At 68.4% G+C, this 224,875-nt stretch carries 212 protein-coding genes, 3 tRNA genes and 1 pseudogene (2 of these 216 only partly in view); 120 read left to right on the top strand and 96 right to left on the bottom strand.

What is annotated here, in order from left to right; all coding sequences use genetic code 11:
- The 3 genes from A6A40_RS11970 to A6A40_RS11960 form a co-directional block, all read right to left on the bottom strand.
- On the bottom strand, positions 1–787 hold the 5' portion of the coding sequence (locus tag A6A40_RS11970) for a DUF1003 domain-containing protein (protein ID WP_063635594.1). It extends 23 nt beyond the left edge of the window; 787 of the gene's 810 nt are visible here — the first part of the coding sequence; its start codon is at positions 785–787; its stop codon lies beyond the left edge, outside the window.
- Positions 788–1,067: 280 nt separating this feature from the next.
- Complete coding sequence (locus tag A6A40_RS11965; protein WP_063635593.1) at positions 1,068–2,891, bottom strand: phosphoenolpyruvate carboxykinase (GTP); 1,824 nt, start codon at positions 2,889–2,891, stop codon at positions 1,068–1,070.
- Between the two features lie 542 nt (positions 2,892–3,433).
- Positions 3,434–4,246 carry a HugZ family pyridoxamine 5'-phosphate oxidase gene (locus A6A40_RS11960; RefSeq protein WP_063635592.1) on the bottom strand — a complete coding sequence of 271 codons (813 nt, stop codon included), beginning with the start codon at positions 4,244–4,246 and terminating at the stop codon, positions 3,434–3,436.
- Between the two features lie 296 nt (positions 4,247–4,542).
- On the opposite strand from A6A40_RS11960, the gene A6A40_RS11955 reads away from it, so the two are divergent.
- The 8 genes from A6A40_RS11955 (at position 4,543) to ptsP (A6A40_RS11920) (ending at position 11,998) form a co-directional block, all read left to right on the top strand.
- The gene (locus tag A6A40_RS11955; RefSeq protein WP_063635591.1) at positions 4,543–5,238 is read left to right on the top strand and encodes a response regulator transcription factor; all 696 of its coding nucleotides are present in this window, start codon (positions 4,543–4,545) and stop codon (positions 5,236–5,238) included.
- On the top strand, positions 5,210–6,973 hold the full coding sequence (locus A6A40_RS11950) for a stimulus-sensing domain-containing protein (protein ID WP_063635590.1): 1,764 nt from the start codon (positions 5,210–5,212) through the stop codon (positions 6,971–6,973). Before A6A40_RS11955 ends, A6A40_RS11950 begins: the two co-directional genes overlap by 29 nt.
- A gap of 193 nt (positions 6,974–7,166) precedes the next feature.
- On the top strand, positions 7,167–7,583 hold the full coding sequence (locus A6A40_RS11945; RefSeq protein WP_063635589.1) for a hypothetical protein: 417 nt from the start codon (positions 7,167–7,169) through the stop codon (positions 7,581–7,583).
- Between the two features lie 229 nt (positions 7,584–7,812).
- The gene (locus A6A40_RS11940) at positions 7,813–8,316 is read left to right on the top strand and encodes an HPr kinase/phosphorylase (protein WP_063635588.1); all 504 of its coding nucleotides are present in this window, start codon (positions 7,813–7,815) and stop codon (positions 8,314–8,316) included.
- The gene (gene rapZ, locus A6A40_RS11935; RefSeq protein ID WP_063635587.1) at positions 8,313–9,314 is read left to right on the top strand and encodes an RNase adapter RapZ; all 1,002 of its coding nucleotides are present in this window, start codon (positions 8,313–8,315) and stop codon (positions 9,312–9,314) included. The genes A6A40_RS11940 and rapZ overlap by 4 nt, the downstream gene beginning before the upstream one ends.
- A gap of 122 nt (positions 9,315–9,436) precedes the next feature.
- A complete protein-coding gene (locus A6A40_RS11930; protein WP_042690507.1) occupies positions 9,437–9,835 on the top strand; it encodes a PTS sugar transporter subunit IIA in 399 nt (132 codons plus the stop codon).
- Positions 9,836–9,846: 11 nt separating this feature from the next.
- Complete coding sequence (locus tag A6A40_RS11925) at positions 9,847–10,149, top strand: HPr family phosphocarrier protein (protein ID WP_063635586.1); 303 nt, start codon at positions 9,847–9,849, stop codon at positions 10,147–10,149.
- Positions 10,139–11,998, top strand: a complete 1,860-nt coding sequence (ptsP, locus tag A6A40_RS11920; protein WP_082860797.1) for a phosphoenolpyruvate--protein phosphotransferase — start codon at positions 10,139–10,141, stop codon at positions 11,996–11,998. Before A6A40_RS11925 ends, ptsP (A6A40_RS11920) begins: the two co-directional genes overlap by 11 nt.
- Before the next feature lie 54 nt (positions 11,999–12,052).
- On the opposite strand, the gene A6A40_RS11915 is transcribed toward ptsP (A6A40_RS11920), so the two are convergent.
- Both A6A40_RS11915 and A6A40_RS11910 read right to left on the bottom strand, forming a co-directional pair.
- Complete coding sequence (locus A6A40_RS11915; protein WP_236783656.1) at positions 12,053–12,937, bottom strand: cytochrome c; 885 nt, start codon at positions 12,935–12,937, stop codon at positions 12,053–12,055.
- On the bottom strand, positions 12,934–13,782 hold the full coding sequence (locus A6A40_RS11910) for a thermonuclease family protein (protein WP_063635585.1): 849 nt from the start codon (positions 13,780–13,782) through the stop codon (positions 12,934–12,936). Before A6A40_RS11910 ends, A6A40_RS11915 begins: the two co-directional genes overlap by 4 nt.
- A 76-nt stretch (positions 13,783–13,858) precedes the next feature.
- On the opposite strand from A6A40_RS11910, the gene A6A40_RS11905 reads away from it, so the two are divergent.
- Together A6A40_RS11905 and A6A40_RS11900 are read left to right on the top strand one after the other, a co-directional pair.
- Entirely contained in the window at positions 13,859–15,331 is a 1,473-nt protein-coding gene (locus A6A40_RS11905; protein ID WP_236783655.1) for a M48 family metalloprotease, read from the top strand.
- A gap of 136 nt (positions 15,332–15,467) precedes the next feature.
- Complete coding sequence (locus A6A40_RS11900; RefSeq protein WP_236783654.1) at positions 15,468–17,486, top strand: adenylate/guanylate cyclase domain-containing protein; 2,019 nt, start codon at positions 15,468–15,470, stop codon at positions 17,484–17,486.
- Between the two features lie 64 nt (positions 17,487–17,550).
- On the opposite strand, the gene cobT is transcribed toward A6A40_RS11900, so the two are convergent.
- The 4 genes from cobT to A6A40_RS11880 form a co-directional block, all read right to left on the bottom strand.
- On the bottom strand, positions 17,551–19,422 hold the full coding sequence (cobT, locus tag A6A40_RS11895) for a cobaltochelatase subunit CobT (RefSeq protein WP_063635582.1): 1,872 nt from the start codon (positions 19,420–19,422) through the stop codon (positions 17,551–17,553).
- 105 nt (positions 19,423–19,527) lie between these two features.
- Positions 19,528–19,911, bottom strand: a complete 384-nt coding sequence (locus A6A40_RS11890) for a GxxExxY protein (protein WP_063635581.1) — start codon at positions 19,909–19,911, stop codon at positions 19,528–19,530.
- 93 nt (positions 19,912–20,004) lie between these two features.
- Positions 20,005–21,009 (bottom strand): cobaltochelatase subunit CobS, encoded by a 1,005-nt coding sequence (gene cobS, locus A6A40_RS11885; RefSeq protein WP_063635580.1) that lies wholly within the window; start codon positions 21,007–21,009, stop codon positions 20,005–20,007.
- A gap of 74 nt (positions 21,010–21,083) precedes the next feature.
- A complete protein-coding gene (locus A6A40_RS11880; protein ID WP_063635579.1) occupies positions 21,084–21,668 on the bottom strand; it encodes a DnaJ domain-containing protein in 585 nt (194 codons plus the stop codon).
- 197 nt (positions 21,669–21,865) lie between these two features.
- Between A6A40_RS11880 and A6A40_RS11875 the strand changes: the two genes are divergently transcribed.
- The gene (locus A6A40_RS11875) at positions 21,866–22,141 is read left to right on the top strand and encodes a BolA family protein (protein WP_063635578.1); all 276 of its coding nucleotides are present in this window, start codon (positions 21,866–21,868) and stop codon (positions 22,139–22,141) included.
- Positions 22,142–22,393: 252 nt separating this feature from the next.
- On the top strand, positions 22,394–22,873 hold the full coding sequence (locus A6A40_RS11870) for a ribbon-helix-helix domain-containing protein (protein WP_063635577.1): 480 nt from the start codon (positions 22,394–22,396) through the stop codon (positions 22,871–22,873).
- A gap of 69 nt (positions 22,874–22,942) precedes the next feature.
- On the opposite strand, the gene A6A40_RS11865 is transcribed toward A6A40_RS11870, so the two are convergent.
- From A6A40_RS11865 to A6A40_RS11845, 5 genes are all read right to left on the bottom strand, one after another.
- Positions 22,943–23,563, bottom strand: a complete 621-nt coding sequence (locus tag A6A40_RS11865; RefSeq protein ID WP_063635576.1) for a DUF2889 domain-containing protein — start codon at positions 23,561–23,563, stop codon at positions 22,943–22,945.
- Between the two features lie 114 nt (positions 23,564–23,677).
- On the bottom strand, positions 23,678–24,139 hold the full coding sequence (locus tag A6A40_RS11860; RefSeq protein ID WP_063635575.1) for a CBS domain-containing protein: 462 nt from the start codon (positions 24,137–24,139) through the stop codon (positions 23,678–23,680).
- Between the two features lie 166 nt (positions 24,140–24,305).
- Positions 24,306–24,788, bottom strand: a complete 483-nt coding sequence (locus A6A40_RS11855; protein WP_082860795.1) for an SRPBCC family protein — start codon at positions 24,786–24,788, stop codon at positions 24,306–24,308.
- 133 nt (positions 24,789–24,921) lie between these two features.
- Positions 24,922–26,067, bottom strand: a complete 1,146-nt coding sequence (gene aroB / locus A6A40_RS11850) for a 3-dehydroquinate synthase (protein ID WP_063635573.1) — start codon at positions 26,065–26,067, stop codon at positions 24,922–24,924.
- A gap of 51 nt (positions 26,068–26,118) precedes the next feature.
- Entirely contained in the window at positions 26,119–26,766 is a 648-nt protein-coding gene (locus tag A6A40_RS11845; RefSeq protein WP_167562473.1) for a shikimate kinase, read from the bottom strand.
- Between the two features lie 410 nt (positions 26,767–27,176).
- Between A6A40_RS11845 and A6A40_RS30980 the strand changes: the two genes are divergently transcribed.
- Genes A6A40_RS30980 through A6A40_RS11830 form a run of 3 tightly spaced genes read left to right on the top strand, consistent with a single transcriptional unit; the run spans position 27,177 to position 30,268 of the window.
- A complete protein-coding gene (locus A6A40_RS30980; protein WP_167331734.1) occupies positions 27,177–27,317 on the top strand; it encodes a hypothetical protein in 141 nt (46 codons plus the stop codon).
- Positions 27,298–29,238 carry a hypothetical protein gene (locus tag A6A40_RS11835; RefSeq protein WP_063635571.1) on the top strand — a complete coding sequence of 647 codons (1,941 nt, stop codon included), beginning with the start codon at positions 27,298–27,300 and terminating at the stop codon, positions 29,236–29,238. Before A6A40_RS30980 ends, A6A40_RS11835 begins: the two co-directional genes overlap by 20 nt.
- Before the next feature lie 4 nt (positions 29,239–29,242).
- A complete protein-coding gene (locus tag A6A40_RS11830; RefSeq protein WP_082860794.1) occupies positions 29,243–30,268 on the top strand; it encodes a site-specific tyrosine recombinase XerD in 1,026 nt (341 codons plus the stop codon).
- A 54-nt stretch (positions 30,269–30,322) separates the two neighbouring features.
- On the opposite strand, the gene A6A40_RS11825 is transcribed toward A6A40_RS11830, so the two are convergent.
- From A6A40_RS11825 to coaBC, 5 genes are all read right to left on the bottom strand, one after another.
- A complete protein-coding gene (locus A6A40_RS11825; RefSeq protein WP_063635569.1) occupies positions 30,323–30,634 on the bottom strand; it encodes a polyhydroxyalkanoic acid system family protein in 312 nt (103 codons plus the stop codon).
- Positions 30,635–30,704: 70 nt separating this feature from the next.
- Positions 30,705–32,984 carry a PAS domain-containing sensor histidine kinase gene (locus A6A40_RS11820; protein WP_236783653.1) on the bottom strand — a complete coding sequence of 760 codons (2,280 nt, stop codon included), beginning with the start codon at positions 32,982–32,984 and terminating at the stop codon, positions 30,705–30,707.
- 174 nt (positions 32,985–33,158) lie between these two features.
- Positions 33,159–36,875, bottom strand: coding sequence for a hybrid sensor histidine kinase/response regulator (locus tag A6A40_RS11815; protein ID WP_236783652.1), 3,717 nt, complete (start codon positions 36,873–36,875; stop codon positions 33,159–33,161).
- Between the two features lie 131 nt (positions 36,876–37,006).
- Positions 37,007–37,462, bottom strand: a complete 456-nt coding sequence (dut, locus tag A6A40_RS11810) for a dUTP diphosphatase (RefSeq protein WP_063635566.1) — start codon at positions 37,460–37,462, stop codon at positions 37,007–37,009.
- 188 nt (positions 37,463–37,650) lie between these two features.
- Positions 37,651–38,874, bottom strand: a complete 1,224-nt coding sequence (gene coaBC, locus A6A40_RS11805) for a bifunctional phosphopantothenoylcysteine decarboxylase/phosphopantothenate--cysteine ligase CoaBC (RefSeq protein ID WP_063635565.1) — start codon at positions 38,872–38,874, stop codon at positions 37,651–37,653.
- A 223-nt stretch (positions 38,875–39,097) separates the two neighbouring features.
- Here coaBC and A6A40_RS11800 point away from each other — a divergent pair, with 223 nt between their 5' ends.
- Entirely contained in the window at positions 39,098–40,519 is a 1,422-nt protein-coding gene (locus A6A40_RS11800) for a sigma-54-dependent transcriptional regulator (RefSeq protein WP_063636251.1), read from the top strand.
- Between the two features lie 288 nt (positions 40,520–40,807).
- Positions 40,808–41,017, top strand: coding sequence for a cold-shock protein (locus A6A40_RS11795; protein ID WP_014249082.1), 210 nt, complete (start codon positions 40,808–40,810; stop codon positions 41,015–41,017).
- A gap of 15 nt (positions 41,018–41,032) precedes the next feature.
- Here A6A40_RS11795 and A6A40_RS11790 read toward each other — a convergent pair whose 3' ends face one another.
- Positions 41,033–41,899, bottom strand: coding sequence for a response regulator (locus A6A40_RS11790; protein WP_063635564.1), 867 nt, complete (start codon positions 41,897–41,899; stop codon positions 41,033–41,035).
- Positions 41,900–42,134: 235 nt separating this feature from the next.
- Between A6A40_RS11790 and trpB the strand changes: the two genes are divergently transcribed.
- The 7 genes from trpB (at position 42,135) to A6A40_RS11755 (ending at position 49,239) form a co-directional block, all read left to right on the top strand.
- Positions 42,135–43,352 carry a tryptophan synthase subunit beta gene (trpB, locus tag A6A40_RS11785; protein ID WP_063635563.1) on the top strand — a complete coding sequence of 406 codons (1,218 nt, stop codon included), beginning with the start codon at positions 42,135–42,137 and terminating at the stop codon, positions 43,350–43,352.
- Positions 43,349–44,191 carry a tryptophan synthase subunit alpha gene (gene trpA, locus A6A40_RS11780; RefSeq protein WP_063635562.1) on the top strand — a complete coding sequence of 281 codons (843 nt, stop codon included), beginning with the start codon at positions 43,349–43,351 and terminating at the stop codon, positions 44,189–44,191. The genes trpB and trpA overlap by 4 nt, the downstream gene beginning before the upstream one ends.
- Positions 44,192–44,346: 155 nt before the next feature.
- Positions 44,347–45,330 carry an acetyl-CoA carboxylase, carboxyltransferase subunit beta gene (accD, locus tag A6A40_RS11775; RefSeq protein ID WP_063635561.1) on the top strand — a complete coding sequence of 328 codons (984 nt, stop codon included), beginning with the start codon at positions 44,347–44,349 and terminating at the stop codon, positions 45,328–45,330.
- 34 nt (positions 45,331–45,364) lie between these two features.
- Positions 45,365–46,732, top strand: a complete 1,368-nt coding sequence (locus tag A6A40_RS11770; protein WP_063635560.1) for a bifunctional folylpolyglutamate synthase/dihydrofolate synthase — start codon at positions 45,365–45,367, stop codon at positions 46,730–46,732.
- A gap of 94 nt (positions 46,733–46,826) precedes the next feature.
- The gene (locus tag A6A40_RS11765) at positions 46,827–47,846 is read left to right on the top strand and encodes a DMT family transporter (RefSeq protein WP_418208599.1); all 1,020 of its coding nucleotides are present in this window, start codon (positions 46,827–46,829) and stop codon (positions 47,844–47,846) included.
- 31 nt (positions 47,847–47,877) lie between these two features.
- Entirely contained in the window at positions 47,878–48,753 is an 876-nt protein-coding gene (locus A6A40_RS11760; protein WP_063635558.1) for a hypothetical protein, read from the top strand.
- A gap of 36 nt (positions 48,754–48,789) precedes the next feature.
- Positions 48,790–49,239 (top strand): IS1096 element passenger TnpR family protein, encoded by a 450-nt coding sequence (locus A6A40_RS11755; protein WP_063635557.1) that lies wholly within the window; start codon positions 48,790–48,792, stop codon positions 49,237–49,239.
- Between the two features lie 206 nt (positions 49,240–49,445).
- On the opposite strand, the gene A6A40_RS11745 is transcribed toward A6A40_RS11755, so the two are convergent.
- Together A6A40_RS11745 and A6A40_RS11740 are read right to left on the bottom strand one after the other, a co-directional pair.
- Positions 49,446–49,961, bottom strand: a complete 516-nt coding sequence (locus tag A6A40_RS11745; RefSeq protein ID WP_082860793.1) for an IS630 family transposase — start codon at positions 49,959–49,961, stop codon at positions 49,446–49,448.
- 38 nt (positions 49,962–49,999) lie between these two features.
- Positions 50,000–50,512: a winged helix-turn-helix domain-containing protein gene (locus tag A6A40_RS11740; RefSeq protein ID WP_063635556.1), complete on the bottom strand. Its 513-nt coding sequence runs from the start codon at positions 50,510–50,512 to the stop codon at positions 50,000–50,002.
- On the opposite strand from A6A40_RS11740, the gene A6A40_RS31090 reads away from it, so the two are divergent.
- The 5 genes from A6A40_RS31090 (at position 50,409) to A6A40_RS11715 (ending at position 54,992) form a co-directional block, all read left to right on the top strand.
- Positions 50,409–51,326, top strand: a complete 918-nt coding sequence (locus A6A40_RS31090) for a restriction endonuclease subunit S (RefSeq protein ID WP_082860877.1) — start codon at positions 50,409–50,411, stop codon at positions 51,324–51,326. The genes A6A40_RS11740 and A6A40_RS31090 overlap by 104 nt on opposite strands.
- 526 nt (positions 51,327–51,852) lie before the next feature.
- On the top strand, positions 51,853–52,638 hold the full coding sequence (locus tag A6A40_RS11730; protein ID WP_063635554.1) for a DUF3800 domain-containing protein: 786 nt from the start codon (positions 51,853–51,855) through the stop codon (positions 52,636–52,638).
- Positions 52,639–52,835: 197 nt separating this feature from the next.
- On the top strand, positions 52,836–53,321 hold the full coding sequence (locus tag A6A40_RS11725) for a type I restriction enzyme endonuclease domain-containing protein (protein WP_063635553.1): 486 nt from the start codon (positions 52,836–52,838) through the stop codon (positions 53,319–53,321).
- A 4-nt stretch (positions 53,322–53,325) separates the two neighbouring features.
- Complete coding sequence (locus A6A40_RS11720) at positions 53,326–54,066, top strand: M48 family metallopeptidase (RefSeq protein ID WP_063635552.1); 741 nt, start codon at positions 53,326–53,328, stop codon at positions 54,064–54,066.
- Positions 54,066–54,992 (top strand): restriction endonuclease, encoded by a 927-nt coding sequence (locus A6A40_RS11715; protein WP_063635551.1) that lies wholly within the window; start codon positions 54,066–54,068, stop codon positions 54,990–54,992. The genes A6A40_RS11720 and A6A40_RS11715 overlap by 1 nt, the downstream gene beginning before the upstream one ends.
- 126 nt (positions 54,993–55,118) lie before the next feature.
- Here the strand turns inward: A6A40_RS11715 and A6A40_RS32395 are convergent, their stop codons facing one another.
- Both A6A40_RS32395 and A6A40_RS11710 read right to left on the bottom strand, forming a co-directional pair.
- A complete protein-coding gene (locus A6A40_RS32395) occupies positions 55,119–55,559 on the bottom strand; it encodes a hypothetical protein (RefSeq protein WP_418208598.1) in 441 nt (146 codons plus the stop codon).
- Positions 55,560–55,759: 200 nt separating this feature from the next.
- Positions 55,760–55,835: transfer RNA gene (locus A6A40_RS11710), tRNA-Ala, on the bottom strand.
- Between the two features lie 295 nt (positions 55,836–56,130).
- Here A6A40_RS11710 and A6A40_RS11705 point away from each other — a divergent pair.
- Genes A6A40_RS11705 through modD form a run of 5 tightly spaced genes read left to right on the top strand, consistent with a single transcriptional unit; the run spans position 56,131 to position 59,513 of the window.
- Positions 56,131–56,415 carry a YggT family protein gene (locus tag A6A40_RS11705; protein ID WP_014249072.1) on the top strand — a complete coding sequence of 95 codons (285 nt, stop codon included), beginning with the start codon at positions 56,131–56,133 and terminating at the stop codon, positions 56,413–56,415.
- A complete protein-coding gene (locus A6A40_RS11700) occupies positions 56,415–56,756 on the top strand; it encodes a DUF167 domain-containing protein (protein ID WP_063635550.1) in 342 nt (113 codons plus the stop codon). The genes A6A40_RS11705 and A6A40_RS11700 overlap by 1 nt, the downstream gene beginning before the upstream one ends.
- 1 nt (position 56,757) lies before the next feature.
- The gene (folD, locus tag A6A40_RS11695; RefSeq protein WP_063635549.1) at positions 56,758–57,675 is read left to right on the top strand and encodes a bifunctional methylenetetrahydrofolate dehydrogenase/methenyltetrahydrofolate cyclohydrolase FolD; all 918 of its coding nucleotides are present in this window, start codon (positions 56,758–56,760) and stop codon (positions 57,673–57,675) included.
- Complete coding sequence (locus A6A40_RS11690; RefSeq protein ID WP_063635548.1) at positions 57,672–58,667, top strand: magnesium transporter CorA family protein; 996 nt, start codon at positions 57,672–57,674, stop codon at positions 58,665–58,667. Before folD ends, A6A40_RS11690 begins: the two co-directional genes overlap by 4 nt.
- Positions 58,668–58,682: 15 nt before the next feature.
- Complete coding sequence (modD, locus tag A6A40_RS11685) at positions 58,683–59,513, top strand: ModD protein (protein WP_063635547.1); 831 nt, start codon at positions 58,683–58,685, stop codon at positions 59,511–59,513.
- Positions 59,514–59,519: 6 nt separating this feature from the next.
- Here the strand turns inward: modD and A6A40_RS11680 are convergent, their stop codons facing one another.
- Positions 59,520–62,216 carry a bifunctional acetate--CoA ligase family protein/GNAT family N-acetyltransferase gene (locus A6A40_RS11680; RefSeq protein WP_063635546.1) on the bottom strand — a complete coding sequence of 899 codons (2,697 nt, stop codon included), beginning with the start codon at positions 62,214–62,216 and terminating at the stop codon, positions 59,520–59,522.
- Between the two features lie 192 nt (positions 62,217–62,408).
- Positions 62,409–62,879, bottom strand: a complete 471-nt coding sequence (locus A6A40_RS11675; RefSeq protein WP_082860792.1) for a DoxX family protein — start codon at positions 62,877–62,879, stop codon at positions 62,409–62,411.
- Positions 62,880–63,065: 186 nt separating this feature from the next.
- Between A6A40_RS11675 and A6A40_RS11670 the strand changes: the two genes are divergently transcribed.
- Complete coding sequence (locus A6A40_RS11670) at positions 63,066–64,016, top strand: L-lactate dehydrogenase (protein WP_063635545.1); 951 nt, start codon at positions 63,066–63,068, stop codon at positions 64,014–64,016.
- A gap of 2 nt (positions 64,017–64,018) precedes the next feature.
- On the opposite strand, the gene A6A40_RS11665 is transcribed toward A6A40_RS11670, so the two are convergent.
- The gene (locus A6A40_RS11665) at positions 64,019–64,954 is read right to left on the bottom strand and encodes a LysR family transcriptional regulator (RefSeq protein WP_236783651.1); all 936 of its coding nucleotides are present in this window, start codon (positions 64,952–64,954) and stop codon (positions 64,019–64,021) included.
- 43 nt (positions 64,955–64,997) lie between these two features.
- Here A6A40_RS11665 and A6A40_RS11660 point away from each other — a divergent pair, with 43 nt between their 5' ends.
- Positions 64,998–66,050, top strand: coding sequence for an NAD(P)H-binding protein (locus tag A6A40_RS11660; protein ID WP_236783650.1), 1,053 nt, complete (start codon positions 64,998–65,000; stop codon positions 66,048–66,050).
- A gap of 23 nt (positions 66,051–66,073) precedes the next feature.
- Here the strand turns inward: A6A40_RS11660 and ppa are convergent, their stop codons facing one another.
- Positions 66,074–66,631, bottom strand: coding sequence for an inorganic diphosphatase (ppa, locus tag A6A40_RS11655; protein ID WP_063635544.1), 558 nt, complete (start codon positions 66,629–66,631; stop codon positions 66,074–66,076).
- Between the two features lie 329 nt (positions 66,632–66,960).
- Between ppa and A6A40_RS11650 the strand changes: the two genes are divergently transcribed.
- A complete protein-coding gene (locus A6A40_RS11650; RefSeq protein WP_236783649.1) occupies positions 66,961–68,673 on the top strand; it encodes an extracellular solute-binding protein in 1,713 nt (570 codons plus the stop codon).
- 238 nt (positions 68,674–68,911) lie between these two features.
- Positions 68,912–70,888 (top strand): methyl-accepting chemotaxis protein, encoded by a 1,977-nt coding sequence (locus A6A40_RS11645; RefSeq protein WP_236783648.1) that lies wholly within the window; start codon positions 68,912–68,914, stop codon positions 70,886–70,888.
- 53 nt (positions 70,889–70,941) lie between these two features.
- Here A6A40_RS11645 and A6A40_RS11640 read toward each other — a convergent pair whose 3' ends face one another.
- The gene (locus A6A40_RS11640; protein ID WP_063635541.1) at positions 70,942–71,244 is read right to left on the bottom strand and encodes a 4a-hydroxytetrahydrobiopterin dehydratase; all 303 of its coding nucleotides are present in this window, start codon (positions 71,242–71,244) and stop codon (positions 70,942–70,944) included.
- 141 nt (positions 71,245–71,385) lie between these two features.
- Between A6A40_RS11640 and A6A40_RS11635 the strand changes: the two genes are divergently transcribed.
- Positions 71,386–71,736: a metallopeptidase family protein gene (locus A6A40_RS11635; RefSeq protein WP_082860791.1), complete on the top strand. Its 351-nt coding sequence runs from the start codon at positions 71,386–71,388 to the stop codon at positions 71,734–71,736.
- A gap of 19 nt (positions 71,737–71,755) precedes the next feature.
- On the opposite strand, the gene A6A40_RS11630 is transcribed toward A6A40_RS11635, so the two are convergent.
- Both A6A40_RS11630 and cobB read right to left on the bottom strand, forming a co-directional pair.
- Positions 71,756–72,355, bottom strand: coding sequence for a uracil-DNA glycosylase family protein (locus A6A40_RS11630; protein ID WP_063635539.1), 600 nt, complete (start codon positions 72,353–72,355; stop codon positions 71,756–71,758).
- A gap of 1 nt (position 72,356) precedes the next feature.
- Complete coding sequence (cobB, locus tag A6A40_RS11625) at positions 72,357–73,100, bottom strand: Sir2 family NAD+-dependent deacetylase (RefSeq protein WP_063635538.1); 744 nt, start codon at positions 73,098–73,100, stop codon at positions 72,357–72,359.
- Between the two features lie 166 nt (positions 73,101–73,266).
- On the opposite strand from cobB, the gene A6A40_RS11620 reads away from it, so the two are divergent.
- The gene (locus A6A40_RS11620; protein ID WP_063635537.1) at positions 73,267–73,764 is read left to right on the top strand and encodes a low molecular weight protein-tyrosine-phosphatase; all 498 of its coding nucleotides are present in this window, start codon (positions 73,267–73,269) and stop codon (positions 73,762–73,764) included.
- 68 nt (positions 73,765–73,832) lie between these two features.
- Positions 73,833–75,029: a sensor histidine kinase gene (locus A6A40_RS11615; RefSeq protein WP_063635536.1), complete on the top strand. Its 1,197-nt coding sequence runs from the start codon at positions 73,833–73,835 to the stop codon at positions 75,027–75,029.
- Between the two features lie 69 nt (positions 75,030–75,098).
- Here the strand turns inward: A6A40_RS11615 and fliG are convergent, their stop codons facing one another.
- Entirely contained in the window at positions 75,099–76,121 is a 1,023-nt protein-coding gene (gene fliG / locus A6A40_RS11610) for a flagellar motor switch protein FliG (RefSeq protein ID WP_063635535.1), read from the bottom strand.
- A 191-nt stretch (positions 76,122–76,312) separates the two neighbouring features.
- Positions 76,313–77,692, bottom strand: a complete 1,380-nt coding sequence (locus tag A6A40_RS11605) for a leucyl aminopeptidase family protein (protein WP_063635534.1) — start codon at positions 77,690–77,692, stop codon at positions 76,313–76,315.
- A gap of 504 nt (positions 77,693–78,196) precedes the next feature.
- On the opposite strand from A6A40_RS11605, the gene A6A40_RS11600 reads away from it, so the two are divergent.
- The 4 genes from A6A40_RS11600 (at position 78,197) to A6A40_RS11585 (ending at position 82,069) form a co-directional block, all read left to right on the top strand.
- Positions 78,197–79,282 carry a GGDEF domain-containing protein gene (locus A6A40_RS11600; RefSeq protein ID WP_158279286.1) on the top strand — a complete coding sequence of 362 codons (1,086 nt, stop codon included), beginning with the start codon at positions 78,197–78,199 and terminating at the stop codon, positions 79,280–79,282.
- A gap of 364 nt (positions 79,283–79,646) precedes the next feature.
- Positions 79,647–80,804, top strand: a complete 1,158-nt coding sequence (locus A6A40_RS11595; protein WP_063635532.1) for a GGDEF domain-containing protein — start codon at positions 79,647–79,649, stop codon at positions 80,802–80,804.
- A gap of 87 nt (positions 80,805–80,891) precedes the next feature.
- On the top strand, positions 80,892–81,542 hold the full coding sequence (locus A6A40_RS11590) for a glutathione S-transferase family protein (protein ID WP_063635531.1): 651 nt from the start codon (positions 80,892–80,894) through the stop codon (positions 81,540–81,542).
- On the top strand, positions 81,539–82,069 hold the full coding sequence (locus A6A40_RS11585; protein ID WP_063635530.1) for a GNAT family N-acetyltransferase: 531 nt from the start codon (positions 81,539–81,541) through the stop codon (positions 82,067–82,069). Before A6A40_RS11590 ends, A6A40_RS11585 begins: the two co-directional genes overlap by 4 nt.
- Before the next feature lie 107 nt (positions 82,070–82,176).
- Here A6A40_RS11585 and gltB read toward each other — a convergent pair whose 3' ends face one another.
- Complete coding sequence (gltB, locus tag A6A40_RS11580; protein WP_063635529.1) at positions 82,177–86,739, bottom strand: glutamate synthase large subunit; 4,563 nt, start codon at positions 86,737–86,739, stop codon at positions 82,177–82,179.
- A 221-nt stretch (positions 86,740–86,960) separates the two neighbouring features.
- Positions 86,961–88,409, bottom strand: a complete 1,449-nt coding sequence (locus tag A6A40_RS11575) for an NAD(P)-dependent oxidoreductase (protein WP_063635528.1) — start codon at positions 88,407–88,409, stop codon at positions 86,961–86,963.
- Between the two features lie 375 nt (positions 88,410–88,784).
- Here A6A40_RS11575 and A6A40_RS11570 point away from each other — a divergent pair, with 375 nt between their 5' ends.
- Positions 88,785–89,585 carry an undecaprenyl-diphosphate phosphatase gene (locus A6A40_RS11570; protein ID WP_063635527.1) on the top strand — a complete coding sequence of 267 codons (801 nt, stop codon included), beginning with the start codon at positions 88,785–88,787 and terminating at the stop codon, positions 89,583–89,585.
- A 3-nt stretch (positions 89,586–89,588) separates the two neighbouring features.
- Here the strand turns inward: A6A40_RS11570 and A6A40_RS11565 are convergent, their stop codons facing one another.
- Together A6A40_RS11565 and A6A40_RS11560 are read right to left on the bottom strand one after the other, a co-directional pair.
- Complete coding sequence (locus A6A40_RS11565) at positions 89,589–90,776, bottom strand: MFS transporter (protein ID WP_063635526.1); 1,188 nt, start codon at positions 90,774–90,776, stop codon at positions 89,589–89,591.
- A 150-nt stretch (positions 90,777–90,926) separates the two neighbouring features.
- Positions 90,927–91,898 (bottom strand): complex I NDUFA9 subunit family protein, encoded by a 972-nt coding sequence (locus A6A40_RS11560; RefSeq protein ID WP_063635525.1) that lies wholly within the window; start codon positions 91,896–91,898, stop codon positions 90,927–90,929.
- A 291-nt stretch (positions 91,899–92,189) separates the two neighbouring features.
- Here A6A40_RS11560 and A6A40_RS11555 point away from each other — a divergent pair.
- From A6A40_RS11555 to A6A40_RS11510, 10 genes are all read left to right on the top strand, one after another.
- Positions 92,190–92,276 (top strand) — tRNA-Leu (locus A6A40_RS11555).
- A gap of 121 nt (positions 92,277–92,397) precedes the next feature.
- Positions 92,398–93,024, top strand: coding sequence for a ribonuclease D (locus A6A40_RS11550; RefSeq protein ID WP_063635524.1), 627 nt, complete (start codon positions 92,398–92,400; stop codon positions 93,022–93,024).
- A 139-nt stretch (positions 93,025–93,163) separates the two neighbouring features.
- Positions 93,164–94,213: a KpsF/GutQ family sugar-phosphate isomerase gene (locus tag A6A40_RS11545; RefSeq protein ID WP_108546655.1), complete on the top strand. Its 1,050-nt coding sequence runs from the start codon at positions 93,164–93,166 to the stop codon at positions 94,211–94,213.
- A 52-nt stretch (positions 94,214–94,265) separates the two neighbouring features.
- A complete protein-coding gene (gene lptC, locus A6A40_RS11540) occupies positions 94,266–95,000 on the top strand; it encodes an LPS export ABC transporter periplasmic protein LptC (protein WP_063635523.1) in 735 nt (244 codons plus the stop codon).
- Complete coding sequence (locus tag A6A40_RS11535) at positions 94,997–95,866, top strand: LptA/OstA family protein (protein WP_063635522.1); 870 nt, start codon at positions 94,997–94,999, stop codon at positions 95,864–95,866. The genes lptC and A6A40_RS11535 overlap by 4 nt, the downstream gene beginning before the upstream one ends.
- A complete protein-coding gene (gene lptB, locus A6A40_RS11530; RefSeq protein ID WP_082860788.1) occupies positions 95,863–96,654 on the top strand; it encodes an LPS export ABC transporter ATP-binding protein in 792 nt (263 codons plus the stop codon). Before A6A40_RS11535 ends, lptB begins: the two co-directional genes overlap by 4 nt.
- A 33-nt stretch (positions 96,655–96,687) precedes the next feature.
- Positions 96,688–98,304, top strand: a complete 1,617-nt coding sequence (rpoN, locus tag A6A40_RS11525; protein WP_063635521.1) for an RNA polymerase factor sigma-54 — start codon at positions 96,688–96,690, stop codon at positions 98,302–98,304.
- 137 nt (positions 98,305–98,441) lie between these two features.
- The gene (gene hpf / locus A6A40_RS11520; protein WP_063635520.1) at positions 98,442–99,032 is read left to right on the top strand and encodes a ribosome hibernation-promoting factor, HPF/YfiA family; all 591 of its coding nucleotides are present in this window, start codon (positions 98,442–98,444) and stop codon (positions 99,030–99,032) included.
- Between the two features lie 34 nt (positions 99,033–99,066).
- Positions 99,067–99,525, top strand: coding sequence for a PTS IIA-like nitrogen regulatory protein PtsN (gene ptsN / locus A6A40_RS11515; RefSeq protein WP_014249030.1), 459 nt, complete (start codon positions 99,067–99,069; stop codon positions 99,523–99,525).
- A 153-nt stretch (positions 99,526–99,678) separates the two neighbouring features.
- Entirely contained in the window at positions 99,679–100,224 is a 546-nt protein-coding gene (locus tag A6A40_RS11510) for a Uma2 family endonuclease (RefSeq protein ID WP_063635519.1), read from the top strand.
- A gap of 162 nt (positions 100,225–100,386) precedes the next feature.
- Here A6A40_RS11510 and ubiG read toward each other — a convergent pair whose 3' ends face one another.
- Positions 100,387–101,181 carry a bifunctional 2-polyprenyl-6-hydroxyphenol methylase/3-demethylubiquinol 3-O-methyltransferase UbiG gene (gene ubiG / locus A6A40_RS11505; RefSeq protein WP_236783647.1) on the bottom strand — a complete coding sequence of 265 codons (795 nt, stop codon included), beginning with the start codon at positions 101,179–101,181 and terminating at the stop codon, positions 100,387–100,389.
- A 183-nt stretch (positions 101,182–101,364) separates the two neighbouring features.
- Here ubiG and A6A40_RS11500 point away from each other — a divergent pair, with 183 nt between their 5' ends.
- The 7 genes from A6A40_RS11500 to prfA all read left to right on the top strand — a co-directional run bounded on the left by A6A40_RS11500 (position 101,365) and on the right by prfA (position 111,274).
- Positions 101,365–102,600 (top strand): aspartate kinase, encoded by a 1,236-nt coding sequence (locus A6A40_RS11500; protein WP_063635517.1) that lies wholly within the window; start codon positions 101,365–101,367, stop codon positions 102,598–102,600.
- 52 nt (positions 102,601–102,652) lie between these two features.
- Entirely contained in the window at positions 102,653–103,771 is a 1,119-nt protein-coding gene (locus A6A40_RS11495; protein ID WP_063635516.1) for an NAD(P)H-dependent flavin oxidoreductase, read from the top strand.
- Positions 103,772–103,775: 4 nt separating this feature from the next.
- Positions 103,776–106,106, top strand: a complete 2,331-nt coding sequence (gene ptsP, locus A6A40_RS11490) for a phosphoenolpyruvate--protein phosphotransferase (RefSeq protein WP_082860787.1) — start codon at positions 103,776–103,778, stop codon at positions 106,104–106,106.
- 173 nt (positions 106,107–106,279) lie between these two features.
- Positions 106,280–107,509, top strand: coding sequence for a helix-turn-helix domain-containing protein (locus A6A40_RS32190; RefSeq protein WP_063635515.1), 1,230 nt, complete (start codon positions 106,280–106,282; stop codon positions 107,507–107,509).
- Positions 107,510–107,672: 163 nt separating this feature from the next.
- A complete protein-coding gene (gene ispG / locus A6A40_RS11480; protein WP_063635514.1) occupies positions 107,673–108,830 on the top strand; it encodes a flavodoxin-dependent (E)-4-hydroxy-3-methylbut-2-enyl-diphosphate synthase in 1,158 nt (385 codons plus the stop codon).
- Positions 108,831–108,867: 37 nt separating this feature from the next.
- Positions 108,868–110,214, top strand: coding sequence for a glutamyl-tRNA reductase (hemA, locus tag A6A40_RS11475; RefSeq protein ID WP_063635513.1), 1,347 nt, complete (start codon positions 108,868–108,870; stop codon positions 110,212–110,214).
- Entirely contained in the window at positions 110,189–111,274 is a 1,086-nt protein-coding gene (prfA, locus tag A6A40_RS11470) for a peptide chain release factor 1 (protein WP_063635512.1), read from the top strand. The genes hemA and prfA overlap by 26 nt, the downstream gene beginning before the upstream one ends.
- A gap of 4 nt (positions 111,275–111,278) precedes the next feature.
- Here prfA and A6A40_RS11465 read toward each other — a convergent pair whose 3' ends face one another.
- On the bottom strand, positions 111,279–111,677 hold the full coding sequence (locus A6A40_RS11465; RefSeq protein ID WP_063635511.1) for an endonuclease domain-containing protein: 399 nt from the start codon (positions 111,675–111,677) through the stop codon (positions 111,279–111,281).
- Between the two features lie 114 nt (positions 111,678–111,791).
- Between A6A40_RS11465 and prmC the strand changes: the two genes are divergently transcribed.
- Both prmC and A6A40_RS11455 read left to right on the top strand, forming a co-directional pair.
- Positions 111,792–112,640, top strand: a complete 849-nt coding sequence (prmC, locus tag A6A40_RS11460; RefSeq protein WP_063635510.1) for a peptide chain release factor N(5)-glutamine methyltransferase — start codon at positions 111,792–111,794, stop codon at positions 112,638–112,640.
- 283 nt (positions 112,641–112,923) lie between these two features.
- Positions 112,924–113,364, top strand: coding sequence for a DUF4167 domain-containing protein (locus tag A6A40_RS11455; RefSeq protein WP_063635509.1), 441 nt, complete (start codon positions 112,924–112,926; stop codon positions 113,362–113,364).
- Positions 113,365–113,398: 34 nt separating this feature from the next.
- On the opposite strand, the gene A6A40_RS11450 is transcribed toward A6A40_RS11455, so the two are convergent.
- Both A6A40_RS11450 and A6A40_RS11445 read right to left on the bottom strand, forming a co-directional pair.
- A complete protein-coding gene (locus A6A40_RS11450; protein WP_063635508.1) occupies positions 113,399–114,160 on the bottom strand; it encodes an MOSC domain-containing protein in 762 nt (253 codons plus the stop codon).
- Positions 114,161–114,289: 129 nt separating this feature from the next.
- Positions 114,290–114,859 carry an NUDIX domain-containing protein gene (locus tag A6A40_RS11445; RefSeq protein WP_063635507.1) on the bottom strand — a complete coding sequence of 190 codons (570 nt, stop codon included), beginning with the start codon at positions 114,857–114,859 and terminating at the stop codon, positions 114,290–114,292.
- A gap of 312 nt (positions 114,860–115,171) precedes the next feature.
- Here A6A40_RS11445 and clpB point away from each other — a divergent pair, with 312 nt between their 5' ends.
- On the top strand, positions 115,172–117,775 hold the full coding sequence (gene clpB, locus A6A40_RS11440) for an ATP-dependent chaperone ClpB (protein ID WP_063635506.1): 2,604 nt from the start codon (positions 115,172–115,174) through the stop codon (positions 117,773–117,775).
- A gap of 164 nt (positions 117,776–117,939) precedes the next feature.
- Entirely contained in the window at positions 117,940–119,322 is a 1,383-nt protein-coding gene (locus A6A40_RS11435; RefSeq protein ID WP_063635505.1) for an aspartate aminotransferase family protein, read from the top strand.
- Between the two features lie 27 nt (positions 119,323–119,349).
- On the opposite strand, the gene A6A40_RS11430 is transcribed toward A6A40_RS11435, so the two are convergent.
- Positions 119,350–120,576 carry a class I SAM-dependent methyltransferase gene (locus A6A40_RS11430; protein ID WP_063636243.1) on the bottom strand — a complete coding sequence of 409 codons (1,227 nt, stop codon included), beginning with the start codon at positions 120,574–120,576 and terminating at the stop codon, positions 119,350–119,352.
- Between the two features lie 81 nt (positions 120,577–120,657).
- Positions 120,658–121,776 (bottom strand): asparaginase, encoded by a 1,119-nt coding sequence (locus tag A6A40_RS11425; protein WP_063636242.1) that lies wholly within the window; start codon positions 121,774–121,776, stop codon positions 120,658–120,660.
- A gap of 77 nt (positions 121,777–121,853) precedes the next feature.
- Here A6A40_RS11425 and A6A40_RS11420 point away from each other — a divergent pair, with 77 nt between their 5' ends.
- On the top strand, positions 121,854–122,438 hold the full coding sequence (locus A6A40_RS11420) for an RNA methyltransferase (RefSeq protein WP_063635504.1): 585 nt from the start codon (positions 121,854–121,856) through the stop codon (positions 122,436–122,438).
- A 20-nt stretch (positions 122,439–122,458) separates the two neighbouring features.
- On the opposite strand, the gene A6A40_RS11415 is transcribed toward A6A40_RS11420, so the two are convergent.
- A complete protein-coding gene (locus A6A40_RS11415) occupies positions 122,459–123,019 on the bottom strand; it encodes a class I SAM-dependent methyltransferase (protein ID WP_063635503.1) in 561 nt (186 codons plus the stop codon).
- Between the two features lie 201 nt (positions 123,020–123,220).
- On the opposite strand from A6A40_RS11415, the gene A6A40_RS11410 reads away from it, so the two are divergent.
- The 5 genes from A6A40_RS11410 to A6A40_RS11390 all read left to right on the top strand — a co-directional run bounded on the left by A6A40_RS11410 (position 123,221) and on the right by A6A40_RS11390 (position 128,821).
- Complete coding sequence (locus A6A40_RS11410; RefSeq protein WP_063635502.1) at positions 123,221–123,829, top strand: DUF1178 family protein; 609 nt, start codon at positions 123,221–123,223, stop codon at positions 123,827–123,829.
- Between the two features lie 357 nt (positions 123,830–124,186).
- Positions 124,187–124,489 carry a DUF485 domain-containing protein gene (locus A6A40_RS11405; RefSeq protein WP_063635501.1) on the top strand — a complete coding sequence of 101 codons (303 nt, stop codon included), beginning with the start codon at positions 124,187–124,189 and terminating at the stop codon, positions 124,487–124,489.
- 50 nt (positions 124,490–124,539) lie between these two features.
- The gene (locus A6A40_RS11400; protein ID WP_063636241.1) at positions 124,540–126,213 is read left to right on the top strand and encodes a cation acetate symporter; all 1,674 of its coding nucleotides are present in this window, start codon (positions 124,540–124,542) and stop codon (positions 126,211–126,213) included.
- Positions 126,214–126,456: 243 nt separating this feature from the next.
- Positions 126,457–128,322 carry a DUF294 nucleotidyltransferase-like domain-containing protein gene (locus A6A40_RS11395; RefSeq protein ID WP_063635500.1) on the top strand — a complete coding sequence of 622 codons (1,866 nt, stop codon included), beginning with the start codon at positions 126,457–126,459 and terminating at the stop codon, positions 128,320–128,322.
- Between the two features lie 7 nt (positions 128,323–128,329).
- Positions 128,330–128,821: a 3'-5' exonuclease family protein gene (locus A6A40_RS11390; RefSeq protein WP_063635499.1), complete on the top strand. Its 492-nt coding sequence runs from the start codon at positions 128,330–128,332 to the stop codon at positions 128,819–128,821.
- A gap of 18 nt (positions 128,822–128,839) precedes the next feature.
- Here the strand turns inward: A6A40_RS11390 and A6A40_RS11385 are convergent, their stop codons facing one another.
- The 4 genes from A6A40_RS11385 to A6A40_RS11370 form a co-directional block, all read right to left on the bottom strand.
- Complete coding sequence (locus tag A6A40_RS11385; RefSeq protein WP_063635498.1) at positions 128,840–129,694, bottom strand: carbon-nitrogen hydrolase family protein; 855 nt, start codon at positions 129,692–129,694, stop codon at positions 128,840–128,842.
- Entirely contained in the window at positions 129,691–129,954 is a 264-nt protein-coding gene (gene grxC, locus A6A40_RS11380) for a glutaredoxin 3 (RefSeq protein WP_014248998.1), read from the bottom strand. Before grxC ends, A6A40_RS11385 begins: the two co-directional genes overlap by 4 nt.
- A 130-nt stretch (positions 129,955–130,084) precedes the next feature.
- Positions 130,085–130,864, bottom strand: a complete 780-nt coding sequence (locus A6A40_RS11375; protein WP_236783646.1) for a ComF family protein — start codon at positions 130,862–130,864, stop codon at positions 130,085–130,087.
- A gap of 13 nt (positions 130,865–130,877) precedes the next feature.
- Entirely contained in the window at positions 130,878–131,144 is a 267-nt protein-coding gene (locus A6A40_RS11370) for a flagellar biosynthetic protein FliQ (RefSeq protein WP_063635496.1), read from the bottom strand.
- A 114-nt stretch (positions 131,145–131,258) separates the two neighbouring features.
- Here A6A40_RS11370 and A6A40_RS11365 point away from each other — a divergent pair, with 114 nt between their 5' ends.
- Positions 131,259–132,164 carry a methyltransferase domain-containing protein gene (locus A6A40_RS11365; protein ID WP_063635495.1) on the top strand — a complete coding sequence of 302 codons (906 nt, stop codon included), beginning with the start codon at positions 131,259–131,261 and terminating at the stop codon, positions 132,162–132,164.
- 19 nt (positions 132,165–132,183) lie between these two features.
- Here A6A40_RS11365 and A6A40_RS11360 read toward each other — a convergent pair whose 3' ends face one another.
- The 3 genes from A6A40_RS11360 to A6A40_RS11350 form a co-directional block, all read right to left on the bottom strand.
- A complete protein-coding gene (locus A6A40_RS11360; RefSeq protein WP_063635494.1) occupies positions 132,184–132,954 on the bottom strand; it encodes a sulfite exporter TauE/SafE family protein in 771 nt (256 codons plus the stop codon).
- Between the two features lie 281 nt (positions 132,955–133,235).
- Complete coding sequence (locus A6A40_RS11355) at positions 133,236–134,156, bottom strand: replication protein RepA (RefSeq protein WP_063635493.1); 921 nt, start codon at positions 134,154–134,156, stop codon at positions 133,236–133,238.
- A gap of 335 nt (positions 134,157–134,491) precedes the next feature.
- Complete coding sequence (locus A6A40_RS11350; protein WP_063635492.1) at positions 134,492–135,331, bottom strand: universal stress protein; 840 nt, start codon at positions 135,329–135,331, stop codon at positions 134,492–134,494.
- A gap of 536 nt (positions 135,332–135,867) precedes the next feature.
- Between A6A40_RS11350 and A6A40_RS11345 the strand changes: the two genes are divergently transcribed.
- Positions 135,868–137,613 (top strand): putative bifunctional diguanylate cyclase/phosphodiesterase, encoded by a 1,746-nt coding sequence (locus A6A40_RS11345; RefSeq protein WP_063635491.1) that lies wholly within the window; start codon positions 135,868–135,870, stop codon positions 137,611–137,613.
- Between the two features lie 106 nt (positions 137,614–137,719).
- Here the strand turns inward: A6A40_RS11345 and A6A40_RS11340 are convergent, their stop codons facing one another.
- The 6 genes from A6A40_RS11340 to A6A40_RS11315 all read right to left on the bottom strand — a co-directional run bounded on the left by A6A40_RS11340 (position 137,720) and on the right by A6A40_RS11315 (position 142,764).
- Positions 137,720–138,187: a protease complex subunit PrcB family protein gene (locus tag A6A40_RS11340; RefSeq protein ID WP_063635490.1), complete on the bottom strand. Its 468-nt coding sequence runs from the start codon at positions 138,185–138,187 to the stop codon at positions 137,720–137,722.
- A 7-nt stretch (positions 138,188–138,194) separates the two neighbouring features.
- Positions 138,195–139,376, bottom strand: a complete 1,182-nt coding sequence (locus A6A40_RS11335; protein WP_063635489.1) for a M20 aminoacylase family protein — start codon at positions 139,374–139,376, stop codon at positions 138,195–138,197.
- A 75-nt stretch (positions 139,377–139,451) separates the two neighbouring features.
- Complete coding sequence (locus tag A6A40_RS11330) at positions 139,452–140,087, bottom strand: glutathione S-transferase family protein (RefSeq protein WP_063635488.1); 636 nt, start codon at positions 140,085–140,087, stop codon at positions 139,452–139,454.
- 107 nt (positions 140,088–140,194) lie between these two features.
- On the bottom strand, positions 140,195–140,443 hold the full coding sequence (locus tag A6A40_RS11325; RefSeq protein WP_063635487.1) for a DUF1272 domain-containing protein: 249 nt from the start codon (positions 140,441–140,443) through the stop codon (positions 140,195–140,197).
- 122 nt (positions 140,444–140,565) lie between these two features.
- Positions 140,566–142,206 carry an HD domain-containing phosphohydrolase gene (locus A6A40_RS11320; protein ID WP_063635486.1) on the bottom strand — a complete coding sequence of 547 codons (1,641 nt, stop codon included), beginning with the start codon at positions 142,204–142,206 and terminating at the stop codon, positions 140,566–140,568.
- A gap of 183 nt (positions 142,207–142,389) precedes the next feature.
- Complete coding sequence (locus A6A40_RS11315; protein ID WP_063635485.1) at positions 142,390–142,764, bottom strand: response regulator; 375 nt, start codon at positions 142,762–142,764, stop codon at positions 142,390–142,392.
- A gap of 232 nt (positions 142,765–142,996) precedes the next feature.
- Between A6A40_RS11315 and A6A40_RS11310 the strand changes: the two genes are divergently transcribed.
- From A6A40_RS11310 to A6A40_RS11275, 8 genes are all read left to right on the top strand, one after another.
- Positions 142,997–143,548, top strand: a complete 552-nt coding sequence (locus A6A40_RS11310) for an invasion associated locus B family protein (protein ID WP_082860786.1) — start codon at positions 142,997–142,999, stop codon at positions 143,546–143,548.
- Between the two features lie 77 nt (positions 143,549–143,625).
- On the top strand, positions 143,626–144,795 hold the full coding sequence (gene rlmN / locus A6A40_RS11305) for a dual-specificity RNA methyltransferase RlmN (protein ID WP_063635484.1): 1,170 nt from the start codon (positions 143,626–143,628) through the stop codon (positions 144,793–144,795).
- Between the two features lie 58 nt (positions 144,796–144,853).
- The gene (locus A6A40_RS11300; protein ID WP_211112033.1) at positions 144,854–145,720 is read left to right on the top strand and encodes a class I SAM-dependent methyltransferase; all 867 of its coding nucleotides are present in this window, start codon (positions 144,854–144,856) and stop codon (positions 145,718–145,720) included.
- A 99-nt stretch (positions 145,721–145,819) separates the two neighbouring features.
- Positions 145,820–146,083 (top strand): hypothetical protein, encoded by a 264-nt coding sequence (locus A6A40_RS11295; RefSeq protein ID WP_063635482.1) that lies wholly within the window; start codon positions 145,820–145,822, stop codon positions 146,081–146,083.
- Between the two features lie 275 nt (positions 146,084–146,358).
- Positions 146,359–146,748: a succinate dehydrogenase, cytochrome b556 subunit gene (sdhC, locus tag A6A40_RS11290; protein ID WP_063635481.1), complete on the top strand. Its 390-nt coding sequence runs from the start codon at positions 146,359–146,361 to the stop codon at positions 146,746–146,748.
- A gap of 12 nt (positions 146,749–146,760) precedes the next feature.
- Entirely contained in the window at positions 146,761–147,156 is a 396-nt protein-coding gene (sdhD, locus tag A6A40_RS11285; RefSeq protein WP_042701290.1) for a succinate dehydrogenase, hydrophobic membrane anchor protein, read from the top strand.
- 5 nt (positions 147,157–147,161) lie between these two features.
- The gene (gene sdhA / locus A6A40_RS11280; protein WP_063635480.1) at positions 147,162–148,946 is read left to right on the top strand and encodes a succinate dehydrogenase flavoprotein subunit; all 1,785 of its coding nucleotides are present in this window, start codon (positions 147,162–147,164) and stop codon (positions 148,944–148,946) included.
- A 26-nt stretch (positions 148,947–148,972) separates the two neighbouring features.
- Positions 148,973–149,749, top strand: a complete 777-nt coding sequence (locus tag A6A40_RS11275) for a succinate dehydrogenase iron-sulfur subunit (protein ID WP_042701283.1) — start codon at positions 148,973–148,975, stop codon at positions 149,747–149,749.
- A 65-nt stretch (positions 149,750–149,814) separates the two neighbouring features.
- Here the strand turns inward: A6A40_RS11275 and A6A40_RS11270 are convergent, their stop codons facing one another.
- Positions 149,815–150,024 carry a hypothetical protein gene (locus tag A6A40_RS11270; protein WP_063635479.1) on the bottom strand — a complete coding sequence of 70 codons (210 nt, stop codon included), beginning with the start codon at positions 150,022–150,024 and terminating at the stop codon, positions 149,815–149,817.
- A 229-nt stretch (positions 150,025–150,253) separates the two neighbouring features.
- Here A6A40_RS11270 and A6A40_RS11265 point away from each other — a divergent pair, with 229 nt between their 5' ends.
- Positions 150,254–151,102, top strand: coding sequence for a branched-chain amino acid aminotransferase (locus A6A40_RS11265; protein WP_063635478.1), 849 nt, complete (start codon positions 150,254–150,256; stop codon positions 151,100–151,102).
- Here the strand turns inward: A6A40_RS11265 and A6A40_RS11260 are convergent.
- Together A6A40_RS11260 and A6A40_RS11255 are read right to left on the bottom strand one after the other, a co-directional pair.
- Positions 151,078–151,383 carry a hypothetical protein gene (locus tag A6A40_RS11260; RefSeq protein WP_063635477.1) on the bottom strand — a complete coding sequence of 102 codons (306 nt, stop codon included), beginning with the start codon at positions 151,381–151,383 and terminating at the stop codon, positions 151,078–151,080. The two genes, A6A40_RS11265 and A6A40_RS11260, sit on opposite strands and share 25 nt — an antisense overlap.
- Positions 151,384–151,599: 216 nt before the next feature.
- Positions 151,600–152,232: a S24 family peptidase gene (locus A6A40_RS11255; RefSeq protein WP_063635476.1), complete on the bottom strand. Its 633-nt coding sequence runs from the start codon at positions 152,230–152,232 to the stop codon at positions 151,600–151,602.
- Between the two features lie 162 nt (positions 152,233–152,394).
- Here A6A40_RS11255 and A6A40_RS11250 point away from each other — a divergent pair, with 162 nt between their 5' ends.
- The 6 genes from A6A40_RS11250 (at position 152,395) to A6A40_RS11225 (ending at position 158,567) form a co-directional block, all read left to right on the top strand.
- Positions 152,395–152,799, top strand: a complete 405-nt coding sequence (locus tag A6A40_RS11250; protein ID WP_063635475.1) for a hypothetical protein — start codon at positions 152,395–152,397, stop codon at positions 152,797–152,799.
- On the top strand, positions 152,796–153,188 hold the full coding sequence (locus A6A40_RS11245; protein WP_063635474.1) for a hypothetical protein: 393 nt from the start codon (positions 152,796–152,798) through the stop codon (positions 153,186–153,188). Before A6A40_RS11250 ends, A6A40_RS11245 begins: the two co-directional genes overlap by 4 nt.
- Positions 153,167–154,711, top strand: a complete 1,545-nt coding sequence (locus A6A40_RS11240) for a portal protein (RefSeq protein ID WP_063635473.1) — start codon at positions 153,167–153,169, stop codon at positions 154,709–154,711. The genes A6A40_RS11245 and A6A40_RS11240 overlap by 22 nt, the downstream gene beginning before the upstream one ends.
- A complete protein-coding gene (locus A6A40_RS11235; protein WP_063635472.1) occupies positions 154,704–154,988 on the top strand; it encodes a Bbp19 family protein in 285 nt (94 codons plus the stop codon). Before A6A40_RS11240 ends, A6A40_RS11235 begins: the two co-directional genes overlap by 8 nt.
- 43 nt (positions 154,989–155,031) lie before the next feature.
- Positions 155,032–155,841, top strand: coding sequence for a capsid assembly protein (locus tag A6A40_RS11230; protein WP_236783645.1), 810 nt, complete (start codon positions 155,032–155,034; stop codon positions 155,839–155,841).
- 299 nt (positions 155,842–156,140) lie between these two features.
- The gene (locus A6A40_RS11225; RefSeq protein ID WP_472240279.1) at positions 156,141–158,567 is read left to right on the top strand and encodes a putative bifunctional diguanylate cyclase/phosphodiesterase; all 2,427 of its coding nucleotides are present in this window, start codon (positions 156,141–156,143) and stop codon (positions 158,565–158,567) included.
- Here the strand turns inward: A6A40_RS11225 and A6A40_RS11220 are convergent.
- Positions 158,497–159,030 carry a metallophosphoesterase family protein gene (locus A6A40_RS11220; protein WP_063635471.1) on the bottom strand — a complete coding sequence of 178 codons (534 nt, stop codon included), beginning with the start codon at positions 159,028–159,030 and terminating at the stop codon, positions 158,497–158,499. The genes A6A40_RS11225 and A6A40_RS11220 overlap by 71 nt on opposite strands.
- Positions 159,031–159,106: 76 nt before the next feature.
- On the bottom strand, positions 159,107–159,343 hold the full coding sequence (locus tag A6A40_RS11215; protein WP_063635470.1) for a DUF4170 domain-containing protein: 237 nt from the start codon (positions 159,341–159,343) through the stop codon (positions 159,107–159,109).
- A gap of 196 nt (positions 159,344–159,539) precedes the next feature.
- Between A6A40_RS11215 and A6A40_RS11210 the strand changes: the two genes are divergently transcribed.
- Positions 159,540–160,283, top strand: coding sequence for a cytochrome b/b6 domain-containing protein (locus A6A40_RS11210; RefSeq protein WP_335645185.1), 744 nt, complete (start codon positions 159,540–159,542; stop codon positions 160,281–160,283).
- A gap of 217 nt (positions 160,284–160,500) precedes the next feature.
- Positions 160,501–161,634, top strand: coding sequence for a cytochrome-c peroxidase (locus A6A40_RS11205; RefSeq protein WP_063635468.1), 1,134 nt, complete (start codon positions 160,501–160,503; stop codon positions 161,632–161,634).
- Positions 161,635–161,712: 78 nt separating this feature from the next.
- Here A6A40_RS11205 and A6A40_RS11200 read toward each other — a convergent pair whose 3' ends face one another.
- Positions 161,713–162,141 (bottom strand): c-type cytochrome, encoded by a 429-nt coding sequence (locus A6A40_RS11200; protein WP_063635467.1) that lies wholly within the window; start codon positions 162,139–162,141, stop codon positions 161,713–161,715.
- Between the two features lie 402 nt (positions 162,142–162,543).
- Here A6A40_RS11200 and A6A40_RS11195 point away from each other — a divergent pair.
- A pseudogene (locus tag A6A40_RS11195) lies at positions 162,544–163,741 on the top strand (pyridoxal phosphate-dependent aminotransferase).
- Between the two features lie 75 nt (positions 163,742–163,816).
- Here A6A40_RS11195 and A6A40_RS11190 read toward each other — a convergent pair.
- Positions 163,817–164,023 carry a TOBE domain-containing protein gene (locus tag A6A40_RS11190; protein ID WP_063635466.1) on the bottom strand — a complete coding sequence of 69 codons (207 nt, stop codon included), beginning with the start codon at positions 164,021–164,023 and terminating at the stop codon, positions 163,817–163,819.
- Between the two features lie 245 nt (positions 164,024–164,268).
- Positions 164,269–166,308: an elongation factor G gene (locus tag A6A40_RS11185; protein WP_063635465.1), complete on the bottom strand. Its 2,040-nt coding sequence runs from the start codon at positions 166,306–166,308 to the stop codon at positions 164,269–164,271.
- A gap of 660 nt (positions 166,309–166,968) precedes the next feature.
- Here A6A40_RS11185 and A6A40_RS11180 point away from each other — a divergent pair.
- The 3 genes from A6A40_RS11180 (at position 166,969) to A6A40_RS11170 (ending at position 169,903) form a co-directional block, all read left to right on the top strand.
- A complete protein-coding gene (locus A6A40_RS11180; RefSeq protein ID WP_063635464.1) occupies positions 166,969–167,451 on the top strand; it encodes a cache domain-containing protein in 483 nt (160 codons plus the stop codon).
- A 65-nt stretch (positions 167,452–167,516) separates the two neighbouring features.
- Positions 167,517–169,229 carry a methyl-accepting chemotaxis protein gene (locus A6A40_RS11175; RefSeq protein WP_063635463.1) on the top strand — a complete coding sequence of 571 codons (1,713 nt, stop codon included), beginning with the start codon at positions 167,517–167,519 and terminating at the stop codon, positions 169,227–169,229.
- Between the two features lie 206 nt (positions 169,230–169,435).
- The gene (locus tag A6A40_RS11170) at positions 169,436–169,903 is read left to right on the top strand and encodes a Dps family protein (RefSeq protein ID WP_063635462.1); all 468 of its coding nucleotides are present in this window, start codon (positions 169,436–169,438) and stop codon (positions 169,901–169,903) included.
- Between the two features lie 98 nt (positions 169,904–170,001).
- Here A6A40_RS11170 and A6A40_RS11165 read toward each other — a convergent pair whose 3' ends face one another.
- Positions 170,002–171,648 carry a sensor histidine kinase gene (locus A6A40_RS11165; RefSeq protein ID WP_063635461.1) on the bottom strand — a complete coding sequence of 549 codons (1,647 nt, stop codon included), beginning with the start codon at positions 171,646–171,648 and terminating at the stop codon, positions 170,002–170,004.
- Positions 171,649–171,820: 172 nt separating this feature from the next.
- Between A6A40_RS11165 and mtnA the strand changes: the two genes are divergently transcribed.
- A complete protein-coding gene (mtnA, locus tag A6A40_RS11160) occupies positions 171,821–172,912 on the top strand; it encodes an S-methyl-5-thioribose-1-phosphate isomerase (RefSeq protein WP_063635460.1) in 1,092 nt (363 codons plus the stop codon).
- 12 nt (positions 172,913–172,924) lie between these two features.
- Here mtnA and A6A40_RS11155 read toward each other — a convergent pair whose 3' ends face one another.
- Both A6A40_RS11155 and A6A40_RS30690 read right to left on the bottom strand, forming a co-directional pair.
- A complete protein-coding gene (locus A6A40_RS11155) occupies positions 172,925–173,131 on the bottom strand; it encodes a hypothetical protein (protein WP_063635459.1) in 207 nt (68 codons plus the stop codon).
- 138 nt (positions 173,132–173,269) lie between these two features.
- The gene (locus A6A40_RS30690) at positions 173,270–173,440 is read right to left on the bottom strand and encodes a hypothetical protein (protein WP_158279284.1); all 171 of its coding nucleotides are present in this window, start codon (positions 173,438–173,440) and stop codon (positions 173,270–173,272) included.
- A 568-nt stretch (positions 173,441–174,008) separates the two neighbouring features.
- Here A6A40_RS30690 and A6A40_RS11145 point away from each other — a divergent pair.
- A complete protein-coding gene (locus tag A6A40_RS11145; protein ID WP_063635458.1) occupies positions 174,009–174,287 on the top strand; it encodes a hypothetical protein in 279 nt (92 codons plus the stop codon).
- Positions 174,288–174,350: 63 nt separating this feature from the next.
- On the opposite strand, the gene A6A40_RS11140 is transcribed toward A6A40_RS11145, so the two are convergent.
- Both A6A40_RS11140 and A6A40_RS11135 read right to left on the bottom strand, forming a co-directional pair.
- Positions 174,351–175,121, bottom strand: coding sequence for a hypothetical protein (locus tag A6A40_RS11140; RefSeq protein ID WP_063635457.1), 771 nt, complete (start codon positions 175,119–175,121; stop codon positions 174,351–174,353).
- A gap of 62 nt (positions 175,122–175,183) precedes the next feature.
- Entirely contained in the window at positions 175,184–176,326 is a 1,143-nt protein-coding gene (locus A6A40_RS11135; RefSeq protein WP_063635456.1) for a Do family serine endopeptidase, read from the bottom strand.
- Positions 176,327–176,611: 285 nt separating this feature from the next.
- Here A6A40_RS11135 and A6A40_RS11130 point away from each other — a divergent pair, with 285 nt between their 5' ends.
- From A6A40_RS11130 to A6A40_RS11100, 7 genes are all read left to right on the top strand, one after another.
- Positions 176,612–177,598 (top strand): hypothetical protein, encoded by a 987-nt coding sequence (locus tag A6A40_RS11130; RefSeq protein WP_063635455.1) that lies wholly within the window; start codon positions 176,612–176,614, stop codon positions 177,596–177,598.
- A gap of 6 nt (positions 177,599–177,604) precedes the next feature.
- A complete protein-coding gene (locus A6A40_RS11125; protein ID WP_063635454.1) occupies positions 177,605–178,873 on the top strand; it encodes a pentapeptide repeat-containing protein in 1,269 nt (422 codons plus the stop codon).
- Between the two features lie 284 nt (positions 178,874–179,157).
- Entirely contained in the window at positions 179,158–179,439 is a 282-nt protein-coding gene (gene ihfB / locus A6A40_RS11120; protein WP_012972825.1) for an integration host factor subunit beta, read from the top strand.
- A 49-nt stretch (positions 179,440–179,488) separates the two neighbouring features.
- Positions 179,489–179,884, top strand: coding sequence for a lipopolysaccharide assembly protein LapA domain-containing protein (locus tag A6A40_RS11115; protein ID WP_063635453.1), 396 nt, complete (start codon positions 179,489–179,491; stop codon positions 179,882–179,884).
- Between the two features lie 101 nt (positions 179,885–179,985).
- The gene (gene lhpI, locus A6A40_RS11110) at positions 179,986–180,945 is read left to right on the top strand and encodes a bifunctional Delta(1)-pyrroline-2-carboxylate/Delta(1)-piperideine-2-carboxylate reductase (RefSeq protein WP_063635452.1); all 960 of its coding nucleotides are present in this window, start codon (positions 179,986–179,988) and stop codon (positions 180,943–180,945) included.
- 160 nt (positions 180,946–181,105) lie between these two features.
- On the top strand, positions 181,106–182,905 hold the full coding sequence (locus A6A40_RS11105) for a sensor histidine kinase (protein ID WP_063635451.1): 1,800 nt from the start codon (positions 181,106–181,108) through the stop codon (positions 182,903–182,905).
- Between the two features lie 225 nt (positions 182,906–183,130).
- A complete protein-coding gene (locus A6A40_RS11100; protein ID WP_236783644.1) occupies positions 183,131–184,087 on the top strand; it encodes a DMT family transporter in 957 nt (318 codons plus the stop codon).
- Here the strand turns inward: A6A40_RS11100 and A6A40_RS11095 are convergent.
- Positions 184,084–184,485, bottom strand: coding sequence for a YkvA family protein (locus tag A6A40_RS11095; RefSeq protein WP_063635450.1), 402 nt, complete (start codon positions 184,483–184,485; stop codon positions 184,084–184,086). The genes A6A40_RS11100 and A6A40_RS11095 overlap by 4 nt on opposite strands.
- A 221-nt stretch (positions 184,486–184,706) precedes the next feature.
- Here A6A40_RS11095 and A6A40_RS11090 point away from each other — a divergent pair, with 221 nt between their 5' ends.
- The gene (locus A6A40_RS11090) at positions 184,707–185,468 is read left to right on the top strand and encodes an SDR family NAD(P)-dependent oxidoreductase (RefSeq protein ID WP_063635449.1); all 762 of its coding nucleotides are present in this window, start codon (positions 184,707–184,709) and stop codon (positions 185,466–185,468) included.
- Between the two features lie 56 nt (positions 185,469–185,524).
- Here the strand turns inward: A6A40_RS11090 and A6A40_RS30390 are convergent, their stop codons facing one another.
- From A6A40_RS30390 to A6A40_RS11065, 6 genes are all read right to left on the bottom strand, one after another.
- Positions 185,525–185,722 carry a hypothetical protein gene (locus A6A40_RS30390; protein ID WP_146191556.1) on the bottom strand — a complete coding sequence of 66 codons (198 nt, stop codon included), beginning with the start codon at positions 185,720–185,722 and terminating at the stop codon, positions 185,525–185,527.
- Positions 185,723–185,912: 190 nt separating this feature from the next.
- On the bottom strand, positions 185,913–187,322 hold the full coding sequence (locus A6A40_RS11085) for a methyl-accepting chemotaxis protein (protein WP_063635447.1): 1,410 nt from the start codon (positions 187,320–187,322) through the stop codon (positions 185,913–185,915).
- 350 nt (positions 187,323–187,672) lie between these two features.
- On the bottom strand, positions 187,673–188,908 hold the full coding sequence (locus A6A40_RS11080) for an argininosuccinate synthase (RefSeq protein WP_014248930.1): 1,236 nt from the start codon (positions 188,906–188,908) through the stop codon (positions 187,673–187,675).
- A 61-nt stretch (positions 188,909–188,969) separates the two neighbouring features.
- The gene (locus A6A40_RS11075; RefSeq protein WP_063635446.1) at positions 188,970–190,142 is read right to left on the bottom strand and encodes an MFS transporter; all 1,173 of its coding nucleotides are present in this window, start codon (positions 190,140–190,142) and stop codon (positions 188,970–188,972) included.
- A 32-nt stretch (positions 190,143–190,174) separates the two neighbouring features.
- Positions 190,175–191,551: an HdeD family acid-resistance protein gene (locus tag A6A40_RS11070; RefSeq protein WP_063635445.1), complete on the bottom strand. Its 1,377-nt coding sequence runs from the start codon at positions 191,549–191,551 to the stop codon at positions 190,175–190,177.
- A 135-nt stretch (positions 191,552–191,686) separates the two neighbouring features.
- A complete protein-coding gene (locus A6A40_RS11065) occupies positions 191,687–192,253 on the bottom strand; it encodes an SH3 domain-containing protein (protein ID WP_236783643.1) in 567 nt (188 codons plus the stop codon).
- 251 nt (positions 192,254–192,504) lie between these two features.
- Between A6A40_RS11065 and A6A40_RS11060 the strand changes: the two genes are divergently transcribed.
- Positions 192,505–193,494 (top strand): 2-hydroxyacid dehydrogenase, encoded by a 990-nt coding sequence (locus A6A40_RS11060; RefSeq protein WP_063635444.1) that lies wholly within the window; start codon positions 192,505–192,507, stop codon positions 193,492–193,494.
- Positions 193,495–193,673: 179 nt separating this feature from the next.
- On the opposite strand, the gene A6A40_RS11055 is transcribed toward A6A40_RS11060, so the two are convergent.
- The 4 genes from A6A40_RS11055 to A6A40_RS11040 all read right to left on the bottom strand — a co-directional run bounded on the left by A6A40_RS11055 (position 193,674) and on the right by A6A40_RS11040 (position 196,965).
- Entirely contained in the window at positions 193,674–194,117 is a 444-nt protein-coding gene (locus tag A6A40_RS11055; protein ID WP_063635443.1) for a MarR family transcriptional regulator, read from the bottom strand.
- A gap of 136 nt (positions 194,118–194,253) precedes the next feature.
- Positions 194,254–195,804: a lysozyme inhibitor LprI family protein gene (locus A6A40_RS11050; RefSeq protein ID WP_236783642.1), complete on the bottom strand. Its 1,551-nt coding sequence runs from the start codon at positions 195,802–195,804 to the stop codon at positions 194,254–194,256.
- Positions 195,805–195,861: 57 nt separating this feature from the next.
- Complete coding sequence (trhA, locus tag A6A40_RS11045) at positions 195,862–196,509, bottom strand: PAQR family membrane homeostasis protein TrhA (RefSeq protein WP_063635442.1); 648 nt, start codon at positions 196,507–196,509, stop codon at positions 195,862–195,864.
- Positions 196,510–196,695: 186 nt separating this feature from the next.
- Positions 196,696–196,965, bottom strand: a complete 270-nt coding sequence (locus A6A40_RS11040; RefSeq protein WP_063635441.1) for a ribbon-helix-helix domain-containing protein — start codon at positions 196,963–196,965, stop codon at positions 196,696–196,698.
- Between the two features lie 162 nt (positions 196,966–197,127).
- Between A6A40_RS11040 and A6A40_RS11035 the strand changes: the two genes are divergently transcribed.
- Positions 197,128–197,343 (top strand): hypothetical protein, encoded by a 216-nt coding sequence (locus tag A6A40_RS11035; RefSeq protein WP_063635440.1) that lies wholly within the window; start codon positions 197,128–197,130, stop codon positions 197,341–197,343.
- A gap of 306 nt (positions 197,344–197,649) precedes the next feature.
- Here the strand turns inward: A6A40_RS11035 and A6A40_RS11030 are convergent, their stop codons facing one another.
- The 4 genes from A6A40_RS11030 to A6A40_RS11015 all read right to left on the bottom strand — a co-directional run bounded on the left by A6A40_RS11030 (position 197,650) and on the right by A6A40_RS11015 (position 201,962).
- On the bottom strand, positions 197,650–198,540 hold the full coding sequence (locus A6A40_RS11030; RefSeq protein WP_063636235.1) for a LysR family transcriptional regulator: 891 nt from the start codon (positions 198,538–198,540) through the stop codon (positions 197,650–197,652).
- Positions 198,541–198,794: 254 nt separating this feature from the next.
- Positions 198,795–200,258 carry a DHA2 family efflux MFS transporter permease subunit gene (locus A6A40_RS11025; RefSeq protein ID WP_063635439.1) on the bottom strand — a complete coding sequence of 488 codons (1,464 nt, stop codon included), beginning with the start codon at positions 200,256–200,258 and terminating at the stop codon, positions 198,795–198,797.
- Positions 200,259–200,369: 111 nt separating this feature from the next.
- Positions 200,370–201,116: an aspartate/glutamate racemase family protein gene (locus tag A6A40_RS11020; RefSeq protein ID WP_063635438.1), complete on the bottom strand. Its 747-nt coding sequence runs from the start codon at positions 201,114–201,116 to the stop codon at positions 200,370–200,372.
- Between the two features lie 54 nt (positions 201,117–201,170).
- Entirely contained in the window at positions 201,171–201,962 is a 792-nt protein-coding gene (locus A6A40_RS11015) for an enoyl-CoA hydratase-related protein (RefSeq protein ID WP_063635437.1), read from the bottom strand.
- Positions 201,963–202,174: 212 nt separating this feature from the next.
- On the opposite strand from A6A40_RS11015, the gene A6A40_RS11010 reads away from it, so the two are divergent.
- The 4 genes from A6A40_RS11010 to purH all read left to right on the top strand — a co-directional run bounded on the left by A6A40_RS11010 (position 202,175) and on the right by purH (position 207,464).
- Positions 202,175–202,249 (top strand) — tRNA-Gly (locus A6A40_RS11010).
- A 161-nt stretch (positions 202,250–202,410) separates the two neighbouring features.
- Positions 202,411–203,706: an RsmB/NOP family class I SAM-dependent RNA methyltransferase gene (locus A6A40_RS11005; RefSeq protein WP_063635436.1), complete on the top strand. Its 1,296-nt coding sequence runs from the start codon at positions 202,411–202,413 to the stop codon at positions 203,704–203,706.
- A gap of 210 nt (positions 203,707–203,916) precedes the next feature.
- The gene (locus A6A40_RS11000; protein WP_063635435.1) at positions 203,917–205,584 is read left to right on the top strand and encodes a heparinase II/III family protein; all 1,668 of its coding nucleotides are present in this window, start codon (positions 203,917–203,919) and stop codon (positions 205,582–205,584) included.
- A gap of 275 nt (positions 205,585–205,859) precedes the next feature.
- On the top strand, positions 205,860–207,464 hold the full coding sequence (purH, locus tag A6A40_RS10995; RefSeq protein ID WP_063635434.1) for a bifunctional phosphoribosylaminoimidazolecarboxamide formyltransferase/IMP cyclohydrolase: 1,605 nt from the start codon (positions 205,860–205,862) through the stop codon (positions 207,462–207,464).
- A 155-nt stretch (positions 207,465–207,619) separates the two neighbouring features.
- Here the strand turns inward: purH and A6A40_RS10990 are convergent, their stop codons facing one another.
- The 5 genes from A6A40_RS10990 to A6A40_RS10970 all read right to left on the bottom strand — a co-directional run bounded on the left by A6A40_RS10990 (position 207,620) and on the right by A6A40_RS10970 (position 212,229).
- Positions 207,620–208,516 carry an RNA polymerase factor sigma-32 gene (locus A6A40_RS10990; RefSeq protein WP_063635433.1) on the bottom strand — a complete coding sequence of 299 codons (897 nt, stop codon included), beginning with the start codon at positions 208,514–208,516 and terminating at the stop codon, positions 207,620–207,622.
- Between the two features lie 283 nt (positions 208,517–208,799).
- Positions 208,800–209,747 (bottom strand): hypothetical protein, encoded by a 948-nt coding sequence (locus tag A6A40_RS10985; protein WP_063635432.1) that lies wholly within the window; start codon positions 209,745–209,747, stop codon positions 208,800–208,802.
- 211 nt (positions 209,748–209,958) lie between these two features.
- Positions 209,959–210,459: a CarD family transcriptional regulator gene (locus tag A6A40_RS10980; RefSeq protein WP_014248912.1), complete on the bottom strand. Its 501-nt coding sequence runs from the start codon at positions 210,457–210,459 to the stop codon at positions 209,959–209,961.
- Positions 210,460–210,844: 385 nt separating this feature from the next.
- The gene (fdxA, locus tag A6A40_RS10975) at positions 210,845–211,174 is read right to left on the bottom strand and encodes a ferredoxin FdxA (RefSeq protein WP_063635431.1); all 330 of its coding nucleotides are present in this window, start codon (positions 211,172–211,174) and stop codon (positions 210,845–210,847) included.
- Between the two features lie 134 nt (positions 211,175–211,308).
- Complete coding sequence (locus A6A40_RS10970) at positions 211,309–212,229, bottom strand: LysR family transcriptional regulator (protein WP_063635430.1); 921 nt, start codon at positions 212,227–212,229, stop codon at positions 211,309–211,311.
- A gap of 178 nt (positions 212,230–212,407) precedes the next feature.
- On the opposite strand from A6A40_RS10970, the gene A6A40_RS10965 reads away from it, so the two are divergent.
- Both A6A40_RS10965 and A6A40_RS10960 read left to right on the top strand, forming a co-directional pair.
- Positions 212,408–213,670: a YbfB/YjiJ family MFS transporter gene (locus tag A6A40_RS10965; RefSeq protein WP_236783641.1), complete on the top strand. Its 1,263-nt coding sequence runs from the start codon at positions 212,408–212,410 to the stop codon at positions 213,668–213,670.
- A 118-nt stretch (positions 213,671–213,788) separates the two neighbouring features.
- Positions 213,789–214,199, top strand: a complete 411-nt coding sequence (locus A6A40_RS10960; RefSeq protein WP_063635428.1) for a CBS domain-containing protein — start codon at positions 213,789–213,791, stop codon at positions 214,197–214,199.
- Positions 214,200–214,241: 42 nt separating this feature from the next.
- Here A6A40_RS10960 and A6A40_RS10955 read toward each other — a convergent pair whose 3' ends face one another.
- Together A6A40_RS10955 and A6A40_RS10950 are read right to left on the bottom strand one after the other, a co-directional pair.
- A complete protein-coding gene (locus tag A6A40_RS10955) occupies positions 214,242–214,961 on the bottom strand; it encodes a TerC family protein (RefSeq protein ID WP_063635427.1) in 720 nt (239 codons plus the stop codon).
- A 210-nt stretch (positions 214,962–215,171) separates the two neighbouring features.
- The gene (locus tag A6A40_RS10950; RefSeq protein WP_063635426.1) at positions 215,172–215,390 is read right to left on the bottom strand and encodes a hypothetical protein; all 219 of its coding nucleotides are present in this window, start codon (positions 215,388–215,390) and stop codon (positions 215,172–215,174) included.
- A gap of 553 nt (positions 215,391–215,943) precedes the next feature.
- Between A6A40_RS10950 and A6A40_RS10945 the strand changes: the two genes are divergently transcribed.
- Complete coding sequence (locus tag A6A40_RS10945; RefSeq protein WP_082860783.1) at positions 215,944–216,381, top strand: DUF4112 domain-containing protein; 438 nt, start codon at positions 215,944–215,946, stop codon at positions 216,379–216,381.
- A gap of 69 nt (positions 216,382–216,450) precedes the next feature.
- Positions 216,451–217,887, top strand: a complete 1,437-nt coding sequence (gene hemN, locus A6A40_RS10940; protein ID WP_082860782.1) for an oxygen-independent coproporphyrinogen III oxidase — start codon at positions 216,451–216,453, stop codon at positions 217,885–217,887.
- A 146-nt stretch (positions 217,888–218,033) separates the two neighbouring features.
- Here hemN and A6A40_RS10935 read toward each other — a convergent pair whose 3' ends face one another.
- On the bottom strand, positions 218,034–218,855 hold the full coding sequence (locus A6A40_RS10935) for an EF-hand domain-containing protein (protein WP_063635425.1): 822 nt from the start codon (positions 218,853–218,855) through the stop codon (positions 218,034–218,036).
- Between the two features lie 342 nt (positions 218,856–219,197).
- On the opposite strand from A6A40_RS10935, the gene A6A40_RS10930 reads away from it, so the two are divergent.
- Positions 219,198–219,650, top strand: a complete 453-nt coding sequence (locus tag A6A40_RS10930; protein WP_063635424.1) for an SH3 domain-containing protein — start codon at positions 219,198–219,200, stop codon at positions 219,648–219,650.
- Positions 219,651–219,761: 111 nt separating this feature from the next.
- Entirely contained in the window at positions 219,762–220,625 is an 864-nt protein-coding gene (locus A6A40_RS10925; protein ID WP_063635423.1) for an ImuA family protein, read from the top strand.
- A 20-nt stretch (positions 220,626–220,645) separates the two neighbouring features.
- On the opposite strand, the gene A6A40_RS10920 is transcribed toward A6A40_RS10925, so the two are convergent.
- Complete coding sequence (locus tag A6A40_RS10920; protein WP_014248898.1) at positions 220,646–220,828, bottom strand: hypothetical protein; 183 nt, start codon at positions 220,826–220,828, stop codon at positions 220,646–220,648.
- 431 nt (positions 220,829–221,259) lie between these two features.
- Here A6A40_RS10920 and A6A40_RS10915 point away from each other — a divergent pair, with 431 nt between their 5' ends.
- Together A6A40_RS10915 and A6A40_RS10910 are read left to right on the top strand one after the other, a co-directional pair.
- Positions 221,260–221,907 (top strand): DTW domain-containing protein, encoded by a 648-nt coding sequence (locus tag A6A40_RS10915; RefSeq protein WP_236783640.1) that lies wholly within the window; start codon positions 221,260–221,262, stop codon positions 221,905–221,907.
- A gap of 349 nt (positions 221,908–222,256) precedes the next feature.
- Positions 222,257–222,838, top strand: coding sequence for a tyrosine phosphatase family protein (locus A6A40_RS10910; protein WP_236783639.1), 582 nt, complete (start codon positions 222,257–222,259; stop codon positions 222,836–222,838).
- Between the two features lie 51 nt (positions 222,839–222,889).
- On the opposite strand, the gene A6A40_RS10905 is transcribed toward A6A40_RS10910, so the two are convergent.
- Both A6A40_RS10905 and A6A40_RS10900 read right to left on the bottom strand, forming a co-directional pair.
- Positions 222,890–223,081, bottom strand: a complete 192-nt coding sequence (locus A6A40_RS10905; protein WP_063635421.1) for a hypothetical protein — start codon at positions 223,079–223,081, stop codon at positions 222,890–222,892.
- Between the two features lie 114 nt (positions 223,082–223,195).
- Positions 223,196–224,875: the 3' portion of a methyl-accepting chemotaxis protein gene (locus A6A40_RS10900; RefSeq protein ID WP_063636231.1), read on the bottom strand. It continues 843 nt past the right edge of the window; 1,680 of the gene's 2,523 nt are visible here — the last part of the coding sequence; its start codon lies off the right edge, out of view; its stop codon occupies positions 223,196–223,198.

Raw genomic sequence — 224,875 nt, 5'->3', positions numbered from 1 at the left:
GCATGATCTCCAACTGCAGCTGCTGGATTTCGGTCAGGCGCTGCCATTGGCGCTGGATCAGGTAATCCATCTTCTCGTGCAGGTGCCGGATTTCCAGTTCGGCCTTCAGGTTGACGCGGTAATCGTTTTCCGAGCGCAGCCGGTCCTTCGCCTCCTGCCGCTTCTGGCTCATCATGATGACCGGGGCCTGGATGGCGGCCAGGCAGGACAGCAGCAGATTCAACAGGATGAAGGGGTAGGGATCGAAGGCCCGCGTGTCGCCTTCCAGGATGTTGATGAGCATCCACACACACAGGAAGAAGGCGAAGGAGATCAGGAAGGCCCAGCTGCCGCCGAAGCTGGCCAGCCCGTCCGACAGCCGTTCGCCCAGCGTGCGGCGGTCGTCATATTCCTCCTCCGGGTTCTCGGCCAGCGTCTCGTGGCGGGCGAGGCTTTCGGCGACCTCGCGGTCCAGTTCACTCAGCTCGCCATGCTCCTCCTTCAGCAACTCCGCAACATAGAGCGAGCGGTAACGCGCCAACTCCTGCCGGCTGATCTGCGCGTCCGGCTCCAGATGCGGGTGGTCGTGGCGGATGCGGTCGGCCAGGTTGGGGCGCAGCGCGTCCAGTGCGATCAGGTCGCGCTTGGGCCGGCGCTTGCCGCTGATGGCGCAGGGCTGGCGCTTGGAGGCCAGCGTGCCGGACTCCTCCAGGCCAGCATCCTCCAGGCCAGCATCCTCGTTGCCAAGGCCGAGGTTCGGCACTGCGGACTCGTCGCCGTCCTCTGGCGGAAGCTGATGGTCGGTCATGATGGCGCCCTCCCTCGAATGCGCGAACCGGGGTGGCCGACTTTATGCCTGACCATTGCGACAAGCCGGTTAAATCGCTGCAAGACCGCAGGGCCCGCCGTAGCGTTGGTGGAGAAAGGAAAACGTTGCAACGGCTGGAGGCTTGCGGCGGCGCGGGATATGTCCGGCCGCCGCTTTGGCGGGTCCAAGATGACAGGCGGTTCATCCTTGACGGCCGCACAAGGAAAAAGGGGCCGCCTTGCGGCAGCCCCTATCCTTACCTGCGATCCGTTCGGGCCGCTCAGCCGATGCGCCAGACGTCCGGGCTGTTCTCCAGACGCTTCAGCAGGGCGATCCGTTGCTGCTCGATCTCGTTGGGCAGCCGGTCGCCGAAGCGGTTGAACAGTTCCTCCTGGTCCTTCGCCTCGGCTTCGGCCTCCTTGCGGTCGATGTCCATGATCTTGGCGAACTTGTCGGCAGGGAAGTTCAGGCCGGACCAGTTCAGATCCTGGTAGCGGGGGGAATAGCCGAAGGGCGATTCCGCCACCTCGGTGGCGCGGCCGCGGACGCGGTCGACGATCCACTTCAGCACGCGCATATTGTCGCCGAAGCCCGGCCAGACGAACTTGCCGTTCTCGTCCTTGCGGAACCAGTTGACGCGGTAGATGCGCGGCAGGCTCTCGATCTTGCCTTCCATCGACAGCCAGTGGTTCCAGTAATCGGCCATGTTGTAGCCGCAGAAGGGCAGCATGGCGAACGGGTCGCGGCGAATGGCGGCCTGGCCGACGGCGGCGGCGGTGGCTTCCGAGCCCATGGTCGCGGCCCAATAGACGCCTTCGCGCCAATTATAGGCCTCGAACACCAGCGGGAACGTCTTCGACAGTCGGCCGCCGAAAATGAAGGCGCTGATCGGAACGCCGGCCGGATCCTCCCAGGCCGGGTCGATCGACGGGCACTGCGCCGCCGGAGCGGTGAAGCGGCTGTTCGGGTGGGCGGCGACGCGGCCGCAGCCCGGCGTCCAGTCCTTGCCCTGCCAGTCGATCAGGTGGGCCGGCGCCTCGTCGGTCAGGCCCTCCCACCAGACGTCGCCGTCGTCGGTCAGCGCGACGTTGGTGAAGATGACGTTGTGGTCCAGCGTCTTCAGCGCGTTCGGGTTCGACTTCACGCTGGTGCCGGGGGCGACGCCGAAGAAGCCGGCCTCCGGGTTGATGGCGCGCAGCGTGCCGTCGGGCTGCGGCTTGATCCAGGCGATGTCGTCACCGATGGTGCGGACCTTCCAGCCCTCGAACTCCTTCGGCGGGACCAGCATGGCGAAGTTGGTCTTGCCGCAGGCCGACGGGAAGGCGGCGCCGACATAGGTCTTCTCGCCGGTCGGGCTTTCCACGCCCAGGATCAGCATGTGCTCGGCCAGCCAGCCCTGCTCGCGGCCCATGGAGGACGCGATGCGCAGCGCGAAGCACTTCTTGCCGAGCAGCGCGTTGCCGCCGTAGCCGGAGCCGTAGGAGACGATGCGGTGCTCCTCCGGGAAATGGACGATGTACTTGTTGTCGGCGTTGCAGGGCCACGCCACGTCCTGCTGGCCCGGCTCCAGCGGTGCGCCGATGGAATGCAGGCAGGGGACGAAGTCGCCGTCGCCCAGGATGTCCAGCACCTTCTGGCCCATACGGGTCATCAGGCGCATGTTGACGGCGACATAGGGGCTGTCGGAGATCTGCACGCCGATGTGCGCGATGTCGGAGCCCAGCGGCCCCATGCTGAACGGCACCACATACATGGTGCGGCCGCGCATGCAGCCCTCGAACAGGCCGTCCAGCTTGGCCTTCATCTGCTCCGGGTCCATCCAGTTGTTGGTCGGACCGGCTTCCTCGCGCGAGCGCGAGCAGATGTAGGTGCTGTCCTCGACACGGGCGACGTCGCCCGGATCGGAGCGGCACAGGAAGGAGTTGCGGCGCTTGGCCTCGTTCAGGCGGATGAAGGTGCCGGCCTCGACCATCTCGTTGCAGAGACGGTCATACTCCTCCTGCGACCCGTCGCACCAGTGAACGCGCTCCGGCTTGCATTTCAGCGCGATCTCCTCGACCCAGGCCAGGAGCTTCTTGTTCCGCGTCCGCATATTGCCAGTCATATCGTCCTCTCGAAGGCTGGGCCGGTACCGTCGCGTCGGGCATCCCTTCGGTGTCCCGAGGCTGGTCCGGCCGTCTTTGTCCGTTGTCGTGTCAGATGGAAGGCGTCCGCCGGATCGGCGGCCCGGTCAGCGCGGTGCCGGTCCGAACGGGCGGCAGGGCCGGAGGCCAGCCGGGATCGGCGGCACCGCGCAGGCGCGGCGACGAAACGGTGCAAAGGGTGGCCCTGAGGCGACAGGTCTGGGGGCCATTGGCCCGGACGGGAAACGGGTCGATCCGTTATGGTCCACTGAAGTGTTCTCCTGGTTGCGCATGCCCAAGCGCCGCTTTCTTGTTTTTGGTGCGGCGCCCGGTCGTGTCGAAGCGACCTCTCGGCCGGTCGTTCGGGCTGACGGTTGGCTTCTCGTCTCTCTCGGTCTGTAATCGCGCCTTTTGGCGTGTTCCGCCTTCGGCTTCTTTGGCTTTTACGGTCGGGCTCTTTTCGGTGGCCCTTTGTCCGGGCGTCCCTGTTGGTCGGGCGTCCCTTTTTGGGCTTCGGGGTCCGTCAGGCGCCCCCGTCGGCGGTTGTCGCATGTCCTGGCGGTCCGGTCCCGTCCTGCGGCCTGATCAGTGCATCCAGCATCAGTCTAGCCGATTCCGGGTCGCGGATTCTCTGTTCAAAATCGACGCGGGCGACGTACCCCCCGCGTCGCAGGTCGCATCCGTCCGGGTCCACCCCGGTCAAGCTCCAGCTTTCCCGTTGCCCGGCGCCGTCCTCATCGGTGGAGGGAACAAGCCGGGGGCCATAGCCCTCGCCGTTCAGTCGGTCGAGCAGGTCCGCCTCTCCCATCGCCAGTGCCGGCGCGGAAGCGGGAAGGTCCAGTTCGGCCGCGGACAGCCAATGGATGCGGCCGAAGCCGGCGACCAGATGGGCGCGCTCCACCGTCACGCGGTAGATGGAGAAATCGGCGAAGCCGGCATAGAAGGCGGCGTCGGGATGGCGGCGCAGGTAACGCGCGCGGTGGCGGGGCTCGTCCGACCGCTCCGCCCGGCCCAGGACCGACAGGCGCGCACCGGTCAGCGGCCGCGCCAGCCCGGCGGTGCCGTCGAACAGCAGCCCGACCCGGCCGTCGGCCAGCAGGTTGCGGGTGTGGTCGGCCAGCGTGGAGAGCAGAAGCAGGGGGCTGCCGTCATGGTCGAACGCCACCAGCACCAGCGATGGATAGGGCCAGCCGCCCTTGTCCACACCGCCGGCATCGGCGCTGCCGGTGTCGTCCGGCCGCCGGGCGGTGGCCAGCGCCGCACGGTCGCAGGCGCGCATCAGGCGCCGGGCGCTGGTGGCCGGAGCCGTGCCGTCCTGGCGGTCACCGGGAGGCAATGCGCCCTCCCTCGCATCCGGATCGATTCCGGACGGAGAGGACGCCGAAAGGGCGTTCAGAAAACTCATTCCAAAACGAGTGCGTTCTCCCGCGCGGCACCGTTGTTCGGCGCCGCATTGCCGCCATATTGGACCATACAAATGCCGCGGGAAAAGAGAAAACTGCCGCTGGTACCTGAGTTCTGGCATAAAGTATTGGAATGACCACTCGTCCTATGCCCGATGTTTCCGCTAACATTTCAGGTTCCACCCCGCTCGACCGTTCCGCTCTGACCGATTGGGAAGCTGTTACGACCATGGCCCACACCGTCGCCCTGGTGGATGACGATCGCAACATCCTGGCTTCGGTCTCCATCGCCCTGGAGGCCGAAGGTTTCGACGTGCGCACCTATACGGACGGCGCCGAGGCGCTGCGCGCCCTGACCCAGCGCCCGCCCGACCTTGCCGTGCTCGACATCAAGATGCCGCGCATGGACGGCATGGAGTTGCTGCAACGTCTGCGTCAGACCAGCCACATCCCCGTCATCTTCCTGACCAGCAAGGATGACGAGCTGGACGAGCTGATGGGCCTGCGCATGGGGGCCGACGACTACATCAAGAAGCCCTTCTCACAGCGTCTGCTGATCGAACGCATCCGCGCTCTGCTGCGGCGCGAGGCGCTGCGCGGCGAGACCGCCGAGGCCGATCCCGGCCAGATGATCACCCGCGGGCCGCTTCTGCTGGACGGTGCCCGCCACGCCTGCAGCTGGAAGGGCCAGCCGATCGACCTGACGGTGACCGAATTCCTGCTGGTCCGGGCGCTGGCCCAGCGGCCGGGGCATGTGAAGAACCGTGACCAGTTGATGGACGCGGCCTATGGCGAACATGTCTACGTCGACGACCGCACGATCGACAGCCACATCAAGCGGCTGCGCAAGAAGTTCAAGGCTGTCGACCCCGACTTCTCCCAGATCGAAACACTCTATGGCGTCGGCTACCGGTACAAGGAGTAGGCCGGTGTCCGCGACGGGCGGAGCGGGACCCAAGGAGAGGCCGGCGCGGCGGCGCGGCGTGTCGCCGCTGACCTTGCGCATCCTGGCGGTGAACGTGCTGGCGCTGCTGGTGTTGCTGGCCGGGCTGCTCTATCTCGGCCGCTACCAGGACCGGCTGATCCAGGCGGAGACCGAGGCGCTGGCGACCGAGGCGCGCATCTTCGCGTCGGCGCTGGGCGAGGGCGCGGTGAACCGCATCCTGACGGCCCCCTCCCCCACCGGCGACGAAGGAGGCGAGCGGTTCGAGCTGGCGCCCGAGCTGGCCCGCCCGATGGTCCGCCGGCTGGCCGAGGCGACGGCGACCCGCACCCGCCTGTACGACATCGACGGGCACATGCTGTCCGACAGCCGGGTGCTGGTCGGCTCGCAGGGGCGCATCGAAATCCGCGAGCTGCCGACACCGCCGGCCGGCGACCCGGTCAGCCGCGCGATCAACGACCTCTACACCCGGCTGATCGACGTGGTGCCGAGCCGCGAGGGGTTGCCGGCCTACCGCGAGGCGCCCGGCCGGCCGAACCCCGACGTCGAGCGGGCGCTCGGCGGCGAGGCGGCGGCCACCGTCTGGCGCGTCGACGGCGAAGGCGGCGATCCGGAACTGCTGCTGACGGTCGCGGTGCCGGTGCAGCGCTACCGCGAGGTGCTGGGTGCCGTGCTGCTGGCCCGCAGCGGCGGCGAGATCGACCGCGCCATCCGCTCCGTCCGCTTCGACATTCTCCGGGTGTTCGGCGTGGCGCTCCTGGTCACCATCGCCCTGTCCTTCTATCTGGCCGGCACCATCGCCCGGCCGATCCGCCGGCTGGCCCAGGCCGCCGACCGGCTGCGCACCAGCCACGGACGCCATGCCGGCATCCCCGACCTGACCCGCCGCGGCGACGAGATCGGTGAACTGTCCGGCGTGCTGCGCGAGATGACCGACGCGCTATGGACGCGGATGGATGCCATCGAACGCTTTGCCGCCGACGTCGCCCACGAGATCAAGAACCCGCTGACCTCGCTGCGCAGCGCGGTGGAGACGGCCGGCCGGGTCAGCGACCCGCGTCATCGCGACCGGCTGATGGCGATCATCGCCGACGACGTCCAGCGGCTGGACCGGCTGATCAGCGACATCTCCAACGCCTCGCGCCTGGACGCCGAGCTGTCGCGGGCGGAACCGGAGCCGGTGGACATCGGCCTGCTGCTGACCATGCTGGCCGAACTGCGCCAGACGGTCGCCGAAACCGTGGACGAGACGGTGGCGGCCGGGGGTGTGGATGCGCTTGGGGAGGGTGGCGCGGAGGACGTCCGGCCCATGCCGCCCCGCGTCGTGATCGACATTCCCGCGGGCGAGCGGCTGGTGGTGCCGGGGCTGGAGGGCCGGTTGACGCAGGTGTTCCAGAACCTGATCGACAATGCCCTGTCCTTCTCGCCGCCCGGCGGTATCGTGCGGCTGTCCGCCCGGCGCACAGGGCACACCGTGACGGTGGTGGTGTCCGACCAGGGGCCGGGCATCCCGGAGGGAAAGGAAGAGGCGATCTTCGACCGCTTTTACACCGAACGTCCGGTGGGCGAGAAGTTCGGGACCCATTCCGGCCTTGGACTTTCGATAGCAAAGCAGATAGTCAGCGCCCACAATGGTTCGATATGCGTGCGGAACCGTCAGGTATCGGAGGAGGCAGTCGACGGCGCCGACTTCATCGTAGTCCTGCCTTTGCTATGAGCCCTTCGGCCAGAATACATACATCCCCAGCACTATCGGGTGGACAAGCCGTGTTTATCGACGGATCATGGTGGTGGTCGTTCTCGCTTGCCGGCTGATAAAGCAACCGGTCCCTATCGGTCCGGTTGTTTGCTTCTGTTCCACGCGGTGATCGAAGGGTGGCCATCCCCAGGAACAAACATGTGGGGTTGCCATGCCTGACTCCGCTCCGCCCGATTCGTTCGCGAACAGGGTATCCACATCGGGTTCCCAGTCCCGCGGACCCGTACCGGCTGCGGCCGAGGTCGTCGACCTCCGCCGCTACCGGCTGGCCCGCCTGATCCGCGATGCCGGACGGCAGCAGGGGGAACTGGCCCGCCTGATGCGCGACGGCGCGCGGGAACGCAACCAGCTGGCGGAGGCTCTGCAGGGCGCGCAACGCCATCTCGCCAGCATCGCCGACAACTACAAGGTCCTGCTGGTCCGGCTGCAGCGGGAAAAGGACTTCCGCGACGCCTGCCAGGAAGCGGCGGAGCTGGAGGATCTGGAGGAGATGATCCGCCGCCGAGACGCCCTTGCCCAGGAACTGGAGGCCATCCGCCGGACGCCCCGCGGGATTGCCGGGAACTGAGCGGCTCCGCAGGCGCAAACCACGCTGGTGGAGCCGGGAAGCGGAACGCTTCTGCGATCGCGGCTCTTCATCGGCCGTCTCCTCCCGTGGTCCGGCAGAGTGCGATCCGCACCGAAAGAACGGTCCGAAGCGGATGGGGGATACCGGTCAGGTTTCCCCGCCTGACCCGTCGGGCCACCGTTCCGTTTCCATTGACAGAACCTGCGCCACGTCTCACCTTCGCCAGACTATGGTGACGATTCACGGCACCTGCGTCTTGCTTTCCGACATCGGCGTGCTGCTGCGCGGGGAGTCCGGGCGCGGAAAATCGGATTTGGCCTTGCGACTGATCGACGGTGGCGCCCGGCTGGTCTCGGATGACCGGGTGGCGCTGCGCGCCGGGTCCGGCCGGCTGACCGCTTCCGCCCCGCCGGCGCTGGCCGGACTGCTGGAGGTGCGGGGTGTCGGCATCCTGCCGGTGCCGTCCGCCGTGTCGGCCGATGTCGCGCTCATCGTCGATCTGGTGCCGCGCGACGAGGTGGAACGCCTGCCGCAGGCGGAGACCGAGATGCTGATGGGCATCGCCCTTCCCAGGCTGGGCCTGCACGCCTTCGACGCCTCCACCCCCGCCAAGATCCGGCTTGCCGCCGCCTGCCTGCGCGGCGGCCGGCTGGAGCGGGTGCCAGCCGGCCTGTCTGTCCAGCCTGGCCCGGGCCACTCAGTTCAGATTCAGCCCGGTCCGGTCGCGCCATGATCCTGTCCGACTTGCCGCCCGATCCCGCCACCAGTGCGCCGGTCAACGGTCCGGCGGCCCGTGGCCGGGTCGTACTCGTCACCGGGCTGTCGGGGGCCGGCATGTCGGTGGCGCTGAAGGCGCTGGAAGATCTGGGATACGAGGCGGTCGACAATCTGCGCTTGTCGCTGGTCCCGGCCCTGCTCCGGCAGGCCGACCCGAAGCGCCGGCCCCTGGCCCTGGTGATCGACAGCCGGACCCGCGACTTTTCCGCGCAGAGCTTCCTGGACGAGCTGGCGGAACTGCGTGGCCGTGCCGACCTCGACGTGAGTCTCGTCTTCCTCGATTGCGGCGACGAGGTTCTGCAGCGCCGTTTCACCGAGACCCGCCGCCGCCATCCGCTGGCGGAGGACCGGACGGTCCCCGACGGCATCCAGCGCGAGCGTGGACTGCTGTTCCCGCTGAAGGAGGAATCCGACGTCACGATCGACACGACGCAACTGTCCATTCATGATTTGCGGCGCATCCTGTCCGGGCATTTCCGGCGTGACGCCCAGGCAGCCCTGCAGGTGTTCGTGACCTCCTTCTCCTTCCGCCAGGGTCTTCCGCGCGAAGCCGATCTGGTCTTCGACGTGCGGTTCCTGACCAACCCGCATTACGACCCGGAGCTTCGGCCGCTGACCGGCCTGAACCCGGCCGTCGCGGCACGGGTGGAGAGCGACCCCGACTTCCCCGCCTTCTTCCGGAACCTGACGGAGCTGCTGCGCCCGCTGCTGCCCCGCTACAACCAGGAAGGAAAGAGCTATCTGACCATCGCCATCGGCTGCACCGGCGGCAAGCACCGGTCGGTCTTCATCGCCGAACGGCTGGCCGCCTGGCTGAAGGAGCAGAGGCTGCGGGTCAGCCTGAGCCACCGGGAGCTCGACCGGCTGGGTCTGCGCACCGCGGGGCCGCCCGGCAGCCAGACCGGACCCTTGGCTGGCAATCCGGCCGGCAATCTGGCCGGCAATCTGGGATGATGCAAATTGCACCTTGACGACCATACGTCCAACCAACGATCCAGATGCGATGCGGGCCGTTGCCTTCCGGCAGCGGTTCTCGCCCAGGTCTCCGGGGAGGACCCAACCTTGAAGGATGTCCCATGATCGGTATGGTTCTTGTCACCCACGGGCGCCTGGCCGAGGAGTTCATCGCCGCGCTGTTCCATGTGGTGGGCGAACAGCAGCAGGTTCGGGCCGTGTGCATCGGTCCGGACGACGACATGGAACAGCGCCGCCAGGACATCCTGAACTCGGTGGCGGAGGTCGATGACGGGTCGGGTGTCGTGGTGCTGACCGACATGTTCGGCGGCACGCCGTCCAACCTCGCCATCTCGATCATGGACAAGGCGAAGGTGGAGGTGATCGCCGGCGTCAACCTGCCGATGCTGATCAAGCTCGCCAGCGTGCGGAAGACCGAACCGCTCGACAAGTCGGTGATCGCCGCCCGCGACGCCGGGCAGAAATACATCAACGTCGCCTCCACCCTCCTGTCGGACTGAAGCCGCCCACCATGAGCCACCCCGACGAAACGGCGCCCGCCGACGGAGAAATCCGCCGGACCGCCACCATCACCAACCAGCGTGGCCTGCACGCCCGCGCCTCGGCCAAGTTCGTGAAGCTGGTCGCCACCTTCGACGCCGAAATCTCGGTGCGCCGCGGTGAATCCGTCGTGTCCGGCGAGTCGATCATGGGGCTGATGATGCTGGCCGCCGGTCCCGGCACCAGCGTGGAGCTGCGCGCGACCGGCGCCGATGCCGACGCGGCGATGGATGCCCTCCTGGACCTGATCAACCGCAAGTTCGATGAAGAGTGACCTGTCCTCCACCGGCGCGGCCAACGGCCCCGTGGCCGGTCCCGATCGCGGCGGCTCCGGCGGCGTCCCCACGCCCGAATCGTTGAGCGGTTCGGGGAGCGGTTCGGCGCGTGCCCTGCGCGGCCTTGGCGTGTCGCCCGGCATCGCCATCGGCCCGGCCCATGTGGTCGAAAGCGGTGCCGTCTCCATCCCCGAATACACCGTCGCCCCCGATGCCGTCGAGGCGGAGGTCGCCCGCTTCAACGAGGCGGCGGCCAAGGCGCGGCGCCAGATCAAGAAGCTGAAGAGCAAGGCGCTGGTGCTGCCCGATTCGGCGTCGGAAGAGATCGGCTTCCTGCTGGACGCCCACCTGTCGATGGTCACCAACTCGCGCCTGACCCGCGGGGTGGAGCATCGCATCAAGCAGGACCGCGTCAACGCCGAGGCCGCCATCCAGGCGGAGATCACCGCCATCGCCGCCACCTTCGCCGGCATGGACGACGCCTATCTGGCCGGCCGCATCGACGATATCCGCGAGGTCGGACGGCGGCTGACCCGCAACCTGATGAAGCAGGAATTCCGGGCCTTCAGCAACCTGCCCCCCGGCAGCATCATCCTGGCGGAGGAACTGACCCCCGCCGACACCGCCCTGCTCGACCCCGCCGTCGTCGGCGGTTTCGCCACCGTGCTGGGCGGCGCGGAAGGCCACACGGCGATCCTCGCCCGGTCGCTCGGCCTGCCGGCGGTGCTGGGCGCGCCCGGCCTGCTGGCCGGGGTGCGCAACGGCGTGACGGTGATCGTCGACGGTCTGCAGGGCCGCGTCCTGATCGATCCCTCGACCGAGGTGCTGTCGGAGTATGGCGAGCGCCGGGCCGCGCGCGAACGCGAGCGCCAGGGCCTGAAGAGCCTGCGCAAGCTGCCCGCCGTCACCCGCGACGGTACCTCCATCACGCTGATGGCGAACCTGGAGCTGCCCCGCGACCTGGATCACGCGCTGGAGCATGGCGCCCAGGGCATCGGCCTGCTGCGGACCGAGTTCATGTTCATGAACCGCGACCATCTGCCCGACGAGGATGAGCAGTACGCCGTGCTGCGCACCATGATCGAGGGGATGGGCGGCCGCACCGTCACCGCCCGCACCATGGATCTGGGCGGCGAGAAGCTGGCCGGCTGGATGGCCGGGCGCTATGGCGAGCCGGCCAACCCGGCGCTCGGCCTGCGCGCCATCCGGCTGGGCCTGCGCGAACCGAAGCTGCTGGAAACCCAGCTGGCCGCCATGCTGCGCGCCGGTGCGCACGGGCCGCTGCGCATCCTGTTGCCGATGATCGGGTCGGTCTCCGAAGTTCAGAAGGTGCGGGAGATGATGGGCCAGGTCGCCCGCCGCCTGCGCCGCCGCGGTGTCGCCATCGCCGACCCGCTGCCGCCGGTGGGCGTGATGGTGGAGGTGCCGGGGGCGGCCCTGTCGGCCGACGCGCTGGCCTATGCCGCCGACTTCTTCGCCATCGGCACCAACGACCTGACCCAGTACACGCTGGCCATCGACCGCGCCGACGAACAGGTCGCCACCCTCTACGACCCGCTGCATCCGGCGGTGCTGCGGCTGATCCAGTTCACCATCGAGGCGGCCTTGCGCGCGCGCATCACGGTGTCCGTCTGCGGCGAGATCGCCGGCGACCCACGCTATTCCGCCCTGCTGCTGGGGCTGGGCGTGCGCGAGCTGTCGATGGCGCCGCTGTCGGTTCCGGCGGTGAAGAAGCGGATCCGTTCGCTCGACCTGATGGAGGCGAGCCGGCGCGCCCGCGTCATCATGGACCAGAGCGACAGCGGGCGGATCGCCACGCTGCTGGACGACTTCAACGCCATCCTGTGATGTTCCGGTCGCGGCCATGGGATGGGGCGGAAGTCCCCTCCCATGGTTCCTTCGTCACGGCGCCTTCCGCCCCGCCATATGCCCGAGATAGGCGATGACGCGGTCGAGATCGGCATCGCTCAGCATCGCCGGATCGAAGCCCGGCATCTGCTGGCCCGGCCATGTCCGGACGGATCGGGGGTCGCGGATCAGCCTCTTCAACCCGGCCGGCGTGAGATACTCGGTCGGGTTCATCGGCCGGTTCAGGTCCGGCCCCATCGCGGCGCTGCCGGCGCCGTTCAGGGTGTGGCAGGCCATGCATTGGGTGATGAACACCGTCTGTCCGGCCCGGATCGGCGAGTCGGCGGCCAGCGCCGGTTCGACCGCCAGCTGCGGCCAGCGCTTCAGCGGATCGTCCGAAGCGACGATGCGGGCCAACTGATAGGGCCATTGCTCGCTGCGCACTCCCGAGGCTTCCGGCCGTACCCACACCAGATAGAAGGGACCGGCCGACACCTCCTTGCCCGGAAGGTTGGGCCACGGCCGGTCGGCCGGCTCCACCGCGAGGAAGGCGACGGCACCGTCGGGACCGGTGCGCAGGCACAGCTCCGGCGGCAGTTGCGCGGTGAATCCGTCCGAAGCCACTCCTTCCAGCACGGTGCCGGGCGGAAACTCTCCGGTGCCGAGCAGGCTGGCGAGCGGCACGGCGCGGTAGCTCATCGGGCGGCCATAGGAGATGTCTGCGGGAATGTCGACGGTCACCATGTCGGGGCGGGCCAGCAGGGCGTCGCGGTCGAACACCCGTTCGGATCCGGCGACGGCGATCGTCAGCGCCGGCCCGGTGGCCAGTGCCGGATGAAACGGCAAGGCGGCGAGCATAAGAAACAGGGGGACCAGCAGGCGTCCGGCCCGGCCTCCGACCATGGAGCCGAGCATGCGCGCAATCGACGGCTTCATCATTCCGGTTCGTCCTCCGCGTCGTTCCCGTCCCACAGATCCTCATCGCCCGGTCCGGGACCATGCCGGGTGGAGGCGGTTGCCTCCCGTTCCAGCCGCTCGATCTGTTCGGGGTGGGTGATCTCGATCATGGGGCCATTGCGCAGGGTGATCCAGCCCCGCACGCGCACACGCCGTCCTTCCAAGGACAGCGGGTCGATGCCGGCGCGGGTGACCTCGCGCATCGCGGCGCGGCCGATATGGACGGTGACGTCGCTGTGCCAGTCGGCGCCGAAATCGAGCCAGGCCTCGCCGCCGCTCTTGGAGATGGCCAGCACCACCCCTTCCACCAGTTGGAAGCTGTCGCGGTCGCGGGCGAGATCGTCGGGATCGCCGGCGTCCCGCACCGCATAGACCCGGCTGCGCCAGAGCCCGCGGCCGGCGGTGCGCGCCTCATCCTCGCCGGCCAGCAGTTCGGCGGCATAGGCGCGGGCGTCGGGACGGGTGTGGACGCGGGCCAGCCCGCGGACGAGCAGGGCCGATTGCAGCCACAGCCCGTCTTCCCGCACCAGATGGGCGAGCAGCCGGCCATGGCGGTCGACCGGAGCCGGGCCGTGCAGGACGACGCGGCGGCCGAGCGCCAGTTCGGACAGCGCCCTGGTCGCCGCTTCCGCCAGCGGCCAGACGCGGCCGTCGGCCGGGTCGGCGGTGCGCGGCGGCTTGGCGGCTTCGATCCCCGCCAGCCGGACGCGGCGGCCGTCCTCCAGCTCCAGCGTGTCGCCGTCCAGCACGGCGGTGACGCGCAACGGCTCCGCCGACGCGGCGCCGGCCAGCAGCATCCAGCCCAGCAGCAGGACCGGCAGGCTCACGAGCGGGAGCGGGACAGGTCGCATGGAGATCGCCGTCTTTGCGGAACAACCGCCGCCGGGCGGGGTTTTGACCGGTATGCCGATCCACGCCCCCTTCCGCAAGCCGTTCCGTGCCGCGCTGGCAGCCCTCTGTCTGGCCGTCACGGCGCCCGCCCTGACCGCTCCCGCCCCCGCACGGGCCGGGCTGCTTGACAATGTCCTGTCCGGCGACGAAGCCGCGCTGGGCGCGCAGGAGCATCCGAAGATTCTGGCCCGGTTCGGCGGAGCGGTGAAGGATGCCCGGCTGCAGGGCTATGTCGATCAGCTGGGCCGCAAGCTCGCCTCCACCACGGCACGGGCGCGCGAACCCTGGACCTTCACCGTGCTGGACAGCGACGTGGTCAACGCCTTCGCCGTGCCCGGCGGCTATGTCTACGTCACCCGCGGCCTGCTGGCCCTGGCGAAGGACGAGGCGGAGGTGGCCGGCGTGCTGGCGCACGAGATCGGCCACGTCACCGCCCGCCATTCGGCGCAGCGCCAGACCCGGCAGACCATCGCCGGCATCCTGGCTGCCGGGGTCGGGCTGGTCTTCGGCGACGACACGCTGGCGCAGTTGGCAGGGCTGGGCGGCACCGCGGTGGTCGCCAGCTATTCGCGCGAGCAGGAGTTGGAGGCCGACCAGCTCGGCGTGGAAACGCTGCGGCGTGCCGGGTACGATCCCTTCGCCATGGCCACCTTCCTGGAGACCCTGCGCCGCGACAGCCAGTATGACGGCCTGCGCTCCGGCAACAAGGGAGCGGGCGGCTTCGACTTCTTCGCCAGCCACCCGGCGACCGAGGATCGCATACGCCGCGCCGCCGATCTTGCCCGTGCCATCCCGCAGGGCGGCGCCCGCCCGCGCGATCCTTACCTGGCGGCGGTCGACGGCATGATCTATGGCGACAGCCCGGAGAACGGCTATGTCCGCGGCCGGGGCTTCGCCCACCCGCAGCTTGGCATCGCCTTCACCGTGCCGAAGGGCTACTCCCTGCTGAACGGGGCGGATCAGGTGGTCGCCAAGGGGCAGAACGGTGCCGCCATGGCTTTCGATGGCGGATCGGCGGCCGGCGTCTCCGACCCGGCATCCTTCCTGACCGGAGTGTGGGGAAAAGGCGCCACCCTGTCCAACCTCCAGCGCATCACCATCGGCGGCATGCCCGCCGCCACAGCCACCACCCATGGCGAGGCGGAGGGCGAGAGTGCCGACATAAGGCTGGTGGCGATCCGCATGCCGGACGGCCGGATGTACCGCTTCACCTTCCTGGCGCCCGCGGGATCTCTGGCTCGTTTCGATACGGATTTCCAGGCGACGGCCAACAGCTTCCATCGGTTGACCGCGCAGGAGGCGGCCCGTTACCGCCCCCGCCGCGTCCAGGTGGCGACGGTGCAGCCCGGCGACAGCGTCGACGGCTTCGTCCGCCGCATGCCGCAGGAGCCCTATGCCGAGGAATTGTTCCGGATCATCAACGACCTCCCGCCCGGCACGCCGTTGGAGCCGGGGCAGCGGGTGAAGGTGATCGTCGGCGAATAGGGGCGGAGGAGGATGCCCGCAGACATCAGCGTGACCGCATGAAATCCGCGTAAGGATACGGTCCGGCGGGTTGCTCCGGAACGTACGGGCAGGTAGGCTGCGCCGCATGCCCGACAGTCCCTCAGCACGCGTACAGTTGCCTCTGCCCGCTCCGGCGCCGGCCGCCAAGCGGGCCGGGCAGGCGGGCAGCAAGACGCGGGCGACGCTGGCGCCTGAGCCGGCCAGACGGCGACGGCTGCGGTTGCCGATCGCCGCGGTGCTGGTGGCCGGTTTCGGGTCGCTGATGCTGGCGGCGGTCGCCAGCGTCCTGATCCTGGGCCTGGTCAGCGCCAGCACCAACACTTTTGCCCTGCTGAATGATAAGGCCGACCTCGCGCTCGCCGGGGTGGAGGTGCGGGTGCGCCACCAGCTCGATCCCGCGCGGGAGATGGCGCGCTTCGTCGCCGGACTGGTCGAGCGCGGCGACCTGCGCGCGATTGACGGCACGGCGATGACCGACACATTGCGCGGCGCGCTGGCCGGTGCGCCGGACGTCACCGGGCTGGCCTTCATCCGCCCGGACCTGACCGGCGTCCGGGTCGCCCGGCTGAATGGCGACCTCATCGCCGAGCCCTTCGACATGCAGGGCGGGAGCGACATTCCGCCGGAGGTCCTGGACGGTCCCAACCGCAGCGCCGCCACCTGGGCCGATCCACGCTGGCTGAAGGAGGCGCAGAACAGTTTCCTCACGCTGTACCAGCCGGTGCGGCGCGACGGCCGCTATCTGGGACAGGTGGCGGTCGGCGTGTCGCTGGGCGACCTGTCGCGCTTCCTGTCGGTGCTGTATGTGGAGCAGGGGCTGAACGCCTTCGTGCTGTACGATCAGACCCATGTTCTGGCCCATCCGGCTCTGGTCGGCCGCAGCTTTGATTTTTCCGGCAAGCTCGACGGGCCGCCGCTGCCGCGGATCGATCAGGTTGACGACCCGGCGCTGGCGGCGTTGTGGACCAGCGGCGTCCCGGTCCAGTCGCTTAAGAAGCGGGTGGAGGCGCGCGGCGTGCGCGTGCTGGGCAGCGACTACATGTTCCTGACCCGCAGCATGGCGGGATACGGCCAGCAGGACTGGATCATCGGCATCGGCTATCGCGATGGCGAGATGGGCGTCGAGATCCGCCGACTCTACATCACCGGCGCCGTGGGGCTCGCCATCCTGCTGGTGTCGGTTGGGGTGGCGCTGCTGGTCGGGCGGCGGATCAGCCGGCAGGTGGCCCGGCTGGCCGAGGCCGCCGACCGCGTCCGCGCCTTCGAGTTCCGCACCATCGCCGACCTGCCGGATTCCCGGCTGCGCGAGATGGCGCGCGCCGCCACCGCCTTCAACGCGATGGTCGCCGGCCTGCGCTGGTTCGAGACCTATGTGCCGAAGGCGCTGGTCCTGCGGCTGATGCGCCAGCGCGAGACCGAGGGCGGGCTCGATTCCGTCCAGCGCGAGGTGACGGTGATGTTCACCGACATCCGCGGCTTCTCACGCATGGCCGAGCATATGGCCGCCGCCGACACCGCCGCCCTGCTGAACGAGCATTTCACCCTGCTCGCCGCCTGCATCGAGGCGGAAGGCGGCACGGTGGACAAGTTCATCGGCGATTCCCTGATGGCCTTCTGGGGCGCGCCGGAAGCGCAGGAGGACCACGCCGTCCGTGCGCTGCGCGCCGCGCTGGCCATCCACCACGCTATCCGCGCCGACAACCGCCGCCGGGTCGCCGCCGGCCGGGCGCCGATCCATGTCCGCGTCGGCCTGCACAGCGGCCCGGTGGTGGTGGGCAACATCGGCTCCGACAGCCGGATCAACTACACCATCGTCGGCGATACGGTGAATGTCGCCGCCAGGATCGAGGAGCTGTCGGGCGGACTCCAGGGCGACGCCGAGGTGATCGTGCTGACCAGCGGCGTCACCGCCGCCAAGGGCAAGGACGCCGTTCCGCTGGTCCGCCAAGGCGGCAGGTCGCTTCGTGGCCGCACCGGGATGACCGAGCTCTGGCGCCTGGTGCCGGAGGATGAAAGGAAGGACGTTGCGAAGGCGGCGGCGCCGACAGGTGGAACCGCGCCCCCATTTCCGGCTCCCTCTCCCGGAGGGGGAGAGGGCATCAAGCCGGTGCTTGCAGGTAAGGATACGCCCTGAATTGGGCTGGCTTTTCCAGCTAATCCATTGATAATGCTGAAAGTACCGCACCTTTATCCTTACGTCAACGCCAGCTGCGACGGCCACCGCGGCGGTCATCCTCGTCGAACAGCTCGGCCAGCTTGTTCATCATGGTGCCGCCCAGCTGCTCGGCATCGACGATGGTCACGGCGCGGCGATAGTAGCGGGTCACGTCATGGCCGATGCCGATCGCCACCAGCTCGACCGGCGACCGGGTTTCGATCTGCTCGATGGTCTGGCGCAGGTGGCGTTCCAGATAGTTGCCGGCATTCACCGACAGGGTGGAGTCGTCCACCGGTGCGCCGTCGGAGATCACCATCAGGATGCGGCGCTGTTCCGGCCGGCCGAGCAGGCGGTTGTGCGCCCACTGCAGCGCCTCGCCGTCGATGTTCTCCTTCAGGATGCCTTCGCGCAGCATCAGGCCCAAATTCTTGCGGGCGCGGCGCCACGGCATGTCGGCGGCCTTGTAGACGATGTGGCGCAGGTCGTTCAGGCGGCCGGGATGCGGCGGCTTGCCGGCCGCGACCCAGGCCTCGCGCGCCTGCCCGCCCTTCCAGGCGCGGGTGGTGAAGCCCAACACCTCCACCTTCACCGCGCAGCGCTCCAGCGTGCGGGCGAGGATGTCGGCGCTCATCGCGGCGATGGAGATCGGCCGTCCGCGCATGGAGCCTGAATTGTCGATCAGCAGCGACACCACCGTGTCGCGGAAATCCATCTCCTTCTCCGCCTTGAAGGAGAGCGGCAGCACCGGGTTGGCGACGACGCGGGCCAGCCGGGCGGCGTCCAGGATGCCCTCCTCCAGGTCGAAGTTCCAGGAGCGCTGCTGCTTGGCCATCAGGCGGCGCTGCAGCCGGTTCGCCAGCTTGGAGATCACGCCCTGCAGATGCAGCAGTTGCTGGTCCAGCAGGTGGCGCAGCCGTTCCAGCTCCGCCGGGTCGCAGAGGTCGGCGGCGTCGACCACCTCGTCATACTGGGTGGTGAAGGCCTTGTAGGCGTTGGGATCGGGTTCGTTGCGGCGGTTGGCGTCGTTGCGCCAGGGCTGGCCGGGGCCGGCGGGCTCCTCCGCCCCCTCGCCCTCGCCCATCTCCATGTCGCCTTCCTCGCCGGCACCCTCCTCGGCGCTGTCGCCGGCCTCCGACGAGTCCTGCATTTCCGAAGAGGCCATGGATTCGGACTCGGACTGGTCCTCGTCCTGGCCGCGGGTCTGGCCGCTCTCGGGCGAATTCTCATCCTCGGAGGACTGGGTCTGCTGGTCCTCCTCCTCTTCCTGGTCGGCTTCCTGACCGACCTCCATGTCGAGATCCGCCAGGAGCCGCCGCACGGCCTTGGCGTAGGCTTCCTGGTCGCCGGCATAATTCGCCAGCCCCTTCATGTCCCGGCCCAGCCGCTCCTCGATCCAGGGGCGCCAGAGGTCGACGGCATGGGCGGCGGCGGGCGGCGGCGCGGCACCGGTCATCGCCTCGCGCGCCATCAGCCGCAGCGCTTCCGACAGCGGCACCTGCCCGCGGTCCTCGACGCGGTCGAGACCCTGGCGGGTGTAGCGGTCGTCCAGCGCCGCTTCGAGATTGTGGGCGACGCCGGCCATGTCGCGGCTGCCCAGCGCTTCGCAGCGCGCCTGCTCCAGCGCGTCGTAGGCCTGGCGCGCGGCATCGCCCAGCGGCATGCGGTGGGCGTGCACCGCGGCGTCGTGATGGCGCAGCCGCAACGCCACGGCATCTGCCGCACCGCGCAGCTTGGCGACCTCGACCGGGTTCAGGTCGCGCGCCGGCAGCGGCACCCGCACACGCTGTCCCGACAGCCCCGGCGGATCGGACGAGAAGCCGACCTGCACCTCCGCCCGCCGGGACATGGCGCGCACCGTGGCGGTGGTGGACCGCTTGAAGGCTTCGACGGGGGTGTCGTTCTGGGTGGTCATCGCGGGGCGTCTTTGGGTTGTGGTACCGGCTTCGTACAAGGTCGGAGAACTGCGGGCAAGATTGACACGGATTTCACGGATTTGGGCACGGATTTCACGGATTTTCTAATGTGCCAGCACTCGCTTGACCGTAAGGCTAGGTCCGGCGAAGTTGAACAGAAGCCCAACCGGCAATCCGCTTGCCCGCAGATAGTTCAGGACTTGGCGGCTGTGGGCTTGGATCAAAGCCTCGCAAACCTTCAATTCCACGATCAGCCGCTTTTCGACCACGAGATCCGCAAAATAGCTGCCGACGGGATCACCTTTGTAAAGCACCTTGAAAGGCACTTCCGTGGCAACCGTCAAACCGGCGTCGGATAACTCACGAAACAGCGCCTTTTTATAGACCTGTTCGGCAAACCCATGGCCCAATACGGCATGAACCGCAAAGGCGGCGCCGATGACCCGCTCGGTCAAGCGGTCGAGATCGGCGCCCAGGCTCACCTTCATCCGTGAAATCCGTGTTTTAATCCGTGAAATCCGTGCGAATCCTTGTGTGCTGCGCCCCGACTTCACCGAAGCGCGGGGCGCAGCTCGGACACGTCACACGAGGTTCGCCTGGACCCCCGTCTCCGGCAACTCCACGCCGAAGCAGCGCTGGTAGTATTCGGCCACCGTCGGCCGCTCCACCTCGTCGCACTTGTTCAGGAAGGTGATGCGGAAGGCGAAGGCGACATCGTTGAAGATCTTCGCGTTCTCGGCCCAGGTGATGACCGTGCGCGGGCTCATGACGGTGGAGATGTCGCCGTTGATGAAGCCTGCGCGCGTCAGGTCGGCCAGACGCACCATCGAGGCCACCGTGTCGCGGCCCTTGGCATCGTCGTACGACTTCACCTTGGCCTGGACGATCTTCATCTCGGCGTCGACCGGCAGGTAGTTCAGCGTCGCCACGATGTTCCAGCGGTCCATCTGGCCCTGGTTGATCTGCTGGGTGCCGTGATAGAGGCCGGTGGTGTCGCCAAGACCGACGGTGTTCGCCGTGGCGAACAGGCGGAAGGCCGGGTGCGGACGGATGACGCGGTTCTGGTCGAGCAGCGTCAGCTTGCCTTCCACCTCCAGCACGCGCTGGATCACGAACATCACGTCGGGACGGCCGGCGTCATACTCGTCGAACACCAGGGCGCAGGCATGCTGCAGGGCCCAGGGCAGGATGCCCTCGCGGTATTCGGTGACCTGCACGCCGTCGCGCAGAACGATGGCGTCCTTGCCCATCAGGTCGATGCGGCTGATGTGGCTGTCCAGGTTGACGCGGATGCAGGGCCAGTTCAGCCGGGCCGCGACCTGTTCGATGTGGGTCGACTTGCCGGTGCCGTGATAGCCCTGGACCATGACGCGGCGGTTGTAGGCGAAGCCGGCGAGGATGGCCAGAGTGGTGTCCCGGTCGAAGCGGTAGGCGCTGTCGAGGTCGGGCACATGCTCCGAGCGCTGGCTGAAGGCCGGCACCTGCATGTCGCTGTCGATGCCGAAGACCTCACGCACCGAGACCGTCGTGTCGGGCTTGTGGTCGAACAGGGCCGAGCTGGCCTGGGTCGCTCCTTGGGAAGCCATGGGTGGTTTCTTACGTTCCAGCGAGTGTCGGTTGTCCAGCGGCCGCGGGATTGACCCGGCCCGCCAACGGGGGTTCAGGCAGCATAACAGGCTTTCAGCGTATTGTAGGCCTGATTGATTTCTTTCAGGCGTTCTTCCGCAGCCTTGTCGCCGCCGTTGGCATCGGGATGATGCTTTTTCGCAAGCTCCCGATAGCGTGCCTTGATGCGGGTGAAGTCCACCGGCGGCGCCAACTCCAGGACGGCCAGCGCCTTTTCCTCTTCGGTGCGGGCCTGGGTCCGGCGATGCGCCTTTTCCTCGTCCTTCGTCTTGCCGGCCTCATGGCCGAATTCGAAACTGAAGCCGTTGACCACGCGGTCGCGGATGAAGCGCTCCTGCGTCGCCCATTTGCCGAGCGGCCAACTCGGCCGCTGCCAGGTGGTGTCTCGCCGCACCTCCGCCTCGATCTGGTCGGTGGACATGCCGGCATAATAGTCCCAGGCGCGGTTGTACTCCCGGACATGATCCAGGCAGAACCACCAATACTCGTTGAGGCTGCTGCGGCTTTTCGGCGCACGGTATTCGCCGGCGGCGACGCAATCGGGATGGTCGCACACACGGGTGGCCGCGCGCGGGGCGGCGTAGCTGTCGTAACTGGAGCGGGTGCGGTTCCTGGTCATCGGGCAAGTATGGGAAGAGCCGATGCCTCTGGCAAGCATGCCGAATCGGGCTTCCGTCATCCGCAACGCGCGGGCTGCGACGCTTGACAGACGGAAAATCGCACCTTCTCCTTTCTGGTGCCGATCGCCCTGGGGAGCCGCTCCTCCGGCGACTGCCCCCCCCCACCGCTCATGCGATAAATACCGGGACCCCCGCCATGGAATACGCCACCCGCATCCGCGAGAAGCTGACCGCCGGACTGGCGCCTGATCGTCTGGAGGTCGTCGACGACTCCGCCCGCCATGCCGGCCATGCCGGCGCGGACGCCGCGGGCGAGACCCATTTCCACGTTACCGTTGTCTCCCCCGCCTTCACCGGCAAGTCGCGGGTGGAGCGCCAGCGCATGGTCTATGCCCTGTTGGCCGACGAACTGCGCGAGCGGGTGCATGCGCTGGGCCTGACCACCCACGCTCCCGGCGAAGCAGGAGCCTGACGGCAGGGGCGCCGCCTCCCGCATCAACACTCGTCTGCCGCACCTCAAATAACGCGCGGTTGAGGGGCTGAAATTACATACATATGAATGCAACCAAGAGGAGATTTATGGAAATGTTGTAAGAATGGAAGGCGCGTGCGTGGTTGCAATTCCCGCTGCGTTTAGTAAAGTGCGATATATGCAACCATTTATCGCGCCGTGGTGGACACAAACTTCGCATGTCCGCCGGCGGCTTCGTGGAAGGGGCTGCGGATGGCGAAGCGTGGGCCGAAGAAAAAGCGGGTGAACACCCCACAGGCGGGGGTGGAGCCGTTGAGAAGCCAGAACATCATGATCGGCGGACATCGCACGAGCATGCGGCTGGAACCGTCGATGTGGGATGCTCTGGAGGATATCGGCCGTCGGGAAGGACTGACCGTCAATCGTCTCTGCACGCAGATCAAGGAACGGATCGAGGAGCAGGCTCGCCGCCGTGGCATCAACCCGGAGGAAGCGGACGTCACCCTGACATCGGCCGTGCGTGTCTTCATCGCGTCCTATTACCGGCGCGCCTGCACGGAGGATGGCCATCTGCGTGCAGGCCATGGCGGCAGCGATCCGTTCGTCGGCACGCCATTCGAATTGCCTGCTGTCGATGATGTCGACGGCGGCCAATCCTCGGTTGCGGCGGGCGGCAGCTTTCCCACCCCCGGCGGCCAATCCGCCTCGCCTGGCACTCACCTGGAGGCTTGACGGCGCGGGGCGACCCGGCCGCCGCCGTCAGTCCGCCTGCCCCCCAGCTGTTTTCCGATGCGGCGATGCCTACTCCGCCGCTTCCTCGCGGGTGGCGTCTTCGTTTCGGTCCCCGGTGTAGTGGGCAGGCCAATTCTTGCGCACCACGTCTCCGCTGCTGTCGAAGATGTGGCACATGTTCAGAAGGACCGGCCGTTTGCCGTCGTCGTGTGGCGGCTTGCCGGCCGCCTTCGCCCGTTCTGCCGCCTCGCGGGCCAGGATCGGGTAGACGGTCTGGAAGGCCGTCGTCGCCAGCGGGCCCAGCAGTTCCACCAGATGGGTGCAGCCCTTCGGTCCGCCCAGCCGGTCCTTGACCGCACGGGTCCAGCCCGGACCGATGCGCAGGCCGACCAGCTTCTGGAACTGGGGCGTGATGGCGCCGCAGGCATTGTAGGGGCTGTGCTGGGTGACCGCCTCAACCGCCTGGACGGTCAGCGTGTCGTCGACGGTCAGGCGCATCCACATCTGGTGGATCGGCGTTCCCGGCTCCAAATGTCCGCGCTCCTCGGTATGGAAGCCATAGCTCTTGACGTCGGTCAGATGTCCCTCGATGTCCCACAGCCCATCGGCGCGCCGGAACCCCTGGCAGGTGACGCGGCGGGTGTGGATCGGCTCGCGCGCGGCGGGGGCGGACAGCGAGGGCGCGGGCATCGGGCTTTCCAGTTCAGCAGTGAGGATGGCTCACCCTCGACTATCGGCGGGGCCGGGCGCCCGGTCAACCCGACCCCGCCGCAACGCAGCGTTACCTATGGGTCAGCCTTCCGGTCAGCCAAGCCTGGCCTCCGCCGAATAGCCGGAGCCGAACATGTAGGCTTCGCGGTTGCGCAACTCGTCCTCCAGATGGGCGCGGACGACGGCGAACAGGTCGCGGATCGACACCATGCCCACCACTTCGCCGCCGATTGCGATGGGCAGGTGGCGGTAACGGCGCCGTTCCATCAGGTCGAGCGCGGACAGTGCCGTGGCCGACGGCTCCAGCGTGTCGGGATCCGCGGTCATGACCGCCGACAGCGGCGTGGTGTCGGGGTCGAGTCCGGCGGCAACCACGCGCGTGGTCATATCGCGTTCGGTGACGATGCCCTTCAGCGTCCGCCCTTCGGTTACCAGCACCGCGGCGATGCGCTTTTCCGCCATCAGGGTGGCGGCATCGCGCACGGTTGCTCCGGGCGGCAGGCAGGTCAGTTCCTGATTCTTGATGACGTCCGGCATCAGTCGGCGTGTCGGCATGTGTCCCATCTCCCTCATGATTGCAGGTTTTGTGGACGAACGATGCACTCGACCGCGATTTCGCAGCGCGGTATGCCGATCCTGTCAGGCAGAAGCACGGATAGTCAATAGAACTGATTGTTAAAAACTTTACATGTGCCTGGGTTGGCTTTGGCGTCCGCCGGCTTTACTGGGTGGACTCAAGCTGCTTGCGCAGCCCTTCGATGCCGCTGGTGTAGATGCCGGCGATGACCTTGCGCGCTTCCGCGTCGGGGGCGCCGCTGGCCTGGAAGCTGGAGGACCAGGTGATGCGGGTGGTGCGGGCATCCACCGCGCTGAGCCGGATGGTGGAGCTGTAGTTCTTCACCGGCAGCGGTCCGTTCAGCAGGGTGTAGCGCAGGCGGTGCTTGGCGGCGGAGACGGACATCAGCCGCTCCTGGATGGCGCCGCCGCCCTTCAGGGCGATGTCGCGCTCCTCCTTGCCGCCGGACTTGCGCAGGGTGCAGCCTTCCACGGCGGGATGCCAGTTGGCGATGGCGCAGAAAGGGCCGACCTGAGTCCAAACCTGCTCGATCGGCGCCTTGATCGTCGCCTGCTCGCGCACCTCCAGCGCCAGGGCCGGTGCCGCGGCCAACATCAGCACCGCGGCTATGCCAATCATCGCCTTCATCACCCATCCTCCCGTTCTGTGCCGCGGCGGGACGGCCGCGGTCCTGGCCGGGAGTATGGGCGGGCAACGGCGAGGGCCGCTATTGTGCGAAAGACTGATTATCTGCAAATGCACGATTGAAGCGGTGCGGGCATCAGGCCGGGGTCACCGCCTCTTCCAACACGGCGCGGACGGCGGCGGCATCGACGTCGCGGCGGGTGAAGGCGTTGCCGATGCGGTCGGCCAGGATGAAGGTGATGCGGCCATCCTGCACCTTCTTGTCCTTGGCCATCGACCGCACCAGCCCGTCCACGTCCCAGGCGACGCCGGCGATGTCGGCCGGGCGCACCGGCAGCCCGACCTCGGCCAGATGGGCGCGGGCGCGCCGCGCGTCCTCGGCCGGGCAAAGCCCCAGCCGGACCGACAGGTCGAAGGCCAGCACCATGCCGATCGCCACTCCCTCGCCATGCAGCAGGGTTTGGCCGAAGCCGGTCGCCGCTTCCAGCGCATGGCCGAAGGTATGGCCCAGGTTCAGCAACGCCCGGTCGCCGCTCTCGCGCTCGTCGACGCCGACGATGTCGGCCTTGGCGCGGCAGCTGACGGTCACCGCATGGCGCCGGGCGTCGCTGTCGCCATCGACGACACGCCGGCCGTTCTGCTCCAGCCAGGCGAAGAAGTCGGGCTGGCGGATCAGGCCGTACTTCACCACTTCGGCATAGCCGGCCAGAACCTCGCGCCGCGGCAGGGTGTCCAGCGTTGCGGTATCGGCGATGACCAGCCGGGGCTGGTGGAAGGCGCCGATCAGATTCTTGCCGTGGCGGCTGTTGATGCCGGTCTTGCCGCCGACCGAGCTGTCGACCTGGGACAGCAGCGTCGTCGGCACCTGGATGAAGTCGATGCCGCGCAGGGCCGATGCGGCGGCGAAGCCGGTGATGTCGCCGATCACCCCGCCGCCCAGCGCCAGAAGGGCGGTGGACCGTTCGATTCCACGGCCCAGGATGTCGTCCATCAACTGTTGGAAATGGGCGAAGTCCTTCGTCTTCTCACCGGCCGGCAGGACGATGGCCGGCTGCGGCGCGATGCCCGCCGCCAGCATCGCGGCGTTCAGCGTGTCCAGATGCAGCGGTGCCACGTTGGCGTCGGTCACGACGATGGGGGCCCGGCCGCGGGTGACGGCGGCGATGCGCTCGCCGGCGTCGGCCAGCACGCCGTCGCCGACCAGGATGTCATAGCTGCGGGCGCCCAGCTCCAGGCGAACGGTGTCGAGTGCGGCCGGGGGGGCGGCGGAGATGGAGGTCATCGGGGCAGTCCGCGAAGCTGGAGGTTCAGGAAAGGGTGTGTGGACCGGTCCTCAGGGAGCGTCGGCCTTGGCGGTCCGGCCGCCGCGCGGGCCATGACCCGTGCCCTGGCGGTGGGGGAGCTGGACACCGAAATGAGCCTCCAGCGCGTCGATCACCAGTTCCACCGTCACGTCCGGCGGGCGTTCGTCGCTGACCACGGTCAGGTCGGCCTCGGCATAGACGGGATAGCGCTGTTCCATCAGCCGGCCCAGGATGGCGCGTGGGTCGCCCTGGTTCAGGATGGGGCGGTGGGTCCGCCGCGCGGTGCGGGCGACCAGCACGTCAAGGTCGGCGCGCAGCCAGACCGAGAGGCCATGCTCGCGGATTGCGGCGCGGGTGTCGGGGTCCATGAAGGCGCCGCCGCCGGTGGCCAGGATGTGCACCGGTTCGTCCTTCAGCAGGCGGGTGATGATCCGGCGCTCGACGGAGCGGAAGACCGGCTCGCCGTCGCGGGCGAAGATCTCGGCGATGGTGCAGCCGGCCGCGGCCTCGATCTCGGTGTCGGCGTCGCGGAAGGGCAGGTGGAGCCGTGTCGCCAGCCGGCGCCCGATGGCGCTCTTGCCGGCGCCCATCAGGCCGACCAGAACCACGGTGCGCGGCAGCAGCGGTGCCTTGTCCTCCGCCGTTCCGGCTCCAGTCTCCGGAAGCAGGGCCGTCATCGCCTTGTGCAATCCCATCACGTCCATCTGATCCGCCACCCGTACCCGCAACTCCGCTGTCCGCCCGATCCTGCGGGACAGCCGTCATGCCGCTGAAACAGACAACACTCATACCCGCCGAAAGCTGGCGGGCACAAGCGCGCTCCCCGGCCTCCCTTCCGGAAAGCCGGTCCTGAAAGCCGGCCCGGAAAGCCAGGAGGGCGGGTTGCGCGGCGGTCCAACCTGTGGCTACACTGCGCCGCCGCCGAACGGTCTCTCCGTCGGCGGTGCTCCCGGTCGCCGGTCACCGCCGCGGCCGGGGTGCGGATGCTTTAGCAGAAAAGCCATTGCTTGTCCCAAGCCCTGCGACCGCCGGGCGTGGTAGCTCCGCTCCGATCCGCTGTTTCCCGACACAACGCGTCCTTGGTGCCATGAGCCGGTTTCTCTCCATCCTCATCGTCCTGCTGTTGCTGGTGATCGCCGGTGGCATGGTTTTCCTCGCCTCGTGGGACCTGCCGGCTCCATCGAAGACGGTGGAGAAGGTACTGCCGGATGAGCGCTTCCCGCGCTGAACCCCGACCATCGGCCGGGACTGTTCCGCATTCGGGCTTCCCGCTTTCGGCGTCCCTGCTGCTGGCCGCACTGCTCTCGGCCGGTCTGACGGCAGCGGGCTGGCCGGCGCCCGCCGCGGCGCAGATCGTCGGTCCGCCGGTCCGGCTGACGCCCGACGCCGGAACGGATGCGCCGGCTCCCATACCGGTGCCTGTCGCCACGCCTGCGCCGGTCGTCGTTCCCGCCTATCCGCCCGCGGTCACCCGGCCGCCGCCTGTCTCTCCGGTGGTGGCGCGGCCGGCGCCGGTCGCGCGCGAGGCTCTGGGCGCCCCCGATCCGGACGGGGCAGGCACGCTGAGCGGGTTGCAGGGGCTGGGCGCCGACCCCTGGCGCGGCGTCGGCCGGGCGGAGCTTCTGCCGCTGATCGCCGCTCTTCCGGTCGATACGCCCTCCCCTGCCGTCAAGGCGCTGGAACGTCGGCTTCTGCTGAGCGCCGGGTCGCCGGAGGTGGCGGAGGGAGAGATTCCGCCGTTCCGCCGCTTCGGCGCGCTCCGCATCGAAAAGCTGGCGCGGATCGGCGATCCCGCCGCAGCGGCCGATCTGGCGGCCCTGCTTCCGGCGGCGCTGGCGGCGGACGAGGCGGCGGCGAGGGCGCTGACCGATGCGGAGCTGGTGCGCGGCGGCCTGGACTGCACCCGTGCGCTCGCCCGCGGCAAGAGCTTCGCCTCCGCTTACTGGACCCGGCTGGCGCTGTTCTGCCACGCCCGCGTCGGCAACCGTACCGGCACGGACGAGGCGATGGCGAGCCTGCGCAGCGGCGGTGCCCGCCGCTCCGACCCGTTCATGATGGTGGCCGAGGCGCTGGCCGGCGCAGCCCCGCCCCCTGCCCGTTCGCTGGTCCTGCAGGGCGATCCCGACGGGCTGGCGCTGACGCTGGCCGCCATGCGGACGGCGCGGATCGGGGTTCCGCCCGACCGGCTGCCGCTCGACACCCCGCCGGCCCTTGCGGCCATCGCCACCAACCCGTCCACCGACCCCGCCACCCGAGCCGCGGCCGGGGAACGGGCGGCCGCCTCCCTGTTCCTCGACGCCCGCCAGCTGCTCGACCTCTATGTCCAGGTGCCGCCATCGGGTGACGAGCTGCTGCGGGTGAGGGACATCGCCCGGCGCGACCGCGGCGCCCGCACCCGCGCCCTGGTCCATCAGGCGATGGCGGCGGCGATGGACGGGCAGCGCCGCGTCGCGCTGGCCTCCCTGGCGGTGGAGCTGGTCGACCCGCGCCTGCGCGCCGGGCCGGTCGGCGGCGCGGCGGCCGGGCTGCTCGACACCGTGTCGCCGAGCGGTGACGCGGCGGCGCTGGCCCCGGCCGCGGCCCGGCTCTATTACGCGCAGGGCCGGCTCGATCAGGCGCGGCGTTGGCACGATCTGGCCCTGCGCAGCGGGCGGAGCGCCGACACCGCCTGGCTGTGGCCGCTGGCCGTGGCGGCGACGGGACGTGGCGGCGACGACCCGCGCGCGCTGGCCGCCTGGCTGGAGGAGGCGCTGCGTGGTGCCGACACGTCCGCCCGCAGCCGCATCGCCGGCCAGCTGGCCCTGCTCCAGGCGACCGGCATCGTCATCGCGGACGAGGTCTGGATGAAGGTCACCGACGGCGCCGGTCCGCCCAGCGGCAGCGATGCCGGCGTCGATCCGGCGCTGTGGAAGCGGCTGGGCGATGCCTCCGCCGGCGGCCGGGTCGGCGAGACGGTGGTCGCCGCCCTGCTCCTGCTCGGGGAAGCCGGTCCGGCCGGCTTGCCGCCGGTCGTCACCGCACGGGTGGCCGCCAACCTGAAGGCGGTCGGGCTGGAGCCGGACGCCCGTGCGCTTGCCCGCGAGGCGATGGCGGCCATCGCCGGTCCCACCGCTGCCGATCCCGCTCTTTCCGAACGGGGCGCGCAATGACCTCATGCCCGGAAAGCCTGTCACCACGATGACCGCCAGCAAGAGTCCCGCCAAGCGCCGGGGCCGGCCGTGCAAGCCGCGCCCGCTCGCCGCCTCCCCGCATCTGGACGCCTTCCTCGACATGCTGACGGCGGAGCGCGGCGCGGCGGTGAACACGCGGCTGGCCTATGAGCGCGACCTCGCCGACCTCGGCCGCTGGCTCGCCCAGCGCAGCGTGGCGCTGGAGGGGGCCGGCACCGAGGATCTGCGGGCCTATCTGGCGGTGCAGAGCAAGGACGGCGCCCCGCGCACGGTGGCGCGGCGGCTGTCGGCGATGCGGCAGTTCTACCGCTTCCTGCTGTCGGAAGGACGGCGTGTGGACGATCCCGCTTCGCCGCTCGACAGCCCCAAGCAGGGCCGGCCGCTGCCCAAGATCCTGACCGAGGCGGAGGTCGGCGCCATGCTGTCCACCGCCGAGGCGCGCGGCGGGCCGGAGGGGCTGCGGCTGGTGGCCTTGCTGGAGGTGCTCTACGCCACCGGCCTGCGCGTGTCGGAGCTGGTCGGCCTGCCGATGACCGCCATCATGCGCGACGGCCGCGGCCTGCTGGTGCGCGGCAAGGGCGGCAAGGAGCGGATGGTGCCGCTGTCCGACCCGGCGCTGGCGGCGCTGGCCGCCTACATCCCCTTGCGCGGCCACTTCATTCCGCCGGCCGCAGGTGCCGAGGCCGGGCACAGCCCCTTCCTGTTCCCGTCACGCAGCTCCGGCGAAGGGCACCTGACACGCCAGCGCTTTGCCCAGTTGCTGAAGCAGCTGGCCATCGATTCCGGCATCGACCCCGAGAAGGTCAGCCCCCATGTCCTGCGCCACGCCTTCGCCACCCATCTGCTGGACCATGGCGCCGACCTGCGCTCCGTCCAGAAGATGCTGGGGCATGCCGACATCGCGACGACGCAGATCTACACCCATGTGGTGACGGAACGGCTGAAGAAGGTCATGCACGATCACCACCCGCTCGCCCGCCGCAAGGTGGAAGAGCCTTCGGAGGGATGAGGGAGGTAAGGATGGGGTGGGGGCAATCGAAGCCGATACCTCCCCAGCCGATCCTTACTTCTTCTCCAGCATCAGCGTACCCTGGTGGGACACCTTGGTCTTGATCTTGTCGGCCAGCAGGGCCAGCGCCCAAGGGAGTTGAACCTCCATCTCGACGCTGTCGTCCAGCACGTCGATGTGGCCGGCGATGGTCTGGGCCAGCGCCACGACGCGGAAGTTCAGGCGGTCGTCGGTCCAGCTGTCCTCGACGCTGGCCGACACGGCGCTGAGACGGGCCCGTACCTCGCCCATGCCGTCGACCAGCCGGCGCTTGGCTTCCGCCCGGCCGAGCGAATGGGGGATGGACAGGGTCAGGGGCTTGGGCATCGTCGGCGGCTCCGCACTGCACGGGATCGAATGGACAAGGGTAACGCCGCGGACGCGCCTTTGGTCCCGCTCACCCCGCCTTCACGCCGTTGGCCGGTGCGCGCACCGGCATGATGCAGCGGACATGGGCGCTGCGGAAGACGCCGGTGCCGCCGGATTCGTCCAGCTCCAGCCGGCCGCCATGCAGCTCCATCACGTTGCGCGCCAGCGACACGCCGAGGGCTGCCGCGCCCTGCGGATCGGCGTCCGGCGGAGCGGCGCCGCTGACCGACAGGGTGATGCTGCCGTTCAGCCGCTCGCCGGCCAGCCGGATGCGGCGGTCGGGCGGCGGGTTGCGGATGGCGCCGACCACCAGGGTGAACAGCGCCTGCTTCAGCCGCTTGCCGTCGCCCTCGATCTCGCCAAGCGCCTCCGGCGCCACGACCTCCATGCGCAATCCTTCGCGCCGGGCCCATTCGCGGGTGAGGCTGGCCACCGAGTCGAGCAGGTCGGGCAGGCTGACCGCCTCGCGCTCCAGGGTGGTCACGCCGGCCCCCAGGCTGGTCAGGTCGACGACGTCGTCGATCAGTTCCAGCAACCGCTCCCCGGCCGTCAGCATGCTGCGCACATATTCCATCTGACGGGCGTTGAGTTCGCCGAAATACTGGTTCGCCAGAACCTCGGCGAAACCGATGATGCCGTTCAGCGGCGTGCGCAGATGGTGGGAGACGTTGGCGATGAACTCGCTCTTCAGCTGGTCGGCAGCCTCCAGCGCGGCGTTGGAGGCGCGCAGCGCCGTCTCCAGCCGGGCGCCGTCGGTGACGTCCAGATAGCTGTTCAGCACCGCCCCGTCGGGCAGCGGCAGGGTGGAGAACTCCACCACCGACCCGTCGCTGCGCTCCACCCGGCCGGAGCGGACGCTGCGTTCCAGCGTGGCGCCGATCAGTTCCTCCTTCAGGGCTTCCCAGCCGGAGGCGGCGGCCTCTCCCTGCCTGTCCGGCGGCGCGATCTCCAGCAGCGGGCGCATGCGCTCGAACACGTCGGCGATGTGCGGTTCGCCGTGCAGGTCGCCGTCCGCCAGTTCCCAGATGCGGGCGAAGGCCGGGTTGGACAGCTTCAGCCGGCCGTCGCCGCCGAACACGGCGATGCCCTCCGCCAGATTGTCCAGCGTCTCCTGCTGCACGGCCATCAGCGTGTTGTAGGAGGATTCCAGCGCCAGCGTGTTGGTCACGTCCTCCAGGATGGTGATCAGCCCGCCCTGGGGGTGGGGGGCGGCCAGATGGCGCAGCGCGGTGCCGTCCGGCAGGTGCAGCATCTCCTCCACCGGTTCCACCAGATGGGTGTAGCGGGTCAGGCGTTCGCGCTTGAAGGTCTGGTAGTCGGCATATTCCGGCAGGCGGCGGCGGGCGCGCAGTTCCTCCAGCAGTTCGGCGTTGGTGGGCTCGGTGCGCAGCCATGCCTCGTCCAGGTCCCACAGCCGGGCATAGGCCTGGTTGAAGAAGGTCAGGCGGGTGTCGGGGCCGAAGATGGCGATGGCGGTGCCCAGCCGTTCCAGCACCTCGGCATGCGCCGTCAGGTGGCGGTCCAGTTCGCCGCGCAACTCCTCCAGCGGGGTCAGATCCAGGGCATAGCCGACCACCAGCGTGCCGCTGCCGTCTGCCAGCGGCAGCGGTGCTTCCGTCACTTCCAGCAGGCGGCGTTCGGTGCCGATCACCACCGGTGCGCGGTCGGATTGGGCGAAGCCGCCGCTGCGCGCCCGTTCGGCCAGCGCCGGGCCGGTGGCGGTCAGTTCGCGCCCTTCCGTCACCACGCTGTCCGGATCGCCGTCGACGGCGCGGGCATAGGCGCGGTTGCACCAGGACAGCCGTAAGGAGCGGTCGCGCATCCAAACCGGGATCGGCAGGGCATCGGCCATCGCCTGCAATTCGGCAAGGCGGGAGCGGGCGTCCCCGGCCTCCTTCTCCTGGCGGCGGGTGGCGTCCCGGGCGGCGTCGCGGGCCACGGTGATGTCCTCGATCCACACCACGTCGCAGCGGCTGTCGCCGGCGCAGCCGCGCCGGCCGGTCAGCACCAGCCGCCGGCCATCGGGCGCCAGCCCTTCGCAGCGGAAAGCTTCTCCGTCACGGCGGAGGCGGGCAAGAGCGGCGGAAAAGTCGGACGAGGACACCACGTCCGGCAGCGAATCGGGGGTGGAGATGCCCAGCAGGGCCGCCGCGTCGTCCGACAGGGCGCCTCCGCCGGAGTCGGTCCAGGCGCACCAGGGATGGAGAGCGGCGGCAAGCATCGCCCGCCAGCGGTCGCGGTCTGCGGCGGCATGTTCGGCCTGGCGCCGGGTTTCCTTGTTCCAAAAGAAGCCAGCGAAACCGACCACGCTTTTCACCCCCGGACCGCCGGGGCTCGGCAATGGCCCGGCTGAATCTGTCGAAATGAATCAAGATGGCCAGAGTAGTTCAGCCCTATCCCACCGACAAGCAACTCGCGCCCACCGTGCAGCCTTTTCGGGCTTCCGTTCCCGTCCAGGTAGATTTCGCCCCAACACGTCCGGTCATGCCATGCTCTCTTCCGGCTGGGATAGCGTCTCTTTCGTGTGACGCAGCGCGTGAATCGCCTTTTCGACCTCCGGGAAGGCCGCGGCCATCTCCTGTGCGTGGCGTTCCACCTCCTGCAGGCGCGCCTCGACGATCGCGCGCTCCAGCGCCGTGCAGGCGGCTGCCAGCACCCGCGCACCCGCCGTGCGTGCCGCCCCGGCGGCGGAATGGGCGGCGGCCCGCGCCTCCTCCATCTCCCCGGCGTCGAGCGCATGCCGCAGTTTTTCCAGGGTCGGCCGCGTCGTTTCGATGAAGAAGTCCATCATGTCCAGCGTGCCGGCATCGAGGCCATCCTCCCGTCCTCCGCCGAAGGTCTCGCGCAGGTGGTCGAGGTCGAGGACCGGCAGGGTCGGGTCGTCCGGCGGATGGGTGGGCTGCGGTCCCTGCGGCTCCTTCGTCTCCGGAAGGCGGGGAGGGGCGTCGAGCCGCCGGGCCAATACCTGCGACAGCTGGGCCAGCGTCACCGGCTTGGCGAGGTAATCGTCCATGCCGGCGGCCAGACAGCGCTCCATCTCGCCGGACAGCGCGTTGGCGGTCATGGCGACGATGGCGGTGCGCCGGCCGGTCCCGTCCTCCTCCGCCCGGATGCGGCGGGCAAGCTCGTAACCGTCCATCACCGGCATGTGGCAGTCGGTGATGACCAGCCGGTGGCGTCCGGTGCGCCAGGCCACCAGCGCCTGCTCCCCATCGGCTGCCAAATCCACCGCGCAGCCCAGCCGGCGCAACTGACGCAGGACCACCTGCTGGTTGGTCGGATGGTCTTCCGCCACCAGGACCGGACCATAGGCCGGTGGGCTGTCCGGCTGTCCCTCGCCCATGCGGGCCGGGATGGTGAGCGGCGGGCCGGACCGCTCCCTGCCGGACCGCTCCATGGGGGCCTCCAACGCGCCGTCCGCGGCACCGGGCCGGTCGGAGTCGGGTGCGGCGCGGCCGGCCAGGATGGCGGCGGCGCGGATCAGGGCGGCGCGGTGGACCGGCTGCGTCAGCCCGCCCGCACCGCCGTGGGGCGAAGCGACCGCGGGGCCGTTCCCCCGCCCGTCGCCCAGCAGCAGCCGCGGCAGTCCGGGTCCGCAGGCGCCGGCCAGAGGGTCCAGCCGTCCGGCCATCGTCGTGCTGGCGACCAGCAGCCCCCACCCCCCGCGCCCCAGGCGGGATGCCGCATCGGCCACCGTGGCGGCGGCGGTCACCGCCGCTCCGCCCTGCTCCAGGTAGCGGGTCAGCACGCCGCGTTGCACCTCGTCCTCGTCGGCGACCAGCACGGCCAGTCCGGCCAGCGGCGCCGGGGCGGGCAATGCGGGATCCTCTCCCCGCGGCAGGTCCACCGTGAACCAGAAGGTCGAGCCCAGGCCGGGCACCGACTCGACGCCGATCCGTCCGTCCATCCGTTCGATCAGCCGGGTGCAGATCGCCAGCCCCAGCCCGGTGCCGCCGAAGCGCCGGGTGGTGGAGCTGTCGGCCTGGCTGAAGGGTTGGAACAGCCGGGCCTGCCCCTCCGGCCCGATGCCGATGCCGGTGTCCTCCACCGCCACATGCAGGCGCACATGATCCCGGCTTGCGGGTTCGGTGGCATGGACGCGCAGCACCACCCGGCCGCGGTCGGTGAACTTGATGGCGTTGCCGGTCAGGTTGAACAGGATCTGGCGCAGCCGGCCCGAATCGCCGCACAGCCGCGCCGGCACCGACCGGTCGATGTCGCAGATCAGCGCCAGCCCCTTCTGGTGGGCCTGGGGGGCCAGCAGGTCGGCGACCCCCTCCACCAGCTCGGCCGGGCGCAGGTCCAACTCCTCCAGCTCCAGCTTCCCCGCCTCGATCTTCGACAGGTCCAGGATGTCGTCGATGATCCGCAGCAGCGCCGCCCCGCTGTCCCGCATGGTGGAGACCAGCGTGCGCTGCTCCTCGTCCAGCGGTGTCAGCGCCATCAGCTCCAGCATGCCGAGCACGCCGTTCATGGGCGTGCGGATCTCGTGGCTCATGGTCGCCAGGAATTCGGCCTTCGACCGGGCGGCGATCTCCGCTTGTTCCTTGGCGGCGCGCAGCGCCTCTTCCGCCTGCTTGCGCGCGGTGATGTCGTAGCTCCAGGCCAGAACCGCCGGCTCGCCTTCGAAGCTGGTGCGCTGGAGCGTCTGCAGGGCCCAGACCCGGCTGCCGTCGGGCCGGTCGACCGCCACCTCCGCATCGCGCACCACCACGCCGCCGGCTTGCGCCTCCCCCTCCTGCCCCTGGCCCTGCCCCGCTCCGCCCCGGCTGATGCTGGCGCCCGGCAGGGCCAGCGCGTGGCGGCTGCCGACGAACGCATCCAGCGGCCGGCCGGCCAGTTCGGCGGCGCGGGCATTGGCGAAGGCGACGGTGCCGTCGGTGCGGCCGATGGAGACGCCGACCGGGCTCTGTTCCAGGATGGTGCGCAGCCGCCGTTCCCCATCGGCCAGCGCGCTTTCGCGGGCGCGGATGGTGGTGACGAAATAGGACAGCGCGCGGGCCATTTCGCCGATCTCGTCCCGGCTGCCGGACGGGGTGGTGGAGGGAAGGTCGAGGTCGGGCATCGCCGCCGGCTCGGCCGTCTCCACCGCCTGCATGGCGCTGCGCAGCCGGCGCAGCCGCGCCACCACGTTGCGGTGGATGTAGGCGAAGATCGCGGCGGCGCCCAGGATCGACAGCAGCGCCATCGCGATCACCGCCCGCTTGCCATCGCGGATCACCCGCTCGAACTCGGACGAGCGGCGGGCAACGTCCTGCTCCACCGCCAGGAAATAGTCGGACACGATGCCGACCAGCTGGTCAGACACCGCCTGGTTGCGGGCCGCCGACCGCTTGACCGCCCGCTGCAGCGACAGCTCCGCCGCGCGCAGGGTGAACAGGGGGGATCGTCCGAAGGCCTCCTCCTCCACCTCGCGCTGCAGTGTCTGCAGCCGGGCGGCACGGTCCGGCGGCAGCATGGCCAGCGCCGCGGCGGCGTTGTTCAGCGCCATGCGGGTCTCGGCCTGGAACCCATCCAGCTGGCTGTCCCGGTCGGCGCGCAAGGCGGCCAGCAGCGTGGTGGCTGCCGCGGTCAGGTCCCGGCGCCAGCGTTCCAGCGCGTCGCGGCTGCGCTCCGCCGCCTCGGCATCCGGAAGGCCGGAGCGCGTCTCCATCGGCCAGGGCGCCTCCTCCTCCCGCGACTCGGCGGCACCCAACCGCCCGGTCAGGGCAGCCAGCGCCTGGGCGCGGGCGTTGGTCTCGGCGGTCAGGGCCAACTGCTGCCGGACCTGGGCGTTCAGGGTCAGCAGCGTGCCGACCAGTTCATTCTTGCGGCGGTCGAGTTCGCCCAGATCGGCCTGACCGCCATTTCCCTGGCCATCGCTTCCCTGGTTGCTGCTGCCCTGGCCGCCGCTGCCCTGGCCGCCATGTGCGATCAGCCGGGCCATCAGCTGTTCCAGCCGGACGATCTGATCACCCATCCGCGCCATCACCGCTTCGCGCGCGGTCTGGTCCTGGGCGGCGACCAGGGCGGGAGCGATGGCGGCCACTGCGCCGCTCTGCTGTACCAGCTGCGCGGCGGCGACCAGCCCAGGCACCTTGGCCGTGGCGATCTGCTCGTACCCCTGGTGGAAGCGGGAAAACAGCGAGACGGCGACGACGCTGGTCGCCGCGGCCAGCCCGCCGATGACCGTCAATCCCGCCAGGATGCGGAACGCCACGCTCCGCCGGGGACTCCGCATGACCACCCCCTCGCCCGCCGCCAGCGCCGGAGGGGGTGCTTCGCCCGCTGCGTCATACCCCTTCCGGCGCTGCGATCATGCCACAGAAACGGGGGCGGGGGATGGGGTTCTCAGGCGACGCCGGTGGACCCGAATCCGCCCGTTCCGCGTTCGGTGTCGTCCAGCGACCCGACTTCGATCAGCGTGGCCCTCGGGGCTGGGGCGATCACCGCCTGGGCGATGCGGTCGCCGCGGGCGATGGTGAAGGGCTCTTCCCCCAGATTGATCAGGCAGACGCCGACCGGCCCGCGATAGTCGCAGTCGACGGTGCCCGGCGTGTTCAGCACCGTGACGCCGTACTTCACCGCCAGTCCGGAGCGCGGCCGGATCTGCATCTCCCACCCCGTCGGCAACCCGACGGCGAAGCCGGTCTGCACCAGCATCCGCTTGCCAGGATCCAGAACGGCGGGCTCATCCGCCGGAACCGCGGCGCGCAGGTCGAACCCCGCCGCCCCTTCTGTGGCGTAGGCGGGCAGCGGCAGGTCGTCGTTGCCGGGCAGGCGGAGGAAGGCGACGGTGGGGGACATGGGGGGATCCTGTGGTTGAGTGTCGGCTGGCGGATGCCCCCTCCCCAACCCTCCCCCGTTTTGCGGGAGAGGGGGCCTTATACGAGGGGGCGGCAGTCCCCTCTCCCGCGATCGGACCGGCTTTCAGCCGGCCGAGGGCGGGGGAGGGTTGGGGAGGGGGACCGTACAAATCGGGCAACGGGTAGACGCTACTTCCCTGCGAAATACCCCGCCACCGCTTCGGCGAGCCGGGCGGCGACGGCGTCCTTGGGCATGGTGGGCCAGGACTCCACCCCGTCGGCGCGGATCAGGTGGACGGTGTTGTCGCTGCCGCCGAAGGTGCCGGTGCCGGGGGAGACGTCGTTGGCGACGATCCAGTCGCAGCCCTTGCGGGTGCGCTTGGCGGTGGCGTAGGCCAGCACGTCGCCGGTCTCCGCCGCGAAGCCGACCACCAGCGCCGGGCGGCGCTTGCCGGGCCGGGACAGGGTGGCGAGGATGTCGGGGTTCTCGGTCAGGGCCAGTGCCGGCGGCCCGCCGCCGTCCTTCTTCAGCTTGCGGTCGGACTCGGTGTCGACGCGCCAGTCGGCGACCGCGGCGGCGCAGACCGCGATGTCGGCGGGCAGCGCCGCCTCGCAGGCCGCCAGCATCTCGCGCGCCGTCTCGATGTGAGCGACGCTGCAGCCGGGCGGGTCGGGCAGGCGGGTCGGGCCGCTGACCAGCGTCACCGCCGCCCCCAGCTTCGCCAGCGCCGCGGCGATGGCGTGCCCCTGCTTGCCCGACGAGCGGTTGGCGATGTAGCGCACCGGATCGATCGGCTCGTGCGTCGGTCCGCTGGTGACGATGGCTCGGCGTCCGGCCAGGGGCCGGTGGGCGTCCTCGGCGAAGATCGCGGCGATGGCGTCGACGATCTCCATCGGCTCCGCCATCCGGCCGGGACCGTATTCGTTGCAGGCCATCACGCCCTCGTTCGGGCCGATGCGCCGGACGCCGCGGCTTTCCAGCAGCGCCATGTTGGCCCGGGTCGCGGCATGCTGCCACATGCGCACATTCATGGCGGGAGCGACCAGAACCGGCTTGTCGGTGGCCAGCAGGACGGTGGCGGCCAGATCGTCGGCCATGCCGGCGGCCATGCGCGCCAGCAGGTTGGCGGTGGCCGGCGCCACCACCAGCAGGTCGGCCTCGCGCGACAGACGGATGTGGCCCATCTCCGACTCGTCGGTCAGCGACCACAGGTCCTGGTAGACGGTGTCCTCCGTCAGCGCCTGCACCGACAAGGGCGTGACGAAGCGGGCGCCGGCCTCGGTCAGCACCGCGCGCACGGCGGCACCGCGTTCGCGCAGGCGGCGGATCAGGTCCAGGCTCTTGTAGGCGGCGATGCCGCCGGCGACGACCAGCAGCACGCGCTTGCCGGCCAGAATGGCGTGATCGGCCATGGCGAATCCCCTCTTCCCGACACTCGGATGCCCGCTTGCTGATAGTTCATCGCGCCCGCCCCGGCAAGCGGCCGCACCGCGACATATCCGGTCCGATGGGGGCTTCGATCCGTTCGCTTCGCCGACAATGATCGTCCGCTTGCGCGTGGGGGTGGGATTTTCAGAAATATCTGTTAGACAATAGGGTCAGCCCCCGCCCCTGCTTTTGCGTGTCGCCCACAGCATGCCGCCCGGTTCCATCCCCGTCCTGCTGATCGAAGACACGCCGTCGCTGGCCCGTGTCTATGCGGAATACCTGAAAAAGGAATCCCACACCGTCATCTCGGTGGAGACGGGAGCCGACGCGCTGGCGCAACTGAACGACGGCGCCCCCAAGGTGGTGCTGCTGGACCTGCAACTGCCGGACATGAACGGGATGGAGGTGCTGAAACGCATCGACACCCAGGCCCTGCCCTGCGCGGTCATCGTCATCACCGCGCACGGCTCGGTGAAGGCGGCGGTGGAGGCGATGCGCTACGGCGCCTATGATTTCCTGGTGAAGCCCTTCTCAGCCGACCGGCTGGTGGTGACGGTCCGCAACGCGATGGAGCGGCTGCGGCTGGCCCAGCTGGTCGATACCTTCGAGAAGGATCTGAACCGCGCCCGCTACCACGGCTTCATCGGCTCGTCGCTGGCGATGCAGGCGGTCTACCGCATCGTCGACAGCGCTGCCTCCTCGCGCGCCACCGTCTTCATCACCGGCGAATCCGGCACCGGCAAGGAGGTCTGCGCCGAGGCGATCCACCGCCAGAGCCAGCGCGCCGCGCGCCCCTTCATCGCCATCAATTGCGGCGCCATTCCGAAGGATCTCATGGAAAGCGAGATCTTCGGCCATGTGAAGGGCAGCTTCACCGGGGCGGTGTCCGACCGGGAGGGCGCGGCGGCGCGCGCCGACGGCGGCACCCTGTTCCTCGACGAGATCTGCGAGCTGGCGCCCGACCTGCAGACCAAGCTGCTGCGCTTCATCCAGACCGGCACCTTCACCCCCGTCGGCGGGTCGAAGCTGGAGAAGGTCGATCTGCGCATCGTCTGCGCCACCAACCGCGATCCCCTGCGCGAGGTGGAGGAGGGGCGCTTCCGCGAGGATCTCTATTACCGGCTTCACGTCATCCCCATCCATCTGCCGCCGCTGCGCGAGCGCGAGGACGATGTGCTGGAGATCGCCCGCCACTATCTGGCCGAGTTCGCCAAGGAGGAGAAGAAGGGCTTCGCCCGCTTCTCCCCCGAGACGGAGCAGGCGCTGCGCCATTACCATTGGCCGGGCAATGTCCGGCAGTTGCAGAATGTCGTGCGCATCGTCGCGGTCCTGCATGACGGCGACACGGTGACGCCGGAGATGCTGCCGCCGCCGCTTGGCGCACCGCAGCCTCTGTTTCCCGCCGCCTCGTCCGCTCCGGCGTTGGCCGGCGCCGCCCCAGCGCCGCGCCCGCATGTTCCGCCATCCCCGGACTCCATCAAGCCCCTGTGGGAGGTGGAGAAGGATGCCATCGAGGATGCCATCGCCGCCTGCGACGGCAACATCCCGCGCGCCGCCGCCCTGCTGCAGATCAGCGCGTCCACGATCTACCGCAAGCGTCTCGCCTGGCAGGCCGAAGGGAAGCTCTAACCCTTTATTTCGGCAATGATTTCATGCTTCTGCCCTGAATCCGCCAAGAAACGGGCTAATACCCTTCGACAAAGTGCCGTCGCCTTGGTCGTAAATCCACTCGGGATTTCGCCACCCTTTGTCCTATGCCGTGAGACGGAATTGCCCGCAACCACAGCATGCGGCTAGCCTCCCCGCACAATGTCTTGGTTCCGCTTGCCCGGCAGACCTCATGGCGCGGCCGATGCCGGCGATTCCGGACCAATCCGTCTCACAAAGACCCGTTTCGCAGAGACCAGGGGGAGGCCCATGACAAACGGTACCGTCAAATGGTTCAACACTACCAAGGGTTACGGCTTCATCGCGCCGGAAGCCGGTTCGAAGGACGTCTTCGTGCATATCACCGCGGTCCAGCGCTCGGGCCTGCATGCGCTGTCCGAGGGCCAGCGCGTCCAGTTCGAGGTTGCCCGCGGCACCAACGGCAAGGATTCGGCGGTGAACATCAGCGTCGTGGAATGATGCGGTTCCGTTAGGTCACACCGGATATCCGGCGGCGCGGTAGGCCGCGATGGCATCCTCGGCCAACCGGGGGATGTCGCGGCGCAGCCTCTCCACCGCGTCTGCCGCACCCCTTTCGCCGGTCTCCGCTGAGTCCGGCTCGGCTGAGGAGGCACGGCAGGCCATCTCCAGTGCGCGGGCGGCACAGTAGAGCGCGTGGGCGCCGAAGGTCCCGGCGGTGCTCTTCAGCGTGTGCGCTTCACGCGTCAGGACGGCGCGGTCGGCTTCCGCCATGATGCGCGCCACCCGCTCCCGCGTTTCCTCCACGAACTGCCGCAGCACGTCGGCCAGCAGATCCGCTTCCAGATCCTGGGCCAACTGGGCCAGCACCTCGCAATCCAGCACCTCGCCCGCCGCTTCCGGAGCTGCCGCCGCGCGGGGACCGAAGCCGACCGATGGGGAGGTGGGCGGCCCGGAGCACAAGGACGCGCGCAGCCATTTTTCAACCGTCTCCAGCAGAAGCGCCCGGTCCACCGGCTTGGCGACATGGTCGTTCATGCCGGCGTCCTGGCAGCGGATGCGGTCGGCCTCCTCGGTATCGGCGGTCATGGCGACAACCGGCACCCGGCCTGCCGGCCCCGGCAGGTCGCGCAACAGGCGCGTGGCGGTCAGCCCATCCATCTCCGGCATCGACAGATCCATCAGGATCAGATCGTAGCCGCCGGCCTGCGCCGCCATCACGGCCTCCAGCCCATTGTTGGCGGTGTCGGCACGGTGGCCGGCCTGGGCGAGGATGGCGGTGACCAGCATCTGGTTCAGCGGGCTGTCCTCCACCACCAGAATCCGGCACGGCGCCGGCTGGAGAGCCGTGGGGGGAAGCGACGGCGGTGTCCGCTCAGTCATCGCACGCATGCTCCGCAATCAAGATGGCGGCAGTGTAGGGCGTGGCCTTGCCCCTGCAAAGCCCCGCTCCATCTTTGCGGACGGGTGGAAATCACGGATTTCCGCGGCCCGGCGCTTCAAATCGGCGCGGTCCACCGGTATGGTGGCGCGCTTGGCTGGCGTCCGGACCGGACTCCCGCCCGCAAGACTGAGCCCTATCCCGGCTTTCCTTCGACTTCAGGCAGTGCCGCAGACGATGACCAAACTGAACACCTACCGCTCCGGTCCCGACGAGCGCGGGCATTTCGGAATTTTCGGCGGCCGTTTCGTCGCCGAGACGCTGATGCCCCTGATCCTGGAGGTCGAGAAGGCCTATCGCGAGGCGCGGGCCGATCCCGCCTTCGAAGGCGAGATGCGCCAGCAGCTGAAGCAGTATGTCGGCCGCCCCAACCCGCTCTATTACGCCCAGCGGCTGACCGAGCAGCTGGGTGGGGCCAAGATCTACTTCAAGCGCGAGGAGCTGAACCACACCGGCGCGCACAAGATCAACAACTGCATCGGCCAGATCCTGCTGGCCCGGCGCATGGGCAAGACCCGCATCATCGCCGAGACGGGCGCCGGCCAGCATGGCGTGGCGACCGCGACGGTCTGCGCGCTCTACGACATGCCCTGCGTCATCTACATGGGCGAGACCGACATCGCCCGCCAGCAGCCCAACGTCTTCCGCATGAAGCTGCTGGGGGCGGAGGTCCGGCCGGTGACGTCGGGCAGCGGCACGCTGAAGGACGCGATGAACGAGGCGCTGCGCGACTGGGTCACCAACGTCGCCGACACCTTCTACATCATCGGCACCGCCGCCGGCCCGCACCCCTACCCCGCCATGGTCCGCGACTTCCAGTCGGTGATCGGCGACGAGGTGCGCACCCAGATGCAGGAGCTGGAAGGCCGCCTGCCCGACAGCCTGGTCGCCTGCGTCGGCGGCGGGTCGAACGCCATCGGCATGTTCCACCCGTTCCTGGACGATTCCTCGGTGCAGATGATCGGCGTCGAGGCCGCCGGCCGCGGCATCGAGAAGGGGCCGCTCGACCATGCCGCCTCGATCAACGGCGGCCGGCCCGGCGTGCTGCACGGCAACCGCACCTACCTGCTGCAGGACGAGGACGGCCAGATCCTGGAAGGCCACTCGATCTCCGCCGGCCTCGACTATCCCGGCATCGGGCCGGAACACAGCTGGCTGCACGATGTCGGCCGCGTCGAATACGCCCATGCCACCGACCAGGAGGCACTGGACGCCTTCCAGCTCTGCGCCCGCACCGAGGGCATCATCCCGGCGCTGGAATCCGCCCACGGCCTTGCCGAGGTGATCAAGCGCGCACCGAAACTGCCCAAGGACCACCTGATGGTGCTGTGCCTGTCGGGCCGCGGCGACAAGGACATCTTCTCCGTCGCCAAGCATCTGGGAGTGGAACTGTGAGCGCCGACATTCTGGCCGATGGCCGCATCGCCCGCCGTTTTGCCGCGCTGAAGGCGCAGGGCCGCGCCGGTCTGGTCACCTTCATCACCGCCGGCGACCCCGATCCCGCCGTCTCGCAAGGACTGCTGAACGGCCTGCCGGCCGCCGGCGCCGACCTGATCGAGCTGGGCATGCCCTTCACCGATCCGATGGCCGACGGCCCGGCGATCCAGGCCTCCTCGCTCCGCGCGCTGAAGGCCGGCATGACGGTGCGCAGGACGCTGGAAATGGTGCGCGCCTTCCGCAAGCAGGATGCCGACACCCCGATCATCCTGATGGGCTATTTCAATCCGATCCACGCCTATGGGGTGGAACCGTTCCTGGCCGCCGCGCGCGAGGCCGGTGTGGACGGCCTGATCGTCGTCGACCTGCCGCCGGAAGAGGACGAGGAGCTTTGCCTCCCGGCGGTCAAGGCCGGTATCAGCTTTGTCCGCCTGACCACGCCGACCACCGACGAGGCACGCATGCCCGCCGTGATGCGCAACACGTCGGGCTTCGTCTATTACGTGTCGATCGCCGGCATCACCGGGACCGCCAGCGCGTCCAACACCGCCATCGACGCGGCGGTCGCCCGGCTGAAGCGTCATACCGACCTGCCGGTCGCCGTCGGCTTCGGCATCAAGACGCCGGATCAGGCCGCCGAGGTCGCCCGCGTCGCCGATGCCGCCGTCGTCGGCTCCGCCATCGTCACCCGTTTGGCCGAGGGTATGGCCGCCGGAGCCGACGGGGCGGCCGCGGTCGCGGACGTACTGGGCTTCGTCGGCGCGCTGGCCAAGGGCGTGCGCGCGGCGCGCGGCTGAGGGACGGACGGTTTACAACGACGGCAAACCGCTTTACGACACCTGCAACACGATCGCTCATGGCGACGACCGGCTGAAGAGCCCGGTGCGGCACGGACCCGATGTCCGGCCGCCGCCGGGCTTCGGCGTACCGCCATGTCGTTGAAAGGCGTTCCATGAACTGGCTCACCAACTACGTCCGCCCCAAGATCCGCGCGCTCTACGCCCGCAAGGAAGTGCCCGACAACCTCTGGCACAAATGCCCGAGCTGCGAGTCGATGCTGTTCCACCGCGAGCTGGAAGAGAACCTGCACGTCTGCCAGCATTGCGGCTTCCACATGCGGCTCGACCCGGTCAAGCGGCTGGAGTCGATGTTCGACGACGGCGCCTATGAGGCCGTCGAGCTGCCCAAGTCGGTCGCCGATCCGCTGAAGTTCCGCGATCAGAAGCGCTACACCGACCGCCTGAAGGAAGCCCAGACCAAGACCGGCCGCACCGACGCCATCGTGGTGGGCGAGGGCCGCATCGGCGGCCATGCCGCCGTGGTCGCCGCCTTCGACTTCGGCTTCATGGGCGGGTCGATGGGCATCGCCGTCGGCGAAGGGCTGCTGACCGCCGCCCGTCTGGCGGTGGCGAAGAACGCGCCGCTGATCGTCGTGCCGGCATCGGGCGGGGCCCGCATGCAGGAAGGCATCCTGTCGCTGATGCAGATGCCGCGGACCACCATCGCGGTGGAGATGGTCAAGGAAGCCGGCCTGCCCTACATCGTGGTGCTGACCGATCCGACCACCGGCGGCGTCACCGCCAGCTTCGCCATGCTGGGCGACATCCACATCGCCGAGAAGGGTGCGCAGATCGGCTTCGCCGGCGCCCGCGTGATCGAGAGCACGATCCGCGAGACCCTGCCGGAAGGCTTCCAGCGCTCGGAATACCTGCTGGAACACGGCATGGTCGACATGGTGGTCCACCGCCGTGACCTGCGCCCGACCCTGGTCCGCACCATCGGCCTGCTGATGACCCCGCGCATCGACGCGGTGGCGGAGGACCTCGACCTGACCGCCGCGAAGGCGGCCGACGGCGAACCGGCCCAGATGCCCCAGCCGACCGCACAGGCCAACTCCGCCCAGCCGGCCGCTCCGGTCCAGGCCGGCGACGACTGACCGGCACCCCCCGCCCACCCGACCAGAGACGATCATGACCGACGCCTCCCTTCCGCTGGCCAATCCGCCCGCCCGGCCGGCCGCGACCCGTTCCGACCCGGTGCTGGACCGGTTGAAGGGGCTTCATCCCAAGGTCATCGACCTGTCGTTGGACCGGGTGCACCGTCTGCTGGCGGCGTTGGACCATCCGGAGCGGAAGCTGCCGCCGGTGGTCCATGTCGCCGGCACCAACGGCAAGGGGTCGACGGTCGCCTTCCTGCGGGCGATGCTGGAGGCGGCCGGTTACCGCGTCCATGTCTACACCTCTCCACACCTCGTCCGCTTCCACGAGCGCATCCGGCTGGGCGGAGATCAGGGTGGGCGGCTGATCGACGACGACCATCTGGCCGCCCTGCTGGAGGAATGCGAGGTCGCCAACGCCGGCAACCCGATCACCTTCTTCGAGGTGACGACGGTCGCGGCCTTCCTTGCCTTCTCCCGCGTGCCGGCCGACGTGGTCCTGCTGGAGACCGGGCTGGGCGGGCGGCTGGACGCCACCAATGTGGTGGACAGGCCGGCGGTGACGGCGATCACCCGCATCTCCTACGACCACCGCCAGTTCCTGGGCGATTCGCTGCTGGAGATCGGCAGCGAGAAGGCCGGCATCTTCAAGCCGGGCGTCCCGGTGGTGCTGGCTCCGCAGCCGGAGGCCGATGCGCTCAGGGCGTTGAACCTGCGCGCCAACGCCATCGCCGCTCCGATCCAGAGCTGGTCGGTGCAGGAGCGTGTGGATGGTTTCCGCTTCGAAAGCGCCAGGCGGCAGCTCGACCTGCCCATGCCGGGACTGGCCGGCGTCCATCAGATCACCAATGCCGGCGTTGCCATCGCCTGTCTGGACCATCTGCCGCTGGCCGTGGACGATGAGGCTGTGCGCAAGGGCCTCGCCACCGTCGAATGGCCGGCCCGGCTGCAGCGCCTGACCCGCGGCCCGCTGGCCGAAAGCCTGCCGCCCGGCTGGGAGCTTTGGCTGGATGGCGGCCACAACGATTCGGCGGGCGAGGTGCTGGCCCGGCAGGCGGTCGACTGGTCGCGCGGCCAGCCCGGCCGGACGGAGGGCTCTCCTGCCCTGCCGCTGTTCGTGATCTACGGCATGCTGTCCAGCAAGGACCCGTTCGAGTTCCTGGGGCCGCTGGCGCCCTTCACCCATTCCCTGCGCGCGGTGGCGATCCCCGGCGAGGAAGCCAGCTTCACCGCGGAGGAATCCTGCGAGACCGCCAAGCTTTGCGGTATCCGCGACCATGCGGCGGCCGATGGTGTCGATGCGGCCCTGGCCGATCTCGTGGCCAATCGCCCGGGTCCGGCGCGTGTGCTGATCTGCGGCTCGCTCTATCTGGCCGGAACGGTGCTGGCGGAGAACGGCTGAGATCCGTCATCGTCGGGAGACTGTTTTCTTCAGCCACCGGACGGGTGGATCTCCCATGGGACAAACGGGGTCGACAACTGCCATAGGTGCTGCCGTGCTTTTCGGCGTCAGCACACCGCTGGCAAAGCTGCTGGTCCATGACCTGTCGCCCTGGATGCTGGCGGGCCTGCTGTATCTCGGCTCCGGGATCGGCCTGGGGCTGGTCAGGCTGCTCGGTGGGCTGACGGCATCGTCGAGGCGGGGCGAACGGAGCATCCGCGGCACCGAGTGGCTCTGGCTGCTTGGCGCCGTCTTTGCCGGTGGTGTCGCCGGGCCGGTGCTGCTGATGTTCGGCCTGACGGCAACGCCGGCATCGACCGCCTCGCTGCTGCTCACTCTGGAAGGGGTGCTTACCGCTCTCCTGGCGTGGTTCGTCTTCCAGGAAGGCTTCGACCGGCGGCTCGTTGCCGGGATGGTCGCCATCGTGGCGGGAGCGGTGGTGCTGTCCTGGAGTGGACCGCTGGACATTGGAAGCGGCTGGGCCGGTGGATGGGGACCGGTCGTGGTCGCTGCCGCCTGCCTGATGTGGGCGGTGGACAACAACCTGACCCGCAAGGTCTCGCTGGCAGATCCTGTGGACATCGCCGCGATCAAGGGGGTGGTTGCCGGCAGCGTCAATGTCGGCATCGCCACGGCCCTTGGCGACGGCTTGCCCGCCGTGCCGACCGTGGCGGCGGCCATGCTGGTCGGGCTGCTGGGCTACGGCGTCAGCCTCGTGCTGTTCGTGATCGCCCTGCGGCATATCGGCACCGCCAGGACCGGGGCCTATTTCTCCACGGCCCCGTTCGTCGGAGGCATCGTCTCCCTGGTGATCTTTGGGGAGCCGTTGACGGCTGGGCTCGTCACCGCAGCGGTCCTGATGGGGATCGGCGTCTGGCTGCACCTGACCGAGGACCACGACCATGAGCATGACCACAACGAGATCGAGCACGATCACCCGCACGTTCACGACGAGCATCACCAGCACGGTCACGACGGCCCGGTGACCGAACCGCACACCCACAAGCATCGTCACGGCCGACTGCGGCACCGGCACGCCCACTTCCCCGATGCCCACCACGGTCATACGCATTGAGGCGTGGGCCAAACCGACAGCAGGAGTCCCTATGGGAAGCGTTGCCGACAAGATCGCCCGGAAGGTGGCGACCCAGATCCGGTCGAACGTCGTCGATCTGTCCGCGTTTCGGGCGAGCCGGGAGCGTGCCGTTGAGGCTGGCCTCGACGGCAGCCGTTTCAACGACCTCGTCGAGCAGGGCTACGATCCTGCCTTCGCCTTCTACGCCCAGGGGCTGACGCTGGTGTCGATGTTCGCCGAGGCGATCTCCGCCATGCCCGAGGCGAAGGGCTACGCCAAGGCGGTGGCGAAGGCGGAGGACGAGTATGTGCCGGAAGGCCCGCCGATCAGCCCGCTGACGGCGAGCCACTTCAACATGTGGGCCTTCTTCGACCTCCAGTTCTGGTCCAGCCGGGAGACCATGGGGACCTGCATCCTGCGGGTGGCGGAGTCCACCGGCATGCCGGCCTGGATCGCCGACATCGTCCGGCCGATGCAGGAGTCCCGCATGGGCTTCTATGTCCACATGGGCATGGACGGCCCGCTGGTGCTGCTGAAGGACATCGTGACCGGCCGAGTCCTGCGGTGCCACTCGGCATCGGAGTATCTCGGGGAGCCCGGCCAACTCTGGTACACCCGCCTGCTGCCGCCGCCGCTCCCCGACATCGGCCATCATGTGGTGGTCACCACGCCCTATGTGGTGCTGGACGGGACGGAGCAGCGGTTTCTGGACTACATCGGCCGCGAGGTCGCCCGGATGTCCGCAGCCGGCGGCCGGAAGGCCGTGGACGCCGAAGCCCTGCTGAAGTTCGGCCCGACCGCCAACCACTGGAACGAGTACATCTTCCTCGCCTACGTCAACCACCAGCCCGACGCCATCTTCCTGGCCGGAGTCCCCGACATCCGGGAAAGTCTGCCGCAGGCGTGACGCGGCGGGCCGCCGCACCGACAGGAGGACAACACCATGGCCGACGCCACCACCCACATCGTCCGGGCCGCACTTCGGCCCAAGCTCTACCGGGACATCGAGATCCCGAGCGACCGCTCCCTCTACGACCTCGCCGAGGCCATCGTCCGGGCCTACGCCTTCGACCTCGACCACGCCTTCGGGTTTTTCCCCAAGCTCACCGGGCACATCTACGACGCCAAGCCCCGGTACGAACTCTTCGCAGACATGGGGGAGGGCGGCGATTCCCTGAGCGTCAGGAAGACGACGGTGGTCCAGGCGTTCCCGAAGGTCGGGACGGCGATGATTTTCCTGTTCGACTACGGGGACGAGTGGCGGTTCCGGGTCGAGGTCCTGGCCCTCGGCGAGCGGGAGCCACGCAAACGCTACCCCAGGGTGGTCGCGTCGGTCGGCAAGGCCCCGCCCCAGTACCCGGACCCCGACGAGGATTTCGACGAGGAGGACTGAGCCGGCCACCCTGCTGCGGCCCCGCCCCCGGTCAACGCCGTTGCCTGCCGCACCCGGTCTGATGGAGTGCCGTCGTTTTGCACATCTTTGAAGAGATGTTGGGCTCGCGATGGCCGTTCTGACCCTGGACCGGCTTGAATCCCATCTGTGGAAGGCCGCCGACATTCTCAGGGGTTCCATCGATGCAGCGGATTATACCGCCTCTCCTATGAAATGACCTTCTGGAGCCAAGGCGGAAAGCAGAGGGATTTGATGCGGCCGGTTTCGGCGACGAGCGCGTTCCAGGCGTCGCAGCAAGCGTCGATGATGGCGTCCTGATCGGGAAAGACCCGCAGCGACATCAGCTTTTCGCGGAGGAAGAGCCAGATCCGCTCGACCGGGTTGCACTCGGGCGAATAGGGCGGCAAGGGCACGAGGATGAGATTGGCGGGCACGACCAGGCTCTTGCTGGCGTGCCAACCGGCGCCGTCGAGGATCATGACGGCGTGGTCGTCCGGGGCCAGGGTGGCGGCGAAGTCGGCGAGGAAGCGGTTCATGGCGACGGTGGACACCGTCGGCAGGACGAGGGCAAAGCCTTCCCCCGTCTTGGGTTCGACGGCGGCATAGAGGTAAGTCCAGTCGAACCTCTGGTCGCATAGGCCGGGGGGACGCTGGCCCTTCAGCCACCAGCGATGGCACAGCCGCCCCTTCTGCCCGAACCGCGCCTCATCTTGGAAGAACACGCGCAGGCGCTTGCCCGGGTGCGCCTCGGCGGCCGCCGTCAGGGCGCGGCGAAGCCCCCTTTTTTGAAGCGCTCCTGCGCTTTGCTCTCGGTTTTCGGGTGAACGGGCCGGGCCTTCTGGCGCGAGAGGCCCAGCCGCCGCAACGTCCGGCCGACACTGTGCGGATGAAAGGTTTTGCCGAACTTGGCGGCGATCCACACCGCCAGGGCCTCGCAGGTCCAGGTGCAGACCCCATCCACGGCGGGGGCCGGTCCTTTGAAGACCGCGGCCGCCAAGGCCGCCTGCTCCGCGTCGCTCAGCCACTCCGCCCGGTGCCCCTTGGGCCGGTCGAACAGGCCCGCAACCCCTTCCACGTTGTAGCGCCGCACCGCGTCCCGCAGCGCCTGCCGCTCCATCCCAGCCAAGCGTGCGGCCTCCGCACGGTCCAGCCCATCCAAGGCGTTGGCGATGGCATACGCCCGCGCCGCCGCCCGACCGTTGCCGCACCGCCGTGCCCAGAGCCGCAGGTCCGCCGCCGTCATCCCGTCCGCGATCTTCAGGCTTGCCGACATGGTCACCCCCACTCCCGGTGGAGCTTCAGTGAAGCATGCTCGCTATAATTTGGGAATCCCCTGCGGCACGAGAGTCAGTTCAAGCGTGAGCCGGTATGATACATCGTGTGAAATACACCCTCCCGGAACAGTGCTTGTGGCCATGTATGGTGGATTCCAAAAGATAGGTAGGACAGGGGTATTGCAGAGGAATGCCGCTACAAATCGGGCTGTCTCTGCAATTTTGGCTGACCGCCAACGAGTAAATCCTGCATTCCTTAACTACTGTCTCGTCCGTAGCCAGCCGGCTTGGAAGAAAATTGCTGCAAGTAGTCGGAAAGATCCAAATATCACAAAGCAAGACATCCTCGAATTCCAGATCCCTCTGCCGCCGCTCTCCGAGCAACGCCGCATCGCCGAAATCCTGTCCAGCGTGGACGAAGCCGTTGCTTCGACGCAGGCGGTCATCGAGCAGACCCGCACGGTCCAGCAGAGCGTGCTGAAGCGTTTGCTGAGCAAGGGGATTGGGCATAGTCGCTTCAAGCAGACCGAGTTTGGCGCGATTCCCGAGCCATGGAAGGTTGTGCCTCTCAGAACGGTGGCTCACATCCAGACCGGAGTCGCCAAAGGTAAAAAGGACATCCACGACCCGGTCGAACTCCCCTACCTGAGGGTCGCAAATGTCCAGGATGGTCACATCGACCTCATTGAGTTGAAGACCATCACGGTTTCGGCATCACAGGTCGAGCGGTACAGCCTCCGCCCCGGAGACGTGCTGATGACCGAAGGCGGGGATTTCGACAAGCTTGGCCGGGGCGATGGCTGGAAAGGCTAAGTGCCTGTGTGCCTGCACCAGAACCATGTCTTTGCGGTTCGCCCAAATCCGAACCTTCTCGTGTCGGAGTTCCTGGCAGCTTTGACCGCATCGGCCCATGGGAAGGGCTACTTCCTGGGTTGTGCGAAGCGGACCACGAATCTTGCTTCGATCAACTCTACGCAGGTCAAGGATTTCCCGGTCCTGTTACCGGGGAAGGAAGAGCAGGAAAGGATTGTCCAACAGGTCGCCGCATACCCCCTCGCGGAGCGGTCGGCTTCGGACGCATTGGCCCATGGAAAAAACCAAAGCGGCCCTCCTGTCCGACCTCCTGACCGGCCGGAAGCGGGGTTCCCGCCGACGCCCTGTCCGCCGTGTGACGCACCGGGGCCGCCGCGTACAATTCCAGAGGTTGCTCCCGGAACGCCAAGACCTTTAAGATGGTTGACCATCAATTCTCCACCGCTCTGACGGGAGCATCGATGGCGGACAATGATCCGGGCGCGAAGAAGACGCCATCCGGATCGCATTCATTGGGGATGGGATTTTGAGCCAAGCGGATAGCGATTTCAGCGACTTCATCGTGTTCGTGGACGAGAGCGGCGATCACAACCTGACCTCGATCAACCCCGAGTTTCCCTTGTTCGCCCTGGCCTTCTGCATTTTGCGCAAGACGGACTACGCGACCCAGGTCGCCCCGGCGCTCGATGTCCTGAAATTCAACACTTTCGGCCACGACCTGACCGTGCTGCACAGCCGCGACATTCGCAAGCAGCAGGGGGATTTCGCCGTGCTGCGCGATGCCGCACGGCGCAACGCCTTCCTGGACGGCATGTCGGCGATCATCGCCGAATCGCCCTTCACCCTGTGCGTCACGGCGATCGACAAGGTCAAGCTGAAGGAACGCTACAGGACCCCGCACAATCCCTATCACCTGTCCCTGGAATTCTGCCTGGAGCGAACCTATCAGTTCCTGATCGACCGGAGACAGCAGGGGCGGCGCACCCACATCATCGCCGAATCGCGCGGCAAGGCGGAAGACAAGGACCTGGAATTGCAATTCCGGCGCATCCTCGACAAGAAGGAGGCCTGGAATCATCATTTCGAGTTGCGCTTCGCATCGAAAGCCTGCAATTCCGTCGGCCTGCAACTGGCCGATCTGGCGGCGCATCCGGTCGCCCGCCATGTGCTGGCCCCCGACCAGCCCAACCGCGCCTTCGACATCGTGGAAAAGAAACTGATGACCGATGGACTGACCGGCATGGCGCGCGCCAGCCGTCCGGCCTCCCGCGTCAAGGGCTATGAGGGGATCGGCCTGAAGATCTTTCCCTAAGCCGGGCCGAAGCCCGAAAAGCGAAAAGGCCCTGGATCACTCCAGAGCCTCGACGCCGTTCGAGAAAGCCCGAACCATTTGAACGATACATAGTGTGATGCGGGTGACGCCGTCAAGACGTATCGTAACATGTTACGCTGCGCATCGGGATGGGACGGCATCCCGCCGGGGGAACATATGGCGCCGACTGGCATGGAATGGTACCTCGCCGAACGACCACCGAACTCCGCAAGGTCGTCTATGAACGGTTTGGCCAGAACGCCCACCAGTACGGCAAATTCTCCGACCGGTTGCGGGAGTTGCTGGAGAAGCTGGAGTGTGCCCAGCTTTCCTGGGCCGACACGCTGAAAATGGCGGAGGACCTCGCCAAGGACCTGGAGGTCAAGGCGACTGCCCATGAGGAGGCGGGGATGTCGCAGAGGGCTTACGGCATCCTCCAGGTCCTGCTGGCCTTCGACGCCGGGGCCGGGGAGAAGGGCGGAGCGGAGGGGCTGGCGGAGCGGATCGCCGCCCTCTGCGAGGATGATGCGACCGCCCCGCGGCTGTGGCAGGAGAAGGAGGGGCTGCGGCGGTCGCTGCGGCAGCAGGTCCGCGGCTTGGCCCACGAATTCGGCCTGGAGAACCTCAAGGAGGTCTCCGAGCAGGTCGAGGAGTTCGCCCTCAAGCAGTTCGCCAAGGTCTGATCCCATGCCCATGCTGACGGTCGGCAGCGTCGAGATCCCCTATGTCCTGAGTCGCTCCGACGCGGCGACGCGGGCACGCATCACCGTCACCCAGGACAGCGTCGAGGTGGTCGTGCCCACCGCCGCCACCGAGGACGAGATTGCCGGCGTGCTCCACCGCCGCAGGGCATGGCTGTACGAGCAGACCCGCCACATGGCCGAGCGGATCGCCCGCTCCAACGCCGTTCGGCGGTTCGTCAGAGGGGCCAAGATCCCCTACCGGGGCTGGCTCATGCGGCTGCGGGTCGAGCCCTGCGACGACACGCTGGTGAGCGTCGCCTACCGCAACGGCTTCCTGGTCGGCGGCCCGCGGTCCGTGGCTCCCGCCTCCCACGACGACTTGATCGAATCGGCGTTGCAGCTGTGGCTGAGGAGGCGGCTCCGCCAGGATGTCGCCGACCTCGTCCGTCGGCACGGCGAGCCGAATGGGCTGAAGCCCAGAGATGTCCGGGTCAAGGACCAGAAGCATGTCTGGGGAAGTTGCGGGATCGACCGCGCCGTGAACCTGAACTGGCAGTTGGTCTTCGCCCCCCGGACGGTGCTGGAATACGCGGTGGTCCATGAACTCTGCCACCTGCGGCACCGCACCCACGACCGGGCCTTCTGGGCGCTGGTCGGAACCATCCTGCCGGACTGGGAGGCCAGGAAGGCATGGCTGGACCAGAACGAGCATTTCCTGACGCTGCGACGCGTGGAGCCGACCTGATGGCCATTCCCGATTTCCAGACCCTGATGCTCCCCGTGCTGAAGACCGCTGCCGGGGGTGGCGAGGTCCGCATCGGCGATGTGGTGGACCAGCTTGCCGACGTGTTCGCCCTATCCGACGAGGAGCGAGCCCAGCTTCTGCCATCGGGGCGGCAGACGACATTTGCCAACCGAGTCCATTGGGCGAAGAGTTACCTGACCAAAGCCGGGCTGGTGGACCTCACCCGGCGGGCACATTTCCGCATCACGCCGACCGGCCGGGACGTGCTGAACTCGCCACCGGAGCGGATCACCATCCGGTTCCTGGAGCAATTCCCGAGCTTCAAGGGCTTCCGCGATGGCGAGTCCGAGACGGCCGAGGCTGCCGACAGTGCCGAGGTCGTGCTGCCGGTCGCCGAGAGTCCCCTGACCCCCGATGAGGTGATGCGGCAGGCCCATCTGCGGATCGAGGCGTCGCTGGCGGAGGAAATCCTCCAGCGGGTGCGGTCCGGCACGCCGGCCTTCTTCGAGAAGACCGTGGTCCGCCTGCTGATCACCATGGGCTATGGCGGGTCGGTGACGGAACTGGACAAGGCTCTGGTCGGGAAGTCCGGCGACGACGGCGTGGACGGCGTCATCGACCAGGATCCGCTCGGGCTGGATCGGGTTTATGTCCAGGCCAAGCGGTATGCCGACGGCAACACCGTCGGGGCGGGAGCGATCCGCGACTTCTTCGGCAGCCTGAACCTGTTCAAGGCGACCAAGGGGCTGTTCGTCACCACCTCCGCCTTCACCACGTCGGCCAGGGAGACGGCAGACCGGTTGGGCACCCGCATCGTGCTGATCGACGGCATCCAACTGGCCAAGCTCATGATCCGGCACGAGGTCGGATGCAGGATCGAGGAGACCCTGCACATCAAGAGGGTGGACGAGGACTTCTTCGAATAGCAGCCGGGCCTACGTCGGGAACGGGGCGAGCATCAGGTGGCCAAAGTCCAGTTCCGGGTAGCCGACTTTGGAGATTGCCTCCAGAAGGGTGGATGCTCGGAAGCCGCATGCCCGAAAACAAGCCGATCAACGGCACCCAGAAGCGTCCCCGTCGGGGACGGGCGTCTCCGGGCTTGGCGTAGCCGTAGTCGTCGTCCTGGCAGCCGGTGTAGAGCGGGGCGGTGAAGATCGCTTGAAGCTGCTTCGGGGTGAGCGGCTGCCGCTTGTCCTTGCGGTTGGTGGTGTCCACGACGCCAAGCCCCTTCGCTGGATTCCGGTCGATGCCCCCCCTCGTTGACCGCCCAGGTCAGGAGGGCGGACAGCTTGGTCATGTATCCGTTCACCGTCGCCGGACTGAGGCCGGATGCCTTGCCGGCGTCGTGGGTCTTCTGGGCGATCTCGCGGGCGGTCAGGTTCGGGTACCGCTTGGTCGAGTTCGGTGGCAGCCACCGGAGGGTGTCCATGACCTCCCGTCCGGCCCAGAACCGCCTGGAGGTCGGCCGGAACCCGCGTCCGGAACTGCCACACGGCTCCCCGGATCCACAGCCCTGTGGGACGCCGCCTGGGCGACAGGGATGTGCGACACCCCGGACGGGCTGAAACGGCGGATTTTGAAGGGGATGGAGGCGATTCGGCCGACGCCGTGTGCGACAGGGCGGTGTCACACCGCGGGGAATTCCGCCGCTTCCGGGCGAATTCCTGTGTCACATCAATGTCTTGGGGGTGATTGGTGGAGCCGAGGAGGATCGAACTCCCGACCTACGCATTGCGAACGCGTCGCTCTCCCAGCTGAGCTACGGCCCCACACTCACACCGCGGCGTCTTCGTTGCCCCGGCGTGGCGCGGATATTGTCCATGACGGGGGGTGCTGTCAAGCGCTTGATTCAGAAAAAATGAAGCGTGTGCGTGACGGCCTGGGACCGGCTTGGATGCCGACGCCGTTCCCGTCTATGTGCCGCATGCCACCCGGCCTATCGGAGGGCCGCCGTACTGGACAGGTCTCGCCGCTTATGCTTAGGGTGCCCGGAAAAGGCTGGCGCCCGTTTCGCAGTGCGTTGCGCGCGGCCATCCCAAAGAACCGCCATGGAGCTGGCCCGGCATGATCGCGCTGTATATGCTCATCAACACCATTCTGGACCTGTTCTTCTGGGTCCTCATCCTGTCGGCGATCCTCAGCTGGCTGGTGGCCTTCAATGTGGTGAACACGCGCAACCGCGCGGTCTATCTGATCGGCGATTTCCTGTATCGCATCACCGAACCGGTGCTGCGTCCGATCCGCCGAGTCCTGCCCAACATGGGCGGGCTGGACCTGTCGCCGATCGTGGTTCTGCTGGCGATCTCCTTCATCCAGAACCTGATGGCCCAGTACTGGCCGCGCTTCTGATGGCGGATTCCTCGCCGATGGACGCGGTGGCCGACGGCTTGCGGGTGGCGCTGAGGGTGACGCCCAAGGCATCGCGCAACGCGGTGACCGGCACGGCCGAAACGGCTGGTGGAGGACGTGTGCTGAAACTGTCGGTCACGGCGGTGCCGGAAAACGGCAAAGCCAACGAGGCCGTCATAAAACTGTTGTCGAAGGCGTGGAAACTGCCCAAGACCAGCCTGACCGTGGTGGCCGGCGCCACCGACCGGAACAAGATACTGCATGTGGCCGGCGACCCGGCGGCTCTGCTGCCGCGGCTGTCGGCCTTGATCGACGATATGGGTACCGAGGGTGGAGAGTAGCATGGCGGACGCGAAGATCATCGACGGCAAGGCCTTTGCGGCCGGTCTGCGCGCTCGGGTGGCGGACGGTGTGGCGGCGCTGAAGGCCAGCCATGGCGTCACCCCCGGTCTGGCCGTCGTGCTGGTGGGCGAGGATCCGGCCAGCCAGGTCTATGTCCGTTCCAAGGAACGGGCCCTGGTCGAGTTGGGTATGAACAGCTTCGACCATCACGAGCCGGCCGACATGGCCGAATCCGACCTGCTGGCGCTGATCGACCGCCTGAACGCCGACCCGGCCGTGCACGGCATCCTGGTCCAGCTGCCGTTGCCCAAGCACATCGACACCCAGAAGGTGCTGGCCCGCATCGTCCCGGAAAAGGACGCCGACGGCTTCCACGTCGTCAATGCCGGCCTGCTCGCCACCGGCCAGCCGGGCGCCATCGTGCCCTGCACGCCGCTGGGCAGCCTGCTGCTGATCCGCGACACGCTGGGCCGCGACCTTAAGGGCAAGCGCGCCCTGGTGCTCGGCCGCTCCAACATCGTCGGCAAGCCGATGGCGCAGCTGCTGCTCCAGGCCGACTGCACGGTGACGATGGCCCATTCCCGCACGGCGGATCTGCCGGAGGAGTGCCGCCGCGCCGATATCCTGGTGGCGGCGGTCGGCCGGCCGGAGATGGTGCGCGGCGATTGGATCAAGGCCGGTGCCACCGTGATCGATGTCGGCATCAACCGCGTCGCGGCGGCGGAGCCGGGCAAGACCCGACTGGTCGGCGACGTCGCCTTCGACGAGGCGGTGAAGGTCGCCGGCGCCATCACGCCCGTCCCCGGCGGCGTCGGCCCGATGACCATCGCCTGCCTGATGCTGAACACGCTTGCCGCCGCCTGCCGCGCCGCCGGCGCACCGGTTCCGGCGGAAGCCGGCGTTGGGGCCGCCCTTTGATCACCGTCCATGCCCGTGCCGAAGATGGGCGGGTGGTGCGCCAGCCGCTCGAACTCGGCGAAGACTTGCCGGTCGGTGCGGTGTGGATCGATCTCCTGCGCCCGACGGAAGCGGAGCGCGCCCATGTCGGCGCGCTGACCGGCTGCGACCTGCCGACGCGCGAGGAAATGAAGGAGATCGAAGCCTCCAGCCAGCTCTATGTGGAAGGGGAGGGGATCTACATGACCTCTCCCATCATCTCGCGCGCCACCTCGCCCCATCCGGAGCAGGGCGAGCTGACCTTCGTGCTGACCCCGCGCCACCTGATCACTCTGCGCTACACCGAACCGCTGCCTGTCATCACCTTCGCCGCCCGCTGTGTCCGCCAGCCGGAGCTGCTGGCGACGGGGGAGAGCGCCCTGTTCGGGCTGCTGGACGCGGTGATCGACCGGGTCGCCGACGTGCTGGAACTGGTCGGCGGCCGCATCGACGAACTGTCGGCCCGCGTCTTCGACGATTCGCTGGACGGCGGCGGCTTCGGCAAGGCGGCCAAGAAGCCGGACGAACTGCAGGACGTGCTGCGCGGCATCGGCCGGGCCGGCGACCTGACCCACAAGGTGCGCGACAGCCTGGCCGGCCTCGACCGGCTGGTGGTGTTCATGACCTCGGTCAGCGGCGGGCGGCTGAACAAGGAACAGAAGACCGCGCTGAAGACGATGACGCGCGACTTGCGGTCCCTGACGGAGCATGCCGGCTTCCTGGCTCACGAGGCGAACTTCCTGCTCGATGCCACGCTCGGTCTGATCAACATCGAGCAGAACGCCATCATCAAGATCTTCTCGGTCGTCTCGGTGGCGCTGATGCCACCGACTCTGATCGCGTCCGCCTATGGCATGAATTTCAAGCACATGCCGGAACTGGAGTGGAGTTTCGGCTATCCCATGGCCATTCTGCTGATGGTGCTGTCGGCGGTGGTTCCGCTCTGGTACTTCCGCCGGCGCGGCTGGCTTTAGAAGGATACTCCGCCGATGACGACCATCCTGTCCGACGCCGCCCTCGACGCGCTTCTGGCACAGGATGTTCCCTACGGCGACTTGACCACCGACTCGCTCGGGATCGCTGCCCGTCCGGCGCGGATGAGTTTCGCCGCCCGCGGCGCCATGGTGCTGGCGGGGACGGAGGAAGCAGCGCGGCTGGTGGAAAAGGCCGGTGGCAGCATCCTGCGCGTCGAGGCCAGCGGAACAGCCATGGGCGCCGGAGCGGTCTTCTTGGAGGTGGACGGCCCGGCCGGATCGCTGCACAGGGCCTGGAAGGTGGCGCAGACCCTGGTTGAGTATGCCTCCGGCATCGCCACCCGCGCCCGGCGCATCGTCGAGGCCGCTCCCGGTGTGACCGTCGCCTGCACCCGCAAGAACTTTCCAGGATCCAAGGATCTCAGCGTCAAGGCCGTGCAGGCGGGCGGAGCGGTGATGCACCGGCTGGGCCTGTCGGAAACACTGCTGGTGTTCCCCGAGCACCGTGCCTTCCTGGCCGAACCGCCGGAAACTTGGATCGCCGGATTGCGCCGCAAGGCTCCGGAAAAGAAAATCGTGGTGGAGGTCGGAACGGTGGAGGAGGCGGTGGCCTTTGCGCAGGCCGGCGCCGACGTGATCCAGCTGGAAAAGCTGCCGCCCGATGCCGCCCGCGCAGTGATCGAGGCGACGCGCGGCTTGACGCCGCCACCGGCGGTCGCCCCGGCCGGCGGCGTGACCGAGGCAAATGCCGCCGCCTATGCCGCAGCCGGCTGCCGCCTGCTGATCACCTCGGCTCCCTTCTTCGGCCAGCCCGCCGACGTGAAGGTGGTGCTGGGTCCGTTATAGGAGCCCTTACGCCGCCAAGCCGCCACCCAGCTCGATGCGAACCTCCACCACGCCCGGCTCGTCCAGGTTCTCCTTGCGGACAAAACCGAGGGCGCGGCACATGTTCAGCATGTTGGTGTTCTCGCGCAGAACCTCGCCATAGACCTCCTTGATGCCGCGCGAGCGGGCGTAATCGAGGATCTTGTTCATCAGGATAAAACCCAGCCCCTGGCCCTTCATGTCGGACCGCACCATCACCGCATATTCGGCGCGTCGGTTGTCGGGGTCGGCGGTGATGCGCACCACGCCATACATGATGGTGTCGCCGGTCTGCGGGTCGGGACCGACGGCGATCAGCCCCATCTCGCGATCGTAGTCGATCTGGGTCAGGCGCGCCGCCGCCTGGTGCGACAGCCGCTTCAGCGGGGCGAAGAAGCGCAGGCGCAGATCCTCGGCCGTCTGGTTCTCCACCAGATGATGCACCAGCGGCTCGTCCTCCGGCAGGATCGGGCGGACCAGGAACTGGCGGCCGTCCTTGATGGTGATGCGGTCCTCCAGCGCCTTCGGATAGGGGCGGATCGCCAGCCGCGCCGCGCCCGGCAGGGCCGGCACGCCGACCTTGATGCGGGCGTCCAGCGCCATGACGCCGTTGGCGTCGGCCAGCAGCGGGTTGATGTCCATCTCCGCGATCTCGGGAAAATCGACCACCAGCTGGCTGACCTTGTTGAGCGTCAGCGCCACCGCATCCAGATCGACCGCGGCGCGGGAGCGGAAGCCCTGCAACTGGCGATGAATGCGGGTACGGCTCATCTGCTCGGACGCCAGCTTCATGTTCAGCGGCGGCAGGGCCAGCGCATAATCCTCCACCACCTCCACGCCGATGCCGCCCTCGCCGAACAGCAGGACCGGACCGAACATCTCGTTCTCGGTCATGCCGACGATCAGTTCGTAGGCATCGGGGCTGACGGCCATCTCCTGCACGGTGAAGCCTTCGATCTTCGCCTCGGGCGCCAGTTCGGCGACGCGGGCCAACATGGCTTCGGCTTCGGCCTTCACGTCCTCCGGGCTGGTCAGGCCCAGCGCCACGCCGCCGACGTCGGACTTGTGCGTGATGTCGTGCGACAGGATCTTCAGCGCGATCGGCCCGCCGATGACGCGGGCGGCGGCGGCGGCCTCCTCCGGCGTCTGGGCGACGCGGGTGTCGACCACCGGGATGCCGTAGGCGGCCAGCACGCGCTTGGCCTCATACTCGCTCAGCCACTCGCGCTTCTCGGCCATGGCGCGGGAGATCACCTTCTTCACGGTGATCTCGTCGGGCTGGAAATCCTCGGCCACCGACGGCGGGGTCTCCATCAGCAGTTGCTGGCTGCGGCGGTAACGCACCAGATGCATGAAGGCGCGCACCGCGTCCGACGGGCCGTTGTAGGTCGGGATCCGGGCATCGGCGAACAGCTTGCGCGCCTCCACCGCCGACTGGTCGCCGATCCAGCTGGTCAGCACCGGATGGCGGCGGGCCTTGTTGGCCTGCACCGTCTCCGCCACCGCCTGGGCGATGGCCTCGCTGTCGGTCAGGGCGGACGGGCAGTGCAGGACCAGGACCGCGTCGTTGCCGGTGTCCTGCATCAGCGCGTTCAGCGCCTCGGCATAGCGCTTGGGCGTGGCGTCGGCGCCGATGCGCAGCGGGTTGCGGAAGGGGGCGCCGCCCGGCTGCGGCCCCAGCGCCTTGGCCAGAGCCTCCTGCGTCTCATGCGCCAGGGCGGCGAGCCGGCCGCCGGCCTGGATCAGCTTGTCGGTGGCCATCACGCCCATGCCGCCGCCGTTGGTCAGGATCGCCAGCCGGTCGCCGGTGATCGGCACCCCGGTTCCCAGCGTGCCGGCGGCGTCGAACAGCTCGGCCAGATCGTTCACCCGCAGCACGCCGGCCCGGCGGAACACCGCGTCATAGACGGCGTCCGACACCGCGAGCGCCCCGGTGTGGCTGGCCGCGGCCTCCTGCGCCTCGTCGGAACGGCCGGCCTTGATGACGATCACCGGCTTCTGGCGCGAGGCGGATCGGGCGGCCGACATGAATTTGCGGGCGTGCGTGATGCTCTCGATATAGAGCAGGATGGCGCGCACCGTGACGTCGGAGGCGAGATAGTCCAGCAGGTCGCCGAAATCCACGTCGCCGCGGTCGCCCAGCGACACCAGATGCGAGAAGCCGATCCCGCGCGACGTCGCCCAATCGGCGATGGAGGTCAGCACCATCGAGCTTTGCGCCACCAGCGCGACATCGCCCTTGCGGGGGGCCACCGGCGCGAAGCTGGCATTCATGCCGCGGCCCGGCACCATGGCGCCCAGGCTGTTCGGACCCAGCACCCGCATCAGATAGGGCTTGGCCGCGTCCAGCATCGCCTGGGTCTGGTCGGCGGACATGCCGTTGGTCATGACGATGGCGGCCTTGGTCCCGCGCTTGCCCAGCGCGTCGATGGTCGCCGCCACCGTGTCGGGCGCCGTGCAGATGACGCCCAGGTCCGGGGTGATCGGCAGGCTGTCCACCGTCTTGTAGGTCAGCACCCCTTCCACCGCGCGCTCGGTCGGGTTGACCGGCATCACCGGCCCGTCGAAGCCGGCCTGGAACAGGTTGCGGGCCACCACCGCCCCCACCGTGCCCGGCTTGCGGCTGGCGCCGATCAGGGCGATGGAGGCGGGCTTGAACAGCTTGTCGAGGTTGCGAACGGTCATGACCGGATCCGGGGCTGGGATAAGGCGCCGGCCCCCAGTCTGCCACGGGATGCCGACGATTTTGATGACGAACAGCGTGGGCCCGGACTTTCATCCCCGCCATTTGCTGCGACGCAACATTAGGGGTTGGTATGACCATTGGGCAAGAGGCGTTTCGTCGCGCCGATCCCGGCCGGACGGTGTCGGTTCCGCTTATCGGGAGGTCCGGCGCCAGGCGTCCGCCGCCACCGCCAGCGACAGCAGCCCCCACAGCACCAGATACTCCACCCCGCCCTTGGCCCAGTACCAGTTGACGCCCTTGGTGGCGAAGATGGCATAGGCGGCCACCACCATGCAGCCGGCGGACAGCAGGGCGGTCCAGCGGGTGAAGAAGCCGCCGACGAGCGTCACGAAGGCCAGGGATTCGCACAGGATGGCGAGGCCGAGGAACAGCGGCGCCGGCTCCAGCCCGGCCTTGGCGAAGAAGCCCAGCGAGGCGTCGATGCCGCTCAGCTTCTGGTAGACATGCGGAGCATAGAACAGGCCCAGCAGAATGCGCACCCCGTTCATCGCCAGCGCGGGCGAGAAGCGGTCGGGCAGAACCGCCGGGCCGATGAGGGCGGCGAGCGGCGATGCGCCATCGGTGGCGTGGGAAGCCGTATTGTTTGCGATTCCAGTGGACATGATCGATCAATCCTTAAAATTATAGTTAATTTTGCCTGTTTGGCTGGAAAACCGCTGATGGGACTGCTGGCAGGCAGGCAGGGGGAGCGGAGAGTGTCCGCGATACACCCGGCCATTATTTGAGTTCTTTTATTTCCATCATTGATCCAGCACAATTCACCGTGAAACGGGTTTGGGGAGGACTGCATGAAGGTCGGAATCGTCGGGGCGGGGTTCGTCGGCAGCACCGCCGCCTTCGCCATGGTGACCACCGGCGCGGCGAGCGAGGTCGTGCTGGTCGACATGAACGAGGCGCTGGCCCAGGCCCAGGCCCAGGACATCGCCCATGCCGTGCCCTTCACCCATGCCGTCACCGTCCGCGCCGGCGCTTACGCCGCGCTGGAGGGGGCGGGGGTGGTCGTGCTGTCGGCCGGCGTCGCCCAGAAGCCGGGCGAAACCCGGCTGGAGCTGCTGGAGCGCAACGCCAAGGTGTTCGGGGCCATCATTCCGGAGGTGCTGAAGGCGGCCCCCGACGCTGTGCTGCTGGTCGCCAGCAATCCGGTCGACGTGATGACGCAGATCGCCACGCGGATCAGCGGCCTGCCGCGCAACCGGGTGATCGGATCGGGCACGGTGCTGGACACCGCGCGCTTCCGCGCCCTGTTGGCCGAGCAGCTGGCAGTGACCCCGCGTTCCGTCCATGCCCATGTCGTCGGCGAGCATGGCGACTCGGAAGTTCTGCTGTGGTCGAGCGCCACTGTCGCCGGCTTGCCTGTCGAGCAGGCGGCCGACCAGCTTCGCCGCAGCCTGACGGCGGAGGACCGCGCCGCCATCGACGAGGGGGTGCGCCGCGCCGCCTATCGTATCATCAACGGCAAGGGCCACACCGCCTTCGGCATCGCCGGCGGGCTGGCCCGGCTGGTATCGGCCATCGGCGCCGACGAACGGATGGTGGCGACCTGCGCCATGCTGACCGACGATGTCTGCGGGGTGCCGCAGGTGGTGCTGTCGCTGCCGCGCGTCATCGGCGCCGGCGGCGTGCTCGACACCGTGCTGCCGAACCTGTCGGCGGAGGAGGCGGCGGCCCTGCGCCGCAGCGCCGAAATCCTGAAGGAGGCCGCCGACGGGGTGGAGCGCCGGATGGGCTGGACCAGTTGATGCTACGTCACGACCTCAGTTAGGCCTGCCACCAACCCGTCGAAGACGGCACGGCAGCGGGGGGTGGAGCGCAGATCCTCGTGCATGGCGACCCATACCCCCATCGGCAACTCGAAGCGGTCGGCCAGCAGGCGGACCAGATCGGGGTTCCGCCGCGCCAGAGGGACTTGGCAGATGCCGATGCCGAACCTGGCCTCGATCGCCGCCAGCTGCGCCAGATGGCTGTCGGTGCGCAGAGCGAAGCGGGGCAGGGTGAGGCCCGGCACGCGCCGCATCATTGCGCGGATGTCCGGCGTCTCGCGGTCGAAGCCGATCAGGTCGTGGCCGTCAAGCTCCTCCAGGCTGCGTGGGGTGCCGCGGCGCTCCAGGTAGCGGCGGTGGGCGTGCAGACCCAGAGCGATGCTGCCGACCCGCCGCACCAATAGCGCCTGCTGGTCCGGCTCCACCATGCGCACGGCGACGTCTGCATCGCGTTGCAGCAGATTGTCGATACCGTTGGACAGCACCAGCTCCACCTCCAGCGTCGGGTGGATTTCCCGCAGGCCGGCCAGGATCGACGGCAGGATCCGGGCACCCACCACCTCGCTGGCGGTGACGCGCACCGTGCCCCGCACCTCCGCTCCCCAGCCCGAAGCCGTGCGCCATAGGCTGGCCGCCGCCGCGTCCAATGCTTCCGCCTGCGGGCGCAAGGCCAGGGCTGCATCGGTCGGATCAAGTCCGCGCGGCGAGCGCACGAACAGCGAGCCGCCGACCGCCTCCTCCAGCGCAGCGACATGGCGGGCGAGGGTGGGTTGCGTCAACCCCAGGGCGCGCGCCGCGGCAGACAGAGACCCTTCACGGATCACTGCAAGGAAACTGCGGTAGAGGTCCCAGCTGGGTGGTGGTGGATTCATCGATTTCAGTATAGCAACCCGCCACAGTTCGACAATTCCGTTCATCCGTTCCCCGGTCCATCCTTCCGACATCACGAAGCGAAAAGCGATGGAGGCAGTGATGGAGGGGCAGGCGACCGGTACGGCAAGGACCGCCCTGGTTCTGGGTGCGACCGGCGGGTTCGGCGGCGAGATGGCGCGGGCGCTGGCGGCGCGCGGCTGGACGGTGCGCGGCCTGCGCCGAAAGCCGGCGGAAGAGTGGCGGCAGGACCGCCTCGACTGGATCGTCGGCGATGCGATGAACGCAACCGACGTGGCAGCCGCGGCCGAGGGCGCAGCGCTGATCGTCCACGCGGTGAATCCGCCGGGCTACCGGCATTGGGACCGGTTGGTTCTACCCATGCTGGACAACAGCATTGCCGCGGCCTGCGTCAACCGTGCCCGCATCCTGCTGCCCGGCACCGTCTACAACTACGGCCCCGACGTCTTCCCGCTGATCCCGGAGACGGCGGCGCAGAACACGCTTACCCGCAAGGGTGCCATCCGGGTGGAGATGGAGCGTCGCCTGCATCGCGCGGTGGAGCAGGGGGCGAGATTGCTGATTCTGCGTTGCGGCGACTTCTTCGGTCCGCAGGCGGGCAACAGCTGGTTCAGCCAGGGATTGCTGACGCCCGGCAAGCCGCCGACCCGGATCAACCAGCCGGGCCGGCCGGGGATCGGCCATCAATGGGCCTATCTGCCCGACGCGGCTGAAACCGCGATGCGCCTGCTCGACCGTGAGGCGGAGTTGGGCGACGACGCGATGTTCCATATGGATGGACACTGGGATGCCGATGGAGGCCGGATGGTCGCGGCCATCGCCCGCGCGCTGGACCAGCCAGACCTGCCGGTGCGGCGGATGCCCTGGTGGATGCTGCGGCTGGCGGGTCTGGCGCTGCCGCTGTTCCGCGAACTCAGCGAGATGCGCTATCTGTGGCAGGAACCGGTGCGGCTCGACAACCGCCGCCTGCTGGCCTTCCTGGGCGACGAACCGCACACACCGCTGGACCTTGCGGTGCGTCGGACGCTTGCCGGATTGGGGCATCTCCCCGCGCAGCCGGCGGGATTGCCGGAGGCGGGGAAATGCATACCCGACCGCGTTGCCTCAAGCCGCCTGGGCTGAGGCAACGCGGTTCGAACGCTGCCTCAGACCACCGGACCCGGAGTGCCCTTGTTGGCTTCCAGGGCGCGGGCCAGGCCTTCCTCGATCTTCTTGGCGGCCTCTTCGGCGTTGCCCCAGCCGCGGACCTTCACCCACTTGTTCTTCTCGAGATCCTTGTAGTGCTCGAAGAAGTGGGCGATCTGCTCGATCACGATGGACGGCAGGTCGGTGTAGTTCTTCACGTCGGTGTAGAAGGGATGCAGCTTGTCGACCGGAACGGCCAGCAGCTTCTCGTCCTCGCCGGCCTCGTCCTCCATGTAGAGGACGCCGATGGGACGCGAGCGCAGGACCGCACCCGGAACGACGCCGTGCTGGCCGACGACGCAGACGTCCACCGGATCGCCGTCACCCGACAGGGTGTGCGGGATGAAGCCGTAGTTGCAGGGATAGAACATCGCGGTGTGCAGGAAACGGTCGACGAACACCGCGCCCGATTCCTTGTCGACTTCGTACTTCACCGGCTGGCCGCCAATCGGAATCTCGATGACGACGTTCACGTCCCAGGGGGCATTCTTACCCGCGGCGAGCTTGCTCAGATCCATGTATCGCGTTCCTTCGACTGGCGTATTCAGGGCACGTTCTTGTTTCGGCGCCGATGCCCGGTCCGGCGCCACGCGGGGCCGGAGTTTAGGCGGAACGCCGATCAAGGCCAAGGAACTTGCGCGGGCTCTTGCGCAGGTGCGGCAAAGGGGCAACCCTGCCGGGCATGGCCCGTCCGATCCTCCTTCTGCTCATCCTTCTGGCTCTGCCGGCGCTCCGTCCGGCATGTGCGGAGGTCCTCGAACACGGCATGCCGATACACGGCATCGCCATGCATGCCAGTGTGACGCATGGCATAGCCATGCATGTCAATGTAACGCATGGCATAGCCATGCATGGCGATCTGGCATTGCCGCCGGACTTCGCCGCCTTTCCCTACGTCGACCCGGCGGCACCGAAGGGCGGGACCATCCGGCAGGCGGTGACCGGCAGCTTCGACAGCCTCCACCCGCACATCGTCAAGGGCGTGCCGGCTCTGGGGCTGGGCTATGTGTTCGAGACCCTGCTGGCGCGGTCGTGGGACGAGCCCTTCTCGCTCTACGGCCTGTTGGCCGACCGGGTTGAGGTGGCCGGCGACCGCTCCGCCATCACCTTCCACATCAATGGAAAGGCGCGCTGGCATGACGGCACGCCGGTAACCGCCGCCGACGTGCTGTTCTCCCTGGAGATGCAGCGGCGGTACGGCACGCCCAACCGCCGCCTGTTCTACGCCAAGGTCGCGAGTGCCGAGGCGCCCGACCCGCGGACCGTCCGCTTCGCCTTCGCGTCCAACCCGGATGGGACCATCGACCGCGAGATGCCGCTGCTGATGGGGCTGATGCCGATCCATTCGAAGGCCTTCTGGGACGGCCGCGATTTCAACCGCACGACGCTGGAGCCGATCCAGGGCAGCGGACCCTACCGCATCGCCGCGGTCGATCCTGGAAGGCGCATCGTCTACGAGCGGGTGCGCGACTATTGGGGCCGCGATCTGCCCACCCGTGTCGGGCAATTCAACGCCGACCGGCTGGAGTTCGACTATTACCGCGACGATTCCGTGGCGCTGGAGGCGTTCAAGGCAGGGCAGGGCGACATCCGGTACGAGAGCGATCCGGCCAAATGGGCCACCGGTTACGACGGCCCCGCCCTGCGCGAGGGCCGTTTCTTGCGGGAAGAACTGCCGAACCGGCGGCCGGAGCTGGCGCGCGGCCTGATCTTCAACACACGCCGGCCGATCTTCGCCGATGTGCGGGTGCGCCGGGCGCTGGGCATGGCGACCGACTTCGACTGGATCGGGCGCAGCCTGTTCCACGGGCTGCTGACCCGCACCGCCAGCTATTACCCCAACTCCGATCTCGCCGCCCGCCGCCTCCCGGAGGGTGAGGAGTTGCGGGCGCTGGAGCCTTTCCGCGACCGGCTGCCGCCGGACCTGTTCATCCGCCCCTTCACCCTGCCGGATGGCGGGACCGGCAGCGGCCCGGCGGGCCTGCGCGCCAACCGGCGCGAGGCGTTGCGGCTGCTTGAGCAGGCTGGCTGGCGGGTGCATGACGGCCGGCTGACCGATGCGGCGGGGAATCGCTTCGCCTTCGAAATAATCCTCTCCGATCCATCGGAGGAGCGGGTGGCGCTGGAATTCGCCCGCTCGCTGGAGCCGCTGGGGATCGAAGCGCGCGTCCGGACGGTGGACAGTGCCCAGTTCCAGGGCCGTTTGGATAGTTTCGATTTCGATATGACCCTGCGCTGGTGGGCCTCCAGCCTGTCTCCCGGAAATGAGCAGCTTTATTACTACGGGTCCGACGCGGCCGGGCAGGAGGGCAGCCGCAATCTGGCCGGCATCCGTGACCCGGTGGTCGACGCGCTTGCCCGCTCCATCGCCGTGGCCACCACGCGGGAGGAACTGGTCGGACGGGTGCGCGCGCTGGACCGGGTGCTGCTGTGGGGGCACTACATGGTTCCGCTGTTCCACAGCCCGGTGGACCGGATCGCCCGCAGATCAACCCTGCATCGTCCGGCAACCACTCCGCTGTACGGACCGATGGTGGAAAGCTGGTGGGTCGCGCCCTAACCCCTTGCCGACCGCTCGGACGTCCAACGATGGCCCTGGGGGCAATCTCCGGCGGGCGGATGATCGGGATGGTCCCTGACTGACGTCCGGTAATGGATCGTTGCTATCGTTGCCCCTGTTTGCATTCGTCGCGTCGCCCAGGGGACACAGGATGAATATCCGCACGAAAATATTGTGCGCAAATGTTCTGATCGCGGCTTTTCCGATCTGCATGGCCGTCGTCCTTGCATGGAATGCCGTGGGCGATCTCCAGCAGCGCCACCGGACGGAAAGCTCGCTCTCGGCATTCGAGGCGACGCTGCAGGTCGGCCCGCTGCTGGCCAGCGAACGGGGGCGCTGGGCGGTCGCCTTCGACAGCGAGAAGCCGCTGGACGCTGCGGCGGCCCAGCCGCTGGAGGCTGCCATAGCGGCCAGCGATGCGGCGCTGGCCAAGGCCGGTGAGCGGATCGAGGCCGCCGGCCTGTCCGCAGCTCCCATTGCGACCGCATCCAACCAGCTGAAGGCGGCGCGGACGGCCGCCCGGCAGGCGGCGGAGCAGGCCAAACCGGCCCGGCCGGCGACCATCGCCGCGGCCACGGTCGATGCCATCGCCGCAGCCAACCAGAATGTCGGCAAGGCCATCGACGAGACCTACCGCTCCACCATCGTCAACGGTCCCGACCTGTTCGGACACGTCAATCTGGCGCGTCTGGCCCAGGATATGCGCGACATCGGCGGCACCCGCTCCGCCTCCGTCGGGCTGTTCGTCGCCGGCATGCCCTTCGGGCCGGAGCGGCTGCAGGCGGCGACCGAGATGACCGGCAGGATCGCCGGGCTGTGGCAGATGATGCAGCAGGCGGTGCTCAATCTCGGCAACCCGCCGGAGCTGACCAGGGCGCTGGAGCATGTGCGCACCACCATGATGACGGAGGGCGAAAAGCGCTTCCAGAGCGTGATCGACGCCGCCCGCAAGGGCGCGCCGCCGCCCCTGCCGCTTTCCGAATGGCGCCCCTGGGTGACGCCGATGCTGAACAACATCCTGACGATGCGCGACGCCGCCCTGGCTGTGGCGCATGAGACGAACCGGGAGAGCGTAAGCCAGGCCTGGACCCAACTGATCCTCGCCGCGGTGGTCCTGGCCGCGGTCTGCATCACCTTCGGCATCGTGCTGATCGTGCTGTCGGCCCAGGTCACGCGGCGTCTGGGCTCCCTCACCTCCACCGTTGTCCGGCTGGCCGACGGCGATCTCGGCGTCGACATCGCCTATTCCAAGCTGTCGGACGAGATCGGCGCAATGGCGCGGGCGATCCAGGTGCTGAAGGAAAGCGCCATCGAACGCGTGCGCCTGGAATCCGAACAGGAAGCCCAGCGCGCCGCCCGCGAGACGCGCACCGCCGCCGTCGAACGGATGGTCCAGGGATTCGACCGGGCGGTGTCGGCCATCCTGACCGGCGTATCCGGTGCTTCCACCCAGTTGAGCAAGACCGCAGAATCCATGGCGGCGCTGGCGGAGGAGACCAGCCGTCAGGCTTCCGCCTCCACCTCGGCTGCGGAGCAGACCTCGGTGAATGTGCAGACCGTGGCCTCTGCGACGGAGGAGATGACCGCCTCGATCCGCGAGATCGGCGAGCAGGTCTCCCGCTCCAACGGCGTCGCCGCCCAGGCGGTGCGCGAGGCGCAGGAGACCACCGGTTCCGTCCGCAATCTGGCCGAGGAGGTCGCGCGCATCGGCGAGGTGGTCAAGCTGATCCAGGACATCGCCAGCCAGACCAACCTTCTGGCGCTGAACGCGACCATCGAGGCGGCGCGGGCGGGGGAGGCCGGCAAGGGCTTCGCCGTGGTGGCGAGCGAGGTGAAGCAGCTGGCCAACCAGACCGCCAAGGCGACAGAGGACATCTCCGCCCAGATCACCAGCGTGCAGAGCGCCACGCGCGGCACGGTGAACGCCATCGAGGGGATCGGCGGCACCATCGGCGCGATGAACGAGATCGCCGCCACCATCGCCGCCGCCATCGAGGAGCAGAGCGCCACCACGTCCGAGATCTCGCGCAACGTCCAGCAGGCGGCCCAGGGCACCGGCGAGGTCAGCGGCAACATCGCGCAGGTGCACGAGGCCGCCGCCCAGACCGGCCGGGCGGCGTCGCAGGTGCTCGACGCCTCAACCGGTCTGTCGCGTCAGGCGGATGACCTGCGCCGCGAGGTGGAGACCTTCCTGGCCGGCATCCGCGCCGCCTGACCGTCGCCGGCCCGTCTCCCAAGGCGGGAGAGGGGCCTTTCCCACGCGCGGCCCTACCGGTCGTGCAGCGGGGCCATCTGGTCCAGGCGGTGGGCGAACTCGATGTCGGCCGGGGTCACGGCGTCGACGCTGCGGGTGTAGAGGATCACCTCCACCCGGCCGAGGTCGTTGAACCATTCGGGGTGATGGCCGGTCTTCTCGGCCAGCAGGGCGACCTGGTTCATGAACCCCCAGGCGGCCGGAAAATCGGCGAAATGGAAGGTCTTGCGGATGGCGTCGCGTTCCAGCACCTCCGACCAGCCGTGCAGTTCCTTCAGTGCCGTCTGGCGATGCGCGCCGACCAAACGATCGGACATGATGACCTCCCTTTCTTCCGTCGCTCTTTTGCCGCCCGCAGCTTCTTGGCGAACGGGCGGCGGTCCGCTACCTTCTGCGGCATGATACGGAAACCTTCAGGTCCCCATACGGTTCCGCCCACGGTCGAAGACCTGGAGCGCATGGCCGAAGAAGCGCTTGAAACCATCCCGGCGGAGCTTCTGGCCCCGGTCGGGAACCTCGTCATCCATGTCGAGGATTTTCCCGATGAGGATACCGAGCGGGAGATGGAGCTGGAAAGCCCATTCGACCTGCTGGGGCTGTACCGGGGGGTGGATCTGACGCGGCAAAGCGTCGCCGACCTGCGCGGCGGGCCGGACATGATCTTCCTCTACCGCCGCCCGATCCTGGATTACTGGTGCGAGACGGGGGAGGAACTGCCGGCCATCGTCCGCCATGTCCTGATCCACGAGATCGGCCACCATTTCGGTTTCTCCGACGACGACATGGAGCGGATCGAGGCCATGGAATAGGGGCGGAGTGGGGGGCGCCTCAGCCCTCCAGCGCCTCGGCCACCCGGCGGCGCAGCGCCGGCACCAGATCGTCCTCGAACCAGGGGTTCCGGTTCAGCCAGGCGGTGTTGCGCCAGCTCGGGTGCGGCAGCGGGATATGGCCTGGGCCGTACTCCCGCCAGTTCGCCACCGTCTCCGTCATCGTAGCCTTGCGCCGCTCGCCCAGATAGCGCGCCTGGGCATATTGCCCGATCAGCAGCGTCAGCCGGATGCCAGACAGGGCGTCGAGCACCGGCGGGTGCCAGAGCGGGGCGCATTCCGGCCTCGGCGGATAATCGCCGCCCTTCGGCATGGTTCCGGGATAGCACAGGCCCATCGGCACCACAGCGATGCGGGAGTCGTCGTAGAAGGCGGCCCGCTCCATCGCCAGCCACTTGCGCAGCCGGTCGCCGGAGGCGTCGTCCCACGGGATGCCGCTGGCATGCACCCGCGCGCCGGGAGCCTGCCCGACGATCAGCAGGCGGGCGGTGCGGCTGCCGCGCAGGACCGGGCGGCAGCCGTGCGGCAGGACGCCCGCGCACAGCGTACAGGCGCGCACCGTCGCGAACAGGCGGTCCAGCTGCGAACCGCCTTCAACCATGTCATCGGACAATCGACAGCAGATCCTGAACGAAGGCCGGCACCACCTGGGTCGCCGGGCCGTGGATGGAGCTGTGGAAATGGGAGGCACCCTCCGACGGTTCCAGGTTCAGCTCCACCGTATAGGCTCCGGCCGACCGGGCTTCCGCCACGAAACCGGCGGCGGGGTAGACATGGCCGGAGGTTCCGATCGACACGAACAGGTCGCATTCCTCCAACGCCCGCTGGATGCGCTCCATCTGGTAGGGCATTTCGCCGAACCAAACCACGTCCGGCCGCATGCCGCCCTTGCGCCCGCAGGTCAGGCAATGGTCATGCACCGACAGGTCGCCCTGCACCTCCACCACCGTGCGGCAATGCAGGCAGAAGGCCTTCAGCAGCTCGCCATGCATGTGCAGCGGCGCCTTCGATCCGCCGCGCTCGTGCAGGTCGTCGATGTTCTGGGTCACCAGCAGGACCTCGCCCTTCCAGCGCCGCTCCAGCTCCGCCAGCGCCCGGTGCGCGGCATTCGGCTGCACCGCCGGGTCGGCCAGGCCGCGGCGGCGGTCGTTGTAGAAGCGATGGACGAGGTTGGGGTCCCGCGCGAAGCCCTGCGGCGTCGCCACATCCTCCAGATCGACCTGGCTCCAGATGCCGCCGGCACAGCGGAAGGTGTCCAGCCCCGATTCCTTGGAAATCCCGGCCCCGGTCAGGATGACGATCGAGTCGGTCGGACGCAGGCGGTTGGTCAGCGCGGGTGAGGGCATGGCATCCCCTTGATATCTGGCGATCGGAGTCACGCTTCAAATCGAATGCGATTTTACGCGATCCGATCTAACGGTTCGGAAACCGGTCATGTGGAAAACTGCTGCGGCGTACGCTCGTCGCGCCTGGAAGTAAAGCCGCTGAGAAGAAAGAAGGGGGATACCGCAGGTGGTCAAGGTCCTGTTCGTCTGCACGGGCAACATCTGCCGCTCGCCCACCGCAGAGGGGGTGTTCCGCCATCTGGCCGAGCGCGCCGGTCTCGGGCCGCATGTGATCGCAGAGTCCGCCGGCACCCACAGCTATCATGTCGGCGAGCCGCCCGATCCGCGCACGCAACATGCGGCGCTGGCTCGCGGCGTCGACCTGTCGGGTCTGCGCGCCCGCAAGGTGGTGGCGGCGGACTTCACCCGCTTCGACCATATCCTGGCGATGGACCATGGTCATCTGGCCCAGCTGCGCCGCATCGCCCCGGCCGGCACCACCGCGGCGCTCCGCCTGTTCCTGGACGATGCGCCCGGACTTGGAGGCCGTGAAGTTCCCGACCCCTATTACGGCGGCCCCGACGGCTTCGAAGAGGTGCTGGACCTGTGCGAGGCCGGGTCGCGCGGCCTGCTGGACCGTCTCACGCGCGAAAGCGAGTTTCCGATTCGCAAACGCATCGGTTAACGTGTCGCCCTGCCCCGGCCGCTTGGTTTATGCTGCCGGGATTAGCCCTTTCGGAGCATCCGTCAGCCATGACCAGCGCAGCCACCGGCACCACCTCGCCCGGCGGGATCCTCGACGGCATCGTCCTGTTCGAGGCCTTCTCGCCGGAGGAGCGCGCGGCCGTGGCCTCGCGCGGGCGGGTGTTCGATGCACCGGCCGGCACGGTGCTGATGCGCGAGGGCGACGGCGCCAGCTCGCTCTACGTGCTGCTGGACGGCACGGTGCGGGTGGTGCGCAACGACCAGTTCGGCGGTCAGGTGGAGGTCGGATTCCGCCGGGCCGGCGACTGTTTCGGCGAGATGGCGCTGATCGACGGCGGCGCCCGCTCCGCCTCGGTGATCGCCGCCACGCCGGTGACGGTGTTCGAGTTGGAGCGCGAGCTGTTCCTGGCGCTGATCTCCCCCTCGCCCGATCTGCTGGCGAAGCTGCTGCGCGAACTCAGCCGCATGATCCGCGAGGTATCGGAACGGGTGGTGCGCGAGGATCTGGAGCGCCGCACCCGCATCGCCGAATCGGCGCTGGCCCGCCAACGCGCCATCACCCAGGCGGTGACCGGGCTGGCGCATGAGCTGAACACGCCGCTCGGCGTCTGCGTCACCGCGGCCAGCCACCTGCAGGAGCTGGCCCGTCCCGGCAACGGTCCGCTCGCGACCGAGGAGTTGCGGGAACCGGCCGCCCTGCTCGACGCCAATCTGGCGCGGGCGGTGGACTTGGTGGAGGCGTTCTCCGCCATTGCCGCCTGCCAGAACGCCGAACCGCTGGAGGCGCTGGACCTGCGCCAGACGGCGGCGGACATCGCGGCGCTGTTCGCCGTCCAGTATCCCGACTTGCCGCTGGCCTTGCGGGTGATGCCGGGGGCGCCCTGCCCGTGGTTCGGCTGTACCCAGCCGCTGGAGCGGGTGCTGCACCACCTGTTCGTGAACGCCGCCGCCCATGGCTATGCCGGCGGTCCCGGCGCCGTCGAGGTGGCGGTCGAGCCTGCCACGCTGGACGCGGTGCCGGCCTGGAACCTGATCGTCCGTGACCGCGGCGCCGGCATCCCGGCGGAGCATCTGCCGATCCTGACCGATCCCTTCTTCACCACCGCCCGCGGCCGCGGCCACAAGGGTCTGGGGCTGGCGGTGGTGTTCAACACTGTGACGGGGCCGCTCGGCGGCCGGATCGCCTTCGACAGCATGCCGGGGGCCGGGACGGCGGTCACGATCACCCTGCCGCAGGAGTTGTGAGGCCGGAGCACGCGGTTACCTCCTGCCCACCATCTCTCCCATGCAACACCTCCATAGCCGGATCGCCGGTCAGTAGATCAGCTCGTTCTCGCCGCCACCTTCGGAGATGACCAGCTCGCCGCGGGCGGCGAGATCCTTGGCCAGCTGCACCATGTACATCTGCGCCTCGTCCACGTCGCGGACACGGACCGGACCCATGGCGGCCATATCCTCGCGCAGGATCTTGGCCGCGCGCTCGGACATGTTGGAGAAGAACAAATCCTTCAGCGTCTCCGACGCGCCCTTCAACGCGGTGCCCAGCTTCTGCTTGTCCACCGTGCGCAGCATCGTCTGGACGCCGCTGGGGTCGAGCTTCGACAGATCCTCGAAGGTGAACATCAGCGACTTGATGCGCTCGGCGCTGTCGCGGTTGCGTTCCTCAAGCGCCGCCATGAAGCGGTGTTCGGTGGTGCGGTCCAGCCCGTTGAAGATCTCCGCCAGCATTTCGTGGCTGTCGCGGCGGCTGGTGCGGGCGAGGTTGGTCATGAACTCGGTGCGCAGCGTGCGCTCGACGTCGTCCAGAACCTCCTTCTGCACCGCCTCCATGCGCAGCATGCGCATGATGACCTCCATCGCGAAACTCTCCGGCAGCTGGGTCAGCACGCGGCCGGCATGTTCGGGACGGATCTTGGAAAGCACCACGGCGACGGTCTGCGGATATTCGTTCTTCAGATAATTGGACAGGACCGACTCGTTCACGTTGGCCAGCTTGTCCCACATGGTGCGGCCGGCCGGACCACGGATTTCCTCCATGATCTGGTCGACCTTGTCCTTCGGCAGGGTCTTCAGCAGCAGCCGCTCGGTCGAATCGAAGGAACCGACCAGCGAGCCGGTGGCCGACATCTGCTCGGCGAATTCGACGAACAGCCGCTCGATCAGGTTTGCCGACACCGTGCCCAGGTTGGCCATCACCTGGGACAGTTCCTTGATCTCCTCGTCGTCCATCAGCGAGAACAGCTTGGACGAATGCTCCTCGCCCAGCGCGAGCATCATGATGGCGGCCTTTTCGGGCCCGGTGAGGGTCCGGTAATCCTCGCGAACCTTCAACGCCATCCGTTCGCCTCCGCAACCGCCGCCGACCTCGCGCCGGAGGCGGGCGGTTCATTCTTACATGTCAGCTTTCCTATTGTTCCGTTTTAATAGGATTCGCTTGTGTATTCCATCCGTTCGAGGGCGAAGGGCGGGGACAAATTCAGTCGATGCCCCGCCCTTGCTGCCGCCCTTTGCTTCCACCGCCCGCAGCGTCAGCCGAACCGCTTGGCGATCACCGCATAGGCCGCCCGCAGGCCCAGCGCCTCGCCGCCCTCCGGCCGGCCGGGACGGGCCGAGCCGTTCCAGGCATAAGTGTCCAGATGTGCCCAGGGCGTGCCCTTCGACACGAACTCCTGCAGGAACAGCCCGGCGGTGATGGCGCCGGCGAAGCCGTTGGTGGTGACGTTGTTGATGTCGGCCACCTTGCTGTCCAGTCCCTTGCGGTAGGGCGCCCACAGCGGCAGCCGCCACATCGGGTCGTCGACCGCGGTCCCGGCCTCGGTCAGGTCGTTGGCCAGCGCATCGTCATTGCACATCAGCGCCGGCAGGTCGGGGCCCAGCGCCACGCGGGCGGCACCGGTCAGGGTGGCGAAGTCGATCAGCAGCGCCGGCTTTTCCGAATCCGCCTCGGCCAGCGCATCGCACAGGATCAGGCGGCCTTCGGCGTCGGTGTTGCCGACCTCCACCGTCAGGCCCTTGCGGGTCTTCAGCACGTCCTGCGGCTTGAAGCTGTCGCCGGACACGACATTCTCCACCGCCGGCACCAGCACGCGCAGCCGCACCGGCAGCCCGGCCATCATGATCATCCGGGCGAGCGCCAGTGCATGCGCCGCTCCGCCCATGTCCTTTTTCATGATCAGCATGGCCGAGGACGGCTTCAGGTCCAGCCCGCCGGTGTCGAAGCAGACCCCCTTGCCGACGATGGTGACCTTGGGATGCTGCTGGTTGCCCCAGCGCAGGTCGATCAGCCGCGGTTCCCGTGGGCTGGCGCGGCCGACGGCATGGATGGCGGGATAGTCGCGGTCGAGCAGATCCTGCCCGACGATCACCTCGACGGCCGCGTCGAACTCCGCCGCCAGATCCTGCGCCGCCTGGGCCAGTTCGGCCGGACCCATGTCGCAGGCGGGGGTGTTCACCAGATCGCGCACCAGCCAGGTGGCGGTCGCCGCCCGTTCCACCTCGCCGCGGTCGGCCTCGGCCGGCCAGACCAGAGTGGCGAAGCCCTTCTCCGGCGGCTTCCTGTAGCGGGTGAAGCGATAGCTGCCGAGCGCCCAGCCCAGCGCCGCGCGCGTCGCCGCCCGTGCGTCCAGCGCCGCGTCGATCTTGTAGGAGCCGGGCGGCAGCGAGGCGGGCAGGCCGGCGAAGGCCCACAGATCGTCGACGGCCGACACGCCGGCCAGCACATGGGCGACGCCCCCGTCCGGTCCCGGCAGGAAGACCGTCGATCCGGCCTCGCCGGTGAAGCCCACCGCCTTGACCCAGGAGGCGACGGCCGGCGACTGCGCGGCCAGCCAGTCGGGCAATCCGGCCTTGGTCACGGGAGTGAGGGCGACGGTGTCGGGACCGTCCACGGCAAGCAGGGTAGCGAGCAAGACTGAGGATCCTTCTTACGAGATCACGTCACGCATCCGGTGCGGATGCCCATTCTCCAAGGATGGCGCGTGAAGCGCCGGCTGGAAAGGGGTGGCGTGGAACAGAGTGGAACGCTTTCCGGGCCGATGTTTCCCCATTTGAAGAATGGGAAATCTAGCAGGAATTTCCTGCATGAACAGGTGGATTGTCTCGGGGCAGGCTCCGGAGCGGGATGAAGATCACGTCGTTATCCGTGCCGATTGTCTCGCGATCCGGCGCGGCATGGTGAATTTATGGCAAAAATGCACTGCTGGATATTTCCAATGGTAAATAAACAACCCATCGGTTATTTCGGAGCGACTAGCAGTGCCGCGGCGGACTGTTCACCTGGAACGGTGGCCGGTTTGCGAAAGTATGTTCCAGTCAACTCCGATCAACCGTCACCGCCGCCCATGATTGCGCTCGACATTGCCACCGTACTGTTTTTGAACCAGTCGTCGCTTCTGGCCGGTGCGGCGGTTTTTATGATTGCGCGGCGTCGTCGGTCGCCGTCTTCGGGGTTCGGCATCCTGGCGGCGGCCTTCTCATTGCAGGGACTGGGCGCCGTCCTGGCCAGCTTCGGCGAGCATGCGACGATGCCGGCGACGGTCTGGACACTGGGCAGCCTCACCCTCGGCCTGGTCGGGCAAGGGTTGCTGGTGCTGGGAATGGAGCGGCTGCGGTCGGGACGCCTGCACCGCGCCTGGCGCCTGCTGGCGGTTTATCTCATGTCGCTTTCGATCGCCGCCTGGCTCACCGGGTTCCATCTTGACAACCAGTTGCGGGCCCTCCTCTTCCATTTGAATGCGGCGCTTTGCCTGATTGTGGCGTCCCGGATCGTTGCCCGGCTCCGCCGGGTCGAGCCGCTGCCGTCCTGCCTGCCGCTGGAAGCGGTGCTGGCGCTCAGCGGGCTGTCATTCCTGCTCGGCGCCGGGGTCATCGTCCTGGTTCCCGACTTCGTGCACTGGGTGGCCCTGGAGTTCTTCATCCAGATCCTGGGCAATTTCACGGTCGCGATCCTGATCTACAGCGTCGCCACCGACCGGGCGGAGCGCAGGCTTGCCCTGATGGCGGAACTGGACAGCCTGACGGGCGTCGGCAACCGCCGCTGGCTGGAGCGGATGGTGCCGAGCCATCTGCGTCCCGGCGACGCCGTCTTCTGTATCGACCTGGACCATTTCAAGCGGATCAACGACCGGTTCGGCCACGCCACCGGCGATACCGTTCTGGTCGCCGTGGCGGCGACGTTGAGGAATCTGAAGCGTCCCGACGACGTGCTGGCGCGGATGGGAGGGGAGGAGTTCCTGCTGTTCCTGCCGGAACTGCGGCTCTCCGAAACGCAGCAGATCGCCGAACGGATTCGCGATGCCATCCAGGCGATCCCGTTCCAGCATCAGGGAACCGCCCTGGTGGTGACGGCCAGCATCGGCATCGCCCAGGCCGTCCGGCCGGGAGAGGCGTGGCCAGACCTCGCCCATGCCGCCGACATGGCGCTCTACGAGGCCAAGCGCAGCGGCCGCAACCGTGTCGTCCACGCGTCCATCGCCCCGCGGGATCGGAAGACGGCCTGACGCAGCCGGGCATGAAGCCGGGCCGCTCGCTCCTGCGGCTCCCCGGACAGGGTTTCGATCCAGGCGACGCGGGGCCAGGCGACGCGGGGCGGCGCGGGGGATGCGGATCACCGCCCCGATCCGGAAGCGGGCCTGCGGCTTTTCTTGTGCAAGTGCACAGACATATTACAGAAACACTGACCTGTTTCCCATTCGTCTATTTCCATTTCAAAAATATGGTAAATATTCAGTGTATCTTGTGATCGCTGAATTACTCAAATTAAAGGGAATTCCAGTGGCGAAGAATTTTTTTCGCGTTCTTCACTTCACAGGCATTGATTTCAAGTTTACGGGATATTCATCCACTCAACCTAACCATCGATCCATGATCGCACTCGATATCGCCACCGTGCTGTTCCTCTATCAGTCGTCCCTGTTCGTCGGGGCGACGGTGTTCCTGTTCGCAAGGCGGCGGCGGACCGCGGCTTCGGGATTCGGAATTCTGGCGGCGGCGTTCCTCCTGCAGGGATTGGGGGGAGGCGTCGCCGCCTTCGGCGTCTATGCCATACTGCCAAGACCGGTCTGGACGTTGGGCAGTTTCACAGTGTGCCTGATCGGGCAGGGATTGCTGGTGCTGGGAATGGAGAGTCTCAGATCGGGACGCCTGCATCCCGGCTGGCGCCTGCTGGCGGTTTATCCCATACCGTTCTGGATTGCCGCCTGGTTGACCGATTTCCATATGGACAACACGCCCCGCTCCCTGCTGTTTCATCTGAATGGCGCGGTCTGCATGATCCTGGCCGCCCAGATCGTCAATCGTCTCTGGCGGATGGAATCGCTGCCGTCCTGCCCGCCGCTGATCGCAATCCTGACTATCAACGGATTGTCCTTCCTGTTCGGCGCGCTGGTTTCCATTTTCGTCACCGACTTCATTCCCCTGGTGGCGATGGAGCTGTTCGTCCAGATCCTGGGCAATTTCACGGTGGCGATCCTGATCTACAGCATCGCCACCGACCGGGCGGAGCGCAAACTTGCCCTGATGGCGGAGTTGGACAGCCTGACCGGCGTCGGCAACCGCCGCTGGCTGGAGCGCATGCTGCCCCAGCAGCTGCAGCCCGGCGACACGGTTTTCTGTATCGATCTGGATCATTTCAAGCAGATCAACGACCGGTTCGGCCATGCCGTCGGCGACACCGTGCTGGTCGCAGTGGCGGCGACGTTGCGGAACCTGAAGCGTCCGGACGACGTGCTGGCCAGGATGGGAGGGGAGGAGTTCCTGCTGTTCCTGCCGAACCTGCGGCCTTCCGAAACGCAGCAGATCGCCGAGCGGATCCGCGAAGCGGTCGAGGCCATCCCGTTCCAGCATCAGGGAAATGCCTTGCGGGCAACGGCCAGCATCGGCGTCGCCCAGGTCCTGCGCGCCGGGGAGGACTGGACCGGTCTCGTCCATGCGGCCGACATGGCGCTCTATGACGCCAAGCATGGCGGGCGAAATCGCGTGGTCGTCGCGCCGTCGGTTCCGCAGGACCTGATACCGGCGTAAAACACAGGGAAGGGCCGGTTGAGCGGGCTTCCCGCGATCCGGCATTCCGTCTTCCCGTTTTCCGTCCGATGCGAAAGGTGCCGTCCGATGTCCGATCCGACCCTGGTGATGGGGAACAAGGCCTATTCGTCCTGGTCGCTGCGCCCATGGCTGGCCCTCAGGCAGGCGGGGATCGACTTCACCGAGACCCTGGTGGTCCTGCGCCAACCGGACACCGCCGCGCGCATCGCCGAGCATTCTCCGTCAGGCCGGGTGCCCACCCTGATCCATGACGGGCTGACCGTCTGGGATTCGCTGGCGATCTGCGAGTATGTGGCGGAACTGGCGCCCGAGGCAGGGCTGTGGCCGGCGGACCGGGCGGCGCGGGCGGTGGCGCGGGCGGTGTCGGCGGAGATGCATTCCGGCTTCGTCTCCCTGCGCAGCACCATGTCGATGGACCTCAAGCGCGACCGCAAGGGCCAGGGCTTGACCGAGGCGACCGCCGCCGATATCGCCCGGATCGAGGCGCTGTGGGCCGATGCCCGCACCCGCTTCGGCGGCCCGGCCGGCGGACCCTTCCTGTTCGGCACCTTCACCATCGCCGACGCCATGTTCGCCCCGGTGGTGACGCGGCTGGAGACCTATGGCGTCGCGGTGTCGCCGGTGTCGCGCGCCTATATGGACGCCGTGCTGGCGCTGCCGGCGATGCGGGACTGGATCGCGGCGGCCAAGGCGGAGCCGTGGGAGCTGCAGCCGTGAGCGAGGCCGGCTTCACCGTCAGGCCGGCGGGACCGGAGGATGCCGACGCGGTCGGCGCACTGCTCCGGGCTTCATACCCGCCGCTGATGGCCGCCGGCTATCCGGCGGAGGTTCTGGAGCGGGCTCTGCCGGCGATGATGCGGGCCAACCCGCTGCTGCTGCGGTCAGGCACCTATCATCTGGCGGTGGCGGACGGCGGTGCGGTGATCGGCTGCGGTGGCTGGACCCGCGAACCGCCGGGGGCGCCCTGCCAGCCGGTCGATCCGGCGGTCGGGCATATCCGGCACTTCGCCACCCACCCCGAGGCCTTGCGCCGGGGTGTCGGCACCGCCCTGCTCGGCCGCTGCATCGACGAGGCCAGGGTCGCCGGCCTCCGCCGGCTGGAATGCCTGTCGAGCCTCGTCGCCGAGCGCTTCTATGGCTCGGCCGGCTTTCGCCCGGTTGGAAAGCGGTCGGTGATCCTGGCGCCGGGCGTCCAGTTCGACAGCATCGTCATGGCGCTGGAGCTGTTGCCGCCCGCCGGTTGACGCAACCGCCAACGAAAAACGGCGCGCCGTCCTGCCGGATGGCGCGCCGTTGCTGTATCCGCCCGCCGCCCTGCCGGTAAGGGCGGGGCGGCGGGCTTGGCCGATGATCACTCCGCCGGGATGGCGCGCGGCAGGGTGACCGGCACGGCCAGACGGTGCAGCATCTCCTTCGGAACCACCTGCCAGAAATGGCCGAGTTCACGCTGCCAGTCGTTGAGGATCTCGGCGGCGAAACGGCTCTGCGTTTCGGCGACATGCTCCTCGATCAGGGCGCGGAGCTGGGCCTCGTAATGGGGCACCTCGATCCGCTGGAAGATGACGCTTTCCTCGTTGATGTGGAGCGGCAGCGAGTCCTCCGGGTCGTACAGGTAGGCCATGCCCCCGGTCATGCCGGCGGCGAAGTTGTCGCCGACCTTGCCCAGGATGACCGCCGTGCCGCCGGTCATGTACTCGCAGCCGTTGGAGCCGCAGCCCTCCACCACCACGGTGGCGCCGGAGTTGCGCACCGCGAACCGCTCACCCGCCTGGCCGGCGGCGAACAGCTTGCCGGCGGTGGCGCCGTACAGCACCGTGTTGCCGATGATGGTGTTCTTGTTCGACTCGAGCGGGCTGCTGGTGGCCGGACGGACCACGATGGTGCCGCCCGACAGGCCCTTGCCGACATAGTCGTTGGCGTCGCCCATCACCTCCAGCTTGATGCCCTGGACGGCGAAGGCGCCCAAGGACTGGCCGGCGGTGCCGCGCAGGCGGACGGTGATGTGGCCGGGCTGCAGTCCGGACATGCCGAACTTCCGCGTCACCATCGAGGACAGCCGCGTGCCGATGGCGCGCTGCGTGTTGCGGGCGTTGTAGGCGAGCTGCATCTTCTCGCCCTCCTCGAACAGCGGGCGGGCGTCGGCGACGATGCGGGCGTCCAGCGTGTCCGGCACCTCGTTGCGGCCCTGCAGCGTGCAGTAGCGGGCGTTCTCGCCGGGATCGACCTGGGCCAGCAGCGGGTTGAGGTCGAGGTCGTCCAGGTGGGCGCCGCCGCGGCTGACCTGATGCAGCAGGTCGGTGCGGCCGATCACCTCGGACAGCGAGCGGAAGCCAAGGCGGGCCAGGATCTCGCGGACCTCTTCGGCCAGGAAGGTGAAGAGGTTGACGACCTTCTCCGGCGTGCCGACGAACTTCTCGCGCAGCTTCTCGTCCTGGACGCAGACGCCGACCGGGCAGGTGTTGGAATGGCACTGCCGGACCATGATGCAGCCCATGGCGATCAGGCTGGCGGTGCCGATGCCGAACTCTTCCGCGCCCAGCATGGCGGCGATGACGATGTCGCGGCCGGTCTTCAGGCCGCCGTCGGTGCGCAGCCGCACGCGGTGGCGCAGCTTGTTCAGCGTCAGGACCTGATGGACCTCCGACAGCCCCATCTCCCAGGGCAGGCCGGCGAACTTGATCGAGGTCTGCGGCGAGGCGCCGGTGCCGCCGGAGTTGCCGGAGATCAGGATGATATCGGCATTCGCCTTCGCCACGCCGGCGGCGATGGTGCCGATGCCCGACCGGCTGACCAGCTTCACCGTGACCTTGGCGTCGGGGTTGATCTGCTTCAGGTCATAGATGAGCTGCGCCAGATCCTCGATCGAATAGATGTCGTGGTGCGGCGGCGGGCTGATCAGGGTCACGCCCGGCGTGGCGTGGCGCAGCCGCGCGATCATCTCCGTCACCTTGAAGCCGGGCAGCTGCCCGCCCTCGCCGGGCTTGGCGCCCTGGGCGACCTTGATCTCCAGCTCGCGGCACTGGTTCAGGTACTCGGCGGTGACGCCGAAGCGGCCCGACGCCACCTGCTTGATGGCGGAGTTCCAGTTGTCGCCGTTCTTGTCGGGACGGAAGCGCGCCGGATCCTCGCCGCCCTCGCCCGAGTCGGACTTGGCGCCGATGCGGTTCATCGCGACGTTCAGCGTGCCGTGCGCCTCGGGCGACAATGCCCCCATCGACATGCCCGGCGTGATGAAGCGCTTGCGGATCGAGGTGATGCTCTCCACCTCGTCCACCGGAACGGCGGCCTTGGTGGTGCGGAACTCCAGGAGGTCGCGCAGCTGCATCGGCGGCCGCTTGTTCACCTGCTCGGAATACTTCTTGAAGGTGGTGTAGCTGTCGTTGGTGACGGCCTGCTGCAGGGTGTGGATGATCCCACCCTCCCAGCCATGGCGGTCGCCCGACTTGCGGAAGCGGTAGAAGCCGCCGACCGGCAGCGGCAGCGCCTCGCCGGCATAGGCCAGCGCATGCTGCTCCAGGACCTTCTTCTGGATGCCGTTCAGGCCGATGCCGGAGATGCGGCTGACCATCGCCGGGAAATGCTCGGCGACCAGGGCGCGGCTGAGGCCGATGGCCTCGAAGTTGCCGCCGCCGCGGTAGCTGCTGATGACCGAGATGCCCATCTTGGACATGATCTTCAGCAGGCCGTCGTCGATGGCCTTCTTGTAGTTCGTCATCGCCTTTTCCAGCGACAGCGAACCGAGCAGGCCGCGGCGCTGGCGCTCGGCCACCGCTTCCTGCGCCAGATAGGCGTTGACGGTGGTGGCGCCGACGCCGATCAGCACCGCGAAGTAATGGGTGTCCAGGCATTCCGCCGTGCGCAGGTTCAGCGAGGTGAAGGTGCGCAGGTTGGAGCGGATCAGGTGGGTGTGGACCGCGCCGGTCGCCAGGATCGCCGGGATGGCGGCACGGTCGGCGCCCATCGCCTCGTCGGTCAGGATGACGTGGTTGGCGCCGCCGCGCACCGCGTCCTCCGCCTCCTGGCGGATGCGGCGCAGCGCGTCGCGCAGCGCGTCGGGGCCGGCATCCACCGGGAAGGTGGCGTCGATCTCCGCCGCCGTCTCGCCCATGTAGGCGCGCATGGCGCGGAATTCGGCGGTGGTCAGCACCGGGCTGTCGAGTTGCAGCAACCGGGTCTGGCTCTCATCCTCGTCCAGGATGTTGCCGAGGTTGCCGAGACGCGTCTTCAGGCTCATCACCCGGCGCTCGCGAAGCGAGTCGATGGGCGGATTGGTGACCTGGGAGAAGTTCTGGCGGAAGAAATGGTGCAGGCCGCGGTACTTGTCCGACAGCACGGCGATGGGGCTGTCGTCGCCCATCGAGCCGACGGCTTCCTTGCCGTCCTCCGCCATCGGGTGGAGGATCAGCTCCATGTCCTCCATGGCGAGGCCGAAGGCCATCTGGCGGCGGCGCAGCTCCTCCTTCTCCATCTCCGACGCCTCGCCCTTCAGCGCGGCGGACTTCACCAGCTCGTCCAGATGGGTGGTGTTCTTGACCCACTGGCCCCAGGGCTTCTGGCTGGCCAGATGGTCCTTCAGCTCGCGGTCGTTGAACAGCTTGCCGGCCTGCAGATCGACGGCGATCATCTCGCCCGGCCCCAGGCGGCCCTTCTCGACCACCTGGTTCTCCTCGATCTTGACCATGCCGGTCTCGGAGCCGCCGATGATCAGGCCGTCGGTGGTGATGGTGTAGCGCATCGGGCGCAGGCCGTTGCGGTCCATGCCGCCGACGACCCAGCGGCCGTCGGTCATGGCGAGCGCCGCCGGGCCGTCCCACGGCTCCATGACGGAGTTGCAGTAGGCGATCAGCGCCTTGTGGTTGTCAGGCGTGGTCTGCGAGCTGGTCAGCGCCTGCGGCACCAGCATCATCTTGACCATCGGCGCGCTGCGGCCGGCGCGGACCATCACCTCGAACACCGTGTCCAGCGCGCCCGAGTCCGACAGGCCGACGCCGATCACCGGCTTCAGGTCCGCCATGTGGGTGCCGAACACCGGATGCTCCATCCGGGTCTCATGCGCCTTCATCCAGTTGACGTTGCCCTTCAGCGTGTTGATCTCGCCGTTGTGGGCGAGCATGCGGAAGGGCTGGGCCAGCGGCCAGGTCGGGAAGGTGTTGGTCGAATAGCGCTGGTGGTAGATGGCGAAGGACGATTCGAAGCGGTCGTCGGTCAGGTCCGGGTAGAAGGTGGAGAGCTGTTCGGCGAGGAACATGCCCTTGTAGATGATCGAACGCGCCGACAGCGAGCAGATGTAGAAGTCGTTGATCTGCTCGCCATGCACCGCCTTCTCGATCCGGCGGCGAATGATGTAGAGGTCGAGTTCGAACTGCTCGTCCGACACGCCCTTGGAGTTGCCGATGATGATCTGCTCGATCTCGGGCCGGGTGGCGTTGGCCTTCTCGCCGATGATGTCGACGTTGATCGGCACCTGACGCCAGCCATAGATGTAGTAGCCGAAGGCCAGGATCTCGGTCTCGACGATGCAGCGGCAGGCTTCCTGGGCGTCCAGGCTGATGCGCGGCAGGAAGACCTGGCCGACCGCCAGGTTGTTCTCCGGCGGGGTGTGGCCGATGACCTTGACATGGTCCTTGAAGAACTTCTGCGGCACCTGGACATGGATGCCGGCGCCGTCGCCGGTCTTGCCGTCGGCGTCGACCGCACCGCGGTGCCAGACCGCCTTCAGGGCCTCGATGCCTTTCTCGACCACCGAACGGCGGGGCTTGCCGTCGATCGCGGCGATGAAACCGACGCCGCAGGCGTCGTGCTCGTCGGCCGGATTGTAGGCGTGGGCAGTGGTCAGCGCCGCGGCGTTGGCGCGGAAATCGGCGACGAACTGCTCACCCTGGTTCAACGAGCCCTGGTTAAACTCGGCGGTCATGGAACGACCCTTTCACAGTCTGGACGTTGACCTGGGGGGCGGAAGGGATGGCCCCCTGGGGTAGACGGTGGTTCTGGTGTGGAGAAGGCGAACGGCCCCCTCCCTAACCCTCCCCCGCCTTTGGCGGGAGAGGGAACTCCGCTGCTCTCGCACCCAACTCCCTCTCCCGCGAAGCGGGGGAGGGTCGGGGAGGGGGCAAGCGGCTTGGCGGCTAAAGCGCCTTACTCGGCGGCAACGGCCAGCTTGGGCGCGCCGACGGTCTGGGCGTAGGCGTGCATGGCCTCGGCGGCGTCGCGGCCGTCGCGGATGGCCCACACCACCAGGGACGCGCCGCGGACGATGTCGCCGGCGGCGAAGACGCCGTCCAGGCTGGTCATCTTGGTGCGGTGGTCGACCAGCAGCGTGCCCCAGCGGGTGACGGTCAGGTCGGGCGAGCCGAACATGCCCGGCAGATCCTCCGGCTCGAAGCCCAGCGCCTTGATGACGAGGTCGGCCGGCTCGGTGAACTCGGAGCCCTCGATCACCTGCGGGGTCTGGCGGCCGGTGGCGTCGGCGACACCCAGATGGATGCGGACGGCGCGGACGCCGGTGACGACATCGTCGCCGGTGAAGGCTTCGGGAGCGGCCTGCCAGACGAACTCGACGCCCTCCTCCTCGGCATGCGCCACTTCGCGCTGCGAGCCCGGCATGTTCTTGCGGTCGCGGCGGTACAGGCACTTGACCGAGGTCGCGCCCTGGCGGATCGCCGTGCGCACGCAATCCATCGCGGTGTCGCCGCCGCCGAGCACCACCACCTTCTTGCCGGCGGCGTTCAGCGAGCCGTTCTCGTACGCCTCGACCGTATCACCCAGCCCGACCTTGTTGGAGGCGGTCAGGTAGTCCAGAGCCGGCACGATGTTCTTCAGCCCCGAGCCGGGGGCCTTGATGTCGCGGGCCTTGTAGACGCCGGTGGCGACCAGGATGGTGACGTGGCGCTCGCGCAGCTCGGCCAGCGAGGCGTCGCGGCCGACCTCGAAATTGGAATGGAAGATGACGCCGGCATCGGCCAGACGCTGGACCCGGCGGGCGACGACGTCCTTCTCCAGCTTGAAGCCGGGGATGCCGTAGACCAGCAGGCCGCCCATGCGGTCGTAGCGGTCATAGACATGGACCTCGTAGCCCTTGGCGCGCAGCTCCTCGGCGGCGGCCAGCCCGGCCGGGCCGGCGCCGATCACGCCGACCGACAGGCCAAGCTCGCGGGCCGGCTTGCGCGGCTTGACCCAGCCGTTCTCCCAGGCGGTGTCGTTGATGTACTTCTCGACCGAGCCGATGGTGACGGCGCCGTGGGTCGACTGCTCGATGACGCAGTTGCCCTCGCACAGCCGGTCCTGCGGGCAGATGCGGCCGCAGATTTCGGGGAAGTTGTTGGTGGCCTGGGAGACCTCGTAAGCCTCCTCCAGACGACCCTCGGCGGTCAGCTTCAGCCAGTCGGGGATGTTGTTGGAGACCGGGCAGTGCACCTGGCAGAAGGGAACGCCGCACTGCGAGCAGCGGTTGGCCTGCTCGCCGGCGCGCTCGTTGCTGAAGCGGGCGTAGATCTCGGCGAAGTCCTGGCGGCGGTCGGCGGCAGACCGCTTGTCGGGCATCTTCTGCGCGGTATGCACGAAGCCCAACATTTTCTGGTTCGCCATGACGTCTGCTCCTTCGCTTCGCGGCCCCGTCGTCTCTTGGGGACGCCGCCTGACCGGGGGCTGCGGCTTTGGCCTGCACCGACCGGCTGGGTTGAAATCGAACGTCCGCAAAGTGGCGGACGCTCGTCATATAACGCATGCGATCAGCCCGCGAAAGCACAAAAGAGCCGATAGGTCCGCTTTATTGACCTTTTCTTCCGCAAGGCTGGAATGCGCATGGGCGGCTACGGGGTGTCACAAAAACGCGACAGAAAATTAGTCCATAAACGAGACTATCTCGCAAATAGGGGTACCGACCCCTCGCCGTCGCCAAGCACCGGCCCCCCTGCTATAAGCACCGCAACATCCAACCGCGCCGAAGGTTTGAGTGCCGCGATGATGATCGATCAATATCTGGACGCCACGCTCATGGGGCTGGTGGAGGGGCTGACCGAGTTCCTGCCCGTCTCCTCGACCGGCCATCTCATCATGCTGGACGAGCTGCTGGGCTTCCAGGGTCCGCCCGGCAAGGTGTTCGAGGTGGTGATCCAGCTCGGCGCCATTCTGGCCATCTGCGTGGTCTATTTCCAGCGGCTGTGGCAAGTCGCCACGGGGCTGAAGGACGATCCCGGCGCGCGGCGCTTCGTGATGGCGGTTCTGATCGCCTTCCTGCCGGCGATGGTGCTCGGCGCCGGGCTGCACGGCATCATCAAGGCGATGCTGTTCAATCCGACGGTCGTCAGCATCGCCCTGATCACCGGCGGCATCGCCATCCTGCTGGTGGAGCGGCTGGTTCCGGTCGCCCGCTATCACCGGATCGAGAATTTCTCCGCCCCGTTGGCGCTGAAGATCGGCTTCTGCCAATGCCTGGCCCTGGTGCCGGGCGTGTCGCGGTCGGGGGCCAGCATCCTGGGCGCCCTGCTGATGGGCGTCGACCGCAAGGCGGCGGCCGAGTTCTCCTTCTTCCTGGCGGTGCCGACCATGGCCGGCGCCACCGTCTACGACCTCTACAAGAACTGGTCGGTTATGAGCCTGGACAGCGGCCTGCTGATCCTGGTCGGCTTCGTCACCGCCTTCATCGCCGCCGCCCTGGTGGTGAAGACGCTGGTCGACTTCGTCGGCCGCTACGGCTTCACCCCCTTCGGCTGGTACCGCATCGCCATCGGCACCGGCATGCTGGCCTTCCTGTATCTGTAACCGTCACAGAGCCTGCCGCGGCACCGCCCGGACCGCGGCAACGGCCACGAACAGGGCGAGCAGGGCGATCAGGGCGAAGGCGGTGGCGAGGCTGGTCGCCTGGGCGATGAAGCCGACCAGCGGCGGGCCGGCCAGCACGCCGGTGTAGCCCATGGTGGAGACCGCGGCGACGGCATGGTCGGCGCGGCCGCTCTCCGCCGCGCCCGCCGTGCTGAACAGCACCGGGACGATGTTCGACAGCCCGATCCCGGTCAGCCCGAACCCGGCAATCGCCAGCAGCGGCGATCCATCCGCCATCACGCCCGCCGCCAGGACGAGCCCCAGCCCGGCCGCGGCCAACAGGCTGCCGACGCTCATCAGCGTCGCCCCGCCGAAGCGGTGGCGCAGCCGGTCGCCGCTGAAGCGTCCCACCGCCATGGCGGCGCAGAAGACGCCGAAGCCCATGCCGGCGAGCGCGACCGGGGCGCCCAGATCGTCGCGCAGATGGATGGCGCTCCAGTCCAGGATGGCGCCCTCGCTCATGAAGGACAGGGCGGCAAGCAGGCCGAGCAGCAGCGTCTTGCGGTCGGGCAGGACCAGCCCCCCGGCCGAGGCGTTGCGGTCGGGCAGGAAACGGCCCTGCAAGGCCAGGAACAGCGCGACCAGTCCGGCCGACACCAGTGCCGCCTGCGCCGCCGGCGTCATCAGCGGCAGCAGCAGTGCGCCCAGCCCGGCACCCGCCAGCCCGCCGAGACTCCACATCCCGTGCAGAGAGGACATGATCGGCCGGCCGAGCCGCCGTTCCACCAGCGCACCCTGGGCGTTCATGGCGACATCCATGGTGCCGCCCGACGCGCCGAACAGCGCCAGCACGAGGCACAGCGTCACCACGTCCGGCACCAGCGCCGGCAGGGGCAGGAACGCGGCGAACAGCAGGGCGGTCGCCCGCGTCACCGGCGCGCTGCCCAGCCGGCCCAGCAGCGGCCCGCTGGCGATCATCGCGGTCAGCGCCCCGACGGCAAGGCAAAGAAGCGCCACCCCCAGCACGGCGGGGCTGAGGTCGAGCCGGTTCTTCAGCAGCGGGATCTGGGTCGCCCAGACGCCGAAGACGGTGCCGTTCAGGAAGAAGGCGGCGACGGTCGCCCAGCGCGCGGCGGCGGCCTGCTCCACCACCCGGCCCGCGCCGCCGCGGATATCCTCTGCCCCTGTCATTCCCGATCCCATCGCTGTGGAACCGCCCACATGACGGCGGCGGCCTGGCAATTCAAGCGTCCATGGCTCAGCCGTGCCATGTCCTGACATGCGAAGGCCCCGGCGCTGGGCCGGGGCCTTCGGTCTCGGTCGGAGCGGGGGGCCCGGCCGTCAGTGGGCGGTGCCGGTCTGGCCGCTGAACTTTCCGCCGACGATGAAGCGCGACAGGTAGGTCGGCAGGATCACCTCGCAGGTCGCCAGCTCGGCGATGCCCAGATCCTTGAAACCCAGCGCGGTCGGGGAAACGACGTTGTCCTGCTTCAGCAGCGCCACCTGATCGCGGGTCAGCACCGGGTCCAGCACCGGAACCTTCTCCAGGAAGCCGGCCAGCGACTCGGCGGCGTTCCAGGGGATGGTCACCAGCGGGCGGTGGCGCTGGATGTCCTTCTGGGTCAGCTCCAGCAGTTCCCGGAAGGTGTAGACGCGCGGGCCGCCCAGCTCATAGGTCTTGCCGCGGCTGGCGTCGGTCTCCAGCGCGGCGACGACGGCATCGGCCAGATTTCCGACATAGACCGGCTGGAACAGGGTCTTGCCGCCGCCGATCAGCGGCAGGGCGGGGGCCTTCTGCGCCATCGCGGCGAACTTGTTGAAGAAGTTGTCCTCCGGTCCGAAGACGATGCTGGGGCGCAGGATCGTCGCCGCCGGGAAGGCCGACAGCACCGCCTGCTCGCCGGCCGCCTTGGAACGGGCGTAGGAGGAGGGGGAGTTGGAGTCGGCGCCGATGGCGGAAATCTGGATCAGCCGGTTGACGCCGCTGGCGGCGGCCAGGCGGGCGATGCGGGCCGCGGCATCGACATGCACGCCCTGGAAGCTCTGGCTCCCACGCTCGAACAGCACACCCAGCAGGTTGATGACGACATCCGCGCCCTGAACGGCGCGGGCGACCGACTCGTCCTTGCTGCAGTCGGCGGCGAAGGGAACGATCTGGCCGACGGCGCCGGCCGTCTTCAGGAAGGCGGCCTTGCCCGGGTTGCGGGTGGCAATGCGGATCTGGGCGCCCGACCGGGCGAGGCGCCGGATCAGGTGGCGGCCGATGAAGCCCGAACCGCCGAACACCGTGATAACCTGAGTGCGATAGGACATCGACCGTCTCCCGTGTCGTTGCGCGCCGTAGCCGAGGCTTTCGCGCGGCGGTTCTCCCGCCGTTGCCGCGCGCCCCCGCGCGTCGTCCGACTGTATGTCGCCATGAGGACTGCTTGAACTGCGGGCATGCTTATAGCGAATGGACCGCCGCCAATCTAGGGACTGCATTGCCGCGGCGGCCGGCGATGGGGCGAAAACCCGCGATGCGACAAAAAAATGAAGGGGTTGGAAAAAAGCTGTTGACGCCCCCCGGCCGGATCATTAAACAACCGCCCACACACCGAGCACCGAGCCCAGGTGGCGGAATTGGTAGACGCGCAGGTTTCAGGTACCTGTGGCAGAAATGTCGTGGAAGTTCGAGTCTTCTCCTGGGCACCATTTCTTTCTACCCGGCTGCGCCGCATGCACAGCTCCTTCGATCGAGAGGGAGGCAGTGCAGAGCGGCGTTCGTCGTTTCTAGGGTCCGTGGCCGGGGGCCTGACCACCCCGGAACGCGACCATGCCCATCGACCTTCATGACGGCGACCTCCCCGACGGCCTCGACCTCGGCGCCGGCGCCCGCGACAACTGCGTCGCCATCGACACCGAGACCATGGGGCTGAATCCCCACCGCGACCGCCTCTGCCTGGTGCAGCTGTCGGCCGGCGACGGTGCCGTCCATCTGGTGCAGTTCCGCCCCGGCCAGTACGAGGCGCCGAACCTGAAGCGCTTGCTGACCGATCCCGGCGTGACCAAGCTGTTCCACTTCGCCCGCTTCGACGTGGCGGTGATGAAGGCCTATCTCGGCGTCGGCTGCCAGCCGGTCTATTGCACCAAGGTGGCCTCCAAGCTGGTCCGCACCTTCACCGACCGCCATGGCCTGAAGGATCTGTGCAAGGACCTGCTGGGGGTGGAGATTTCCAAGCAGCAGCAGTCCTCCGACTGGGGGGCGCCCGAGCTGACCACCGACCAGATGAAGTATGCGGCGTCGGACGTGCTGCACCTGCATGACCTGAAGGCCAAGCTGGACGTCATGCTGGCGCGCGAGGGCCGCACCCATCTGGCCCAGGCCTGCTTCGACTTCCTGCCCGCCCGCGGCGAGCTGGATCTCGGCGGCTGGGAAACCCCGGACATTTTGGCGCACTGACGGGCTGATCATCGCCCTCTCCCCGACCGGGCGTGGATTTGACCCGGCGCCCCACGGGGGGCATACTGCATGACGCGCCTGCCGGGAGCCATCCGGGCGGGCGCGTGTTTGTGAACGGCCTGCCTATCGGGCCTTTTGAATGGAAGGCATGATCGCCTTGACCAGCGTTATCACCTCCAGCCTGACCGCCGGCCTGACCGACGGCTCCGCCGCCTCGGCGGAGTCGAGCGCCGTGGAGAACCGCGACCTCGCCTGCGCCACCCGCGTCCTGCGGACGGAAGCCGATGCGCTGGTCGCTCTGGCGGACAGCCTCGACGGTGCTTTCCTGCAGGCGCTCGACCTGCTGCACGGCATCGAAGGGCGGGTGGTCGTCACCGGCATGGGCAAGTCGGGCCATGTCGCCCGCAAGATCGCCGCCACCATGGCCTCCACCGGCACGCCGGCCTTCTTCGTCCATCCGGGCGAGGCGAGCCACGGCGACCTCGGCATGATCGCAAAGAACGACGCGGTGGTGGCGCTGTCCAATTCCGGCGAGACGCATGAGCTGGCCGACATCATCGCCTACACCCGCCGCTTCGGCATCCCGCTGATCGGCATGACCCGCCGGGCCGCCTCCGCACTGGCCGAGCAGGCTGACGTGGCGCTGGTCATCCCGCCGGAGCCGGAGGCCTGCCCGCTGGGGCTGGCCCCGACCACCTCCACCACCATGATGCTGGCCCTGGGCGACGCGCTGGCGGTGGCGCTGCTGGAGCGGCGCGGCTTCTCCGCCGCCGATTTCCGCGAATTCCACCCCGGCGGACAGCTGGGGCGTGCCCTGCTGAAGGTGACGGACATCATGCACAAGGGGGCGGATTTGCCCCTGTGCCGTCTTGACTCGCCGCTGTCCGACGTCATCTTCGAGATGACGGCCAAGCGGCTGGGCTGCGTCGGGGTGACCGACAAGGCCGGCGCGCTGGTCGGAATCATCACCGACGGCGACGTGCGCCGTCATCTGACGCCGGAGCTTCTGGCAGAGCGCGCCGACAGCATCATGTCGCCCCGACCGAAGACCATCCGCCCGAAGGCGCTGATCGTCGAGGCGTTGCGCGAGATGAACGAGAAGAAGATCACCACCCTGTTCGTGATCGAGGACGACCGGCCGCTGGGCATCGTGCACATCCACGATTGCCTGCGCGCCGGCGCCGCCTGACGACGTTCTTGTCCATTATGGAAGCCAAGCGCCGAGCCGGAGGGACACAGACTTGAGCCTGGACGACCTGCGCAGCCCCGACCGCACCGGAACCGCTCCGCCTGCAGCCCCGTCTGCGCATGGAGGGGACCGCCGCGCGTCCGCTGCGGCGGAGCCGCCCGCGGCGCTGCGCGCGCACCGGCGGCGTGACACCCGACCGGTCAGCCGGTTCCACAGCCGCTTCGTCTCGGCCCTGAAGTTCGCGCTTCCGGCGGCGGCGCTGGCGATGGTGGCCCTGCTGGCCGCCTGGCCGTCGCTGAACAGCCCGCCGGCTCCGCGCATCTCCGCCGACGCCGGGCAGAGCGAGATGCTGAAGCCGCGCTATTTCAGCCTGGACGAACACAACCAGCCCTTCTCGCTGGTGGCGGCCAAGGCCGACAAGTCGGCCGACCAGCCGGACATCGTCCTGCTGGACGACCCGCAGGCGGAGATGACCGAGGCCGCCGGCACCTGGGTGACCATGCGGTCCGACAAGGGCTGGTACAACCAGGCCACCGGCATCCTGCTGATGCGCGGCAACGTCCATGTCCTGCGCGACGACGGCAACGAGTTCACCACCAGCGAGGCCGAGGCCGACATCCGCAAGGGCAACGCCTGGGGCGACCAGGCGGTGGCCGGCCAGGGCCCGCAGGGCGAGATCAACGCCAAGGGCTTCCGCATGACGGACCGCGGCAAGAATGTCGTCTTCCTCAACCAATCGAAGGCCGAGGTCCAGGCCGCCGAACGCCCCGGGAGCAAGAAGCCGTGACGTCCAAACGGTCGCCGTCCAGAACCGTCTTCTCCCTGTCGACGATCCCGGCCGCCGCGGCGCTGGCCGCCGGGCTGCTGCTCGCCGCTCCCGCCTTCGCCCAGGGCCTGCCCGGCATGGGCGGCAAGCAGCCGGTCGAGATCAACGCCGATCAGGCGATCGAATGGCACCAGGACGTCCGCGCCTACGTGGCGCGGGGCAACGCCTCGGCCAAGCGCAACGACTCCACGGTCTTCGCCGACGTGCTGACCGCCTATTACCGCGAGGTGCCCGGCAAGGGGAACGAGGTGTTCCAGCTGGTGGCAGACGGCAATGTCCGCATCGTCAGCCCGACCCAGCAGGTGTTCGGCGATCATGGCGTCTATGACGTCGACAAGCAGGTCGCCGTCGTCACCGGCAAGGATCTGAAACTGATCACCACCAAGGACGTGGTCACCGCCCGCGACAGCCTGGAGTATTACGAGGCGCAGGACCTGACCGTGGCGCGCGGCGACGCGGTGGCGGTGCGCGGCACCGACCGGCTGCGCGCCGACGTGCTGATCGGCCGGCTGAAGAAGATGCCGGACGGCACCACCCAGATGGAGCGGATCGACGGCTCCGGCAACATCGTCGTCACCACCCCCAGCGATGTGGCGCTGTCGGACAAGCTGGTCTATTCGGTGGCCGACAATGTCGCGGTGCTGATCGGCAATGTCCGGATCACCCGCGGCGACAACCAGCTGAACGGCGAAGCCGCCGAGATGAACATGAACACCAAGATCAACCGCGTCATCGCCGGCCGCGATGCCGGCGGCCGGGTCAGCGGCCTGCTGATTCCCGCCGAGAAGACCGGCGGCCAGCCCGGCGCGGCAGGCAAGAAGCCGTGACCGTGCTGACCGCCAACGGACCCGGCGCCGTTCCCGCCGGCAGCACTTCCGCAGCATCCGTCCCGGCCGAAGGGCTGGTGGCGCAGCATCTCGGCAAGTCCTTCAAGAAGCGGCCGGTGGTGCGCGATGTCTCGATCAGCGTCCAGCGCGGCGAGGCGGTCGGGCTGCTCGGCCCCAACGGCGCGGGCAAGACCACCTGCTTCTACATGATCACCGGCCTGATCGCCGCCGATTCCGGCACGATCACGTTGGACGGGCAGGACATCACCGCGCTGCCGATGTACCGCCGCGCCCGGCTCGGCATCGGCTATCTGCCGCAGGAAGCCTCGATCTTCCGCGGCATGACGGTGGAGAACAACATCCGCTCCGTTCTGGAGGTGGTGGAGAGCGACCGCGACGCCCGCGAGGCGATGCTGGACGAGCTGCTGGCCGAATTCTCGGTGACGCACCTGCGCCGCTCCCCCGCCCTGGCGCTGTCGGGCGGCGAGCGGCGGCGCGTGGAGATCGCCCGCGCTCTGGCCGGACAGCCCCACTTCATCCTGCTGGACGAACCGCTGGCCGGCATCGACCCCATCGCGGTGAACGACATCCGCGAGCTGGTCGGGCACCTGCGCGACCGCGGCATCGGCGTGCTGATCACCGACCACAATGTGCGTGAAACATTGGACCTCGTCGATCGGGCATACATTTTGCACGATGGTGTGGTACTAATGGAGGGACGGCCGGACGAGATCGTGGCGCACGAGGGCGTGCGCCGGGTCTATCTCGGCGACCGGTTCAGTCTGTAGCCCTCCGTTTCCACTGGTCGCGGTTCAACAGCCATGGCGCTTGCTCAACGTCTCGACCTTCGACAAGCCCAGACCCTGGTGATGACGCCGCAGCTGCAGCAGGCGATCAAGCTGCTGCAGCTGTCGAACATCGAACTGTCGGACTTCGTCGACCGCGAGATCGAGCAGAACCCCCTGCTGGAGCGCGACAGCGGCCCCGGCGATGGCGGCAGCGACCCGGTGGGCGACGGGGCCGGCGGCGAGGCGCCGGGCGGGCTGGACGGCCCCGGCGGCATGGAGGCGAACGGCCTCAGCGCCGACGGGCTGAACGGCCGCGATGACGGGCCGGGCATGATGCCGAGCGATGGACGCACCCGCGACACGGTGGAGATGACCTCCTCGGACACGCTGGCGTCCTCGTCCGAGGCGCCGCTCGACACCGATTTCGAGAATGTCTACGGCGACGACCGCTTTTCCGACGGGTCGGACGGCGGCAGCGAGGTCTACGGCTCCTACGGCGAGCGCGGCGGCCGCAGCGGCTTCGAGGATGACGACAGCAACCTCGAAGCGACGCTGACCAGCGAGAAGAACCTGCGCGACCACCTGACCGAGCAGCTGAAGATCGACCTGCCCGACCTGGGCGACCAGCTGATCGGACTGGCCCTGATCGACATGCTGGACGAGGCCGGCTGGCTGGTCGGCTTCGACGCCCAGGCGCTGGCCGGGCAGCTGGGCTGCGGCGCCGACCGGGTGGAGCGGGTGCTGGCCGCCTGCCAGCGCTTCGACCCGCCCGGCATCTTCGCCCGTTCGCTGAAGGAATGCCTCGCCATCCAGCTGCGCGAGAAGAACCGGCTGGACCCGGCGATGGCGGCGCTGCTCGACAATCTGGAGCTTCTGGCCGCGCGCAACCTGCCGGCCATCATGAAGGTCTGCGGCGTCGATGCCGAGGACGTCGCCGACATGGTCGCCGACATCCGCAAGCTGAACCCGAAGCCGGCTCTGGCCTTCGACCACACCCCGGCCCAGCTGGTCACCCCCGACATCCTGATGCGCGCCAATCCCGGCGGCGGTTGGCTGATCGACCTGAACCCGGACACGCTGCCGCGGGTGCTGGTCAACCACCGCTATTTCGCCCGCATCTCCGACAGCGCCAAGTCGAAGGCCGACAAGGAGTATCTCTCCGAACGCTTCCAGTCGGCCAACTGGCTGGTCAAGTCGCTGCACCAGCGCGCCACCACCATCCTGAAGGTGGCCAGCGAGATCATCCGCCAGCAGGACGCCTTCTTCATCCATGGCGTCTCGCACCTGCGGCCGCTGATCCTGCGCGACATCGCCGAGGCCATCGGCATGCATGAGAGCACCGTCAGCCGCGTCACCACCAACAAGTTCATGGCGACCCCGCGCGGCGTGTTCGAGCTGAAATACTTCTTCACATCGGCCATCCAGGGCGCCGACGGCCAGGCTTCCCATTCCGCGGAAGCGGTTCGGCACCGCATCAAGACGATGATCGACGCCGAGAAGCCGGACGACGTGCTGTCGGACGACAAACTGGTGGAGATTCTCCGTGCCGAAGGGATCGACATTGCGCGAAGGACGGTCGCGAAGTATCGTGAAGCGATGAAAATACCGTCATCGGTGCAGCGACGCCGTGCCAAGATGTCACGCATGTAGGCAGGTCGGGCGGGGGAGGGCTCGATTGACAGTCAGGTAGCCCTTGCCTATCGTCCCGGCCCGCACGCGGTGGACCGCATCTCCACACGTCGTCTCTACACCGTCCCCAGCGGACCAATTTTTGGAAACGTTCCACCATGCAACTCACTGTCAAAGGCAAGCAGCTCGACGTGGGCGACGCTCTGCGCACCCATGTGGCCGATAGCCTGAGCGCCGTCGTCGGCAAGTACTTCGACAAGCCGATCGAAGCGACCGTGATCCTGACCAAGGACGCGCACCTCTACAAGGCCGACATCCAGGCCCATGTGGGCCGCGGCATCGTCCTGCAGAGTGCCGGTGACGCCACCGAGCCGTATCCGGCCTTCGACATCGCCTGCGACAAGCTGGCCAAGCGCCTGCGCCGCTACAAGCGCCGCCTGCGCGACCACCACGCGGCCGAGAACGGCGCCGCCATCCCCGCGAACTACCGGGTGCTGGAAGCCGACGCCGACGAGCAGCATGACGAGGTCGAGACGGTTGCCGACGGCGCCCACCAGCCGATGGTCGTGGCGGAGATGGAGACGAGCATCGCCACCCTGTCGGTCAGCGAGGCGGTGATGCGCCTGGAGCTGGCGCAGGCCCCCGCCCTGATGTTCCACAACGGCGCGCATGGCCGCCTGAACATGGTCTATCGCCGCGCCGACGGGAACATCGGCTGGGTCGATCCGGCGGAGAAGGCCGGCGCCTGACGGCGCCGACCCGTCCCCCTGGTCAAGAAGCGTCATGCTCGACCTCATCTCTCCGCACGCCATCCTCCCGAACCTGAAGGCCAGCAACAAGAAGCAGGCCCTGCAGGAGATGGCGCGCAAAGCGTCCGAGCTGACCGGTCAGCACGAGCGGGCGATCTTCGACGTGCTTCTGGAGCGCGAAAGGCTGGGCACAACCGGCGTGGGCCATGGCATCGCCATCCCGCACGGCAAGCTGTCCAGCCTGGACCGTGTCCATGGCGTCTTCGCCCGCCTGGAGCGGCCCATCGATTTTGACGCGATCGATGAGCAGCCGGTCGATCTGATCTTTCTCCTCCTCGCCCCGGAACAGGCGGGAGCCGACCATCTGAAGGCTCTGGCCCGCGTCTCGCGCCTTCTGCGGGACCAGTCCATGTGCGAAAAGCTGCGCGGCGCCCAATCCGGCGACGCGATGTACGCGCTTCTGACCCAGCACGAGCCTAGCCCGTCGAACTGACCGGCCGCCAGTGCGGGAACCAAGATGCCGAAAGGGCCGCTGCACGGGCTGTGCGCGGCCCTTTTTCTTTCGGGTTGGATGCACCAAGTGGTGTGGGGCCGGACGGGTTGGTAGGATACCGGCAAGCCGACACGACCGACGGGGGCCAAGGCCATGGGAAACGCACAGCGCAAGCCCTGGATTTCGCCGCGGGATTATCTTGCCGCCGAGCGGACGGCCGAGGTCCGCCATGAGTACGTCGATGGCGAGATCTTCCCCATGGTCGGGGCGAGCCGCCGGCATGCGACCATCGTCGGCAACCTGTTCGTCGCCCTGCGACAGGCCGCCCGCGCCCGCGGATGCCAGGCTTACGCCAACGACGTGAAAGTCCGGGTCGAGGCGGCGAACGCCTTCTACTATCCCGACCTCGTCGCGACCTGCGCCGGCGGCGACGACGATCCCTATGTGGTCAAGGACCCGGTGCTGGTCGTGGAGGTTCTCTCCGACAGCACCGAGGCCATCGACCGGCGCGAGAAGCGGACCAACTACCAGAAGATCCCGTCCCTGCGCGAAATCGTCCTGGTCTCGCAGACCGAGCGTCTGGTCGAGGTGTACCGCCGCGACGGCAGCGGCTGGACCGTCGATGTGCTGCGCGACGGTCCGGTCATGCTTGCGTCGCTGGACCTGACCATTCCGCTCGAGGCGGTGTACGAGGACTGAAAGCGAAGACGTGCTTTAAAAAGCCGCATTTTCTTCGGTCGTCATCCCCGCGAAGGCGGGATCCAGGCTTGCCGCTCAAGTCCCTGAGACGGCTGGATTCCCGCCTTCGCGGGAATGACGGTCGAGGCGATTGAGGCATCGTCTTCGGTCGAGCGGCGTTCCTCACCCCCGCTCCGCCCAGCCCATGTAGTTCACGTCCAGATCGCGCGGGTTCAGGCGGAACTCGTCGCTCAGCGGGTTGTACGTGATGCCGGTCAGGTCGCGTACGCCCAGACCGTACGTGCGTACGGCGGCGTTCAGTTCGGACGGGCGCAGGAATTGGCGCCAGTTGTGGGTGCCGCGCGGAAGCCAGCGCAGGATGTACTCCGCCCCGACGATGGCGAGAGCGAAGGATTTCGGCGTGCGGTTCAGCGTCGCCAGGAACAGAACGCCGCCCGGCGCCAGCAGGTCGGACAGCGACTTCACGAACAGATTGACGTCGGCGACATGCTCGATCACCTCCATCGCCAGCACCACGTCGAATTTTTCGCCGCTGGCCCCCAACGCCTCGGCGGTGGTGGCGCGGTAATCGACGGTCGTGCCGGTCTCGGCCGCATGGGTGGCGGCGGTCTTGATGTTCTTCTCCGACGCGTCGACGCCGACGACGGTGGCGCCCATCCGCGCGATCGGTTCGGCCAGCAGGCCGCCGCCGCAGCCGATGTCCACCACGCGCAGGCCCGCCAGCGGGTTCGGCGCCAGCGGGTCGCGGCCCAGCCGCTTGCACACCGCATCGCGGATGTAGGTCAGGCGCAGCGGGTTCAGCCGGTGCAGCGGCTTGAACTTGCCGGTCGGATCCCACCACTCGGCGGCGATGGCCGAGAAGCGGGCGACATCCTCCGGGTCCACGGTTCCACCCCCAACTCCACCCGCCGGAGCGGTTGCGGACGCGTGCGGAAAGGCGGAGGACGAGGCGGTCATGGTGAAAATCCGTAAACTGTGAGGTGGGACGGGTGCGGGCAACTTGCCTCGCTTCCAGTGACGGAGTATGGATACGCCGCCCCGCGCCGGCAACGGTGGAGCGGGGGTGCGCTCCGCCGACCCGCATGATCCAGATGGCATGATCCAGATGGCATGACCGGGCGGCCAGACATGGTGTGAGGTATGGCGCGGATCGTCCTGAAGTTCGGAGGCACGTCGGTCGGCGACATCGACCGCATCAAGAACGTGGCCCGGAAGGTCGAGCAAGAGGTGAAGGCGGGGCATCAGGTCGCCGTCGTCGTGTCGGCGATGTCCGGCGTGACCAACCAGCTCGTCAAATATTGCAACGACATCGACAAGCTGCATGACGCGCGCGAATATGACGCGGTCGTCGCCAGCGGCGAACAGGTGACCTCCGGGCTCCTGGCCGTCGCCCTGCAGTCGCTCGGCATTCCCGCCCGCTCCTGGGCCGGCTGGCAGATTCCGATCCGCACCGACGACACGCACGGCAAGGCGCGCATCGTCTCGATCGACACCACCGAGATGGAAAAGTCCCTGCAGACCGGCGAAGTCGCCGTGGTCGCGGGATTCCAGGGCGTGTCGAACGAGGGCCGCATCACCACGCTGGGCCGCGGCGGTTCCGACACCTCGGCGGTGGCGCTGGCGGCGGCGGTGAAGGCCGACCGGTGCGACATCTACACCGATGTGGACGGCGTCTACACCACCGATCCGCGCATCGTCGCCAAGGCGCGCAAGCTCGACAAGATCACCTACGAGGAAATGCTGGAAATGGCCTCGCAGGGGGCCAAGGTGCTTCAGACCCGCTCGGTCGAGATGGCGATGAACCACCGCGTGCGCGTGCAGGTGCTGTCGAGCTTCGAAGCCGCTGCGGGCAGTTCGCTTCCCGGAACCCTGGTTGTTGACGAGGACGAGATCGTGGAAAAGGAAGTTGTTAGCGGCATCGCCTACAGCCGCGACGAGGCGAAGATCACCCTGGTGGGCGTCGCCGACCAGCCGGGCGTCGCCGCCGCCATCTTCGGTCCGCTGACCGACAATGCCGTCAACGTCGACATGATCGTCCAGAACGTGTCGGAAGACGGCAAGTCCACCGACATGACCTTCACCGTCGGCAAGGCGGACATCGCCCGCGCCGTGAAGGTGCTGGAGGACGCGCAGTCCACCCTGAACTACAAGCGCATCGTCTCCGATGCCAACGTGGTCAAGGTGTCGGTCATCGGCGTCGGCATGCGCAGCCATGCCGGCGTCGCCCAGCGCATGTTCAAGGCGCTGGCCGACAAGGGCATCAACATCCAGGTCATCTCGACCTCGGAGATCAAGATTTCGGTCCTGATCGCCGAGGAGTATGCGGAGCTGGCGCTGCGCGCCCTGCACACCGCCTACGGCCTGGACGCCGCCTGAGCACAGGTGGCGACCCGGTGACGGGGACCGCAACAGCAGGAAAGGGCCGGCCATGACCGACGCCACATCGCACGCGGCGGAAGCATCGGCCCAATCCCGCCTTTACCGGTCCCGTCTCGACCGGCTGTGGAAGCGGGGCCGGGATTTCCTCGGCACCCGCACCGCCGTGATGGGCGGGGCGATGAGCTGGGTGTCCGAACGGCATCTGGTCTCCGCCATCTCCAACGCCGGCGGCTTCGGCGTGCTGGCCTGCGGCTCGATGGCTCCCGACCAGCTGGCGGTGGAGATCGCCGGCACACGGGCGCTGACCGACAAGCCGTTCGGCGTCAACCTCATCAACATGCACCCGGCGCTGGACCAGCTGATCGACGTCTGCCGCGAGCAGGGCGTCGGCCATGTGGTCGTCGCCGGCGGTCTGCCGTCCGGCGCCACCCTGCGCCGGATCAAGGATGGCGGGGCCAAGGCGATGGCCTTCGCGCCGACGCTGACCGCCGGCCGGCGGCTGGTGAAGCATGGCGCCGACGCGCTGGTGATCGAAGGGACGGAGGCCGGCGGCCATATCGGTCCGGTGTCCACCACCGTGCTGGCCCAGGAGATCCTGCCCGACCTGCGCGAGGTCCCGGTGTTCGTCGCCGGCGGCATCGGTCGGGGCGAGGCCATCCTCTCCTATCTGGAGCTGGGGGCGGCCGGCGTGCAGGTCGGCACCCGCTTCGTCTGCGCCACCGAATGCGTGGCCCATCCCAATTTCAAGCAGGCCTTCATCCGGGCATCGGCCCGCGACGCCCAGCCGTCGGTGCAGATCGACCCGCGCTTTCCGGTGATCCCGGTGCGGGCGCTGGCGAACGAGGCGTCGAAGCGCTTCATGGAATTCCAGCGCGACATCATCGCCAAGGTCGATTCCGGCATCATGAGCCGCGACGAAGGCATGCTGGAGATCGAGCATTTCTGGGCCGGCGCGCTGCGCCGCGCGGTCATCGAGGGCGACGTCGAGAACGGCTCCCTGATGGCCGGGCAGAGCGTCGGGCTTGTCACCCGCGAACAGCCGGTGGCCGACATCCTTGCCGAATTGATCGCCCAGGCCGAATCGGCGCTGGCACGGCGGGCGATGGATGAGGCATCGTTGGAAGCGATGGCGGGAGTGATGGCGGAGCCGCCCGTGGGAGCGCTGTAGCGACATGACCGACACCCTCGACACGGCAGCCGGCGATGGTGGGACAGGCGGCGGTACGGGCGGGGGACTGCATCCCCGGTTCGACGGCACCTCGTCGCGCCGTCTGCTCGCCCGGCTGCGCGACATCATGGCCGGGTCGGGGTCGGGACAGGACCGGCTGGACAAGATCGTCACCCTGATCGCGGGGGAGATGAAGGCCGACGTCTGCTCCTGCTACATCATGCGGGCCGGCGAGGTGCTGGAGCTGTTCTCCACCGAGGGCCTGAACAAGACCGCCGTCCACAACACCCGCCTGCGGGTGGGCGAGGGCATCGTCGGCTACATCGCCGGCCACGCCCGCCCGGTCGCGCTGGACAACGCCCCCTCCCACCCCAGCTTCGCTTACCGTCCGGAAACGGGGGAGGACCCGTTCCAGTCGCTGGCCGGCGTGCCGATCCTGCGCGGCAGCAAGGTGCGCGGCGTGCTGGTGATCCAGCACAAGGACCGCCGCCGCTATGTCGAGGAGGAGGTGGAAACCCTCCAGACCATCGCCATGGTCGTCGCCGAGCTGGTGGCCCAGAGCGAGCTGGTCAACCCGGTGGAGGTCACCACCACCGGCGATCCCGTGCTGCTGCCGGCCCGCCTGTCGGGCACGGCGATGAGCGCCGGGCTGGCCATGGGGCTCGCCGTCATCCACCGGCCGCAGCTGACCGTCCGCCAGATGGTGGCGGAGGACGCCGACGCCGAGCTGGAGCGCTTCAACACCGCGCTGCAGACCATGCACAGCGCCATCGACGACCTCTTGGAAGCGGCGTCGCTGGCGGGGCTCAGCGAACCGCGCGACATCCTGGAGACCTACCGGATGTTCGCCGAGGACCGCGGTTGGCTGTCGCGCATCCGCGAGGCGATCCGCGTCGGCCTGACGGCGGAAGCGGCGGTGCAGCAGGTGCAGAACGACACCCGCGCCCGCATGAGCCATCTGACCGATCCCTACATCCGGGAACGGTTGATGGATTTCGAGGATCTGACCAACCGGTTGCTGCAACATCTGGCCGGCAAGACCAGCAGCACCGACGGGGCGACCCTGCCCGACGACATGATCCTGGTCGCCCGCTCCATGGGGCCGGCGGAACTGCTGGATTACGACCGCACCCGTCTGCGCGGCCTGCTGCTGGAGGAGGGATCGCCGGCCAGCCATGTCTGCATCGTCGCCCGCGCCCTGAACATCCCGGTGGTGCAGGCGGCCGACGCGCTGAACCGGATCGAGCCGCTGGACCAGCTGATCGTCGACGGCGACCATGGGTCGGTCTTCATCCGCCCGGCTGAAGACATCCAGATGGCCTTCTCCGAGGCGGTGGCGTTGCAGCACCGCAAGGAGCAGATGTATGCGGAGATCCGCAACCTGCCCTCGGTGACGCGCGACGGCGTGCCGATCTCGATCCAGCTGAACTGCGGCCTGCTGATCGACCTGCCGCATCTGACCGCCAGCGGGGCGGAGGGGGTCGGGCTCTACCGCACCGAAATCCCCTTCATGGTCCGTGCGTCGTATCCCGACGTGAAGGCGCAGACCGACCTCTATTCCCGCATCCTGGACGAGGTCGGCCACAAGCCGATCGTCTTCCGCACGCTGGATGTCGGCGGCGACAAGATGCTGCCCTATATGACCGGCGGCGAGGAGGAGAACCCGGCGTTGGGCTGGCGCGCGGTGCGCATCGGGCTGGACCACCCGTCGCTGCTGCGCCAGCAGTTGCGGGCGCTGCTGCTGGCCGCCGCCGGCCGGCCGCTGTCGGTGATGTTCCCGATGATCGCCGAGGTCGCGGAGTTCGACGGCGTCCGCCGCCTGCTGGATCTGGAACTGAAGCGGCTGGACTCCCAGGGCATCGAGCGGCCGAGCGGTCTGCGCGTCGGCACCATGCTGGAGGTGCCGTCGCTGTTGTGGCAACTCCCGGCCCTGCTGCCGAAGCTGGACTTCCTGTCGGTCGGCTCCAACGACCTGACCCAGTATCTGTTCGCCGCCGACCGTGGCAACCCGCGCACCTCCACCCGCTACGATCCGCTGTCGCCGTCGATGCTGTGCGTGCTGCGCCGGCTGGTGGACGAGTGCGCCAGGCACAAGGTATCGCTGAGCATCTGCGGCGAGATGGCCGGGCGGCCGCTCGACGCCATGGCGCTGATCGGCGTGGGCTTCCGCACCCTGTCGATGTCGCCGCCGTCGGTGGGGCCGGTGAAGACCATGCTGCGCTCGATGGATGTCGGGGCGCTGCGCCAGTACATGAGCGGGCTCTATACCGGCGCCGACCACAGCCTGCGCGACAAGCTGAGAAGCTTCGCCAAGGATCACGGGGTTCTGATCTGAGGGGCCGATCCCCCCGCCCACTTGTCACGCCCTGCATTCCCTGCCCCGCGGTCATTGCGGTTGCACCGCAGGGGCGGCATGTCGTACCCATTCCGCTTGCCGCATCCGTGCGGATGCCCCCGGCGCGCACGGCCTTTCGGCGTATGCGCAAGTTGCGAGCAGATGGCGAGCCCATGGCCAAGCGCAAGCTTTTCGACGATTTCGATCCGGCCCCTCCCGGCCCCTCCGTCTCCGAGACCCTGCGCTCCACGCGCATGGCGCATGGCTATGACCTGCGCGATGTCGCGGCGATGCTGCGCATCCGCTATCCGTACCTGCTCGCCATCGAGGAAGGGCGGTTCGACGAGCTGCCGGGCAGCACCTATGCCATCGGCTTCCTGCGCTCCTACGCCGAGTGTCTGGGGCTGGACCCCGATGCCATCGCCGCCCGCTACAAGGACGAGGCGGCCGGCACCGTGCGCCGGCAGGAGCTGTATCTGCCGACTCCGGCGGCGGAAGGCGGGCGCGCATCGGGCGGGACGCTGCTGCTGGGCACGCTGGTTCTGGCCGGCATCGTCTATGGCGGCTGGTATTATCTGTCGGCGACCGACCGGACGGTGACCGATCTGGTGCCGACCCTGCCGGACCGGCTGGTCTCGCTTCTGGACGGTGTGCCGTCCAAGCCCGCAACGCCGGCATCCGAGCAGGCCGGCACCGCGGCGCAGCCGGGAGCAGAGCCGTCGGTTCCCGCGCCGGTGATCGCTTCCGCTCCGGCCACGCCCGCCGCCTCGCCGCCTGCCGCGGCTCCTGCGACCTCGACTCCGGCGGCCCCTGCCCCCGCGCCCGGAGCCCCGGCCCCTGGTGGGGCGGTGAAGCCTCCGCAGGGGAATGCTCCGGCCGCTTCGGCGCCGGCCGCTTCGACGGTCGCGGGCAAGCCGCCGGCCCAGCCGCCGCTGCCGTCCGCCAACGCGCCCTCCACGAACCAGGCGGCCGGGCAGGCCCCCGGACAGGCTGTCGTCAATGTTCCGGCCCCGCCGCCGGAGGATGATGAAGAGGCTTCGCCCCAGGACCCGACCCCGCTGAACGCCGCGGCCAACCCGCCCGCCGCCCCGGCCGCGCCGACGGCGACGGTGCCGGCCAACGGCAAGGTCTATGGCACGCTGAACACCAACGCCAAACTGATCCTGAAGGCCACGCAGGAAAGCTGGCTGCAGGTCCGCGACGGCAGCGAGATCGTCTTCACGCGCGTGCTGAAGCCGGGCGACACCTTCCGAGTCCCCGACAAGCCCAACGTGAAGATCCGCACCGGCAATGCCGGCGGTCTGGTGGTGATGGCCGATGGCGGCGAAAGCCCGCCGCTGGGGTCCGTCGGGCAGGTCCTGCGCGACGTCGCCATCGATAGCCATGGGGTTGTGCGGCGCTGAGCCGTTGCCGGGGGCGCCGGCCATGCATCGGCGGCGCCCCACCACCCTGTCCCTTGAAACCGGGGCGCGGGAGCGCACTTCTGGCCTGACGCCGGCTGCGCTAGGATGCGGCACCCGGCACCGTTTCCCCGGCACTGTTTCGCTGTCCAGAGGCTGACCCGAGATGACCGTCCGCGCCTACCGCCAGATCCTTCGCCGCAAATCGCGCCAGATTCGCGTCGGCAACGTGTTGGTCGGCGGCGACGCGCCGATCTCGGTCCAGACCATGACCAACACGCCGACCACCGACGTCAAGGCGACGGTGGAGCAGATCCAGGCGGCCGAACGGGTGGGGGCGGACATCGTCCGCGTCTCCTGCCCCGACCGCGAGTCGGCGCTGGCGCTGAAGGACATCGTGCGGCAGGTGAAGGTGCCGATCGTCGCGGACATCCATTTCCACTACAAGCGCGCCATCGAGGCGGCGGAGAGCGGTGCGGCCTGTCTGCGCATCAACCCCGGCAACATCGGCTCGGCCGAGCGGGTGCGCGAGGTGGTGAAGGCGGCCAAGGACCATGGCTGTTCGATGCGCATCGGCGTGAATGCCGGCTCGCTGGAGCAGGATCTGCTGGAGAAATACGGCGAGCCCTGCCCGGAGGCGATGGTCGAGAGCGCGCTGAACCATGCCAAGATCCTGGAAGACAACGATTTCCGCGAGTTCAAGATCTCGGTGAAGGCGTCCGACGCCTTCCTGGCCGTCGCCGCCTATCAGGGGCTGGCCGAGGCCTGCGACTACCCGCTGCACATCGGCATCACCGAGGCGGGCGGCCTGCGCGCCGGCACGGTGAAGTCGTCGATCGGGCTCGGCATGCTGCTGTGGTCGGGCATCGGCGACACCATGCGCGTCTCGCTGTCGGCCGATCCGGCGGAAGAGGTTCTGGTCGGCTACGATATCCTGAAGTCGCTGGGCCTGCGCCGGCGCGGCGTCACCGTCATCTCCTGCCCCAGCTGCGCCCGGCAGAACTTCAACGTCATCAAGACGGTGGAGCTGCTGGAACAGAAGCTGGCCCACATCACCACGCCGCTGACCCTGTCGGTCATCGGCTGCGTCGTGAACGGGCCGGGCGAGGCGCGGGAAACCGACATCGGCCTGACCGGCGGCGGCAACAACACCCATCAGGTCTATCTGTCCGGCGTCACCGACCACCGGCTGAAGGACCAGGACATCGTCCAGCATCTGGTCGGTCTGGTGGAGAAGAAGGCGGCGGAGATCGAGGCGGCGAAGGCCGCCGCGGAAGCCGCGGAGGTCGAGAGCAGGCAAGACGTGGCCCCCGCCGCGGAGTAAGCTGCCCCCGATTTAAGCAGGGACAGCGAACTCAGGCGTGACCACCACCTCCTACCTCGTCATCGGCGCCAGCCACCGGACCTGTTCCGGCGCGGTCCGCGACCGTCTGTCCACCGACGAGGCGGAAGTGGCGGGCATGCTGGACCGGCTGCGCGCCGCTGGCGTGGGGCAGGCGGTGTGGCTCAGCACCTGCGACCGGGTGGAGGTTCAGGCGGTCCACGAGCGCCCGAACGAGGCGGCGCTGGCGATCGCCGAGGCGATGGCCGACCGCGTCGGTCTGCCCACCGCCGATCTGGCGCCGCAGCTCTACACCCGCACCGGCATCGATGCGGTGCGCCACCTGTTCGCGGTGGCCTGCTCGCTCGACAGCCAGATCGTCGGCGAGCCGCATATCCTGGGCCAGGTGAAGGCCGCCCACCGCAGCGCCGCGTCGGCCGGGATGACCGGGCCGGAGCTTGAGGCGGTTCTGCAGGCCGCCTATGCCGCCGCCAAGCGGGTGCGCAGCGAGACGCCGATCGCGGAGGGTGCCACCTCGCTGGCCGCCGCCGCCATCCAGGTGGCGCGCGACCTGCACGGCGATATCCGGCGCTGCGGCGCCCTGCTGCTGGGGCTGGGCGACATGGGCGCCTTGGTGCTGGAGGGGCTGCGCGAGGCCGGACTGCCGCGGCTGACGGTCGCGGCGCCGGTGGACCGGCGGGCGGAAGCGGCGGCGCGGCGGCTGGACGGGCATTTCGCCCCCTGGGCCGATTTGGAGACGGCGATGACCGGCGCCGATATCCTGGTGGCCGCGGCCGGCCTTGGGCGCTATATCCTCACGGCTCCGATGATGGAGGCGGTGCTGAAGCGCCGCCGCCGACGGCCGGTCTTCGTCGTCGATGCCGCCATTCCGGCCGACGTCGATCCGGCGGTGGCGCGCATGGACGGCGCCTTCGTCTATGATCTGGGCGATCTGGAGCGGGTGGCGCTGCAGGGCCGCGTCGGACGCGAGGCGGCGACCCAGGCGGCCTGGATGATCGTGGACGAGGCGGTTTCCGCCTTCGCCCGCGACCGGGCAGAACGCGCCGCGGTGCCCGCCGTGGCGGCGCTGCGCACCCATTTCGAGGCGGAGCGGCGGCGGCTGCTGTCAGGCCATGGCGACCTGGACGCGGCATCGGCGACGCGGCTGCTGGTCAACCGGCTGCTGCACGTCCCGTCGGAGGCGCTGCGCGCGCTGGCCGCCGACGGCAGCGGCGAAGGGCTGGCCGAACGGGCCGCGGCCGAACGGCTGATGTTCCGGCTGTTCGGGCTGGACAGGTTCGGGCGGGACGGTATGGCCTGCGATGGGGCCGAAGAGACTGAACGGGATAAGGACGAGCGACGTGAGCCTGGACGAGAAGTTCGATAAGGTGATGGCCCGGTATGACGAGCTGCGCGACACGCTTGCGGCCGGCCTGACCGAGTCCGGCGACTTCGCCCGGCTGTCCAAGGAATATGCCGACCTCACCCCGATTGCCGAGGCCATCGCGGAACTGAAGAGGGGCCGTGCCGAGGCCGCCGATCTGGCGGAGATGATATCGTCGATGATGGGCGATCCCGCTGCCGACCCCGAGATGAAGGCGATGGCGGAGGAGGAATTCCACCTCCTGGCCAAGCGCATCCCGGATCTGGAGCGCAAGGTGCAGATCTCGCTGCTGCCGAAGGACGAGGCGGACGAGAAGAACGCCATCCTGGAGGTGCGGGCCGGCACCGGCGGCGACGAGGCCGCCCTGTTCGCCGCCGAGCTGTTCGAGATGTACCGCCGCTATGCCGGCCTGCATGGCTGGCGGTTCGAAGCGATGGATGTCAGCGAGACCGGCATCGGCGGCTACAAGGAGGCCACCGCCAACATCACCGGTCGCGGCGTGTTCGCCCGGCTGAAGTTCGAATCCGGCGTCCACCGCGTCCAGCGCGTGCCGGCGACCGAGGCGCAGGGCCGCATCCACACCTCTGCCGCCACCGTCGCCGTGCTGCCCGAGGCGGAGGAGGTCGACATCCACATCGACGAGAAGGACCTGCGGATCGACGTGTTCCGCTCCTCCGGACCCGGCGGCCAGTCGGTCAACACCACCGACAGCGCGGTGCGCATCACCCACCTGCCGACCGGCCTGGTGGTGAGCCAGCAGGACGAGAAGTCGCAGCACAAGAACAAGGCCAAGGCGCTGAAGGTGCTGCGCGCCCGGCTGTACGACCGCGAGCGTGCGGAGAAGGACGCCGCCCGTGCCGCCGACCGCAAGAATCAGGTCGGCAGCGGCGACCGCTCGGAACGCATCCGCACCTACAACTTCCCGCAAGGGCGGGTGACCGACCACCGCATCAACCTGACGCTCTACAAGATCGACAAGGTCATGGCCGGCGAGGCGCTGGACGAACTGATCGACGCGCTGGTGTCCGAAGACGAGGCCGCCCGGCTGGCGGAGCTGGGGTGAGGATTCAGACTTTGACGCCACAATCTCCCTCTCCCGCCAAGGGCGGGGGAGGGTCGGGGAGGGGGCCGAGCACCTCCCAGATCATGCGCGCCACTCCTTCTGGATTGCTGAGCACATCTGTGTTCCAAAAGCGCAATACGGTCCAGCCGGCAGCCTTCATCCGCCGGTCTCGTGCGGCATCGTACGAGGACTCGGCATGCTGCCCGCCATCAACTTCGACCACGAGCTTAGCTTCAATGCAGGCGAAGTCGGCGATGTAGGGCGGAATGGGGTGCTGGCGTCGGAAGTACCATCCGCCTATTTGGCGGCGGCGCAGCAGGTTCCAGAGCTTGCGTTCCGCATCGGTCGGGACGCGGCGCATGGAGCGAGCTTGGATCAGTGCAGTCTTCTTGGCGCGTGGCATTGGTGTCGGCGCTTGCCCCCTCCCTAACCCTCCCCCGCCTTCGGCGGGAGAGGGGATTTGAGGCGAGTTTGGAGACATATGTGTGGTTGAGAAAGGTGTAGAAAGATCGCATCCATGAACCTCCGCACCCTGCGCGCCCAGGCCGAGGCGCGGCTGCGCGAGGCCGGCGTCGATACGCCGGAGCTCGACGCCCGCTACCTGCTGGAACATGCGCTGACCCTCACCCGCACCGATTTCGTTACGAAAGCGGAACAAACTATCCCCGACGACGATGCCGCCCGCGCCCTGGCGTTGGTCGAGCGCCGCGCCGCGCGGGAGCCGGTGGGGCGCATCCTGGGGCACCGGGAGTTCTGGACCATAGACCTCGCCCTCAATCCCGACACGCTGGAGCCGCGGCCCGACACCGAGACGGTGGTGGAGGCGGTGCTCGCCGCCATCCCCGACCGCAAGGCTCCGTTGCGCCTAATCGATTTCGGTACCGGAACGGGCTGCATCCTGCTGGCGCTGCTGTCGGAACTGCCGAACGCCACCGGTCTCGGCGTCGATCTCAGCCCGCTGGCGGTGGAGGGGGCGGCCGGCAATGCCGAGCGCAACGGGCTGGCGGACCGCGCCCGTTTCCAGACCGGCGATTGGGCCAAGGGAATCGGGGATCGTTTCGACATCGTGGTATCCAACCCGCCCTACATTCCCAGCGCCGACATCGCCACGCTGGAGCCGGAGGTGCGGCAGCACGACCCGCTCCGCGCGCTGGATGGCGGGCCGGACGGGCTGGAGCCCTACCGCATCCTTGCCGCCGACCTTTCGCGCCTGCTGGTCCCCGGCGGGCTGGCCGCCTTCGAGGTCGGGCAGGGCCAGGCGGAGGATGTGGCGGCTCTGGTCGAGGCGCAGGGGTTGGGAGAGACCGCGATCCTGTGTGACCTTGGTGGGGTAAAGCGCTGTGTCAGGGCACGGAAAGCCCAGTGAAGCGGGCACTCATCCAAAAAAACGGTTGGATCGGCGGGCCTGGCCGGGTAGTGTGCGGTACACGACCGCGAACCTACGGCCTGCGGAGCATGATTCTCGGATGGTTCTCTGCCGAGCGCTGACCGCCATGGCCCGCCGCACGCGATGCGGACGCGTCGTTTGAACCCCGTGAGCGACCCATGGAAATCGTCCATGGCAGACCGGGCGGCCGGGCCGGAAGGCCGGATGGCCGCCGGAGCGTTCCGGGGACTGCGCTTCTCTTGCATGGGGCCTTAAGAGCCGAATGAGACAGGGACCGAACTCCAGGCGTTCGCGTGGTCGTGGCAACAGCGGCGGCGGGGGCAGCGGCGGCGGTGGTGGCGGGGGCGGCGGCGGTGCCGGCCGGCGCCAGAATGTTCCGCTGCGTCACCAGACCTTCGACAGCAACGGTCCGGACGTCCGCATCCGCGGCAATGCGTGGCAGGTGCAGGAAAAGTATCAGGCGCTGGCCCGCGATGCGATGTCGTCCGGCGACCGCGTGCAGGCGGAAAACTACCTGCAGCATGCCGAGCATTACCTGCGCATCATCAACCAGATCCAGGAATCGGAAAACCGCCAGCGCGGCGGCCAGCCGAGCATCGGGCATGGCCATCAGCAGCAAGGGGCCTCGCAGGCCGGCGACGATGACGACCAGCCGACCGAGGACGAGACCGACGGCGAGGAACGGGCGGCAGTCAACGCCTGACGCTTCGCGTTTTTGAGGCTGGATCCCTGAAAGTTCAGGCCGGCGTGACCGGGTCGCCCACCGCGATCCGGCCGCCGCCGGTCACCCGGGCGCGCAGCAGGATCTGGCTGTGGCCGTACCCCCGCTCCATGATGTTGGGCAGGCTGAGGTCGGCGACGCCGCTGTCCGGGTTCACATCGTTGCCGGGCGTGCAGTCCAGCGCCTCCGCCACCTCCAGCGTCGCGCCGCCGATGGTCAATGTCCGGCCGATCCAGGCGCGTTCGGTCCAGGGATCGATGCCGTCCACCAGCAGGTTGGCGCGCAGACGGCGCGGATCGACCGGCTGCTTGGCGATCCGCTCTTCCAGATCGCGCAGGCTGGCGAGGTTCAGCAGGGTGACCGACGGCTCCTCGCTGTCGCCGAAGGCGCCATGCTGCGCCTCGATCAGGCGGGGCATGCCGGGGACGATCCCGGCCAGATAGGCGGCGAAGAACTGTTCCAGCAGCGTGCGGCCCATCGGCTGGTCCAGCCGGCCGCGCGACACCTGCCGGCCGCCGCGGCGGATGATCAGCGCGTGCGTCGCCTCGTCGAACTCGGTCTGCAGTGCCGCCAGCTTTTCCGTGCGGTCCAGCGTGAAGAAGTCGGACGGCAGGCGCCAGCCCGCCGTCTCGCTGTCCAGCGCGGCCGGTCCGTGCAGCAGGCCGTAACGGCGGTCGAGCGGGATCGCCTGTCCGGCGGTCAGGTCGGTGGCGGTCAGGTCCTGGCCGCTCATGCCCTTGACGGGATAGCGGCGGATGGCGGTCAGTGTGGTGTTCATTGCACTGCACAATGAAAGGGCCGGAGCGTCCCTGTCAACCGATGCGGTACCTGTTTCTCACGCTGCGGCTGGGGGAAAGGCGACCGGCAGCAACCCGGACCGCCCGCTCCGCTCCCTAATGTGGTGCCTTTACCAGCGTTCGGCGACCGGGCGGTGCCCCAGAAATTCCTCCAGCCGGCGCCCGGTGGCCGGCGACAGGTCCGTAGGGAGCCGGTCGAGCGGAAAGAACCGGGTCTCGACGATCTCGACCCCGTCGGCCTTCGGCTGGCCGCTCCAACCGCGCACCACATAGACCGCCACATGGTCGCTCGCCCCATTGCGGAAGCGGGCGTAGATGCCGAAAGGCTGAGCGGGACGGTCGGCGATCAGCCCGACCTCCTCCCGCACCTCCCGCCGCATGGCGTCGGCCAGCGTCTCCCCCCGCCCGACGCCGCCGCCGGGGAAGTGCCAGCCATCGACATAGCTGTGGCGGATCAGCAGAACACAGGGGGCGGCCGGGTCCGAGTCGTCGATGATGATCGCCCGCACCCCCATGGTCAGCGGCCGGGCGATCCGGTGCCAGACCCCGCGCAGGGTCCAGGCGAGACGGAGCAGTCGGGCCATCATGGTCCGGGGCGTGGCGTGGCGGACTGGGATCGGCGTGGCTTTCGTGTCGGTGGCGGTGCGCTGGCTGGTGCCGGAGGCGGCAAAGTCGGTCATGATGGAAATCCGGAAGGACCCGTGGACGGCGGGCGGGCGGAAGTCTAGCCGGACCCTGCGCGTGCCGTGTAGGGGCGCAATCGGCGGGTCGCGAGCTACCCCTTTTTCCCGGCCCCAGGCGGTCCGGCGGAGAGGGGCCTTGGCGGCGTTTCTCCAGCGATACCCTTTCCGCGCCGATGGTCTTGCACGGCCCTTTGGCCTGCCTACATCTTCGGCAGCATCCTTGCGGATCGCACAGTCGCGTGGATCGGGCAGGGGGATCGAGTTGACCGGGCTGCCTCGCGGACGGTCGACGGGAGATAGGGGAGCATCATGGATTTCGAGCAATACACCGAGCGCAGCCGCGGGTTCGTCCAGGCCGCGCAGACCCTGGCCGTGCGCCGTGGGCATCAGCGCCTGACCCCGGAACATCTGCTGAAGACGCTGCTGGACGACAAGGAAGGCCTAGCCGCCAACCTGATCCGTGCGGCGGGCGGCGACCCCAAGGCGGCCCTGTCGGCTGTCGATGCCGAACTGGACAAGCTGCCGAAGGTCGAGGGCAGCGGCGCCGGTCAGCTCTATCTGACGCCCGAACTCTCCCGCGTCTTCGAACAGGCGGAGAAGGTCGCCGAAAAGGCCGGCGACAGCTTCGTCACCGCCGAACGCATCCTGCTGGCGCTGGCCATGGCCGACGGCACCCCGTCGGCGCGTGCGCTGAAATCCGCCGGCGTGACGCCGCAGGCGCTGAACACCGCCATCAACGACATCCGCAAGGGCCGCACCGCCGACAGCGCCAGCGCCGAGCAGGGCTATGACGCGCTGAAGAAATACGCCCGCGACCTGACCGCCGCGGCGCGCGATGGCAAGCTCGACCCCGTCATCGGCCGCGACGAGGAAATCCGCCGCACCATCCAGGTGCTGGCGCGGCGCACCAAGAACAATCCCGTCCTCATCGGCGAGCCCGGCGTCGGCAAGACCGCCATCGTCGAGGGGCTGGCCCAGCGCATCGTCAAGGGCGACGTGCCGGAAGGGCTGAAGAACAAGCAGCTGCTGTCGCTCGACCTCGGCGCCCTGGTGGCCGGCGCCAAGTATCGCGGCGAGTTCGAGGAGCGGCTGAAGGCCGTTCTGTCGGAAATCCAGGCGGCGGCCGGCGAGATCGTCGTCTTCATCGACGAACTGCACACGCTGGTCGGCGCCGGCAAGTCGGACGGCGCGATGGACGCCTCCAACATGCTGAAGCCCGCGCTGGCGCGCGGCGAACTGCATTGTGTCGGCGCCACCACGCTGGACGAGTTCCGCAAATACATCGAGAAGGACGCGGCGCTGGCCCGGCGCTTCCAGCCGGTCTTCGTGTCGGAGCCGACGGTGGAGGATACCATCTCCATCCTGCGCGGCCTGAAGGAGCGCTATGAGGTCCACCATGGCGTGCGCATCACCGACAGCGCCATCGTGTCGGCGGCGACCCTGTCCAACCGCTACATCACCGACCGCTTCCTGCCCGACAAGGCCATCGACCTGATCGACGAGGCGGCGAGCCGCCTGCGCATGGCGGTGGACAGCAAACCGGAAGCCATCGACGAGCTGGACCGCCGCATCATCCAGTTGAAGATCGAGCGCGAGGCGCTGAAGCGCGAGCAGGACTCCGCGTCGCGCGACCGTCTGGTCACTCTGGAGCGGGAGCTGTCCGACCTGGAGCAGGAGTCGGCCGAGCTGACCGCCAAGTGGCAGGCCGAGAAGGACCAGTTGCAGGGCGCGCAGAAGATCAAGGAGGATCTGGAGAAGGCCCGCACCGAATTGGAGACGGCGCAGCGCGACGGCAATTGGGGCCGTGCGGGCGAACTGGCCTATGGCGTGATTCCGGGTCTGGAAAAGGCCTTGAAGGAGGCCGAGGCGCATGCCAGCAGCCGCATGCTGAACGAGGAGGTGCGCGACGGCGACATCGCCGCGGTGGTCAGCCGCTGGACCGGCGTGCCGGTCGACAAGATGCTGGCCGGCGAGCGCGAGAAGCTGCTGGCGATGGAGGGCAAGCTGCGCGGCCGGGTGATCGGCCAGGACGAGGCGATCGTCGCGGTGTCCAACGCGGTGCGCCGGGCGCGGGCCGGGTTGCAGGACCCGAACCGTCCCATCGGCTCCTTCCTGTTCCTCGGTCCGACCGGCGTCGGCAAGACCGAGCTGACCAAGGCGCTGGCCGAGTTCCTGTTCGACGACGAGACGGCGATGGTCCGCCTCGACATGTCGGAATATATGGAGAAGCACTCCGTCGCCCGCATGATCGGCGCGCCTCCGGGCTATGTCGGCTATGAGGAGGGCGGGGCGCTGACCGAGGCGGTGCGCCGCCGGCCCTATCAGGTCGTGCTGTTCGACGAGGTGGAGAAGGCCCACCCCGACGTCTTCAACGTGCTGCTCCAGGTGCTGGACGACGGCCGTCTGACCGACGGGCAGGGACGCACCGTCGATTTCCGCAACGTCGTCATCATCATGACCTCCAACCTTGGCTCGCAGGCGCTGGCCGAGCAGTCGGAGGGCGAGGACAGCGCTGCCGTGCGCGAGGAGGTGATGGAGGCCGTCCGGGCGCATTTCCGGCCGGAGTTCCTCAACCGCCTGGACGAGATCCTGCTGTTCCACCGGCTCGACCGCCGGCATATGGGCGGCATCGTCAAGATCCAGCTCGGCCGCCTGACCAGGATGCTCGCCGACCGCGAGATCACGCTGACGGTGGACGAGGCGGCGACCGAATGGCTGGCCGAGGCCGGCTACGATCCGGTCTACGGCGCGCGACCGTTGAAGCGGGTGATCCAGCGCGAGCTGCAGAACCCGATGGCGACCCTGATCCTCGAAGGCCGCATCAAGGACGGTCAGACCGTAGCGGTCGGGGCGGAAGGCGGCTCCCTGACCATCGACGGCCAGCCGGTGAGCGGTCTGGTTCGGAAGGGCTGACGTCTGTGCCCGCCGCATTGCACCGATGAGTGCGACGCGGGTTTGTCGGGTGGCTGAACTGTGCGTATGATCGGCGGAACTGTTTAACATATCGAACAGTTTCCGCCGATCCCTCGCGGACGGCGGGCAATGCACCCGAACGCCCGAACAGGAAGTCCCCTTCCATGACCGCTCCCGTCAGCACCGCCGGCAACTCCGCCGCCAGCCGCGACAAGGCCTTCATCCTCCATCCCTACACCAACCTGGACGTCCACGAGACGCAGGGGCCGATGATCATCGAGCGCGGCGAAGGCATCCGCGTCTTCGACGACGGGGGCAAGGAGTACATCGAGGGCATGGCCAGCCTGTGGTGCGTCTCGCTCGGCTGGGGCGAGGAGCGGCTGGTCCAGGCGGCGGCGAAGCAGATGCGGCAGCTGTCCAGCTATCACATCTTCGGCCACAAGTCGCACGAGCCCGGCATCGATCTGGCGGAAAAGCTGATCGGGCTGGCGCCGGTGCCGATGTCCAAGGTCTTCTTCGCCAATTCGGGCTCGGAGGCCAACGACACCGCGATCAAGCTGATCTGGTACTACAACAACGCGCTCGGCCGGCCGGAGAAGAAGAAGATCCTGTCGCGCCAGCGCGCCTATCACGGCGTGACGGTGGCGAGCGCCAGCCTGACCGGGCTGCCCAACAACCACCGTGACTTCGACCTGCCGATCGCCCGCATCATCCATGGCGACTGCCCGCACCATTACCGCAACGGGCTTGAGGGCGAGAGCGAGGAGGCCTTCGCCACCCGCCTCGCCGAACAGCTGGAGGCGCTGATCCTGGCCGAGGGGCCGGACACCATCGCCGCCATGTTCGCCGAGCCGATCATGGGCGCCGGCGGCGTCGTGGTTCCGCCCGCGACCTACTTCGCCAAGATCCAGCCGGTGTTGAAGAAATACGACATCCTGCTGGTCGCCGACGAGGTGATCTGCGGCTTCGGCCGCACCGGCAATTTCTGGGGCAGCCAGACCATGGGCATGCAGCCGGACATCCTGACCTGCGCCAAGCAGCTGTCATCGGGCTATCTGCCGATCTCCGCCGTCATGGTGACGGACGCCATCTATCGCGCCTGCGTCGACGAGAGCCGGAAGATCGGCACCTTCGGCCATGGCTACACCTATTCCGCCCATCCGGTGGCGGCGGCGGTGGCGCTGGAAACGCTGACCATCTACGAGGAGCGCGATATCGTCGGGCATGTCCGCTCGGTCGCTCCGGCCTTCCAGGCGCGGCTGAAGGCGCTGGGGGCGCATCCGCTGGTCGGCGAGGCGCGCGGCATCGGGCTGATCGGCGCGCTGGAACTGGTGGCCGACAAGGCGACCAAGGTGCCCTTCGACCCGCCCGGCCGCGCCGGCGCGCTGGTCAACGGGCTGGCCCAGGAGAATGGCCTGATCGTCCGCGCCATGGGTGATTCCATTGCGCTCTGCCCGCCGCTGGTGATTTCCGAGGCGGAAATTCACCAGGTCTTCGACCGGCTGACCAAAGCGCTCGACGCCGCGGTGCCGGTTCTGCGGGGATAAGGACTGGCCGGGGGTGGGGCTGTCGCCCTATCCCCGCCGCAGGTGCATCTTGCCCAGCCCGCCCAGCGTGTCGAACAGCTGGCGGAACTGGGTGAGGAACTGCTCCCAGGTCGCCTTCGTCGTCGGCTCGATGGCGGCGTGCAGGGCGCCCAGGCTGGTCCGGCCGTCGATCCGCGACAGGATCGGGCCGGCCAGCCGCGGCAGGGGCAGCGCCACGACGCTGCCCATCAGGTCGAACTCCAGGCTGCCGCCGGGCGGGACATTCTTCGCGACGGTGGCGCCGTCGATGTCGCGCAGGACCGGGATAACGTCCGGCCCGTCCGGCAGGATGCGGGCGGCCTCCAGATCGGCCGGGCGCAGCAGATAGGCGATGTGCTTGGTGAAGGCGCCGGTGACGCGCTCGGTCCAGGCGGCGCGCTCCAGCATGGTCAGCCCCGCCAGTTGCTTCAGCACGCGGGCGTCCTTGATCCACAGCGACGGCTCGTAGCGCAGCGGGTCGATCAGCGTCGCGACGGCGAGGCCGGCGCTCTCCGCCAGCTCCGCCAGCTGCGGCACGCTGTAGGGACGGTCGCAGCTGTGCAGCAGCAGGTCGTAGAGGTTGGCGTCGGCCAGCCGGTGGTCGCTGATGTGCGGGTTGTTCAGCAGCCAGTTGGTCGGCGGCAGAGCCTGGATCAACCGGCGGGCCAGCGCCACCTTCTCGGCCGGCGGCAGCCCCTCGGTCATGCCGCGCAGAGCCTCCTGCATCGGATAGACGCCGGTGCGGCCATAAGGGGCGTAGACCATGATGCCGATGCCGCCGCCGGGCGCCAGCGCGCCGGCCAGCGAGCGCAGGCCGGCCGCCGGATCGTCCAGATGATGCAGCACGCCGCAGCAGTCGATGTAGTCGAACGGTCCCAGCCCGTCGAGTTCCAGCAGCGATCCGCGGCGGAAGTCGATGTTGGTCAGGCCGCGCGCCTTGGCCCGCGCCTCGGCGACGGCGCGGCTGGCGTCGGACAGATCGATGTAGGTGACGCGGCCGGGATTGCCGGCGTCGGCCATCTGCTGCGCCAGCATGATGGTGCCGTCCCCCGTGCCGCCGCCGGCCACCAGCACCCGCAACGGCTTGGAATGGTCGATCCGGCCGCCGAAGACATGCTGCACAAGCTCGTCCAGGTGGCTGGGCGAGCCGGTGATCAGGCGCTTGGACTCGTCGGCCGGATTGCGCGCCGGGTAGGGATAGGCTTCGTACTGGGCGCGCAGGTCGTCGATGCTCATGGGGGACTGCTCATAAGGAACGGGCGCGGCGACCATAGCACCGCAGCCGCACCCGCTGCATCCGCCTGATAACGGCCTTCCTCAGCCCGGCCAGCCCGCCGCCGGCCGCACCTCGCCCACCCGCATGCCGGCGCGGTTCAGCAGCGGGGCGGTCAGCAGTTGCGGCACGCGTGCCCATTGGGCGTCGGTCAGCGCCCCGGTCGAGCGGATCAGCGCAGCCAGAGCCACCTCGCGGGCACGGGCGGCCCCATCCTCGATCTTCAGGGCGATGCCGATGCCCTGTTCCGGAATCACGGCACAGCCGACCCCCTCGGCCCCGCCCTTGACCAGCACGGCGCCCTCGGCCGCCTCCATCAGCGCGCTGTCGAAGGTGCCGGTGCCGCCGATCAGGAAGGGATGCTTGCCCCAGGCGGCGGCGATGCGGGTGACGGCCTCGGCCCGTGCGTCGGGCAGGTCGACCGGGTCGGCGATGCGGGCCATGGCATAGGCGATGGCGCCCAGCGGAATGCCGACGGTGGGGATGGAACAGCCGTCGACGCCCCAGGGCGCGCCGAACAGGTCCTGGCCGGTCATCTGCTCCATCACGCCGAGGATGCGCTGCTGCACCGGGTGTTCGTAGCGGACATAGCCCTTCAGCCGCTCGCCCCTGTGCTTCGCCGTGGTCAGGAAGCCGCTGTGCTTGCCGGAGCAATTGTTGTGGAAGGCGGTCGGCGCCTCGCCGCGGCGGACGAGGTCCTCGGCGGTGGCGGGATCGTAGGGGATCTGCGCGCCGCATTCGTAATCGTCGAGCGTCAGCCCGACCCGCTCCGCCCAGGACCGCACCAGTTCCGTGTGGCGCGCCTCGCCATTGTGGGAGGAGCAGGCGAGCGCCAGTTCCTCGTCCCCCAGCCCGAAGGCGTCGAGCGCGCCGCTTTCCACCAGCGGGATCGCCTGCAGCGACTTGATGGCGGAGCGCGGGTAGACCGGCGCGTCGATGTCGCCCCAGCGCGCCAGCACATGGCCGCCGGCATCGACGATGCAGGCGCGGGCGCGGTGGACCGACTCCACCAGGCTGCCGCGCGTCACCTCGACGGTGATCGGGCTTTCCGCCGGGCCGGACAGGTCGGCGTGGCCCTCGGCACCCTCGCTATGATGGTGGGAATGGCCGTGGTGGTGATCCCCACCGCAGCAGGAGTGGTCGTGCGTATGGTCTTGGCTCATGCCGGCAAGCTTGCCTCGGGCCGGCGTCGGCGGCAAGCTCCGGCCCGGTTATCCTTACCTGGAACAGCGGGTTCTTCATGCGTGGCTATTTCGGAATTGGGGTGGAGCGGATCAGCAAGCCGGGCAATGTCGGCAACCTGATGCGCACCGCCCATGCCTTCGGCGCCTCCTTCTTCTTCGCCATCGATCCGGAACCGGATCTGCGGGAGACGAAGCTGGTCGACACCTCGGGCGCCACGCTGCACCTGCCGCTCTACATCCACGAGCGGGTGGCCGACTTCACCCTGCCCAGGGACTGCATGCTGGTCGGGGTGGAGCTGACCGACGATGCGGTGGAACTGCCGAGCTTCCGCCACCCGTCGCGCGCTGCCTATGTGCTGGGGCCGGAGCGCGACAGCCTGTCGCCCGCCCTGCTGGCGCGCTGCGACCATGTGGTGAAGATCCCGATGTCCTTCTGCATCAATGTCGGCGTCGCCGGGGCGCTGGTCATGTATGACCGCATGATCTCGCTCGGCCGCTTCGCCGAGCGCCCGGTCCGTCCCGGCGGCCCGCTGGAAGGGCCGGCACAGCACAAGCACGGCAAGCAGATCATGCGCAAGGAGGACCGCCGCCGTCGCATCCGCGGCGAGCAGAAGCCGGTCGAAGACGGCGGCAACGAGTAAGGGCGGCGAGTAAGGATGCCTCAGAGCGGCAGCGGATCGTCCCCGGCGACGGCGCAGATCCGCTGCACCACCGCGGGCTTGGGCACCGCTATCTCTCCCTGCTCGAAGGCGACCACCTGAAGCCTGCCGCGCACCGCCTCCAGCAGCTCGCCGCGGCGCAGCAGGAAATCGGGGGAGGACGGGCGGCCGAAGCGGGCGTTGCCGTCGGCGAAGGTCTCGTAGATCAGCACGCCGCCCGGTTCCAGCGCCGCCAGGATGGCGGGAAAGAGCGGGCGGTGCAGGTAGTTGGCGACGACGATTCCGGCGAAGCGGGCGTCGGCGGGCAGGGGGCCGAGCCGACTTGCCGAATCGCCGGTTTCCAAATCGGCCTGGATCAGGGTGACGTTCGCGCTGCCGTCCAGGTCGGCGACGCCGCCGAGGTCGCGGTCCAGCCCGGCCACCGGATGGCCGCGCCGGTGGAACAGCCGCAGATGACGCCCGCCGCCGCAGGCGAGGTCGAGCACCGGGCCGCCCGCCCGCACCAGCGGGGCGAAGCGCTCCACCCAGGGGGAGGGCGGCGAGAGCGGGTGGGGCGTGGGCATGGTTGGATTCTCCTCGGCGGGACTTCTTTTCCGGGGCCGCGGGAACGATATCACAGGAGGTATGGACAATGGACCCGCCCGGCGTTTGACGGCGCGGCCCGGCCGTGCTGAATTAGGACAAATCCCGAGTCGCGCCGCAACCCGGACCGGCGCACCGGGGCGGACCTTCCAGCTGCGGGTTAGTTTGGGGCTTGTGGGGATATGATCCTCTTCGCGTTGAGATGCTCGGCCGACCACCGGTTCGAGGCGTGGTTCCGCAACGGCGCCACCTATGACGAACAGGCGGCGGCGCACCAGATCGCCTGCCCGATCTGCGGCGATACGGTGGTCGGCAAGGCGCCGATGGCCCCGCGCATCGCCAAGGGAGTCGCCAGGGCCGCCGACCGCGCCCGCGATCAGGCCGAAGCCGTCGCGGCCGACGCCCCGTCCGCGCCGGTGCCCGCCACCATTCCCGCCCATCCCCCATCCCATCTTCCTTCCCATGGGCCCGCAGCCCTGCCGGTGCCGATTCCCCCCGCTCCGCTGCCCAGCACGGCCGACATGGTCGCTGCCCTTCCGCCCAGCCTGAACGATGCCCAGCGCGAGGCTGTGGCCGAGGTGATGCGGCAGCTGACAGAGGTGCGGCGCAGCGTGGAGAAGAACTGCGACTATGTCGGCGACCGCTTCGCCGAGGAGGCGCGGCGCATCCATTACGGCGAGGCCGACCCCCGCGGCATCTATGGCGAGGCGTCGGACGACGAGGTCGCCGAACTCCACGAGGAAGGTGTGACATTTCACCGCATTCCGTGGATCCCACGGAGCGACTCCTGACGGACATCGCGGTCGCGCCCGATGCGGCGACGCCTCTGATTCCGAACGAAACCATTTGAAAAGCTGACTGTTTGAAAGGCGCGCCCGGCAACGGGGGCGCCTTTTCCATATCCCGTTACAGCCCGGCCCAAGTCCGGGTTTCAGGGGAATCGCCTTCGGTCGGCAGGCCATCCCATCGACCAAGGTAGGGGGTGCGCCCAACAATGATCTGTATCAAACAATTGGGCAGGTCAAGGGCGTACGAATTACGGGGAGAAACCCGGACGCGACCGCCCGGACGGCAAATGCCGGACTATCCCGCAGACGGGGCTCTGAAGGACAGCCGAACAATTGCCGGCACTCGATGAGGGGACGCACATGAATCAAAACGCACAACGGATTTTGAACAATCCGAAGTTCCAGGAGCTGGTGGCGAAGCGCTCCGCTTTCGCCTGGACTTTGTCGATTGCCATGCTGGTCATCTATTTCGGTTTCATTCTGCTGGTGGCGTTCGGGAAGAGCTTCCTGGGCACGCCGATCGGCTCCGGCGTCACGACCTGGGGCATTCCGGTCGGCGTCTTCACCATCGTGTCCGCCTTCATCCTGACCGGCATCTACGTCTACCGGGCGAACGGCGAATTCGACGAGCTGAACCGCCAGATCCTGGAGGAATCGAAGTGATCCGCGCCGCCACCACCCGCATCGCCGCCCCGGCCGCCGCCCTGGCCGCCATGGCGGGCGCGCTGGTTCCCGCCTCCGCTTACGCCGCCGCCGTCGAAGGCGCGGTGACGAAGCAGGCGACGAACTGGTCCGCCATCATCATGTTCCTGATCTTCGTCCTCCTGACTCTGGGCATCACCTTCTGGGCGGCCCGCCGGACGAAGTCGGCCAAGGACTTCTACGCCGCCGGCGGCGGCATCACCGGCTTCCAGAACGGTCTGGCCATCGCCGGCGACTACATGTCGGCCGCGTCCTTCCTGGGCATCGCCGGCCTGGTGTACGCCAACGGCTTCGACGGCCTGATCTTCTCGGTGGGCTGGCTGGTCGGCTGGCCGATCATCCTGTTCCTGATCGCGGAACGGCTGCGCAACCTCGGCAAATACACCTTCGCCGACGTCGCCTCCTACCGCTTCCAGCAGACGCCGATCCGCACCCTGTCCGCCTGCGGCTCGCTGGCGACGGTCACCTTCTACCTGATCGCCCAGATGGTGGGTGCCGGCAAGCTGATCCAGCTGCTGTTCGGTCTCGACTATCTGGTCGCCGTCATCATCGTCGGCGTGCTGATGATCGGTTACGTGACCTTCGGCGGCATGCTGGCCACCACCTGGGTGCAGATCATCAAGGCGGTGATGCTGCTGTCCGGCGCCTCCTTCATGGCCTTCATGATCCTGGCGAAGTTCGGCTTCAGCCCCGAGGCGATGTTCAAGGCCGCCGTCGACATCCACCCGAAGGGTCTGGCGATCATGTCGCCGGGCGCGCTGATCAGCGATCCGGTCTCGGCGATCTCGCTGGGCATGGCGCTGATGTTCGGCACCGCCGGCCTGCCGCACATCCTGATGCGCTTCTTCACCGTCGCCGACGCCAAGGAAGCCCGCAAGTCGGTCTTCTACGCCACCGGCTTCATCGGCTACTTCTACATCCTGACCTTCATCATCGGCTTCGGCGCCATCCTGATGATCCTGGCCCCCGACGCCAACGGCGCCTATCCCTTCCTGACGGCGGCCCCGCTGGCCGGCGCCAAGGCGGTGATCGCCAACGTCATCGGCGGCACCAACATGGCGGCCATCCACACCGCCCATGCGGTCGGCGGCGATCTGTTCTACGGCTTCATCTCGGCGGTCGCCTTCGCCACCATCCTGGCGGTGGTCGCGGGTCTGACGCTGGCCGGCGCCTCGGCGGTCTCCCATGACCTCTACGCCTCGGTCTTCGCCAAGGGCCGCGTCAACGAGGCCGACGAAATCCGCGTCTCGAAGATCACCACCGTCGTCATCGGCATCCTGTCGATCGTGCTCGGCATCGCCTTCGAGAACCAGAACGTCGCCTTCATGGTCGGTCTGGCCTTCGTCATCGCCGCTTCGGCCAACTTCCCGATCCTGCTGATGTCGATGTTCTGGAACAAGATGACCACCCGCGGCGCCGTCATCGGCGGCACCCTGGGCCTGGTTTCGGCGGTCACGATGCTGGTCCTGGGTCCGACGGTGTGGAAGGCGGTTCTGGGCAACCCGGCCGCTCTGTTCCCCTACGACAACCCCGGCCTGTTCTCGATCATCATCGCCTTCGTCGGCATCTGGTTCTTCTCGATCACCGACAACAGCGCGCAGGCCCAGAAGGAGCGCAAGGACTTCGAAGCCCAGTACATCCGGTCGCAGACCGGCCTGGGTGCCGAGGGTGCCTCCGCCCACTAAGGCAACCTGCCGAACGAGGAAAACGGGCAGAGCGGCAAGAAGAAGAAGGGAAGGGATCGCGCCTCGCACCGCACCCTTCTCCCCCTCCGGGAAAGGCTCCAGCCCGTGCGGTGACCGAACCACGCCGCCAAATGTCGCACCCGCTTCCGGCACCGCGCCCGGCGGGTGTATCCTGAAAAGCGCCTCCGGACCCGATCCGGGGGCGCTTTTTTATGCCCCGCCCTCCTGTGACGGAGCCCGCCCGTGCAGCACGCGACGCCGACCGCCTCCCCGGACTTCGATTTCGGCCGGCCCCCCTTCGACCTGCTGACGGCGGACCAGCGCGCGGCGCTGGCCGGCGCGCTGGACGTCGCCCTTTATCCGCACGAGGCCGTGATCCTCTGCCGGGAGGAGCCGACCGACTCGCTGTTCGTCGTCCTGCGCGGGAGCGTGCAGGAACGCCGCGGCGGCGAGGTGGCGGCGGTCCACGGACCCGGCGACCGTTTCGGCCTGCAGGCACTCTACGGTGGGGCATGCGGGTACGTCACCGGCGCCCGCCGCTTCGTCGCGGCGGAGGACTGCGTCTGCCACCTGATCCCGCGCGCCGCGCTGGAGGCGTTGGCCGCCGAGAATCCCGCCTTCGGCACGGCCATTCTCGGCGATTTCGCCCAGCGCATGCGCGATCTGGCGGCCGAGCGTTCCAACCGCGAGATGGCGGCGCTGACCATGGCCCGCATCCGGCAGGCTTATCTCCATCCGCCGCTGTTCGTGGAGGCCGGCGCCAGCCTGCGCGACGCGGCGGAGGCGATGCGGCAGAACCGCGCCAGCAGCGTCCTGGTGCACGGGGAGGACGGCCGCACCGGCATCCTGACCGGCACCGACCTGCGCGATCTGGTGGTGCTGGACGGCCGGCCGGTGACCGACCCGGTCGGGCCGCTCGCCCGCTATGGCCTGCTGACGCTGGACCGCGACGACCTGCTGTTCAACGCGCTGGTCCTGATGACCAAGCATGCGGTGCGCCGCGTCGTGGTGACGGAGAACGGGGCCATCGCCGGGCTGTTGGGGCAAAGCGACCTGCTGGCGGTGCTGTCCAACCATTCCCAGGTCATCGGCGTGCAGGTGGAACATGCGACCAACCCCGACGACCTGCGCCGGGCCAGCCGCTCCATCGTCGAGCTGATCCGCACCCTGCACGCCACCGGGGTCAAGGTGTCCTTCATCGCCGATCTGGTGACGGAGCTGAACCGCCGCATCTTCCGCAAGCTGTTCGAACTGCTGGCCCCGCCGGAGTTGCTGGCGAACAGCTGCCTGATCGTGATGGGCAGCGAGGGGCGCGGCGAACAGCTGCTGAAGACCGACCAGGACAACGGCCTGATCCTGCGCGACGGCTTCGACTGCCCCGACCTGCCGCGCATCGCCGCCGAATTCACCCGCCATCTGGTCGCGTTCGGCTATCCGCCCTGTCCGGGCAACATCATGCTGTCCAACCCGGAATGGACGCGGCCGCTCGCCGGCTACAAGGATGCGATCTTCAGCTGGATCCACCGCCCGGACGAGGCGGCGCAGATGAACCTCGCCATCTTCTACGACGCCGCCCCGGTGGCCGGCGACGCCACGCTGCTGCAGGACGCGAAGGACTATCTGCTGAGCCGGCTGCAGGACAACCAGATGTTCTTCACCCAGTTCGCCCGCCCGACCCTGTCGTTCGACACGCCGGGCGGCCTGTTCGCCGCCCTGTTCGAGCGGCGGCGGGGGGAGCCGGTGGACATCAAGAAGGCCGGCATCTTCCCCATCGTCCATGGCGTACGGGCGCTGGCGCTGGAAAAGCACCGGGCGGAGACCAACACGGTGGAACGCATCCAGGTGCTTGCCGAGCTTGGCGCGCTGGACCGCAAGATGGCCGGTGATCTGGTGGAGGCCTTCACCATCCTGTCGACCATCCGGCTGAAGGCGCGCGTCGATCTGCCCCAGGACGCCGAAGGGGCTGGCGAGGGGGCGGAGCTGGCGATCGACAACCTCGTTCATCCCGACCGGCTGGGCAAGCTCGACCATGACCAGTTCAAGGACTGTCTGGCGTTGGTGAAGAGCTTCAAGGAGCTGATCGCCCATCATTTCCGCCTGAACCACTGAGGCGGCGATGGTCCAGTCAACCCACACCGAGATCGACCGCCACAGCGACCGGCGCGAACGCGTGGCGATCCATTGCGAGGCGACCAGCTTCGACCTGGAGGCCGCAAGGCCGCTGGCCTTCGCCGCCATCCGCATCCGCGGGCCGCGCATCCTGACCGGCAGCGCCCTGCTGCTCCATCCCGGCAGCGACAGCGGGCTGGGGGAGGCCGGCGACCGGCTCCATGCCTTCGTCGGCGACCGCCCGCTCGTCGGCTATTACCTCGACTTCTCCATCGCCATGGCGGAACGGCTGACCGGCCGCCCGCTGGCGCAGGAGCGGGTGGAGGTGTCGGGCCTCTATTACGACCGCAAGATCCGCAACGCGGTGAAGCATGCGGTCGACCTGCGGCTGGACAGCATGATCCGCGACCTCGATCTGCCGGTCCGTGCCGAAGGGGCTATCGGCACCGCGCTGGCCGTGGCCATGGCGTGGCTGCGGCTGACCCAGGAGGGGCGCTGAGGGATCGAGGCGGACGTCTCAAAACCCTACCCGCTCCACCTCGAAGGCCCGGTCGTGGGTCAGGGACGGGACCATGCTGCGGGCCTCCGCGACGCGGTCCAGGTCGAGGTCGGCGGTGATGACGCCGACCTCGGTGCCTGCATCGGCCAGCACCTCGCCCCAGGGGGCGATCAGCAGGGAATGGCCGTAGGTCTGGCGGCCCTGGTCGTGGCTGCCGGTCTGGGCCGGGGCGATCACGAAACAGCCGGTCTCGATGGCACGGGCGCGCAGAAGCGTGTGCCAGTGGGCGCGGCCGGTCGGGACGGTGAAGGCGGCCGGCACGGTCAGGATCGACGCCCCCGCCTGGGCCAGCGCCCGGTACAGATAGGCGAAGCGCACGTCGTAGCAGACGGTCATGCCGATGCCGCCCCACGGGCTGGACGCCACCACGGCCCGCTCGCCCGGCCGGAAGCTGGCCGATTCGCGATAGGATTCGCCGTTCTTCAGCGTGACGTCGAACATGTGGATCTTGTCGTAGGAGGCAACGATCCGCCCGCCGGCGTCGAACAGGTAGCTGCGGTTGGCGGCGCGCCCGTCATCGAGCAGGACCTGCAGGGTGCCGCCCAGGATCCAGGCTCCGGTCTCCCGCGCCAGATCGGCGAAGAAGGGGATACCGGGATGCTCCGCCTCGGTCCGCACGCGCTGCATGGTCTTGTCGCGGCCCTGGACGATCCAGCCGACATTCTCCGGCAGGGCGATGAAGGCCGCCCCGGCATCGCGGGCGCGGCGGACGAGGTCGCCTGCCGCCCGCAGGTTCGGCTCGAGCTCCGTGCCTGCATTCACTTGGACGCAGGCGGCCTTCAGCATGCCGCTGCCGACGATGGCTTCGCTCATGCGGCGATGCCGAGCAGGGGATCGAGCTTGCCGGCGCGGTCCAGCGCATGGATGTCGTCGCTGCCGCCATAGGGCTTCCCGTCGATGAAGATCTGCGGGACGGTGGTCCGGCCTTCCGACCGCTCGATCATCTCGCTGCGGCGGCCGGGCTGGGCGTAGAGGTCGATTTCCTCGTATGTCACGCCCTTGCCGTCGAGCAGGCTCTTGGCCCGCATGCAGTAGGGGCAGAAGGGCGTGGTGTAGATGACGACGTCGGCCATGCCGATGGGCTCCTTTTGGACGTGGAGAAAGTATAGGATCAACCTGCGAGAGGCGCCAGACGTTGCAGCCCGCGCGCAACGCCGGTCAGCATCGCCGATCAGAACCGCCGGTTCCGGCCCTTTTCAAGCGTCAGCGGAGCACCACGCGGGCCAACGTCAGCACGTCCACCCTGGCCGCTCCGGCGCGCAGCAGGACCCGCGTGCATTCCGCCAGCGTCGCCCCGGTGGTCAGCACGTCATCGACCAGAACCAGCCGCTGACCCGTCACCAGCCCCTGGACCGATTGCCCCGGCCGCAGGCGGAAGGCGCCCTTGACGTTGCGGTGGCGTCCCTGGCGGTCCAGCCCGCCCTGGGTCGGGGTGGCGCGCCGCCGCTCCAGCAGGTCTGGGGTCGTCGGCACGCCGCTGTGCCGCGACAGCGCCTGCGCCAGCAGGGCGGCCTGATTGTAGCGGCGGTGGAACAGCCGGCCGTGGTGCAGCGGCACCGGCACCAGCCGGTCGGCATCCTCCAGCAGCTCACGCCCGGCGCGGGCCAGCCAGACGCCGTAGGCCTTGGCGGCATGGATGCGGTCGCCATGCTTGAAGCCCAGCACCAGCGGCCGGCTGCCGTCGTCATAGACCAGCACGGCGCGGGCGCGGGCAAAGGGCGGACGGGCTGCCACACAGGCGCCGCACAGGGCGCCCTCCTGCGCCTCATATTCGAAGGGCAGGCCGCAGCAGGCGCACAGCGGCGGGGCGATGAAGGTCAGACCGGACCAGCAGCGCCCGCACAGCCCGCCCTGCCGGTCCACCGCCTCGCCGCAGCTGAGGCAGCGCGGCGGCAGCAGGGCGTCCAGCAGCCGGGTGGCGGCGCCTGCGGCGGTGCGGCCCAATCTTGCGAGGGGACCGGAGAAGGGAACGGGTGCCTGCATCCGGACGGTCCCGTCACTGCAGCATGGCGATGCGTTCGAAGATCACGCCGGTGTAGTCACGCAGGACCAGATAAATTGCCGGCCCGGTGACGAACAGGATCAGCAGCGTGGCGAAGAACTTCATGTCCTGCTGCAGCGAGGATTCGTTGATGTTGGTGGCGCTCTGGAACAGCATCAGCACCGCCGACAGCAGGGCGGTGATGCCCAGCGGCGGCAGCGAGATCTTCAGGATGACCATCAGTGCTTCGTGACTGACGGCGATGGCCTCGTCGATGCCCATGCAGATGCCTGTCCGGTTTGAAGGCCCGTTTTCGGGAGCGGTGCTGTGGAGAAGGCGGCTGGGCGGCGAGTGTAGCACGGTTGCCGTGCCGCCGGGCTGGGGTATAGTGCGGCCATGACAAGTCCCGACAGCATGACCGTCTTCGACCGCGCGCTGGTCCGCCGCCGCCGCGACCGCGCCGTCGCCGAATTCTCCGACCATTCCTTCCTGTTCGAGGAGATCGCCGACCGGCTGGCCGACCGGCTGGAGGACGTGATCCGTCCCTTCCCGCTGGCGCTGGACGTCGGTTGCCACGACGGGGCGATGGGCCGCTTCCTGAAAGGCCGCAAGGGGATCGAGCGGCTGATCGCCTGCGACCTGTCGCCGGACTTCGCCCGCGCCGCCGGCGGTCCGGGCAACCCATCCGTCGCCGCCGACGAGGAGTTCCTGCCCTTCGCCCCCGGCAGCTTCGATCTGGTGGTCAGCAATCTCAGCCTGCACTGGGTCAACGACCTGCCTGGCGCCCTGGTGCAGATCCGGCAGGCGCTGAAGCCCGACGGCTTCTTCTGCGCCTCCATGCTGGGCGGCCAGACCCTTGCCGAGCTGCGCCGCTGCCTGTACGAGGCGGAGATGGAGATCGCCGGCGGCGTCTCCCCCCGCGTGTCGCCCTTTGCCGAGATCAAGGATGCCGGCGGGTTGCTGCAACGCGCCGGCTTCGCCCTGCCGGTGGTCGACAGCGACGTCATCACCGTCACCTATTCCGACGCCTTCGCCCTGATGCGCGAGCTGCGCGGCATGGGCGAGACCAACACGGTGCTGGCGCGGCGCAAGGTTCCGGCAAGCCGCGGGCTGTTGTTCGACGCGGCGCGGCGCTATGCCGAACTCTACGCCGAGCCGGACGGGCGGATTCCGGTCACCTTCGAGGTGCTCTATCTCGCCGGCTGGTCGCCGCACGAAAGCCAGCAGCAGCCGCTGAAGCCGGGCAGCGGGCAGGTTCCGCTCGGCGACGCGCTGAAGGGCGGCGGCTGCGGTATCCACTGAAGCAGGCTGAGGGGCCGGTTCACGCAACCAGCTTCCAGGCCATCCAGCCCAGCACCCCGGCGTTCACCAGCATGATCGCCGGGGCGACGCGGGCGACGGCGGTGCGCCAGGTGCGGCCGGCGACATGGCCGGCCAGCCCCACCGCCAACAGGCTCGGCACCGTGCCGAGCGCGAAGGCGGCCATTCCGAGCGCGCCGGTCAGCGCACTGCCGCTCGCCGCCGCGACCGCGATGGCGCCATAGAGCATGCCGCAGGGGATGAAGCCCAGCGCCACTCCCAGCCCATAGCCGCGCCAGCCGGTCGGGTTGCCGAACAGCGGCCGGGCGAGGCGCGATACCCGGTCTCCCCACCAGCGCCGCACTCCGCCGCCTCCCAGCGACGGCGCTTTCGGCAGCCAGGACAGGACGTTGCGCGCTGCGTAGCCGAGGAAGAACAGCGCTGCCAGCGCCAGCAGGGCGACCGACAGCCAGCGCAGGCCGGGCAGCGCGCCGACATGGCCGGCGACAGAGGCCGATACGGCACCGATCAGCGCATAGGTCGTCGCCCGGCCGGCATGGTAGGGCAGCACCGCCGCCCCGGTCAGGCGCCGGAACTCGGACATTGCCGACAGAGGAACCTGCTCCAGCCGTGCCGAAACCTGGGCCAGAACGAAGGGACCGCACATGCCGGTGCAATGGGTGGTGCCGCCGACCAGCCCGGCGGTCAGCAGGGCCAGCAGCAGCCCGCCGTCACGGTCGATGACCACGGCGCACTGGTTCAGTCCGGCATCCAGCAGCGACAGGGCGTCCAAGGCGGGCCTCTCCGGTTCGGGAACTGGCGGCGATCTTAATGGGGAGGGGTGGGCAGCCCAATGACGTGGGTCAATGGATTTGGGGTGTGGGGGGAAGCGACCGGGGGGCGAGTATGTGGTGCTGAGTTAGACCCCCACCCTAACCCTCCCCCGCTGGGCGGGGGAGGGGATTGGTGCTGATGCGGGAGAGTGGCGGCAGTCCCTCCCCCGCCCAGCGGGGGAGGTTAGGTGGGGGCATTCGCCAGCCCACACCTCATGGTCGGTCGCTTATCCCCACGCCGTCACGCCAGCAGGCGGGCGATGGGCGGGCGGCTGGGGTGGAGGACGACGCCGTCGTCGGCGGGCTCCACCTTGGCGTCGGGATAGGCGGCCAGGGCATACTGCAGGGCCTGGACGAAGCGCGGCTTGAAATGCTTCATCTGGTCGTAGCCGGCGCCGAACTGGGCATAGAGCGACGGCCAGGAGATCGGCTGCGGCCGGCTCAGCGAATGCAGCCGGTAGGCCAGCCAGACATAGAGGTCGAGGCTGAGCGAACGGTCCTTCAGCTGCCGCACGGCCTCCTCCAGCAGCGGGACCGGATGGTCGCGCAGGGCCTGGAAGAAGGTCTCGTCCAACTGGACCACATCGTTCCACAGCGTGCCCTGGCGGTCGTCGCCGAGGTCGTCGTGGAAGATCAGGCCGCGCTTGACGATGCCGCCCTTCTCGAACACGTCGGCATTCTCGCCGTCCCAGAAGAACTTCAGCGTGCAGGCCGAGATGCGCAGCGACTGCTCGCGGAAGCCGCGGAACGTCTCGCCGCCGACGCTGATGCCCATGCGGGTCAGCCAGTCTCGCATCGAGCGGCCAAGCTCCACCTCGCGCCGGCCGGTGCGCACCGCCTGGGTCTGCAGATAGATCAGGATCATCCGCGCCCGCGCGCCATAGGGCACGCCGAACAGCTTCACCTTGCCGTTCACCTTCAACCGCCCCGGTTCGACCAGCAGCGTCACCTGATGACCGCGCTTTTCCCAGGGGGCGTCGTCGGCCAGCTTCTTGTGCGGCAGGCTGGTCAGGCAGAAGCCGCTGTAGGTGATGCCGAGATGCTGGTTCTCGTCCGCCAGGATGTCGGCGGCGATGTCCACCAGCGTCCGATCCTCGGGCCGGACCAGCGCGCGCGCCTTGTCCCGTCCATGTTCGATCACCAGCCTGTGTATGTCGCCCATCGCCGCCCCACCCGGATGTTGTGGCATCCTGGTGAGCGGCGGGCGAGGGAGTCAATGTGGGGTTAGGCGACCGGGCTATTCGACGGTTAGTTGTTAGGCTTATTAGTTGAGTCGCCGCTTATCCCCATGGGGAAAGCCCGAGTCGTGCCGCTTTTCCCCACGAATCCGCCGCTTTGCCCCACGGGGCGTGGGGTGGAAAAGTCTGGCCGGTCGCTTTTCCCCACGGGCGGCAAGGGGCGACTCGCGGCGGTTGCGGAGGGACTCGGGAGACGGTCGGTCGCATAACCCCACGGATGGGGGGGAGGGGGCATTCGAAGCCGACGCCCCCTCGGCCCTCAATGGCTCAGCAGCACCGGAACCGTCATGTGCAGCAGCATGAATCGGGTCATGCCGCCCAGCACCAGTTCGCGGAAGCGGGAGCGGCCATAGGCGCCCATCACCAGCAGGTCGCAGCTTTCGTCGGCGGCCATGTTCAGCACGGTGTCGCCGGGCTCCACCACATCGGTGGCGACATGGGTGGCCTCGACGCGGCAGCCATGGCGGGACAGGTGGCGGGCGATGTCGGCACAAGGTTCGTCGCCCAGGCCGTTGGGACCGGGCTTCGGATTGGCGGCCATCACCACGACGCGCTTGGCGGAGACCAGCAGCGGCATGGCGTCGCCGATGGCGCGCGCGGCCTCGCGGCTGCCGTTCCAGCCGACCAGGACCCGTTCGCCGATGGTGGGGAAGCGGCCGGCATAGGGCACGACCAGAAGCGGCCGGCCGCATTCGAACAGCAGGTCGGCCGGCTGCGCGACCGGCTGGTCGCGGTCGCGGTCCGGATCCGGCTGGCCGACCACCACCAGATCGGCGTAGCGGCCGCGCACGGCGGCGGCGATGGTCGGGTCGCCTTCCTGAACCAGCCATTCCGAACGGTCGGTCAGGCCATGCTGGCGCATGGCGTCGGTGAAGGCGGCAGCCAGGCGGGCGGTCTGGTCGTCGCGCGACTGACGGCGGCTCTCACGCAGATCCTGCGGAAACTGGGATTCGATATAGCCGGGGAACACGACGTCCATATAGGCGTAGAGCGCGGTCAGATGCGCATCGCACCGGGCCGCGAGCCGGGCTGCAAGGTCGAGACGCGCTGCGGACGCGGGCGTATCGTCGACGACCACCAGAATGTCCTTGAGAGCCATGGCGTGATTCCTGCCCATTGATTGTGACCGTTGCCGTCATCGCCAATCGAAGTAGGGGCGATGCACGGGCGGGGCGGCGCCGGGCGGGCGGTAAGCTCACTTGCGGTGGTCCGCACGCGTTGGCCCCACTTGCCTTGGCAGTATAGAGCCGCCAACGATTGCCGATGTCTTTCCTTTACAAGGCACAGCCATGCCCTCTTCGCGTTCCTGCACTGCACACAAACGACTCCGGAGCGGATGGCTGCGCAAGGATACAATCCAAAGCCGCAAGGAGTATGGCAAGGAGTGCGGCCCATACATCCATCCGCCCCGAACGGCCGCGCAGAACGAAACAAAAATCCGGGATTGAGGTCCGATCCGACTTGCAACCCCAACTTGAGTGAATACTGTAATATGGCGCCGTGTCTTCGTCGCTCCGGCTGTAGAAACCTCCAAGCTCTGCTGCGGCCGGGTGCCTTTGGTTTTGACGGGCGGGTGACACTTCGCGTAAGTGTTGGGTATCGATTTCCTGATGAGTACCCCGCTCTAACCTCGCCATGAGTCCAGATCCCCGAATCTCCGCGCTGGCCGACGCACTGTCGGGTGCCGCTTCCGGTGCGCCGGGGCTTGACGCCCTGCGTCAGATTCTCGACGCCATGACCGTGAGGGTGGCGTTGATGGACCCGCAGCGGCGGCACATCTACGCCAACCGCGCGTATCTGGAGATGATGGGGACCAGCCTGGACAAGGCGGTCGGCACCACCATCGGTCAGCATCTGGGACCGGAACTGCAGCGCAGCACCAAGGCGCTGGCCGAACGGGCGCTGTCGGGCGAGACGGTGCAGACGGAGGGGTGGGTCACCCAGGCCGACGGGCAGCAGCGCTACGTGACGCGGCTGCACGCCCCGCACCGGTCGGAAGACGGCGCCATAACCGGCTATTTCGTCATCCTGCAGGACATGACCGAACGCCGGCAGGTTCAGGACGACCTGTTCCGCCTCGCCTACTACGATCCCGTGACCGGGCTGGCCAACCGCCTGATGCTGCTGAAGCACATGGCGGACTACCGCAACATGGGCGAGCCGTTCACGCTGGTCATTCTCGACATCGACCGCTTCGCCGAAATCCGCAGCAGCATGGGCCAGGGTTTCGCCAACGAGCTGCTGGACGATCTGGCGCAGCGGATGGGTGCGCAGGCCGCCGCCTTCGACCTGATCGCGCGGGTCAGCGACCACGCCTTCGCGCTGCTGGCCGGCGGATCCTGCGACCGGCCGGCCCTGGAGGCCGCCATCGACGAGTTGGCGGCGGTGGTGCGGTCCGCCCGCTCCAGCTCCGGCGGCACGGTGTTCCTGTCGGCCAGCATCGGCGTGGTGGAGGCCCAGCCCGGCCACGAGCGGCCGGAGGACGTGCTGCGCGACGCCGAGATCGCCACCGCCCGCGCCCGCGAGCTGGGCGGCGGACGGCAGGCCTGGTTCGATCCGGCGATGCATTCCCATGTCGTCGAACAGGTGCGTCTGGAGCATGACCTGCGCGGCGCGCTGGCCAGCGGCAGCGACCTGTGGGTGGCCTACCAGCCGATCGTGGAGATGGTGACCGGCGGGCTGGCCGGGTTCGAGGCGCTGATGCGCTGGAACCACCCGGAACGCGGCAACATCCCGCCCGGCATCTTCATCCCCATCGCCGAGAGCACCGGCCTCGTCGTGTCGCTCGGCACCTGGGTGCTGCGGCAGGCCTGCCTGCAGATCGCGGAGTGGCAGGACCGGCGGGAACCGGGCTCGGCACCGCTGTTCATGAGCGTCAACCTGTCCACCCACCAGCTGTCCGATCCCAACTTCGTCCAGGTCGTGCGCGAGGTCCTGCGCGAGACCGGGGTGGAACCGTCCTGGATCAAGCTGGAGCTGACGGAAAGCGCCGTCATGGACAAGGCGGAACAGTCGATCCGCCTGCTGCGTGACCTGCGGGCGCTGGGCATCAAGCTGTCGATCGACGATTTCGGCACCGGCTATTCGTCGCTGTCCTACCTGCACAAGCTGCCCATCGACAGTCTGAAGGTCGACCGCTCCTTCGTCTCTGCCATGCACCAGTCGGAGGAAAACCGCGCCATCGTCCGCATCATCATGGATCTGGCGCGGCTGCTCGGCTTCGACGTCATCGCCGAAGGCATCGAGACCAGCGCCGACGCCAATCTGCTGCGGGCGCTGGCCTGCGACTATGGCCAGGGCTATCACTTCGCCCGCCCGCTGCCGCCGGACATGGCCGCCAAGCTGGTGGGCGGGGAGTTGCCTTGGCAGATGCCGCGGTGAGGGTGGTTTGGTAAGGTTGGGAGTGGTTTAGCGGTGCCCCCACCCCATCCCTCCCCCGCTTTGCGGGGGAGGGATGGGGTGGGGGCAATACGCCTTACTCCGACCCTCACTTCCCCCGGACGAACTTCGGCGTTCCCGCCGCGCTGGGCAGCAGGCGGATGGCATAGGGGCTGGTGCGGCTCTGCGCCACCGCCTGGGCCGGGCCGGGAACCGTTTCGCGATAGCCGACGACCAGATCGGCCCCCTTCTGCTGCACGCTGTCGATGGTGACGCCGTAGCCCGCCGTGTCGCGGGGCCCCAGGAAAACCGCCACCGCCATCTGGCCGCCGGGCAGGGAGGTCGGCGCCGGTTCGCCGACGCGCGCCCACAGCGCCGTCCATTCCGCGCCGTCGCGGGCGACCGCATAGGCGCGCTCGGCGGCGCTGCTGTGGTTGCCCTGCCAGACGGTGCCGGCCTCCGCCTGGGCCGGCAGCAGGTTGCCCCCGGTGCGGTCGGCGCCGGTCTGGCAGCCGGCCAGCAGCAGGGCGGGGACGAGGGCGAGCGGGATCAGGCGCAGACGGGACGGCGGCTTCATGGGACGGTCAGGCGCTCCGCGGCAGGATCGTCTCGACCAGCGACGCCCAATAGCTGGCGCCGGTGGTCAGGATCGCGTCGTTGAAATCGTAATGCGGGTTGTGCAGGCGGCAGGAGGACCCAAGGTGGCCGCCGTGGCCGAGCCAGATGTAGGCGCCCGGCCGCTCCTTCAGCATATAGCCGAAATCCTCCGCCGCCATGGTCGGGGCGGGGGCCCAGACGACATTCTCCTCGCCCACCACCCTGGCGGCCGCCGCCGCGGCGACGCGCGCCTCCGGCTCGCTGTTGACCGTGGCGGGATAGCCGGGGCGGAAGCGCAGCTCGGCCTTGGCGCCCAGACCTTCGGCGATGCTGGAGACGAGACGGCCGAACTGCTCCTGGATGCGGCGATGGTTCTCTTCCGAGAAGGTGCGCATGGTGCCGAGCATCCGCGCGCTGTCGGGGATGACGTTGGCCGCGGTGCCGGCCTCAACCACCGTGATCGACACCACGGCGCTTTCGGCCGGGTTGGTGCCGCGGCTGACCAGGCTTTGCGCCGCGGTGACGATGTGGGCGGACACCAGCACCGGGTCGATGCCGCGGTGGGGCATGGCGGCGTGGGCGCCGTGGCCGGTCACATGGATCTCGAACTGGTTGGCCGCGGCCATCACCGGGCCGGGATGGACGGCGATCCGGCCGGCCGGCAGTTCCGGCCAATTGTGCAGGCCATAGACCTGTTCGCAGTCGAACTGCCGGAACAGCCCGTCGTCGATCATCCGCTTCGCCCCGCCCAGCCCTTCCTCTGCCGGCTGGAAGATGAAGTGGACGGTGCCGTCGAAGTTCCGCGTCTCCGCCAGATAGCGGGCGGCGCCCAGCAGCATGGCGGTATGGCCGTCATGGCCGCAGGCATGCATCTTGCCGGCATGGCGCGAGGCATGGTCGAAGTCGTTGGCCTCCGGCATCGGCAGCGCGTCCATGTCGGCGCGCAGGCCGATGGCCCGGCCGCTGCCGGTGCCCAGCCCCTTCAGCGTGCCGACCACGCCGGTTCCGCCCAGGCCGCGATGCACCACGATGCCGAACTCCGCCAGCTTCGCGGCGACGATGTCGGAGGTGCGCACCTCCTCGAACCCCAGTTCCGGGTGGGCGTGGATATCGCGCCGCCACGCGGTCATCTCGTCCTGGAAGGCGGCGATGCGGTTGTTGATCGGCATGTCTCTAACACTGGTTGGAACGGTCGGATGCCGTTCTGGGAAGGTGGTGCAATTATCGTTTCGGAATCAGAATGGCTAGTCGGGAGCCGTCATGTCTGGAACCGCCATGCCGCGCCGCACCGCCGGCCGGTCGGCCATGGCGTCGTGCCAGCGCTTCAGGTTGGGGAATCGCTCGAGCAGCCCGCCGCCCGCCACCGCCGCCGCGGCGATGAAGGGGAAGCAGGCGATGTCGGCGATGGAATAGGTGGCGCCGCCCAGATGCTCCGCGGCGCCCAGCCGGTCCTCCAGCGCCGAATAGCAGCGCATCAACTCGCCCTTGTACAGGTCGATGGCATGGGGGATGCGGTCGGGGGCGCGGGCGGCGAAGCGCTGCATGTCGATGGCGGTCGGGCCGAGGTCGCTGACGCCCAGCATGAACCAGCTCATCGCCTCCGCCCGCTCGTCCTCGTCCTCGGGCAGCAGGCGGCCGGTGCGCTCGGCGAAATGCAGCAGGATGGCGCCGGAGCCGAACAGGCGGCGCACCCGGCCGCCCGGCAGATCTTCCACCAGGGCGGGGATCTTGGTGATCGGGCTGATTGCCAGGAAATCGGGCCGCTTGTTCTCGCCGGCGGCGAGATCGACTCGGTGGACAGCGTAGGTCAGCCCGAGCTCCTCCAGCAGGATGGAGGCCTTGCGTCCGTTGGGCGTGGGAAAGCTGTAGAGCGTAAGCATGCGGTGACGGTCCCTGCGCTCTGCACGGGGCGTTTCCCCGGGAGCGATGGCACAGTCTGGCCGATTTGCGCGGCGAACGCCAGCGACAGCGCGGGCGATCTGGGGGCTCAGAACAGCAGGGCGCAGCCGTCCGGCTTCACGATGCGGATGGACGACGGCGGGTTCGCTGCCAGCTTGGACGCCGGACGGATCGGCCGGCGCACCAGCTCGCCCCCGCAGTTCGGGCAGCGTTGCCCCGGCAGAGCGGCACGGCAATCCGCGCAGAAGGTGCATTCGAAGGAGCAGATGTAGGCGGTCTCCGCCGCGGGCGGCAGGTCGCGGTCGCAGCATTCGCAGTTGGGGCGCAGGTCCAGCATGGCGCGGTCTCCGGTTTGGGATGCGCCATGAGGATAGCGGGGGACGCGGCGGGGGGAGAGTGGCGCGGTTGCCGATGGGCGTGAAGATCCTGCCAAAAGCGATGCGCCCTCGCCAGGACCGGCTACATCGCCTCCGCCCGGCGGCCGAAGAGGGCGCGCAGCTTGCGGCCGATGGTGCCGCCCAGCATGCCATGGCCGCCGCCGGCCTTGGGGAACCAGCCGGGGTCGTCGGTCTGGAAGCGGCGGATGACATGGACGAAGGCGTCGACCACGTCGGGGTCGAAGTCGCGCCCGGCGCGTTCGACGATCCAGGAGATCGCGTCCTCCACCGCCCAGGCGCTGCGGTACTGGCGGCTGGTGATCAGCGCGTCGAACACGTCGGCCACCGCCATGATGCGGGCGCCGATGGGAATGGCGTTGCCCTTCAGCCCTTCCAGATAGCCCGACCCGTCATAGCGCTCATGGTGGTAGCGTGCGATCTCCGCCGCGATGGACAGCAGTGACCGTCCACGCAGGGGCACCGCCGCCTCGGCCAGGATGCGGTGGCCGATCTCGGTGTGGCGCTGGATCATCTGCATGTCGATGCCGGTCAACTCGCCCGGCATGCCCAGCGTCTCGTCGGACACGCTCAGCATGCCGACATCGTGCAGCAAGGCGGCCAGCCCGACCTTCTCGACGAAATCGGCGTCCAGCTCGTCGCCGAACTTGCCGCGCCGGTGCAACTCGCGGGCGATGGACCCCACCAGCCTCTCGATGCGCTGCAGGTGGCCGCTGGCGGCGTTGTCCTTGTATTCGGCGAGCGCCCCCATCGCCAGGACGGTGGCCTTCTGCGAGGTGTTCAGCTCCTCGATCAGCAGGGCGTTCTCGAAGGCGATGGAGCATTTGTTGCGGAACAGCTCCAGCAGCTGCCATTCGCGGGCGCTGCCGTCGTTGCGGCCCTCGACATAGATCATGCCGGTGATGCCGCCGTTGGCGCGCAGGCGCAGCGCGCAGAAATCCGGCTCGATGATGGTTTCGCTGCTGGGCGACAGCCGCTCCAGCGCCGCCTCCACCCGCGGTTCGCCGAGCGCCGACACCTCCACATCCTTCCACTTGGCGAAGCGGCCGGTGGAGGCGCGCACGCGGATCTTGCGGTCGCGCGGCAGCGTGTCGCCCTGGATGCACAACAGCGCATGATGACCGATGCCGAGCAGCCCGACGACGCGCGGCAGGATGTTGGGGAACAGCACGTCTGGCGTGCGCATCTCCAGGAGGCCGGTGGTGGCGACCAGCATGCGGGCCAGCCCCTTGCGTCCGGCGGCCAGCGCCTGGAGGCTGGCGAAGGTGCGCAGCTGTCCGGTGACGGCGGCGCGGAGCGCTCGCGGCGTCAACTCCGCCTTCACGCGCCAATCGCCGACATCGTTGGCCGCGATCGCCTCGTCCTCCGCCGCCAGCTCTGGATTGCCGGCACAGACCAGGATGCGGGTGCGCTGGTTGCCGAGCTCGCGGCGCAGATGGGTGACCAGATCCAGCCCGGCCCGCTCGCTTTCCAGCGCGATCTCCAACAGGATCAGGGCTGTATCCGGATGTTGCTGCAGCGCGTTGCGTGCCTCGGCGGCGGAGGCGGCACCCACAAGCGCGACGCCCGCGCCTTCGATGGACAGTCCGTCCAGCGCTGCCCGCGATGTCGCCAGCAGCGACGGGTCGGGATCGACGACCAGAACCTTGAAGGGCGGTTTGGCGACCGGACCGGCCATCTCCGGCCGTGCATCGTCGTGGAGCATGGCATTCTCAGCGGTTGCGCGTGGGTGCTGCGCGTCCGCCAAAGTAATCCTATGCGGGAATTCATTCAACCGATGACGAAGGGGCGGCCACCGATATCCGCGCCTGCGACGATGTAGCGGGCCCGCGGCGCCGGACCGTGCCGTCCAGTCGGAAACGCCGGCGGCAGAGGCCGGTCCGCACCCTCAATCCGCAACGATGGCGGCCACCACCTCGGACGCGAGGAGGGTCGGATTGACCGGCTTGGAGATGACGCGCGTCACGCCCAGCCTGGCGAAGGCGGCGGCGGTCAATTCTGACGGAACCTTGTCCTCGATGGCCGACAGGATGACGACCGGCATTTCCGGCCGCAGGGTGCGTGCGGCCTTGATCACCTCGAACCCGTCATGGTCGGGCATGATGATGTCGGTCAGGACGAGGTCGAACTTCTCCACATACAGGATGCCGATGGCTTCCGGGGCGCTGGCGCACAGGGTCAGGTCATGACCCTCGCGGGTCAGGATCGCGCGGATCAGGTTGCGCGTGACCGGATCGTCTTCCACCACCAGCAGCTTGGCCATGCAAGTCCCCGTCGCGTTCATGCCGGGCGCAGATATAGCGTGAAGCCAAGGCTACGCCAGCGGCAATTTCATGACTCCCCATTGTCCTCAGGCCTGTGGAAATGTCACGCGGCGTGCAGAGCGGGCTGTGAGAAACGGTCCCGGCCGTGCCCGCCGGTCTTGGAATGGTCTGTCCGTTTGGGGTAGTGTCCGCCCGCACCCCACGGACCAACAACGAGCAGACGCAAGACCGATGTTGCTTCCCAACGCCGTCCGCCGACTTGCCGGGGCCGCCCTTGCCGGTTCTGTCCTCTCCGCCCTCTTCGCCGCCGCCCTGACTGCCGCGCCGGCCGCCGCAGCCGACCCGCGCCATCTCGGCACCTTCAAGGATTGGAACGCCTTCGCGTTCGAGGAGAAGGGGCAGAAGGTCTGCTACATCTCCAGCCAGCCCAAGAAGACGGAGCCGAAGGCCAAGCGCGGCGACATCTACGCGCTGGTGACCCATCGCCCGTCTGAAAAGACCCTGGACGTCGTCAGCATCATCGTCGGTTATCCGTTCAAGAAGGGCAGCGAAGCCGAGGTGTCGGTCGACGGCAAGGAGTTCAAGCTGTTCACCGACGGTGAGACCGCCTGGGCCCGCGATGCCGAGGGCGACCGCGCGGTGACGGCGGCGCTGCGCAACGGCAAGCAGATGGTGGTGAAGGGCGTGTCCGGCCGCGGCACCAGGACCACCGACACCTACAGCCTGGCCGGCGTCGGGCAGGCCTATGACGCCATCAACGAGGCCTGCGGCGTGAAGCGCTGATCGCCGCAGCAGTTTACTCGGGTTTTTTCCTTCGAGTCTTTTGACTCCGCACGCTCATGGCCCTATGTAATGGGGCCATGAGCGCCTCCAATCATGCCTCCGCCTTCGTTCTGCCGGCGACCGATGCCGACGGACGCAAGAACCTTGTCGGCCTGTCCCGCGAAGAGCTGGAAGCCGAGATGCTGGCCGTCGGCCTGGAAAAATTCCGGGCACGCCAGCTCTGGCACTGGATCTATCACCGCGGTTCCACCGATTTCGCCGAGATGACCACGCTGGCCAAGCCGGTGCGGGAAAAGCTGGCCGACGCCTATATCGTGGCGCGGCCGACGGTGGTGAAGGACCTGAAGTCGGCGGACGGCACCCGCAAGTGGCTGCTGCGCATGCCCGACGGCCAGGAGGTGGAGAGCGTCCATATTCCGGAGGAGGATCGCGGCACGCTCTGCGTCTCCTCGCAGGTGGGCTGCACGCTGACCTGCCGCTTCTGCCATACGGGCACGCAGCGCCTGGTTCGCAACCTGGATTCGGCGGAGATCGTCGCGCAGGTGATGCTGGCGCGCGACATGCTGGGCGAATGGCCGGCGCCGCCCGACGGGCGCATGCTGTCCAACATCGTCATGATGGGCATGGGCGAGCCGCTGTTCAATTACGACAACGTCGCCAAGGCGCTGAAGATCGTGATGGACGGCGACGGCATCTCGATCTCCAAGCGGCGCATCACCTTGTCGACCTCCGGCGTCGTGCCGATGATGGAGCGCTGCGGCCAGGAGCTGAACGTCAACCTCGCGGTCAGCCTGCATGCGGTGACCGACGAACTGCGCAACCTCATCATGCCCATCAACCGCAAATATCCGCTGCGGGATTTGATGGAGGCCTGCCGCAATTATCCCGGCCTGTCCAACGCCCGCCGCATCACCTTCGAATATGTGATGCTGAAGGGGATCAACGACACGCCGGCCGATGCGCGGGCGCTGGTGAAGCTGCTGGAAGGCATCCCGGCCAAGATCAACCTGATCCCCTTCAACGAATGGCCGGGCGCCCCCTATGAGCGGTCGACCGCACGGGCGATCCAGGTGTTCGGCGACATCGTCAACAATGCCGGCTATGCCAGCCCGGTCCGCACCCCGCGCGGCGAGGACATCATGGCCGCCTGCGGCCAGCTGAAGAGCGCCAGCCTGCGCATGACCGCCGCCGAGCGCGCCGCCATCGCCGCCGTCATTGCGGAGAAGGACGCGGCGCTGGCGTCGTGAGGGCCGATTGCAGGGCATTGCGAAAGGACGCTTCGACATGGCCGCGGAAGGCAGCGCAATGGGGATCGGACAAGGCGATCCGGTACCGGTGCCCTGCCGCCTGTGCGGTGCCGACAGCGTTCCCAGGTTCGAATTGCTGCTGATGGGGCGTCACCGGGCCGGCTTCTTCGAATGCATGGGCTGCGGATCGATGCAGACGGAAAAGCCGTACTGGCTGGCCGACGCCTATGCCGATCCTCGTCCTCTCACCGATGTCGGCATCGTCGCCCGCAGCTTCGATCTGTCGATGCGGGTGGACCTGATCCTGTCGATGCTCGGGGTCGGCGCGGATGCCGTCTGTCTCGACTGGGCCGGCGGCAACGGCCTGTTTGCAAGGATCATGCGGGACCGCGGTTGGAACGTCTTCCTGCACGAGCCCTATACGCCGAACTTCTATGTGCCCTTCCATTCCGCCGAACAGGCCGGCGTGGAGCGGGCGGACGTGGTCACCGCATTCGAGGTGCTGGAGCATCTGCCCGATCCGGCGCGCGACATCGAGGCGTTGTTCCGGTTCGATCCTGACATCCTGATCGTAACGACCGAGCTATACAGCGGACAGGACCGCAGCTGGTATTACTTCGGCGAGAACAACGGCCAGCATGTCTTCTTCTACAGCCGCAAAGGGTTGGAAACGATCGCGCGCCGGCACGGGCGCGGGCTGATCACCGCCGGATCGATGCATTTTCTGCTGCGCTCCAAACCGCGGCGCTGCGCCTATGGAATGGCGGAAATCCATGCGCTGGCCGCCTTGTTGGGGGATCCGGAGCGGCTGCATGCCAAGGCGATGGAGCGGATGTCGGACCACATGCGCTCTCCCTTCCGTCATGCCCTGCGCGACCATCAGGACATTCTCGCCCGGATGCAGGCGGGCGACCTGCCGGTCTGACCGGCGGGCCGCAGAAGGCGGCGACCGGATTGCGCCATCCCCGCCGTCTGTGACAGGGTGTCGCCACCCCCGCCAACCAGACCCGGTTCCAGCATCGGCATGCCCGCCCCCATCGAGGACATCATCGCCAAGGCGATCAAGGACGCCGACAAGTCCTTCTTCAACGAGGATTATGCCAAGCAGGCGAAGGCGGTGACCGCCGCGCTGAAGAAGGCGGGGTACGAGGTGGCGCCGCTGAAGCCGCCGCCCGGACTGGTCGAATGGGCCAAGGACAACATTCCGTTCGGGCGTCTGCGTCCGACTGAACTGATTACGCAAATGTACTCGATGATGGTCGAGAACGTGCGCCGCTTCGACAAGTAGCGGGACCCCAAGCGCGACAGCCTCCGACTGGCCGCTTCCGCTGGTATTACCACAGGACCGGAAGGCCGTTTCTTTTCAGCCACTTCCCGCGCTGCGCCAAAATCGTCACACCAGCACTTTCGGCCACCCCCCGCCGTTGACTCGGATGCTGCGTGAGCGTAATTCATTGCGCCAACCAATAGGACGGACAGCCGTCCAAAAAGGGCACGCACCACCCAGCCGCCGCGGCAATCGTCATGTTGCGCCGCGCCCGGCCGCGAACAGAGGACGACGCAATGGCAAACGGCAGCGGTCGGCCGCTCTCCCCGCACCTTCAAGTTTACAAACTCCCGTTGACCGCAGTCATGTCCATCACGCACCGCATCACGGGCGTGGGGCTGGCTGTGGGCACGCTTCTGCTGGTCTGGTGGCTGGTCGCCGCCGCCGCCGGGCCGGAGGCGTTCGCGCGCGCACAGGGCTTCGTCGGCTCCTTCTTCGGCCTGCTCCTGATGTTCGGCTGGTCGGCGGCGCTGTACTACCACCTGTGCAACGGCATCCGCCATCTGGTCTGGGACGCCGGCAAGTCGTTCGAGTTGACCGATGCCGACCGCAACAACAAGGTCGTCCTCGGCGCGACGGCAGTGCTGACCGTGCTGACCTGGATCGTCGGCCTGGCCGTGTGGTGAGGAGAATAAGACATGGCGTCCAATAGCAAGACCCTCCGTTCGCCGCTTCAGGTCGCGCGCGGTCTGGGTTCCGCCAAGCATGGCACCGAACACTGGTGGTCGCAGCGGCTGACCGCGATCGCGCTCGTCCCGCTGACCGTCTGGTTCGTCTTCGGCGTCATCCGCCATCTCGGTGCCGATCACGCCGCCTTCGTCGCCTGGATGAAGTCGCCCTTCTCGGCCGTGATGATGATCCTCACCGCCGTGGTCACCTTCCACCATGCCCAGTCCGGGCTCCAGGTGGTGATCGAGGACTACGTGCACGCCGAATGGCAGAAGATGGCGCTGATCATCGGCGTCAAGTTCCTGTCCTTCGCCCTGGCGGCCGCCTGCGTGCTGGCCGTCGTGAAGATCTTCATCGGAGCCTGACGACCATGGCGACCGCCTACAACATCATCGACCACACCTATGACGTCGTCGTCGTCGGCGCCGGCGGCGCCGGTCTGCGCGCCACCTTCGGCATGGCCGAAAAGGGCCTGAAGACCGCCTGCATCACCAAGGTGTTCCCGACCCGCTCCCACACCGTGGCGGCGCAGGGCGGCATCTCGGCCGCTCTCGGCAACATGGGCGAGGACGACTGGCGCTACCACATGTACGACACCGTCAAGGGGTCGGACTGGCTGGGCGACCAGGACGCCATCGAGTACATGTGCCGCGAGGCCATCCCGGCGATCATCGAGCTGGAGCACTATGGCGTGCCCTTCTCGCGCACGCCGGAAGGCAAGATCTATCAGCGCGCCTTCGGCGGCATGACCGCGCAGTACGGCAAGACCCAGGCCTACCGGACCTGCGCCGCCGCCGACCGCACCGGCCACGCCATCCTGCACACCCTCTACCAGCAGTCGCTGAAGCATGAGGCGGAGTTCTTCGTCGAGTACTTCGCGCTCGACCTCATCATGGAGGACGGCGTCTGCAAGGGTGTCTTGGCCTGGAACCTGGACGACGGCACGCTGCACCGCTTCCGCGGCCAGCTGGTGGTGCTGGCGACCGGCGGCTACGGCCGCGCCTACTTCTCGGCGACCTCGGCCCACACCTGCACCGGCGACGGCGGCGGCATGATCCTGCGCGCCGGCCTGCCGCTGCAGGACATGGAGTTCGTGCAGTTCCACCCGACCGGCATCTATGGCTCCGGCTGCCTCATCACCGAGGGCGTGCGCGGCGAGGGCGGCTACCTGACCAACTCCAACGGCGAGCGCTTCATGGAGCGCTATGCCCCGTCGGCCAAGGATCTGGCGTCGCGCGACGTCGTGTCCCGCTCGATGACCATCGAGATCCGCGAAGGCCGCGGCGTGGGTGAGCACAAGGACCACATCCACCTGCACCTGGAGCATCTGCCGCCGGAGATCATCCACCAGCGCCTGCCCGGCATCGCCGAGACGGCCAAGATCTTCGCCGGCGTGGACGTCACGAAGGAGCCGATCCCGGTTCTGCCGACCGTCCACTACAACATGGGCGGCATCCCGACCAACGTTCACTGCGAGGTGCTGTCGCCGACCGCTTCGAACCCGGACCAGGTGGTGCCGGGCCTGATGGCGATCGGCGAGGCGGCCTGCGTGTCGGTCCATGGCGCCAACCGCCTGGGCTCCAACTCGCTGCTCGATCTGGTGGTGTTCGGCCGTGCGGCTGCCATCCGCGCCGCCGAGATCGTCCAGCCGGGCAAGGCTCCGTCGGTCAAGCCGGATGCTTGCGACAAGGCGCTGGAGCGGTTCGACCGCATCCGCAACGCCAAGGGCTCGATCAAGTCGGCTGACCTGCGGCTGGAGATGCAGCGGACGATGCAGAACAACTGCGCCGTCTTCCGCACCGGCGAAGTCCTTGACGAAGGCGTCAAGAAGATCGACGCGGTCTATGCCAAGAAGGGCGAGATCGCCATTTCCGACCGTTCGCTGGTCTGGAACTCCGATCTGGTCGAGGCGCTGGAACTGGACAACCTGCTGGGCCAGGCAGTCGCCACCCTGCACTCCGCCCAGAACCGTCCGGAAAGCCGCGGCGCCCATGCCCGCGAGGACTATCCGAACCGCGACGACGAAGGCTGGATGAAGCACACCGTCATCTGGGTCGCGGACAATGGCGAGACGAAGATCGATTACCGCCCGGTCCATATGTACACGCTGACCGATGAGGTCGATGTCTTCCCGCCCAAGGCCCGCGTGTACTAAGGCCCGCCGGATAAAGGAAATCAGCCATGGTTGAATTCAACCTGCCAGCCAACTCCAAGGTCGGCGTCGGCAAGACCGTCAACGTCGCGAACGGCGCCAAGCGGGCCAAGACCTTCAAGATCTACCGCTGGAACCCGGACGACGGCCAGAACCCGCGCGTCGACAGCTATGTGGTCGACCTCGACAAGTTCGGGCCGATGATCCTCGACGCGATCATCTACATCAAGAACCAGGTCGACAGCACGCTGACCTTCCGGCGCTCCTGCCGCGAGGGCATCTGCGGGTCGTGCGCGATGAACATCGACGGCACGAACACGCTGGCCTGCCTGAAGGCGATCGAGGACGTGCCGGGCGACGTCAAGATCTATCCGCTGCCGCACATGCCGGTGGTGAAGGATCTGGTCCCCGACCTGAATCACGTCTATGCCCAGCTCGCCTCGATCAAGCCGTGGCTGCAGTCGCAGTCCCCGGCCCCGAGCCGCGAGCGGCTGCAGTCGCCGGAGGACCGCGCCAAGCTGGACGGCCTCTACGAGTGCATCCTGTGCTTCTGCTGCTCGACCTCGTGCCCCAGCTACTGGTGGAACGGCGACCGGTATCTCGGCCCGTCGATCCTGCTCCAGGCCTATCGCTGGATCGCAGACAGCCGCGACGAGATGACGGGCGAGCGCCTCGACAACCTCGAGGATCCGTTCCGTCTCTACCGCTGCCACACCATCATGAACTGCACCAAGGCGTGCCCGAAGGGTCTGAACCCCGCCAAGGCCATCGCCGAGATCAAGAAGCTGATGGTCGCGCGCCGCTGATCGCGGACCGCGTTTCGCGATACGAAAAGGCGCCCCCTCGGGGGCGCCTTTTTCATTGTGTGGCTTCAGGCGAAGTCCGGGTCGGTCGGACGCGACGGCGGCAGATCGTTGCCGGGGACCGGGCTGTCGGTGGTGCCGGGGCCGCCGGGGTCGGGCAGGTCGGGGGTGTCGGTGCCCGGCAGGTCGACGCCGGGGAGATCCTCGTGCGGTCCGGGAAATGGGCCGGAGGAGAGGTTGGACGGAGTGGCGCTGAGGCCGGGATCGGTGATCGGCATGAATGCTCTCCCTCTGCTGGTCGGTCGCGGTTGCGCGCTCTCCCCTATCAACGGCCGACTCCGCAATCCGCTCCCTTGCACGGGACGATTGCGTGCGGGCCGGTTGACCGGCGGCGGCGAGGGGGTATGCTCTTCGGGAGATCACCAACGACGACGAACCACCAATGGACGGCGCGAACCGGCGTCGCCCAGCGGGCAAACACATTTCTATCCAAGAGAAGGACCAATCATGGGCGGCATGGCAGGCCAGGCGTGGAGCTGGATCCAGGGCGAATGGGTGGAGGGCAATCCGCCGATCGTCGGACCGCTGTCCCACACGCTCTGGCTCTCTTCGACGGTCTTCGATGGCGCGCGCGCCTTCCAGGGCGTGGCCCCCGACCTGGACCTGCATTGCGCCCGCGCCATCCGCTCGGCCCTGGTTCTGGGACTGGAGCCGATGGTCACCGCCGGCGAGATCGAGGAGCTGTGCTGGGACGGCATCCGCCGCTTCCCCAAGGACGCCGAGCTGTATATCCGTCCGATGTTCTACGCCGATGACGGCTTCGTCGCCCCGGCGCCGGAGAGCACGCGCTTCGTCCTGTCGATCTACGAGGACCCGCTGCCGCAGCCGACCGGCTTCGCCGCCTGCATCTCCACCCGCCGCCGCCCGATCCCGACCATGGCCCCGACCGAAGCCAAGGCCGCCTGCCTGTATCCCAATGCCGGGCTGGCGCTGACCGAGGCGCGCAAGCGCGGCTTCCAGAATGCCATCATGCTGGACGCCATCGGCAATGTGGCGGAGTTCGCCACCTCCAACATCTTCATCGCCAAGGACGGCGTGGTGCGCACCCCGGTGCCGAACGGCTGCTTCCTGAACGGCATCACCCGCCAGCGCATCATCGCCCTGCTGCGGGGCGACGGCGTGACGGTGGAGGAATGCACCCTGACGCCCAAGGACGTGCTGGAGGCCGACGAGGTCTTCTCCACCGGCAACCACGCCAAATGCGTGCCGGTGATCAAGGTGGAGGACCGCAGCCTCGCGGCCGGTCCGATCTTCCAGCGGGCGCGGGCGCTCTATTGGGAATATGCGTTCCGCTGATCGAGCAGCGCCACCGCTGCCCGGCGGTGATGGGCCAGCGTGGCGGCCAGACGGGCCAGCCACGCGTCGGTCCTGCAGGTTGCGGCGGTCAATGCGCGGCGACGCCGGGCGGTGGCGAGGCGCGCCTCGGCCGCGAGGTCCGTGTGCAGGCGGAGCGCTGCGGTGCGCTTTATGGCGTTGGCGCGGGCGGCACCGCCGAGCAAAGCGGTACGCAGCTCGGGCGTCGGCGGGCGGGCGTCATGGGTGCGGTGAAGGCTGTCCAGGCTTGCGGCGCGGTCCATGGAATGGACGGTAGCGCCTGCCGGGGTGGATGGTAAAGGGAAATTTTCCTAGGAAGGGTTGGGGGTGCGAGAGGCTTTTGCCCCCTCCCTAACCCTCCCCCACCGTCGGTGGGAGAGGGGACTGCCGCCGCTCCGTTGGATAACTCCCGCAAGCGTCCTACCCCCTCTCCCTCGAAGAGGGGGAGGGATGGGGAGGGGGCTAACGTCGCTCTACGCTCACTGGCTCGCCCAGATGATCCGCGCCATCCAGGCGACATCAGACAGCGGGATGCTGCGATCGGGGTGGGCCCGGTTGATCGACAGAAGCTCGATCTTGGTGGCCGTCTCGCGGATCAGCTGCTTGGCCATCACCTCGCCGCCCTTGGTGCGGACGACGACGCGGTCGTTGCGGCGGATTTGCGCCGCTGGCGAGACGATGATGGTATCGCCGTCGCGATAGACCGGCTCCATGCTGTCGCCGGAAATCTCCAGCGCATAGGCATGCGGGTCGCCCAGGCTGGGGAAGAGCAGTTCGTCCCAGCCGCTTCCGGCGGGGAAGCCGGCGTCGTCGAAATAGCCGGCCGATCCGGCCTGGGCATAGCCGATCACCGGAACCCGCTGCAGCGGGGTGGTGCCGGCGCCGTCACCGACCAGCGACACGAATTCCGACAGAGACGCGCCGGTGGCGTCCAGCACCTTGGAGATGCTCTCCGTCGATGGCCAGCGCAGCTTGCCGTCGCTGGTCGTGCGCTTGCTCTTGTTGAAGGTCGTCGGGTCCAGTCCGGCGCGCCGCGCCAGCCCGGAGGCGGAGAGCCCGTGCTGTGCCGCGAGGCGGTCGATGGCCCGCCAGATGTCCGTATGTTTCAGCATGGGACGATAATCTCATAAACGCGCGACATCGTCCCTAGGAACTTTTTCATAAATCTATTGACCGCGCCCATCGGCCGGAACATAACGCAAACAGATGGCGCGGCCGCAATCCCGGCCCGGCGCCGCTCTCTTTCGAAAATCCGAAGCCGCAAGGAGACCAGCATGCTGAGTCCGGCCGCCCCCGCTTTGCCTGTCGCCCGCCTGTCCCGCGCCGTCCCCCTGAGTGCGGAGCCTTACCGCGCCGATGGCGAACCCTTCGCCGGGGCGGAGGAGGCGTGGTTCTGGGCGGTGCAGGCGCAGGACGCCAAGGCGGCCGGCGCACGCGTCGCCGCCGGGCGCGGGCTGGTCGAGCGGCCTTGCGAACCGCAGGATGTGCTGCGCGTGGTCGACCGGCTCTACCGGACGCGCAAACTGCTGCGCGACCACCTGCATGTCCTGGTCCATTACGGCCGCCGCCAGAGCGCGCCGGAGCCAGACCGCTTCCGTGAACAGCGCGCCCACTCCCTGTGGCAGGAGGCCTTCGCCGCCATCGCGCCCGCCTTGCGCGACAAGGGCATCGCGCGATGACGGCGACTCCGACCGCCTGGGTGGTCTATCGCGGGGAGTCGCCGCTGTGGTGGCTGCGGCTGCTCAGGCCGGGCTTCCGCCATTGCCTGGTTCTGCTGAACGACGGGCGGCGCTGGGTGGCGGTCGATCCGCTGGCGGGCTTTACCGACGTTGCGGTGCTGGAGCTGCCGGCCGACTTCGACCTGCCGGGCTGGTACCGCGCCCAGGGGCTGACGGTCGACCCCGCCCCGCTGCGCCGCCCCGACGGCCCCGCCCCCTGGGGGCCCTTCACCTGCGTCGAGGCGGTCAAGCGACTGATCGGCCTGCGCGCCCGCTGGGTGCTGACCCCCTGGCAACTGCACCGCCACCTGACCGGAGGAACCCGCCGATGCCCACGTCCCCAGCCGTGAAACCCGCCATCCGCCAAAAGAAGGAGCTGTCGGAGCCGGAGGCCCTGCTGGAGCGTTACCGCGTCGCCCGCGAACGCCGGGCGGTTTGGGAAAGCCATTGGCAGGATTGCTACGATCATGCGCTGCCGAACGGCCGGCCCTTCCGCGGCGGCGGTACGCCGGGCGAGCGGCGCGTCGACCGCCTGTTCGACGGCACCGCTCCCGATGCGGTGGAGCAGCTGGCCGCCAGCCTGCTGTCGGAGCTGACGCCGCCCTGGTCGCGCTGGTTCGGCTTCCAGCCCGGTCCGGCGCTGGCCGGGGCGGAGCGTGACCGCATCGCCCCGCTGCTCGACCGGGCGGCCGGGATCGTCCAGGCCCATTTCGACCGCTCCAACTTCGCGGTGGAGGTCCATCAGGCCTTCCTCGATCTCGTCACCGTCGGCACCGCCAGCCTGCTGATGGAGGAGGCGGCACCCGGCGCCCCGTCCAGCCTGCGCTTCACCGCGGTGCCGCTTGCCGAAGCGGTGCTGGAGGAGGGGCCGGACGGCCGGCTGGACGCCACCTTCCGCCGCAGCGAGGCGACGCTGGCCCAGATCCTCCAGCGCTTCCCCGGTGCGGACCTGCCCGACGAACTGCGCAAGCGGTCGGCCGACGAACCCGACAGCCGTTTTCCGCTGGTCGAGGCAGTGTTGCCCGACGGCACGGCCTATCGCTGGGCGGTGGTGCTGGACAGCGGGCTGGCCGAGCCGTCCTGGCTGGCGCAGGGGCGCTTCGCCCAGTCGCCCTTCGTCAATTTCCGTTGGCTGAAGGCGCCGGGCGAAACCTATGGCCGCTCGCCGGTGATGAAGGCGCTGCCCGACATCAAGACCGCCAACAAGGTGGTGGAGCTGGTGCTGAAGAACGCCTCCATCGCCGTCACCGGCATCTGGCAGGCGGAGGATGACGGGGTGCTGAATCCCGCCACCGTCCGGCTGGTGCCCGGCACCATCATCCCGAAGGCCATGGGGTCGGCCGGGCTGACGCCGCTGGCCAATCCCGGCCGGTTCGACGTGTCGCAGCTGGTGCTGGACGATCTGCGCGGGCGCATTCGCCACGCGCTTCTGGCCGACCGGCTGGGACCGGTGGAGTCGGCGCGCATGACCGCAACCGAGGTGCTGGAACGCTCGGTGGAGATGGCCCGTCTGCTCGGCGCCACCTATGGCCGGCTGCAGGCGGAGCTGATGACGCCGCTTCTGCTGCGCGCGGTGGCGATCCTGCGCCGGCGCGGCGAGATCCCCGACATCACGGTGGATGGCCGTCTGGTGGAGTTGCAGCACCGCTCCCCGCTCGCCCAGGCGCAGGCGCAGCGCGACGTCCAGGCGGCCCTGCGCTGGCTGGACAGCGTGACGGCGTTGGGGCCGGACGCCGGGAGCGCCGTGGACGCGGCTTCCACCGCCCGCTGGCTGGGCGAGGCCTTCGGCGTTCCGGCCCAGCTGATGCGGGCGGAGACCGGGGCCGCCCCCGTTCCGGCCCCCGCCCCCTATGCCGGGCCGTCCAATGGCTGAGCCGCCGATGAACGAACGGGCCGGCTGGGATTGGCTGGAGGCGCCGCTCCCGACCGCTCCGATCCCCGGCGCGGCGGGCGAGACCGATCCGGCGCCCAGCTTCGCCCGTTGCTTCTCCGGCGGCGACGGCACGCGGGTGCTGGCGGTGCTGCGGGCGATGACGCTCGACCGCGCGCTGGGACCCGACGCGACGGAAGCCGCTCTGCGCCACCTCGAAGGACAGCGCCAGCTGGTCGCCACCATCCTCGCGCTGGTCGCGCGCGGGCGGACGGGATGACCGGCGGAATCTCCTTCCCCCATTCCCTATCCTGCAGGAGTTGATGATGGCCGACATTCTGCTGACCGAGGCACCCGCCGCCGCACCCGCCGCCGCACCCGCCGCCGCACCCGCCGCCGACCCGGTTCCGCCGCTGGCGATTCCCGAGAAGTTCCGCGATCCCAAGACCGGCGCGTTGCGCGTCGAGGCGCTGCTGAAGTCCTATCTGGAGCTGGAGCGCCGGCTTTCCCAATCCCAGCAGCAGCAACCGGCCGGGCCGGCCATGGCGCCTCCCGACCCCGCCTCCGTCGATCCGGCCAGCCTCGATCCGGCGCAGCTTCGCCGTCTGCTGGGTGCGCCGGACTCGGCGGATGGCTATTGCATCGCCTGCGACCATGGCCTGTTCCAGCCGGACCCCGAGATCAACGGCCGCCTGTTCGACGCCGGCTACACCCCTGCGCAGGCGCAGCTTCTGTACGATCTGGCCGCCGAGCGGATGGTTCCGCTGATCCAGACCGTCGCCGCCGAGTTCCAGGCGGAACGCGAGGTCGAGCGGCTGGTTGCCCGCTTCGGCGGGGAGGAGCGCTGGCGCGAGGTCTCGCGGCAACTGCTGGCCTGGGCCGGCAAGACCCTGCCGCCGGCCGCGGTCGAGGGGCTGGCGACCTCCTACGAAGGTGTCATGGCCCTCTATTCCATGATGACCGGCAGCGAGCCGTCCGCCCTGTCGATGGCGGAATCCCGCCCCGGCGGCGGGGGTGGCGAGGCGGAGCTGCGCACCCTGATGCGTGATCCCCGCTATTGGCGGGACCGTGACCCGGCGGTGATCGCCCGCGTCACCGAAGGCTTCCAGCGGCTCTATCCCGGCCAGGGCTGAGGCGGGGCGGGGCGGTAAAGCGCTGACGCTCAACATCGACCGCCCCTTGCCCGGCAGCCTTTTCCGTTTCGGCGGAGGGTGCTGCCGGGCAAGCCGGCTTGAAACATCGCTGCCCATGATCGCTAAGATTGCTTCAGCGAGGCAATGCGCCGCAGTCTGCAACCTTCGTATCGATTGGACAGCCATCTGTTGCGCATGCGAAGAAAAAATAATATTGCACGATTGAAACGAAGCGGTCACTTTCCCCAAACGACTAACCATCCGTTAATCGAACGGATAAGAGAGCGACGCCAGGCACGATGACGCTGCGCCGCAAGATTCGTTGGCTGACCTGGATCGGCGTGATCGGCTGCCTGATGGCGGCGATCCCGGCGCTCTACCTGTTGCGCCAGGGCATGATCGCCGAACGGGGGCAGGTCGCGGCCGCGCTGGTCGAGTCCGCGGGTGGGCTTCTGCGCGATCTGGACCGGTCGGCCTCGTCGGGCGCCCTCTCGGCCGAGGAGGCGCGAGACCGGGCGCTGACGGCCTTGCGGGCGCTGGCGGCCAAGCCTTTCCATGTCACGATTTTCACGGACGGCGTCGTTCCGCCCGGCTGGCCGCCGATTGGCCGCTCGGTGACGGCCGAGGGCCGGTTCGAACCCTGGGGATGGGCGATCGCCGCCGCCGGCGACGTCGGCGATCTCGACCGCGACTTCCTGATGGAGGCGTCGGGTTTCCTGTTGTTCCTGGCGGTGTTGCTGGTGCTGAGCTGGCCCGGATCGCTGTTCCTGTCGCAGCATGTCGTCGGTCCGCTGGAAATGCTGTCCGACCGCATGCGCCTGCTGACGGAGGGGCGGACCGACATCGACATTCCCGGCCGCGAGCGCCGCGACGAATTCGGCGCCATGGCCCGCGCCATGGAGTTCTTCCGCCGCGCGGCCATCGCCCTGATCGAACGGGACGAGCGGCTGGCCGGCATCATGAACAATGTCAGCGAGGCGATCCTGCTGGTCGATTCGGGTGGCCGGATCGAGGAGCACAATCCCGCCGCCGTCGCCCTGCTCGGCGTTCCTGCCGAAATGCTGCGCGGGCGTCCGTTGTCGAGCCTGTTCGCCGCCTCCGACCGCGCACGGATCGATTCGCTGCTGGCTGCCATGGCTGGTGATGCGGCGGCGGCGGCGCCGGTGCGGGAACAGGCGCTGGTGATCGAACGGCCCGGCGGCGGCCGGATCGATGCTTCGCTCAGCGTCTCGCCGCTGGTGGTGCGGGGGCGGCGCGGCTTCGTCTGCGCGCTGGCCGACGTGACCGACCGGCTGCGGCACGAACGCGAGCTGATGCGGCTGGCCACCCGCGACCGGCTGACCGGCCTGCCCAACCGGGCGATGATCGAAACGCTGCTGGAAACGGCGGTGGAGCGCAGCCATCGCGACCGCCGCCCCTTCGCCGTGCTGTGCCTGGATCTGTCGCGCTTCAAGCTGATCACCGACACGCTGGGCCATCAGGCCGGCGATGCGCTGTTGCAGGAGGTGGCGCGGCGGATGGCCGCCGCCGTCCGCCCGGACGATCCGGTCGGCCGCATCGGCACCGACGATTTCGCCGTGATCGTCGAGGAGATCCGCGGCGCCCAGGAAGCTGCCGCCATCGCCGAACGCATTCTCGACTCCTTCGATTCTCCGGTGACGCTGCCGGGCTGCGAGCATTATGTCCGCCCGGCGGTGGGCATCGCCGTCTACCCCGACGATCTGGCCGGGGCTGCGGGCTGGGACGCGGCGGCGGACGTCATGGACCCGCAGGCGTTGCTTCGCGCCGCCGAGACGGCGCTCTATGCCGCCAAGCGGATGGGCGGCCGCCGTCATGCCTTCTTCCGCCCCGAACTGGCCGAACAGGCGCGGCGCCAGCTGGCGTTGGACGGCGACCTGCGCGCGGCGCTGGCGCTGAAGCAGTTCCGCCTGCATTACCAGCCGAAGGTGTCGCTGATCGACTTTTCCCTGGAGGGGTTCGAGGCGCTGCTGCGCTGGGAGAAGCCGGGGCAGGGCCGGGCAACGATGATCCCGCCCGGCGAGTTCATTCCCGTGGCCGAGGAGACCGGCTTCATCGTGCCGCTCGGCGACTGGGTGCTGGACGAGGCCTGCCGGCAGATGCGCGAGTGGCTCGATGCGGGCATGGAGCCGGTGCCGGTCGCCGTCAACATCTCGCCCAAGCATCTGCGCAACCGCAGCGCCGAGGATTTCCGCCGGATCATCGACCGCCATGGCCTGCCCCCCGGACTGATCGGAGATCACCGAGGGCGCCGTGATGCAGGACCTCGACCATGCGCTGAGCGTGCTGGCGGCGCTGAAGGCGATGGGGATCCGGGTGGCGGTGGACGATTTCGGCACCGGCCATTCGTCCTTGAGCTATCTGAAGCGGCTGCCGATCACCACGCTGAAGATCGACCGCTCCTTCATCAACGGCGTGCCGAACGAGCGCGAGGATGCCGGCATCGTGTCCACCATCATCGCCATGGCCGACATGCTGGGCCTGCATGTGGTGGCCGAAGGGGTGGAGAAGACCGAGCAGGCCAATTTCCTGCGCCATCACAACTGCACCCAGGTGCAGGGCTGGCTGACCGGCCGTCCGGTGCCGGCGGACGCCGCCCGCGGCCTGCTGATGGAGCGGTTGCGCCGGATCGCGTGATCAGGGGGGCGCTTCCTTGCCGGTCACCGTCTTGCGCCTCTGGCGCGGGACGGTCAGTTCGGCCAGGGTGACGGGGCGGAAACTCCAGACATCGACGCCGACATCGATCTGCCGCGGCTGCGGCTTCAATTGGCCGTGACTGTGGCCGTGCAGGTTCAGCGCCTTGCGGTGCATGCCGTTCCAGGTGCGGAAGGCGTAATGGCACATCACCAGGTCGACGCCGTCCAGCGTCAGTTCGGCGTAGTGCCGAACGCTGGACCAGCCGGGCAGTGCCAGCGTGGCCGGGCCGTCATTGTTGCCGACGATCAGATGTTTGGTGCCGTTCAGCCGGCCGAGCAGCTCCGCCATGGCCTCCGGCCGCATGTGCAGGGCGAAGTCGCCGAGGTGCCAGACCTCGTCGCCGGGGCCGACGGTGGCGTTCCAGTTGGCCTCCATCGCCGCGTCCATCTCGGCCGTGGAGTCGAAGGGGCGGCGGAAGCGCCCGCGGGCGCCGCCATGGCCGAAATGGGTATCGGAAGTGAAATAGACCGTCATCGACCGGTCAACGCCGCCGCGCGGCGGGCGGTTCCCTGCATCAGGGGCTCGCCCGCCGCGCGCCGCTTCGCAGGCTTCAGTGCTTGTGGTCGTCCGCCGCCGGATCGAGGAAGCGGTGCAGATGGACGATGTAGTAGCGGGTGTGGGCGTCGTCGATGGTCTGGCCGGTGGCGCCGCGCCATGCCTTGTAGGCCTCCTCGTAGCTCGGGAAGATGCCGACGATGTGCAGCTTCGACGGATCGACGAACTGGTCCGAGTCCGGACGCACGAGTTCGCCGCCGAACACGAGGTGGAGGAGCTGTTTGTCGGGCATGGCCTTTGAATCCTTGTAACCGGGGGGTGAGGGGGATTGTGGCTGTCTTTGCGCCGGCAGGCCGGCTGATGCGTCGCGTTCTCATATCCGCCGGCCGGGCGCGGCTTCAAGCCTGTTGACTCGCCATTCGACCGATGCGAACACGGAACTGCGGCGTTTTCGGGATCAGGGTAAAGAATCCGTCCCTTTGCCGCAGATGACAAGTGCCGGAAATACGGCCGAACACTGTGAGGATCGAGCGATGGCAAGTGGTCATACCGCGACTCGGGAGAAACATCGGCGTGAGGTTCGGGTCTGGGACCTGCCAACGCGGTTGTTTCATTGGGCGCTGGTCGCCGCGGTGGCTGTCGCGATTCTGTCGGCCGAGCTTGGTGTGCTTTCCATTCATATGTTTGCAGGAGAAACAGTCCTGATCCTGGTGCTGTTCCGGCTGGTCTGGGGCGTGGTGGGCAGCCAGACCGCGCGCTTTTCCGATTTCGTGAAGGGGCCGGGCGCCATCCTGGACTATCTGAGGCGGTCGCGGGCGGGTGGGGAAGCCGCCTTTACCCTGGGCCACAACCCGCTGGGCGCGCTGATGGTGGTGGCGCTGCTGTTGATCCTGCTGGTCCAGGCGTCGAGCGGCCTGTTCACCAGCGACGACATCCTGGTCGACGGGCCGCTGGTGCCGATGGTTTCCAGCGCCACGGTGGCCGCGTTGAGCTCGGTCCACCGCCTGCTGGCCAACGGCATCTTCGTGCTGGTCGGGCTGCATGTGGCGGCCGTGTTCTTCTATCTGCTGGTCAAGAAGGACAATCTGATCCGGCCGATGGTGACCGGTCGCAAGAGCCTGCCCGGCCGCCTCGCGACGGCGGAGCCGCGGCGCGCCCCGGCGGCACTGGCGCTGGCGATCCTGGCCGCGTCGGCCGGACTGGTCTTCCTGGTGCTGCGCGCCGCCGGCTGATCCCGATCTTTCCCCGGCACGGACATATGCCATTGGTTGTGTGCGACAATGCGTCGTCTATGGCTGGACGCCTGCTAGTCTAGAATGACTCCAGATTGATCCCAGCCAAACCTCAACGAACCAATGACGCAGGCCCGACTTCCGGGATCGATCGGCCTTTGCCTGATTGAAGCCGAAGGTTGTGGTGGATGTCGGCCGCGCCGGGGGATAGCCAGCCATGCACGCACAATCCGGACATCGTCCGGCCGCAGCGCTGAAAGGCCTGCTGGTCGCGACCGCCGCCGCCCTGGGCATCCTTGCCGCGACCGCCGGCACGGCGCCGGCCGCCGATCCGCCTGCCTCCAATCCGGCCGCCTCCAATCAGGTCGGGGCCGGCGACGCCCTGATGGGCCGTGCGCGCGAACTGTTCAAGCCGCTGCCCGCCACCCTGCCGGCCATCCGCAACAACGCGGTCACGCGCGAGAAGATCGACCTGGGCAAGATGCTGTTCTTCGATCCGCGGCTGTCGGCCAGCGGTATCTTCTCGTGCAACAGCTGCCACAATCTGGGGTTGGGCGGTGTCGACGGGCTGGAGACCTCGGTCGGCCATGGCTGGCAGAAGGGGCCGCGCAACGCGCCGACCGTGCTGAACGCCGTATTGAACGTCGCCCAGTTCTGGGACGGCCGGGCGGAGGATCTCAAGGCCCAGGCCAAGGGGCCGATCCAGGCCGGCGTGGAGATGAACAGCACGCCCGACCGCGTGATGGCCGTGCTGAACAGCATCCCCGCCTACAAGGCCAAGTTCGCCGATGCTTTCCCGAACGAGAAGGACCCGGTCACCTTCGACAATGTCGCCATGGCGATCGAGGCGTTCGAAGCGACGCTGACAACGCCGGCCGCCCCCTTCGACCAGTATCTGGAGGGCAAGGCCGACGCACTGACCGATGGGCAGAAGGCCGGGTTGGAGCTGTTCATCGACAAGGGCTGCGCCGGCTGCCACAACGGCGTCAATGTCGGCGGCCATGATTACTTCCCCTTCGGCGTGGTGACCAGGCCGGGGGCGGAGATCCTGCCGCCGGGCGACAAGGGCCGCTTCGCCGTCACCAAGACCGCCGACGACGAATATGTCTTCCGCGCGCCCACCCTGCGCAACGTCACGCTGACCGCCCCCTATTTCCATTCCGGCAAGGTGTGGGATCTGCGTCAGGCGGTGGCGGTGATGGGGTCGAGCCAGCTCGGCGCCACCCTGTCCGACCAGGAGATCGACAAGATCACCGCCTTCCTGACGACGCTGACCGGCCAGCAGCCGCGCGTCGAGTATCCGCTGCTGCCGGCCAGCACGCCGGCCACGCCGCAGCCCGTGTTCAAGTAAGGAGAGGCACGGGGTTCCGGTAAGAAAAAGGCCCTTCCCCACGCCGGCGGGGAAGGGCCCTTTTGTCTGGACCGCAACTTATTCCGAGCGGTAGCGCTGGTGGCAAGCCTTGCAGTTGTCGGCCATGGCGCCGAACGCCTTGCCCGTCGCCGCCTTGTCGCCCGAGGCGGCGGCGACCTTCAGCGCCTTGGCGCCGGCCTGCAGATCCTGCGCCTTGGCGGTGAAGTCCGGGAAATTCGCCCAGATCACTTCCTTGGCCGCGGTCTTGCCCTTGTCGGAGCCGGGCGGGAACAGGCTGGGGATCTTGGCGGCGAAGGCGTCGATGCGGTCGGCCACCGGACCGACGGCGGCCAGATCGCCCTTGCCGACCGCGTCCTTGATCTCGCCCATCGCCTTCTTGTAGTCCTCGAACCCGGCCTTGCGGGTCTGGATGACGTCCTGGGCCAGGGCGACGCCGCCGGTCAGCATCAGCGCGGCGGACGCCGCAAGCACGATACGGGAAAACACGGTTCTTATCCCTTCCTTGAATTTAATCCCCCAGGAGAGATCTTACACACCCCAAAGACCAAGCTGTCAAGTGAAGCGGGCATGACGGAGTTGTGCCGTCATGGCGTTCATTTGTGCTGTAAGAAATAATGCTGCGCACGGTGATTGCAGGATTTGGCGGCGCCGAGGCTGCCATCCAAAGGGGGCTGGTAATACCGGTGGGGCGGCGCGCGGCCATCCGCCGGTACGGCGCGGCCACAGGGTGGAAAACCGCGGAACCGGGCGGTTTGGACGGGCCGACCGGCCTTGCAACCGGGGTAGAGCGGAAGTAAGGTCCGGCCTCGCGCCTTCCACCCGGAGGGGCAGGCGTCTCGACGACGTCTCCGCCACACCGTCACCATAGCCCTGAGGGGGCCCGCCGCCATGTCGATTATCGCGTCCCGTCTCTCGCGCATCAAGCCGTCGCCGACCATCGCCGTGACCAACAAAGCCCGCGAACTGAAAGCGGCCGGTCGCGACGTCATCGGCCTTGGCGCCGGCGAGCCGGACTTCGACACCCCCGACAACATCAAGGCCGCCGCCATCAAGGCGATCGAGTCCGGTGACACCAAATACACCGCGGTGGACGGCACGCCCGCCCTGAAGAAGGCGATCTGCGCCAAGTTCGAGCGCGAGAACGGCCTGAAATACACGCCGGAGCAGATCACCGTCGGCGTCGGCGGCAAGCAGGTGCTGTACAACGCCCTGATGGCGACGCTGAACCAGGGCGACGAGGTCATCATCCCGGCCCCCTACTGGGTCAGCTATCCGGACATGGTCGAACTGGCGGAAGGCACGCCGGTCTTCGTCTCCTGCCCGGCCGGGCTTCAAGCTGCAGCCCGCCGACCTGGAGAAGGCGATCACGCCGAAGACCAAGTGGCTGATCCTGAACTCGCCGTCGAACCCGTCGGGTGCGGCCTACACCCGCGCCGAGATGAAGGCGCTGACCGACGTGCTGGTCAAGCACCCGCATGTCTGGGTGATGACCGACGACATGTACGAACACCTGCTGTATGACGGCCTGGAGTTCGTCACCCCGGCCCAGGTCGAGCCGTCGCTGTACGACCGCACCCTGACCGTCAACGGCGTGTCGAAGTCCTACGCGATGACCGGCTGGCGCATCGGCTATGCCGGCGGCCCGAAGGATCTCATCAAGGCCATCGGCGTCATCCAGAGCCAGTCGACCTCCAACCCGACCTCCATCGCCCAGGCCGCCGCCGTCGAGGCGCTGAACGGTCCGCAGGACTTCATCAAGGAGCGTGGCGAGGCCTTCCGCGAGCGCCGCGACCTCGTGGTGTCGATGCTGAACCAGGCCACCGGCATCAGCTGCCCGAAGCCGGAAGGCGCCTTCTACGTCTATCCGTCCTGCGCCGGCACCATCGGCAAGACGACCCCGGACGGCAAGGTGATCGAGACCGACGAGGATTTCGTCACCTACCTGCTGGAGTCGGAAGGCGTCGCCGTCGTCCAGGGGTCGGCCTTCGGCCTCGCCCCGCACTTCCGCATCTCCTACGCGACCTCGACGGAAGCGCTGGAAGAGGCGTGCAAGCGCATCCAGCGCGCCTGCGGCAATCTGCGCTGACCGCTTCGCGGGGGGAGCGAGCAACGAAAAGGGCCGGCGCCGCAAGGCGCCGGCCCTTTTGATTTCGAGGCGGGCTCACTTCCCGATCAGGACGTCCGACGCCTTGATGATCGCCGTGACGCTGTCGCCGTCGGCAAGGCCCAGTTCATCGACCGTCTCGCTGGTGACGGTGGAGGTGATGATGGTGCCGCCGCCGATATCGATCTTCACCTTCGCCGAGACCGGCCCCTTCTCCACCGCGATGACCGTACCCTTCAATTGATTGCGTGCGCTGAGTTTCATCGACGTCGATCCCTGGAAGCGAGGAACGGATTGCGCCGCGAGACGCGGGCGGAGAAGTGTAGCTCCGCCATCGTAATATCCAACTGGAAATAATGTTGGAACGCTCAACTGCCCGGCAGGCTGGCAGTGGAGCGTCTATAGCGCCGTGCGTTTACGATGAAACGCACGGCGCACCAGCTTTTCGTTCGAAAATCGGAGTCATGCTTCAAATCGAGTCCGATTTTACGCGATCCGATCCAAGCGCATCATTGCGCCGCCAGCATGTCCCGGCGGATTTCCACCGCGCGGTCGGCGGCCTTGCCGACCACCTCCTGCAGGCGGTCGAACTCGGCGCTGTAGCTGCCGACGCCGAAGGTCAGCGACCTCAGCTCGACGATCAGGTCCTGCATGTCGGCCTGCGGCATGCATGCCTTCACCTCGTCCCAGCCGGGCCAGCCCGGCCGCGCGTCGAAGCCCAGAAGCTGGCCGCGCCGGCCGCTGACCAGACGCTGCACCTTGGGCGTGAAGGCGCTGGGCACCGCGATTGTGACGGTCAGGATCGGCTCCAGCAGCACCGGCTCGCAGGCCGGCAGGGCTTCCGCCATCGCCTGCCTTGCCACCGTCTTGAAGGCCATGTCGGAACTGTCGACGGCATGGAACTGGCCGCCGGTCAGCCTCACGGCGAAGTCCACCACCGGGAAGCCCAGCGGTCCGCGCACCGCCGCCTCGCGCACGCCGGCCTCCACCGCCGGGATGTACTGGCGCGGCACGGCGCCGCCGACCACCGCATCCTCGAACTGGATGCCCGATCCGCGCGGCAGCGGCCGGATCTCCACATGGATGTCGGCGAACTGGCCGTGGCCGCCGGTCTGGCGCTTGAAGCGGGCGTGGTGGCCGGTGCCCTTGCGGATCGTCTCCTTGTAGGGAACCTGCGGCGGCTGGCCCTTCACCGCGACATTGAAGCGGCTGCGCAGCCGGTCCATCGCCAGCTTCAGATGCACGTCGCCCTGGCCCCACAGCACCAGCTCGCCGGTTTCAGGCGACTGGTCGAGAGTCAGGGACGGGTCCTCCTCCCGCAGCTTCTGCAGGGCGGCGGACAGCTTCACCTCGTCATTGCGGTTTTCGGCGCGCAGCGCCAGCCCATGCACCGGCGGTGCGGCGGCCGGCCAGTCGGCGGGCGGGCCGAGATCGGCCTTCTCGGTCAGGCGGTCGCCGGTCGCCGCCTTCTCCAGCCGGCCGAGCGCCACGAGATCGCCCGCCGCCGCCTGCGGCACCTTGGTCTGGTCGCGTCCGAACAGCTGGAAGATGCCGGACACCCGCTCTCCCCCCAGCGTCATGCCGTCGGTGACGGTGCCGCGCCAGATGCGGGCGAGGCTGAGCTTGCCGGCATGGGAACCCATCATCGTCTTGACCACCTGGGCCGCCACCATCGTATCCGACGGGATACCGAGGCGCGCGGCGGCGACGCCGACCTCCGGCCCGTCGTGGCGCAGAGCCTTCAGCAGGCGGCGGATGCCGTTGCCGTTCTCCGCCGATCCGAAGAAGACCGGGACGATCAGGTCGTCGGCCAGCTCATGCGCCAGCGTTTCGTACAGCTCCGCGCTGTCGGGGGCCATGTCCTCCAGCAGCTTTTCCAGCAGGGCGTCGTCGAAGTCGGCGGCCGATTCCAGCATCGCCTGCCGCGCCTCCGCCTCCCGGTCGCGGACGCTGTCCGGCAAGGCCACCAGATCGGACGGCTTGTGCGGGTTGAAGCGCCAGGCGCGTTCGCTGACCAGATCGACCAGCCCGGTGATCTGGCCGTTCTCGCGCAGCGGCACCTCGCGCAGGACCAGCTTGCGGGCCGAGACCTCCTGATAGGCGGCGACGACGTCGCGCACCCGCAGGTCGCCCAGCGTGTCGATCTTGTTGATGAACAGCAGATGCGGGATGCGGTGGTCGTCCAGCACCTTGAACAGCGGGGCCAGCAGGACCGCCTTCTCCGGCGCCGCCTCCGCCACCACGATGGCGATGTCGGCGGCCATCAGCGCCGCCTGCGCCTCGCCCGCCAGCTCCACCGAGCCGGGGCAATCCAGGATCGACCAGCGTTCGCCCAGGTAATCGAAGGAGGCGACGTTCAACTCGGTGCTCATCGACCGGGCCTTCGCCTCCGGCGAATTGTCGCCCACGGCGTTGCCGTCGCGCACGCTGCCCTTGCGGGTGACGGCCCCCGCCGCGAACAGCAGGCTTTCGAGCAGCGTCGTCTTGCCGGCGAGATAGGGGCCGACCAGCGCCGCGCAGCGCGCCGTCCGGATTTGCGTATGCGGCATTCACACCTCCCGTGGAAGTTTCGGGCCATTCCGGCCATTCTAGGAGGGGCCTGGCTGCCGGGCCGCGCCGGGGAAGGGGCGCTGGTGCCGGCCGCCGTGGCGGCCCGTTCGCGTGTGGCTCTAGACAGTCACTTGGAAAAACCGGCACGTCCGGGTGGGGCGACGGGCGGCGGCGGACGGGTGCGGCGATGGCGCATCGGGTCCGGGGCCGGCGGAACGCCCGCATCGGACTTTCGATGCTCCACCCGAACGGCGCGGCTGTCGATGGAAAAAAGGGGCGGCAAACCGTCACGCGCCACGGGCTGCGCCGGGGAGCCGACGGGACAGGTGCGGCGGGGGAGGGGCATTCCATGCGTCGATAGGCCGCATCTGCGTGCGGCGGTCTCGCCGACCCCGCCTCCCCCGAGAGCTCCGCGCGGATAAGGCGTTCATATTCAATGAAATACCGCCAAAAGCTGCGCGAAGGGACAGGTTTTCTGTAATATTGCTATGTCGCAATGCAATATGACCGTGTCGAAATGGGACGGACAAATGCATGAAACCTTCTGCTAGTAGATTGATCGGAATATGGCTGCGCGCAGAAAGCGATGACGGCCTGACAACAATCGATCGGCCGTCCGGCGTCCGCCGACAGGCCTCCACTCCTTGGGGATAGAGCATATGCGCCTGTGGTTTCGTTTGCTGGTGGCCGGCGTGATCGCCGCCGGGACTGCCGTCTCCACCCCGATGACCACCCCCGCCGCGGCACAGTCGGTCAAGCCGACGCAGGAGGACGCGAAGTCCATCACCCTGAAGGCGGCGGAGCTGATCGCCGCCCAGGGGCTGGACGAGGCCGCCAAGGCCTTCAACGCCGACGGTCCGTTCAAGCACGGCGAGATCTACGTCAACGTCGTCGATTTCGCCGGGGTGTGGAAGGTCTATCCGCCGCGTCCGGCCGGCGTCGGCCAGAGCGTCATCAATGTCAAGGACCCGGACGGCCGTTTCATCGTCCAGGATGTGCTGGCCGTCGCCAAGGACAAGGGCGAGGGCTGGGTCGAGTATCGCTGGCTGAACCCCGCCAGCAACAGGATCGAGCCGAAGATCACCTACGTGAAGCGCGTGCCCGGCCAGGATCTGGTCGCCTATGTCGGCATCTACAAGTGACGACGGCGAATGACGGCCGCCGCGTGACGCGGTGACCGTCCGGCGACGCTGATGGGGGAGTGGGGATGAGCGGCGGTGTCTTTGCGCGTCTGTCGGGCCTGTCGGTGGCGGGCCGGGTGTTCGCGGCGCCCTTGATGGGGATCGTCCTGACGGTGGCGGCTCTGGTCCTGGCCGACCGCGAGTCGGAACAGGCGCTCGGCGCCGTGGACGGAATCCACAGCGAGGCGGCGGAGCGGCTTGGCCGCATCGACCGGCTGGTCGCCATCGCCTATGTCATCCACAGCGACGTGTCGCGGCATCTGGCCCTGTCCGGATCGGGCATCGAGGAGGCGAAGCTGCAGGCCATGCGCGACGCCATCGCCGCGAACCTGGGCAAGGCGCGCACCGAGATCGCGGAACTGCGCGCCCTGCCGCTGGCCGAGGCGGAGCGCGCGATGCTGGACGAGGTGTCGGCACGGCTCGGCACCTATGCCAAGGCGGTCGACGAGATGAACCAGATGGCGGCCATCGACCGCCTGATCGGCATCCCGATGATGGCCCACACCGACGACCAGTTCGCCGCCCTGACGGCCAAGGTGATGGAGACGCAGGCCGCCATCGGCCGCTCCACCGCCGCCGCCACCCAGGCCACCCGCGACGCCACCGGCGCGGCGCGGCGCGATTTCGCGCTGGTGATGGGCGGGCTGCTGCTGGCGATGATGGCGGCCGGGCTGGTGCTCGCCCGTTCGATCACCCGGCCGTTGCAGCAACTCTCGCGCACCACGACGGAACTCGCCGCCGGCCGGCTGGACGGGGTGGTCGAGGGCGGCTGGATGCGCAACGAGATCGGCGCCATGGCCCGTGCGCTGGAGGTGTTCCAGACCAACGCCCGCGAGGTGGAACGGTTGACCGCCGACCAGCAGCGTCAGAAGGCGGAGGCCGAAGCCGAGAAGCACCGGGCCATCCAGGAGCTGGCCGACCTGTTCGAGGCCCGTGTGGCGGAGGTGGTTCAGCAGGTTGGGGCCGGCGCCCATCAGGTGCGCAGCAACGCCGCCGGCATGCTGGAGCGCGCGGACAGCGCCAACCGGCAGGCTGCCACGGTCGCCGCCGCCAGCGCCCAGGCGGGCTCCAGCGTTCAGACCGCCGCCGCAGCGACGGAGGAGATGTCGGCCTCCATCGCCGAGATCGGCGCCCAGGTCCGCCGCTCCTTCGACATGGTGCGCGGCGCCGTGCGGGCGGTGGAGGAGACCGACGGCCATGTCGTCGGCCTGTCCGACGCCGCCCACCGCATCGGCGAGATCGTCGGTCTGATCAATTCCATCGCGGCGCAGACCAATCTGCTGGCGCTGAACGCGACCATCGAGGCGGCGCGGGCGGGGGAGGCCGGCAAGGGCTTCGCCGTCGTGGCGAGCGAGGTGAAGAGCCTCGCCAACCAGACGGCCAAGGCGACCGAGGACATCGGCACCCAGATCGCTGCCATGCAGCAGGTGACCGGCGCCGCCGTCGCGGCCATCCGCGGAGTGGGCGAGACGGTGGTCGGCATCGACGAAATCGTCGGTTCCATCGCCGGGGCCATGGAACAGCAGGCCGCCGCCACCGGGGAAATCACCCGCAACGTGCAGGAGGCGGCCGCCGGCACCAGCGACGTGTCCCGCACCATCACCGCCGTATCCGCCAGCGCAAGCGAGACCGGCACCGCCGCCGGCGAGGTCCTGCGCGCGGCGGAACTGCTCGACGGGCAGGCGGTGACTCTGAGCCGCGAGGTCAAGCACTTCATCGGGCGGTTGCGTGCGGGGTGAGGAGCGCCGGTCCCGCCCTCCCTTCCGGTTGATCAGCCCTGCCATCTGCGACGTTCGCCCTCCGACATTTGCCCGCGAAGTTTGGTCGCATCGGTCTTGAAACCACCCGCCTGCGCCCAAGCTGATGTCCGAGCGGCGGGTCGGGGCCGGTGACGGCCGTGCCCATGCCGGGGTATGATGCAGGACCCACCAAGAAGGATCGAGAGATGAAGATCGACATCGGGATCTCGGACGCAGACCGCAAGTCCATTGCCGAAGGGCTGAGCAAGGTTCTGGCCGACACCTTCGCGCTCTATATCAAGACCCATTCGTTCCACTGGAACGTGACCGGGCCGATGTTCAACACGCTCCACACCATGTTCATGACCCAGTATACGGAGCTGTGGACCGCGCTGGACGAGATCGCGGAGCGCATCCGCGCGCTGGGCTATCCGGCGCCGGGCAGCTTCTCGCAGTTCGCGGAGATGGCCTCGATCAAGGAAGAGGTCGGCGTTCCGAAGGCGAACGACATGATCCGCCAACTGGTCGAAGGCCATGAGGCCGCCGCCCGCACCATCCGCAGCGTCTTCCCGCTGGCCGAGCAGGGCAGCGACGAGCCGACCGCCGACCTGCTGACCCAGCGCCTGCAGATCCACGACAAGACCGCCTGGATGCTGCGCAGCATGCTGGAGTAGGTGCGGGAGCGCCTTCCTGATACGCGTTCGAACGGAAAGGGCCTCCCCGTCCATGGATGGGGAGGCCCTTTCCGTTCGGGCCCCGGCCGCTTCCTGCCTTATGCCGCGTTCCTGGCCTGCTGGCGGACCGGCAGGTTGGGGATGGTCAGGGTGAAGATGGTTCCGCCGTCCCGTTCGATCTTCAGGGTGGCGCCTGCCTGATGCGACAGGGCCTGGACCAGATTCAGGCCCAGCCCGCTGCTGGCCCCGCCGCGGCTGGGGCGCTTGTGCTGGCTCGGCATCCCCGCGGGCAGGCCGACCCCGTTGTCGCGCACGATCAGCCGCATTCCGTTCTCCTCCCGCTCCAGCAGGACCCGGACGATGCCGGGATGGCCATGCGGGAAGGCGTGCAGCAGGGCATTGGAAACCAGCTCGCTGGTGGCGATGGCCAGCGGCGTGGCGCGGTCGGCATCGACGATCCAATCCTCCGTCTCCAGCTCCAGCCGGGCGGCGGTCGGGTTGTCCGAACGGACCAGACCGTCGCACATCTGGCGCAACGCGTCGGCGAAGTTGATGTGGGCCGGCTCGTCGGACCGGTGGAGCAGCTCGTGCAGCAGGCTCATGGTCTGGATGCGGCGCAGGCTCTCGTCGAAGCCGCGGCGGGCCTGTTCGTCGATGCGGGCGGCCTGCAGGCGCAGCAGGCTGCAGATGACCTGAAGGTTGTTCTTCACCCGGTGCTGGACCTCCTTCAGCAGCACCTCCTTGTCGGTCACAGCGGCCTCCAGCTGGGCGTTGGCGCGCTCCAGCTGGGCGGTGCGCTGGTGGACATGCTCCTCCAGCGTGTCGTAGGCGTGCTGGAGGGCGTCCTCCGCCTCGCGCTCGCGCCGGGCGCGCTGGATGGCGAGCGCGCCGATCACCGCCACAGTGGCGCACGCCGCCGCGGCGAAGGCGGCATAGATCCACAGCCGCTCCGTCCAGCGCTGCAGAACGCTGCCGGTGGCGATCGTCACCACGGCCGACAGGCCGGTGTCGCCGATCGGACGACTCACGGTGATGTCGTCGACATGGCTTGCCGTGTCGTCGTCGCCCTTGCGCCCGCCCATGGTGCCGCCACCCTCCGGCTCGCGCAGAAGCGGCGTGCCGTCCGGCTTCAGGATGGAGATGCTGTGGCCATAGCCGACGTCGAGCGCGCGGTAGACGTCTCGGAAGGCGCGGGCGTCCAGCCCGGCGACCGCCCAGCCGCGCGGCGTGCTGCCGGGAAGCGGCTGCGCCAGCGTGACCACCGCCCGGCCGCCCATCCGGCCGTCGCCGATGGCCCGGCCGTCGGGCCTCAGTGCCGGTGCGGCGGCGGGGAGCGCGTCGGGCAGGCTCGACAGCCGCAGGGCGCCGGTCGCGTCCCGGATCTCCAGCCCCACCATATGGGGGGCGCTGGCCGCCAGCAGCGCCATGCGGTCGCGCGTTGCCTGGTCGTCGGGCAGAGGGGTGCCGGCGGATCCGGCCAGCGTCGCCGTCTGGGTCAGCAGCAGGTCGCCCGTCTCGATCAGCCGGGCGGCATGCTCCGCCGCCAGAAGCCCGATGTTGCCGGCGACCCCGGTCGCCTGTTGGACCGCCTCGTTGCGGTCGCGCCAGGCGAAGACGGCCGACAGCCCGACTGTCAGCAGAACGGCCGCGGTGCAGGCGATCAGGACAAGCGCCGAACCGGGCAGCCTGTAGAGCGGGGAGGATTTGGAACGCAGAGCGCGCAACGGCATCGTGTCGGAAACCATGTGGGGGTGCGGCCAAACATGCTTGGCCGGAAACGGTAACACCACCCGGCGGGTGACGGTTCCGCCGAACGCTGCCCGTGTTGAAGCGGCGGCAGCCACCGCCTATTGTGACGTGCCGACACCATCATCCTGCTTTGTCGGGTGCGGTGGCGGATATCTGGAGGATGGTTTTATGCGGATCGACGGGACAGCCTATCGCACCATCTGGCCGGAAGGCGGGGGAGCCGTCGCCATCATCGACCAAACCCGCCTGCCGCATGACTTCGCGGTCGTCCGCCTGACCGGCCTGGAGGAGGCCGCCCACGCCATCCGCGCCATGCTGGTGCGCGGCGCCCCGCTGATCGGCGCCGCCGCCGCCTATGGCGTGGCGCTGGCCCTGCGCAGCGACGCCAGCGACCGGGGGCTGGAGCGTGCCTGCGCCACCCTGCTGGCGACCCGGCCGACCGCGGTCAACCTGCGCTGGGCGCTGGAGCGCATGCGCGGCCTGCTGGCGCCTCTTCCCGAGTCGCGGCGCGTCGAGGCGGCCGAGGCGGAAGCGGCGGCCATCGCCGACGAGGATGTGGAGATCAACCGCGCCATCGGCCTGCACGGCGCGGCATTGATCCGCGCCGCGGCGGAGCGCAAAAAGCCGGGCGAGCCGGTGAATGTGCTGACCCACTGCAACGCCGGCTGGCTCGCCACCGTCGATTGGGGCACGGCGCTTGCCCCGGTCTACGCCGCCTTCGAGCAGGGCATCCCGCTGCATGTCTGGGTCGACGAGACGCGCCCGCGCAACCAGGGCGCCAGCCTGACCGCCTGGGAACTGAAGCATCACGGCGTCCCCCACACCGTCATCGCCGACAATGTCGGCGGCCATCTGATGCAGCATGGCAAGGTCGACCTGTGCATCGTCGGCACCGACCGCACGACGGCGACAGGCGACGTCTGCAACAAGATCGGCACCTACCTGAAGGCGCTGGCCGCCCACGACAATGGCGTGCCCTTCTATGTCGGGCTGCCGTCGCCGACCATCGACTGGACCATCGCCGACGGTGTGCGGGAGATTCCCATCGAGGAGCGCGACGGCCGCGAGGTCAGCGAGTTGACCGGCCGCACCGCCGACGGGCGCATCGAGACGGTGCGCGTCACCCCCGACGGCAGTCCTGTCGCCAATTTCGCCTTCGATGTAACGCCGGCGCGGCTGGTGAGCGGCCTGATCACCGAGCGCGGCGTCTGCGCCGCGTCGCGCGACGGGCTGCTCGGGCTGTTTCCGGAGCGGGCGTAGGACGGGGTGGCGTCAGCGGCGGCGGTCGGACAACAGCCGCCGCCACAGCGGCTGCGGCGTGTTTTCCGCATTCTTGGCATCGAGCCACTGGTCCGCCAGTTCGCGGACCTGCCAATCACCGAGGAAACGCTCGCAGTCGATGGCGGTGTAAAGGCGCACGCGCTCTTTCCCCAGCCTTTCGAAATAGTCGAGCGTTCTTTGGCGGTCGATGTCTTCCATGGGCTCCAATGACACGGAGATTGTGGACGGTCCATACCGGCTGTTCGTCCGCACTCCGGATATTGGAAGAAGCCCCTTGTCCGTGCAACTGTCCCTTCGTCGCGGTTTTATCCCCCGGAAGGGGGAGGTCCCATGCCCCTATCGGGAGGTCGCGTCGAGGCGTCCGGTATGGACCGCGACGTCCGACAGCGGGATACCCGCCTGGGCCGCCGCCTGTTCCAGCGACGGGCGGTCTGGCCAATAGAGACGGCCGCCGACCTCCGCCAGCACGCCCTGCCGCTTCAGCACCCACAGTCCGGTGAACGCCATTTCGACGATCCGGCCCATCGGCTGGGAGCGGGGCCGACCTGCCGGCGATTTCAAAGGTCGGGAGGGGGGCGGCTCGCGGTCAAGGACCGGACCGTCGTCATATCGTCTGTCGTCGAAGGTCATCTCTTCTCCTCCCGGTGCCGGCCATTCTTACATGAGGCTTCGTAGAGCCCGTGGAAGGAGCCGATCTGTAACCCCGCACCAATCAGTGTGCTTTGCAGGGGGGAGCAATGTCCTAACCAATTCAGGACAGATTTTCATTCTGAAAAGCAAGATTGTTTGCCATCGAACGAAATATGAGTGAATCGGCCCGTCGAATAAAATATTAACCATAGATAGGAAGAGGTAATTCTGCGGGATTACACAGGCCGCTCTTGCTACCCGCAGCGCGATGTCTTGGTCCGTCATACCGGCGAAAAGGCTGTGGAATACCCAGAAAGGCGCAACCCTTTACCTCGAAATGGTCACAGCAGAGCCAGGCGCCAATCACCAAACATAAGCATGGCCGCAGAGCGCAACGCGAAAGCGACGCCCGTCGGCCAGCCTGTGTTTGAAGGAAGAGAGAGCGATGAAGACGACCATGCGGACATTCACAACCGGGACAACCACCGGGGCCACCACCGCGGTCATGGCGCTGCTGATCGGTGCGACCCTGCTCGGCGGCTGTTCGAACCTGAACCACCGAGAGAACCGCGCCCTGACCGGCGGGGCGATCGGTGCGGCCGGCGGTGCCGCCATCGGCGCCGTCACCGGCGGCAGCGCGATCTATGGCGGGCTGCTGGGCGGCGCCGCCGGCGCGGCGGTCGGCGCCCTGACCGCGGAGGACGGGAAAAAGCAGCGTCGCTGATGCATCGACGGCGGACGGCCGGGACCGGGGCTGCGCTGGCCCCTCGGCAGCCCCCTTGGCCGTTCACTCGTCCTCGTCGTCCTCGAACTGGTCGAGGCTCAGCGAACGGACCTCGGTGCTGGGAGTCGGCGCCGGCGGGGCGGCGGGCTGCATGCCGGCGGGGCGGGGCGGGGCCGGACGGGCGGCGCTCCGGCCGGGAGGCATATGGGCGTTCGGGCCCTTCAGCGGGCTGTTCAACGTGCCGCGCGGGCCGATGCTGGGCTCGTCGCCGAAGTCGGGCAGCGGCGGGATGCGGTCCATGACGCGGCGGATCAGGGCGGCGATGCGGTCGGTCTCGGCGCGCAGGGCCTGCCCGCGCTCCCCCTCATAGAGCGGATCGTCGAGGAACTTGCGGATTTCCAGCACGCCGCGCAACTCCACCCCGCACATCTCATGGGTGCCGATCGGCAGGGCCTTCACCCGTGCGAAGCTGGAGAAGAAGCCGGCGCTGCCCTCCACGAACTGGACCACCATGCGGGCGTGCAGACGCTCCAGCGCGGTGGTCATCGGATCGATCAGATCCTCCATCTCCTCCGGCGCGGCGTCCAGCCGTTCCTGCGCCAGGGCGGCGAGCGCGAAGAAGTCGCGCACGCGCCGGCTGAAGCGGCGGTAGCGGGCCAGCCCGCCGACCGACACCCGCTCGCGCGCCGTCTGGGCAAGCTCCGCCGACTGCTTCAGCATGGCGTCGAGCCGCATCAGCAGCGTCGCGATCTCGCGCTGGCGCTGGGCCGCGCTGCGGCCGGGCGAGGGGGCCGGCGGGGCGGCGGGGCGGCGGGGTGGGTTGGAACGCATCATGCCGGTACGGGGTGGCTCCTCTGCTGTCCGCGACCCTGCGCCGGGCCTCTGCCGATCACACTCTAGCGCTGGGTGCGGACGGTCACCGACTTTTGCCCGCCGTTGCGCACCACCGTCAACTGCACCGGCGTGCCGACGCGCAGAAGACCGATGCGGTTGCGGAAATCGGTGGCGCTGCGGATGGCCCGGCCGTCGACCGCCACCACAACGTCGCCGCTGCGCAGACCGCCGCTGTCGGCGGGCGATCCGCGTTCGATCTTGGCGATCAGCGCGCCCTCGTCGCCCTTCAGGTTCAGGCTTTCCGCCAGATCGGGCGTCAGATCCTGGATGGCGACGCCCAGCCGGCCGCGCCGCACCTCGCCATACTCGCGCAACTGCTCCATCACCGAACGGACGATGGTGACCGGAACGGCGAAGCCGATGCCGACCGATCCGCCGGCCGGGCCGATGATGGCGGTGTTGATGCCGATCAGCTCGCCCTGGAAATTGACCAGCGCGCCGCCGGAATTGCCGGGGTTGATCGAGGCGTCGGTCTGGATGAAGTCCTCGTAGCCCTCGATCTTCAGCCCGCTGCGGCCGAGCGCGGAGACGATGCCGGAGGTCACGGTCTGGCCCAGCCCGAACGGGTTGCCGATGGCGACGACGAAATCGCCGACCTTGGCGCGATCCGAGTCGCCGAGCGGCAGGGCGGTCAGGCTGTCCGCCTTGATCTGCAGCAGCGCGATGTCGGTGGCGGCGTCGCGGCCGATCAGCTTGGCGCGCAGGCGGCGGCGGTCCTTCAGCGTGACCGCGATCTCCTGCGCGTTCTCCACCACATGGCTGTTGGTGACGACATAGCCGTTGGCGGCGTCGACGATCACGCCGGACCCGGCGCTGACCTGCGGCCGGCCCTGCGGCATCTGGTCCGGCAGGTTGAAGAAGCGGCGGAAGAAGGGATCGCGCAGCAGCGGGTTTTCCGCCTGGGGCGCCTGGCTCAGCACCGAGATGTTCACCACCGCCGGGGTCACCTGCTCCAGCATCGGCGCGATGGTGCCGCCGCCGACGGCGCCCAGCGGCAGCGCCGCCGCGGCGGGCGAGGCGGCCAGCCCGAGCGCGGACCCGGCCCGGCCCAGTGCCGAATCGGCCGGTGCGACCAGCGCGCCGCCGGCAAGCGCAGCCATCCCGACCGCAGCCGCAAACACCACCGGACGCACCACCGCTTTCATGGCTTCTTCCTTTCCTGGAGGGGAATTCTTGTCAAACACCGTCACCGGCCGGGCTGATTTGGGACACATTGAATCGGGCTTCAAGGCTGTCCGCGGCCTTGCGTTTCCCGCCCTCGCTTCCCGCCCTTGTTTCCCGGTGTCCGGTGTCGCCGCCGTCCATTGGGGAGAATCATAGCGTGTCGGCGGCGGAAACTCCCGGTAAAGAAATTGGGTGGTATAGGAGAAGGCTGGCGCAGCCCCCGGCATGGCGGGGAGGCGCGGCTGCAGGACGATGGGTTGAGTGCAATGAGCGGCGGGTCACTGCTCGAACTGACCGAGCAAGAGTATCTGCAGATGGAGGAGGCCCTGTCGCAGACGGCGCGGGGCCGCGCCTTCCTGCGCATGCGCGACCGGCGCAGCCGTGTCGTCGCCTCCGACGATTTCCACCGGCTGGTGGATAAGCTGGAAACCCAGGTCGACCGGTTGAGCGGCGCGTCGCCCAGCACCTTTGCCGCCCTGGCGCCGGGAGAGGATCCGCGCATCCAGCAGGAGTTGACCGCCATCACCCAGGTGGTGCGCGAAGCGCGCAGCGACATCGCCGCGCTGAAGGCGACCGACACCGGTTCCAACCGAATCGAGGCGGCGACCGGCGAACTGGACGAGATCGTCGCCGCCACCGAACGCGCCACCACCGACATCCTGAATGCGACGGAGAAGATTCAGGAAATCACCATGTCGATCCCGCGCGACGACGCCGATCTGGCCGAACGGATCGACGCGATCGAGGCATGGTGCATCGAGATCATGACCGCCTGCTCCTTCCAGGACATCACCGGGCAGCGCACCACCAAGGTCGTCAACACGCTGCGCTACATCGAAGAGCGCGTGAACACGATGATCGAGATCTGGGGCGTCGAGCGTCTGGCGGTCGCCGAACAGCAGCATACCCCCGGCGAGCTCGCCTCCCACCGCAAGATGGGCGATACCCGACCCGACGCGCATCTGCTGAACGGGCCGCAGCTGGGCGGGCCGGAGGTCAGCCAGGACGCCATCGACGCGCTGTTCGCCAGCGTGCCCGAGGTGGCGGAACGGGCGGAACCGCTGCCGGCCGATGTGGAGCCGTCTCCGCCGCCACCCCCTCCGCCGCCCCCACCTCCACCTCCACCTCCACCTCCACCCCCACCCCCTCCACCCGTCGCGAAGCCGGCCCCCCCGCCGCCCCCGCCGCCCGCCGATCCGGGTGGCGGAGGCGGTGGGATATCCCAGGCCGACATCGACGCCCTGTTCGCGTGACCGGCCATGGCGCAAGACGGCAAATCCCGCATCCGCCTGACCCAGGACCAGCTCGACCGCGTGTGCGAGCGCCATGTCCGGTTCGCCGAGGGGCGGCCGAACGGCGCCCGCGCCAACCTGCCCTTCTTCGACCTGTCGGGCCTGTCGCTGGCCGGTCGCAACCTGACGGGCGCCCATCTGGCCGGCGCCATCCTGCGCGACGCCGACCTGCGCGGCGCGATCCTCGACCATGCCGACCTCTATGGCGCCGACCTGCGGGGAGCGGACCTCTCCGACGCTCGGCTGTTCCGCACCGACATGCGCGGCGCCAACGTGCGTGGCGCCCGGCTGGACGGCGCCACCATGGTTGAGGTCGATCTGCGCGACGGCAGCATGGTCAACCGCAACAGCGCCGGCGAACTGAAGGTGGTGGGCTTCGATCCCGGCCCGGCCGACATGGCGTCGGCCCGGCTGACCAACGCCGACATGGCGCGGGCCAAGCTGTCGGGCAGCTTCGCGCGGGCGGCCGACTTCACCAACACCCGGCTGGCCGGCGCCCGGCTCGACCGCACCGACCTGCGCGACGCCAACTTCTCCGGCGCCGACCTGCGCGGGGCGGATCTCAACGGTTCCGACCTGCGCGGCGCCATCCTGGACGGGGCCAGCCTGGACGAAGCCGGCCTGGAACAGGCGATCCGCACCGACGAGCAGGCCAGGTCCGCCCGGCAGGTGCAGCAGCAGGCACAGGCGGCCGAACCGGAACCGGAAACAGCCGTCGAGTTGCCGGCTCTCCCGGCCGAGCAGCTCGACGGCATGCTGCGCCAGCACATGATCTGGCTGGGCACCAGCGGCAAGCAGGGATCCCAGCTCGACCTGACGGGGCTGAACCTGGAGGGGGCCGACCTGACCGGCAAGATCCTGACGCTGGCCAAGGGAAGCGGCGCCCGGCTGCGTCATGCCCGTCTGAACGGCGCCCAACTGCAGGCCGCCCAGTTCGACGGCGCCGATCTGCGCTCGGCCGATCTCAGCCGAGCCGACCTGCGCGGGGTGAAGCTGGACCGCGCCATCCTGATCGACAGCCGGCTGGATGGCGCCAACCTGGGCATGCTGCTGGTCAGCGCCGGGGCCAAGGTGATGCGGGCCTCGCTGGTGCGGGCACGTCTGGCCGGCGCCTCGCTGGCCGAGACCAACCTGAAGGGCAGCGACCTGACACTGGCCGACCTGACCGGCTGCGACCGCTCCTCGGCCGTGTTGGAGGGCGCCATCCTGGAGGGGACGCGGCTGGGCGGGGCCTGATCCGTCCGGCCAACCGTTCCAACCGGCGGGAAATCTTTCGCGAAGCTGTTGATTGCTTTCAAATTTCCGTCACGATCCCTGCGGCTGCCGCCGCGTCCGGCGCTGGCCGCAAGAGCCCGGTCCTCCCCCTGCCGGGCAGAGGGAGAGCGGAAAAAGGGTTGTGTCGTAACGGCTTAGCGCCACGGGTGGGCTTGACGCCTTGGCGGGCCGGTGGCACGCTGATGCTCAAGCGCGGCGCACCGCGACCATAAGCGCCCGCACCGAATGGGGGAACGTCAACGGTCATGACCAAGTCGGAACTGATCCAGCGGCTGGCGGAACGCAATCCGCATCTGTACCAGCGCGACATCGAGAAGATCGTCGGCACCATCTTCGATGAGATCACGGAAGCGCTGGCGCGCGGCGACCGGGTGGAACTGCGCGGCTTCGGCGCCTTCTCCATCAAGAAGCGGGACGCGCGCACGGGTCGCAACCCCCGGACCGGAGAATCGGTTGACGTCGGCGAGAAATGCATTCCCTTCTTCAAGACCGGCAAGCAGCTCCGGGAACGTCTGAACACGGACTGAGCGCCGGGCCGGCCGTCTCTCCCCGCCGCATTTCTGAGGAACCATCGCTTTGCGTCATATCTCCTGGATCGTCACCCTGCCGGTGGCCCTCGTCGCGATCCTGTTCGCGATCTCCAACCGCGGCATCGTGACCCTGTCGCTGTGGCCGCTGCCCTTCACGCTCGACACCCCGGTCTATCTGGCCGCGCTGGTGGCGCTGCTGCTGGGCTTCCTGGCCGGCGGCTTCATCGTCTGGAACAGCCAGCGCCGCCACCGCCGCCGCGCCCGGCGCGAGGGCAACCGCGTGCTGTATCTGGAGCGCGAGCTGAAGGAGGCCCAGGCCCGCGCCGCCGCCGCCGAGAAGCGGCTGGCCGAGAGCACCCGTCCGGTCTCCGGCCCGCTGCCGGGCTCCAGCGGCGGGCTGCCGGTCCCGGCGGCCGAGACCAGCGCGCCGACGGTTCATTGAGTTTGGCAGGTCCGGCGTAACCGGACGTCGTTTTCCCCTTTCCCGGTCCGTCCTCACAGGAGGGGGACGGGGGAGGGCGCCGGTCGGCGGGAGGAGGTCCCATGCGCACGGTCAGCGCCGCCGAGCTTCGTTCCGTCCTGCACCACCGCATGCTGATCGAACGGCTGCGGCAGAGTTTCCGTGCCGGCGTGGAGGCTCCGCCGGCGCATCGCCACCGGGTGGAGACCTACGGGGCCAGCGACGCCGCCCTGCTGCTGGCGCCGGCCTGGCAGGTGAACCAGTCTGTCGGGGTGCGGATCGACACCGTCTTTCCCGACAATGCCGGCGGCGACCTGCCGACCACCCAGGGCGTCTATCTGTTGGCCGACGGCAAGACCGGGGTGCCGCAGGCGCTGCTGGACTCCTCCGCGGCGCTCGCCCGGCGCAGCGGTGCCGCGGCCTCGGCGCTCGCCGCCTCCTATCTGGCGCGGCCGGATGCGGAACGCCTGCTGGTTGTCGGCACCGGCCCTCTTGCCCTGGAACTGATCGAGGCCCACACCGCCGTGCGGACGATCCGCCATGTGCTGGTCTGGGGCCGCGACCCGCAGAAGGCCAAGCGCATCGCCGCCCGCTTCCACCGGCCGAAATTCCGGATCGATGCGACCGGCGATCTGGAGGGCGCGGTGCGTGGAGCCGACATCGTCGCCTGCGCCACCACGGCGCGCGAGCCGCTGATCCGCGGCGACTGGCTGCGGCCGGGCCAGCATCTCGACCTGCTGGGCGGGGTGGCGCCGGAGATGCGCGAGGCCGACGACGGCTGTATCCGCCGGTCGCGCGTCTTCGTCGATCGCCGCGACCGCAAGGCGTTGGAGGCTGGCGACATTGCCCAGCCGATGGCGTCCGGCCTGCTGACCGCGGACGACATCGCCGGCGACCTGTTCGACCTCAGCCGCGGCGAGCGGGCGGGACGCCGTTTCTACGACCAGATCACCCTGTTCAAATCCGTCGGCACGGCGCTGGCCGACCTCTGCGCCGCCCAGATGGCGGTGGAGATGGTTCTGCACAACGATTCCATCCGTTAGGGGGCCAGCCCGCTGGGCGGGCCTGCCCGGCATCGCAACCGGCGTCTCCGAAAGACAGGGTTACCGGCGGTTCGTCCTGCGCTACTATTCCGCGATTCCTGCTGCTTGACCGCCATCCGGCGCGGAGATCCGCAGTTGCGGAAAAGGAACGGTCGTTTGCATGGTGCCGCCTGCCCAGTCATCCGATGAGCCCGCCGGGAGCCCGGCTCCGGCCGCGGACATCGTCCATCCCTTCCGCAAGCCGCGGTTGGAGGCCGCCATCGGCTGGCTGGCAGCCTGTGGCTTTCTGTTCCTTGCGATGGTCACCGTGGTGGTCGGCGTGCAATCGCGCGAACGGGCGCTGAACGGGGCGCAGGAGCGTGCCGAGGCCGCTGTCCGGGTGCTGGCGGAACATGCGGCCCGACTGTTCGACGCCGCCGACCTTCTGGTGGAATATGCCGCCCAGGAAACCGCCGGACGCCCATGGGACGAGATCGCCCAGTCACACGCGCTGTGGGACAAGCTGAACGGCCAGCGTGCCCGCCTGCCTTTCCTGGACGCGATCTGGCTGAACGACGGGGCGGGGCTGCTGCGGCTGACGACGCTGGCTTTTCCGGCGCCCTTTTCCGATGCGTCCGACCGCGAGGCCTTCCTGTTCCACAGCCGGGCGGCGGGGATGGACGGTGCAGTGGAGCAGCCCCATATCGGACCGCGCATCATCGGCCGGGTGACCAACAAGGCGACCTTCCTGCTCAGCCGCCGGCTGTCGGAACCGGACGGCCGTTTCCGCGGCATGGCCTCGGTCACCATCGACCCCTCCTATCTGTCGGGCTTCTACAAGGAGTTGGACGTTCCCCATCGGCCGGCAACCATCCTGTTGCGGTCCGGCGATCTCGACGTGCTGGTGCGCGAGCCTGACAATGCCGCCGATCCGGTGCCGCTGTCGGACTTGACCCGCCATGCCATCCGGGCGCAGCCGGAGGGCGGGGCGGCGCGCGACGACACGGTCATCGTCACCCATCGCCGGGTCGACAGCTGGCCGGTGCATGTGGTCGTCCGTTTGGATGTGGCCCCGGTGCTGGCGTCATGGCACCGGTTGATCGCGCCCTATGCCGGGCTGGGAGCTGCGGCGGCGCTGGCATTGGCGGCGCTGTCGGTCTTCGGCTTCCGGCAGGCCGGCGCCGCCCGGCAGGTGCAGCGCGAGCTGGAGCGCCGGGTGGCCGAGCGGACCGCGTCGCTCCAGCGCACCATCGGCGAGCGCGATACGGCCTTGGCGCAAAAGGACCTGTTGATGCGCGAGGTCAACCACCGCATCAAGAACAGCCTGCAGGTGGTGTCCAGCCTGCTGGGGCTTCAGGGGCAGGCGGTGGGCGACCCGCGGTTGAGCGACCATCTGCTGGAGGCGGGGCGGCGCGTTCAGGCCATCGCCGACATCCACCGGTTGCTCTACCGTGTCGACGACGTGCATTTCATCCCCTTCCACGACTATCTGGCCGAGCTGTGCCGGGAGTTGGAGCGTTCCGCCCGGTCCGAAGGCGGCAGCTGGCGGCTGGAGCTGGCGGTGGAGCCGGCGGAGGTGCCGACCGATCATGCCGTTCCGCTGGGCCTGCTCGCCAACGAGCTGGTGATGAACGCCATCAAGCATGCCTATCGGCCGTTGGCGACCCCGGTGTCCGCCGAGGCGGGCGGCGGTGACGGTAGCGGTGACGGCCGCCCGGACGGATGCGGCCGTGATGGCGCCAACGTCATTGCCGTGACCCTGCGGTCGGACGGCGACGCGTTGCACCTGATCGTCGGCGACCGCGGCGTCGGGCTGCCGCCCGATTTCGACTGGCGCCGCAGCCGCAGCCTGGGCATGCGCCTGGTCCACACCCTGTCCAAGCAGCTGGGTGCCACCCTGACGGTGGAAAACACCAGCCCCGGCGTACGGTTCACCATCCGGCTGCCGCACCGGCCCGTCCAGTCCGGCTCCGCATCGTAAATTCGGACACACGTCATACGCGAGTATGATCCTTAAGGTCGGTTGTATTTCGCTTGCGTCATCCCGGTTATCGTCGGAGGATCATGGCCTCGGTGCCGGTGGCGGACGGTGTTTCGTGCAGGCCATGATTGCGCTGACGCATCTGATGGCTGGCCGGCCCTGACCCCGCCGCCGCGGCCATCCGCGGATCTCTTCTACCAATTGGCTCTCCAGGGACGATTGACCGTGACCGTCTCAGCCTCTTCCCCCGTCAATGCGGGACCCGGTCTGCGGGCGCCGGCGAACCGGCTGCTGCTGGGGGCCGGCTTCATGCTGTTGTCGGCGCTGCTGTTCGGGATCGGCAATTCGGCCGTTCGCTGGGCTTCCACCGTCATGGACCCGCTGGAGGTCGTGTTCTTCCGCAACCTGTTCAGCCTGCTGTGGATGCTGCCCTGGGCGCTGACGGCGGGGATGCCGGCCTGCCGGTCGGTGCTGGCGGAACGGCGGCTGGTGCCCTATGTGACGCGGGCGCTGACCAGCCTGTGTGCAATGGCCGGATGGTTCTACGCCATCGCCCATATCCCGTTGCCGACGGCAACGTCGGTCAGCTTCGCCATTCCGCTGTTCGTCACGGCGGGTGCGGCGCTGATCCTGGGGGAGCGGGTGCGGTTGCGGCGCTGGGCGGCGGTCTGTGCAGGCTTCGCCGGGGTGGTGATTGTGCTGCGGCCGGGCGCCGCACCGGTCGATCTGGCTTTCCTGGCGCTGTTCGTGCACTGCCTTGCCGCCGCCGTCACCGTGCTGCAGATGCGGATGCTCAGCCGCAGGGACAACGCTTTGGTCATCGTCACCTTCCTTGGCCTGCTGGTCACTCCGATGGCCCTGGTGCCGGCTCTGTTCGTCTGGACCTGGCCGAGTTGGAGCATGCTTGGCGCGCTGGCGCTTCTGGGCGGAGTGCTGACCCTCGGCCAGCTGGCGATGACGAAGGCGCTGTCACTGGCCGAATCATCGGCGATGATGCCCTACGACTATGCCCGGTTGCCCTTCACCGCGCTGGTGGCGTGGCTCGCCTTCGGGCAGACCATGGATGCGTGGGGGTGGATGGGCGCGCTGGTGATCGCCGGGTCGGCGCTCTACACCATGCACCGCGATGCGGTGGACGAGCGCAAGGCCGCAAGCCGGGCCACCAGGACGGTGGCCGGTTAGCCGGGCAGTTCCGTTTCGCTGCCGGACGCCTCGGCACGCAGCGTCTCCTTCGCGCGGGCCCAGTGGGCCGGGGTCAGGTTGGCGCGCACCGTCTGGATGGCGGCGGCCAGAACCGCGGCATCGTCGGTGAAGCCGGCGATCAGCAGCCAGTCGGGCACGACATCCACCGGCAGGATGAAGTAAGCCAACGCTGCCAACAGTATTCCCTTCGCCCGATAGGGTGTTGCCGGATCGGTTGCGCAGAAATAGGCGGCCAGCAGATCTTCCAGGAAGGGAATGCGATGCAGGTTGGCGCGCAGCTTCAGCCAGAAGCTGCGGCGGACCAGCCGCTCGTCCTGCGCAACCCGCTCGGGATCGGTGATCGTCAGTTCGGTACCGGTGGGAACGGATGCTGTCATGGACGCTGAAACCCTCCGGGATCTGGTCACTTCTTGAGAAAACCGCCGGCGTCAAAGCCGGCGCGGATCGCCACCCTGGTGCGTCCCCACCATACGGTGTGGTATGGTGTGGCGGCCATCTGGTAAACAAAGCCATCCGGCAAACAACAAGTGCGATCGCAGCCTGTTGGACACAAGGCCGGCGCTCCGTACGGACCGGCCGCAATTAAGGAGGAGATGCCATGAACATCCAGGGTCTGTCCGCAATCGTCACCGGCGGCGCCTCGGGCATGGGGGCGGCGACGGCGCGTCATCTGGCCGGGCTCGGCGCCAAGGTGACTGTGCTGGACGTCAACGAGGACGCGGTGCTGAAGACCGCGCACGAGATCGGCGGGCTGGGCCTGGTCTGCGACGTGACCGATGGCGCGTCGGCCGAGCGGGCGTTCGATCAGGCGCGCTCCGCCCATGGACCTGCCCGGATCGCGGTGAACTGCGCCGGCATCGCCCCGGCCCAGCGCATCGTTGGCCGCGACGGCCCGATGCCGCTGGAGAATTTCCGCTCGGTGATCGAGGTGAACCTGATCGGCAGCTTCAACATCCTGCGGCTGGCCGCGGCCGACATGGCGAAGCTGGATCCGCTGGACAGCGGCGAGCGCGGGGTGATCGTGAACACCGCCTCCGTCGCCGCCTATGAGGGGCAGATCGGGCAGGCCGCCTATGCCGCGTCGAAGGGCGGCATCGTCGCCCTGACCATCTGCGCGGCGCGCGACCTCGCCCGCAACGGCATCCGCGTGATGACGGTGGCCCCCGGCCTGATCGGCACGCCGATGCTGTTGAACATGCCGCAGGAGGTGCAGGACAGCCTTGCCGCCACCGTCCCATTCCCCAAGCGCTTCGGCAAGCCGGAGGAGTATGCCCGTCTCGTCCAGCACATCCTGGAGAACGAGATGCTGAACGGCGACGTCATCCGCCTGGACGGCGCCATCCGCATGGCGCCGCAGTAAGGATGGGGGCGCACCGGGGCCGCCCCTGGGCTGCTCCGGTGCGTCCCAACCACACGTCAACTTTCGGCGGTGGCGGCTTCGTCCGCCCGCTCGGCCTCGCCCAGCAGATCGATCAGCAGGGTCGTGCAGTGCTGGAGTCGCTGGTCGGCGGTCGCGGTCGCCATGTCGCGGCCGGTCTGCTCCTGCCAATCCTGCAGCATCAGCGCCAGATGTTTCCGGACGTGGTCTTCCCTATCCAACCGCCGCGTCGCCATGTCGCCTCCCGCCATTGCCCGCGTTAATCCAAGGGGCAGGTCCGAACGGGGGATGCCCCGCTATCCCGTGCAGACCATCCAATTGGGTATCGGAACATCACCTTAACAGTCCGGACCTACGATGGTCACAGCCGGCCCCGGCCCGATCCTCGCGGCAAGCGGAAGCGGGGTGCCGGCGATGGCCGCAGGTCTACCTTCTGTCGGTGGCGGCGAATTCCTTGACCTTGCCTTCCAGCAGATCGAAGGTTCCGCTGAGACTGTTTGCGGATGCCAACACCTCTGCCGACATCACCCCGCTCTTCGCCGCGGCGGCTGCGACCGTGTCGATGTGGGTGGCGACCATCCGGGTGCCGTCCGCCACCGACCGCACCCGTTGGGCAATATCGTGCGTGGTCGCCCCCTGCTGTTCGGTTCCTGCGGCGATGGCGGACGAGATCTCGCGGACCTGCGAAATCACCACGCCGATGTTCTTGATCGCTTCAACCGTTTGCCGGGTCTGGTCCTGAACCAGCGCGATCTGTCCGGTGATGTCCTCGGTCGCCTTGGCGGTCTGGTTGGCAAGATTCTTGACCTCGCCGGCAACGACGGCGAAGCCCTTTCCGGCCTCGCCTGCGCGGGCGGCCTCGATGGTGGCATTCAGCGCCAGCAGATTGGTCTGGCTGGCGATGTCCTGGATCAGCTTGACCACCGTTCCGATCTTGCTGGCCGTCTCCGCCAGCCCCTGGACCATCGTGTCGGCCCGGCCGGTCTCGTCAGCCGCGCGGTTGGAGATGGCGGCCGCCTCGCCGATCCGCTGGGCGATCTCGTTGATCGAACCTGCAAGCTGGCCGGTCGCCGTTGCGACGGCCTGGGTGTCGGCCGACACCTGGTTGGCGGATGCCGTCGCCTGTTCCATCTTCTCCCCGCCCTGCTGCGACAGGTTCGACAGGGACACAGCGGTGCTTCGCATGCCTTCGGCCATTGCTGCCGACTTGCCGGCAAGGTCCGACACCTCTTGCGCCAGCTTATGGCTGCGCTGCCGTTCTTCCTGCAGGACGGACAAATCCTTCCAGTAGGTGATGACGTAAGCCTTGCCACCCTCCTGGCAGGCCACCAGCGTCACCTCGACCGGAACAAGGCTGCCGTCCAGCCGGCGGTGGTACCAATCGAAGCGGACAAATCCGTCCTTGACCGCCTTGGTGATGTATTGCACCGCAGCCTCCTGCGACGAGCGCCCGTCCGGCTGCGTCGTCGGCGACAGGGCGGAGGGTTGGATGCCGATGATGTCCTTTCGCGACCCTGCCCGCAGAAAGCGTATGGCGGCATCGTTGCAGGCGCAGAAGCCGTCCATCGTCGCCACGAGTATGGGATCTGCCGATTTCTCGAACGCCATCAGACTCATCGCCTCTTCCGCGGAGAGGCCGCTTTCCGCCGGGGCGCTCCGCTTTTCCCGCCCCAGAAGCAGCCCCGCGGCCAGGATCGCCAGCCCGACGACCATGGCCAGCCAGAAAGCCCAACCGGTCAGGGCGGAGGTGCCGCTTGCCGCCAGGAGGGCGGCCGGTATGGCCAGGGCGGAAACCATCGTGCCGGCAAACCGCCGGCCGCTCAACGATTCGACCATTTACTCTATCCCCGATGACGTTCTGCGCGTGTTTTCTTCGCGTTAAAATCTGCAGAACCGTACTTAGGAGGAGGAAAAGTTAATTAATGAGTAAAAATTCAATTCAAAAAGAGCAGAGCTGCAATCCTGCAGCCATCGAAGGACTGGCAAATGGGGAATATGACAAATCCATTCACAATAGAACAAGAATGTACAATTTTTTTGAGAAAAACTTTGGAGTCAACTGCCGGAGACTGTGGTCCGGCTATCGTCCGGTGCTCCAGGAAAGGTCGGAGATGGCAAAGAAAAACCCGCCAGCGGTTTGCCGCCGGCGGGTTCGGAGCTTGAATCGTCAGGAGTCCGACGGTGGATCAGCCGATCTTCTGCTTGGCCATCGAGCCCAGGCGCAGACGCAGCGCGTTCAGCTTGATGAAGCCTTCGGCGTCCTTCTGGTTGTAGACGCTGTCCTGCTCGAAGGTCACATAGTCCATGCGGTAGAGCGAGTTGGGCGACTTGCGGCCGACGACCGTGACGTTGCCCTTGAACAGCTTCAGACGGACCGTGCCGTTGACCAGCGACTGGGTCTGGTCGATCAGCGCCTGGATGGCCAGACGCTCCGGGCTCCACCAATAGCCGCAATAGATCAGCTCGGCGTAGCGCGGCATCAGCTCGTCCTTCAGGTGCGCGGCACCGCGGTCGAGGGTGATGCTCTCCATGGCGCGGTGCGCCACCAGCAGGATGCTGCCGCCCGGGGTCTCGTAGACGCCGCGCGACTTCATGCCGACATAGCGGTTCTCGACCAGATCGAGGCGGCCGATGCCGTTCTCGCCGCCCAGCCGGTTCAGCTCGGTCAGCAGGGCCGCCGGCGACAGCGCCTTGCCGTCGATGGCGACCGCGTCACCATTCTTGAACTCGACCTCGATGTAGGTCGGGGTGTCCGGCGCCTTTTCCGGGGCGACGGAGCGGGTGTACATGTCCTCGTCCGGCTCGACCCACGGATCCTCCAGCGCCTTGCCCTCGTAGGAGATGTGCAGGAGGTTGGCGTCGGTGGAGTAGGGGGCCTCGCCGCGCTTGTCCTTCGCGATCGGAATCTGGTTCTTCTCGGCGTAGTCCAGCAGCGTGGTGCGGCTGTTCAGGGTCCACTCGCGCCACGGCGCGATGACCGTGATGTCCGGCCGCAGGGCGTAATAGCCCAGCTCGAAGCGGACCTGATCGTTGCCCTTGCCGGTGGCGCCATGGGCGACGGCGTCGGCGCCGACCATGTTGGCGATCTCGATCTGGCGCTTGGCGATCAGCGGCCGGGCGATCGAGGTGCCGAGCAGGTAGGTGCCCTCATAGAGCGTGTTGGCGCGGAACATCGGGAAGACGAAGTCCCGCACGAATTCCTCGCGCAGGTCGTCGATGAAGATGTTTTCCGGCTTGATGCCCAGAAGCTCGGCCTTCTTGCGGGCGGGCTCCAGCTCCTCGCCCTGGCCGAGGTCGGCGGTGAAGGTCACCACCTCGCAGGAGTAGGTCTCCTGCAGCCACTTCAGAATCACCGAGGTGTCGAGGCCGCCCGAATAGGCGAGCACCACTTTCTTGATCTGTTTGCCGGACGCGCCGCTCATTGGACTGCTCTTGCAGTAGAGAAAGGTAAGGCCGCGACCGTACGGCCTTTCCCGCCCGCCTTCAAGCCCCCGTGCCCGTTCCCGCCCGCGCCGCCGCCCTTTCCCGCAGCGCCGACGCCGCGAACAGCAGGCAGGCGGCCGCGGCGAAGAAGGCCAGCCCATGCCGGGTCAGCTCCATCGCCGCCCCGGCCAGCACCGGCCCGGCCAGCGCGCCGACCCCCCACATCAACCCCATGGCGGCATAGATGCCGACCAGTTCCGACCCCTGGAAGCGGCTGCCGACGATGGCCAGCATGATGGTGTAGACACCGACGAAGGCGCCGCCCCAGACGAACAGAAGGGCGTAGGTCGCGATCTCGCTGCGCAGAGCGAAGGGCCAGGCGAGCGCCCCCAGCGCGGCGCAGGCGGCAAGCGCGATCACCAGCGTCAGCCGGTCCATCTTGTCGCCCAGCCAGCCGATGGGCAGCTGCAGCAGGATGGCGCCGATCATCATGCAGGACATCAGGCTGGTCGCCCCGGTCTCCGACCAGCCGAGCTTGGTGGCGTAGATCGCCAGGAAGGACAGGCCGGCGGTCTCGATGGCGGCGTTCAGCACGATGGCGCCGATGGCGACCGGCGCCAGCCGCATGAAATGCAGCGGCCCCTGGCGCGACGGCCGCTCGAACTCCGGTGCCCGGATGCGCGGGGAGGCGACCAGCAGCGCGGCGGCGGCGGCGACGCCGGCGCCGGCCAGATAGGGCAACGCCCCGGTGGAGCCCAGCACCGACAGCATCAGCGGTCCCAGCGCGAAGCCCGACGACAGCGCCGCGGTGTAGACCGCCATGGCGCGGGCGCGGGTGGCCTCGCTGCTCAGGCTGTTGGTCCAGGTCTCCGACAGGACGAACAGGGTCTCCGACGCCGCACCCAGCAGGATGCGCAGCGGGAACCACATCCAGACCGGGGTGGCGGGGAACAGGGCGAGCAGCAGCGCCGATCCCACCAGCGCCAGCATCACCAGCCGGCGGATGCCCAGCCGGGCGACGATCCGCGGCAGCAGCACCGCCATCGCCAGCACGCCCAGCGCGTGCATCGCCGCGTTGGTCCCGATGGTCAGGTCGTCCAGGTTGCGGCGCGACAGGTCCAGCGCGATCAGCGCGGCACTGAGGCTGTAGGTCAGGCCGAACATCATCGCGGTGGCGATGACGGCGGCGCGCGACAGAAGGCCGCCGTCATCCGGTCTCGGTTGCGATGTCATGCCTGTTCCTGTTCCAAAGCTGCTGGTATCGGTCATGACGGCTGCGTATCCGGCCGTCCGTCCATACTGCCCTCCATGCCGCCTTCCGGCGGACGGGCGGTGCCCCGCAGCTGGCCGAGAAAGCCGGCGAGCCGGCGGTGCCAGGACCGGTCGGGACGGTCGACGACGCGGGCCAGGGCCGCCGCGTAATCCAAGACGAAACCCGGCGTCCAACTCATCGCATCGGCGCGGCTGCGGATCAGGGAGGCGACCCAGATGTCGGGATCCATCAGCAGGCGCAGCAGACGCAGCCAGGGGAAGCGGGTTGCCAGTGCGCCTTCCAGCGTCGCGTCCAACGCCGCGGCGACGACGACCGAACAGTTGCGGTTGGAGAGATTGTAGGTGTTGTCCTGCCGGTATCCGGCCCAAAAGGCCCGCAGGCGCCAGCGATCGTAGGTCCACAGCTCCACGGTCGCATCGGCGGGGCACCAGTCGGCGATCTCTTCCTCGTAGGACGGCAGGAAGCGGCCGGGAACGTCGTTCTCGGCTCCGCTGCGCAACGCGGTCACGAAGCTGACGCCGGACTGGTCGATCTCGGTGGCGGGATAGTGGCTGATATACAGGTCGGGCGCCAATTCCAGGGCGGAGTGGCCGGTGGACACCACGCCGTTGCGGTCGATGGCGGCGATGTAGCGGTCGATCACCAGCCGCCTGTCCAGCGGCGCGGTGGCGGAGCCGACCGGCGTCCACACCCGCACCTTCAGCGGCCGGTCGTGACGGCCGGCCGGTTCGGGACTGTCGCCCACCAGAACGGGGGCGTTGTCGTACCAGCCCCGGCCGGAAAAGATCGGCAGGTTGAGGATCGCCGCCTCGTCCTCCAGGTTGCGCAGCAACACCCCCAGCCGCAGCAGAAGCCAGCCCGACAGGGCGAGGAACAGCCCGATGCACAGTGGCGTGTTGCGGTCCGACGGCAGCGGCCATTCCGTCAGCATCATCGCCGCCAGCGCCAGCTCCGCCAGCCCGCACAGGACCAGGAACCGCCAGTTCCGCACGCGGAACACCACCGCGGCACTGGCGCGGTTCGCCCCGTCGAGCGCCAGGACGGTGGCGAGGGGAAGCGCCAGGGCCCAGCCGCTCAGCAGCGGCGAGGCCAGCATCAGCGCGCCGGCCAGGATTGACAGCACCGCCCGCGCCAGCGCAAAGCGCCGGTCCGGTCCGGGCGCCGCCGGGAGGGCCATCAGCAGGGCGACGAGGCCGGCCGCGGCGAGGACGAGGCCCAGGACGCCGTAGATGGCTTGGGTCAGCCCGTCCGACAGGCCGACGCCCAGGGCGAGCCCGATGGCCATCAGACACAGGCCGGCCACGGCGATGACATGCCAATGCGACCGGAAGGCACGCGCGCCGATCAGCAAAAATGCAAGCTTCAGCATTGCTTCGCCGGGATCGGGAGTGGCAGGGATTTTTGCATCCCCGACTGGTGATCCCGCAATCGGGCCCTGTCAATGATGGTGGTGGCGCCGGGCGTCAGTCCAGCGGGGCGATGTTTACCGGAGGCTGCATCGTGCTCACTCGATCCTCTCGCCGGCGTAGGTGCCCCAGAAATCGGCGCGCTTCATCCAGCCGCGATAGCCTTTCAGCTCCACCTCGCACCAGTCGTCGCGGCACTTCTTCAGCGATCCGATGACGCCCGGCTCGGCCCGCGCCGCCACCGGGCTGTCGCTGCGCGGTGCCTCGTGCACGGTGCGGGTCTGCCCGACGATCAGGACGCCGCGGCGGCCCGACAGCGCGCTCTGGTGCACCCAGCCTTCCGCCCCCTCCCAGTCGCGGATGCGGCGCCAGGTGTCGAATTCCTGGATGATCTCCACCGGCATGTCCTTGCGGCGGAACACCCACTCGATGGGATAGCTGCCGTTGGGACCGGAGCGCAAATTCACCTCGCCGACACGCACGGTGACGAAGCGGGGGATCGGCAGGCCCGAGGCGCGGGTCGGGTCCTTGCGGTTCTCCGTCCGCGGCTCGGCGGCCAGGGCCGCGCCGGCGAACACCGTGCCGCCGGGGACAGCGCTGCCGCAAACCGCGCCCAGTCCCATCGTCAGGGCCAGCATGGCGAGGACGGAGCGGCGGACGAGCATGGCGGCACCGGTGTTGACGGAAGGGAGCGGCGAAATCGGGCCGCACTATAGAGACCACCCGTTCGATAGGGCAAGCACCGCCACCCCGGATCGGAGGATGCGGTCCCCCGCCGGGTGTGCCGTCGCAGGACGGGCATTCGCGACGGACTTCTGGACAGTCCAACAACCGCTTGGTATGGCAACCAGGGACCGGAACGGCCACGCAGACCCATGCGATGCGGGCCGGCCGGGGCAAGGGAGGACCAGCACCGATGACCGACAAGAAGAAGCCGCTCGTTGTCGTCACCCGCAAGCTGCCGGACGTCATCGAGACGCGGATGATGGAGCTGTTCGACACACGGCTCAATCCGGACGACGTTCCGCTGACCCCCGCCCAGATGCAGGAGGCGACCGCGGTCGCCGAGGTTCTGGTGCCCACCGTCACCGACCGCATCGACCGTGCCCTGATCGAGTCCGCCGGCCCGCAGTTGCGGCTGATCGCCTCCTTCGGCACCGGCGTCGACCACATCGACCTGAAGGCGGCGCGCGAGCGTGGCATCATCGTCACCAACACCCCCGGCGTCCTGACCGAGGACACCGCCGACATGACCATGGCGCTGTTGCTGGCCACGGCGCGGCGCGTGGCGGAAGGCGAGCGGCTGGTCCGCTCCGGCCAATGGACCGGCTGGGGACCGACCACCATGCTGGGCCACCGCATCAGCGGCAAGCGGCTGGGCATCCTGGGCATGGGCCGCATCGGCTCGGCCCTGGCGCGCCGGGCGCGCGCCTTCGGCATGTCGATCCACTACCACAACCGCCGCCGCGTCCATCCCGAGCTGGAGCAGGAGCTGGAGGCGACCTACTGGTCCAGCCTGGACCAGATGCTGGCGCGGATGGACATCGTGTCGATCAACTGCCCGCACACGCCGGCCACCTACCATCTGCTGTCGGAACGCCGGCTGAAGCTGCTGCGGCCGCACTGCTACATCGTCAACACCTCGCGCGGCGAGGTGATCGACGAGGTGGCGCTGACCCGCATGCTGTCGAAGGGCGAGATCGCCGGCGCCGGCCTGGACGTGTTCGAGCATGAACCGGCCGTCAACCCGAAGCTTCTGCGGCTGGACAACGTCGTCCTGCTGCCGCACATGGGCTCCGCCACCATCGAGGGCCGCATCGACATGGGCGAGAAGGTGGTGATCAACATCAAGACCTTCATCGACGGCCACACCCCGCCCGACCGCGTCCTGGAAGCGCTTCTGTAAGGGGACGGTCGGGGGCAAGCGGCGCCTTGTCGGCCCTTGTTCCGTCGGCCCTCATCCCCGCGAAGGCGCGAATCCGGCTTGCCCTTCGGAGTCCTTGACGAGCCGCCCGCATCCCCGCCTTCGCGGGGATGACCGCCTGGGTGAAGACGTGCCAGCCGCCGTCATTGGCCAAGGCTCCGTCAGGATGCGGAGGTTTCCAGCGCCGGCGCCTCGATCAGTTCCGCCTCCAGCTTGGCCTTGGCGGCAGCGGCCAGGGCCTCGTCCGCCTGGATGCGGTTCATGTCCTCCGGCGTGACGGCGCCGGCGGCGATCACCAGTTCGGCGAAGTCCGACAGAAAGACGCTGCCCTTCACCGTGCGCTGGACCAGCACGTTGCGCTTGTCCTCCGCGTCGCGCTTGCGCTTGACGAACCCCAGCACCGACAAGCGGTCGAGCGCGCGGGTCACGGCGGGCTTGGAGATGTTCAGCAGCGAGGCGAGACCGCGCACGGTGTGGGGCGGATCGGTCAGATAGACCTGGAGCAGGATCGCCAGCTGACGCGCCGACAGGTCCGGCCCGTCCTGGCGGACGCTGGCGACCAGCGCGGTGCGCCACAACCCCAGCGCCTTCAGGTTCCGTGCCATGCCTCCCCCCGGAAAGCCGCGCCTGGCTCCGCAACCGGAGCACGCGCCGCGAAGTGTCGCCTACCCGACCGATGCAGGCAAGAGATTCGCGTTCACCGGACAGGAGAAGCGGTGAGAGCGTCCCGCCTCCCCACGTCTACTTTCCTTCACGCTTCAGCAGCAGCGGCTTCGCCGTGCCGGTGACCAGCACATTGCCGCCGGTCAGCGGGACCATGGTCAGGCTGAAGCCGGCCGATACGGGGGCCAGGCTGATCGCCAGTTTCGCCGCATTTGGCGCGGCAGAGACGCCGGCCGCCTTGACCTCCTTCGGGTCGAAGGGGGCGTCCTCGCCCTGGCCGGCGACGTCGTAGCCGCCGCACTCGTTGCCGACGCAGATGCTGGTGGCGTCGATGCGGGCCTTGCCGGCGGGGCCGCCGAAGGGCGTGTCCTCCGCACCACCGGTCCAGCTCCAGTTGCCGCGCAGCCAGTCGGGAAGGCGGGTGTCCTTCTGGAGGTCCAGATTGTCGGCGATCAGCCCAAAGCTGCCCCCCAGCCCCTGGGCGGCCACTGCCTCGGCGATACGCCGGGCCTCGGCACTGCCGATGGAATAGCGGCCGGCAATCTGCGGCGTCCAGGCCGTCACCGCCGCATCCACCGCGGCGCGGAGACGCTCGCTCCAGCCCGGCGCGATCCAGCGCGGGTTGCTCCAGCCGGCGGCATCCTTGAGCAGCGCAGCCAGGTCCGGCGCATCTGCAAGGAACAGGCGCGGGTCGACCGCCGACTTCATGCGGTCGATCGCCATTTGGCGGTAGGTGGCGAAGCGGATGGTGCCGGTGCGGTTGGACGCGGCCTCCAGCATCGGGGCCAGCAGGTCGTCCACCGCCGTCCAGGCGGGGGAGGCGAGTAGAGCGTTGCCGTCCGGGCAGGCGGGGTGTGCGCCGAAATTGTCCCGGTTGCTGCCGTAGAGCGGCTCCATCGCCTTCCAGGCCGCCGCGCCGCGCCGCTCCATCACCGAACAGGGCCAGGCCATCTCGACCTCGTCGCTGACCACGCGCAAGGCGGTCAGGAAGCCCTCGTCGGTCGTCAGGTCGACACCCGCCGCGGTATCGCGCGCATAGGGATCCTCGATGCCTTCGACGGCCTCGCGCAGCAGGGCCTGTGCCTTGGGACGGTCGGGGGATGGGCCGAAGCGCAGCACATAGGCGGTCCACCCCTTGCCCGGCCCGCCGCGGATTTCGGCCAGCCGCTTCCCGGCGCCGGCGGGGTCGGCGGCGATGCCATCGACGACGGACGACAGCACGGCGACCGCCTTGGGCACCGACTCGGCCAATGCGGTGCGGCGGGCGTCGAGGACCGGACCAAGGCAAGAGGCGAGGGCGGGGCCCGCCGTGGCGCACTGGTTGCGCTGGGCCAGCCAAGCCTTCTGCTCCGTCCGCAGCCGTTCGCGGTCGGCGGCGCCTGACAGGGACTGCAGCGTCTTGTAGGCGCTGGCGATCTCACTGTCGGCATCGGCCAGTTTCGGATCGGCGCAGATCGCCTTTTCCACCGGCGTCGAGGCCGCCTTGCAGTCGAAGGACGGCTGGGCGCGGGCGGTTCCCGCTGCGATCATGACCGACAGGGCCAGCGCCGCTCCGGCGAGCGCCATCCGTCCAGGCGGCGGCAGCGTCAGGCGGATCGACGATCCCGCAAGGTCCAGCTGGCCCATCATGTCTCCCTGGGATTGTGGCCCGGGGAAGATACGGACTCTCGCGCCTTTTGTCCCGTCTCAGGGCAGGAAGGCGATGGAGACGGCGACGAAATGGCAGCTGGCGGCGGCCAGCACCAGCAGGTGCCAGACCGCGTTGTTGTAGGGCATACGATCCATCAGATGGAAGACGACGCCGACGGTGTAGAGCAGCCCGCCGGCCACCAGCAGCCACAGCGCGGGCGGCGAAAGCGCCGACCCCAGCGGTTCCAGTGCGGTGACGATCGCCCAGCCCAGTCCGAGATAGAGGGCCAGCCCCAGACGGTGGAATCGTCCGGGAAAGCGCAGCTTCAACGCCGCCCCGAAGGCGGCGCCGCCCCATACCGCGCCGCCCAGCACGACGCCCTGGCCCAGCCCCAGCGTGAAGGGGGTGTAGGTGCCGGCGATCATCACGAAGATCATGGCATGGTCGATCCGCCGCAGCATGGACTTGCCGAAACCAGGCGGGGCGAGGTTGTAGGCGGCCGAGGCGGTGAGCATGCCGACCAGCCCCAGCCCATAGATCGCCAGGGCCAGAGCCGTCCGGTTGGGCAGGGAATCGGAGAAGACCGCGGCATTCAGCAGCCAGACGAATCCGGCGATCCCTGCCGTGACGCCGACGGCGTGAACGACCGCGTCCGCCCGCCGCTCGCCGAGGCTGTAAATGGGAAACTGGTGGGCATCCGGCATCGGCACACCACCTCGATCGACGCCTTGAGGGACGGCGGCCGCCGGAAAGGGGCCTCTCGCGTCGATTATGGTGGGCCTGCCGCACCTGCGCCACCGTCCGATGGTTAGATGCGGGCATGCCGTGTCTGGGCCAACCGCTTATGCGGGACGATGCGGCTGGCCTGCCCGCATCATCGTCCGGCGTCGTTATTCAGCGGCGTAGGCGACGGTTTCCGTTGCGCGGTGGCGTGGCATCGGCTCCGACAAACCGGCGGCTTTGCGGAAGTAGCAGAGCGCATAGACGCGGACGCATCCGGTGAGGTTGTCGCAGTCCTGGCGTTCGGCATCGATCTTCGACACCAGTTCGCTCATCGTCATGTGCTCGCGGGTGCAGATTTCCTCCAGCGACTCCCACTCCACCGGCATCAGCTTCATGCTGGTCCGCTTGCCGTTCACCCTGATGTTGCGCATCTGCATGTGGGAGCCCTCCGTTGCTGGCGCATAAACAGGTATGCCAAACCGCTGCGCCTTGCTGTGAAGTTTTTCACATGCGAGAAATCGGTGAGGGGGGTGGACACGTTTTAGGAGCAGTGTCGAGGCCGACGGATGGCGGTTCGCTCCATTGGACCGGAGGTGGCAATGACCCGAAGCGATGCCTTGCGTTCCATCATCGAGGAGGCGGCCGCAGCGCGGTCGGCTCTGTGCGAAAACGAATTGGTCATCCGCCTGGACAACATCCTGGCCATCGCGCGTGCGGCGCCGGAAGAAGGCGAGGCGGACGGTAGGCCGCAGTCCTCCCAGACTATCCCCAACCCCTGCGCACATAAAAAAACCGCCGCTAACCCATTGGATTAGCGGCGAGTTGAACAGGGAGGCTTCACGTCTGGGAGACGCTGGGTCCGAAGACCCAACCCCGGAGGGGAGACCTCCGGGACGAAACATCGGGTGCTGCGTCGCAGCATCCAACGATCAAAATTTGGCCATTCCGCTGCCAACTTTCCAGGCACAAATGAATAAATCTACCATGCAAGCCACGCATGGCTAGAAAGGACCCTTAGAAAGCTAACAAAAATGCCGAAATCGGCCGGGCTGCTCCTGAAAGATGGTGCAGCGCGGTCGATTTCGGCAATTCTCTTGCAAACAGTCGGAATTCGCTCCGGATCAGAACGGAGTTTCTGCCACTTTTTTAACCAGGAAGTCGCGGAAGACCGCGATGCGCTTGGAATGGCGCAATTCTTCGGCATAAACGAAGTACGCATCGACCTTCGGGCCGTCGACGTCGGGCAGGACGCGGGTCACGTCCTTGGAAAAGCTGTCGACCAGGAAATCGGGCAGTGCGCCGATGCCCAGCCCGCTCTCCACCGCGCGGTAGATGGCGTAGACGCTGTTGACCTGCAGGATCGGCTTCCGGTTGGGCGACGGATCGCCCATCTCCATGATCCAGTTGACGTTGGGAATCGGCGCCCGCACGTCGGGCGGATAGGTGATCAGGTCGTGGCTGTCCAGCTCGGCCAGCGTCTTGGGCGTCCCCTTCTTCTTCAGGTAGCTCTGGCTGGCATAGAGATGGAAGCGGATCGACATCAGGTGCCGCTGGATCAGGTCCGGCTGGCGCGGCGTGTTCATGCGGATGGCGATGTCCGCCTCCCGCATCGCCAGGTCCAGTTCGTTGTCGTCGATCAGCAGCGTCAGCTGGATGTCGGGGTAGATCGACATGAATTCGTTGATGCGCGGCGTCAGCCAGGTCGAGCCGAAGGCAACCGTCGTCGTCACCCGCAGCGGACCCTTGGGATGCTCCCGGCTTTCGGTCAGCATCGCCTCGGTCATCGACAGCTTGGCGAAGACATCGCGGGCGGTGCGGTGAAGCAACTCGCCCTGTTCGGTCAGGATCAGCCCGCGGGCGTGGCGGTGAAACAGCGGAACGCCCAGGCTTTCCTCGAGCGCGCTGATCTGGCGGCTGACCGCCGACTGGCTGAGGTTCAACGTCTCGCCGGCATGCGTGAAGCTGCCGGCTTCGGCCACCGCGTGGAAAACCCGCAGCTTGTCCCAATCCATCATGCTGTCCCGCCCCGGTGCGCAGCCGCCCGGAGCCTCCCGTTATCTTGAGGACGGCGCATGGCCGCCATGCATGTTTATAGCGGGAACGCGCCCGGAACGCACGCGCTACCAACCCTGACTCGCACGAAAATTAATCATGATCGCCGGAATTATTCTCATCCGAAGACTCAGCGATCCGGGGATATCCGCAGAAGGGATAGGGCTGTTGCCGATGCTCGGAAATGGCCGGCCGTCTGCTCGACCCAGTTTTGCTAATCCGCAGCATCGCTCAGGGCGGCTGCCTTGACCGATGCGCTGCGGGAATCGCTGTCGGTTTCGGCCGCCGCCGTCTTGCTGCCGGTGCCGATGTGCCCGCTGATCTCGTCGCCGGCATCGGCGGGCAGGCGCCAGAAGGGCAGGCTGGAGGCGCAGGCCAGCAGACCCACCGTCAGGAAGGCCGGAACGAAGGAGGCTGGGGTCAGCGCGCCGCCGTTCCACTGCACGGTCAGGTGCAGAGCGGTGGCGCCGACGGCGACGCCCAGGCTCAGCGACAGCTGCTGCATCACGCTGGCCAGCGTGTTGGCCCTGCTGGTCATCGACTGCGGCACCTCGGCGTAGCTCAGCGTGTTCATGCCGGTGAATTGCAGCGAGCGGAAGAAGCCGCCGAGCAGCAGCGCGCCCAGGATCACCAGATGCGGCGTGTCGGGCCGGAAGGCGCCATAGCTGATCAGGATCACACCGCTGACGACGGAATTCAGCCCCAGCACCAGGCGGAAGCCGAAGCGGCGCAGGATCGGGCCGGCCAGCGCCTTCATCGTCAGCGCCCCCGCCGCCCCGGCGAAGGTCAGGGCACCCGACTCGAAGGCGGTGAGGCCGAAGCCGATCTGCAGCATCACCGGCATCAGGAACGGCACGGCGCCGATGCCGATGCGGAACAGCGTGCCGCCCAGCACCGAGGCGCGGTAGGTCTGCAGCCGGAAAAGCGACGGGTCCAGCACCGGCCGCGCCACCCGGCGGGCGTGGCGGAGGTAAGCGAGCGTCGCCAGCAGCGCCGCCCCCAGCAGGCCCGCCACCGCATAGGCCGGCAGCAGGTCGCGCCCGACATTCTCGAAGCCGAACATGAAGGCGGCGAGAGCGATCGCGCTCCACAGGAAGCCGCGGGCGTCGAAAGGGTCGCGCTGCTCCTCCTTCAGGTTGGGGATCAGCGTCAGCACCAGGGCGATGCCGATCAGCCCGATCGGCACGTTGATGAAGAAGATCCAGCGCCAGGAGGCATAGGTGGTGATGGCGCCGCCCACCAGCGGCCCCAGCGCCGGGCCGATCAGCGCCGGCAGGGTCATCCGCGCCATGGCCGTCACCAGCTGGTCCCTGGGCACGGTGCGCAGCAGGATCAACCGCCCGACCGGCACCATCATCGCCCCGCCGATGCCCTGGACGATGCGGGCGGCGACCAGTTCCGCCAGCCCGTTCGACAGGCCGCAGGCGACCGAGCCCAGCGTGAAGACGGCGATGGCGCTGGCAAAGACGGTGCGGGCACCGTAGCGGTCCGCCGCCCAGCCGCTGACCGGCAGGAACACCGCCAGTGCCAGCATGTAGGAGGTCATCGCCAGACTGAGCCGCAGCGGATCCTCGCCCATCGACTGCGCGATCGACGGCAGGGCTGTTGCGATCACCGTCGCGTCGAGATTCTCCATGAACAGGGCGCAGGCGATGATCAGCGGGGTGACGCGCGACATGACGGACCGTCAGGCAGGAAGCGGAACCCTACGAATGTGAGGAGTTCCGCCGCCTTGACCACCGCGCAGGCGAAAGCCCTGCCATGCGTAAGCCGGTGATTGCCTTCGGGGTCAGTTGCCGGCGGACACGAAATCCACCGCCGCCTGGGTGTGCAGCCGGGTGGTGTCGAACACCGGGAAGCCCGGCAGGTCGGGCTGGTCGATCAGCAGGAAGATCTCGGTGCAGCCCAGGATCACGCCGCCGGCCCCCCGGCGGCGCAGATCCCCGATGATCCGCAGATAGTCCGCCTTGGAGTCGGGGCGCAGGTCGCGCCGGACCAGCTCGTCGAAGATGATGCGGTCGACGATTGTCTGGTCGGCGGCATCGGGCACCAGAAGCTCGACGCCGAAGCGGTCGCGGAACCGCTCCGCCAGCATGTCTGAGCGCATCGTCGCCGCGGTGCCGAGAAGGCCGACCCGCTTCAATCCGGCCTTCACGATCGCGTCGCCGGTGGGATCGGCGATGTGGATGAAGGGGATGGCGCGGCCGGCCATGATCGGCTCCACCACCCGGTGCATGGTGTTGGACACGCAGATGACCAGATCGGCACCGGCCCGTTCCAGCGCATCGACCTTGCCGGACAGGTAGCGCTCGGCGCCGGCCCAGTCGCCGGTGCGGACGAAATGCTCGATGTTGCCGAAATTCACGCTGACGATGACGATCTCGCCATTGTCCCAGCCGCCCAGCCGGGCGTTCAGCCCGTCATTCAGCAGCCGGTAATATTCGCCGGTGGCCTGATTGCTCATGCCGCCGAGCACGCCGATGGTCTTTTGCGGCAGAGGACGGCTGGTGGGACGGCTGGCGGAAGGGATCGTCATCGTGGTCGGGTTCCTCATGGACTCGTCCGAACTGGTCGGTGGAGCCATAGCATGTCAGCGCCCGGTGAACACCGGCTTCCGCTTCTCCAGGAAGGCGCGGTAGCCCTCGCGGAAGTCTTGCGTGCCGAAGCAACGATAGCATTCGGCGATCTCGGCCTCGGTCAGCGGCGCCGGGTCCGACAGGCGGCGGACAGTGCGCTTGTGCAGGGTCGCGGCCAGCGGCGCGCCGGCGGCGACGCGCTGGACGGTGGCGGCGACCTCCGCCTCGAACGCCTCGTTGGCGACAACCCGGTGGACGAGGCTCTTGTCCTTGGCCTCCGCCGCATCGAAGACGCGGCCTTCCAGCAGGATCTCCAGCGCCGCCGGGCCGCCGGCCACGTCGGCGACCAGCTTCAGCTCCGTCGGTCCCATGGAAATGCCGAGCCGGCTGACCGGCACGCCGAAGCGGCTGCTCTCCGAACAGACCCTGAGATCGCAGGCCAGCGCCACCGCCAGACCGATGCCGCAGCAGGGGCCGTCGATGGCGGCCAGCACCGGGTGGCGCAAACGCCGCAGCCCATCCAGCCCCTCGTCCATCAGGTCGCCGTAGCCGGCCCCCTGTTCAGGGCTGTTGCGCTCGCTCTCGAACTCCGAAATGTCGGCGCCGGGGGAGAAGCTGCGGGCCCCGTTGGAGCCGGGGCCGCCGCGCATCACCACGACGCGGGTCCGGTCGTCGGCCTCCAGGGTCGCCAGATGGCCGAGCAGGGCGTGCCACATCGGCTTGTCGAAGGCATTCAGCCTGTCAGGGTTGGACAGGGTCAGGGTCGCGACGACGCCATCGCGGGTCAGGGTGATGGTGCCGGCCATGCCGCAGTCTCCATCCGTTGCCGTATGGCCGCACACCATACCGTCATGCCGGGACGACGCAAGGCACCCGGTGCCGCAGCGCGGCAAGATACCCGATGCCGCAGCGCGGCAAGGCCGGTCGAGGCGCCGGCAAAAAAATTATGTGGCCGTGAATTTTCCTCTTGCGGCGGAGGCCGTGTTTCCGTAGAAAGCGGCTCCCGGACGACGGGAGCGCGGGCGTAGCTCAGGGGTAGAGCACAACCTTGCCAAGGTTGGGGTCGAGGGTTCGAATCCCTTCGCCCGCTCCAGTTCTCCGGTAAAGCGAAGACCTAAGGGCCGGGCGGCAACGCACCGGCCCTTCGCTTTTTCCGGTCCGGCCTTTTCCTTTCCGCAGCCTGGAAACGCGCTGTTTGGAAACACCGGGCATCCCGTATCGACACTGGCCGTCCGGCGCGCTAGATCCATATCCATGACCGACACTTCCCTCGCCGCCCGCGGCGTTGCGCTCGACTTGCTGCGCGACGTGCTGCGCAAGTCCGTTCCCTTCGACGACGCGTTCGACGCGCATCCCGAACTGGCGGCGCTGCAGCCGCGCGACCGCGGCTTCGTCCGCCTGCTGGTCGCCACCGTCCTGCGCCGCCTTGGCCAGATCGACGAGATGATCCAGGCCAGCCTCGCCAAGCCGGGCCTGCCCAAGGCCGCCATCCACGACATGCTGCGGCTGGGCACGGCGCAGCTGGTGTTCCTGAACACCCCCGCCCATGCCGCGGTCGACACCGCGGTGGAGTTGGCGGCGGCACGCAACGCCGCTCCCTACAAGGGGCTGATCAATGCCGTGCTGCGCCGCATCGGGCGCGAGGGGGCGGAGATGGCGGCGCGGCAGGATGCCGGGCGGCTGAACACGCCGGACTGGCTGTGGCTGTCCTGGCGCTCCGCCTACGGCACCGCCCGCACCCGCGGCATCGTCGAGGCGCACCTGCACGAGGCGCCGCTGGACATCACGGTGAAGTCCGACCCGGAGGGCTGGGCCGAGCGGCTGGGCGCCACCCTGCTGCCGACCGGATCGCTGCGCCGTCCGCCCGGCGGGTCGGTGATCGAACTTCCGGGCTTCGAGGATGGGGAATGGTGGGTGCAGGACCTTGCCGCCTCGCTGCCGGCCAAGCTGTTCGGCGATCTGCGGGCCAAGCGGGTGTTCGACCTGTGCGCCGCCCCCGGCGGCAAGACGGCGCAGCTGGTGGTGCAGGGCGCGCAGGTCACCGCCATCGACCGCTCGGCCCGCCGGTTGGAACGGGTGACGGAGAATCTGAAGCGCCTGCGTCTTGAGGCCGAGGTGCTGGCCGCCGATGCCGCGACCTGGGAGCCGGAGGAGCCGGCCGACGCCGTGCTGCTCGATGCGCCCTGTTCGGCGACCGGGGCGATCCGGCGCCATCCCGACATCCTGCGCGTCAAGTCGCCCGATGACATCGCCAAGCTGGCCCGCGCCCAGGCGCGGCTGCTCGCCCGCTCGGTCGAGCTGGTCAAGCCCGGCGGCACGCTGGTCTACTGCACCTGCTCCATCCAGCCGGAGGAGGGGGAGGCGCAGGTCGCCCGCCTGCTGGAGCAGGACAGGCGGGTGGAGCGCTGGCCGGTCACCGCCGAGGAACTGGGCGGCCTGTCGGAGCCGATCAACGAGGCCGGCGAGGTCCGCAGCCTTCCGGGGATGCTGGCCGATCTCGGCGGGATCGACGGCTTCTTCGTCGCGCGGCTGCGCCGCCGACCGGATTAATGGTGCCCGGACTGGTGGCGCCCGGACTGGTGGCGCGGGGACCAAGGCCCTATCCGTTCCGCAGCGAGGGATAAATCCCAGGCCCGTCTTGCGGTGCGGACGGCGAATTGATACGACACGACCCATGCTTTCGTCCGTGTTCTCCCGCACCGCATCATCACCCTCCGCCGGCTGCCGACGCCGCTCGCGGTCCTGAAGGAGTCGGCGCTGATGGGCGACGGGAACGGACGGTTTCGCAGCGGCATGGCACGCCTTGCCTATGGGAATCCCCTCTACGCCCTGATGCTGGGGGGCAAGGCGCCGGGGGCGCTGGCGGTGGTCCCGCCCGATCCCTGGCCGGGCGATACCGGCAATGGCACCGCCATGCTGGCCGGCCGCATGGGCTTCGCCGGCCAAGCGGTCATGGTCGATCCCAACGGTGCGCCCAACTGGCGGCCCCAGGGCGCCAGCCCGGGCTGGCTGCGCACGGCCCACGGCTTCGAATGGCTGCGCGACCTGCGGGCGGTCGGCGGCGATACGGCGCGGCGCCGGGCGCGGGTGCTGGTGTGGTCGTGGCTGGACCAGAATGGCGGCTGGCACGCCCAAAGCTGGGCGCCCGACGTGCTGGGCACGCGGCTGGCCAGCTGGATCGGCCTGCATGACTTCTACTGTGCCTCCGCCGATGACGAGTTCCGCGCCCGGGTCTTCGAGAGCATGGCACGCCAGCTGCGCCATCTGCTGCGGGTGGCGCCGGCCAAGCTGGACGGCGAACGGCTGATCGGCGCGATCAAGGGCTTGCTCTATGGCGGCTATTGCCTGCCCGACCAGGACAAGGCGGCGCGGGAGGGGTTGCGCCTGCTCGACAAGGAGCTGCCCCGTCAAATCCTGCCCGACGGCGGCCATGTCGAGCGCAACCCGTCGATCCAGATGCGGGTGCTGCGCGATCTGATCGACATGCGCGCCGTTCTGCGCGTCGCCAAGGAGGAGGTGCCGGAAAGCCTCCAGCACGCCATCGACCGCATGACGCCGGCCTTGCGTTTCTTTCGCCATGTCGATGGCGGGCTCGCCCTGTTCAACGGCGGGCGGGAGGAGGAGCCGGCGCTGATCGACACGGTTCTGGCCCAGGCCGACGCCCGCGGCCGTCCGCTGAAAAGCGCGCCGCACACCGGGTTCGAGCGGCTGCTCGCCGGCCGCACGCTGGTGCTGCTCGACACCGGTGCGCCGCCGCCGGCCGGGCTGGACCGCACCGCCCATGCCGGCACCCTGTCGATGGAGGTCTCCGTCAACAAGGAGCGGCTGATCGTCAATTGCGGCAGCCACCCGTCGCAGCGCGGTCCCTGGCGCGCGGCGCTGGCCGGGACATCGGCGCATTCGACCATGGTGGTCGCCGACACCAACTCGTCGGAAGTGCTGGAGAAGGGCGGGCTGGGCCGGCGGCCGACGAATGTCAGCTGCGAAAGGCAGGAATCGGACGGCGCCATGCTGGTGGTCGCCAGCCACAACGGCTACAGCAAGGGCTTCGGCCTGCTGCACCGCCGCCGCGTCTATCTGGCCGACAATGGCGAGGACCTGCGCGGCGAGGACACGCTGGAGCCGGTGATCGGCGCCACGCCGCAGCCGCAGCCCTACGCCATCCGCTTCCACCTGCATCCGAACGTCGAGGTCATCCCGGTCCAGGGGCAGGGCGATGGCCGCAGCGACCAGGTGCTTCTGCGCCTGCCCAGCGGCAATGCCTGGCGTATGCGGGTGACCGGCGCCGTGCTGGAGGTGGCGGAGAGCGTCTATCTCGGCAGCGGGGACGAACCGCGCCGCACCCGGCAGATCATGATGCAGGGACAATGCGGACCCGAGGGGCTGACCGTGAAATGGGCCTTGCGCCGCGAGCGCAAGGCGGCGTAAATCGCGCCCATCCGCGGTGGCCGGGCCTGTTTCCTTCGGGGGAGGGCGTGGAAACACGGATGAACACGGGATTTTGGGCACGGACGACCACGGGACTCGTCTTGCCGTGCTTATCCATGTCCGTCCGCGCCGGCATCTTGCGGGCGGGCGGGCGGGGATAAGCACGGTTGAACGGCATTTCCGTGGCCGTCCGTGCTTTTCTTCTTCCGTGCTTGTCCGGGTCTCCCCGGTTGCTCGCGGCTAAACGCACCACCCGCAGCGATCAGGATGACGCCATGAGCCCGCCCAAAGCCAACCACGCCCCCGCTCCCGACAAGGTCCGCATCGCCCGCGCCCTGATTTCCGTGTCCGACAAGGCCGGTCTGGTCGAGCTGGGCAAGGCGCTCGCCGCCCGCGGTGTCGAGATCCTGTCGACCGGCGGCTCGGCCCAGCGTCTGGCCGAGGCCGGCGTTCCGGTGAAGGAGGTCTCCGACCACACCGGCTTCCCGGAGATCATGGACGGCCGCGTCAAGACTCTGCATCCGCGCGTGCATGGCGGCATCCTGGCCCGCCGCGACATCCATGCCGACGCGATGGCCCAGCACGACATCCCCGGCATCGATCTGGTGGTGGTCAACCTCTATCCGTTTGAGGCGACGGTCGCCAAGGGCGCGGCCTATGACGACTGCGTCGAGAACATCGACATCGGCGGGCCGGCGATGATCCGCGCCGCCGCCAAGAACCACGACTTCGTCGCCATCGTCACCGAGCCGTCCGATTACGAGGCGGTGATGGACGAACTGGCGACCCATGACGGCTGCGTCACCCTGGCCCTGCGCCGCAAGCTGGCCCAGCGCGCCTATGCCCGCACCGCCGCCTATGACGCCGCCATCTCCACCTGGCTGGCCGGCCAGCTGGGCGAGACCTTCCCGCCGCGCACCACCCTGTCGGGCGCGCTGGCCCAGACCCTGCGCTATGGCGAGAACCCGCACCAGCAGGCGGCCTTCTACGTCACCGGCGAGAAGCGTCCGGGCGTCGCCACCGCCGTGCAGCTTCAGGGCAAGGAGCTGTCCTACAACAACCTGAACGACACCGACGCCGCCTTCGAGCTGGTCGCCGAGTTCGAGCAGCCGGCCGTCGCCATCATCAAGCACGCCAACCCCTGCGGCGTGGCGCAAGGGTCCAACCTGCTGGAGGCCTACAAGTCGGCCCTGCTGTGCGATCCGGTCAGCGCCTTCGGCGGCATCATCGCCGTCAACCGCAGCCTGGACGCCGAGACGGCCGAGGAGATCTCCAAGCTGTTCGCCGAGGTGGTGATCGCCCCGGACGCCGACGAGGCCGCCCGCGCGCTGCTGGCGACCAAGAAGAACCTGCGCGTGCTGCTGACCAAGGACGTGCCGAACCCGGCCGAGCCCGGCATGATGATCAAGCAGCTGTCCGGCGGGTTCCTGCTGCAGAACCGCGACAACGGCCGCATCAGCCCGGCCGAGCTGAAGGTCGTCACCAAGCGGGCGCCGACCGAACAGGAACTGGCCGACCTGCTCTTCGCCTTCCGCGTCGCCAAGCACGTCAAGTCGAACGCCATCGTCTATGCCAAGAACGGCGCCACGGTGGGCGTCGGCGCCGGCCAGATGAGCCGCGTCGATTCGGCCCGCATCGCCGCCATCAAGTCGGCTGAAGCCGCCAAGGCCGCCGGGCTGCCGGAGGCGCTGACCAAGGGTTCGGTGGTTGCGTCCGACGCCTTCTTCCCCTTCGCGGACGGCCTGCTGGCCGCGGCGGAAGCGGGTGTGACGGCGGTGATCCAGCCGGGCGGCTCGATCCGCGACAACGACGTCATCGCCGCCGCGGACGAGAAGGGGCTGGCGATGGTGCTGACCGGAATGCGGCATTTCCGGCATTGAGCATGGTGGGGGGCGCTTAGTTTTTGCCCCCTCCCTAACCCTCCCCCGCTGCGCGGGAGAGGGGACTGCCGCCGCTTTGCATTTTCGTTACGCTCACAAGCATCCTACCCTCTCTCCCGCGAAGCGGGGGAGGGATGGGGAGGGGGCAGTAAGTCTCACGCCTCCGCCAGCAGGTCGTCGGAATCCTCGACCCGCTTCAGCATCGACTGCCGCAGCTTCAGCAGCGCCCGATGCTCCAGCTGGCGCACGCGCTCCTTGCTGACGCCCAGCTCGCGGCCGAGCTCCTCCAGCGTGGCGCCTTCCTCGCGCAGGCGGCGTTCGCGGATGATGGTGCGTTCCCGCGGGCTCAGTTCGCCGAGCGCCTCCGCCAGCCATTGCGAGCGCGTGTTGGCGTCGCGCATGCCGATCACGACGTCCTCGGGCGAGGGGCGCTGGTCGGCCAGGAAATCCTGCCAGTCGTCGTCGGAGCCGTCGGCGACCGGCGTGTTCAGCGACTGGTCGGCTCCGGACAGGCGCATCTCCATCGCCTCGACCTCCGAAACCTCGACCTTCAGTTCGCCGGCGATCCACTCGCGGCCTTCCCTGGTCAGCGGCGCGCCGCTGCCATTCTGGGTGGCGCTGTCGATCTTGGCGCGCAGGCGGCGCAGGTTGAAGAACAGCGATTTCTGCGCAGCGGTGGTGCCGGTCCGCACGATCGACCAGTTGCGCAGGATATAGTCCTGCATGGCCGAGCGGATCCACCAGGCGGCGTAGGTGGAGAAACGCACCTCGCGGTCGGGCTCGAAGCGGCTGGCCGCCTGCATCAGGCCGACATTGCCCTCCTGGACGAGATCGCCCATCGGCAGGCCGTAATTGCGGAAGCGCGACGCGGTGGCCACCACCAGACGGGTGTAGGCCCGGACCAGCTGATGCAGGGCGCGTTCGTCGTTGCCCTCGCGCCATTTTCGGGCGAGGTCGAATTCATGGTCGCGCGACAGCAACGGTTCGCGCATGGATGCCTTGATGAAGCTCAGATTGGCACGCTGAGTCTCCGGATCGTCGATGTAAGCCATCCGTCCCTTCCTTCCCGTCTGGGCGGCATCGTGTTCCTTCGCATATCCCCGCACTATCGGGTCTTCGCCGCTTTGCCGCCTGCCCCCGGTCGATGCCGTCGGGTTGGACAACAAGCATGAGCGCGCCCTGTTGCGGAATCATACGCAGGTGCAGGGACAGCGGATCACAAAGGATGGACGATTTTTGCCGGAGGCCTATTCCATGGCAGTCCGGAGGATGATGGGGGTGCTGCACGGGGACAGGTCGGATGGGCGGAAGGTCTGGGCTGGACCCAAGTGTGGGTCACACCTGGAAAAGGTCCAGCATTTCGCCGAAAGAATCGAAGCAGGCGCAGACGAGGTGCCCACCACGGCCGCAGCCGCCGTCCAGCGTCACCGTCACCGGTCCGACATCCACGCTGGGGTCCTCGGGGGACCAGAGAGGGTTGTGGCCGCGCACGAGGCGGCGGAATCCGCCATAGGGCCGGTCCAGCCGGGCGAAGGCGCCGCCGCCCCACCAGAAGGCATCGCCCTGGCCGGTCAGCGGACGCCGCGGGTCGATGCCGGCGCTGACCAGAAGCAGACTGCCGTCCCGGTTGCCGGCGCCGGGAGTGCCGTCATCCGCCCCGTCGCCGGCCGGGCTTCCAATCGGGCTTCCGACTTGGCCGCCGGTGTAGGCGGCGCGGCGCAGGGCGTTGAACAGCGCCTCATGTCCGGGATGGGCAGCCATCGACTGGCGCAGTTCGCGCGTCCAGCGGCCGAGCATCACGGCGCCGCCGCGTGCCGCCGCCATGCCCGCCTCCAGGTTGCCGCCATAGGCCGCCAGCGTCGGGGCCACGCCCTGGCGCAGCATCCAGTCCAGGACGGCGCGGGGATCGGGGGCGAAGTGGAGTTGCTGCAACTTCTGCCACATCTCCTCCTGCTGGCCGCGGAGATAGACGATGTCCGACGCGATCATGCCGGGCATCGCCAGCAGCGCGATGCGGAAGGCCAGCAACCGGTCGATGGTCTCCACCACCCGGTCGCCGAAGCCGATCATGTTGCCGAGATAAACCAGCCGGTCGCCGGGGCGGAAGCGCTGGGCGATGGCATGGTGGATCACATCCAGCCGGTCGGGCTGGGCATGGATCGCGCCGACGGCCCAGACGCGGCGTGGACGGCCGAGCGACGCGAAGCGGCTGTCGTCCTCGACGGCGGCGACGATGGTCCCGGCATGGCGGGCGGGATGACCAAGGCGCGGCGGCAGACCCAAACTCGATCCCCTTCGACGTCGTTCGCGAAGCCGCCATCAGCGGCCCGTCCGGCGGTGCCGGCAGACGCCGGTCCGGAAGGCGGCGGGGAGTTTAGGCGTGTCATGCCGCCGAAACAAAGGTGAAAAAACGAGACGGGCGCGCGGCTTGAGGTAGCAGCCGCGCGCCCGTTCGTGTCACGGACGGATTTTTGGGACGTGTCCCGGCCCGGCGTCAGGCCGCCTTGGACAGCACCGACTCCAGACGCTCCGTCGCCTTGGTCTCGTCGATCTTCTCGACGGCGGCCAGTTCGCGGGCCAGACGCTCCAGGGCGGCCTGATAGATCTGGCGCTCGCTGTAGGACTGGTCGGACTGGTCGGCGCCGCGGTACAGGTCGCGCACCACCTCGGCGATGGACACCGGGTCGCCGGAGTTGATCTTGGCCTCATACTCCTGGGCGCGGCGGCTCCACATCGTGCGGCGGACGCGCGAACGGCCCTGCAGGGTCTCCAGCGCGACCTTGATGCGGTCCTTGGAGGACAGGCGGCGCAGGCCGGCGTTGCGGGCCTTGGTGACGGGAACCTTGAGCGTCATGCGCTCTTTCTCGAACGTGATCGCGTAGAGTTGAACCTCGAGTCCGGCGATGCTGTGGGTCTCGATCCCTTCGACCCGACCGACGCCATGAGCCGGATAAACGACGAAGTCACCGGCTTCGAAGTCAAGCTTGTTCGACATTTGGATTGGCTCTCACTTCTCGCGATCACGCCATTTTGCCGCCCCGGTGGAAGGGACGAAAAAGGACCCCGGACAGTTATGGCGCCGTGGGGATGGGGCCCATCCACGACGATCACAAAAGCCACAGGTCCTTGAGCGAAGGAAAAACCGGCAATGGCGCGTAGGCCGGCTCCGGGCGCGTATTATAGCGATGTTACGCCCGAGTTACAAAGGGAACGCGCAATCACCCGGGCGGAAATCGTCATCGCCCGGCCATGGCCGACCCGTCGATTTTGCATGGCAACATCAACGGGCGCAATCGGTTGATGCGGCCCGACTCGGAAGAGTCGCGGCTGTTCCCCCTTGGGGATGCCCGGCGGGCCGGGCCGCATCCGCTGGTTCGGTCTCAGCCCGCCTTGGGGGAGAAGAACTTCTCGAACTTGCCGTCCACGCCCTTGAACTCGTCGGCATCCGCCGGCGCGTCCTTCTTGCGGGTGATGTTCGGCCATTGGCCCGAATAGTCGCGGTTCAGCTCCAGCCACTTGGTCGCGCGGTCGTCGGTGTCGGGGACGATCGCCTCGGCCGGGCATTCCGGCTCGCACACGCCGCAGTCGATGCACTCGTCGGGGTGGATGACCAGCATGTTCTCACCCTCGTAGAAGCAATCCACGGGGCAGACTTCGACGCAGTCGGTGTACTTGCACTTGATGCAGCCGTCGGTGACGACGTAGGGCATGATCTCTTCTCCGCTGTTCCGGCCCGCGGTGTCGGCCGCGCGTCGCTGTTCCGGTATCGCCCATCAGGGCGATCGAAGCCGTTTCCAAATGGCCGCGCGCGTGGCACCGGGCCGGATGGCCAACCCGCGCCTGCCTAGCACGCCGCCGACAAGCCGTTCAACCCTGCGCGTGATGTGGGTGACCCTGTCGCAGCTTTTGCCGGGGCGCCGTCCGATACCGCCGCCAGGAAGGCGCGCAGGCTGCCCGTCTCGATGGCGTCGGCGCGGCGGACGAACTGCGTGGGCATCCGGGCCAGCGCGTCGGGCAACGGCCGGGCCGCCAGCAACTCGCGCCAGGGATCGCGCTCCACCACCGACCGCGGCATCACCGTCACCCCCATGCCGGCGCCGACGCAGCCCAGGATGGCGTCGAGCGCGCCGAACTCCATGATGCGGAAGGGCACGCGCCCGGCCTCGCGCATCGCCATCTCGGCCCGGCCGCGATAGGCGCAGGCGCGGCCGAAGACGATCAGGGTGCGCCGCGCGCTGTCGGTGGTCAGGCCGGCGGCGGGTTCGGCCAGAACCAGCTCCTCGTCGAAGATGCGCCGCGCGGTCAAGTCGGGGTGCTCCACCTCGCCGCCGACGAAGGCCCCGTCCAGCCGCCCGGCAAGCACCTCGGCCAGCAGGGTCTCGGTCGGGCCGGGGGCGATGGTCAGCTCCACGTCGGGATGGTCGCGGTGGAAGCGGGCCAGGATCGGCGGCAAGCGCACCGCGGCGGTCGATTCCATGCTGCCCACCGCCAGCCGCCCGCCGCGCCCGGCGGCTTCCGCCACCGCGTCGCGGGCCTGGGCGACCAGCCGCAGCACCCGGTCGGCATAGCCGGCCAGCACCCGCCCGGCCGGCGTCGGCTCCATCCCGCGGCTGAGCCGCAGGAACAGATCGACGCCCAAATCCTCCTCCAGCCGCTTGACCCGCGCGGTGACGTTGGACTGCACGCAGTTCAGCGCCTCTGCCGCCCGGCTGACGCTGCCGGTATCGGCCACCGCCTTCACCACCCGCAAACCGGCGAGATCCATCGCGACGCCTCCTGCCCGCTGCCGCCATGCCCCAGTCCAACGCATGGCACCCATCACTCGAAGTGGAGCTTAGCATCAGAACAATTCATTGGAAATGAGGGTGATGCCGCAGCCATGATGAGCGATCGAATCAATCGCCCGGCCGAACTGTTCGCATCCGCCGAGCGGTTTCCGTCACATGAGCCGGCCGAAAAGCGAGAGGGCGTGGATCATGGTTCGGGTGCTGGTCGGCGGCGTGATCGGGCTTGCCATCGCGATGGGGGTTGCGCGCTTCGCCTTCACCCCGATCCTGCCGGCGATGCAGGCGGCCACCGGGCTGGGGGCCGACGGCGCCGGACTGCTCGCCTCGCTGAACTATCTGGGATATTTCGTCGGCGCGCTGGGGATGGGGCTCGTGCCGCACGGCGCCTTGCGCACCGCCGTGTTCCGGCTGTCGCTGCTGCTCAGCATCGTCACCACCGCGGCGATGGGGCTCGACCTGGGCGACGCCGGGCAGGCGATGCCGGTCTGGCTGGTCCTGCGCTTCCTCTCGGGGGTGTCGAGCGCCGGCATCTTCATCCTGGGCGTCGCCATGGTGCTGGACACGCTGGCGCGCCAGGGCGGGGAACGCTTCGCCGGCTGGCTCTACACCGGGGTCGGGCTCGGCATCGCGTCGTCGGGGCTGTTCGTGGCGCTGTTCGGCGGGCGGTTGGGCTGGGGCGGCGACTGGCTGGCTCTGGCGGCGATCTGCGCGGTGCTGGGGCTGCTGCCCGGCCTCTGGGTGCGCGATCCGCTGCCGCAGCCGCAAGCCGCCGCTGCCGGGATGGCGGGGAGCGGCACCGCGGCGCGGGCGGGCGGCCTGTCGGCGCCGCTTCTGCTGCTGACGCTGGCCTATTTCCTGGAGGGCGGCGGCTACATCGTGTCGGCCACCTTCCTGGTGTCGATCCTGAAGACCGATCCCGGCACCGCCGCGGTGGGGGAGGCCGCCTGGATGGTGGCCGGGCTGGGGGCGATCGGTGCCGGGGTGTTCTGGGCCGCGGTCGCCCGGCGGACCGGCAGCTGGTGGTCGCTGATCCTGGCGCACCTGACGCAGGCGGTCGCCATCCTGCTGCCGATGACCGGTTCGCCGACGGTCGCCGTCATCTCCGCCCTGCTGTTCGGCGGCACCTTCATCGGCATCGTGTCGCAGGCCTTCGCGCTGGGTCGGCAGCTGTCGGCCGGCGCATCGGCCAAGGTGGTGGGGGCGCTGACCGCCGCTTACGGGCTGGGCCAGATCATCGGTCCGCTGCCGGCCGGGCTGGTGGTGACGCACACCGGCAGCTTCAATGCCGCGCTGCTGGGGGCCGCCGCCGCCGTGCTGCTCGGCGCGCTGCTGCTGGCGGCGGGCATGGTGATCGCCGGGCGGCGGTCGCCGGCCGCGTCGGCGCTGGCAACCCCCAATGCCCGACCTAATAATTCGTAAGTATTCGTAAGGTTGGCCTGCGACAATCGGCGCAGCCGCCGCAGCATAACCGCTGTTCTCCCGGATCGTCTGCTTTGGATACAGTCTGGCGCACAACAACCAGACCGCGGGGGATTTCATGAAACGCAAGCTGGTTCCCGACGTCGTGAAGGCGCAGGAACTGATCCTGGTGCCGGAGGACACCTCCGTCGCCACCGTGTCGAAGATGATGGCCGACAAGAACATCGGTGCGGTGCTGGTGGTCAACCATGGCGCTCTGATCGGCATCGTCACCGAGCGCGACCTGAACAACAAGGTGCTGTCGAAGGATCTCGACCCGTCGGCGGTGGAGGTTGCGGCGGTGATGACCCGCAACCCGGACAGCCTGCCGCCCGATGCCGACGCGGTCGATGCGCTGAAGCTGATGCACGACAAGCATTACCGCCACCTGCCCATCACCCAGGGCAAGCGCGCGGTCGGCATCGTGTCGATCCGCGACCTGTTCAAGGTCGCCTACGAGCACATGATGGCCGAACGCGCCGAGGCGTAACGGGGGAAGGGGGCGCGCCGGGCAAGGCGCCCCCCCCGGCCCTCAATGCTTGGCGGTCGCCTTGCGCTTCGCCAGCAGGTTCAGCGCCTCCACCAGGGTGGAGAAGGCGATGGCGAAGTACAGGTAGCCCTTGGGGATGTGGAAGCCCAGACCGTCCGCCACCAGCGCCACACCGACCAGCAGCAGGAAGGACAGCGCCAGCATCTTCACCGTGACGTGGCGGTTGACGAAGTCGCCGACCGGGCCGGAGGCGAACAACATCACCGCCATGGCGATGACGACGGCCGCGACCATCACCGGCAGATGGTCGGACATGCCGACGGCGGTGATGACGCTGTCGAGCGAGAAGACGATGTCCAGGAACATGATCTGGACCACCACCGAGGTGAAGGTGGCGTGTTTCGGCGCCGTGCCCCCCTCCTCATGGCCTTCGACGGTGTGGTGGATTTCCAGCGTTCCCTTGGCCAGCAGGAACAGGCCGCCCAGCACCAGGATCAGGTCGCGCCCCGACACGTCCCATCCGGCGACCGTGAACAGCGGCTGGGTCAGCTGTGCCACCCAGGCGATGGAGGCGAGCAGTGCCAGGCGTGTCAGCAGCGCCAGCGCCAGACCGATCTGGCGGGCGCGCTGCTGCTGTTCGGGCGGCAGCTTCGACGCCATGATCGAGATGAAGATGATGTTGTCGATGCCCAGCACGATTTCCAACGCGGTCAACGTCAGAAGGCTGGCCCAGACATTCGGGTCTGCAAGCAGGTCGAGCATGAAGAAGCGGGGCTCCGGCGGTCGGTTGACGCAGTCAGGGGATCGGACGCCTGCAATGCAAGGCGCCAGCGTGACCGCGCGCAAATGATGTCGCCTCCCGCCACCTGCAAGAGGAGCGGGAGCGATTTGGCCGGAGGAATTCGGTCATGGCCGCTCCGGCAGAGATGGGATGCCGGGAAGCGGGTGCAAGAGGGCGGGTCGGGGGACGGATCAGGAGCCGAAGGCCCGGCGCCCCCAGGCCGCCGGATCCGTCCGGCCGGTCTCCGTCCGGCCGTTGTCTGCCCTGCCAGCCTCGATCCAGGGAGCCCAGGCGCGGCGGCGCACCGCCATCTGCAGGCGGCAATCCTGCGAGCAGTAGCGCGGCGCCGGGCCACGCGCGGACGTGCGGACGAACGGCCTGCCGCAGCAGGCGCAATAGAGGGTGGTCATGGGCGTTTCCTCCGAAACGGGCGGCCGTTTGCCGGCCTTGCCCCCGCGCCGCGGGATTGAACGTCCCCGCGGTCTTGCTGATGCGTTGGTTGTATTGTGTCCAGAGGTTGCAGGCGCGGCCAGCCTTCAAAAGGCATAAGCCGCGGGGGCGGATAGGATTCGGCGTAGAAAATCCGAGCAGAGGCAGTTGCTTACAGGATCGTGCGCGTCAATTCGCCGCGTCGTGCCCACCGGTGGCGGCAATGGCGTTTTTCACCTTCGGCGACTTTCGACGAAAGCCCGACAGGCCTATGCATTCCATTCGATCGGGCGCCCGGAAAGACAGGATGCGCTGCTATCGCAGCCCCGCACGCGCCGGCTGGAACCGGCTCTCGGGCTCGCCGTGCCGAGGCTTATGCGGTTGAGGTTATCGGCATGGATGTCCGGTCATGGTATTTGTTGGGGGCGCGAACTTTGCGTGCCGGGTGCGGAACCCGCGGGGGCGGGGGCGGGTTCTTCCCTTGCGGGCATTCGCGCGTCAGGCGCGGGAACCGACAGATCGGGGGGACTTGCGATGATCGACGCCATCCGCACACGCCGGCGCAACCTTGCCGAAGACCTCCCGCCGGGCGGTTCAGGCAGCAGCGTCCCCATCGATTTCCAGCGGCTGGAGCGGCTGCGCCGGCTGTCCCGGCTGATGGACAGCCGCTGGCGCATTCCCTTCACCCGCATCCCCATCGGTCTGGACGGAATCGCCAGCATCGTGCCGGTGGCGGGGGATACCGCGACCGCCGTGGTCTCGGCCTACATCATCATGGAAGCGGCCCGCTTCGACCTGCCCAGGGCGCTTCTGGCCCGCATGGCCTTCAACGTCGCGCTCGACTGGGCGGCGGGGTCGATCCCGGTGGTGGGGACCGTCTTCGACATCGCCTTCAAGGCCAACCGGGCCAATTTGAACCTGCTGCACGAGCATCTGGAGCAGCGTCTGGCCGCAGCCGCGGCGAAGCGCTGACAAGGACCGTTCCTGCGATCTTGACGTGGATCAAGGCGGGGGTGGGGTGGCTGCGGCACTCTGTCGCTCATGAACGCCATCACCGCCCTGGCCGTGAAGCCGGCCCCCGCCCCGTCCCATTCCCATGGTGTCGCCCACGGTGCCGCCCATGGGGTCGATGCCGCGCTGCTCGCCAAGTATGACGGGCTGCGGGTGCCGCGTTACACCAGCTATCCGACCGCGCCGCACTTCACGCCCGAGGTGAACGGCGAGGTCTATGGCGGCTGGCTGGAAGCCATCGATCCCGCGCGCTCCGGATCGCTCTACCTGCATGTGCCCTTCTGCCAGAAGATGTGCTGGTACTGCGGCTGCCACACCAAGATCGTCGCGCGCTACGCCCCGATCGCCGAGTATCTCGGCCATATGCGGCGCGAGATCGCCATGGTGGCCGACCGCATTCCCGGCCGGCTGGCGGTTCGCCACATCCATTTCGGCGGCGGCACCCCGACCATGATGGCGCCCGACGATTTCGAGGCGATGATCGCGCTGCTGCGCACCCGCTTCGACGTCGCCGCCGATGCCGAACTGGCGGTGGAGATCGACCCCCGCGCCCTGACGGCGGAGATGGCGGCGGCGCTGGGCCGCGCCGGGGTCAACCGCGCCTCGCTGGGCGTGCAGGATTTCGACGGGACGGTGCAGGAGGCGATCAACCGCGTCCAGCCGCGCGCCGTGACCGAACAGGCGCTGGCCTGGCTGAAGGAGGCCGGCATCGCCAGCGTCAACCTCGACCTGATGTATGGTCTGCCGCACCAGTCGGTGGAAAGCGTCACCCGCTCCGCCGAGATCGCGCTGGAGATGGCGCCCGACCGGCTGTCGGTCTTCGGCTACGCCCATGTGCCGTGGATGAAGACCCACCAGAAGAAGATCGACGAATCCGTGCTGGCCGACTCGCTCGGCCGCTGGGAGCAGTTCGCCGCCATCGGCGACACGCTGGCCGCCGCCGGCTACAGCGCCATCGGTCTCGACCATTTCGCCCGCCCCGGCGACGAGCTGGCGGTGCAGCAGGAGGAAGGGCGGCTGGGCCGCAACTTCCAGGGCTACACCACCGACGACGCCGAGGTTCTGCTGGGCTTCGGCTCCTCCTCCATCGGCGCGCTGCCGCAGGGCTATGTGCAGAACGCCGTGCCTTTCGACCACTATGCCGCCGCCGTCGAGGAGGGCCGCCTGCCCACCGGCAAGGGCATCGCGCTGACCCGGGACGACACGGTGCGGCGCGACCTGATCATGCGGCTGATGTGCGACCTGTCGGTCGACACCGCCGCCATCGCCCGTGCCCACGGGTTGGCCGAGTCCGCCTTCGACGCCGAACTGGAGGGCATGGCCGATCTGGTCGCCGACGGCGTCGCGGTGGTGGAGGGGCGCCGCGTCCATGTGCCGGAGAGCGCCCGTCCCCTGATGCGCATCGTGGCTGCCCGCTTCGACACCCACCTGTCCAAGGGCGCCGGCCGGCATAGTCGGGCGGTTTGAGGGGCGGGCGGTTTGAGGGCCGGGCGGTTTGAGGGCCGGGCGGTCTGAGGCGGCCCGCGTTCCGGGGAGCGCGCTTCAAAAAGAAAAGGCGGCCGGCGCCACCCGCCGACCGCCTTCTCCCGTGCCGCGCATCCGAACCCACACGTTTACGCGGCAACCTCGTTGATGCCCTGCATCAAAGTCCGCAGCATGTCGCCGCTGAGGCGGTTGGAGGTCACGCCGCCTTTCTGCTGCGCGGTCCCGCCATAGGCGGCCATCTTCTCTTCTTCCGAGACATAGCCGTCCTGGTTGGTGTCCAGCGGATCGTAGCTGGTCGTGCCGCCCGCAGACGCCGAGGCGGTGCCGCCCGACGACGATGAAGAGGTCGATGACGTCGACGAGGTCGTTGCCGTCGATGACGTGCTGCTGTCCGAACCGCTTGCCGAGCGGCTGTCGTTCGCGGGCGGCGGCGGTGGCGGCGGACGGTTGGCTTCCGCCTCTTCCAGTGCGCTGGTCAGTTCGTCTTCCGAGATCGTGCCGTCCTCGTCGCTGTCGAGGCTGCTGAACAGCTCAGAGGCGTCGGTGTCGGTCTGGCCGGCGGAGGTCAGGGCGGAGGACAGCTCATCGGCGCTGACACCGCCGCTGCTGTCGCTGTCCAGGCTGGAATAGAGGTTCTGCGCGAACTGCTGCCGCATCGCGCCCGCCTGCTCCTGTGCCGCCAGCAGGGCGCTGCCGCTGCCATAGTCGAACTGGCTGGAGAAGGAACTGAACTCCGTCGCGCTGAGCGATCCGTCGCTGTCGCTGTCCAGGCTTTTGACCAGGCTGTCGACCGCTGAGGACAGCTTGGAACTGTCCGATGCGGCCGAGGTCTCGCCGAGCGCGCTCAGCAGTTCGTCCGTCGTCAGCGACGAGTCGCTGTTGGCGTCGGCCTTGGAGAAGAATTTCTGCAGCGTCGCGGCGCTGCCGGAACTGCCGAGGGAGGAAATCATGGCCCGATGCCCCCTTGATTTGCCGGCGTAATCCGCCGTCGTGAAGGATTGCCGTCTTGGCGCGGACGGTCTCCGGCCGGGCCGGCGGGCTCGTCTCGGGCGTCTCGACGATCAAGATACGCGGGCCGGCGGGGACTCCTGCGCAGGGGGGCTGCGGCGAAACAGGCAATTTCACTAAGAATTTTCGATACCGGCCCCGCCTCTTCGATCCGGCCGGTCCAAAAAGCGCATAGCGATCCCGGTTGCACTGCGGTGGCGAAAAGGAGCCTGCCTCCTGTATGGTCGCGCCGAAGGCCCCGCAGGCCTTTTCCTGCCTTCACTCTGCCCCCTTCAAGGTGAGCGATGATCCGGCGTTTGCGTACCCTTCCGCTGATGGTGGCCCTGGTCACGCTGACGGTTCCCGGCTGCATGCCGTACCAGCGCATTCCCAACCCGCCGACCGTGCGCACCGCGCCCGATACCGGGGCCGGGCTGGAGCCCATGTATGGGGAATGGCAGGTGGACAGACCGACACCGGTCTATGCAAAGCCCGCCGCCGGGTCGGGTGTCGTCGCCACGCTGGGCGCCGGGCAAGCGGTCAGCACGCTGGGCCGGGTGCGCAACAGCGATTGGGTCGCGGTGAAGGCCGGCGGCTCCACCGCCTATGTCCGGCTGCATCTGTTGAGCCTGAAGGGCAACACGCCGCGCGGCAGCCGCGGAACCTCCACCACCCTGGAAAAGCCCGTCGACAATGCGGGTCCGACCATCAAGGCCGCACCGCGCGGCAAGATCGGCGCCACCCCCATCGCCAACTGACCTTTCCGGCTCATCCGGTCTCAGGACAAGACAGGAGTCTCGGACTCCCCCTCGGCAAGGCCCCGTGATAGAACATATCAGGAACATATGCCTGTCGAGCGGAGCCGAGTCATGTCCACCCTGCCATCCCCCTCCGTGCCAGCGGACTCTGCGCCGCGCGACCGTGCCGGCGTGCTGGCCGACCTGCGCGCGCGCATCCGGCGGATCGAGGGGGCGGGAGGGGAGGGCGGGCGGACGCTGCCGTTCGGGGTGGAGGCGATCGACGCGCATCTGCCCGACGGCGGCCTGCCGCTGGGCTGCCTCCATGCGGTGACGGCAGAGGATCCGGGGGCGGGCACCGGCTTCGCCGCGACCCTGCTGGGCCGGTTGGCGACGCCGAAGGCACCGGCCTTGTGGATCCTGCGGGGGCGCGACCTCTATGCGCCGGGTCTGGCGGCCTATGGGCTGACGCCGGACCGGCTGGTGGCGGTGCGCGCGGTGCGGGCGGTGGACGCGCTGTGGGCGATGGAGGAGGCGCTGCGCTGCTCCGCCCTGTCGGCGGTGCTGGGCGAGTTGGAGGGGCTGGACCTCACCGCCAGCCGGCGGCTGCAGCTGGCCGCCGAGTCGTCGGGGGTGACCGGTTTCCTGCTGGGTCTCGGCGCAGGCATGCCGGGCCGCCGGGGCGGAAGGCCGGACGGGCTCAGTGCCGCGGTGACGCGATGGCGGCTGGATGCCGCACCCAGCCGGGATGAGGAGGAGGACGAAGCTCCGCGCCCGGCCGGAGGCCTGCCGGGATTGGGAGCGCCGCGCTGGTCCGTCGCGCTGGAACGCTGCCGTGGCGGCCGTCCGGGCCGCTGGACCCTCGTCTGCGACGAGGAAGGCTGGCGCGATGCCGGGAACCCCAAGGCGGCAAACCAGTGGCGGATGTCCGACATCCGACAGTCAGGCCGGGAAAGCGGCCTGTCGGATCACCGCCCGGCTGCCGCCGGCCGGTGAGTGCCGTCAGGAGCTGCCGCTCAGTAGTCGGTGGCCCAGTCGGGCTCGCGGCGGGCGGCCTGTTCCGAGTCGTCCGGCTCGGTCATCCAGCGGGGATCGTCAGCGTCCAGCGGCGCGTAGAGCGGCAGCTGGCGGGCGAATTCCGCGCTTTCGGCATCGCGGCGCTGCTTCAGCAGGCGGTCGGCAAGGTGGGCGGGCAGCATGGCAGGTCTCCTTCTGAGCGCCGGATGGCACCGCGGATCGGCCTGACAAAGGCCGGTCCTGGCCCACCCGTCGTCCTGTTTGCCTGGATACTAACTACGCAAGTTCCAGGCCAGCTGTTAAGCGCGTCACACGAGGTCCATGACACACGACTAAGTCTCTACAAACGGTTTATACGAAGCCACTTCGAACCCAGATGAACCGGTATGACACGGGGTGTGTTGGGGGGATCTGTCGTACATGCCGTGGCGGCGGTCACCGTTCGGTCGGCAGCCGCCGCTCTGCGAGTGAGATGTGTTCCCTTCCGCGCCATTCCAACCCATATTCGCGGCCAATCCTCTTCAAGGAATGCGTACCTCCCATGCACAGCGCCCCCGCACCCGAGTCCTGCCCCACCTGCCTAAAGCCTAATCATCTGTGCATTTGCGAGGCAGTGCAGCCGATCGACAACGGCGTGTTCCTGCTGATCCTGCAGCACCCGCAGGAGAAGCGGGAGAATCTCGGCACCGCCCAGATCGCCCATCTGCAGTTCGCCAATTCGATGGTGAAGGTCGGGCTGAGCTGGCCGGGGCTGAAGCGCATCCTGGGGCGCGAGGTCGATCCCAAGCGCTGGGGCGTGCTGTATCTCGGCCCGGTGAAGGAGGGCGGCGCCCCGCGGGCCGAGGTGGCGGTGGTCGACAAGAACGGCCAGCCCCTGCGCGACAGCGCCGAGATCCTGGAGGAGCTGGAGGGCGTCATCGTCCTGGACGGCACCTGGAGCCAGGCCAAGACCCTGTGGTGGCGCAATGCCTGGCTGCTGAAGTGCCGCCGCATCGTGCTGAACCCGCAGTTCCGCTCGCTCTACGGGCAGGCGCGCAAGGAGCCGCGGCGCGACAGCGTCTCCACCCTGGAGGCCGGCGCCTTCCTGCTGTCGCGGCTGGAGGGCGATCAGGCGATCCTCGACACCGCGCTGAAGCCCTTCTCGCTGCTGCTGAAGAAGCTGCGTCAGCCCCGCCCGCGCCCTGCCGCGCAGCCCCCGCGCGACGATGCCGGCGGCGCTGCGGATGGCGAGGATGGCGGCGAGGGCGGCGGGGAGGACTGATCTCCTTCGGTGCATCTCCTTCGATCGGGCGTGCCGATGCAACGAACCGGCGGCTCGGCCGTTGACGATGGGTGAGAGGGCCGGGACCGAACCGGCCGCGACATCCATCAGAGCGAAGGAAGGAGACGCGCCGTGCGAGGCATCCTGCTGTGGCTGGTCGGCATTCCGATCCCGATCATCATCCTGCTGTACCTGTTCAACATTCTCTGACCCGATTCCCTTACTGGGCAGGCTTGCCTGCAAAAGGCACGCATACGAACGGTTGCCGGGTTGACGGGGGGGCGGCGCGGGGTGCCAAATGCGGGCCCCGACCCCGCGCTTCCCCCCTTATCCGCAATCGAACGAGAGAATGATGGCCAGCGATTTCGTTCCCTTCGGCCTGACCGTCTGCGGTCTCAGCGAGCTTTGCAATTTCGGCGGCGGCAAGGTCAGCCATGTGCTGTCCATCCTCGACCCCGAGATGACGGAGCCGAGCGACTTCGGCGATTACGGCGAGCATGAGCGGCTGGAACTGCGCTTCCACGACATCATCGAGCCGACCCGCGGCCAGATCGCGCCGGAACGCGCGGACGTGGAGCGCATCCTGGCCTTCGGCCGCGACCTGCTGGCCGAACCGGTGGACTGCCGCCATCTGCTGGTCCACTGCCATGCCGGCGTGTCGCGCTCCACCGCCGCCCTGACCATGATCCTGGCCCAGGCCCAGCCCGACCGCCCGGCCGCCGACGCGGTCGCCGCCGTGGTCGCCATCCGCGCCCAGACCTGGCCCAACCTGCGCATGACCGAATTCGCCGACGACATCCTCGGCCGCCGGGGCGAACTGGTCGCCGCCGTGCGCCAGCGCCATGTCACGCTGGGCAAGCAGCGCCCCGAACTGGTCCAGTTCATGATCGACAACGGCCGCATCCGCGAGGTCGAGGATCTGATCGACTGAGGAACCGGACGACTGGAAGGGGGGCCGGTCGCCGCTTTTCCCGTCTTTGCCTTACCGCAGCGGGTAGGTCACCACGTCGACCGAGGTTTCGGCCACCGTCCCGGCGATGTCCACGGCGGTGCCGGCAAGGTTGGCCGCACCGCTGGCCACGCCGGTGACGGCACCGCAGCCAGCCAGCGAACCGCCCAGCAGCAGCAGGACGGCGACGGGGACAAGGCGGAGCCTGAGGGGGCGGCGGGACATGGCGTCCTCCAGGAACGAGAGCCCAAAAACGAAATCGGCGGGAATTGCAGCACGCAATCCCCACCGATTCGTTAATTCAGGCTTTTAGCGCAAAGACCGATTTGTCCCCGCCGCTCAGAACTCCTTCCAATCGTCGTCGTCGCTGACGCTGTGCTTCAGCACCGGGACCGCCGCCGCCGTGCCGCGCGCCGGGGCGTCGGTGCGGGCAGCGGGCTTGGCCGCGACATGGCCGTGGGCGGTGCCGGCGCCGCGGGCGGCAGGCTTCGCCGCCGGCTTGGCGGCCGTAGCGCGCGCCGGGGGCTGGTTGGAGGTCTGGGGCGGGGGGCGGCGGGTGGTCGGGGCGGAGTAGGCGCCGGTCATGGCGTGGGGTGCCGCGGCATAACCATAGCCGGCCGCCTGTTCGAACTTGAAGAAGCCGACCAGCGCCTTCAGATCGCCGGCCTGACCGCTCATCGCCTGGGCGGCGGCGGTGGTCTCCTCCACCAGGGCGGCGTTCTTCTGCGTCATCTCGTCCATGTTGGCGACCGTCGAGTTGATCTCGTCCAGCGCCGTCGCCTGCTCGGCCGAGGCCGAGGCCATCTCGGCGATCAGGGTCGCCACCTGCTGCACGCCCGACACGATGCCCTGCAATGCCTCGCCGGCCTTGCTGACCAGATCGACGCCGTCCTTGACCTGGGCGTCGCTGTCCAGGATCAGGCCCTTGATCTCCTTCGACGCCTGGGCGGAACGCTGGGCGAGCTGCCGCACCTCCTGCGCCACCACGGCGAAGCCGCGCCCGGCATCGCCGGCCCGCGCCGCCTCGACCGCCGCGTTCAGCGCCAAGAGGTTGGTCTGGAAGGCGATCTCGTCGATCACCCCGATGATGTCGGTGATCTTGCGGCTCGATTCCTCGATCCGGCGCATCGCCTCGATGGCCGATCCGGCGACGCCGCCGCCCGATTCGGCGGAGCTGCGGGCCTGGGTCGCCATCACGTTGGCACGCTGGGCGTTGTCGGCGTTGGAGCGCACGGTCGCCCCCAGCTCCTCCATGCTGGCTGCGGTCTCCTCCAGCGAGGAGGCCTGCTGCTCGGTGCGGTCGGCGAGGTCGGAGGAGCCGAGCGACACCTCGGCGGCGGCGGCGGCGATGGTCTCGGCCGCCTGGGTGATCTGCCCGACGATCTCGGCCAGCCGGGTGGAGGTGGCGTTGACGTCGGTCTTCACCCGCTCGAAGGCACCCTGGTAGTCGCGGGTGACGCGGCGGTTCAGGTCGCCCTGGGCCAGCGCGCTCAGCACCTCGCCCAGGTCGGCGATGACCGCCTCCACCGTGTCGGTCAGGCGGTTGATGCCTTCCGACATCGTCCTGTAGAAGCCGTCCTTGCCGGCCAGATCGATGCGGCGTTCCAGGTCGCCCTTCGACACGGCGTCGATCAGGCCGGCGATCTCCTCGCCGATGGCCTGTTCGCGGGCGCGCTGGGCCTCGGCGGTGCGGCGTTCGGCCTCCAGCCGTTCGCGCTCGGCCTCGTCCATCCGCTTCTTCTCGATGGCGTTCTCCTTGAACACCAGGACCGCCTTGGCCATGCGGCCGATCTCGTCGCGGTTCTCCAGGGCCGGGACGTCGACGGCGAGGTTGCCGGCTGCCAGTTCGGTCATGGTGCCCGTCATCTGGACCACCGGGCGGACGATGGAGCGCGCGGTGACCAGGGCGATCAGGATGCCGAGGGCGAAGGCGCCCACCGCCATGCCGATCAGCAGGGTGGAGGTGTTCTCCATATCGGTCTGCGCGCCGGTCAGCACCGTCTTGCGCGCATCGGACTG

It is taken from the genome of Azospirillum humicireducens (assembly GCF_001639105.2).
In the GTDB taxonomy this organism is placed as follows: Bacteria; Pseudomonadota; Alphaproteobacteria; order Azospirillales; family Azospirillaceae; genus Azospirillum; species Azospirillum humicireducens.
This window is presented reverse-complemented; position numbering and strand designations above follow the sequence as displayed.

Coding starts and splice junctions, on each gene's coding strand:
- A6A40_RS11630 (WP_063635539.1), bottom strand. CDS start 72,355: ATGGTTGAAGGCGGTTCGCAGCTGGACCGCCTGTTCGCGACGGTGCGC.
- A6A40_RS11680 (WP_063635546.1), bottom strand. CDS start 62,216: ATGACCGTTCGCAACCTCGACAAGCTGTTCAAGCCCGCCTCCATCGCC.
- A6A40_RS11275 (WP_042701283.1), top strand. CDS start 148,973: ATGGTTGAATTCAACCTGCCAGCCAACTCCAAGGTCGGCGTCGGCAAG.
- A6A40_RS11165 (WP_063635461.1), bottom strand. CDS start 171,648: ATGGTTTCCGACACGATGCCGTTGCGCGCTCTGCGTTCCAAATCCTCC.
- A6A40_RS11760 (WP_063635558.1), top strand. CDS start 47,878: ATGGGAAGCGTTGCCGACAAGATCGCCCGGAAGGTGGCGACCCAGATC.
- A6A40_RS11705 (WP_014249072.1), top strand. CDS start 56,131: ATGATCGCGCTGTATATGCTCATCAACACCATTCTGGACCTGTTCTTC.
- A6A40_RS11510 (WP_063635519.1), top strand. CDS start 99,679: ATGGGAAACGCACAGCGCAAGCCCTGGATTTCGCCGCGGGATTATCTT.
- A6A40_RS11430 (WP_063636243.1), bottom strand. CDS start 120,576: ATGAGCATCGACGACCTGCGCGCCCAGTACGAAGCCTATCCCTACCCG.
- A6A40_RS11500 (WP_063635517.1), top strand. CDS start 101,365: ATGGCGCGGATCGTCCTGAAGTTCGGAGGCACGTCGGTCGGCGACATC.
- A6A40_RS11860 (WP_063635575.1), bottom strand. CDS start 24,139: ATGCCGACACGCCGACTGATGCCGGACGTCATCAAGAATCAGGAACTG.
- A6A40_RS11175 (WP_063635463.1), top strand. CDS start 167,517: ATGAGCGGCGGTGTCTTTGCGCGTCTGTCGGGCCTGTCGGTGGCGGGC.
- A6A40_RS11550 (WP_063635524.1), top strand. CDS start 92,398: ATGCCCATCGACCTTCATGACGGCGACCTCCCCGACGGCCTCGACCTC.
- A6A40_RS11915 (WP_236783656.1), bottom strand. CDS start 12,937: ATGATGAAGCCGTCGATTGCGCGCATGCTCGGCTCCATGGTCGGAGGC.
- modD (WP_063635547.1), top strand. CDS start 58,683: ATGACGACCATCCTGTCCGACGCCGCCCTCGACGCGCTTCTGGCACAG.
- A6A40_RS11660 (WP_236783650.1), top strand. CDS start 64,998: ATGGAGGCAGTGATGGAGGGGCAGGCGACCGGTACGGCAAGGACCGCC.
- ptsP (WP_082860797.1), top strand. CDS start 10,139: ATGAAGAGTGACCTGTCCTCCACCGGCGCGGCCAACGGCCCCGTGGCC.
- A6A40_RS11330 (WP_063635488.1), bottom strand. CDS start 140,087: ATGCTTACGCTCTACAGCTTTCCCACGCCCAACGGACGCAAGGCCTCC.
- ptsN (WP_014249030.1), top strand. CDS start 99,067: ATGCTCGACCTCATCTCTCCGCACGCCATCCTCCCGAACCTGAAGGCC.
- A6A40_RS11845 (WP_167562473.1), bottom strand. CDS start 26,766: ATGACGGCCCTGCTTCCGGAGACTGGAGCCGGAACGGCGGAGGACAAG.
- ispG (WP_063635514.1), top strand. CDS start 107,673: ATGACCGTCCGCGCCTACCGCCAGATCCTTCGCCGCAAATCGCGCCAG.
- A6A40_RS11080 (WP_014248930.1), bottom strand. CDS start 188,908: ATGAGCGGCGCGTCCGGCAAACAGATCAAGAAAGTGGTGCTCGCCTAT.
- A6A40_RS11105 (WP_063635451.1), top strand. CDS start 181,106: ATGGTGCCGCCTGCCCAGTCATCCGATGAGCCCGCCGGGAGCCCGGCT.
- A6A40_RS10920 (WP_014248898.1), bottom strand. CDS start 220,828: ATGCTGCCCGCCCACCTTGCCGACCGCCTGCTGAAGCAGCGCCGCGAT.
- ppa (WP_063635544.1), bottom strand. CDS start 66,631: ATGGATCTGAGCAAGCTCGCCGCGGGTAAGAATGCCCCCTGGGACGTG.
- cobB (WP_063635538.1), bottom strand. CDS start 73,100: ATGCCCTCACCCGCGCTGACCAACCGCCTGCGTCCGACCGACTCGATC.
- coaBC (WP_063635565.1), bottom strand. CDS start 38,874: ATGGCCGATCACGCCATTCTGGCCGGCAAGCGCGTGCTGCTGGTCGTC.
- A6A40_RS30390 (WP_146191556.1), bottom strand. CDS start 185,722: ATGGCGACGCGGCGGTTGGATAGGGAAGACCACGTCCGGAAACATCTG.
- A6A40_RS11365 (WP_063635495.1), top strand. CDS start 131,259: ATGACAAGTCCCGACAGCATGACCGTCTTCGACCGCGCGCTGGTCCGC.
- A6A40_RS10950 (WP_063635426.1), bottom strand. CDS start 215,390: ATGACCACCCTCTATTGCGCCTGCTGCGGCAGGCCGTTCGTCCGCACG.
- A6A40_RS11640 (WP_063635541.1), bottom strand. CDS start 71,244: ATGTCCGATCGTTTGGTCGGCGCGCATCGCCAGACGGCACTGAAGGAA.
- A6A40_RS11905 (WP_236783655.1), top strand. CDS start 13,859: ATGCCGATCCACGCCCCCTTCCGCAAGCCGTTCCGTGCCGCGCTGGCA.
- A6A40_RS11090 (WP_063635449.1), top strand. CDS start 184,707: ATGAACATCCAGGGTCTGTCCGCAATCGTCACCGGCGGCGCCTCGGGC.
- A6A40_RS11020 (WP_063635438.1), bottom strand. CDS start 201,116: ATGACGATCCCTTCCGCCAGCCGTCCCACCAGCCGTCCTCTGCCGCAA.
- rapZ (WP_063635587.1), top strand. CDS start 8,313: ATGATCCTGTCCGACTTGCCGCCCGATCCCGCCACCAGTGCGCCGGTC.
- ptsP (WP_082860787.1), top strand. CDS start 103,776: ATGACCGACACCCTCGACACGGCAGCCGGCGATGGTGGGACAGGCGGC.
- A6A40_RS11095 (WP_063635450.1), bottom strand. CDS start 184,485: ATGACAGCATCCGTTCCCACCGGTACCGAACTGACGATCACCGATCCC.
- A6A40_RS11665 (WP_236783651.1), bottom strand. CDS start 64,954: ATGAACGGAATTGTCGAACTGTGGCGGGTTGCTATACTGAAATCGATG.
- A6A40_RS11445 (WP_063635507.1), bottom strand. CDS start 114,859: ATGACCGACTTTGCCGCCTCCGGCACCAGCCAGCGCACCGCCACCGAC.
- A6A40_RS11060 (WP_063635444.1), top strand. CDS start 192,505: ATGACCGACAAGAAGAAGCCGCTCGTTGTCGTCACCCGCAAGCTGCCG.
- A6A40_RS10955 (WP_063635427.1), bottom strand. CDS start 214,961: ATGCTCGACCTGCTTGCAGACCCGAATGTCTGGGCCAGCCTTCTGACG.
- A6A40_RS11700 (WP_063635550.1), top strand. CDS start 56,415: ATGGCGGATTCCTCGCCGATGGACGCGGTGGCCGACGGCTTGCGGGTG.
- A6A40_RS10965 (WP_236783641.1), top strand. CDS start 212,408: ATGAGCCGGCCGAAAAGCGAGAGGGCGTGGATCATGGTTCGGGTGCTG.
- A6A40_RS11835 (WP_063635571.1), top strand. CDS start 27,298: ATGAGCGCTTCCCGCGCTGAACCCCGACCATCGGCCGGGACTGTTCCG.
- A6A40_RS11225 (WP_472240279.1), top strand. CDS start 156,141: ATGACGCTGCGCCGCAAGATTCGTTGGCTGACCTGGATCGGCGTGATC.
- A6A40_RS11725 (WP_063635553.1), top strand. CDS start 52,836: ATGGTACCTCGCCGAACGACCACCGAACTCCGCAAGGTCGTCTATGAA.
- A6A40_RS11065 (WP_236783643.1), bottom strand. CDS start 192,253: ATGCTCGTCCGCCGCTCCGTCCTCGCCATGCTGGCCCTGACGATGGGA.
- A6A40_RS11955 (WP_063635591.1), top strand. CDS start 4,543: ATGGCCCACACCGTCGCCCTGGTGGATGACGATCGCAACATCCTGGCT.
- A6A40_RS11350 (WP_063635492.1), bottom strand. CDS start 135,331: ATGGCTCTCAAGGACATTCTGGTGGTCGTCGACGATACGCCCGCGTCC.
- A6A40_RS11400 (WP_063636241.1), top strand. CDS start 124,540: ATGGCGGGCGCGCTGGTTCCCGCCTCCGCTTACGCCGCCGCCGTCGAA.
- A6A40_RS11650 (WP_236783649.1), top strand. CDS start 66,961: ATGCATGGCGATCTGGCATTGCCGCCGGACTTCGCCGCCTTTCCCTAC.
- A6A40_RS11715 (WP_063635551.1), top strand. CDS start 54,066: ATGGCCATTCCCGATTTCCAGACCCTGATGCTCCCCGTGCTGAAGACC.
- A6A40_RS11255 (WP_063635476.1), bottom strand. CDS start 152,232: ATGCTGAAACATACGGACATCTGGCGGGCCATCGACCGCCTCGCGGCA.
- A6A40_RS11230 (WP_236783645.1), top strand. CDS start 155,032: ATGATGGCCGACATTCTGCTGACCGAGGCACCCGCCGCCGCACCCGCC.
- A6A40_RS11040 (WP_063635441.1), bottom strand. CDS start 196,965: ATGCAGATGCGCAACATCAGGGTGAACGGCAAGCGGACCAGCATGAAG.
- A6A40_RS11755 (WP_063635557.1), top strand. CDS start 48,790: ATGGCCGACGCCACCACCCACATCGTCCGGGCCGCACTTCGGCCCAAG.
- A6A40_RS11155 (WP_063635459.1), bottom strand. CDS start 173,131: ATGGAAGACATCGACCGCCAAAGAACGCTCGACTATTTCGAAAGGCTG.
- A6A40_RS10905 (WP_063635421.1), bottom strand. CDS start 223,081: ATGTCCCGCCGCCCCCTCAGGCTCCGCCTTGTCCCCGTCGCCGTCCTG.
- A6A40_RS11265 (WP_063635478.1), top strand. CDS start 150,254: ATGGGCGGCATGGCAGGCCAGGCGTGGAGCTGGATCCAGGGCGAATGG.
- A6A40_RS11410 (WP_063635502.1), top strand. CDS start 123,221: ATGATCCTCTTCGCGTTGAGATGCTCGGCCGACCACCGGTTCGAGGCG.
- A6A40_RS11865 (WP_063635576.1), bottom strand. CDS start 23,563: ATGCCCGCGCCCTCGCTGTCCGCCCCCGCCGCGCGCGAGCCGATCCAC.
- lhpI (WP_063635452.1), top strand. CDS start 179,986: ATGCGCACGGTCAGCGCCGCCGAGCTTCGTTCCGTCCTGCACCACCGC.
- A6A40_RS11250 (WP_063635475.1), top strand. CDS start 152,395: ATGCTGAGTCCGGCCGCCCCCGCTTTGCCTGTCGCCCGCCTGTCCCGC.
- A6A40_RS11930 (WP_042690507.1), top strand. CDS start 9,437: ATGATCGGTATGGTTCTTGTCACCCACGGGCGCCTGGCCGAGGAGTTC.
- A6A40_RS11315 (WP_063635485.1), bottom strand. CDS start 142,764: ATGGCCAAGCTGCTGGTGGTGGAAGACGATCCGGTCACGCGCAACCTG.
- sdhD (WP_042701290.1), top strand. CDS start 146,761: ATGGCGTCCAATAGCAAGACCCTCCGTTCGCCGCTTCAGGTCGCGCGC.
- A6A40_RS11345 (WP_063635491.1), top strand. CDS start 135,868: ATGAGTCCAGATCCCCGAATCTCCGCGCTGGCCGACGCACTGTCGGGT.
- A6A40_RS11005 (WP_063635436.1), top strand. CDS start 202,411: ATGACCGACACTTCCCTCGCCGCCCGCGGCGTTGCGCTCGACTTGCTG.
- A6A40_RS11340 (WP_063635490.1), bottom strand. CDS start 138,187: ATGAAGCCGCCGTCCCGTCTGCGCCTGATCCCGCTCGCCCTCGTCCCC.
- aroB (WP_063635573.1), bottom strand. CDS start 26,067: ATGACCTCCATCTCCGCCGCCCCCCCGGCCGCACTCGACACCGTTCGC.
- A6A40_RS11740 (WP_063635556.1), bottom strand. CDS start 50,512: ATGTCGGCAAGCCTGAAGATCGCGGACGGGATGACGGCGGCGGACCTG.
- A6A40_RS11145 (WP_063635458.1), top strand. CDS start 174,009: ATGAAGACGACCATGCGGACATTCACAACCGGGACAACCACCGGGGCC.
- A6A40_RS32190 (WP_063635515.1), top strand. CDS start 106,280: ATGGCCAAGCGCAAGCTTTTCGACGATTTCGATCCGGCCCCTCCCGGC.
- A6A40_RS11950 (WP_063635590.1), top strand. CDS start 5,210: ATGGCGTCGGCTACCGGTACAAGGAGTAGGCCGGTGTCCGCGACGGGC.
- A6A40_RS10930 (WP_063635424.1), top strand. CDS start 219,198: ATGATCCGGCGTTTGCGTACCCTTCCGCTGATGGTGGCCCTGGTCACG.
- A6A40_RS11295 (WP_063635482.1), top strand. CDS start 145,820: ATGCCCGCCCCCATCGAGGACATCATCGCCAAGGCGATCAAGGACGCC.
- fdxA (WP_063635431.1), bottom strand. CDS start 211,174: ATGCCCTACGTCGTCACCGACGGCTGCATCAAGTGCAAGTACACCGAC.
- A6A40_RS11050 (WP_236783642.1), bottom strand. CDS start 195,804: ATGATGGGCCAGCTGGACCTTGCGGGATCGTCGATCCGCCTGACGCTG.
- A6A40_RS11025 (WP_063635439.1), bottom strand. CDS start 200,258: ATGTCGCGCGTCACCCCGCTGATCATCGCCTGCGCCCTGTTCATGGAG.
- A6A40_RS11220 (WP_063635471.1), bottom strand. CDS start 159,030: ATGACGGTCTATTTCACTTCCGATACCCATTTCGGCCATGGCGGCGCC.
- A6A40_RS10935 (WP_063635425.1), bottom strand. CDS start 218,855: ATGATTTCCTCCCTCGGCAGTTCCGGCAGCGCCGCGACGCTGCAGAAA.
- A6A40_RS11180 (WP_063635464.1), top strand. CDS start 166,969: ATGCGCCTGTGGTTTCGTTTGCTGGTGGCCGGCGTGATCGCCGCCGGG.
- trpB (WP_063635563.1), top strand. CDS start 42,135: ATGACCAAACTGAACACCTACCGCTCCGGTCCCGACGAGCGCGGGCAT.
- A6A40_RS11800 (WP_063636251.1), top strand. CDS start 39,098: ATGCCGCCCGGTTCCATCCCCGTCCTGCTGATCGAAGACACGCCGTCG.
- A6A40_RS11125 (WP_063635454.1), top strand. CDS start 177,605: ATGGCGCAAGACGGCAAATCCCGCATCCGCCTGACCCAGGACCAGCTC.
- A6A40_RS11140 (WP_063635457.1), bottom strand. CDS start 175,121: ATGATGCGTTCCAACCCACCCCGCCGCCCCGCCGCCCCGCCGGCCCCC.
- clpB (WP_063635506.1), top strand. CDS start 115,172: ATGGATTTCGAGCAATACACCGAGCGCAGCCGCGGGTTCGTCCAGGCC.
- A6A40_RS10980 (WP_014248912.1), bottom strand. CDS start 210,459: ATGTCGAACAAGCTTGACTTCGAAGCCGGTGACTTCGTCGTTTATCCG.
- A6A40_RS11795 (WP_014249082.1), top strand. CDS start 40,808: ATGACAAACGGTACCGTCAAATGGTTCAACACTACCAAGGGTTACGGC.
- A6A40_RS11170 (WP_063635462.1), top strand. CDS start 169,436: ATGAAGATCGACATCGGGATCTCGGACGCAGACCGCAAGTCCATTGCC.
- A6A40_RS11085 (WP_063635447.1), bottom strand. CDS start 187,322: ATGGTCGAATCGTTGAGCGGCCGGCGGTTTGCCGGCACGATGGTTTCC.
- A6A40_RS11335 (WP_063635489.1), bottom strand. CDS start 139,376: ATGCCGATCAACAACCGCATCGCCGCCTTCCAGGACGAGATGACCGCG.
- A6A40_RS11405 (WP_063635501.1), top strand. CDS start 124,187: ATGAATCAAAACGCACAACGGATTTTGAACAATCCGAAGTTCCAGGAG.
- A6A40_RS11450 (WP_063635508.1), bottom strand. CDS start 114,160: ATGAACACCACACTGACCGCCATCCGCCGCTATCCCGTCAAGGGCATG.
- A6A40_RS11875 (WP_063635578.1), top strand. CDS start 21,866: ATGGAATACGCCACCCGCATCCGCGAGAAGCTGACCGCCGGACTGGCG.
- A6A40_RS11570 (WP_063635527.1), top strand. CDS start 88,785: ATGATGATCGATCAATATCTGGACGCCACGCTCATGGGGCTGGTGGAG.
- ihfB (WP_012972825.1), top strand. CDS start 179,158: ATGACCAAGTCGGAACTGATCCAGCGGCTGGCGGAACGCAATCCGCAT.
- A6A40_RS10945 (WP_082860783.1), top strand. CDS start 215,944: ATGATCGACGCCATCCGCACACGCCGGCGCAACCTTGCCGAAGACCTC.
- A6A40_RS11565 (WP_063635526.1), bottom strand. CDS start 90,776: ATGACAGGGGCAGAGGATATCCGCGGCGGCGCGGGCCGGGTGGTGGAG.
- A6A40_RS11130 (WP_063635455.1), top strand. CDS start 176,612: ATGAGCGGCGGGTCACTGCTCGAACTGACCGAGCAAGAGTATCTGCAG.
- A6A40_RS11240 (WP_063635473.1), top strand. CDS start 153,167: ATGCCCACGTCCCCAGCCGTGAAACCCGCCATCCGCCAAAAGAAGGAG.
- A6A40_RS11455 (WP_063635509.1), top strand. CDS start 112,924: ATGAGACAGGGACCGAACTCCAGGCGTTCGCGTGGTCGTGGCAACAGC.
- A6A40_RS11185 (WP_063635465.1), bottom strand. CDS start 166,308: ATGCCGCATACGCAAATCCGGACGGCGCGCTGCGCGGCGCTGGTCGGC.
- A6A40_RS11615 (WP_063635536.1), top strand. CDS start 73,833: ATGACCAGCGCAGCCACCGGCACCACCTCGCCCGGCGGGATCCTCGAC.
- trhA (WP_063635442.1), bottom strand. CDS start 196,509: ATGCCGGATGCCCACCAGTTTCCCATTTACAGCCTCGGCGAGCGGCGG.
- A6A40_RS11590 (WP_063635531.1), top strand. CDS start 80,892: ATGTCCGATCCGACCCTGGTGATGGGGAACAAGGCCTATTCGTCCTGG.
- A6A40_RS31090 (WP_082860877.1), top strand. CDS start 50,409: ATGGCATACGCCCGCGCCGCCGCCCGACCGTTGCCGCACCGCCGTGCC.
- A6A40_RS11055 (WP_063635443.1), bottom strand. CDS start 194,117: ATGGCACGGAACCTGAAGGCGCTGGGGTTGTGGCGCACCGCGCTGGTC.
- A6A40_RS10960 (WP_063635428.1), top strand. CDS start 213,789: ATGAAACGCAAGCTGGTTCCCGACGTCGTGAAGGCGCAGGAACTGATC.
- A6A40_RS11830 (WP_082860794.1), top strand. CDS start 29,243: ATGCCCGGAAAGCCTGTCACCACGATGACCGCCAGCAAGAGTCCCGCC.
- prmC (WP_063635510.1), top strand. CDS start 111,792: ATGAACCTCCGCACCCTGCGCGCCCAGGCCGAGGCGCGGCTGCGCGAG.
- A6A40_RS11075 (WP_063635446.1), bottom strand. CDS start 190,142: ATGACATCGCAACCGAGACCGGATGACGGCGGCCTTCTGTCGCGCGCC.
- gltB (WP_063635529.1), bottom strand. CDS start 86,739: ATGACCGCCGAGTTTAACCAGGGCTCGTTGAACCAGGGTGAGCAGTTC.
- A6A40_RS11035 (WP_063635440.1), top strand. CDS start 197,128: ATGACCCGAAGCGATGCCTTGCGTTCCATCATCGAGGAGGCGGCCGCA.
- hpf (WP_063635520.1), top strand. CDS start 98,442: ATGCAACTCACTGTCAAAGGCAAGCAGCTCGACGTGGGCGACGCTCTG.
- fliG (WP_063635535.1), bottom strand. CDS start 76,121: ATGGCGTTGAAGGTTCGCGAGGATTACCGGACCCTCACCGGGCCCGAA.
- A6A40_RS11270 (WP_063635479.1), bottom strand. CDS start 150,024: ATGCCGATCACCGATCCCGGCCTCAGCGCCACTCCGTCCAACCTCTCC.
- purH (WP_063635434.1), top strand. CDS start 205,860: ATGAGCCCGCCCAAAGCCAACCACGCCCCCGCTCCCGACAAGGTCCGC.
- A6A40_RS11320 (WP_063635486.1), bottom strand. CDS start 142,206: ATGCTCCACGACGATGCACGGCCGGAGATGGCCGGTCCGGTCGCCAAA.
- A6A40_RS11070 (WP_063635445.1), bottom strand. CDS start 191,551: ATGCTGAAGCTTGCATTTTTGCTGATCGGCGCGCGTGCCTTCCGGTCG.
- A6A40_RS11945 (WP_063635589.1), top strand. CDS start 7,167: ATGCCTGACTCCGCTCCGCCCGATTCGTTCGCGAACAGGGTATCCACA.
- A6A40_RS11325 (WP_063635487.1), bottom strand. CDS start 140,443: ATGCTGGACCTGCGCCCCAACTGCGAATGCTGCGACCGCGACCTGCCG.
- A6A40_RS30690 (WP_158279284.1), bottom strand. CDS start 173,440: ATGGCGTTCACCGGACTGTGGGTGCTGAAGCGGCAGGGCGTGCTGGCG.
- cobS (WP_063635580.1), bottom strand. CDS start 21,009: ATGGCTTCCCAAGGAGCGACCCAGGCCAGCTCGGCCCTGTTCGACCAC.
- A6A40_RS11355 (WP_063635493.1), bottom strand. CDS start 134,156: ATGGGCGACATACACAGGCTGGTGATCGAACATGGACGGGACAAGGCG.
- A6A40_RS11245 (WP_063635474.1), top strand. CDS start 152,796: ATGACGGCGACTCCGACCGCCTGGGTGGTCTATCGCGGGGAGTCGCCG.
- A6A40_RS11205 (WP_063635468.1), top strand. CDS start 160,501: ATGCACGCACAATCCGGACATCGTCCGGCCGCAGCGCTGAAAGGCCTG.
- A6A40_RS10990 (WP_063635433.1), bottom strand. CDS start 208,516: ATGGCTTACATCGACGATCCGGAGACTCAGCGTGCCAATCTGAGCTTC.
- A6A40_RS11375 (WP_236783646.1), bottom strand. CDS start 130,864: ATGCAGGCACCCGTTCCCTTCTCCGGTCCCCTCGCAAGATTGGGCCGC.
- A6A40_RS11300 (WP_211112033.1), top strand. CDS start 144,854: ATGGGGATCGGACAAGGCGATCCGGTACCGGTGCCCTGCCGCCTGTGC.
- A6A40_RS11720 (WP_063635552.1), top strand. CDS start 53,326: ATGCCCATGCTGACGGTCGGCAGCGTCGAGATCCCCTATGTCCTGAGT.
- A6A40_RS11965 (WP_063635593.1), bottom strand. CDS start 2,891: ATGACTGGCAATATGCGGACGCGGAACAAGAAGCTCCTGGCCTGGGTC.
- A6A40_RS10910 (WP_236783639.1), top strand. CDS start 222,257: ATGATGGCCAGCGATTTCGTTCCCTTCGGCCTGACCGTCTGCGGTCTC.
- dut (WP_063635566.1), bottom strand. CDS start 37,462: ATGTCCCCCACCGTCGCCTTCCTCCGCCTGCCCGGCAACGACGACCTG.
- A6A40_RS11385 (WP_063635498.1), bottom strand. CDS start 129,694: ATGAGCGAAGCCATCGTCGGCAGCGGCATGCTGAAGGCCGCCTGCGTC.
- A6A40_RS11575 (WP_063635528.1), bottom strand. CDS start 88,409: ATGGCGAACCAGAAAATGTTGGGCTTCGTGCATACCGCGCAGAAGATG.
- A6A40_RS10925 (WP_063635423.1), top strand. CDS start 219,762: ATGTCCACCCTGCCATCCCCCTCCGTGCCAGCGGACTCTGCGCCGCGC.
- A6A40_RS11880 (WP_063635579.1), bottom strand. CDS start 21,668: ATGACCAGGAACCGCACCCGCTCCAGTTACGACAGCTACGCCGCCCCG.
- hemN (WP_082860782.1), top strand. CDS start 216,451: ATGAACGCCATCACCGCCCTGGCCGTGAAGCCGGCCCCCGCCCCGTCC.
- A6A40_RS11790 (WP_063635564.1), bottom strand. CDS start 41,899: ATGACTGAGCGGACACCGCCGTCGCTTCCCCCCACGGCTCTCCAGCCG.
- A6A40_RS11135 (WP_063635456.1), bottom strand. CDS start 176,326: ATGAAAGCGGTGGTGCGTCCGGTGGTGTTTGCGGCTGCGGTCGGGATG.
- A6A40_RS11855 (WP_082860795.1), bottom strand. CDS start 24,788: ATGAAGGCGATGATTGGCATAGCCGCGGTGCTGATGTTGGCCGCGGCA.
- mtnA (WP_063635460.1), top strand. CDS start 171,821: ATGCGGATCGACGGGACAGCCTATCGCACCATCTGGCCGGAAGGCGGG.
- A6A40_RS11015 (WP_063635437.1), bottom strand. CDS start 201,962: ATGGCCGGCACCATCACCCTGACCCGCGATGGCGTCGTCGCGACCCTG.
- A6A40_RS11235 (WP_063635472.1), top strand. CDS start 154,704: ATGGCTGAGCCGCCGATGAACGAACGGGCCGGCTGGGATTGGCTGGAG.
- A6A40_RS11870 (WP_063635577.1), top strand. CDS start 22,394: ATGGCGAAGCGTGGGCCGAAGAAAAAGCGGGTGAACACCCCACAGGCG.
- A6A40_RS11890 (WP_063635581.1), bottom strand. CDS start 19,911: ATGAAGGTGAGCCTGGGCGCCGATCTCGACCGCTTGACCGAGCGGGTC.
- A6A40_RS11600 (WP_158279286.1), top strand. CDS start 78,197: ATGATTGCGCGGCGTCGTCGGTCGCCGTCTTCGGGGTTCGGCATCCTG.
- sdhC (WP_063635481.1), top strand. CDS start 146,359: ATGGCAAACGGCAGCGGTCGGCCGCTCTCCCCGCACCTTCAAGTTTAC.
- A6A40_RS11925 (WP_063635586.1), top strand. CDS start 9,847: ATGAGCCACCCCGACGAAACGGCGCCCGCCGACGGAGAAATCCGCCGG.
- A6A40_RS11495 (WP_063635516.1), top strand. CDS start 102,653: ATGACCGACGCCACATCGCACGCGGCGGAAGCATCGGCCCAATCCCGC.
- A6A40_RS11635 (WP_082860791.1), top strand. CDS start 71,386: ATGGCCGAAGAAGCGCTTGAAACCATCCCGGCGGAGCTTCTGGCCCCG.
- A6A40_RS11210 (WP_335645185.1), top strand. CDS start 159,540: ATGACAAGTGCCGGAAATACGGCCGAACACTGTGAGGATCGAGCGATG.
- A6A40_RS11465 (WP_063635511.1), bottom strand. CDS start 111,677: ATGCCACGCGCCAAGAAGACTGCACTGATCCAAGCTCGCTCCATGCGC.
- A6A40_RS11675 (WP_082860792.1), bottom strand. CDS start 62,879: ATGTCCACTGGAATCGCAAACAATACGGCTTCCCACGCCACCGATGGC.
- A6A40_RS11940 (WP_063635588.1), top strand. CDS start 7,813: ATGGTGACGATTCACGGCACCTGCGTCTTGCTTTCCGACATCGGCGTG.
- A6A40_RS10970 (WP_063635430.1), bottom strand. CDS start 212,229: ATGGATCTCGCCGGTTTGCGGGTGGTGAAGGCGGTGGCCGATACCGGC.
- A6A40_RS11190 (WP_063635466.1), bottom strand. CDS start 164,023: ATGAAACTCAGCGCACGCAATCAATTGAAGGGTACGGTCATCGCGGTG.
- A6A40_RS11770 (WP_063635560.1), top strand. CDS start 45,365: ATGACCGACGCCTCCCTTCCGCTGGCCAATCCGCCCGCCCGGCCGGCC.
- A6A40_RS11420 (WP_063635504.1), top strand. CDS start 121,854: ATGCGTGGCTATTTCGGAATTGGGGTGGAGCGGATCAGCAAGCCGGGC.
- A6A40_RS11030 (WP_063636235.1), bottom strand. CDS start 198,540: ATGGATTGGGACAAGCTGCGGGTTTTCCACGCGGTGGCCGAAGCCGGC.
- A6A40_RS11825 (WP_063635569.1), bottom strand. CDS start 30,634: ATGCCCAAGCCCCTGACCCTGTCCATCCCCCATTCGCTCGGCCGGGCG.
- A6A40_RS11215 (WP_063635470.1), bottom strand. CDS start 159,343: ATGCCCGACAAACAGCTCCTCCACCTCGTGTTCGGCGGCGAACTCGTG.
- cobT (WP_063635582.1), bottom strand. CDS start 19,422: ATGACCACCCAGAACGACACCCCCGTCGAAGCCTTCAAGCGGTCCACC.
- A6A40_RS11560 (WP_063635525.1), bottom strand. CDS start 91,898: ATGTCCTATCGCACTCAGGTTATCACGGTGTTCGGCGGTTCGGGCTTC.
- A6A40_RS11000 (WP_063635435.1), top strand. CDS start 203,917: ATGGGCGACGGGAACGGACGGTTTCGCAGCGGCATGGCACGCCTTGCC.
- A6A40_RS30980 (WP_167331734.1), top strand. CDS start 27,177: ATGAGCCGGTTTCTCTCCATCCTCATCGTCCTGCTGTTGCTGGTGATC.
- rpoN (WP_063635521.1), top strand. CDS start 96,688: ATGGCGCTTGCTCAACGTCTCGACCTTCGACAAGCCCAGACCCTGGTG.
- A6A40_RS11545 (WP_108546655.1), top strand. CDS start 93,164: ATGGAAGGCATGATCGCCTTGACCAGCGTTATCACCTCCAGCCTGACC.
- ubiG (WP_236783647.1), bottom strand. CDS start 101,181: ATGACCGCCTCGTCCTCCGCCTTTCCGCACGCGTCCGCAACCGCTCCG.
- grxC (WP_014248998.1), bottom strand. CDS start 129,954: ATGGCCGACGTCGTCATCTACACCACGCCCTTCTGCCCCTACTGCATG.
- rlmN (WP_063635484.1), top strand. CDS start 143,626: ATGAGCGCCTCCAATCATGCCTCCGCCTTCGTTCTGCCGGCGACCGAT.
- A6A40_RS11595 (WP_063635532.1), top strand. CDS start 79,647: ATGATCGCACTCGATATCGCCACCGTGCTGTTCCTCTATCAGTCGTCC.
- A6A40_RS11310 (WP_082860786.1), top strand. CDS start 142,997: ATGTTGCTTCCCAACGCCGTCCGCCGACTTGCCGGGGCCGCCCTTGCC.
- A6A40_RS11370 (WP_063635496.1), bottom strand. CDS start 131,144: ATGGGCATCGACGAGGCCATCGCCGTCAGTCACGAAGCACTGATGGTC.
- A6A40_RS11425 (WP_063636242.1), bottom strand. CDS start 121,776: ATGAGCCAAGACCATACGCACGACCACTCCTGCTGCGGTGGGGATCAC.
- A6A40_RS11390 (WP_063635499.1), top strand. CDS start 128,330: ATGGTCCAGTCAACCCACACCGAGATCGACCGCCACAGCGACCGGCGC.
- A6A40_RS11415 (WP_063635503.1), bottom strand. CDS start 123,019: ATGCCCACGCCCCACCCGCTCTCGCCGCCCTCCCCCTGGGTGGAGCGC.
- accD (WP_063635561.1), top strand. CDS start 44,347: ATGAACTGGCTCACCAACTACGTCCGCCCCAAGATCCGCGCGCTCTAC.
- A6A40_RS11435 (WP_063635505.1), top strand. CDS start 117,940: ATGACCGCTCCCGTCAGCACCGCCGGCAACTCCGCCGCCAGCCGCGAC.
- folD (WP_063635549.1), top strand. CDS start 56,758: ATGGCGGACGCGAAGATCATCGACGGCAAGGCCTTTGCGGCCGGTCTG.
- A6A40_RS11670 (WP_063635545.1), top strand. CDS start 63,066: ATGAAGGTCGGAATCGTCGGGGCGGGGTTCGTCGGCAGCACCGCCGCC.
- sdhA (WP_063635480.1), top strand. CDS start 147,162: ATGGCGACCGCCTACAACATCATCGACCACACCTATGACGTCGTCGTC.
- A6A40_RS11260 (WP_063635477.1), bottom strand. CDS start 151,383: ATGGACCGCGCCGCAAGCCTGGACAGCCTTCACCGCACCCATGACGCC.